At 61.1% G+C, this 224,049-nt stretch carries 230 protein-coding genes, 2 tRNA genes and 5 pseudogenes (2 of these 237 running past the window's edge); 100 read left to right on the forward strand and 137 right to left on the reverse strand.

All coding sequences use genetic code 11. The annotated features are described in order from the left end of the window. From ACWTU8_RS08950 to ACWTU8_RS08960, 3 genes and pseudogenes are all read left to right on the forward strand, one after another. Positions 1-365, forward strand: the final stretch of a protein-coding gene (locus tag ACWTU8_RS08950; RefSeq protein ID WP_455847836.1) for an alanine racemase. 805 nt of this gene lie to the left of the window's left edge; the window shows 365 of its 1,170 coding nt (coding positions 806-1,170); its start codon lies beyond the left edge, outside the window; it ends in the stop codon at positions 363-365. Positions 366-426: 61 nt separating this feature from the next. Continuing rightward, positions 427-1,700, forward strand: a pseudogene (locus ACWTU8_RS08955) (NAD(P)/FAD-dependent oxidoreductase). Continuing rightward, the gene (locus tag ACWTU8_RS08960; RefSeq protein ID WP_455847837.1) at positions 1,697-3,151 is read left to right on the forward strand and encodes an aldehyde dehydrogenase family protein; all 1,455 of its coding nucleotides are present in this window, start codon (positions 1,697-1,699) and stop codon (positions 3,149-3,151) included. Before ACWTU8_RS08955 ends, ACWTU8_RS08960 begins: the two are co-directional and overlap by 4 nt. Positions 3,152-3,244: 93 nt before the next feature. On the opposite strand, the gene ACWTU8_RS08965 is transcribed toward ACWTU8_RS08960, so the two are convergent. From ACWTU8_RS08965 to ACWTU8_RS08975, 3 genes are all read right to left on the reverse strand, one after another. After that, positions 3,245-4,573 carry an aspartate aminotransferase family protein gene (locus ACWTU8_RS08965; RefSeq protein WP_455847838.1) on the reverse strand — a complete coding sequence of 443 codons (1,329 nt, stop codon included), beginning with the start codon at positions 4,571-4,573 and terminating at the stop codon, positions 3,245-3,247. Positions 4,574-4,609: 36 nt separating this feature from the next. Continuing rightward, positions 4,610-5,617, reverse strand: a complete 1,008-nt coding sequence (locus ACWTU8_RS08970; protein WP_455847839.1) for a phosphotransferase enzyme family protein — start codon at positions 5,615-5,617, stop codon at positions 4,610-4,612. Between the two features lie 257 nt (positions 5,618-5,874). Next, entirely contained in the window at positions 5,875-6,543 is a 669-nt protein-coding gene (locus ACWTU8_RS08975) for a haloacid dehalogenase type II (protein WP_455847840.1), read from the reverse strand. 705 nt (positions 6,544-7,248) lie between these two features. On the opposite strand from ACWTU8_RS08975, the gene dusA reads away from it, so the two are divergent. After that, positions 7,249-8,244: a tRNA dihydrouridine(20/20a) synthase DusA gene (gene dusA / locus ACWTU8_RS08980; protein ID WP_455847841.1), complete on the forward strand. Its 996-nt coding sequence runs from the start codon at positions 7,249-7,251 to the stop codon at positions 8,242-8,244. Positions 8,245-8,341: 97 nt separating this feature from the next. Here dusA and ACWTU8_RS08985 read toward each other — a convergent pair whose 3' ends face one another. Continuing rightward, complete coding sequence (locus ACWTU8_RS08985) at positions 8,342-9,277, reverse strand: AraC family transcriptional regulator N-terminal domain-containing protein (protein ID WP_455847842.1); 936 nt, start codon at positions 9,275-9,277, stop codon at positions 8,342-8,344. 174 nt (positions 9,278-9,451) lie between these two features. On the opposite strand from ACWTU8_RS08985, the pseudogene ACWTU8_RS08990 reads away from it, so the two are divergent. Both ACWTU8_RS08990 and ACWTU8_RS08995 read left to right on the forward strand, forming a co-directional pair. After that, positions 9,452-10,297: pseudogene (locus ACWTU8_RS08990) on the forward strand (SDR family oxidoreductase). 33 nt (positions 10,298-10,330) lie between these two features. Next, the gene (locus ACWTU8_RS08995; RefSeq protein ID WP_455847843.1) at positions 10,331-11,074 is read left to right on the forward strand and encodes an SDR family oxidoreductase; all 744 of its coding nucleotides are present in this window, start codon (positions 10,331-10,333) and stop codon (positions 11,072-11,074) included. 24 nt (positions 11,075-11,098) lie between these two features. On the opposite strand, the gene ACWTU8_RS09000 is transcribed toward ACWTU8_RS08995, so the two are convergent. Together ACWTU8_RS09000 and ACWTU8_RS09005 are read right to left on the reverse strand one after the other, a co-directional pair. Further along, positions 11,099-11,803, reverse strand: a complete 705-nt coding sequence (locus tag ACWTU8_RS09000; protein WP_455847844.1) for a TIGR02281 family clan AA aspartic protease — start codon at positions 11,801-11,803, stop codon at positions 11,099-11,101. A 7-nt stretch (positions 11,804-11,810) separates the two neighbouring features. After that, entirely contained in the window at positions 11,811-12,044 is a 234-nt protein-coding gene (locus ACWTU8_RS09005; RefSeq protein WP_127208292.1) for a DUF1289 domain-containing protein, read from the reverse strand. Positions 12,045-12,226: 182 nt separating this feature from the next. On the opposite strand from ACWTU8_RS09005, the gene ACWTU8_RS09010 reads away from it, so the two are divergent. Next, positions 12,227-13,222: a nicotinate-nucleotide--dimethylbenzimidazole phosphoribosyltransferase gene (locus ACWTU8_RS09010; protein ID WP_455847845.1), complete on the forward strand. Its 996-nt coding sequence runs from the start codon at positions 12,227-12,229 to the stop codon at positions 13,220-13,222. 4 nt (positions 13,223-13,226) lie between these two features. Here ACWTU8_RS09010 and ACWTU8_RS09015 read toward each other — a convergent pair whose 3' ends face one another. Further along, positions 13,227-14,747 carry a sensor histidine kinase gene (locus ACWTU8_RS09015; protein ID WP_455847846.1) on the reverse strand — a complete coding sequence of 507 codons (1,521 nt, stop codon included), beginning with the start codon at positions 14,745-14,747 and terminating at the stop codon, positions 13,227-13,229. A 74-nt stretch (positions 14,748-14,821) separates the two neighbouring features. Here ACWTU8_RS09015 and ACWTU8_RS09020 point away from each other — a divergent pair, with 74 nt between their 5' ends. The 4 genes from ACWTU8_RS09020 to ACWTU8_RS09035 all read left to right on the forward strand — a co-directional run bounded on the left by ACWTU8_RS09020 (position 14,822) and on the right by ACWTU8_RS09035 (position 17,402). Further along, positions 14,822-15,445 carry a thermonuclease family protein gene (locus tag ACWTU8_RS09020; protein WP_127212177.1) on the forward strand — a complete coding sequence of 208 codons (624 nt, stop codon included), beginning with the start codon at positions 14,822-14,824 and terminating at the stop codon, positions 15,443-15,445. A gap of 100 nt (positions 15,446-15,545) precedes the next feature. After that, positions 15,546-16,157 (forward strand): glutathione S-transferase, encoded by a 612-nt coding sequence (locus tag ACWTU8_RS09025; protein ID WP_455847847.1) that lies wholly within the window; start codon positions 15,546-15,548, stop codon positions 16,155-16,157. A gap of 16 nt (positions 16,158-16,173) precedes the next feature. Beyond that, complete coding sequence (locus tag ACWTU8_RS09030) at positions 16,174-16,791, forward strand: uracil-DNA glycosylase family protein (protein ID WP_065010010.1); 618 nt, start codon at positions 16,174-16,176, stop codon at positions 16,789-16,791. 119 nt (positions 16,792-16,910) lie between these two features. Beyond that, positions 16,911-17,402, forward strand: a complete 492-nt coding sequence (locus ACWTU8_RS09035) for an Lrp/AsnC family transcriptional regulator (RefSeq protein WP_006333679.1) — start codon at positions 16,911-16,913, stop codon at positions 17,400-17,402. An 11-nt stretch (positions 17,403-17,413) separates the two neighbouring features. Here the strand turns inward: ACWTU8_RS09035 and ACWTU8_RS09040 are convergent, their stop codons facing one another. The 12 genes from ACWTU8_RS09040 to moaA form a co-directional block, all read right to left on the reverse strand. Further along, positions 17,414-17,983, reverse strand: a complete 570-nt coding sequence (locus ACWTU8_RS09040) for a DUF3299 domain-containing protein (protein ID WP_455848419.1) — start codon at positions 17,981-17,983, stop codon at positions 17,414-17,416. Between the two features lie 47 nt (positions 17,984-18,030). Beyond that, on the reverse strand, positions 18,031-18,609 hold the full coding sequence (locus ACWTU8_RS09045) for an N-acetyltransferase family protein (protein ID WP_455847848.1): 579 nt from the start codon (positions 18,607-18,609) through the stop codon (positions 18,031-18,033). Further along, complete coding sequence (locus ACWTU8_RS09050; protein ID WP_455847849.1) at positions 18,572-19,273, reverse strand: DNA alkylation repair protein; 702 nt, start codon at positions 19,271-19,273, stop codon at positions 18,572-18,574. Before ACWTU8_RS09050 ends, ACWTU8_RS09045 begins: the two co-directional genes overlap by 38 nt. Before the next feature lie 8 nt (positions 19,274-19,281). Next, complete coding sequence (locus ACWTU8_RS09055; protein ID WP_455848420.1) at positions 19,282-20,151, reverse strand: NAD(P)-dependent oxidoreductase; 870 nt, start codon at positions 20,149-20,151, stop codon at positions 19,282-19,284. Positions 20,152-20,215: 64 nt separating this feature from the next. Next, positions 20,216-21,049, reverse strand: coding sequence for an ABC transporter permease (locus tag ACWTU8_RS09060; protein ID WP_455847850.1), 834 nt, complete (start codon positions 21,047-21,049; stop codon positions 20,216-20,218). After that, positions 21,046-21,759, reverse strand: a complete 714-nt coding sequence (locus ACWTU8_RS09065; RefSeq protein WP_065010016.1) for an ABC transporter permease — start codon at positions 21,757-21,759, stop codon at positions 21,046-21,048. The genes ACWTU8_RS09060 and ACWTU8_RS09065 overlap by 4 nt, the downstream gene beginning before the upstream one ends. Positions 21,760-21,875: 116 nt before the next feature. Next, on the reverse strand, positions 21,876-22,658 hold the full coding sequence (locus ACWTU8_RS09070) for an ABC transporter substrate-binding protein (RefSeq protein ID WP_455847851.1): 783 nt from the start codon (positions 22,656-22,658) through the stop codon (positions 21,876-21,878). A gap of 211 nt (positions 22,659-22,869) precedes the next feature. Beyond that, complete coding sequence (mobB, locus tag ACWTU8_RS09075) at positions 22,870-23,379, reverse strand: molybdopterin-guanine dinucleotide biosynthesis protein B (RefSeq protein ID WP_455847852.1); 510 nt, start codon at positions 23,377-23,379, stop codon at positions 22,870-22,872. Beyond that, positions 23,376-24,008, reverse strand: a complete 633-nt coding sequence (gene mobA, locus ACWTU8_RS09080; protein ID WP_455847853.1) for a molybdenum cofactor guanylyltransferase MobA — start codon at positions 24,006-24,008, stop codon at positions 23,376-23,378. Before mobA ends, mobB begins: the two co-directional genes overlap by 4 nt. Positions 24,009-24,048: 40 nt before the next feature. Further along, the gene (locus ACWTU8_RS09085; RefSeq protein WP_455847854.1) at positions 24,049-24,969 is read right to left on the reverse strand and encodes a DMT family transporter; all 921 of its coding nucleotides are present in this window, start codon (positions 24,967-24,969) and stop codon (positions 24,049-24,051) included. A 125-nt stretch (positions 24,970-25,094) separates the two neighbouring features. After that, positions 25,095-25,451: a hypothetical protein gene (locus tag ACWTU8_RS09090; RefSeq protein ID WP_455847855.1), complete on the reverse strand. Its 357-nt coding sequence runs from the start codon at positions 25,449-25,451 to the stop codon at positions 25,095-25,097. 117 nt (positions 25,452-25,568) lie between these two features. Beyond that, positions 25,569-26,564: a GTP 3',8-cyclase MoaA gene (moaA, locus tag ACWTU8_RS09095; RefSeq protein WP_128340838.1), complete on the reverse strand. Its 996-nt coding sequence runs from the start codon at positions 26,562-26,564 to the stop codon at positions 25,569-25,571. Positions 26,565-26,763: 199 nt separating this feature from the next. Between moaA and ACWTU8_RS09100 the strand changes: the two genes are divergently transcribed. The 5 genes and pseudogenes from ACWTU8_RS09100 to ACWTU8_RS09120 all read left to right on the forward strand — a co-directional run bounded on the left by ACWTU8_RS09100 (position 26,764) and on the right by ACWTU8_RS09120 (position 32,846). Next, positions 26,764-27,117 carry a gamma-butyrobetaine hydroxylase-like domain-containing protein gene (locus tag ACWTU8_RS09100; RefSeq protein WP_455847856.1) on the forward strand — a complete coding sequence of 118 codons (354 nt, stop codon included), beginning with the start codon at positions 26,764-26,766 and terminating at the stop codon, positions 27,115-27,117. Positions 27,118-27,355: 238 nt separating this feature from the next. Further along, positions 27,356-28,115: pseudogene (locus ACWTU8_RS09105) on the forward strand (Tll0287-like domain-containing protein). Continuing rightward, on the forward strand, positions 28,112-30,871 hold the full coding sequence (locus tag ACWTU8_RS09110; RefSeq protein ID WP_455847857.1) for a response regulator: 2,760 nt from the start codon (positions 28,112-28,114) through the stop codon (positions 30,869-30,871). Before ACWTU8_RS09105 ends, ACWTU8_RS09110 begins: the two are co-directional and overlap by 4 nt. A 25-nt stretch (positions 30,872-30,896) precedes the next feature. Continuing rightward, complete coding sequence (locus ACWTU8_RS09115) at positions 30,897-31,268, forward strand: response regulator (RefSeq protein ID WP_029352509.1); 372 nt, start codon at positions 30,897-30,899, stop codon at positions 31,266-31,268. Positions 31,269-31,283: 15 nt separating this feature from the next. Further along, positions 31,284-32,846: an adenylate/guanylate cyclase domain-containing protein gene (locus tag ACWTU8_RS09120; RefSeq protein WP_455847858.1), complete on the forward strand. Its 1,563-nt coding sequence runs from the start codon at positions 31,284-31,286 to the stop codon at positions 32,844-32,846. Positions 32,847-33,030: 184 nt separating this feature from the next. On the opposite strand, the gene ACWTU8_RS09125 is transcribed toward ACWTU8_RS09120, so the two are convergent. Next, the gene (locus ACWTU8_RS09125) at positions 33,031-33,408 is read right to left on the reverse strand and encodes a nuclear transport factor 2 family protein (protein WP_455847859.1); all 378 of its coding nucleotides are present in this window, start codon (positions 33,406-33,408) and stop codon (positions 33,031-33,033) included. A gap of 155 nt (positions 33,409-33,563) precedes the next feature. Here ACWTU8_RS09125 and ACWTU8_RS09130 point away from each other — a divergent pair, with 155 nt between their 5' ends. Continuing rightward, positions 33,564-34,175: a pyridoxamine 5'-phosphate oxidase family protein gene (locus ACWTU8_RS09130; protein ID WP_455847860.1), complete on the forward strand. Its 612-nt coding sequence runs from the start codon at positions 33,564-33,566 to the stop codon at positions 34,173-34,175. A gap of 84 nt (positions 34,176-34,259) precedes the next feature. On the opposite strand, the gene ACWTU8_RS09135 is transcribed toward ACWTU8_RS09130, so the two are convergent. After that, on the reverse strand, positions 34,260-34,712 hold the full coding sequence (locus tag ACWTU8_RS09135) for a MarR family winged helix-turn-helix transcriptional regulator (protein ID WP_029352506.1): 453 nt from the start codon (positions 34,710-34,712) through the stop codon (positions 34,260-34,262). Between the two features lie 47 nt (positions 34,713-34,759). Here ACWTU8_RS09135 and ACWTU8_RS09140 point away from each other — a divergent pair, with 47 nt between their 5' ends. Beyond that, positions 34,760-35,671 (forward strand): alpha/beta hydrolase, encoded by a 912-nt coding sequence (locus ACWTU8_RS09140; RefSeq protein ID WP_455847861.1) that lies wholly within the window; start codon positions 34,760-34,762, stop codon positions 35,669-35,671. A gap of 53 nt (positions 35,672-35,724) precedes the next feature. Here ACWTU8_RS09140 and ACWTU8_RS09145 read toward each other — a convergent pair whose 3' ends face one another. Continuing rightward, positions 35,725-36,339 (reverse strand): TetR/AcrR family transcriptional regulator, encoded by a 615-nt coding sequence (locus tag ACWTU8_RS09145; RefSeq protein ID WP_455847862.1) that lies wholly within the window; start codon positions 36,337-36,339, stop codon positions 35,725-35,727. Positions 36,340-36,438: 99 nt separating this feature from the next. On the opposite strand from ACWTU8_RS09145, the gene ACWTU8_RS09150 reads away from it, so the two are divergent. Further along, entirely contained in the window at positions 36,439-37,182 is a 744-nt protein-coding gene (locus ACWTU8_RS09150; protein WP_455847863.1) for a 3-oxoacyl-ACP reductase family protein, read from the forward strand. A 212-nt stretch (positions 37,183-37,394) separates the two neighbouring features. Further along, positions 37,395-39,275, forward strand: a complete 1,881-nt coding sequence (locus ACWTU8_RS09155; RefSeq protein ID WP_455847864.1) for a L,D-transpeptidase family protein — start codon at positions 37,395-37,397, stop codon at positions 39,273-39,275. A gap of 5 nt (positions 39,276-39,280) precedes the next feature. Here the strand turns inward: ACWTU8_RS09155 and ACWTU8_RS09160 are convergent, their stop codons facing one another. The 4 genes from ACWTU8_RS09160 to ACWTU8_RS09175 all read right to left on the reverse strand — a co-directional run bounded on the left by ACWTU8_RS09160 (position 39,281) and on the right by ACWTU8_RS09175 (position 41,255). After that, the gene (locus ACWTU8_RS09160) at positions 39,281-39,757 is read right to left on the reverse strand and encodes a hypothetical protein (RefSeq protein ID WP_455847865.1); all 477 of its coding nucleotides are present in this window, start codon (positions 39,755-39,757) and stop codon (positions 39,281-39,283) included. A gap of 208 nt (positions 39,758-39,965) precedes the next feature. Continuing rightward, entirely contained in the window at positions 39,966-40,223 is a 258-nt protein-coding gene (locus ACWTU8_RS09165) for a PepSY domain-containing protein (protein ID WP_455847866.1), read from the reverse strand. Positions 40,224-40,372: 149 nt separating this feature from the next. Continuing rightward, positions 40,373-40,447 (reverse strand) — tRNA-Val (locus ACWTU8_RS09170). 124 nt (positions 40,448-40,571) lie between these two features. After that, complete coding sequence (locus ACWTU8_RS09175; protein WP_029352490.1) at positions 40,572-41,255, reverse strand: phosphoglycolate phosphatase; 684 nt, start codon at positions 41,253-41,255, stop codon at positions 40,572-40,574. 150 nt (positions 41,256-41,405) lie between these two features. On the opposite strand from ACWTU8_RS09175, the gene rpiA reads away from it, so the two are divergent. The 3 genes from rpiA (at position 41,406) to gor (ending at position 44,235) form a co-directional block, all read left to right on the forward strand. Next, a complete protein-coding gene (gene rpiA / locus ACWTU8_RS09180) occupies positions 41,406-42,134 on the forward strand; it encodes a ribose-5-phosphate isomerase RpiA (RefSeq protein WP_065010027.1) in 729 nt (242 codons plus the stop codon). Next, positions 42,121-42,696, forward strand: a complete 576-nt coding sequence (locus ACWTU8_RS09185; RefSeq protein ID WP_036267331.1) for a DUF2059 domain-containing protein — start codon at positions 42,121-42,123, stop codon at positions 42,694-42,696. Before rpiA ends, ACWTU8_RS09185 begins: the two co-directional genes overlap by 14 nt. Before the next feature lie 150 nt (positions 42,697-42,846). Continuing rightward, positions 42,847-44,235, forward strand: a complete 1,389-nt coding sequence (gene gor, locus ACWTU8_RS09190) for a glutathione-disulfide reductase (RefSeq protein ID WP_455847867.1) — start codon at positions 42,847-42,849, stop codon at positions 44,233-44,235. A 115-nt stretch (positions 44,236-44,350) separates the two neighbouring features. On the opposite strand, the gene ACWTU8_RS09195 is transcribed toward gor, so the two are convergent. The 3 genes from ACWTU8_RS09195 to ACWTU8_RS09205 all read right to left on the reverse strand — a co-directional run bounded on the left by ACWTU8_RS09195 (position 44,351) and on the right by ACWTU8_RS09205 (position 49,424). Further along, positions 44,351-46,237 carry an ABC transporter ATP-binding protein/permease gene (locus ACWTU8_RS09195; protein WP_455847868.1) on the reverse strand — a complete coding sequence of 629 codons (1,887 nt, stop codon included), beginning with the start codon at positions 46,235-46,237 and terminating at the stop codon, positions 44,351-44,353. Between the two features lie 662 nt (positions 46,238-46,899). Continuing rightward, on the reverse strand, positions 46,900-47,580 hold the full coding sequence (locus ACWTU8_RS09200) for a DsbA family oxidoreductase (protein WP_455847869.1): 681 nt from the start codon (positions 47,578-47,580) through the stop codon (positions 46,900-46,902). A 23-nt stretch (positions 47,581-47,603) separates the two neighbouring features. Continuing rightward, positions 47,604-49,424: an extracellular solute-binding protein gene (locus ACWTU8_RS09205; RefSeq protein ID WP_455847870.1), complete on the reverse strand. Its 1,821-nt coding sequence runs from the start codon at positions 49,422-49,424 to the stop codon at positions 47,604-47,606. A gap of 232 nt (positions 49,425-49,656) precedes the next feature. Between ACWTU8_RS09205 and ACWTU8_RS09210 the strand changes: the two genes are divergently transcribed. Next, positions 49,657-50,286 (forward strand): invasion associated locus B family protein, encoded by a 630-nt coding sequence (locus tag ACWTU8_RS09210; protein ID WP_029352485.1) that lies wholly within the window; start codon positions 49,657-49,659, stop codon positions 50,284-50,286. A 106-nt stretch (positions 50,287-50,392) separates the two neighbouring features. On the opposite strand, the gene hspQ is transcribed toward ACWTU8_RS09210, so the two are convergent. Beyond that, positions 50,393-50,716, reverse strand: coding sequence for a heat shock protein HspQ (gene hspQ, locus ACWTU8_RS09215; RefSeq protein WP_029352484.1), 324 nt, complete (start codon positions 50,714-50,716; stop codon positions 50,393-50,395). Between the two features lie 194 nt (positions 50,717-50,910). Continuing rightward, complete coding sequence (locus ACWTU8_RS09220) at positions 50,911-52,122, reverse strand: UbiH/UbiF family hydroxylase (RefSeq protein WP_455847871.1); 1,212 nt, start codon at positions 52,120-52,122, stop codon at positions 50,911-50,913. A gap of 104 nt (positions 52,123-52,226) precedes the next feature. Between ACWTU8_RS09220 and ACWTU8_RS09225 the strand changes: the two genes are divergently transcribed. The 8 genes from ACWTU8_RS09225 to ACWTU8_RS09260 all read left to right on the forward strand — a co-directional run bounded on the left by ACWTU8_RS09225 (position 52,227) and on the right by ACWTU8_RS09260 (position 60,417). Then, complete coding sequence (locus tag ACWTU8_RS09225) at positions 52,227-53,123, forward strand: DUF2182 domain-containing protein (RefSeq protein WP_455847872.1); 897 nt, start codon at positions 52,227-52,229, stop codon at positions 53,121-53,123. Between the two features lie 12 nt (positions 53,124-53,135). Further along, positions 53,136-53,750, forward strand: coding sequence for a DUF1326 domain-containing protein (locus ACWTU8_RS09230; RefSeq protein WP_455847873.1), 615 nt, complete (start codon positions 53,136-53,138; stop codon positions 53,748-53,750). A 35-nt stretch (positions 53,751-53,785) separates the two neighbouring features. After that, on the forward strand, positions 53,786-54,553 hold the full coding sequence (pcsA, locus tag ACWTU8_RS09235) for a phosphatidylcholine synthase (protein WP_455848421.1): 768 nt from the start codon (positions 53,786-53,788) through the stop codon (positions 54,551-54,553). Between the two features lie 35 nt (positions 54,554-54,588). Beyond that, a complete protein-coding gene (locus tag ACWTU8_RS09240) occupies positions 54,589-55,566 on the forward strand; it encodes a quinone oxidoreductase family protein (protein WP_455847874.1) in 978 nt (325 codons plus the stop codon). 125 nt (positions 55,567-55,691) lie between these two features. Further along, on the forward strand, positions 55,692-57,269 hold the full coding sequence (locus tag ACWTU8_RS09245; RefSeq protein ID WP_455847875.1) for an ABC transporter ATP-binding protein: 1,578 nt from the start codon (positions 55,692-55,694) through the stop codon (positions 57,267-57,269). Further along, complete coding sequence (locus ACWTU8_RS09250) at positions 57,266-58,378, forward strand: ABC transporter permease (RefSeq protein ID WP_455847876.1); 1,113 nt, start codon at positions 57,266-57,268, stop codon at positions 58,376-58,378. The genes ACWTU8_RS09245 and ACWTU8_RS09250 overlap by 4 nt, the downstream gene beginning before the upstream one ends. Then, complete coding sequence (locus ACWTU8_RS09255; protein WP_029352466.1) at positions 58,378-59,298, forward strand: ABC transporter permease; 921 nt, start codon at positions 58,378-58,380, stop codon at positions 59,296-59,298. The genes ACWTU8_RS09250 and ACWTU8_RS09255 overlap by 1 nt, the downstream gene beginning before the upstream one ends. 51 nt (positions 59,299-59,349) lie before the next feature. After that, positions 59,350-60,417 carry a BMP family ABC transporter substrate-binding protein gene (locus ACWTU8_RS09260; RefSeq protein WP_455847877.1) on the forward strand — a complete coding sequence of 356 codons (1,068 nt, stop codon included), beginning with the start codon at positions 59,350-59,352 and terminating at the stop codon, positions 60,415-60,417. A 71-nt stretch (positions 60,418-60,488) separates the two neighbouring features. Here the strand turns inward: ACWTU8_RS09260 and rimO are convergent, their stop codons facing one another. Next, complete coding sequence (gene rimO / locus ACWTU8_RS09265; protein WP_455847878.1) at positions 60,489-61,802, reverse strand: 30S ribosomal protein S12 methylthiotransferase RimO; 1,314 nt, start codon at positions 61,800-61,802, stop codon at positions 60,489-60,491. 185 nt (positions 61,803-61,987) lie between these two features. Then, a complete protein-coding gene (locus tag ACWTU8_RS09270; RefSeq protein ID WP_065010043.1) occupies positions 61,988-62,674 on the reverse strand; it encodes a TerC family protein in 687 nt (228 codons plus the stop codon). 486 nt (positions 62,675-63,160) lie between these two features. Here ACWTU8_RS09270 and ACWTU8_RS09275 point away from each other — a divergent pair, with 486 nt between their 5' ends. The 6 genes from ACWTU8_RS09275 to ACWTU8_RS09300 all read left to right on the forward strand — a co-directional run bounded on the left by ACWTU8_RS09275 (position 63,161) and on the right by ACWTU8_RS09300 (position 66,766). Next, on the forward strand, positions 63,161-63,940 hold the full coding sequence (locus ACWTU8_RS09275) for a DUF6597 domain-containing transcriptional factor (protein WP_455847879.1): 780 nt from the start codon (positions 63,161-63,163) through the stop codon (positions 63,938-63,940). Positions 63,941-64,008: 68 nt separating this feature from the next. Continuing rightward, positions 64,009-64,407: an SRPBCC family protein gene (locus tag ACWTU8_RS09280; RefSeq protein WP_455847880.1), complete on the forward strand. Its 399-nt coding sequence runs from the start codon at positions 64,009-64,011 to the stop codon at positions 64,405-64,407. A gap of 29 nt (positions 64,408-64,436) precedes the next feature. Beyond that, the gene (locus ACWTU8_RS09285) at positions 64,437-64,793 is read left to right on the forward strand and encodes a VOC family protein (protein ID WP_455847881.1); all 357 of its coding nucleotides are present in this window, start codon (positions 64,437-64,439) and stop codon (positions 64,791-64,793) included. 313 nt (positions 64,794-65,106) lie between these two features. Beyond that, positions 65,107-65,640, forward strand: coding sequence for a hypothetical protein (locus ACWTU8_RS09290; protein ID WP_455847882.1), 534 nt, complete (start codon positions 65,107-65,109; stop codon positions 65,638-65,640). Further along, the gene (locus tag ACWTU8_RS09295; protein WP_455847883.1) at positions 65,637-66,230 is read left to right on the forward strand and encodes a hypothetical protein; all 594 of its coding nucleotides are present in this window, start codon (positions 65,637-65,639) and stop codon (positions 66,228-66,230) included. Before ACWTU8_RS09290 ends, ACWTU8_RS09295 begins: the two co-directional genes overlap by 4 nt. Before the next feature lie 29 nt (positions 66,231-66,259). Next, positions 66,260-66,766: a hypothetical protein gene (locus ACWTU8_RS09300; RefSeq protein ID WP_095520578.1), complete on the forward strand. Its 507-nt coding sequence runs from the start codon at positions 66,260-66,262 to the stop codon at positions 66,764-66,766. Here ACWTU8_RS09300 and ACWTU8_RS09305 read toward each other — a convergent pair. Next, positions 66,747-67,994, reverse strand: coding sequence for a hypothetical protein (locus tag ACWTU8_RS09305; protein ID WP_455847884.1), 1,248 nt, complete (start codon positions 67,992-67,994; stop codon positions 66,747-66,749). The two genes, ACWTU8_RS09300 and ACWTU8_RS09305, sit on opposite strands and share 20 nt — an antisense overlap. 678 nt (positions 67,995-68,672) lie before the next feature. On the opposite strand from ACWTU8_RS09305, the gene ACWTU8_RS09310 reads away from it, so the two are divergent. Then, complete coding sequence (locus tag ACWTU8_RS09310; protein WP_029352431.1) at positions 68,673-68,852, forward strand: DUF3606 domain-containing protein; 180 nt, start codon at positions 68,673-68,675, stop codon at positions 68,850-68,852. Positions 68,853-70,129: 1,277 nt separating this feature from the next. On the opposite strand, the gene ACWTU8_RS09315 is transcribed toward ACWTU8_RS09310, so the two are convergent. Then, complete coding sequence (locus ACWTU8_RS09315; RefSeq protein WP_029352427.1) at positions 70,130-70,315, reverse strand: DUF3606 domain-containing protein; 186 nt, start codon at positions 70,313-70,315, stop codon at positions 70,130-70,132. 118 nt (positions 70,316-70,433) lie between these two features. Between ACWTU8_RS09315 and ACWTU8_RS09320 the strand changes: the two genes are divergently transcribed. Next, positions 70,434-70,613 (forward strand): hypothetical protein, encoded by a 180-nt coding sequence (locus ACWTU8_RS09320; RefSeq protein ID WP_036267327.1) that lies wholly within the window; start codon positions 70,434-70,436, stop codon positions 70,611-70,613. Positions 70,614-70,836: 223 nt separating this feature from the next. Here ACWTU8_RS09320 and ACWTU8_RS09325 read toward each other — a convergent pair whose 3' ends face one another. Then, entirely contained in the window at positions 70,837-71,121 is a 285-nt protein-coding gene (locus ACWTU8_RS09325; RefSeq protein WP_029352425.1) for a hypothetical protein, read from the reverse strand. A gap of 138 nt (positions 71,122-71,259) precedes the next feature. On the opposite strand from ACWTU8_RS09325, the gene ligD reads away from it, so the two are divergent. From ligD to ACWTU8_RS09345, 4 genes are all read left to right on the forward strand, one after another. Beyond that, complete coding sequence (ligD, locus tag ACWTU8_RS09330; protein WP_455847885.1) at positions 71,260-73,032, forward strand: DNA ligase D; 1,773 nt, start codon at positions 71,260-71,262, stop codon at positions 73,030-73,032. A gap of 1,205 nt (positions 73,033-74,237) precedes the next feature. Then, positions 74,238-74,486: a DUF982 domain-containing protein gene (locus ACWTU8_RS09335; protein WP_455847886.1), complete on the forward strand. Its 249-nt coding sequence runs from the start codon at positions 74,238-74,240 to the stop codon at positions 74,484-74,486. 90 nt (positions 74,487-74,576) lie between these two features. Then, positions 74,577-74,723, forward strand: coding sequence for a DUF982 domain-containing protein (locus ACWTU8_RS09340; RefSeq protein ID WP_455847887.1), 147 nt, complete (start codon positions 74,577-74,579; stop codon positions 74,721-74,723). Positions 74,724-75,042: 319 nt separating this feature from the next. Next, the gene (locus ACWTU8_RS09345) at positions 75,043-75,255 is read left to right on the forward strand and encodes a KTSC domain-containing protein (protein ID WP_095520587.1); all 213 of its coding nucleotides are present in this window, start codon (positions 75,043-75,045) and stop codon (positions 75,253-75,255) included. Between the two features lie 779 nt (positions 75,256-76,034). Here ACWTU8_RS09345 and ACWTU8_RS09350 read toward each other — a convergent pair. Both ACWTU8_RS09350 and ACWTU8_RS09355 read right to left on the reverse strand, forming a co-directional pair. Continuing rightward, positions 76,035-78,080, reverse strand: coding sequence for a family 16 glycosylhydrolase (locus ACWTU8_RS09350; protein ID WP_455847888.1), 2,046 nt, complete (start codon positions 78,078-78,080; stop codon positions 76,035-76,037). 132 nt (positions 78,081-78,212) lie between these two features. Further along, positions 78,213-78,389 carry a transposase gene (locus tag ACWTU8_RS09355; protein ID WP_455847889.1) on the reverse strand — a complete coding sequence of 59 codons (177 nt, stop codon included), beginning with the start codon at positions 78,387-78,389 and terminating at the stop codon, positions 78,213-78,215. A gap of 658 nt (positions 78,390-79,047) precedes the next feature. On the opposite strand from ACWTU8_RS09355, the gene ACWTU8_RS09360 reads away from it, so the two are divergent. The 5 genes from ACWTU8_RS09360 (at position 79,048) to ACWTU8_RS09380 (ending at position 85,131) form a co-directional block, all read left to right on the forward strand. Further along, complete coding sequence (locus tag ACWTU8_RS09360) at positions 79,048-79,866, forward strand: GAF domain-containing protein (RefSeq protein ID WP_455847890.1); 819 nt, start codon at positions 79,048-79,050, stop codon at positions 79,864-79,866. Positions 79,867-80,055: 189 nt separating this feature from the next. Further along, the gene (locus ACWTU8_RS09365; protein WP_455847891.1) at positions 80,056-81,825 is read left to right on the forward strand and encodes an adenylate/guanylate cyclase domain-containing protein; all 1,770 of its coding nucleotides are present in this window, start codon (positions 80,056-80,058) and stop codon (positions 81,823-81,825) included. 235 nt (positions 81,826-82,060) lie between these two features. Continuing rightward, positions 82,061-82,867, forward strand: a complete 807-nt coding sequence (locus tag ACWTU8_RS09370) for an adenylate/guanylate cyclase domain-containing protein (RefSeq protein ID WP_455847892.1) — start codon at positions 82,061-82,063, stop codon at positions 82,865-82,867. Positions 82,868-83,011: 144 nt separating this feature from the next. Then, positions 83,012-84,748 carry an adenylate/guanylate cyclase domain-containing protein gene (locus tag ACWTU8_RS09375; RefSeq protein WP_455848422.1) on the forward strand — a complete coding sequence of 579 codons (1,737 nt, stop codon included), beginning with the start codon at positions 83,012-83,014 and terminating at the stop codon, positions 84,746-84,748. Positions 84,749-84,771: 23 nt separating this feature from the next. Then, a complete protein-coding gene (locus ACWTU8_RS09380; protein WP_455847893.1) occupies positions 84,772-85,131 on the forward strand; it encodes a hypothetical protein in 360 nt (119 codons plus the stop codon). A gap of 878 nt (positions 85,132-86,009) precedes the next feature. Here ACWTU8_RS09380 and ACWTU8_RS09385 read toward each other — a convergent pair. Both ACWTU8_RS09385 and ACWTU8_RS09390 read right to left on the reverse strand, forming a co-directional pair. After that, the gene (locus ACWTU8_RS09385; RefSeq protein ID WP_455847894.1) at positions 86,010-86,870 is read right to left on the reverse strand and encodes an N-acetyltransferase family protein; all 861 of its coding nucleotides are present in this window, start codon (positions 86,868-86,870) and stop codon (positions 86,010-86,012) included. Positions 86,871-86,985: 115 nt separating this feature from the next. Next, complete coding sequence (locus tag ACWTU8_RS09390) at positions 86,986-87,660, reverse strand: hypothetical protein (protein ID WP_455847895.1); 675 nt, start codon at positions 87,658-87,660, stop codon at positions 86,986-86,988. A gap of 177 nt (positions 87,661-87,837) precedes the next feature. Between ACWTU8_RS09390 and ACWTU8_RS09395 the strand changes: the two genes are divergently transcribed. From ACWTU8_RS09395 to ACWTU8_RS09405, 3 genes are all read left to right on the forward strand, one after another. Beyond that, the gene (locus ACWTU8_RS09395) at positions 87,838-88,809 is read left to right on the forward strand and encodes a LysR family transcriptional regulator (protein ID WP_455847896.1); all 972 of its coding nucleotides are present in this window, start codon (positions 87,838-87,840) and stop codon (positions 88,807-88,809) included. 145 nt (positions 88,810-88,954) lie between these two features. Continuing rightward, positions 88,955-90,175 carry an adenylate/guanylate cyclase domain-containing protein gene (locus ACWTU8_RS09400; protein ID WP_455847897.1) on the forward strand — a complete coding sequence of 407 codons (1,221 nt, stop codon included), beginning with the start codon at positions 88,955-88,957 and terminating at the stop codon, positions 90,173-90,175. Positions 90,176-90,500: 325 nt separating this feature from the next. Next, a complete protein-coding gene (locus tag ACWTU8_RS09405) occupies positions 90,501-90,884 on the forward strand; it encodes a hypothetical protein (protein WP_455847898.1) in 384 nt (127 codons plus the stop codon). 50 nt (positions 90,885-90,934) lie between these two features. Here the strand turns inward: ACWTU8_RS09405 and ACWTU8_RS09410 are convergent, their stop codons facing one another. Continuing rightward, positions 90,935-91,651 (reverse strand): winged helix-turn-helix transcriptional regulator, encoded by a 717-nt coding sequence (locus tag ACWTU8_RS09410; protein ID WP_455847899.1) that lies wholly within the window; start codon positions 91,649-91,651, stop codon positions 90,935-90,937. Between the two features lie 89 nt (positions 91,652-91,740). On the opposite strand from ACWTU8_RS09410, the gene ACWTU8_RS09415 reads away from it, so the two are divergent. Beyond that, entirely contained in the window at positions 91,741-93,195 is a 1,455-nt protein-coding gene (locus ACWTU8_RS09415) for an FAD-binding oxidoreductase (RefSeq protein WP_455847900.1), read from the forward strand. Positions 93,196-93,359: 164 nt separating this feature from the next. Here the strand turns inward: ACWTU8_RS09415 and ACWTU8_RS09420 are convergent, their stop codons facing one another. Then, positions 93,360-94,154: a methyltransferase domain-containing protein gene (locus ACWTU8_RS09420; protein WP_455847901.1), complete on the reverse strand. Its 795-nt coding sequence runs from the start codon at positions 94,152-94,154 to the stop codon at positions 93,360-93,362. A 75-nt stretch (positions 94,155-94,229) separates the two neighbouring features. Between ACWTU8_RS09420 and ACWTU8_RS09425 the strand changes: the two genes are divergently transcribed. Continuing rightward, positions 94,230-95,330: an AraC family transcriptional regulator gene (locus tag ACWTU8_RS09425; protein ID WP_455847902.1), complete on the forward strand. Its 1,101-nt coding sequence runs from the start codon at positions 94,230-94,232 to the stop codon at positions 95,328-95,330. Here ACWTU8_RS09425 and ACWTU8_RS09430 read toward each other — a convergent pair. Beyond that, positions 95,272-95,793, reverse strand: coding sequence for a recombinase family protein (locus ACWTU8_RS09430; RefSeq protein WP_455848423.1), 522 nt, complete (start codon positions 95,791-95,793; stop codon positions 95,272-95,274). The genes ACWTU8_RS09425 and ACWTU8_RS09430 overlap by 59 nt on opposite strands. Before the next feature lie 406 nt (positions 95,794-96,199). On the opposite strand from ACWTU8_RS09430, the gene ACWTU8_RS09435 reads away from it, so the two are divergent. Beyond that, on the forward strand, positions 96,200-96,991 hold the full coding sequence (locus tag ACWTU8_RS09435) for a class I SAM-dependent methyltransferase (protein ID WP_455847903.1): 792 nt from the start codon (positions 96,200-96,202) through the stop codon (positions 96,989-96,991). Between the two features lie 236 nt (positions 96,992-97,227). Here ACWTU8_RS09435 and ACWTU8_RS09440 read toward each other — a convergent pair. From ACWTU8_RS09440 to ACWTU8_RS09450, 3 genes are all read right to left on the reverse strand, one after another. After that, positions 97,228-97,317: transfer RNA gene (locus ACWTU8_RS09440), tRNA-Ser, on the reverse strand. A 73-nt stretch (positions 97,318-97,390) separates the two neighbouring features. Then, positions 97,391-97,714, reverse strand: coding sequence for a tyrosine-type recombinase/integrase (locus ACWTU8_RS09445; protein WP_455847904.1), 324 nt, complete (start codon positions 97,712-97,714; stop codon positions 97,391-97,393). 375 nt (positions 97,715-98,089) lie between these two features. Continuing rightward, the gene (locus ACWTU8_RS09450) at positions 98,090-99,472 is read right to left on the reverse strand and encodes an alpha/beta fold hydrolase (protein WP_455847905.1); all 1,383 of its coding nucleotides are present in this window, start codon (positions 99,470-99,472) and stop codon (positions 98,090-98,092) included. A 1,058-nt stretch (positions 99,473-100,530) separates the two neighbouring features. Between ACWTU8_RS09450 and ACWTU8_RS09455 the strand changes: the two genes are divergently transcribed. Then, positions 100,531-100,824 (forward strand): hypothetical protein, encoded by a 294-nt coding sequence (locus ACWTU8_RS09455; RefSeq protein ID WP_077382755.1) that lies wholly within the window; start codon positions 100,531-100,533, stop codon positions 100,822-100,824. A gap of 637 nt (positions 100,825-101,461) precedes the next feature. Beyond that, complete coding sequence (locus tag ACWTU8_RS09460; protein WP_006337614.1) at positions 101,462-102,178, forward strand: pentapeptide repeat-containing protein; 717 nt, start codon at positions 101,462-101,464, stop codon at positions 102,176-102,178. A gap of 333 nt (positions 102,179-102,511) precedes the next feature. Here the strand turns inward: ACWTU8_RS09460 and ACWTU8_RS09465 are convergent. Then, positions 102,512-102,598: pseudogene (locus ACWTU8_RS09465) on the reverse strand (recombinase family protein); the annotation flags it as partial. Positions 102,599-103,184: 586 nt separating this feature from the next. On the opposite strand from ACWTU8_RS09465, the gene ACWTU8_RS09470 reads away from it, so the two are divergent. Further along, on the forward strand, positions 103,185-103,544 hold the full coding sequence (locus ACWTU8_RS09470; RefSeq protein ID WP_455847906.1) for a hypothetical protein: 360 nt from the start codon (positions 103,185-103,187) through the stop codon (positions 103,542-103,544). A gap of 253 nt (positions 103,545-103,797) precedes the next feature. Here ACWTU8_RS09470 and ACWTU8_RS09475 read toward each other — a convergent pair whose 3' ends face one another. Continuing rightward, a complete protein-coding gene (locus ACWTU8_RS09475; protein ID WP_292184947.1) occupies positions 103,798-103,950 on the reverse strand; it encodes a hypothetical protein in 153 nt (50 codons plus the stop codon). A gap of 768 nt (positions 103,951-104,718) precedes the next feature. Beyond that, on the reverse strand, positions 104,719-105,258 hold the full coding sequence (locus ACWTU8_RS09480; RefSeq protein WP_455847907.1) for a tetratricopeptide repeat protein: 540 nt from the start codon (positions 105,256-105,258) through the stop codon (positions 104,719-104,721). A 217-nt stretch (positions 105,259-105,475) separates the two neighbouring features. Here ACWTU8_RS09480 and ACWTU8_RS09485 point away from each other — a divergent pair, with 217 nt between their 5' ends. Together ACWTU8_RS09485 and ACWTU8_RS09490 are read left to right on the forward strand one after the other, a co-directional pair. Further along, on the forward strand, positions 105,476-108,814 hold the full coding sequence (locus tag ACWTU8_RS09485) for an AAA family ATPase (RefSeq protein WP_455847908.1): 3,339 nt from the start codon (positions 105,476-105,478) through the stop codon (positions 108,812-108,814). A gap of 159 nt (positions 108,815-108,973) precedes the next feature. Continuing rightward, positions 108,974-110,005, forward strand: coding sequence for a hypothetical protein (locus tag ACWTU8_RS09490; RefSeq protein ID WP_455847909.1), 1,032 nt, complete (start codon positions 108,974-108,976; stop codon positions 110,003-110,005). A gap of 307 nt (positions 110,006-110,312) precedes the next feature. On the opposite strand, the gene ACWTU8_RS09495 is transcribed toward ACWTU8_RS09490, so the two are convergent. Then, positions 110,313-110,495 carry a hypothetical protein gene (locus ACWTU8_RS09495; protein WP_455840528.1) on the reverse strand — a complete coding sequence of 61 codons (183 nt, stop codon included), beginning with the start codon at positions 110,493-110,495 and terminating at the stop codon, positions 110,313-110,315. Between ACWTU8_RS09495 and ACWTU8_RS09500 the strand changes: the two genes are divergently transcribed. Together ACWTU8_RS09500 and ACWTU8_RS09505 are read left to right on the forward strand one after the other, a co-directional pair. After that, positions 110,415-111,014 carry an ATP-dependent DNA ligase gene (locus ACWTU8_RS09500; RefSeq protein ID WP_455848424.1) on the forward strand — a complete coding sequence of 200 codons (600 nt, stop codon included), beginning with the start codon at positions 110,415-110,417 and terminating at the stop codon, positions 111,012-111,014. The genes ACWTU8_RS09495 and ACWTU8_RS09500 overlap by 81 nt on opposite strands. Before the next feature lie 61 nt (positions 111,015-111,075). After that, positions 111,076-111,297: a DUF768 domain-containing protein gene (locus tag ACWTU8_RS09505; RefSeq protein ID WP_029353267.1), complete on the forward strand. Its 222-nt coding sequence runs from the start codon at positions 111,076-111,078 to the stop codon at positions 111,295-111,297. 216 nt (positions 111,298-111,513) lie between these two features. Here ACWTU8_RS09505 and ACWTU8_RS09510 read toward each other — a convergent pair whose 3' ends face one another. Next, on the reverse strand, positions 111,514-111,780 hold the full coding sequence (locus ACWTU8_RS09510) for a DUF680 domain-containing protein (protein ID WP_455848425.1): 267 nt from the start codon (positions 111,778-111,780) through the stop codon (positions 111,514-111,516). 283 nt (positions 111,781-112,063) lie between these two features. Here ACWTU8_RS09510 and ACWTU8_RS09515 point away from each other — a divergent pair, with 283 nt between their 5' ends. Continuing rightward, a complete protein-coding gene (locus ACWTU8_RS09515; RefSeq protein WP_455847910.1) occupies positions 112,064-114,769 on the forward strand; it encodes a PAS domain S-box protein in 2,706 nt (901 codons plus the stop codon). Positions 114,770-114,875: 106 nt separating this feature from the next. Continuing rightward, entirely contained in the window at positions 114,876-115,241 is a 366-nt protein-coding gene (locus tag ACWTU8_RS09520) for a response regulator (protein ID WP_455847911.1), read from the forward strand. 715 nt (positions 115,242-115,956) lie between these two features. Here the strand turns inward: ACWTU8_RS09520 and ACWTU8_RS09525 are convergent. The 3 genes from ACWTU8_RS09525 to ACWTU8_RS09535 form a co-directional block, all read right to left on the reverse strand. Continuing rightward, on the reverse strand, positions 115,957-116,205 hold the full coding sequence (locus ACWTU8_RS09525; protein WP_455847912.1) for a hypothetical protein: 249 nt from the start codon (positions 116,203-116,205) through the stop codon (positions 115,957-115,959). Further along, positions 116,202-116,342 (reverse strand): hypothetical protein, encoded by a 141-nt coding sequence (locus tag ACWTU8_RS09530; protein ID WP_455847913.1) that lies wholly within the window; start codon positions 116,340-116,342, stop codon positions 116,202-116,204. Before ACWTU8_RS09530 ends, ACWTU8_RS09525 begins: the two co-directional genes overlap by 4 nt. Positions 116,343-116,885: 543 nt before the next feature. Next, positions 116,886-117,893: a 5'-3' exonuclease gene (locus tag ACWTU8_RS09535; RefSeq protein WP_455847914.1), complete on the reverse strand. Its 1,008-nt coding sequence runs from the start codon at positions 117,891-117,893 to the stop codon at positions 116,886-116,888. Between ACWTU8_RS09535 and ACWTU8_RS09540 the strand changes: the two genes are divergently transcribed. Both ACWTU8_RS09540 and ACWTU8_RS09545 read left to right on the forward strand, forming a co-directional pair. Further along, entirely contained in the window at positions 117,887-118,117 is a 231-nt protein-coding gene (locus tag ACWTU8_RS09540) for a hypothetical protein (protein WP_455847915.1), read from the forward strand. The genes ACWTU8_RS09535 and ACWTU8_RS09540 overlap by 7 nt on opposite strands. Before the next feature lie 277 nt (positions 118,118-118,394). Continuing rightward, positions 118,395-119,066, forward strand: a complete 672-nt coding sequence (locus ACWTU8_RS09545; protein WP_455847916.1) for an NnrU family protein — start codon at positions 118,395-118,397, stop codon at positions 119,064-119,066. Positions 119,067-119,501: 435 nt separating this feature from the next. Here ACWTU8_RS09545 and ACWTU8_RS09550 read toward each other — a convergent pair whose 3' ends face one another. Both ACWTU8_RS09550 and ACWTU8_RS09555 read right to left on the reverse strand, forming a co-directional pair. Continuing rightward, the gene (locus ACWTU8_RS09550) at positions 119,502-119,702 is read right to left on the reverse strand and encodes a DUF2905 domain-containing protein (protein WP_455847917.1); all 201 of its coding nucleotides are present in this window, start codon (positions 119,700-119,702) and stop codon (positions 119,502-119,504) included. A gap of 266 nt (positions 119,703-119,968) precedes the next feature. Then, positions 119,969-120,391 carry a CBS domain-containing protein gene (locus ACWTU8_RS09555; RefSeq protein WP_455847918.1) on the reverse strand — a complete coding sequence of 141 codons (423 nt, stop codon included), beginning with the start codon at positions 120,389-120,391 and terminating at the stop codon, positions 119,969-119,971. A 370-nt stretch (positions 120,392-120,761) separates the two neighbouring features. Between ACWTU8_RS09555 and ACWTU8_RS09560 the strand changes: the two genes are divergently transcribed. The 10 genes from ACWTU8_RS09560 (at position 120,762) to ACWTU8_RS09605 (ending at position 131,647) form a co-directional block, all read left to right on the forward strand. After that, the gene (locus tag ACWTU8_RS09560; RefSeq protein WP_455847919.1) at positions 120,762-121,184 is read left to right on the forward strand and encodes a hypothetical protein; all 423 of its coding nucleotides are present in this window, start codon (positions 120,762-120,764) and stop codon (positions 121,182-121,184) included. 91 nt (positions 121,185-121,275) lie between these two features. After that, positions 121,276-121,467: a hypothetical protein gene (locus tag ACWTU8_RS09565; protein WP_455847920.1), complete on the forward strand. Its 192-nt coding sequence runs from the start codon at positions 121,276-121,278 to the stop codon at positions 121,465-121,467. Between the two features lie 2,048 nt (positions 121,468-123,515). Then, complete coding sequence (locus tag ACWTU8_RS09570; protein WP_455847921.1) at positions 123,516-124,748, forward strand: septal ring lytic transglycosylase RlpA family protein; 1,233 nt, start codon at positions 123,516-123,518, stop codon at positions 124,746-124,748. 112 nt (positions 124,749-124,860) lie between these two features. Then, on the forward strand, positions 124,861-126,027 hold the full coding sequence (locus ACWTU8_RS09575) for a D-alanyl-D-alanine carboxypeptidase family protein (RefSeq protein WP_455847922.1): 1,167 nt from the start codon (positions 124,861-124,863) through the stop codon (positions 126,025-126,027). A gap of 159 nt (positions 126,028-126,186) precedes the next feature. Next, positions 126,187-126,858: a dTMP kinase gene (tmk, locus tag ACWTU8_RS09580; protein ID WP_287340388.1), complete on the forward strand. Its 672-nt coding sequence runs from the start codon at positions 126,187-126,189 to the stop codon at positions 126,856-126,858. Beyond that, positions 126,855-127,910 (forward strand): DNA polymerase III subunit delta', encoded by a 1,056-nt coding sequence (locus tag ACWTU8_RS09585; RefSeq protein ID WP_455847923.1) that lies wholly within the window; start codon positions 126,855-126,857, stop codon positions 127,908-127,910. Before tmk ends, ACWTU8_RS09585 begins: the two co-directional genes overlap by 4 nt. A gap of 81 nt (positions 127,911-127,991) precedes the next feature. Beyond that, positions 127,992-129,545, forward strand: coding sequence for a methionine--tRNA ligase (gene metG, locus ACWTU8_RS09590; RefSeq protein ID WP_455848426.1), 1,554 nt, complete (start codon positions 127,992-127,994; stop codon positions 129,543-129,545). Next, complete coding sequence (locus ACWTU8_RS09595; RefSeq protein ID WP_455847924.1) at positions 129,545-130,339, forward strand: TatD family hydrolase; 795 nt, start codon at positions 129,545-129,547, stop codon at positions 130,337-130,339. Before metG ends, ACWTU8_RS09595 begins: the two co-directional genes overlap by 1 nt. A gap of 3 nt (positions 130,340-130,342) precedes the next feature. Beyond that, positions 130,343-131,161, forward strand: coding sequence for an MBL fold metallo-hydrolase (locus ACWTU8_RS09600; protein ID WP_455847925.1), 819 nt, complete (start codon positions 130,343-130,345; stop codon positions 131,159-131,161). 15 nt (positions 131,162-131,176) lie between these two features. Continuing rightward, on the forward strand, positions 131,177-131,647 hold the full coding sequence (locus ACWTU8_RS09605) for a YbaK/EbsC family protein (protein ID WP_455847926.1): 471 nt from the start codon (positions 131,177-131,179) through the stop codon (positions 131,645-131,647). A gap of 17 nt (positions 131,648-131,664) precedes the next feature. Here the strand turns inward: ACWTU8_RS09605 and ACWTU8_RS09610 are convergent, their stop codons facing one another. Then, positions 131,665-132,324, reverse strand: coding sequence for a TetR/AcrR family transcriptional regulator (locus tag ACWTU8_RS09610; RefSeq protein ID WP_455847927.1), 660 nt, complete (start codon positions 132,322-132,324; stop codon positions 131,665-131,667). 241 nt (positions 132,325-132,565) lie between these two features. On the opposite strand from ACWTU8_RS09610, the gene ACWTU8_RS09615 reads away from it, so the two are divergent. Then, positions 132,566-133,513 (forward strand): homocysteine S-methyltransferase family protein, encoded by a 948-nt coding sequence (locus ACWTU8_RS09615; RefSeq protein WP_455847928.1) that lies wholly within the window; start codon positions 132,566-132,568, stop codon positions 133,511-133,513. A gap of 270 nt (positions 133,514-133,783) precedes the next feature. Then, the gene (locus ACWTU8_RS09620; RefSeq protein WP_455847929.1) at positions 133,784-134,695 is read left to right on the forward strand and encodes an agmatinase; all 912 of its coding nucleotides are present in this window, start codon (positions 133,784-133,786) and stop codon (positions 134,693-134,695) included. Between the two features lie 23 nt (positions 134,696-134,718). On the opposite strand, the gene ACWTU8_RS09625 is transcribed toward ACWTU8_RS09620, so the two are convergent. The 4 genes from ACWTU8_RS09625 to ACWTU8_RS09640 all read right to left on the reverse strand — a co-directional run bounded on the left by ACWTU8_RS09625 (position 134,719) and on the right by ACWTU8_RS09640 (position 137,568). Next, on the reverse strand, positions 134,719-135,402 hold the full coding sequence (locus ACWTU8_RS09625; RefSeq protein WP_455847930.1) for a DUF2076 domain-containing protein: 684 nt from the start codon (positions 135,400-135,402) through the stop codon (positions 134,719-134,721). 127 nt (positions 135,403-135,529) lie between these two features. Next, the gene (locus ACWTU8_RS09630; RefSeq protein WP_455847931.1) at positions 135,530-136,246 is read right to left on the reverse strand and encodes a Bax inhibitor-1/YccA family protein; all 717 of its coding nucleotides are present in this window, start codon (positions 136,244-136,246) and stop codon (positions 135,530-135,532) included. A 21-nt stretch (positions 136,247-136,267) separates the two neighbouring features. After that, entirely contained in the window at positions 136,268-137,041 is a 774-nt protein-coding gene (locus ACWTU8_RS09635) for an anti-sigma factor family protein (RefSeq protein WP_455847932.1), read from the reverse strand. 8 nt (positions 137,042-137,049) lie between these two features. Further along, positions 137,050-137,568 carry a sigma-70 family RNA polymerase sigma factor gene (locus ACWTU8_RS09640; RefSeq protein ID WP_455847933.1) on the reverse strand — a complete coding sequence of 173 codons (519 nt, stop codon included), beginning with the start codon at positions 137,566-137,568 and terminating at the stop codon, positions 137,050-137,052. Positions 137,569-137,917: 349 nt separating this feature from the next. Here ACWTU8_RS09640 and ACWTU8_RS09645 point away from each other — a divergent pair, with 349 nt between their 5' ends. The 3 genes from ACWTU8_RS09645 (at position 137,918) to mazG (ending at position 141,347) form a co-directional block, all read left to right on the forward strand. After that, the gene (locus ACWTU8_RS09645) at positions 137,918-139,072 is read left to right on the forward strand and encodes an OpgC family protein (protein ID WP_455847934.1); all 1,155 of its coding nucleotides are present in this window, start codon (positions 137,918-137,920) and stop codon (positions 139,070-139,072) included. Positions 139,073-139,251: 179 nt separating this feature from the next. Beyond that, the gene (locus ACWTU8_RS09650; protein ID WP_455847935.1) at positions 139,252-140,436 is read left to right on the forward strand and encodes an amino acid aminotransferase; all 1,185 of its coding nucleotides are present in this window, start codon (positions 139,252-139,254) and stop codon (positions 140,434-140,436) included. 86 nt (positions 140,437-140,522) lie between these two features. After that, the gene (gene mazG, locus ACWTU8_RS09655) at positions 140,523-141,347 is read left to right on the forward strand and encodes a nucleoside triphosphate pyrophosphohydrolase (RefSeq protein ID WP_455847936.1); all 825 of its coding nucleotides are present in this window, start codon (positions 140,523-140,525) and stop codon (positions 141,345-141,347) included. Positions 141,348-141,353: 6 nt separating this feature from the next. On the opposite strand, the gene hflX is transcribed toward mazG, so the two are convergent. The 8 genes from hflX to dusB form a co-directional block, all read right to left on the reverse strand. Further along, positions 141,354-142,745 (reverse strand): GTPase HflX, encoded by a 1,392-nt coding sequence (gene hflX, locus ACWTU8_RS09660; protein WP_455847937.1) that lies wholly within the window; start codon positions 142,743-142,745, stop codon positions 141,354-141,356. Then, positions 142,746-142,991 (reverse strand): RNA chaperone Hfq, encoded by a 246-nt coding sequence (hfq, locus tag ACWTU8_RS09665; protein WP_006202172.1) that lies wholly within the window; start codon positions 142,989-142,991, stop codon positions 142,746-142,748. Between the two features lie 145 nt (positions 142,992-143,136). Continuing rightward, positions 143,137-144,000 carry a D-amino-acid transaminase gene (locus ACWTU8_RS09670; RefSeq protein WP_455847938.1) on the reverse strand — a complete coding sequence of 288 codons (864 nt, stop codon included), beginning with the start codon at positions 143,998-144,000 and terminating at the stop codon, positions 143,137-143,139. A gap of 181 nt (positions 144,001-144,181) precedes the next feature. After that, complete coding sequence (gene ntrX / locus ACWTU8_RS09675) at positions 144,182-145,543, reverse strand: nitrogen assimilation response regulator NtrX (RefSeq protein ID WP_065008746.1); 1,362 nt, start codon at positions 145,541-145,543, stop codon at positions 144,182-144,184. Continuing rightward, positions 145,533-147,818: an ATP-binding protein gene (locus ACWTU8_RS09680; protein ID WP_455847939.1), complete on the reverse strand. Its 2,286-nt coding sequence runs from the start codon at positions 147,816-147,818 to the stop codon at positions 145,533-145,535. Before ACWTU8_RS09680 ends, ntrX begins: the two co-directional genes overlap by 11 nt. 116 nt (positions 147,819-147,934) lie before the next feature. After that, entirely contained in the window at positions 147,935-149,395 is a 1,461-nt protein-coding gene (ntrC, locus tag ACWTU8_RS09685) for a nitrogen regulation protein NR(I) (protein WP_455847940.1), read from the reverse strand. Continuing rightward, positions 149,392-150,534 (reverse strand): two-component system sensor histidine kinase NtrB, encoded by a 1,143-nt coding sequence (locus ACWTU8_RS09690; protein ID WP_029352343.1) that lies wholly within the window; start codon positions 150,532-150,534, stop codon positions 149,392-149,394. The genes ntrC and ACWTU8_RS09690 overlap by 4 nt, the downstream gene beginning before the upstream one ends. Next, on the reverse strand, positions 150,531-151,559 hold the full coding sequence (gene dusB, locus ACWTU8_RS09695; RefSeq protein WP_455847941.1) for a tRNA dihydrouridine synthase DusB: 1,029 nt from the start codon (positions 151,557-151,559) through the stop codon (positions 150,531-150,533). The genes ACWTU8_RS09690 and dusB overlap by 4 nt, the downstream gene beginning before the upstream one ends. Before the next feature lie 237 nt (positions 151,560-151,796). On the opposite strand from dusB, the gene ACWTU8_RS09700 reads away from it, so the two are divergent. Both ACWTU8_RS09700 and ACWTU8_RS09705 read left to right on the forward strand, forming a co-directional pair. Beyond that, positions 151,797-153,026, forward strand: a complete 1,230-nt coding sequence (locus ACWTU8_RS09700) for a bifunctional 2-C-methyl-D-erythritol 4-phosphate cytidylyltransferase/2-C-methyl-D-erythritol 2,4-cyclodiphosphate synthase (RefSeq protein ID WP_455847942.1) — start codon at positions 151,797-151,799, stop codon at positions 153,024-153,026. Next, a complete protein-coding gene (locus ACWTU8_RS09705; protein WP_128341808.1) occupies positions 153,023-153,532 on the forward strand; it encodes a CinA family protein in 510 nt (169 codons plus the stop codon). The genes ACWTU8_RS09700 and ACWTU8_RS09705 overlap by 4 nt, the downstream gene beginning before the upstream one ends. On the opposite strand, the gene ACWTU8_RS09710 is transcribed toward ACWTU8_RS09705, so the two are convergent. The 14 genes from ACWTU8_RS09710 to ACWTU8_RS09775 form a co-directional block, all read right to left on the reverse strand. Then, positions 153,508-153,966: a type II toxin-antitoxin system RatA family toxin gene (locus ACWTU8_RS09710; protein WP_095520613.1), complete on the reverse strand. Its 459-nt coding sequence runs from the start codon at positions 153,964-153,966 to the stop codon at positions 153,508-153,510. The two genes, ACWTU8_RS09705 and ACWTU8_RS09710, sit on opposite strands and share 25 nt — an antisense overlap. A 12-nt stretch (positions 153,967-153,978) precedes the next feature. Then, positions 153,979-154,944 (reverse strand): lipoyl synthase, encoded by a 966-nt coding sequence (lipA, locus tag ACWTU8_RS09715; protein ID WP_029352336.1) that lies wholly within the window; start codon positions 154,942-154,944, stop codon positions 153,979-153,981. 133 nt (positions 154,945-155,077) lie between these two features. Next, the gene (locus ACWTU8_RS09720; RefSeq protein ID WP_029352334.1) at positions 155,078-155,335 is read right to left on the reverse strand and encodes a GlsB/YeaQ/YmgE family stress response membrane protein; all 258 of its coding nucleotides are present in this window, start codon (positions 155,333-155,335) and stop codon (positions 155,078-155,080) included. A gap of 96 nt (positions 155,336-155,431) precedes the next feature. Next, positions 155,432-156,895, reverse strand: coding sequence for a dihydrolipoyl dehydrogenase (gene lpdA / locus ACWTU8_RS09725; protein ID WP_455847943.1), 1,464 nt, complete (start codon positions 156,893-156,895; stop codon positions 155,432-155,434). A gap of 221 nt (positions 156,896-157,116) precedes the next feature. Further along, positions 157,117-157,755, reverse strand: a complete 639-nt coding sequence (locus ACWTU8_RS09730; RefSeq protein WP_455847944.1) for an SGNH/GDSL hydrolase family protein — start codon at positions 157,753-157,755, stop codon at positions 157,117-157,119. Positions 157,756-157,898: 143 nt separating this feature from the next. Continuing rightward, positions 157,899-159,275, reverse strand: coding sequence for a pyruvate dehydrogenase complex dihydrolipoamide acetyltransferase (locus ACWTU8_RS09735; protein ID WP_455847945.1), 1,377 nt, complete (start codon positions 159,273-159,275; stop codon positions 157,899-157,901). An 18-nt stretch (positions 159,276-159,293) separates the two neighbouring features. After that, positions 159,294-160,724, reverse strand: coding sequence for a pyruvate dehydrogenase complex E1 component subunit beta (locus tag ACWTU8_RS09740; protein WP_455847946.1), 1,431 nt, complete (start codon positions 160,722-160,724; stop codon positions 159,294-159,296). Between the two features lie 15 nt (positions 160,725-160,739). Beyond that, positions 160,740-161,786: a pyruvate dehydrogenase (acetyl-transferring) E1 component subunit alpha gene (pdhA, locus tag ACWTU8_RS09745; protein ID WP_029352320.1), complete on the reverse strand. Its 1,047-nt coding sequence runs from the start codon at positions 161,784-161,786 to the stop codon at positions 160,740-160,742. 171 nt (positions 161,787-161,957) lie between these two features. Beyond that, a complete protein-coding gene (locus ACWTU8_RS09750) occupies positions 161,958-162,281 on the reverse strand; it encodes an FtsB family cell division protein (RefSeq protein WP_127212759.1) in 324 nt (107 codons plus the stop codon). A gap of 188 nt (positions 162,282-162,469) precedes the next feature. Next, complete coding sequence (eno, locus tag ACWTU8_RS09755) at positions 162,470-163,744, reverse strand: phosphopyruvate hydratase (RefSeq protein WP_455847947.1); 1,275 nt, start codon at positions 163,742-163,744, stop codon at positions 162,470-162,472. Positions 163,745-164,147: 403 nt separating this feature from the next. Continuing rightward, positions 164,148-164,513 carry a PRC-barrel domain-containing protein gene (locus ACWTU8_RS09760; protein WP_029352317.1) on the reverse strand — a complete coding sequence of 122 codons (366 nt, stop codon included), beginning with the start codon at positions 164,511-164,513 and terminating at the stop codon, positions 164,148-164,150. A gap of 84 nt (positions 164,514-164,597) precedes the next feature. Beyond that, complete coding sequence (locus ACWTU8_RS09765) at positions 164,598-164,801, reverse strand: dodecin family protein (protein ID WP_029352316.1); 204 nt, start codon at positions 164,799-164,801, stop codon at positions 164,598-164,600. Positions 164,802-164,902: 101 nt separating this feature from the next. Then, positions 164,903-165,733 (reverse strand): 3-deoxy-8-phosphooctulonate synthase, encoded by an 831-nt coding sequence (gene kdsA / locus ACWTU8_RS09770; RefSeq protein ID WP_455847948.1) that lies wholly within the window; start codon positions 165,731-165,733, stop codon positions 164,903-164,905. Continuing rightward, entirely contained in the window at positions 165,730-166,638 is a 909-nt protein-coding gene (locus tag ACWTU8_RS09775; protein ID WP_455847949.1) for a VOC family protein, read from the reverse strand. Before ACWTU8_RS09775 ends, kdsA begins: the two co-directional genes overlap by 4 nt. A 132-nt stretch (positions 166,639-166,770) precedes the next feature. Between ACWTU8_RS09775 and ACWTU8_RS09780 the strand changes: the two genes are divergently transcribed. Next, positions 166,771-166,896 carry a hypothetical protein gene (locus ACWTU8_RS09780; RefSeq protein ID WP_277569092.1) on the forward strand — a complete coding sequence of 42 codons (126 nt, stop codon included), beginning with the start codon at positions 166,771-166,773 and terminating at the stop codon, positions 166,894-166,896. 28 nt (positions 166,897-166,924) lie between these two features. Here the strand turns inward: ACWTU8_RS09780 and ACWTU8_RS09785 are convergent, their stop codons facing one another. After that, positions 166,925-167,215 (reverse strand): Dabb family protein, encoded by a 291-nt coding sequence (locus tag ACWTU8_RS09785; protein WP_455848427.1) that lies wholly within the window; start codon positions 167,213-167,215, stop codon positions 166,925-166,927. 106 nt (positions 167,216-167,321) lie between these two features. Next, positions 167,322-167,489: a hypothetical protein gene (locus ACWTU8_RS09790; RefSeq protein WP_455847950.1), complete on the reverse strand. Its 168-nt coding sequence runs from the start codon at positions 167,487-167,489 to the stop codon at positions 167,322-167,324. A 208-nt stretch (positions 167,490-167,697) separates the two neighbouring features. Here ACWTU8_RS09790 and ACWTU8_RS09795 point away from each other — a divergent pair. Continuing rightward, positions 167,698-168,890: pseudogene (locus ACWTU8_RS09795) on the forward strand (class I SAM-dependent methyltransferase). A gap of 129 nt (positions 168,891-169,019) precedes the next feature. On the opposite strand, the gene ACWTU8_RS09800 reads toward ACWTU8_RS09795, so the two are convergent. Beyond that, on the reverse strand, positions 169,020-170,282 hold the full coding sequence (locus ACWTU8_RS09800) for an NAD(P)/FAD-dependent oxidoreductase (protein ID WP_455847951.1): 1,263 nt from the start codon (positions 170,280-170,282) through the stop codon (positions 169,020-169,022). Between the two features lie 264 nt (positions 170,283-170,546). Between ACWTU8_RS09800 and ACWTU8_RS09805 the strand changes: the two genes are divergently transcribed. Then, complete coding sequence (locus ACWTU8_RS09805; protein ID WP_455848428.1) at positions 170,547-171,149, forward strand: 5-formyltetrahydrofolate cyclo-ligase; 603 nt, start codon at positions 170,547-170,549, stop codon at positions 171,147-171,149. Here the strand turns inward: ACWTU8_RS09805 and ACWTU8_RS09810 are convergent. Beyond that, positions 171,146-171,619, reverse strand: coding sequence for an Lrp/AsnC family transcriptional regulator (locus ACWTU8_RS09810; protein WP_023675099.1), 474 nt, complete (start codon positions 171,617-171,619; stop codon positions 171,146-171,148). The genes ACWTU8_RS09805 and ACWTU8_RS09810 overlap by 4 nt on opposite strands. Positions 171,620-171,779: 160 nt before the next feature. On the opposite strand from ACWTU8_RS09810, the gene ald reads away from it, so the two are divergent. After that, positions 171,780-172,895, forward strand: coding sequence for an alanine dehydrogenase (gene ald, locus ACWTU8_RS09815; RefSeq protein WP_455847952.1), 1,116 nt, complete (start codon positions 171,780-171,782; stop codon positions 172,893-172,895). A 200-nt stretch (positions 172,896-173,095) separates the two neighbouring features. Beyond that, positions 173,096-174,394: an outer membrane protein gene (locus ACWTU8_RS09820; protein WP_455847953.1), complete on the forward strand. Its 1,299-nt coding sequence runs from the start codon at positions 173,096-173,098 to the stop codon at positions 174,392-174,394. Between the two features lie 239 nt (positions 174,395-174,633). Here the strand turns inward: ACWTU8_RS09820 and ACWTU8_RS09825 are convergent, their stop codons facing one another. The 7 genes from ACWTU8_RS09825 to ACWTU8_RS09855 all read right to left on the reverse strand — a co-directional run bounded on the left by ACWTU8_RS09825 (position 174,634) and on the right by ACWTU8_RS09855 (position 180,122). Next, positions 174,634-175,101 (reverse strand): DUF1203 domain-containing protein, encoded by a 468-nt coding sequence (locus ACWTU8_RS09825; protein WP_455847954.1) that lies wholly within the window; start codon positions 175,099-175,101, stop codon positions 174,634-174,636. 77 nt (positions 175,102-175,178) lie between these two features. After that, positions 175,179-175,985: a 4-hydroxy-tetrahydrodipicolinate reductase gene (gene dapB / locus ACWTU8_RS09830; RefSeq protein WP_455847955.1), complete on the reverse strand. Its 807-nt coding sequence runs from the start codon at positions 175,983-175,985 to the stop codon at positions 175,179-175,181. A 246-nt stretch (positions 175,986-176,231) separates the two neighbouring features. Further along, on the reverse strand, positions 176,232-176,789 hold the full coding sequence (locus tag ACWTU8_RS09835; protein WP_135936544.1) for an OmpA family protein: 558 nt from the start codon (positions 176,787-176,789) through the stop codon (positions 176,232-176,234). A 99-nt stretch (positions 176,790-176,888) separates the two neighbouring features. Next, entirely contained in the window at positions 176,889-177,452 is a 564-nt protein-coding gene (locus tag ACWTU8_RS09840; protein WP_455847956.1) for a GNAT family N-acetyltransferase, read from the reverse strand. Continuing rightward, the gene (gene sseA / locus ACWTU8_RS09845; protein WP_455847957.1) at positions 177,452-178,309 is read right to left on the reverse strand and encodes a 3-mercaptopyruvate sulfurtransferase; all 858 of its coding nucleotides are present in this window, start codon (positions 178,307-178,309) and stop codon (positions 177,452-177,454) included. Before sseA ends, ACWTU8_RS09840 begins: the two co-directional genes overlap by 1 nt. A gap of 35 nt (positions 178,310-178,344) precedes the next feature. Continuing rightward, positions 178,345-179,088 (reverse strand): alanyl-tRNA editing protein, encoded by a 744-nt coding sequence (locus ACWTU8_RS09850; RefSeq protein WP_455847958.1) that lies wholly within the window; start codon positions 179,086-179,088, stop codon positions 178,345-178,347. Beyond that, entirely contained in the window at positions 179,088-180,122 is a 1,035-nt protein-coding gene (locus ACWTU8_RS09855) for a cysteine synthase A (RefSeq protein ID WP_029352299.1), read from the reverse strand. The genes ACWTU8_RS09850 and ACWTU8_RS09855 overlap by 1 nt, the downstream gene beginning before the upstream one ends. A gap of 214 nt (positions 180,123-180,336) precedes the next feature. On the opposite strand from ACWTU8_RS09855, the gene ACWTU8_RS09860 reads away from it, so the two are divergent. Next, positions 180,337-181,158 carry an SDR family oxidoreductase gene (locus tag ACWTU8_RS09860; RefSeq protein ID WP_455847959.1) on the forward strand — a complete coding sequence of 274 codons (822 nt, stop codon included), beginning with the start codon at positions 180,337-180,339 and terminating at the stop codon, positions 181,156-181,158. A 92-nt stretch (positions 181,159-181,250) separates the two neighbouring features. Further along, positions 181,251-182,225: an alpha/beta hydrolase gene (locus ACWTU8_RS09865; protein WP_455847960.1), complete on the forward strand. Its 975-nt coding sequence runs from the start codon at positions 181,251-181,253 to the stop codon at positions 182,223-182,225. A 100-nt stretch (positions 182,226-182,325) separates the two neighbouring features. On the opposite strand, the gene ACWTU8_RS09870 is transcribed toward ACWTU8_RS09865, so the two are convergent. Beyond that, positions 182,326-183,729, reverse strand: coding sequence for a DEAD/DEAH box helicase (locus ACWTU8_RS09870; protein WP_455847961.1), 1,404 nt, complete (start codon positions 183,727-183,729; stop codon positions 182,326-182,328). Positions 183,730-184,117: 388 nt separating this feature from the next. On the opposite strand from ACWTU8_RS09870, the gene ACWTU8_RS09875 reads away from it, so the two are divergent. From ACWTU8_RS09875 to ACWTU8_RS09885, 3 genes are all read left to right on the forward strand, one after another. Further along, on the forward strand, positions 184,118-185,650 hold the full coding sequence (locus ACWTU8_RS09875) for an acyl-CoA carboxylase subunit beta (protein ID WP_455847962.1): 1,533 nt from the start codon (positions 184,118-184,120) through the stop codon (positions 185,648-185,650). 7 nt (positions 185,651-185,657) lie between these two features. Next, positions 185,658-185,837: a hypothetical protein gene (locus tag ACWTU8_RS09880; protein WP_455847963.1), complete on the forward strand. Its 180-nt coding sequence runs from the start codon at positions 185,658-185,660 to the stop codon at positions 185,835-185,837. An 89-nt stretch (positions 185,838-185,926) separates the two neighbouring features. Continuing rightward, complete coding sequence (locus ACWTU8_RS09885) at positions 185,927-186,517, forward strand: M48 family metalloprotease (protein ID WP_455847964.1); 591 nt, start codon at positions 185,927-185,929, stop codon at positions 186,515-186,517. A gap of 243 nt (positions 186,518-186,760) precedes the next feature. On the opposite strand, the gene ACWTU8_RS09890 is transcribed toward ACWTU8_RS09885, so the two are convergent. Next, the gene (locus ACWTU8_RS09890; protein ID WP_455847965.1) at positions 186,761-188,764 is read right to left on the reverse strand and encodes a hypothetical protein; all 2,004 of its coding nucleotides are present in this window, start codon (positions 188,762-188,764) and stop codon (positions 186,761-186,763) included. Further along, a complete protein-coding gene (locus ACWTU8_RS09895; RefSeq protein WP_455847966.1) occupies positions 188,761-190,293 on the reverse strand; it encodes an NAD(P)H-hydrate dehydratase in 1,533 nt (510 codons plus the stop codon). The genes ACWTU8_RS09890 and ACWTU8_RS09895 overlap by 4 nt, the downstream gene beginning before the upstream one ends. 399 nt (positions 190,294-190,692) lie before the next feature. Here ACWTU8_RS09895 and ACWTU8_RS09900 point away from each other — a divergent pair, with 399 nt between their 5' ends. The 5 genes from ACWTU8_RS09900 to ACWTU8_RS09920 all read left to right on the forward strand — a co-directional run bounded on the left by ACWTU8_RS09900 (position 190,693) and on the right by ACWTU8_RS09920 (position 195,483). Beyond that, positions 190,693-191,031 carry a P-II family nitrogen regulator gene (locus ACWTU8_RS09900; protein ID WP_006205430.1) on the forward strand — a complete coding sequence of 113 codons (339 nt, stop codon included), beginning with the start codon at positions 190,693-190,695 and terminating at the stop codon, positions 191,029-191,031. A 54-nt stretch (positions 191,032-191,085) separates the two neighbouring features. Further along, a complete protein-coding gene (gene glnA, locus ACWTU8_RS09905; protein ID WP_292406131.1) occupies positions 191,086-192,495 on the forward strand; it encodes a type I glutamate--ammonia ligase in 1,410 nt (469 codons plus the stop codon). 527 nt (positions 192,496-193,022) lie between these two features. Then, complete coding sequence (locus ACWTU8_RS09910; RefSeq protein ID WP_455847967.1) at positions 193,023-193,598, forward strand: hypothetical protein; 576 nt, start codon at positions 193,023-193,025, stop codon at positions 193,596-193,598. Positions 193,599-193,600: 2 nt separating this feature from the next. Further along, the gene (locus ACWTU8_RS09915) at positions 193,601-194,092 is read left to right on the forward strand and encodes a GNAT family N-acetyltransferase (protein ID WP_455847968.1); all 492 of its coding nucleotides are present in this window, start codon (positions 193,601-193,603) and stop codon (positions 194,090-194,092) included. Beyond that, complete coding sequence (locus ACWTU8_RS09920) at positions 194,035-195,483, forward strand: hypothetical protein (protein ID WP_455847969.1); 1,449 nt, start codon at positions 194,035-194,037, stop codon at positions 195,481-195,483. The genes ACWTU8_RS09915 and ACWTU8_RS09920 overlap by 58 nt, the downstream gene beginning before the upstream one ends. Positions 195,484-195,833: 350 nt before the next feature. On the opposite strand, the gene ACWTU8_RS09925 is transcribed toward ACWTU8_RS09920, so the two are convergent. After that, positions 195,834-196,871, reverse strand: coding sequence for a glutamine synthetase beta-grasp domain-containing protein (locus tag ACWTU8_RS09925; RefSeq protein WP_455847970.1), 1,038 nt, complete (start codon positions 196,869-196,871; stop codon positions 195,834-195,836). Between the two features lie 318 nt (positions 196,872-197,189). On the opposite strand from ACWTU8_RS09925, the gene ACWTU8_RS09930 reads away from it, so the two are divergent. Beyond that, on the forward strand, positions 197,190-197,384 hold the full coding sequence (locus tag ACWTU8_RS09930) for a DUF2735 domain-containing protein (RefSeq protein ID WP_455847971.1): 195 nt from the start codon (positions 197,190-197,192) through the stop codon (positions 197,382-197,384). Between the two features lie 86 nt (positions 197,385-197,470). On the opposite strand, the gene ACWTU8_RS09935 is transcribed toward ACWTU8_RS09930, so the two are convergent. From ACWTU8_RS09935 to ACWTU8_RS09985, 11 genes are all read right to left on the reverse strand, one after another. Then, positions 197,471-199,360: an MFS transporter gene (locus ACWTU8_RS09935; protein ID WP_455847972.1), complete on the reverse strand. Its 1,890-nt coding sequence runs from the start codon at positions 199,358-199,360 to the stop codon at positions 197,471-197,473. A 270-nt stretch (positions 199,361-199,630) separates the two neighbouring features. Beyond that, positions 199,631-200,422 carry an ATP12 family chaperone protein gene (locus tag ACWTU8_RS09940; RefSeq protein ID WP_455848429.1) on the reverse strand — a complete coding sequence of 264 codons (792 nt, stop codon included), beginning with the start codon at positions 200,420-200,422 and terminating at the stop codon, positions 199,631-199,633. A gap of 11 nt (positions 200,423-200,433) precedes the next feature. Then, positions 200,434-201,351: a DMT family transporter gene (locus ACWTU8_RS09945; RefSeq protein WP_455847973.1), complete on the reverse strand. Its 918-nt coding sequence runs from the start codon at positions 201,349-201,351 to the stop codon at positions 200,434-200,436. Next, positions 201,348-201,554 carry a hypothetical protein gene (locus tag ACWTU8_RS09950; protein WP_095494904.1) on the reverse strand — a complete coding sequence of 69 codons (207 nt, stop codon included), beginning with the start codon at positions 201,552-201,554 and terminating at the stop codon, positions 201,348-201,350. The genes ACWTU8_RS09945 and ACWTU8_RS09950 overlap by 4 nt, the downstream gene beginning before the upstream one ends. A gap of 19 nt (positions 201,555-201,573) precedes the next feature. Continuing rightward, a complete protein-coding gene (locus ACWTU8_RS09955) occupies positions 201,574-202,554 on the reverse strand; it encodes an RluA family pseudouridine synthase (RefSeq protein ID WP_091591186.1) in 981 nt (326 codons plus the stop codon). 64 nt (positions 202,555-202,618) lie between these two features. Continuing rightward, positions 202,619-202,957, reverse strand: coding sequence for a DUF190 domain-containing protein (locus ACWTU8_RS09960; protein ID WP_065009799.1), 339 nt, complete (start codon positions 202,955-202,957; stop codon positions 202,619-202,621). Beyond that, on the reverse strand, positions 202,954-203,325 hold the full coding sequence (gene crcB / locus ACWTU8_RS09965; RefSeq protein WP_063830543.1) for a fluoride efflux transporter CrcB: 372 nt from the start codon (positions 203,323-203,325) through the stop codon (positions 202,954-202,956). The genes ACWTU8_RS09960 and crcB (ACWTU8_RS09965) overlap by 4 nt, the downstream gene beginning before the upstream one ends. Before the next feature lie 125 nt (positions 203,326-203,450). Further along, positions 203,451-203,837, reverse strand: coding sequence for a fluoride efflux transporter CrcB (gene crcB / locus ACWTU8_RS09970; protein ID WP_455847974.1), 387 nt, complete (start codon positions 203,835-203,837; stop codon positions 203,451-203,453). Between the two features lie 31 nt (positions 203,838-203,868). Next, positions 203,869-204,699, reverse strand: coding sequence for an aspartyl/asparaginyl beta-hydroxylase domain-containing protein (locus ACWTU8_RS09975; RefSeq protein ID WP_455847975.1), 831 nt, complete (start codon positions 204,697-204,699; stop codon positions 203,869-203,871). A 135-nt stretch (positions 204,700-204,834) separates the two neighbouring features. Continuing rightward, positions 204,835-206,145 (reverse strand): replication-associated recombination protein A, encoded by a 1,311-nt coding sequence (locus ACWTU8_RS09980; RefSeq protein ID WP_455847976.1) that lies wholly within the window; start codon positions 206,143-206,145, stop codon positions 204,835-204,837. A gap of 51 nt (positions 206,146-206,196) precedes the next feature. Continuing rightward, complete coding sequence (locus ACWTU8_RS09985) at positions 206,197-207,684, reverse strand: DegQ family serine endoprotease (protein WP_455847977.1); 1,488 nt, start codon at positions 207,682-207,684, stop codon at positions 206,197-206,199. 135 nt (positions 207,685-207,819) lie between these two features. Between ACWTU8_RS09985 and ACWTU8_RS09990 the strand changes: the two genes are divergently transcribed. After that, positions 207,820-208,446 (forward strand): hypothetical protein, encoded by a 627-nt coding sequence (locus tag ACWTU8_RS09990; protein ID WP_455847978.1) that lies wholly within the window; start codon positions 207,820-207,822, stop codon positions 208,444-208,446. 69 nt (positions 208,447-208,515) lie between these two features. On the opposite strand, the gene rplQ is transcribed toward ACWTU8_RS09990, so the two are convergent. From rplQ to tuf, 28 genes are all read right to left on the reverse strand, one after another. After that, a complete protein-coding gene (gene rplQ, locus ACWTU8_RS09995; RefSeq protein WP_023799277.1) occupies positions 208,516-208,947 on the reverse strand; it encodes a 50S ribosomal protein L17 in 432 nt (143 codons plus the stop codon). A 115-nt stretch (positions 208,948-209,062) separates the two neighbouring features. Beyond that, positions 209,063-210,073 (reverse strand): DNA-directed RNA polymerase subunit alpha, encoded by a 1,011-nt coding sequence (locus ACWTU8_RS10000; RefSeq protein WP_023799278.1) that lies wholly within the window; start codon positions 210,071-210,073, stop codon positions 209,063-209,065. Positions 210,074-210,173: 100 nt separating this feature from the next. Continuing rightward, a complete protein-coding gene (rpsK, locus tag ACWTU8_RS10005) occupies positions 210,174-210,563 on the reverse strand; it encodes a 30S ribosomal protein S11 (protein WP_023799279.1) in 390 nt (129 codons plus the stop codon). Between the two features lie 146 nt (positions 210,564-210,709). Continuing rightward, positions 210,710-211,078: a 30S ribosomal protein S13 gene (gene rpsM, locus ACWTU8_RS10010; protein WP_029352234.1), complete on the reverse strand. Its 369-nt coding sequence runs from the start codon at positions 211,076-211,078 to the stop codon at positions 210,710-210,712. A gap of 191 nt (positions 211,079-211,269) precedes the next feature. Beyond that, positions 211,270-211,878 carry an adenylate kinase gene (locus tag ACWTU8_RS10015; RefSeq protein ID WP_455847979.1) on the reverse strand — a complete coding sequence of 203 codons (609 nt, stop codon included), beginning with the start codon at positions 211,876-211,878 and terminating at the stop codon, positions 211,270-211,272. Next, the gene (secY, locus tag ACWTU8_RS10020; protein ID WP_455847980.1) at positions 211,875-213,215 is read right to left on the reverse strand and encodes a preprotein translocase subunit SecY; all 1,341 of its coding nucleotides are present in this window, start codon (positions 213,213-213,215) and stop codon (positions 211,875-211,877) included. Before secY ends, ACWTU8_RS10015 begins: the two co-directional genes overlap by 4 nt. A gap of 191 nt (positions 213,216-213,406) precedes the next feature. Continuing rightward, positions 213,407-213,880: a 50S ribosomal protein L15 gene (rplO, locus tag ACWTU8_RS10025; RefSeq protein ID WP_123151505.1), complete on the reverse strand. Its 474-nt coding sequence runs from the start codon at positions 213,878-213,880 to the stop codon at positions 213,407-213,409. Between the two features lie 22 nt (positions 213,881-213,902). Then, on the reverse strand, positions 213,903-214,100 hold the full coding sequence (rpmD, locus tag ACWTU8_RS10030; RefSeq protein ID WP_006205449.1) for a 50S ribosomal protein L30: 198 nt from the start codon (positions 214,098-214,100) through the stop codon (positions 213,903-213,905). A 26-nt stretch (positions 214,101-214,126) separates the two neighbouring features. After that, positions 214,127-214,690, reverse strand: a complete 564-nt coding sequence (gene rpsE, locus ACWTU8_RS10035) for a 30S ribosomal protein S5 (RefSeq protein ID WP_006333394.1) — start codon at positions 214,688-214,690, stop codon at positions 214,127-214,129. A gap of 154 nt (positions 214,691-214,844) precedes the next feature. Beyond that, a complete protein-coding gene (gene rplR, locus ACWTU8_RS10040) occupies positions 214,845-215,204 on the reverse strand; it encodes a 50S ribosomal protein L18 (protein WP_455847981.1) in 360 nt (119 codons plus the stop codon). A gap of 85 nt (positions 215,205-215,289) precedes the next feature. Further along, a complete protein-coding gene (rplF, locus tag ACWTU8_RS10045) occupies positions 215,290-215,823 on the reverse strand; it encodes a 50S ribosomal protein L6 (protein ID WP_023799285.1) in 534 nt (177 codons plus the stop codon). Positions 215,824-215,915: 92 nt separating this feature from the next. Next, complete coding sequence (gene rpsH / locus ACWTU8_RS10050) at positions 215,916-216,314, reverse strand: 30S ribosomal protein S8 (RefSeq protein WP_006205453.1); 399 nt, start codon at positions 216,312-216,314, stop codon at positions 215,916-215,918. Between the two features lie 12 nt (positions 216,315-216,326). Then, positions 216,327-216,632, reverse strand: a complete 306-nt coding sequence (gene rpsN, locus ACWTU8_RS10055; protein ID WP_029352223.1) for a 30S ribosomal protein S14 — start codon at positions 216,630-216,632, stop codon at positions 216,327-216,329. 27 nt (positions 216,633-216,659) lie between these two features. After that, positions 216,660-217,238 (reverse strand): 50S ribosomal protein L5, encoded by a 579-nt coding sequence (rplE, locus tag ACWTU8_RS10060; protein WP_023799287.1) that lies wholly within the window; start codon positions 217,236-217,238, stop codon positions 216,660-216,662. Beyond that, positions 217,231-217,545, reverse strand: a complete 315-nt coding sequence (rplX, locus tag ACWTU8_RS10065; protein WP_013531428.1) for a 50S ribosomal protein L24 — start codon at positions 217,543-217,545, stop codon at positions 217,231-217,233. Before rplX ends, rplE begins: the two co-directional genes overlap by 8 nt. Positions 217,546-217,557: 12 nt before the next feature. Then, entirely contained in the window at positions 217,558-217,926 is a 369-nt protein-coding gene (rplN, locus tag ACWTU8_RS10070; RefSeq protein WP_006205457.1) for a 50S ribosomal protein L14, read from the reverse strand. Positions 217,927-218,007: 81 nt separating this feature from the next. Continuing rightward, positions 218,008-218,247: a 30S ribosomal protein S17 gene (gene rpsQ, locus ACWTU8_RS10075; protein ID WP_023799288.1), complete on the reverse strand. Its 240-nt coding sequence runs from the start codon at positions 218,245-218,247 to the stop codon at positions 218,008-218,010. Between the two features lie 11 nt (positions 218,248-218,258). Continuing rightward, positions 218,259-218,459, reverse strand: a complete 201-nt coding sequence (gene rpmC, locus ACWTU8_RS10080; protein ID WP_023799289.1) for a 50S ribosomal protein L29 — start codon at positions 218,457-218,459, stop codon at positions 218,259-218,261. Between the two features lie 13 nt (positions 218,460-218,472). Then, the gene (gene rplP / locus ACWTU8_RS10085) at positions 218,473-218,886 is read right to left on the reverse strand and encodes a 50S ribosomal protein L16 (protein ID WP_023799290.1); all 414 of its coding nucleotides are present in this window, start codon (positions 218,884-218,886) and stop codon (positions 218,473-218,475) included. A 27-nt stretch (positions 218,887-218,913) separates the two neighbouring features. Further along, positions 218,914-219,639, reverse strand: a complete 726-nt coding sequence (gene rpsC, locus ACWTU8_RS10090) for a 30S ribosomal protein S3 (protein ID WP_029352216.1) — start codon at positions 219,637-219,639, stop codon at positions 218,914-218,916. Continuing rightward, positions 219,639-220,028, reverse strand: coding sequence for a 50S ribosomal protein L22 (gene rplV / locus ACWTU8_RS10095; protein WP_023799292.1), 390 nt, complete (start codon positions 220,026-220,028; stop codon positions 219,639-219,641). Before rplV ends, rpsC begins: the two co-directional genes overlap by 1 nt. A gap of 2 nt (positions 220,029-220,030) precedes the next feature. Beyond that, positions 220,031-220,309 carry a 30S ribosomal protein S19 gene (rpsS, locus tag ACWTU8_RS10100; protein ID WP_006205463.1) on the reverse strand — a complete coding sequence of 93 codons (279 nt, stop codon included), beginning with the start codon at positions 220,307-220,309 and terminating at the stop codon, positions 220,031-220,033. Positions 220,310-220,325: 16 nt separating this feature from the next. Continuing rightward, positions 220,326-221,159 carry a 50S ribosomal protein L2 gene (rplB, locus tag ACWTU8_RS10105; RefSeq protein WP_029352208.1) on the reverse strand — a complete coding sequence of 278 codons (834 nt, stop codon included), beginning with the start codon at positions 221,157-221,159 and terminating at the stop codon, positions 220,326-220,328. A gap of 23 nt (positions 221,160-221,182) precedes the next feature. Further along, entirely contained in the window at positions 221,183-221,476 is a 294-nt protein-coding gene (locus ACWTU8_RS10110; protein WP_010909275.1) for a 50S ribosomal protein L23, read from the reverse strand. Continuing rightward, positions 221,473-222,093 carry a 50S ribosomal protein L4 gene (rplD, locus tag ACWTU8_RS10115; protein WP_065008704.1) on the reverse strand — a complete coding sequence of 207 codons (621 nt, stop codon included), beginning with the start codon at positions 222,091-222,093 and terminating at the stop codon, positions 221,473-221,475. The genes ACWTU8_RS10110 and rplD overlap by 4 nt, the downstream gene beginning before the upstream one ends. Beyond that, positions 222,093-222,839 (reverse strand): 50S ribosomal protein L3, encoded by a 747-nt coding sequence (gene rplC / locus ACWTU8_RS10120; protein ID WP_095520652.1) that lies wholly within the window; start codon positions 222,837-222,839, stop codon positions 222,093-222,095. The genes rplD and rplC overlap by 1 nt, the downstream gene beginning before the upstream one ends. Positions 222,840-222,933: 94 nt before the next feature. After that, positions 222,934-223,242, reverse strand: coding sequence for a 30S ribosomal protein S10 (gene rpsJ / locus ACWTU8_RS10125; protein ID WP_006205468.1), 309 nt, complete (start codon positions 223,240-223,242; stop codon positions 222,934-222,936). Between the two features lie 63 nt (positions 223,243-223,305). Further along, a protein-coding gene (gene tuf / locus ACWTU8_RS10130) for an elongation factor Tu (protein WP_029352152.1) crosses the window boundary here: on the reverse strand, positions 223,306-224,049 show its 3' portion. 432 nt of this gene lie beyond the right edge of the window; only the last 744 of its 1,176 coding nucleotides appear in the window; the start codon falls outside the window, past its right edge; the stop codon is at positions 223,306-223,308.

The following is a 224,049-nucleotide window of genomic DNA, read 5'->3' on the forward strand; positions in this document are numbered from 1 at the left end:
TGCTGGCCACGGTGGTCGGCGTTAAGCCGGAGAAGGGCTGGGTGCTTGTCGACGCGGGGTGGATGGCGCTCTCGCGCGATCGCGGCACCGCGAGCCAGCGGGTAGATCAGGGTTACGGCCTGGTATGCGACGAGGCGGGTCGCGTGCTCGAAGACGTGATCGTGTCACAGGCCAGCCAGGAACACGGCATCCTGGCGATCCGCAGCGGCTCGGCCAAGAGCATGCCAGACCTTCGGGTCGGTGCCCGGGTGCGGATCCTGCCAAACCACGCCTGCGCGATGGCCGGCCAGCACGATTTCTACAGCGTCGTCAACGGAGGAAGTCCGGAGATCGACGCGCAGTGGGAGCGGATCCGCGGCTGGTAGAAGTTCCGATCTCCACGCTTTGCATGGCGTCGATGCAAGCTGACGCTCAGGTGGTGTAAAGATGAAACTGACGTCCTACTGGCTTGATACGTCCCAGCCGTTCGATCGAGGTTCGCCCAAGCCCCTCGAAGGCCGTTACGACGTGACCGTGATGGGTGGCGGCCTGACCGGATCCTCCGCAGCGCTGGCCCTTGCCAAAAAGGGGGCCCGGGTCGCCCTGCTCGAGGCCCAAACGATCGGCAACGCCGCATCCGGCCGCAATGGTGGCATGTGCAACAACGGCTTTGCCCAGAACTACGGGGTCATGGCCGGCAAGTACGGCAAGGATGCCGCCAACGCGATGTACAAGGCCTTCGATGCCGGCGTCGACATGGTCGAGCGGCTGGTGCAGGAAGAACGGATCGACTTCAGCTTCGCCCGGGTCGGCAAGCTTAAGCTTGCCGCCAAGCCCGAGCACTACGACATGCTGGCGCGCAGCCAGGAGCTCTTGGCGGCCAATGTCGATCCCGAAACGCGGATGATAGCCCGCCCCGACCTGCGCAGCGAGGTTGGGACCGACCGTTACCACGGGGGGCTGCTTTTTCCCAAGAGCGCCAACATGCATGTCGGTCGTTTCGTACGCGGCCTAGCAATCGCGGCGGCGCGGCGCGGCGCGGAGATCCACGAACACGCACCCGTCACGGCTCTGCGCAAGGTCGCCGACGGGCATGAGGTCGAGACCTCCAAGGGCAGGATCGTCGCGCGCCAGGTCCTGCTGGCGAGCGGCATCTCCCAGGTCGGTCCGCTCGGATGGATCCGCCGTCGCATCGTGCCGGTCGGCGCGTTCCTGATCGTGACGGAACCGCTGTCCCCTTCGAAAATCGAGCGCCTCATGCCGGCCCGTCGCAATGTCGTCGACACGCGCAACCTCGTCGTCTACTGGCGGCTGACCCCGGACAATCGCATGCTGTTCGGCGGGCGGGTCCGGTTTGCGGGGTCCAACCCTCAATCAGACGAGAAAAGCGGCCGCATTCTGAAGGCGACGATGGTTGACGTCTACCCCGAACTGGCCGGCGCCCGGGTCGACTACTGCTGGGGCGGGTTGGTCAACATGACCCGCGACCGCCTGCCCCGCGCCGGAGAGCGCGACGGTATATACTACTCGATGGGATACAGCGGGCACGGCACGCATATGTCGACGCTGATGGGCAGCATCATGGCCGAGGTCATGGACGGGCGCCCAATCTCAACCCCTGGAAGGATTTCAACTGGCCGGCGATCCCCGGATATTTCGGGCGTCCCTGGTTCCTGCCAATCCTCGGCGCCTACTATCGGATGAAGGACCTCGTGACATGACCACGCCCCTCGAGCACCTGTCTCGCAACGGCCGCCTCGGCACATTCTTCATCGACGGCGAATGGCGCGCGCCCAGGGGCACTGGCCAGGCCGCCGTCACGAATCCGGCGACGGAAGAAGTGGTGACGCAATTTCCGCTCGGAAATGGCGAGGACGTGGACGCCGCCGTTTCCGCGGCCCGCCGGGCATTCGCCACCTGGAGCCGGACCGAGCCGGAATATCGCGCGGGGTTGCTCGATCGTCTGCAGGCGCTGCTCGAGGCTCGCACCGAGCTGCTTGCGCAATGCCTGACCCTCGAAATGGGCGCGGCGATCGCATATGCGCGCACCGCGCAGGTGCCGCTGGCGATCGCCCATGTGCGGGTCGCTCGCGAGGTCCTGACGGCCTTCCCCTTCGTCGAGCAGCGCGGTCACACCGCCGTCACTCGCGAACCGATCGGGGTCTGCGCGCTGATCACACCGTGGAACTGGCCGCTCTACCAGATCACCGCCAAGGTCGCGCCGGCACTCGCCGCAGGCTGCACGGTCGTGCTGAAGCCGAGCGAGCTTTCTCCGTTGAGCGCCCTCCTGTTCGCCGAGGCGATCGAAGAAGCCGGCTTCCCGGCCGGTGTCTTCAACCTCGTCAATGGCGACGGCCTTTGCGTCGGTGCGGCTCTCGCCTCCCATCCGGATGTCGACATGATTTCCATTACCGGCTCCACCCGCGCGGGCATCGCGGTGGCCCAGGCGGCAGCGCCGACGGTCAAGCGCGTCGCGCAGGAGCTCGGCGGCAAGTCGCCGAATGTGATCCTCCCGGACGCCGATCTCGATCGCGCCGTCTCGCTGGGCATCGCCGCCGCCTTCCGCAATCTCGGCCAGTCGTGCAGTGCGCCGACTCGTATGATCGTGCCGCGCGCGCAACTTTCCGAGATCGAGTCGATTGCCAAGCGGGCCGCGGACGATATCGTTGTCGGCGATCCTCTCGCGGCGACCACCACCCATGGCGCAATCGCCAACGGCGCCCAGTTCGACCGGGTTCAGACGATGATCGGCGTCGGCATTTCGGAAGGCGCGAAGGTCGTCGCCGGCGGACAGGGCCGTCCCGGCGGTCTGAATGCCGGATTCTACGTCAAACCGACGATTTTTTCCGAGGTGCGCACCGGCATGCGTATTGCCCAGGAGGAGATCTTCGGCCCGGTTGTTTGCGTTATTCCTTACGAGACAGTGGACGAGGCCGTCACCATCGCCAACGACACCGTCTATGGCCTCGGGGCGCATGTGCAGGGCAAAGACATGGACGTCGTCAAGGACGTCGCGTCGCAAATCCGCGCCGGGCAGGTGCATCTCAACTACCCGGCGTGGGACCCTCACGCGCCGTTCGGCGGCTTCAAGCAATCCGGAAACGGACGCGAGTACGGTCTCGAGGGCATGCTGGAGTATCTCGAGGTCAAATCGATCCTCGGCTATTTCTAGGCGTCTTCTCGCCAGGCGCAGGGACGCGCGCCAGTGGCGCCATCTATTCCAACAGGCTGCCTTCGGTGAGCTCCGCACATTGCGGTATGCGGTCTAGCCTGCGACCTTGATGAGCGCTTGCTCCATGGATGCAAGGAAGTGGTCAACATGCTCGGCTTGGCAAACGAGCGGAGGGCGCACTTTAAGTGCATCCTCATTGGCCCCTGTTGTGCTGATAAGTACGCCGTCATCCCGCATCGCGTTGACCACATCCAAAGCCATTGCACGCCGGCCCGCAGCCGGTGTGTCCTCAGGCCCCATGTCGATGCCAAAGAAAAGACCGGCGTTTCGGATCGCACGAATTCCATGATGCTGCTTTGCGATCTTTTCCAGTCCGGCTCGGAGGCGCTGGCTCATGGCAAGCGCCTTTTGGGGAATTTGGTCACGCTGCAGGATCGTTAGCACGGCGTCCGCGGTCGCTATTCCAACGGTGTTTCCGGCGAACGTGTTCGAGTAGCGCGCGGTGGCGCCAAACTGCTCCATCGGGGCTCTGCGACCAACGACGGCGCCAATTGGAAATCCGTTGCCCATCGGCTTGCCGAGGGTAACAAGATCCGGAACGATCCGGTGCCGCTCGAAGCCCCACATATGGGAGCCAGTTCGGCCGAAGCCCGGTTGAACTTCGTCGGCAATGACGAGGCCACCTGCCTCCCGCACCACCGTAGCTCCGCCGGCAATAAAACCAGGAGGATCTGCCCATACGCCATCGCTGGAAAAAATACTGTCGATGAGCAGGGCCGCAACGCCTATGCCACGACGGTTCAGATCCGTGATGGCTGATCGAATCTGTGCCTCGAAAAAGTCCGCAGCCTGGGCCTGCGGCACGCCCGCCGGCCCGGGTAGGGATACCATGCGCACGAACGGGCTGAGCTTGACGGCGTCGCCCAAGTTCGGCGAAACCGCGGCGGTAGCCGCACTCGTGCCGTGATACGCATAGGAGGAAACGATCACGCCTTCGTTGCCGCTCGCAAATCGCGCGATACGCAGGGCCAGATCGTTGGATTCACTCCCCGTGCAAGTAAAGACCACCCGGTCGAGCTCGTTTGCGAAAGTATCGACCAATCGCTCGGCATAGTCGACAAGTTTTGGCTCGAGATAGCGCGTGTTGGCACTTATCCGGCCCGCCTGCTCAGCCATTGCGGCGTTTACTTCCGGGTGGCAATGGCCGAGAGACGGCACGTTATTATAGAAGTCAAGATAGGCCCGCCCGTCAGGATCGTAGAGCCACATGCCTTCGCCGCGAACGAAGTGCACGGGCCGGCGGTACTGGAGCCGATAAGAGGCCCCCAGAACGTCGTCACGGCGAGCAATTAGCTCGGACTCGCGCCTGGGAAGATCGGATTCGCCAGGTCTGTAGCGATTCGGCATGAGATCGGTGGACATGTGCAGCTGCCTATCTGAACGAGTACCTTGATCAATTCACGGTTCGGCGACCGTGCCTGTCGGGCGAACCGATATGCCGTTGCAGCAGGACGACGACATTGCCGCCTGGACTGCCGCCTCGCCCGATGCGACACCAAGTGGCGTCAGGATGGAGAGGCCATGCTCGGCACGCGCGACGTTCTTTTTGATGTACTGGGCGTCGACCGGAAAAAGGTGGGAGCGCCAGTAATTGACCAGGATCAAAGCGCTTTGTCGCGCCCGCATCAATCCGACGAGCAGTCTTGCTTCCAGCGCCGAAATTGCAGTGACCGAGGCATAGCCGGCGATAAGATGTTCGGCCCCACCCAAAGGAAGGTCCGGATCCGTCACGGCGTGACTTGCCGCGATCGCCAGATCCTGGATCCTGGGGCTCCAGCAGCCATCGCCAAAATCGATGAAACCCGTTCCCTGGGCAGTCGTCATCATATTGAATGGGCTGGGATCATTATGGGTGACCTGCCACGCCACGTTCGAGATTTGTGGCTCAACAAACTCCACATAGTCCGCCATCGCGACGCGAACGCTGTCGGCAATGCTCCCGGATGGGAGGTATTGCGCTAGTTCCATCAACCGCGACCAGCACCCGACATGCCAAAGAACGGGGCGGCGGGCCGCGGGCACGTTGACTTGCGCAAGGGCCAAGTCCAGCCGGGCCAGAGCGCTGCCAGTTCGAAAAAGCAGGTCCGGAGTGGGCACCGCCTTGTGCAGCGGAACGCCTTCGATCCGGGTCTGCAAGTACCCGCATACCCCTTCTTCCTCAAACATCAACGCGCCGCTGCTGGTGCGGAGCACTTCGGGTGCAACGAAGCCCGCGGCCCCTTGCAATCCCGCCATGGTGGCGCTTTGGAAACGAAAGCTGTCGACCGCCTCCGGTCTTGTCGACGTCTTCAGGATCAGTCGGCGGCCGTGCGACAGGTTGACCTCAACGGTGCGCTCGACCTCGGAGCATAATGTCGCCATCGATCCCGCCAATCCGTAGTGACGCTTAAGCAATGCCGCCGACATGTCTGGTTCCGCGGAAGCCGGCCGCATGGCCAGGATTGCGGCGGCAGTGTGAAAATAGGCTTCGGTTGAGGCTGCCGCGTAAGGCAGATGGTCGCGTCCCGCAGCCATGGAGCCATTGGGCTGACCTGCTTCTTCATCGGAGACCAGATGACTACAAGCACCCAACTCGAAAGATCCTCGCCTGCTGGATACTGGTGTTCTTCATGCTGCGAGAGGCTGAGCGGTCCAGCCAATAAACCCGCGCCCCATCCTCGCCCTCAGATCCCGAAAACGCCCGGTAGCTCCGTCACATCGCGGATTTCGGTGTACTCGTAATAAGGGTTGGCCGGCTCATGGCCGCGATTAACCCAGACCTTGCTCTTGACCCCTAGGTCATAGGCAGACATCAGGTCGTGGCGGAAAGACGAGGAAACGTGAGTTATGTCCTCCGGGCCGCATCCCAGCATGTCGAACATATATTCGAACGCCTTGAAGTGCGGCTTGTAAGCCCCCGCCTGTTCAGCGGTGTAGACGGCATGAAATGGCGCGCCGAGTTTTGCCACGTTCGACGGAATTTGGGCCATCATGGAGTTCGAAAGAATAACCAGCGGAATTTCCTTGGCTAGTTTAGCCAAGCCCTCGGGAACGTCCTGATGCGGCCCCCAGGTCGGGATGCGGTTGTAGATCGTTTCAGCGTCTTCGGCACGGAATGCGACGTTGTTGCGGCGGCACGTGCGCTCCAGTGCGTTGTGAACGACATCGGCATAGGGCTTCCAGTCCTGCAACACCTCATCGAGGCGGTAGGCTTGGAAGTTTCTGATGAATTCGTCCATACGCGGCCCATCCAGAAGATGACCGAACAGATCCCGAGCGGCTCCCGCCATTTGGAAATTGATCAGCGTGCCGTGGCAATCAAAAGTCACGTATTTCGGCCGGAAGCGATCCATGTCCTTGGTTCCTGTCAATCTGCCGTGTTAGCCGAGCATAGCCGCAGGCGTTTGGCAGAATGTGCCGCAATACATGGTCGTTCGGCAGAAGGGCCCTCCGGTCTACCGCAATCGAAGCACGATCTTCCGCAGTACTGTTTCTTTCGCCCCTCCTGAGCCGAAACCGACCTGTAGCGCTCGCACAGTGTGCTGAGCCGAGCCGAATAGATCAGGGCGGCCCGCGTCCGATTGTCGCTCGATAGGCACGCCAACCCCTGGCCAAGGCCCATCCTTCGTGTTCGCGGGCGACGGCTGTACTCCATGACCGACATTAGGCGCAAAGCTGACCAATCGGGCGGTCCTTTGGCCCAAAGCCACACTGGTCATCAATGATGGGAATGCCGCCTCGAACGCATCCGTTGCACTAGACGGGACATACTCGAAGCGCCGACACGGCAAACCAAACCTTGGTGATTGCGCGGTGAGACGCGTGAAGCCCCGCCGACCGTTCCCCAACATAATCCGGTCGCGATCGAACGTGCGCCGTTCAGCGGGATACCGCCTCGGGTGACCGTGCACACTCAGGTGGCCAAATGCGGGCTCTAATTCCGCGTCGGAGACGTTTGTGTCGCTGTTCAGCGTGCTCTTGGATATGATATGGCAATTACCTTATCAGTCGGTCCAGTGGGGCATTGGACCGACTGAGAGCAAAAAAAGCGCCACGAAATGAAATACTTAGACAGGCGATTTGCCATTGCGCCTATGATGGATTGGACGGACCGGCATTGCCGGTTCCTCCATCGCCAGTTGACGCGCCGGGCATTGCTCTACACCGAGATGGTAGTGGCCGACGCGGTCATCCACGGCGAGCGCGAGCGCTTGCTCGGCTTCGATGGTACGGAACATCCGGTCGCGTTGCAGCTCGGCGGCTCCGATCCGCAGAAGCTTGCCGAGGCGGCCCGCATCGGCGAAGCCTTCGGCTATGACGAGATCAACCTCAATGTCGGCTGCCCGTCCGACCGCGTCCAGTCGGGTACGTTCGGCGCCTGCCTGATGAAAGCACCAGTCCTTGTCGCCGATTGCGTGGCGGAGATGAAGGCTGCTGTCAGCATCCCCGTCACCGTCAAATGCCGCATCGGTGTCGACGAGCAGGATCCTGAGCCGGCGCTCGATGCGCTGGCGGACGGGGTTTTCGCGGCCGGCGCAGATGCGCTGTGGGTGCATGCCCGCAAAGCGTGGCTGGAAGGACTGAGCCCGAAGGAAAACCGCGACATCCCGCCGCTCGACTACAACAGGGTGTATCGGCTGAAGGCCAAAAACCCGAACAAATTCATCGGCATCAACGGCGGCATTCAGTCGGTAGACGAAGCGCTTCGCCATCTTGATCATGTCGATGGTGCCATGCTCGGACGCAGCGCCTATCACACGCCGGGCATTCTGGCAGCCGTCGACGCCACGTTTTACGGTGACAAACCCAACCCGTTCGATTTTGCCGCGCTGATCGATGCCATGGCGGATTATGCGGCGCGCCATATCGAGCGGGGCGGGCGGCTTGGCCATGTCACCCGTCACATGGTCGGCTTATTCCACGGCCTGCCCGGTGCGCGCCGCTACCGGCAAATCCTTTCGACCGACGCGACAAGGCCCGGGGCCGGACCGGATGTGCTGAAGGCGGCTTTCGCTGCTGTCGATTTCGGCGGGACGGACGCCGAAGCAGCCTGACTTGTTCAGTCGCGCAAGATCTGCGGCCGGTTGCGCGTCTTGCGCAGTCCGTTCAGCAATACAGGGGACCGTCGATGGCTGGGGCAAGCCGGTCAAGCTAAGCGGCGCTCGCCCGCTCGCCGTCCTGCATTTCTTCTCTGATCCCGCGTGCTGCGCCCCGGACGCGCAGCGCATCGCGCTTAGGCGGCGCCTGGAATGTGCGGCGATATTCGTGCGTGAATTGCGAGATGCTCTCGTAGCCCACCTCGAATCCGGCGCTGGTTGCCGAAAAACCTTCATCGAGCATGAGGCGGCGTGCTTCGATTAGGCGAAGCCGCTTCTGGTATTGTCCCGGCGTCAGCGACGTCATGTGCTTGAAGTGCTTGTGGAAGGCCGTGAGGCTCATTGCCGCTGCTGCCGCTAAACGCTCGACGGGAACACGCGATCGATACTCGGCTCTAAGAATCGCGATGGCCGCCGCGAGACGACTCGCGTGGCTGTCCGGATCCGCCAGCGACCGCAGGGCTGCGCCGTGCTGACCGGATAGGAGCCAATAATGCAGCTCATGCATGATTCCGGGGCGCAGGAGCGAAATGGAATCCGGTCGGTCCAGCAAGCGCATCAGCCGCACTGCGCAATCCAGAATCGCGGCATTGGTGTCCTCAACGAACAAGGTGCGTGTCTCTGACGGGCGCTGCGCACGCACGATGCCCAACTGCGCCGCGACCTCGCGCAGGAGCGTCATCTCGAGTTCGACCGCGACGGCCAGATAAGGCTCGCGCTGGCTTGCCTGCACGATGCGTCCGGCGACCGGCATGTCCGCGCTCACGATCACGGACTGCCCGGCGGTGAAGACTTGCTGCTCCCTGCCCACGGTCATCAGCTTAGCGCCCTGCAGAACCAGACAAACCAGCGGCCGATAGACCGAATGCAAGTCGCGATGTGGTGACTCGACGCACATCATCCGCAGACCCGGCACTGGCGTCAGCGCCAGGCCATCTCGGTTTGCATGGCGGGCGGCATAGGTGTGAACGGCATGTTTGAGGACGTCCATGCAATGTCTCCTGCAGCGGCGCGATCCTGGCGATCCTAGCATGCGGGCGGACAAACATCACCTGGGCTGCAGGATCGAGCAAGTTTTGCGCATGCGTTGGCAAGCTGTCGACCGCATCGCTTGGTAGGAAATGTCCCAACCGAACAAGCCCGCTCGACAAGGAAGGGAATTCATATGTCTGGACAGAATGAAGTACCGAGACGAGCCGTGCTGGCGGCTGTCGCCATGGCTCCCGTAGCACTCGCGGTGGGCGCCGCCCACGCGCAAACGACCGGCCAGGCGCCGGTGTCGCTCGGCAAGGTCGCCCTGGTGACAGGTTCTTCCCGGGGCATCGGCGCCGCGACGGCCAGGCGTCTCGCTCGTGACGGCTATGCCGTCACCGTCAATTGCGAAAAGAACCGCGGTCTCGCGGCCGTCGTAGTCCGGGATATCGAGGCAGATGGCGGGCGCGCCATCTGGGTGCAGGCTGACGTCAGCGACCCAAGTGCGGTACAACGCCTGTTCGAGGAAAACGAGCGCGCGTTCGGCGGCGTCGACGTCGTCGTGAGCAATGCCGGCATCATGCGGCTCGCGCCTTTCCGCGACATGACCGACGCCCACTTCAGCCGGATGGTCGACGTCAACCAGAAGGGCAGCTTCTAGGTGCTGCGCGAGGCGGCGCGGCGCGTGCGCGACGGCGGCCGGATCATCGCGCTGTCCTCGAGCATCACTCAGCTGCGCAGCCCGACCTATGGAGCCTACGCCGCCACCAAGGCCGCGCAGGAACTCTTTGCGAACGTCCTCGCCAAGGAGCTCGAGGGGCGCATGATCTCGGTGAACGCGATGGCGCCGGGCCTAGTGAACACAACACTCTTCACCGACGGCAAGACCCCCGAGCAAATCGCCGGTTTCGCCGCTCGCACGCCGCACAAGCGGCTGGGCGAGCCTTCCGACATCGCCGACGCAATCGCGGCGCTCTGCAGCGGGGACGGTGCCTGGATCAACGGGCAGACGGTATTCGCAAACGGCGGGATCGTTTGACCCGATTGGCTGGAATAGATGGAGCACAGAACGATGAAAATGACGGGAAACACCATCCTCATCACCGGCGGCGGATCCGGGATCGGGCGGGAACTGGCGCTGCGCTTCAATGCGCTTGGAAACACTGTGATCATCGCGGGACGGCGCAAGGAGGCGCTCGAGCGGACGATCGCCGGGCGTGAAGGCATGCACGCCATGGTCGGGAATGTTGAAGATCCGGAAGCAATCGCAGCATTTGCCAAGCGCGTAGTCGCCGAGCACCCGGCGCTCAACGTGCTCATCAACAATGCCGGCATCATGCGCCGCGAGGATCTGACCAGGACCCGCGATCTGCGCGACGCGGAGGAGACGATCGTCACCAACTTGTTCGGGCCGATCCGCCTCAGCAATGCGCTAATCGACCATCTGGCGGCCCGGCAAAATGCCGTGATCGTCAACGTCTCGTCAGGCCTGGCCTTCGTGCCGCTGACTGGCACGCCGACCTACAATGCCAGCAAGGCGGCGATCCATTCCTATACGGTGTCGTTGCGCGAGCAACTCAGGGGCAAGGTCGAAGTGATCGAGCTTGCGCCGCCCGCGGTTCGCACCGAACTCACGCCCGGCCAGTCGAGGCGCGAGGAGTATATGCCGCTCAAGGCGTTCATTGACGAGGCGATGGCGTTGTTCAGCCGGGAGCCGACCCCCAAGGAGATACTGGTGGAGCGCGTGGGCTTCCTGCGCTGGGCGGAGCGGGACGGCCGGTTTGATCAAGCGGTCGAGATGCTCAACGCTCACTGAGCGGCGCCGAAGCAGCCTGACTGTTCAATCGCGCAAGATCATGCGGTCGCCGCGCACGTCGAAACCGGACAGTGAGCCGATGAAATTCATGCCGAGCAGGCTCTGGCCGAGCATGCCGGGCGCGGCGATCATGATCGGCATGTCCTTGCGCACGATCCCGCCGATCGCCAATTCGTCGGTTCTCACAGCGGCGGCGCGCGCCATGCCGTTGGCGGTGGAAACCGGTATGGTGAAATTGAGAGCGGCTGGATTAAACCCGGCCGCTTGCGCGTCCTGCGCGGTCAGCACGGTGCTGGTTGCGCCGGTATCGACCACGGCCCGGACCGGCGTGCCGTTGACCATGATGCGCGCTTCGAAATGGCCATTGCCGGCCTTGTCCAGGGTCACCGTGGCATGGCCGTCCTCAAGGCCCAATGCCAGCGGACTGCCGGGAACAAGGCCGGCCGTTACCCGGCTGGCGAAGTCCTGCAATTCATAACGATATTGGTAGCCGGCGATCAGTGCGAGCACGATGACGGCCCAGGTGCCCAGATTGCGGGCCATCGCGCCTAAGGGGCGGCCTGATCTGAGCAGGCCGGCGCCGATGAGCGCGACCAATGCGCCAAGCCAGATCAGCCGGCTGAAATCGTAATTCTCCACGCCGAATGTGCTGCCGGCGGAATCGTTGAGCATGAGCAGGACCACGCCTGCCCCGATCGCGATCATCAAAACCCAGTAAAATCGGTTCATATGTGGCTCACGAGAGAGCGTCGCGTTCGCGCGCGAGGCGGGTGCGGCGCGTTTCCCGGCGCGGTCTGCGTTCAACCGTTTCAAGCCGGGCCGGCAGCTCGGCCATGACGCTGCGGCGGATTTCAGGGGTCATGTCGATCCAGGCGCCGATTTCCTCGCGCGTACGGCCGCAACCGAAGCAGAAGCCGGTTTTCATATCGATCGAACAGACCAGGATGCATGGGGATTCGATGGCCGTCATGATATTCTCTCAGGGTTCCGTCAGGAATCCCTTGTCTCGCTTCCACATGGTGTAACGGCAAGGCCAATGCAAGCCCTCCGGAATGCGCCGCCGGCAACCGCTTTCGCGTCAATGCAGGGAGTTGTGCCGGCCAAGCGAGGCGGCTATGCCGCTCGCCAACTCTGGGAACGATCACCGACGACATGACCAGCGCGCTGCCCTTCGACGATTTTCGCAATCTTCTAGCGACCCTACCGCCGGCCGACACGGCGGCCGAAGCCCGCGTCCGTGCGCTGTTTGCCAAGGCCGACAAACCCAAAAGTTCGCTCGGCCGCATCGAGGACATCGCCGCGTGGCTCGCCGCCTGGAGCGGCCGTGCGCCGCCGGCGGTGAACCGTCCCCTGGTGGCGATCTTCGCCGGCAATCATGGCGTCGCACGGCACGGCATTTCGCCGCGGCCTATCGCGGCCACGGCGAACGCCGTCGAGCTTTGCGCGGCGGGCGGTGCTGCGGTCAACCAGATCTGCATTGCCAATGATCTCGGGCTGAAAGTGTTCGATCTTGCGCTGCACATTCCGACCGCCGACATCACCGAGGACGCAGCACTTGACGAGCGCGGCTGCGCTGCCACCATGGCGTTCGGTATGGAGGCGATCGCCGGCGGCACCGATCTGCTTTGCCTTGGCGACCTCGGCGTCGGCAATTCCATCATTGCAGCGACTTTATTTGCCGCACTGTTTGGCGGCAAGGGCGCCGATTGGGTCGGATCCGGATCGGGCGCCGATGCATCGATGCGGGCGCGCAAGGCGAAAGTGGTCGATGCCGCGCTAAGCTTCCACGGCACGGGTCTCAGGGACCCGCTGGAAGCGTTGCGGCGAGTCGGCGGCCGTGAGTTCGCAGCGATTGCCGGCGCCATCCTCGCCGCCCGGATGCAGAAGATACCCGTATTGCTCGATGGATTGGTGGCGACCGCCGCCGCCGCGACGCTGCATGCTGCCAACCCCGCCGCGCTCGACCATTGCCTTCTTGCCAGCCTGTCGCCAGAGCCTGCGCATGCTCGGGCCGCCGAGCGACTCGGCTTGCGCCCGCTGCTTGATCTCGGCGTAAGCCACGGCGAGGGGGCAGGGGCGGCACTTGCCGCGGGCCTGGTGAAAGCCGCTGCGCTCACCAGTTCGGGCATGGCGGCGGCGGTTCATTAAGCGTCTATCGCCGGCGCGCAGCAACGGCTTTGGTCGGCAGCGCCGGCAATTCCTCCATCACCCGGCTCAATGGGAAGATGGCGATCGCCTCGGTGCCTTCGCGCAGTTTGGAATGGAGTTCGAACTCGCCGCCATGCATGGCGAGCAGGCTTTGGACGATCGGCAGGCCAAGCCCGGTGCCTTGTTCGGCGCTCTTGATAGCGATGGAGCCCTGACCGAAGGCGGACAGCACGACCGGAATCTCGTCTTCCGGTATACCAGGCCCATTGTCTTTGACGGCAAGGTATTGGCCGCCGCCCGCCGTCCAGCCGACGCGCACGCGGATCTCGCCGCCAGTTCCGGTGAACTTGATGGCGTTCGACAAAAGATTGAGCGCGATTTGTCGCACCGCGCGTTCGTCGGCGAACAGGCGCGGCAAGGCGCTTTCGAAATCCTGGACGATACGGATATCCTTGTTGCGCGCCTTCAGCTCCATCATGTGACAGCAATCCTCGACGACGGAAAGCAGCATCATCGGCTCTTCATTGAGCTGATAGCGGCCGGCTTCGATGCGCGACAGGTCGAGGATTTCGTTGATCAGGTCGAGCAGATGCTGGCCAGAGTCGTGGACGTCGCGAGCATAGTCGCGATAGGTCGCGTTGCTCATCGGGCCGAGCACCTCGTTCGCCATCACCTCGGAGAACCCGAGAATGGCGTTGAGCGGCGTCCGCAACTCGTGGCTCATCGAGGCCAAAAACCGCGACTTTGCCAGATTGGCGTCCTCCGCCCGTCGCCGCGCTTCGTCCGACATCGATTTTGCGGTGTCCAATTCGGCGACCAGCGCATCCTTTTCGGAGCGGAACGAGAGCAACATCAAGGACGAGCGATTGAGCTGGCGCGCCACATAGGCGAAGAAGGGCAGCGAGACGATCAACAACCCGGCCATGATCAGTTCTGCCGGCATCCACTGGCTGGCGCCGGCATAGGCATAGGCCGCCACCGGAACGGCGAAGGTCGCCAGCAACGCACCGCGCAGCGATGACGCCGTGATCGCGGTCGCCGCCATGGCCAGCAGCAGCACCACCGCCTTGATCAGCTGGAACTGCTCGACCTGGCAAGCATCGCAACCGAGCCAGGCGAACCAGGCCCAGCCCAGGCCGCAAAGGAAATGGCCTATCAGGAAATCACCGTGCGTTTGCAGCGGGTTGAGTTCGGCAGCTTCCGTTCGGTCGACGCGGCTCGCCATGAACACGACGATGGCGTAGCAGATGAGTGTAAAAAGGGCCCAGACGCCAATTTCCTTACCCACTCCAGCAAACAGACCCGTCGCGGCGGTCGCCAGGACGAGAAGCGGAACGATAACCGCACCTCCTACCATGGCACGGGCGTGGAGTTTCAAAAGCTCGCGGTCGAAATCGGGATTTCCGACCTGCTGCGAAAGACGGTCGCGCGTCTTGCGCACCGCCCGCGCCACATCGCTGTTGCGATGGGTTTTCCGGCGGTCCACTATAAACTTGTCCGCTGTGGTCGAGCGTTGCGAGGGCATGAAGACTTCAATTTATGCGGGCAGCGGTTTCAATTGTTAAGCTACGTTCGAATGATTAACCAACGGTTTGCCATATGAGCCGTTCGTGGCCGCGGCGGCCGCGACAGCGATACGTCCCGCCGCGGCCGCGAAGCCTTTGGCGCCGGCTGGTGGACTACGCACTGGCCGTGCTTGTCCTCGGTCTGCTGATCCTTCTGGCAGCGCGCCTTGACCGGATCGAGACGCGCAAGACTGAGGGTGCCGCCGTCGTCAATGACGGCGATACGATCACGCTCGGTTCCGAGCGCATCCGCATGCGCGGTATTGATGCGCCGGAATATTCCCAATTTTGCCGCAAGGACGGCGCCGACTATCCCTGCGGCAAGCTGGCGCGGCAGTCGCTGGTTCGCCTGATATCAGACAAATCCGTCTCCTGCACCGGCTGGCAGCGCGACCGCTACGGCCGGCTGCTCGGCGACTGCAACGCCGGCGGCAAGGATCTCAACCGCGCCCAGGTCGAGGCCGGCTGGGCGGTTGCCTATGGGGATTTCGAAACTGAGGAAGCCGCTGCCCGCTCCGGCAAGGCCGGCATCTGGGCCGGCACTTTCGACGAGCCGCACGATTGGCGCGAGAGCCGCGATCACGAAGTGGTCGAAAGAAAGCACGGTCGTTTGGCTTCGATTGGCGATGCCTTGCGAGAAATTTTTCGCTTCCGGTGATGGTCAACCCTATAGTTTGTCGCAACAGACCTGATCAGATTCGCATCGTGCTTTCCGGAAATCGATCCCCGTTTTTGGGCCGATCCATAGGAGAAATGGAATGAAACTCTTCGACGGCGGCCGGGCGCCCAATCCACGGCGGGTTCGCGTCTTCCTTGCCGAAAAGGGGCTTGAGGTTCCTCTGGTGCCCGTCGACATGGGCGCGCTGGAGCACAGAAAGCAGCCAGTCAGTTCGCGCAACCCGCTGCAGCGCCTGCCGGTGCTCGAACTCGACGACGGCACCGTCATCACCGAATCGGTCGCCATCTGCCGCTATTTCGAGGAGTTGCACCCGGAACCAGCGTTGTTCGGACGCGGCGCGCTCGGCAAGGCGCTAGTCGAGATGTGGCAAAGACGCATGGAGCTCAACCTGCTCGGTTGCGTCGCTGCCGCGTTCCGGCACATCCATCCGGCGATGAAGGAATGGGAGATTCCACAAATCCCCGAATGGGGCGAGGCCAACAAGCCGAAAGCCGTCGGATTCCTGAAACTCCTCGACGACGAGTTGGCGAACCGGGAATTCGTCGCCGGCGATGCTTATTCGATCGCCGACGTCACCGGGCTGGTTGCCATCGACTTCATGAAGCCGGCGCGTATCAAGGTGCCGGAAGATTGTGCCAACGTGCTGCGCTGGCATCAGGCGATCTCCAGCCGGCCGAGCGCCGCCGCCTGAGAATGAGTTCCCGAGATTGAGCGAAGAGCTGGAAAACTTCGCGGCGAGGGTACGCGCCTGCCGTATCTGCGTCGAAAACCCGGTCGGCCGCCCGTTGCCGCACGAGCCGCGCCCGGTGCTCAGACCGTCGTCGAGCGCCAGAATCCTGATTGCCAGCCAGGCACCGGGCACCAAGGTGCATATGTCAGGCATGCCGTTCACCGACGCCTCCGGCGATCGGTTGCGGAACTGGCTGGGCGTCAGCAACGAAGAATTCTACGACACGACAAAATTCGCCATCGTGCCGATGGGCTTTTGCTTTCCCGGTCAGGATGCCAAGGGCGGCGACCTGCCGCCGCGCCGCGAATGTGCAGCGGCCTGGCGTGCGCCGCTGATGGCACTGATGCCGCGCATCGACCTGGTGCTGACGATTGGCAGCTATGCGCAATCCTGGCACATGGGCGCTGCGCGCCGGCCCTCGCTGACGGAGACGGTGATGGATTGGCGCACCATCTGGGGTGCGCCCAGCAACCCGAAAGTGCTGCCGCTGCCGCATCCGTCGTGGCGCAACACCGGCTGGTTGAAGCGCAATCCGTGGTTTGAAATGGATTTGCTGCCGTTTCTGAGATCGGAAATCCGCTATCGCCTCGGCTGAGGCGTGAGCAAGAAATCACTTGCTTTTGTGCCATTTGGCAGAAATTCTTTCTTGTGAATGGCCATAATAAGAAGGACTATAGCCAATCTATTCCTAGTCTATCCCCGTGGGAGCACCAAATGGACCGCCTTGATAGAAAAATCCTCCGTCTCTTGCAGGAGGACGCGACGCTCGCGGTCGCCGATGTCGCCAAGAAAGTCGGCCTGTCGACCACGCCGTGCTGGCGTCGCATCCAGAAGCTCGAGGAGGAGGGCGTCATCAAGCGGCGCGTCGCCATCCTCGATCATGAAAAGGTCAATGTGCGCGTCACCGTATTCGTGTCGATCCGCACCAATTCGCACAGCCATGAATGGCTGCGGCGCTTTTCGGAGGTCATCCAGGAATTTCCGGAAGTGGTCGAGTTCTACCGCATGAGCGGCGACGTCGACTATCTCTTGCGCGTGGTGGTGCCCGACATCGCTGCTTACGACGCCTTCTACAAGCGGCTGATCGCCAAGATCGAGATCCGCGATGTCTCGTCGTCGTTTGCCATGGAGCAGATCAAGTACACGACCGAAATGCCGCTGGACTACATGGTGCTGGACAAGGAATCGGGCGCCAACGCTGCCTGAGGATTGTTTGCTTAGTTCTTCTTTTTGTTGAGAAAATGCCATGGCGAGTTTGCCGGCTGCGTGATGGTGTCCGGCACCACATCGACATCCACCACTTCCGCCTTGCGCAGCGCGTAGCCCGACTGGATGACGCTCGCGCCGTCGAGAATGAAGAGCTGACTTTTCTCCATGCCCGGCTTCAGGGCACCGGTCACGGCAACCGGCTGGTAAGCCTCCGACATCCTGTAGGGATGCGCGGGCGTGACGAGGACGATCTGATTGGGCGGCGGCGTCGGCATGTGGCTGCACGCACCCGTCCACGGTACCAGCAGGAACTGGTAGACGAGATCGCCCTCGCGATCGACTGGCAGCGCGTACCCCGCTAGTTGGACGGTCTTGTCCCGCAGATTGAGAGACAGCGTCTCGCCATGATCAGGCATTTTTGCCGCGATCATCGGCAAACCGACACTTTCGGCAGCGGGCTGGCTCGCCGGACGCAGATCCTTCCAGAATATCCGCGCGGTTTCGGCGGAAGCGCTGCCCGCCGCGATGGAAATCAGCACGGCCGCCAGCGCCGCTGTCGATTTGAGACGATTGCTCATCGTGTGCTCTCCATTTGACAGGAGTAAAGCTGCCGTCGCCGACAGCGTCAACGTTCGAGCCGCATCACATGCCGGCGCGAGCCGGCCATGCCGATCTCGTGGAATCCGCGGGCCACGAACATTTCTCGGAAGCCCATGAAACGGTAACTCGGCGATGCCTGGTCGACCGGATAGGCCTCGATCGTCCTGGCGCCTTTGACGAAGGCGTGATCGATGGCCGCGTCGAGCAGTGCGGTTGCCAGCCCGCGGCTGCGCAATGCACTCGGCACATAGAAGCAGACGATCGACCAGACGCCCGCCTCGCTGTCGTCCTGTTGCGGCGACAGCTTGCGGTAGGTCTCGCGCGGCGCCACCGAACACCAGCCCATTGTCTTGCCTTCCCCATGAGCGACAATGCCGACCGGTGTGCCGGCCGCGATGAGCGCCGTCATGGCGCGTTTCCTCTCATCGTTGCCCAGGTGCTCACGGTTATCGAGATTGCGCCAGGCCATGCACCAGCAATATTTCGGGCCGCCCGCCTGTTCGAACAGATTTTCGAAATCGGCGCGCGTCGATCGCGTCACCTCAGTAAAGTGGATTTCGCCCCAGTCAGCCTTTCCTGGCGAGCCGCTCGAGCGTTTTGGCATCGGAAAGTTCCCTTGCAGCATCCTTGCCGATCCAGCGCGCCGTCTTGTCGGTCGAAACAGCCAGCTTTTGTGCCAGGGCAAGGGCAGCGCCGTGCAAATTCATCGATCGCTTGCCGATCGAACGAAGCGCCCAGTTCACCGCCTTCTTCACAAAATTGCGGCCGTCGGTGGCGTGCACTTCGATGATCGACAGGAAGTCGAGAAAGGTCGCCTCTGGTTCATTCTTCCGGTGGACCACCGACCAGGCCATCATGGCAAAAGCCGTGCGTCGAACGAATTCCCGTTCGTCGACTGCGAATTCGGCGATCAGTTCCCTCCAGCAATCAGTATCGACAAAGAGCTCGGAGACGCCGTCGACGATATCCCATGAATCGAAAGTCGCCGCCCATCGTCTTGCATCCGCGGCAGTGAACCGCTTCGGATCGGCCGTGACGGAAGCGATGAACTGCGCTTCCACGATGCCTGTCTGCCATAGCTCGAAGGCACGCTCATGGTTGCGCTTGATTTTCTTGGCAATCTGCCGCTGCACGCCATGCGAGATACCGAGCGCACGTTCGATCTTGATGCCGTAGCGCAGCATGCCAAGGCGGTTCTCCTCCGAGCCAACCGAGCGCAGGTGGTCGACAATTTCCTCGGCGCTGGCTTGAGGCGACAGCTCGGCCACGACAATACCTACTTTTCCAATCGCGCCAGCAAAGAGGACGTGTCCCAGCGTTTGCCGCCCATCCCCTGCACATCCTTGTAGAATTGGTCGACAAGTGCCGTCACCGGCAGCTTGGCGCCATTGCGGTCGGCCTCCGCCAGGCAGATGCCGAGGTCCTTGCGCATCCAGTCGACAGCGAAGCCGAAATCATATTTGCCGGCAGTCATCGTCTTGTGGCGGTTCTCCATCTGCCATGAGCCGGCCGCCCCCTTCGAGATCACCTCGATGACTTTCTCGATGTCGAGCCCGGCCTTCTTGCCGAAATGGATGCCTTCGGCCAGCCCCTGGACGAGACCGGCGATGCAGATTTGGTTGATCATCTTGGTGAGCTGGCCCGAGCCGGTCGGGCCCATCAGCCCGACCATACGGGCATAGGCATCGATGACAAGCTTCGCCTGTTCGAAAGCTTTCTGTTCGCCGCCGACCATGACGGTCAGCACGCCATTTTCGGCGCCGGCCTGACCGCCGGAGACTGGTGCGTCGAGGAACGAGAAACCGCCCAGTACCGCCTTCTCGGCCAGCTCGCGCGCGACTTCAGCGGAGGCCGTGGTGTTGTCGATGAAGATGGCTCCCTTCTCCATCGCCTGGAATGCACCCTCGGCTCCAATCGTCACAGCGCGCAGATCGTCGTCATTGCCAACACAGGAAAAGACAAAGTCCTTGCCGCCGGCCGCTTCTGCCGGCGTGTTGGCGGCACTCCCGCCATGCTGGGCAACCCATTGCTCGGCCTTTGCCTTGGTGCGGTTGTAGACAGTGACGTCATGGCCGCCCTTGTTCCTGAGATGTCCGGCCATTGGATAGCCCATGACGCCAAGACCGAGAAATGCCACCGATGCCATATTTTCGAATCCCTTCAAGCCGTGTTTTCCGGCCTTCTTAGCGGATCAGGCAAAGCTATGGGAGTCAGCGGTGCAGATGTATGGTAATACGCCGTTCTACCCACTCGACCGCGTGGCGGAGTATCTCGACAATGATCAGATAGATGATCGCCGCCCAGATATAGGACTGGAAGTCGAAAGTGCGCGAATAGGTGAGCTTCGTAATGCCCATCAGATCATAGACGGTGATGAGGGCCACGATGGCGGAGCCTTTGATCATCAGGATGATCTCATTGCCATAGGGACGCAGCGCCACGATTAGCGCCTGTGGCAGGATGATCTTGCGCAGTGTTTGCAGTTTGTGCAGGCCAAGCGAGGCAGCGCCTTCCCACTGACCCCTGGGGACGCTCTCGATTGCGCCGCGCAGGATCTCAGCCTGATAGGCTGCCGTATTGAGGGTGAACGAGAAAATGGCGCAGTACCAGGCTTCGCGAAAGAAGCCCCACAGGCCGAAAGCTTCAAGTGCCGGTCGAAACGAACCCACTCCATAGTAGATAAGAAAAACTTGGGTCAAAAGCGGAGTGCCGCGGAAGAAGTAGACATAAGCGTAGGCAAAGCTGGACAGGATCCGGTTCCTGGACATCCGCGCGTAGGCGACAGGAACTGAAAGGACGGCTCCCAACACGATCGACACAGCGACAAGCGTGAGAGTCACGCCCAGGCCAGAGATGTAGCCCGGGGCGTATTTTTGGAAGAGTTCGGAATTCCAAGCCTCGACCAAGTATACAATCATGCCGATGCCGAGCACGATCCAGAGACCCACCAACGCATATCCCAATACACGTTGCCGGGACCAGCCGCGCGGTATTGCTGGCGGTTTTTCGACCTTGGTCGCCACGTCGGCTGCTGCCGCGCTCATCGCTGCACCTGTTGTCGACCAACCCTGCGTTCAATGGCATTGATGCCGAAGGACGAGATGATGGCGAGGAGCAGATAGATAAGAGCAGCGACCCCAAAAAAAAGGAATGCGTGCTTGGTGACGCGGGCGGCGACGCCGGCTTGCCGCAATATGTCGGCAAGACCGATGGCGGAAACCAGCGCTGTATCCTTGAGCAGGATGAGCCACAGATTGGCAAGGCCCGGCAGGGCAATACGAATAAGCTGCGGCAGCACCACCAGTCGCATCGTCTGCCAGCCCGACAGGCCAACCGAATAGCCGCCCTCATACTGTCCCTTCGGGATGGCGCGGAACGCGGAGAGGAAGACCTCGCTGGCGTAGGACGAGAAGACGACGCCGAGCGCGATCATGCCGGAAACAAATGCGTTCACTTCGACCGCAGCGGTCGGGTCATACAGGCGCATCAACTGCTGGATGCCGATTTGCGCGCCGTAAAAGATCATGAACAAGGTCAGCAGCTCGGGCAATCCACGAAAGATCGTGGTGTAGATATTGCCGGCCAGCCGCAGCGACGGCTCATTGGATTGCTTGGCCAGTGCGACCAGAAAGCCGATCATCAGACCGACAGGCAGGGTCGCGGCAGCAAGCGAAACGGTGATGAAAACGCCGTAGGCAATATCGTCGAGCCAGCCTTCGGGTCCCCAACTGAGCAGCGTCCAAACGCTTTGCATCCGCCTGCCTGTTCTCCTCGATAGGCTCTTTGAGAGCAGCGCGGCGTCACTCCTCGTGCGCCGTTCCTTGTGCGAACGGCGGTAATGTTCCGCCGTTCGCTCTCAATCCGGAAGGATTAGGACTCGCCGCCGTAGACGTCGTACTTGAAGTACTTGTCGTTGATTTCCTTGTACTTCCCGTTGGCGCGGATGGCGTCGATCGCCTTATTGAACTGATTGACCAACTCGGTATCGCCCTTGCGTACCGCGATGCCGGCGCCCGGACCATGGATCTCGATGTCGGGCGTGATCGCACCGATCAGCTTGCAGCAGGCGCCGTCTGGCGTGGCAAGCCAGCCTTCGAGAACAGTGATATCGTCGTTGACCGCATCAACGCGGCCATTGGCCAGATCGAGCTGGTATTCCTGCGCGGTCGGGTACGGCTTGATTGTACTATCGGTATAAGCCTTGGTTGAATAATTGAAGTGGGTGGTGGACGCCTGCACGCCGATCGTCTTGCCGGCCAGGTCCTCCTTAGTCACGCCCTTGATGTCGCTGTCCTTGGGCGCGGCGATCGCCGGCGGCGTGTTGTAGTATTTGTTGGTGAAGTCGACCTTCTCGGCACGCTCCGGCGTGATCGACATCGAGGCGACGATGGCGTCGAACTTGCCGGCCTGAAGCGCCGGGATGATGCCGTCCCAGTCCTGCGCGACGAAAGTGCACTTCACCTTCATCTCGTCGCAAAGTGCCTTGGCGATATCGATATCGAAGCCCACGAGCTGGCCATCGGCGGTCAGGTTGTTGAACGGCGGATAGGCTCCCTCGGTGCCGATCCTCAAAGTTTTCTCCTGAGCCTGGGCAACGCCCAATGTCAGCAGCGCGGCCGATGCGGCGAGCGCTATACGCAGTGTAGTACGCATGATGGTCCTCTCTGTATGTTCCCGGCCGTCGTTCCAAACGGCTCTGTGGGCGGTTCTTTTGACCGCCCGCTGACGCGATACTCCCATTCTTTCCCAAGAAAAAGCAACTGTAAAACCGTTGCTTGCGGGGGTTCGCATTCCCAGACAATGCTGACGTTGGGGCAGGCATACCAACGAGGAAATAGGGGGCGGCCGGATGCTCCTTCAGCCCTCAGCGCGTCAAACCTGTCGCGCGCTCGATGAAGTCGGCTATCGATTTCGTGTCGTCGAGATCGAAGACAGGCAGCCTTTCGTCCGCTAAGGCGAAGTCGGCGGCGATGCCGACGATATGTGGATCATGTGCCGAAAGCGGCGCCTGGTCCTTAGCCTCCAGCCGCCGCGTTTCGATCTTGCTGTGCGCCTCGCGCTTGTAGCCTTCGACCAGAACGATGTCGGAGGTGCCGAGCCGCGACAGGATCGCCTCCAGCGTCGGCTCGTCCTCGCCGCGCAATTCGTGCATCAGCGCCCAGCGCCTGTCCGACACGATGGCGACTTCAGTGGCTCCGGCCTGCCTATGGCGAAAGCTGTCCGTCCCCGGCCTATCGACATCGAAATCATGATGGGCGTGTTTCACCGTCGAGACTTTCCAGCCGCGCCGGACGAGTTCGGCGACCAGCTTTTCGGTCAGTGTCGTCTTGCCGGAATTCTTCCAGCCGGTGATACCGAAGACGCGTCTCATCATGGCTTCATGCTCTGCAACAGACGTTCGGCCCGGGCAAGGTCGTCTGACGTATTGATGTTGAAGAAAGGGTCGTGCAGATGGCCTCCCGAGATCAGCATCGGGAATTCCACATCGACAAAGTCATGCCGGTCGATGAAAGCGGAAACCCGCCTGACATCCTCATCGACCAGAAAACGCCGCAAGGCGTCGTGGAGCCCCAGCGGCCAAAGCGCGAATGTCGGATGCCGTTTGCCGCCGGAACAGGCGACGGCGATCGCGCCGGGACGTTCGTCGACTGCCGCGGCCAGCCGCTCAACCAGATTTTCGGGCAGGAACGGTGTATCGCCCGCAGCCGTGGCAAGTGCCTCACAGGCCGTGTTCGCGGCAGCCCATTCGAGACCGGTCAGGATCCCGGCGAGCGGTCCGGCGAAACCTTTCACCGTATCGGCAAACACCGGAAGCCCAACCCCGGCAAACCGTGCCGGGTCGCCATTGGCGCTGAGCACCAGCGGACCGACCTGCGCAGCAAAGCGCGCAACGACATGGTCCAGCAGCCTGCCGCCGCCGAACGCAAGCAGGCCCTTGTCGTCGCCGCCCATTCGCCGCGACTGGCCACCGGCCAGAATGACGCCGGCAATCTCTTTAGTCATCGTCTTTCGTCCATGCGGTCACTCTCCGCGATCGGCAAGCCTATATGCCGTCCGGCGCCATGTCCGGTCCAGCGCTTTCGGCGGCTGTCTTTTGCCGGCCGACGATCCGTTCGCGGTAGAGGGCGTAGAGGCCGGAACCCACAATGACGCCGGCACCGAGGATCATCGGCAGGTCGGGGACGTCGCCAAAGATGAACAGGCCAAGCAGGATCGACCAGAGCAGGGCTGTGTAGCGGAATGGCGCGATGAACGAGATGTCGCCCTCCCGCATCGCCATGATGATGAACTGGTAACCGATGACCACGAGCACTGCCGCCAATGCCAGCAACGCCGTGCTTTCTCCCGTCATCGGTGTCCACCCACCCATTGGCGAAAGCAGCGCCGCGCCGAGCACTGTCATGGCAAGTGCCGTGGCGGTCGACACCAGCAATGTCGGAATGACTTGCGGTATCCGCTTGGTGGCGAGGTCACGCACCGCACAACAGGCGACACAGGCCAGCGCCAGCAGCGAATAGACACTGAATCCCTCGAAGCCGGGCCGCACGATAATCAGCACCCCGGCAAAGCCGATGGCGATGGCCAGCCAGCGCCGCCAGCCGACGCCTTCGTTGAACACAAGTGCTGCGCCCATCGTCACCGCCAGCGGCAGCGCCTGCAGCACGGCCGAGACGTTGGCGATCGGCAGATGCGCCAAAGCAACCAGGAACGACACAGTAGCGCCGGCTTCGCCGGCGACGCGCACCGCAACCATCGGCTGCAGCATCGAGCCGGGCAGGGCAAGCGCACCGCGTTGCCAGGCAAGCAGGCCTACGAAAAGCGAAGCGAAGGCGCCGCGGATCAGCATGACCTGCGCCATGTTCATGGATTCCGACGAGACTTTGGTGATCGCGTCGTTGAGGGTGAAACCAATCATGGCCACCACCATGAACAGCGCGCCGCGAACATTTGGGGAAAGAAGCAAAGGCGTTACCGGTTGCGCTTTTGCATCAAGCCTGTAGCAGCCGGTCATAAGACAGCAACGTCAAAAGGCTGGGCCACAGCCTTTCGCGTGGCCCAGCGATGTCTGATGTTCCAGGACAGCAGAACTTAGTTTGGCGTCAGCATTTCGGTGCCATTGCCTTCCTTGCCGGCAATCGTCCACAAGCCGTGCAGCGAGCCGTCCTCCTGTACCTTATAGACGACAAGGCCGACCGCCTTGCCCATGACATAACCTGCCGAGAAGGCATCGTCGTTTCGCATGCAGATGCCGTCCGAGGACGAGCCGCCTGTCTCCCAGTGGATTGCGCAGGTCGTCTCGCTGGTCAGCGTGATGGTTGCCTCGCCGCCATAGGACGATCCGTCAAAATTGGTGCCGGCGACGGTATAGGTGCCGTCGATCGACTGGGCGGCCGCGGGCACGGCCGCGAGCCCAAGCAATGCAAGAGAAAGACTGAACTTGCGCATGTTGTACTCCCCACCGAGCGAGGAGCCGCTCCCGAGCAGGAGGCTAGGCTGGAACGTTTCGCCAGTAAATCGGCAACCGGTTGCGGACCAGACTTTTTCTGGGTGTGATCGAGAAGATCAGCCGCCGGTGACGCTCATGTGCCGCGACACCGACGGGCGGTTGGTCCGGCGGTCGATGATGAAATCATGGCCCTTCGGCTTGCGGCCAATGGCTTCATCGATGGCGTCGGCGACCAGTTCATTGCCTTCGGATGCACGCAACGGTGCACGCAGATCGGCGGCGTCCTCCTGGCCGAGGCACATATAGAGCGTGCCGGTGCAGGTCAGCCGGACGCGGTTGCAGCTTTCGCAGAAATTATGCGTCATCGGCGTGATGAAGCCGAGCCTGCCACCGGTCTCGGCGACATGGACGTAGCGGGCCGGACCACCGGTCTTGTAGGGGATGTCGGACAGCGTGAACTGCCGCTCCAGCGCTGCACGCAGCAGCGACAGCGGCAGATACTGGTCGGTACGGTCGGCGTCGATCTCGCCCATTGGCATGGTTTCGATGACCGTCAACTCCATGCCGCGGCCGTGCGCCCAGCGCAGCATCTCCGGCAGCTCGGCGTCGTTGAAATCCTTCAGCGCCACCGCATTGAGCTTTACCTTCAGCCCCGCTGCCTGTGCGGCGTCGATGCCCTCCATGACCTTGTCGAGATTGCCCCAGCGGGTGATCTGGCGGAATTTTTCCGGGTCCAGGGTGTCCAGTGAGACGTTGATCCGCTTGACCCCGCAATCGGCGAGTTCAGCGGCAAAGCGCGAAAGCTGCGAGCCGTTGGTGGTCAGCGTCAGTTCTTCCAGAGCGCCGCTTTCGAGATGACGCGAAATCTGGCGCACCAGATGCATGATGTTCTTGCGCACCAGCGGCTCGCCGCCGGTAAGACGCAGTTTCCTGACTCCCTTTTCGATGAAAACCGTGCACAGCCGGTCGAGTTCTTCCAGCGACAGCAGATCCTTCTTGGGAAGGAACGCCATGTCCTCGGCCATGCAATAGGTGCAGCGGAAGTCGCAGCGGTCGGTGACCGACACCCTGAGATAGCTGATCGTGCGACCAAAAGGATCGATCATGTCCATGCTAGTGCGTTTCCCGTGGCTGCGAACGGCATCGTTATATATGGCTATGTGATACGATCCAACCTGCCATTCAAGATAAGAAGTTTCGATCCTAGGTCACATCGCGCCATCGACAGATTGTGTCGGAAGTTTCGAAGCGGCCTTTTCCCGGCGCGCGAAGCGGCGTAGGGAAAGGACAGATGATGCGGGACCTATCACCATGACGGCGCCGAAGGAACTGAGGGTCTCGAAGGACCGCAGGCTGCTTACCGTGACGTTCCCTGACCATCAGCCGTTCGCGTTGCCGGCGGAGTTTCTGCGCGTTGCCTCGCCATCGGCCGAAGTGCAGGGCCATTCGCCCGAACAGCGTGTGACCGTTCCCGGCAAGCGCAACGTTGCGATCCTGAAGATCGAACCAGTCGGCAACTATGCCGTCCGCATCACCTTCGACGATTTCCACGATACCGGCATCTTCACCTGGAATTACCTGCATACGCTGGGTCATGAGCAGGAGGCCCGCTGGGCCGCCTATCTCGCCGAGTTGGAAGACAAGGGGCTAAGCCGCGATCGTTGAATGGTTCCCGCGGGACGTTCCGGTCAACGCAAGATCGCCAGTATCTCGCCGGTGTCGTGATAAAACGGCGTGCCTTCAATCAAGCTACCCTCCTTAAAACGTGCCGATGTGGCTGGCCTGCCATGACGTTCACGGGGACCGGAAGCAAACTGTGGCCATTATCTCCCAGAGATGACTCCTTCCATTGTATTTCCTGTGTTATGTTTTCGGCTTGTGCTTCCTCCCGAAGGGAAAGAAAATGGAAGCTCTTACAGCCTTAGCGCGAACCTGCATTTTTGCTGTACTTTCCGGTTGCATGCTCCTCTTGTCTTCGGTGGCTGCTGAAGAGGCTGCTGATGTAGCGACCGGGACGCGGCTCGCCGAATTGCTCAGGTCCGCCCGAAGCGTCCTTTTCGAATTATCAGCCGCTCATCAATGATCCGGCCGTTGGAGACAAGCATCTCGATGGCGAGCGTTTCACTGCGGAGGCGATTGCCCTCTATGCCAAGCGCACCGGTCGTGAATTGATCTCCGATGATCTGGCGGAGCGCGACCGCAAGCTGCTCCAGGCACAGGTCGAGGCAATGCGTGAGGTCGTCGACGAGCAGCAGGACGACATAAACCGCCCCGGCATCGGGTTTAAAGGTTTTGTCCCAGCCGTTTTCGCGCGCCTGATGAACGAAAAATTCGTCGCCAAAGTGGGAAACGAGTCCCTGGTCCGCGTGACTGCGCCCGAGGCCCTAGTGCGTAACCGCAAGTCGCTTCCCGATGTCTGGGAGGCACGGGTTATCGAGGAAGTCTTCTCGGATCCGAAGAGGCCGAAGGGGAATATCTATACGGAAGCGACAAAGGTGAACGGCCGCCCTGCTTTCCGGATGCTGCTGCCGGAATATTATACGGAGTCCTGTCTTTCCTGTCACGGCGCACCAAAGGGCGAAATCGACGTCACCGGCTATCCGAAGGAGGGGGGCAAAGTGGGCGATCTGGGCGGTGCGATCAGCATCGTCTTGTTCAAATGAGCGCGCTAGGGCAGCAGTTGCGGTCGATCGAGGCTGTCCCGGCGCCGGCCAAAAGGCTCGCCAGCCGGCTCGCCAATCTGCCGATCTCTGCTCGCGTGGCTGCGCTGACCGCGGCCGGCCTGATCAGCCTTGTCCTGTCATCCGTTTTTCTCACCCAGGCGCTCTATCGCAGCGCCGAACGCATGGCCGACACCAGGGAGCTGTTCGACCGCGCAGCATCAGCGGCCGCGGCGCATGTTGCGTTCGGAGATCTGCGATACTGGCTGACCGATCTCTCCGTCAGCCTGCTGATGAATTCACAGCGCAATGCCGAGCAGGCCCGCGAACGCCTGCAGATCCAGCTGGAGCGCCTTGGGAAGCACTCGCCCGACGCGGTCGAGGAGATCCGCACGGAAATCGACGCCTATGTCGAAACGGCGCTGCAGGCAACGGACAGCTATACCCAAGACAACCGCATCGTCGGCAACACCTTGCTGGCAAAGGCACGCACCCACAGCGGCAATGTCGATGCGGATCTCAACAAGCTCGTCGAGCAGGTAAAAGCCGATGCGGAGGCCGCCCGCAACGAGGTCGTCGCGCAAACGCAAAAGACGGCCACAGCCGCCGCCATCCTGGTGGGTATCGTGGTTCTAATCGGCTCGCTTCTCACGCTTCTCGTCTTGCGCTCGATCGTCGGTCCGCTCCGGCGTCTCAATCGCGTGATCGGAGATCTGACGGAAGGACGCTACGATGTCGAGATACCCCAGGAGGGCGGCGATGAATTCGGAGCGATGGCGAGGACGCTTTCGCTTTTCCGGCAAAGCGCAATCGAAAAGAAAAGTCTCGAAGACGAGGCAGAGCGGCAAAGGCGGACGATCGCCGCGGCCCTCGAAGCGATTTCCGATGGGTTCGTCCTCTATGATCCGGATGACAGAATCCTGATCGCCAACAGCAAATATTGCGAAATCTTTCCCATCCACAAGCCGAACGCGCTTCGCGGCAAGAGCTTCCGCGAGATCCTGGAGCAGGATCTGGCAAGAGGGCAGATAGACCTCGAAGGCAAGTCGCCGGAAGAGTGGATCGAGGACCGTATGCGCCTTCACAGGGATCCTGTGGGCCTCGTCGACGAGAAGCGGTTCGGTGACAAATGGGTCCGCATCAGCAAACGCAAGATCCCCGACGGCGGGACGGTCGCCGTATACACCGACATCACCGAACTCAAGCAAAGGCAAGTCGAGCTCGAGCGGGCCAAGAGCAATGCCGAATCGGCAAGCGAGGCCAAGAGTCGTTTCCTCGCCTCCATGAGTCACGAATTGCGCACGCCACTGAACGCGATCATCGGCTACAGCGAGATGCTGATAGAGGAGGCACGCGACCACAAAGACGACGAGTTCGTCCCGGATCTTGAAAAAATAGCTTCCGCCGGCCGGCATCTCCTGTCGCTCATCAACGACATCCTCGACCTGTCAAAGATCGAGGCGAACAAGATGGAGATATTCCCTGAAACTTTCGATGTCGTCGAATTGCTAAGCGACGTGAGGGCTACCGTCGCACCGCTTATGGCGAAAAACCGGAACGAGTTCATACAGGACATCCAGGGCGATCTTGGGGAAATGCACTCCGACCAGACGAAGCTGCGCCAGAATCTTTTTAACCTGCTCAGCAACGCGGCCAAGTTCACCAATGGCGGCCGGGTAACTCTTTCGGTTCGACGTGAAAGGCGAGCGGACTGCGACTGGCTTGTGTTCAACGTATCCGATACTGGGATCGGCATGACGCCGGAACAGCAGGAACGGCTTTTCAATGCCTTCACGCAGGCCGATGCTTCCACCACCCGAAACTACGGAGGTACGGGATTGGGCTTGAGCATCACCCGCAGCTTCAGCCGCATGATAGGCGGTGTTGTCACCGTCGAAAGCGAAGTCGGAAAAGGCTCGGTCTTCACGATGGAAGTGCCGGCGCGATGCAGGCGAGAGGCCGAAGAACCTCGGACAGCCAAGCCGTCGCCGATCGTTCAGCCGGGCCGCACCGTACTTATCATCGACGACGAACCGGCGGCCCGGAATCTGATCGCAAAAGCCCTCACGGAAGCGGGACTTGCCTCGATGGAGGCAGCAAGCGGAGCAGAAGGAATAGCTGCCGCTCGGGAGTATCGCCCCGCCGCAATCATTCTCGACATCATAATGCCGCATCAGGACGGCTGGTCGGTGCTGCGCACGTTGAAGAGCGATCCTGAACTGTGCACGATTCCTGTGATCCTGGCGACGATCCTGGCGGATCGCGAACTCGGCCTCTCGCTCGGCGCAGTCGAATATCTGACCAAGCCCATCGACGCCGATAAGCTGATCCGGACGATAGAGGCTTGCGGGGGCGGCAACCGCGACGTGCTGGTCATCGACGATGATCAGGCTTCCCGCGAGTTCCTCCGGCGCATTCTGGTGAAGAGGAATTGGACAGTCCATGAGGCAGGCGACGGCATCCGCGGTCTCGAACTGATGAAGCGGCTTCTGCCGCGCTTGGTCCTGCTCGATCTTCTAATGCCGGAAATGGACGGATTCCAAACGCTCAACGAGATGCAGAGGATTCCGGAGTTGCAGAACATTCCGGTCGTGGTGGTCACTTCGAAGGACCTCTCCGCAAACGAGTTGAGGTGGCTGCGCGACCGGGCGGTCGCTGTCGTAAACAAAGGCGCAAACAGCAGGTCCCAACTGGTCGAAGCCCTCGAGCGCCAGATTGCATCGCGTGAAACGGCCGGTACGGCCCTAGCCGACGGCTGAAGCGCATAGCCGGAGGAAACCGGAAATGACGAGAATCCTTCTGGTGGAAGACAATGAAATGAACCGCGACATGCTTTTGCGGCGGTTGTCTCGTCGCGGCTTCGACGTGCTGATTGCGGAAAATGGAAAGGCTGGCGTCGAGCTTGCCGCTTCGGAAAAGCCGGATCTGATCCTTATGGATATGAGCCTGCCGGTGATGGACGGCTGGGAAGCGACTCGACGGATCAAGGCTGATCCGGCCACGTCCAGGATTCCCGTCATCGCCCTCACTGCGCACGCAATGGCGAGCGATCGGGACATGGCCCTCAAGGCCGGCTGCGACGACTATGACAGCAAGCCGGTCGACCTGTCGCAGCTTGTCCGGAAGATCGAGCAGCTGCTCACGATATCTCATTGAGCGGCGCTTGCGAAAATGAGCGTCGGCAACGAATTCCAGCGCCACGCAATCGCCGCCCACGTGGCGCAGCGGCTGGCCGGCCCGGCGCGGGCGATTTTGGGTTTTCAGGAACTGCTGCTCGAGCAGGCGCGGGATCTCCGTTTGACCCATATGCTGACCGACCTGGAGCGGATCGGCGCCGCCGCAAAACAACTGAACAGCCTCATTGATCGCCTCATCGACGGCAAGTCCGGCTTCCCGGAAGGAAGGGCAGCCGAAGCGGAGGCAAGGCTCCGCCACGATCTGCGCACACCGCTCAATGCCATCATTGGCTATTCGGAAATGATTCTCGAAGATGCCGGTGATTTGCACCAGCATACGCTGAAGGAGGATCTCGGTGTGATACTTGCGGCGGCGGCCGAGCTTTTGAAGCAGGTCGACGCCATCGCCGGTCTCTCACGCGGGGAAGCCATCGAGACGCTTCAGCCAAGGGATCAAACCGAAATCGACGCGGCGGAACTTGAACGGCTCCTGTTCAAGGCCGAGCGTGATGCATGGTCCGATCAGGGCGGCAGGATTCTCGTCGTCGACGACGTCGCCAGCAATCGTGATCTTCTCTCCCGCCGCCTGCGGCGTGACGGCCATCGCGTCGTCACCGCCGATTCCGGCCTGTCCGCGCTCGCGAGACTGACCGAAGACGAGTTCGATCTCATTCTGCTTGACATATTGATGCCGGACATGAACGGCATCGAGATTCTCTCGCGGCTGAAGGCGGAGAACCGATGGCGACACGTCCCGGTGATCATTATATCGGGGCTGAGCGAAGTCGCGGCGGTAGCCCGGTGCATCGAGGCTGGAGCCGATGACTATCTAACGAAGCCCTTCAATCCGATTCTGCTGCGCGCTCGCATCAACTCCACCCTCGAGAGGAAGCGCTGGCTTGATCGCGAGCACCGCTATCTGCAACAGATCGAAGCGGAGAAGCGGCGTGCCGATACGCTTATTCACGCGATCCTTCCCGACCAGATCGTTGCCCGATTGCAGGGCGGCGAGGAGATCATCGCCGACCGCTTCGAAGAGGTTTCCATTCTGTTTGCAGATATCGTCGGCTTCTCGCCCATTGCGGCGAGGCTGCCGCCGTCCGATCTGGTCAGGCGCCTGGACGGAATGTTCAGCAAGTTCGATCTTCTGACACAGGAGCATGGTGTGGAGAAGATCAAGACCATCGGAGATGCCTATATGGCCGCGTGCGGGATCCCGGAGCCTTCAGCGGATCACGCCGACAGGACCGTGGCTCTGGGGAAGTCCATGCTGGGATCTTTGCAGGGTATCGCCCCCGTCAGCGACCGCTTTCGGGTCCGGATCGGGATTCATTCGGGGTCGGTCGTTGCCGGGCTGATCGGCCGGCATCGTTTTGTTTACGACGTGTGGGGAGAAACCGTGAATATTGCGAGCCGCCTCGAATCTCAGGGAGTGGCCGATCGCATCCAGATATCGGAGGCAACCAGGCGCGCTCTTCACGGTCATTGGACGCTTGAGCCGCGTTGCGCGCTGGATCTGCGGGGCATCGGCACGATCGAGACCTATCTTGTTCGATAGAGCAGGCGCGCAAGGAAGCACGGCTGTTAGCAGATGCTAGTGTTGCTCAGGCGATCTCTCGTGGTGTGCTGGAACACTCCCGCAAGGCTGAGATCACCATCCAGGATGTACTGCGCGGGCTGCCTACTCGCGAAGGCGGAACGTCCTCTCACGGTCCCCGACGGGCTGCGTGGGGGGCTTCTCCTCAAATACGCTGCCCTGAGTAAGAACGGAAGACTTCCGCAAATGGCTGTACGACGACGGCACCGTTTGCACGGGCAATCAGGCGGAGCGTACACCTCATATACACCGTGTCATCGCTTTGGGCGGCCTGAAGGCTCTCCACCGCCACATCGCTCCAGATTTCCCGCATCTTGCGGAAAAGGGCGCCAACGCCGTCGAGGCCCTTCCCGTCACCGGCATAGGGCAGGGACTGCGGCTCATGCACGACGACTTCGGCGTGAAATGCGCTGGCAAGCATATCGAGGCTCTCCGACCCTGATTGCAGGAAGCGCATTTCAACCTCGAACATGTTTTCAAGAAGTTCCATGGCGGTGCGTCGCCGATCAAGCCGCTTATCCATTTCGGTTCTCCGTGTCAGTATCGTGCGGTCGATCCGGCTTGCCGTTAATATCGTTGGTGCGGCGACACCCGTTTTCAGACGAGCGAAGACGGGTGCCATTTGTCGTCAAAACATCACGGATATGGAGTAGCGGCGGCAAAGGTCCGGAGAAGAAAATGTCCATCATCACCACGGTCGAACAGATCGAAGCGCTCTATGGCCTGCCCGGCGAGACCTCGCTGGTCAAGGAGCTCGACCATGTGATTCCCGAGTACGCCGCCTTCATGGAGGCCTCGCCTTTTGCCGCGCTCGCGACCAGCGGGCCGGAAGGGCTGGATTGCTCGCCGCGCGGCGATCTCGCCGGCTTCGTCCGCATCCATGATCCGAAAACCCTGCTGATGCCGGACCGGCGCGGCAACAACCGTGCCGATTCGCTCAAGAACATCCTTCGCGATCCGCGCGTCGGCCTTTTGTTCCTGGTACCCGGCTCCGGCACGACACTGCGCGTCAATGGCCGCGCCCACATCACCACGGACGCCGCGCTCTGCGCCTCGTTCAGCGTCGACGGCAAGCCGGCGCGCTCCGTCACAGTCATCGATGTCGATTCGGTCTATTTCCAGTGCGCCCGCGCCATCGTCCGGTCGGAACTGTGGAACCCGGCGAGGCATGTCGACCCAAAATCACTGCCGACACCCGGAAAGATCCTGGAAATCACCAGCCGGAAAGGCATCGACGGCGAGGCTTACGACAAGGAATGGCCGGAGCGCGCGAAAAAGTCTATGTGGTGAGCGGATCGTTCCGCGAGCTCCATCCTTTTGTTTGAGGATCGGATTTTCCCAAAACCGGTTTCCACTTTTGGGCCCGATGCTCAGTCACGCTTCCTTGAGGACGTCGGCAATCTTGCGCATCTGCTCGCCGATCATGTCGCATTGCTCCGGCGTCGACTGGCTCATCGCTTTCTCGATCAGCGCCATATGGACCTTCAGCGCCTGCATCAGCAATTCCGTGCCGGCTTCGGTCAAGGTCAGCCGCAGCACCCGCTTGTCTTTCTGATCGCCTTCGCGGCGCAGCAGGCCGCGTGTCTCGAGTTGCGGCAGCAGCATGGTGATGTTGGAGCGGCCGACCAGCAGCCGGCGGGCGAGATCGTGCTGCGACATGCCGGGATGGCGGTAAAGGTTCATCAGCACGTCGAGCTGCGCCGGCTTCAGGTCCAGCGGCGCGAGCTTCGCCGCCAGCGTGCGCTCCAGCACATGGCAAGCGCGCGCCACCGCGACCCAGTTGCGAAAACGCGGGTTGTCCCAGGGCAGCTCTTGTTTAATGTTCATGTTTGAACTATTATGTTCATGCTTGAACGAATGGATGGATCGCCACTATGGCATCATTTGGGTTGAAGGTCATCCGGGGCGTGTTTGCCGCTGCCGAACACGTGGCTCCCCGCCTCACTGGGCGCGCGGCATTCGAACTGTTCTGCCGCACGCCGAACGCCAAGGTTCTCAGCGACGGCGAGCGGCGCGCCGTCGACCGTGCCGCCGGCTTCATGGCCGAGGCGCGCCATCATCGGCTGAAGGCCAAAAACGGGTGCGTCATGGTGCATGAATTCAGGCCCGAGCCGGGCAGGCGGGCCGCCGGCACGGTGCTCGTCATCCATGGCTGGCGTTCGCGCACCGAATATATGCGCACGCTGATCGAAGGGTATCGCGACGCCGGTTACAAGGTTGTCTCGCTCGACTTGCCGGGCCATGGCCAATCGCAGGGCCGCCGGCTCACATTGGTCAGCGCTGTCGAAGCTGCACGCCTCACCGGCGAATGGTTCGGCCCGTTCGTGGCGGTCGTCGGCCATTCCTTCGGCGGTGCCGTCGCCGCCAATGCCGTCGTCGGTTCGGTCAAGAACATTCCGCCGCTGGCGGCCGAGCGGCTGGTGTTGATCGCGGCGCCGAGTTCCCTGCCGGCGATCTTCGATGATTTCAGCCGCATGCTCAGTGTCGGCCCACGCTCGCAGGTCGCCATGGCCGACCGGGTCGAACGTATCGCTGGCCGGCCGCTGCACGAATTCGTCGGCGACCGCCAGCTTGCCAGCACGCCGGTGCCAACGCTGGTCATCCATGCGCCGGACGACCGCGAAGTGTCCGCCGACCATGCAAGGCTCTATGCTGGCGCCGGCGACCATGTGCGGCTTTACTGGGCCGATGGGCTCGGCCATCGCCGCATTCTCGCCGATAGGGGCGTGGTCGAGCGTGCGATCGGTTTCGTTGCCGAACACCGGGAACCGTCGCTGCTGCATTGACCTGAATATCTTGTTTCTTCCTGTCCGAACACGAGTTCGGCCGCCATCGTTTGTCACACCGTGTCGGTGCCAGCCAGGACCTTCCACGCCGCCATAGCCCCGGTCACCGTCGCAAGAAGGGCGGCGCGCGATGCGCCGTCGCGCGCCTGGATCGACATGCCGTGCTGCACCGTCGCATAGAAGGTCGCGGCAGTGCGGCAGTCGAAATTTTCCGGCAATTCGCCTTCCGCCACGCCACGTTCCAGCCGTCTCAGCAAAGCTGCGCGGCTTTCAGCGCGACGGCGGCGCAGGTCATGGCAAATGGCGCCGCGGCTTGAATCCTGGTGCAGCGCGCCGAGTGCGATCAGGCAGCCTTGCGGACGATCGGTCTGGGAATAGGCCTTGGCCGTCTGGCGCAGGAAGCGCTCGACCGCCTCGCGCGCTGTCGGCGCTTTTTCCAGTGCGGACCAGATATCGGTGCCTTCGACCTGCGTGTAGAGCTCGACCGCTTCGAGGAAGAGCGCTTCCTTGCTGCCGAAGGCGGCGTAGAGGCTGGGCGAGTTGATGCCCATCGCCGCGGTCAGCTCGCTCATCGATGCGCCCTCGTAACCCTTTGCCCAAAACACCTCCATTGCACGCCGCAAGGCAGCGGTTCGATCGAAGGTGCGGGGGCGGCCTCGTTCGGGCATGGCATCCTTTCTGTGTTGATTGATACATAAATCTGTTGACGCGCTCGGGCAAGGCTGGCAGACATTTATGTATCGATCATTACAAAAAAGGAGAAACAAATGTCATCGCAACACTTGAACGGCAAGGTCGCGCTCGTCACCGGCGGCAGCCGCGGCATCGGTGCAGCGATTGCGCGAAGGCTCGCGGCCGGCGCCAGCGTCGCACTCACCTACGTGACCGGTCAGGAGCAGGCCCGTGCTGTCGTCGAGGATATTCAGACAGCCGGCGGTCGCGCCATTGCCCTAAAGGCCGACAATCGCGACGCCGCCGCAATCCAAGAGGCGGTCAGCGAGGCAGTGAGAGTTTTCGGGCGGCTCGACATCCTCGTCAACAGCGCCGGTATCTGGCGCGTCGCGCCGATCGACACATTGGCGCTCGCCGACTTTGATGAAACTATGGAGGTCAATGTCAGAGCCCCGTTCGTGGCCTCCAAGGCGGCAGCCGTGCACATGGGCGAGGGTGGCAGGATCATCTCGATCGGCAGCAATCTGGCGGAGCGTGTCACCGACACCAGCCTCAGCGCCTACTCGGCCAGCAAGGCGGCGTTGGTCGGCTTGACCAAGGCATTGGCGCGCGACCTCGGTTCGCGCGGCATCACCGCCAACGTCGTTCATCCTGGCTCGACCGATACCGATATGAACCCCGCCAGTGGCCCGCACGCCGAGCACCAGCGACAGAAGATGGCGACGCCCCGCTTCGGCAAGGCTGAAGAAATCGCCGGCATGGTCGCCTGGCTGGCAGGTCCCGAAGGGCGCTTCGTGACAGGCGCCGCACTGACTATCGACGGCGGCGCCAACGCCTGACCCGTGCACTATTTCCTGGAACCGGTGCGGACCCAATTCGCTTTAGTTGTCACGGTTTGTGAAACTGTTCTGCAACAGGAGAGCCGAAATTTATGGAAGCTTAACGAAATCGGTATGAATCGATGTGGTCGCGTCTTACATCCCGCCGTGCGGTGGGCGAGACCGTCAAGCGATGCGGAACGGGAACCGGTTGCAGCCGGAGCGGGTGATCCATGAAATTCCTCGGAAACAAAGCAACCGTGATGCCGCTTGCGGTTGTAACAGTAATGCTGACCTTCGGCGTGCCGCAGGCGGACGCGCAAGGGTTTTTCGAGAGGCTTTTCGGCGGTGGTATCAGGCGCGCGCCCCAGGGTGATTTCCCTCCGCCGCCGAAGCACAGACCGAAGCCGAAAGAATTCGCTGGTGGTGGTACCAGGATCAACAGCCCATCCTACTACAATTATAAGGCCGACCGGCTGGTGCGTGTCGATTTTGCGACACTGATGGCAGCACCACAGCCGGTGGCACCACAGGACGCTGCCTTTGTACCGTCGCTCACCAGCGACGCCTTCCGCGAAGCGATTGCCGGGCTCGGCGACTACGAGCTCTATGCCGAACCTGACATTGCCAAGGCGTTGATCGCTTATTACTCGGCCAATCCGGATTTCATCTGGGTGACCGGGACCGGTCCAAACGGTCGCGCGCAGGATGCGGTGCGGGTGCTTGGCGAGGCGATGAGCTATGGCCTCACGCCGGCCGACTATACGGTTGAAGTGCCTGCCGCCGGCGCATGGACCGGCGGCGCCGATGCGCGGCTGAAGGGGTTCGTCCGCTTTGAGATGGCACTGTCGGCGCGCGTCTTGCGCTATGTCCATGACGCGCAAAGCGGCCGCGTCGATCCCAATCGCATCACCGGCTACTATGATTTCCCGGCCAAGCCGCTCGACATGGAAGGCGTGCTGAAAACGCTGGCGCGCACCCAGCAAGCGCGCACCTATCTCGAATCACGGCATCCGCAGAACGCCGAATATCAGGCGCTGCGCGTCGAACTGGAATCACTTCAGGCCAGCGCCGAAGACGAGATCGTCGTTGACCCCAAGCTGTTGCTGAAACCGGAGCAGACCAGCCCCGAACTGCCGAAGCTTCTGGCGAAGATCGCGCGCAATCTCGACGACGAGATGGGCGGCGCCTATGGCGAGATATTGGCCAGGCTCGCCACCAGCGAGGTCTATGATCCGGAACTGGTGCCGGTTATCAAGGCGGTGCAGAAAAAGGCTGGCATGAAGGGCGACGGCGTCATCGGTCCGCGTACCGTCGCAGTGCTGGTCGGGATGTCCAAGGCCGACAAGATTCAAAAGGTGCAGGTCGCGCTGGAAGAGTTGCGCTGGTTGCCATCCGATCTCGGCAGTCCGCGCGTCTTCATCAACCAGCCGGCCTTCACGGCGAGCTACATCGAAAATGGCGAGGAGAAGCTGAAGACCCGCGCCGTCATCGGCAAGACCACGAACCAGACTTCCTTCTTCTACGATCAGGTTGAGCAGGTCGACTTCCACCCCTATTGGGGTGTGCCGCAGTCGATCCTCGTCAACGAGATGCTGCCCCGGCTGCGCAGGGATCCCGGCTATCTCGACCGCGCCGGCTACGAAGTGGTCAACGCGCGCGGCAAACGCATTCCCTCCTCCTCGGTCAACTGGGGCGCCTATGGCGCGAAAATACCTTATGGCGTGCGCCAGCTGCCGAGCGAGGCCAATGCGCTGGGCGAACTGAAGATCCTGTTCCCCAACAAGCACGCAATCTACATGCACGATACGCCGCAAAAGTCGTTTTTCCAGCGTGACATGCGCGCGCTCAGCCATGGCTGCGTTCGTCTGCAAGATCCGCGCGGCATGGCGGCGGCCGTGCTCGGCACCTCGGTCGACTATGTCGCGGAGAAGCTGAAGCACGGCCATTCGACCGAAAAGGTCACGCGCACGATCCAGGTCTATGTCGCCTATTTCACCGCCTGGCCGGACATGTCCGGCAAAGTCGAATATTTCAGCGACGTCTACGACCGCGACACGCGGCTGCAGCAGGCGCTCGACAGCACGGAAGCGGTGCGCTCGCCGGCGAGCTGAGGACGCTAACGCAGGGAGAGCGGGCGCCGGAACCCGGCTTCGCGCCCGGCGATCAGCCAGTAGACCAGACCGGCGACAAGGCCGGCGGCGGCGATGATGCCGATATCGGCCCAGCGCTCGGGGCTCAAGTCTTCCGGCGCGCTCGGCCAGATCAGGACGAAGCCGGCAGCCGCTGCTGCGGCGCCGAAGGCTATATGCAGCCAAAAACTGCGCAGCGAAAACAATTCGGCGATCAGCGCGAAGATCAGCGTCTGCAGGCCGGTTAGTACGATCGTCAGGAAATAGATGAACATGCCGAGCGGTGGCACGACCAGCGCCGCGATGGGGGAGAGCCCCATGAAATCGAAATACGCCGGTGCATCAGGCAGCGAACTCAATGCACCATAGATCGTTACTACTGCAATCAGTCCAACCAGCACCGCAACGAAATAGCCGGCGAGCATCATCAGAACGCGTTTCGCCACATGCTTTGCCGTCGCCATGCCCACCCCCGTGCGGCTCAATGATCACGCCGCAGTCAGCCATCAAAGCCGCATCGGCGCAAGGGGATGCCGAAAAGGGTGCAGGCCCCGCTCTTGGCGAAGCCACGCCGCCGCCCGCTTCCGAGGGGTCGTCGCCAGGCTACGCTGTAACCTGGTTGCCGGAATTGTTCCGGCCGCATGTATCGCCTGGAGGAAGGGTGGCCGCGATCTATTTCGGCTCGGCTGTCACCGGATCGAAGGTGATTTCGACCTTCGCCTTATCGGTCGTGTAATAGGTGACGGTGTAGGCGCCGCTGTCCCAGCCGACCTCGTCGACGTAGCGAAAGTCGTCGCGCTGCTCGACCTTGGCGATTATTTCCGACAGTTTCCTGGCATTCTGCGGCGGCAACGGGCTGCCGTCTGCGGCAAAGGCCGGTCCGCCGAGAAGGAGGACTGCGACACCTGTCGCCAAAACAAGTCTGGACATGGCTTTCCCTCACTCTTCGAGGAGTAGAAACTCCGGCCATGCAGGTTTGTTCCGGATTGGGCAAGGGGCGTGACAATCTAGCGCCGTGCCGACGCGCCGCATTGTTGTCCCCTGAACGGAATCGGATGCAGCCTCGAAAGCTGTGGGGTTGGTGGGCGATGCAGGGATTGAACCTGCGACCCCACCCGTGTGAAGGGTGTGCTCTCCCGCTGAGCTAATCGCCCGCTCTTGCCCGAAGGCCAAGCGCGCCGCGATATAAGGGAGGCCGGCCGGGGAAGTCAAGGCGATGCCCTGGCGTTCCGACGAAGACCGAATGCAATCCCGCCGGGAGCGATCCGGTCGCCTCGCTCAGCGCCCCGCAGCGGCGATCAGGCGTTCGGCCAGACCAAGCGTCAATGCGTCGAAATGCGAGATCACCGCCGACGGTTCGAATTCGCGCACATGGCGGTCGGTGTAACCGAAATCGACCGCGACCACGGGAATGCCGGCGGCTTTCGCCGTATCGATGTCGGTCTGCGAATCACCGACCATCAGCGCGCGGTGCGGATCGCCGCCGGCCAGCACGATGGTTTGGGTCAGATGGCGCGGATCGGGCTTGCGGAACGCAAACGTGTCCTGGCCGCAAATCGCCGCGAAATGCTTCGCCAGGCCGAGCGCCTCGATCAGCGCCACCGAGTTGGCTGCGTATTTGTTCGTGCAGACGGCCAGGAGATAACCGGCTGCTTCGAATCGGGCGATCGTCTCGACGACGCCGGGGTAGGGGCGCGATTTACCCGGGATGTTGTCGGTGTAATGATCGAGAAACAGTTTCAGCAAGCGATCATGCTCCTGGCTTTCCAGCGATCTCTGCTGGGCGGCATGCGCGCGCTCGATCATCACCCGTCCACCATGGCCGACGAAGCGCTTGAAGCCGGCCTCATCGACGGCCGCGAGTTCGCTGGCGGCAAGGCTGTGGTTGAGGCTGTCGAGCAGGTCCGGCGCTGTATCGATCAGCGTCCCGTCGAGGTCGAACACGATGATCGGTCGGGTCATGGCCTGTCCTGTGACGATTACGCTGCCGGCAGGCGATAGCCGCTGCAGCCCATCCAGGCAAGCGGTGCTTGGTCAATCCACAGGGCAAAGCCTTTGACCGGACGGGCAAAGATGCTAGGAGCGCCGAAACAAGCGAAATCCGGGGCAGGCATGGATGCGAGGCAACTGAAGGTCGAAGCCGCACGGGCGGCACTTGCCCATGTGACTGATGGCATGCGGCTCGGCATCGGCACCGGCTCGACGGCCGAGGAGTTCGTTCGGCTGCTTGCCGAGAAGGTCGCCAACGGCCTCACCATTATCGGCGTGCCCACCTCGGAGCGCACCGCCATCCTTTGCGGCGAGCTTGGCGTGCCGCTGTCGACGCTGGAGGAAACGCCGGAACTCGACCTTACCGTCGACGGCGCCGACGAGATCGATCCGGCGCTGACATTGATCAAGGGCGGCGGCGGCGCGCTGCTGCGCGAAAAGATCGTGGCGGCGGCTTCCGCCCGCATGATCGTCATTGCCGACCGTTCGAAGATGGTCGAGACGCTCGGCCGTTTTCCACTGCCCATCGAGGTCAACCCGTTCGGCCTGCGTGCCACGGAAATCGCGGTCGCCGCAGCGGCCGGAAGGCTCGGTCTTTCCGGTCCCGTCACATTGAGGATGACGGGGGGCCAGCCTTTTGTTACAGACGGCGGCCATTTTATCCTCGATGCATCTTTTGGCCGCATTCCGGATACAAGAGCGCTTTCGAATGCTCTCCATGCCATTCCGGGCGTGGTCGAGCATGGTCTTTTCATCGGGCTGGCATCAGCGGCCATCATAGCCGGCGACGGCGTCCAAACCGTCCATGCCGCCCGAAAACCAGGGAGTTCTACCGATCATGACGTTGCATAACCGGGTTCGCCGTTTTTCTGCCGTTCTGGCAGCTTCAGCCGTCTTTGCGTTTTCATCGCCGGCGTTCTCGCAGGACGTCACCGACGGGCATCTGAAGGCGGCCCGCGCCGCGGTCGCGGCGATCCACGCAACGGACCCGTTCGACAACATCCTGCCGCAGGCCGCCGCCGCGCTTCAGCAGCAGCTTATCCAAAAGAACCCGGACATGCAGGAGCTGATCGGCAGAACGGTTAGCGAAAAGGCTCTGGCGCTGGCCTCGCGCCGCGCCGATCTCGAGAAGGAGGCGGCCTTGGCCTATGCCAAGGTATTTTCCGAAAAAGAGCTTACCGAAATCGCCGCTTTCTACAATTCCGATTCCGGCAAGAAGCTGCTCGACAGCGGCCCGGCCGTGACGCGTGACCTGCTCAAGGCCGCCGACATCTGGCAGAACGGCGTCGCTCGCGATCTCGCACAACAGGTCGGCGAAACGCTGGCCGCGGCAGCGAAGGCCACAGCGCCGGCGGCACCGGCGAATGCCGCGGCTCCTGCGGCTGGTACGGAACCGGAAGCACCGAAGAACTGAGCATATTGTCCGGCGGCGTTATCGCTGCGGACCGGAAAGCCCGGCCTCCATTGCGCGTCCGACAGCGTGCGCGGCGTGATGGTCCGGGCTTTTCTTTTGGCGGTTTGCAGCCTACCTGTCTCAGACATTTGAAGGGCAAGGAGCCGCACCATGGCCGTCTATGACTACGATCTTTTCGTCATCGGCGGCGGCTCCGGCGGGGTGAGGGCGGCGCGCGTGGCGGCGGCACTCGGCAAGCGCGTCGGCATTGCCGAGGAATACCGCTATGGCGGCACCTGCGTCATTCGCGGCTGCGTGCCGAAGAAGCTCTATGTCTATGCGTCGCAATTTCCCGAACATTTTGCCGACGCCGCAGGTTATGGCTGGACCGTGCCGCAGGCGAGCTTCGACTGGCAGACATTGGTTGCCAACAAGGATCGCGAGATCAGCCGGCTGGAAGCCATCTACAGGAAGAACGTCCAAGGCGCCGGCGGCGAGACGTTCCAGTCGCGCGCCATGCTGGTCGATCCGCATGTGGTGCATCTTCTCGGCAACGACCGCACCGTCACCGCCGACCAGATTCTCATCGCCACCGGCGGCCGCCCAGCGCCGCACCCGGCTCTGCCCGGCCACGAACACTGCATCTTTTCCAACGAGGCCTTCGACCTCAAGGAATTACCGAAGGCGATCATGATCGAGGGCGGCGGCTATATTGCCGTCGAATTCGCCAACATCTTTCACGGCCTCGGCGTCGACACAACGCTGGTCTATCGCGGCAAGGAGATTCTCTCGCGCTTCGACATGGATCTCCGGCGTATGCTGCACGAAACGATGGAAAAGAAGGGGATAAAAATCCTCTGCCATGCCGTATCCGAATGGATCAGGAAGCGCCCAGACGGGCGCCTCGACGCTGTCATCACTGGCGGCAAGATACTGACTGTCGATCAGGTCATGCTCGCCATCGGGCGTCTCCCCAATACCGAAAACATGGGTCTTGAGGGCGTCGGCATCGAGATGACAAAGACCGGCGCTATCAATGTCGACCAATATTCGCGCACCAACATCGACAACATCTGGGCGATCGGCGACGTGACCAACCGCGTACAATTGACCCCGGTGGCGATCCACGAGGCGATGTGTTTCGTCGAGACCACCTTCAAGGGCAACCCGACCGCGCCCGACCATGATACGATCGCCACCGCAGTGTTTTCGCAGCCCGAGATCGGCACAGTCGGCCTGTCGGAAGATGAGGCGATAAAGCGTTTTTCCGACGTTGAGATCTACCGCGCCACCTTCCGGCCGATGCGGCACACACTGTCCGGCCGCGACGAAAAGATGCTGATTAAGCTGGTGGTCGACGGCACCTCGAAAAAAGTGCTCGGTGTCCATATCCTCGGGCCGGACGCCGGCGAGATGGCGCAGCTTCTCGGCATTTCGCTGAAGGCGGGGCTGACCAAGGATGATTTCGATCGCACGATGGCCGTGCATCCGACCGCGGCGGAAGAACTCGTCACCATGTACAAGCCGACCTACCGGGTGAAGGACGGCGAGCGCGTCTGACGTTTGCTTTCGCCCGGACGGAACAGCCGCCGATGTCCTTAAAGCTCCTCGAAACACTGCTAACCGGGGGCGAGCCGGTGATCGCCCCGACACTGCCGGCTTCAGCGGGCAGCCGCTATTTCTGCCGCATGCGGCGAGGGAAGCGCAGCCATCTTTCCTCGACCGGCCTTGGGTGCTCGAGGATGGTGGTGAGCTCGACCGGCAGGCTCGGCGCCAGCGGCTTTTTGGTCGCGACGCCATCGGCGATGGCAACGATGCTGTGATAGAATTCGGCGCCTGAAAGCGACCTTGGCGGCACGGCCTCGTGCATGATCGAGATCACCGTGACGTCTGGACAATTGTCCTTGATCGCTTGATGGAAGGCGATCTTCCCTTCGGGGTCGAGCGCGCCGGTCGCTTCATCGAGAAACAGCAGCCCCGGCTGCTGCAGCACGATGCGAGCGACAACCAGCTTCTGTTTCTGGCCGCCCGAAAGCACCTGGTCCCAACTCATTCCCTCGCGGCTTTCATCGGCCATGTGTCCGATGAAATCGCCAAGGCCCGCTCTGTGCAGAGCCGATGCAACCTGCGCGTCGGTGTGGTCGTGCTCTGAGGCGGGCAGGCAGACCAGTTGCTTCAGCGAGACCTGCTGCAGCTTGACCTCCTGGGCGGCATAGAAACTTTCGACCCCTTCCGGGAAGACGATGGTACCGCGGCCATAGGGCCACAGACCGTTAATCGCCTTGATCAGCGAGGTCTTGCCGCAGCCCGATTCGCCCTTCAGGAACGTCCACTCGCCACGCCGGAAGCGCAAATTCGCAGCACTCAGGAATGGCGTTGCGTCCTCGCCTCCATGCGCCAGTTCCAGCTTCTGGATCGTAAGGCCGAACACCGGGTTCTGGCGGTCGTAGCGGAACTCGGAGCGGCCGGTCAGGCTGTAGAATTCTTGCGGGTCCTGGACGTTTTCGATTGCCTGCGCAAGTTCGATGACGCGCTGGCTGTTGGCGCGCAAGGTGGCGATCTCCGGCATCACATGAATGAACCATGAACACTTGCTAATCAGCGCATTGACCTGTTCGGAAGCTGTTAAATAACCCTTGAGGTCGAGGCCGTTGTAAATGAAGGGCACTAGTCCAGGGCCGTAAGCGACAATCTTGGCGCCGATGAAATTGTAGATCAGCTCGAACGAAGCGTAGCCGGTGTTGACGACGTTCAATCTTGCCCAGGTACGGTCAATGTCGGCATAGCGCTGGCTGTGCACAGTCTTCTGTACATTCTCGCCTTGCGATGCGGCCACGTGAAAACTGCGGCGCAGGAACGTGATCAACTCGCCGCGGTAGTTGCCTTCAGCCTGCTGCATTCTGACGTTGAGCCACTCCAGCATTCGGCCGAGTTTCACTGCGATCCAGGTGTTGAACGGCACGTAGATAGCGATTGCCAAGAGAGCAAGGACGGCGCTGCCGTAGTTACCCAGAAACTCCAGCCCTTTCACCTCCACGGAGTTTCTCAGCAATTCTCCGCCGACAAAGTAGAGCGAAGTGAAGACGCCGAGCACACCCATAGCAAGCCCGATGGCTCCGCCGGTCATGGCCTTGATGGATTCCTGCACGCGCTGGTCAATGTTATCGGGAGCTGCGTTTCCGGAAGACCCATGCTGGGCATGGAAATGCGTATGATTGGTGTCGAGCAGAGACTCATTGAAGCGGCCGTCCAACCAGCCACGCCATTTGCGATGCAATGTTTTAGAAACAAGGTTGCGAACGCCGGCAATAACCAAGTCCTTGAGCACGACCAGCAACACGAGCACACCGGCGTTGGTCAGCACTGTCTTGATTGGCGTGGTATTCGCGGCATTGTGGAAAAAAGCGATCGAGGTCGCCAGCTCTGCTGCAGCCACTGTAAACCAGACGTCGGCTTTGCTGGACAGCGCGGTAACCAGGGCAATCACCAGGGTCAGCGTCCAGGCTTCCACCCAGCGTTCTGAAAACCAGTAGGCCCGCATCAGTCCCCAGAAGCTGCGCATCGAGGAAACCGGTGTCAGGAGCGGCCGCCTTGCGGCACCGCGGAGCCATTTTTCCGATATTGAATGTCGCTCTGGTCTACCGACCCGAATCACTATCCCGCCCAAACCTCTTTTAGTTTTGTTACAGAGAGTAACACCAATTGATCATTTTCCATTATCTTTTCTCTAACTGCGGAGAATTGATCCGCTCGCCGTTGCCATCAAGCAACAGAATTCAGGACTGCAATGTCATGCCCTGTCGTTCCCAGAGGAATATTGTTTGCGTAAATTCAATGGGTTGCTGATCCACGCATGCGAAGGCCGGCATCTTCCCTTAGGGAAGCTCTTTCCACAGTTTTGTGAAGGCAAGAGCGTGGTCGATCAGCCGACTTTATGCTGCGGAAGACGGATGCGCGCAAGAACGTGCCGTCTTCGACACGTCTTTGTTGGCCATGTCGGACCTGGCGGCGCCCGGAAAATAACCGGAATCGCGTTGGCTGCAGCGCAATGCATCGGTGCCGCCAAGCTTGCCTATGGAGCAGCGGCAGCAAGGGGTCGCTTTCTTGCAAGCCGCAAGCCGCCGAGCAAGGGGAAGTCGTCAACCAAAGGATTGACCCGCACCAGCAGCAACGGGCACTGATTTTTCGTCGGCCGCGCCAAGGTAACGGTGGAGTAGCGCCTATTCAGTTCGCTTTCTCCAACTCGCCCCGCGCCTTGGCCGCCGCAACCTGGCGAATGGCGTCGGTGAGCGTGTCGGCGTCTTGTGCGCCCATCACCGCATACCTGCCCTCAAGAAGGAAGCACGGCACGCCCGTGATACCCATGCGCGAAGCAGTGGCGATTTCGTTGCGCACCGCCTCGACATCGGCGTCCGTCGGCAAAAGCGTCTCGACCACGGATGCATCCATGCCGGCCTCGCGGGCGGCGTTGATCAGCACCACATGATCGCCGAGATTGGCGCCTTCCTCGAAATTCAACTGGAACAGACGTCGCACCAGCCGGTTCTGCACGACCTCGCCGGCGGCACCAGCCCAGCGGATGACGCGGTGCGCGTCAAGCGTGTTGGGCGCGACCTTGATGGCGGCGAAGGCGAAGTTGATCCCTTCGGCCTCTCCCAGCGGCTCGATGCGGGCGTGGATCTCGCGGATGCGTTCGTCACTGCCGAATTTGGCCACCAGGTATTCGCGGCGATCTTTGCCTTCGGGCGGGATGGTCGGGTCGAGCTGGAACGGCCGCCAGCGAATGTGCACCTCGACATCGGTTGCCGCGGCGATCGCCTTGTCGAGCCGCTTCTGGCCGATGAAGCACCAGGGGCAGACGACATCGGAGACCACATCGACGGTAATCGACTTCTCGTCGCTCATCTTGATCTCCTGTTCCGAAGAGGTCACTTCGGCTTGCGCCACCATGTCGGCAGCCGATAACCTGATATGGGCGTCTTTTGCGGATGTTCCAGGTAGCTCCAGTAGGCGAGCCATTGCTGCGTGTTGTGCTGCATCGGAACCATGTAGTTGCCGGAGATCAACAACCTGTCGAGGACGCGGACGGCGGCAACATAATCTTCGCGGCTGCGGGCGTCGAGCATCGCCTCTAGTGCGGCATCTATCGCCGGATCGGCGACGCCGGCAAGGTTGAATGACCCTTCGGCATTGGCGGCAGCTGATCCCCAGCGCCCGAGCTGCTCGATGCCCGGCGACAGCGAGTTCTCGAAGCCGCTGGTGCCGATCAGCACATCGAAATCGAAACGTTGCTTGCGCGACTGGATCTGGTCGCCGTCAAGGCTGCGGATGGTGACAGCGATGCCGATCTTCGCCAGCGTGCGCTGGTAGATGGCGGCAAGGCGCTCCTCGTTCTGCGAGGCGATCAGGATCTCGAAGCCGAAGGGTTTCCCCTCGGGATCGAGCATCACTCCATCCTGCAAGGCATAGCCCGCGCCCCTCAACATGTCGAAGGCAGCTTTCAGCACCTTGCGGTCCTGGCCCGAGCCGTCGGTGACGGGTGGCCGCCAAGTTCCGTCCATGACATCGGCTGGCACACGGCCGGGGTAAGGTGCCAGAAGCGCTTTTTCCCTGTCGTCGGCCGGATGGCCGAGCGCGGAAAGCTCGGAATTCTGCCAATAGCTCATGGTGCGCATGTACTTGCCGCCAAACAAATTCTTGTTGGCCCATTCGAAGTCGTAGAGCATGCCGAGCGCGCGTCGAACCACCGGATCGGAAAACTTCTCCAGTCTTGTGTTGAACAGGAACCCGGTCACCACTGGCGGGATGCCGGTGTCGAACGTTTCGGCGATCACGTCGCCCTTGTGGAAGGCCGGGAAGTCGAGATCGCGCTCGCGTTTGACCGGATCGCTGTCGTCGTCGATGGCGCAGATGCCTTTCTTGAAAGCTTCCAGCTTGGCGTTGGCATTGAGGAAATATTCGATGGTGATCTGGTCGTAATTGTCGAAACCGCGCTTGGCGGGGATGTCCTTGCCCCAATAATTTGGGTTGCGCTTGAATACGATGCGCTGGCCAGGCGCGACGTGCGCCACGGTGTACGGGCCGCTGCCGATCACCGGTTTCAGCGTGGTCCTGTCAAAGGTCTCCTTGTCGAAAGCGTGCTTCGGTACGATTGGCGTCATCGCGATAACCAACGGAGTCTCGCGGTTAGCCTTGTCATTGAATATAAAGCGCACGCTGTGGTCGCCGATTTTTTCGAGTTTGGCGACCATGCTCATACGGGCGCTGTAGGGTGGTCGGCCTTTCTCGGTAAAGACGTCGTAAGTGAACAGCACGTCTTCCGCAGTCACCGGTTGGCCATCAGACCACTTGGCCCTCGGATCGAGGTGGAATTCGATGCTCTTGCGCTCTGGATCCATATCGGCAGTGTCGGCAAGCAGGCCGTAAAGACTGAAGGCTTCATCGTCATTGCGCTGCATCAACGGCTCGAAGACCAGATTGCCGAAGATCTTATCGATCATGCCGCGTGCGGTCGTGCGCAGGCTTTTCAGGATGAACGGGTTGAGATTGTCGAAGCTGCCAACGACGCAATAGGTGATGCTGCCGCCCTTCGGCGCATCGGGATTGACGTAGTTGAAATGCGTATAATCGGCGGGCAGCGCCGGCTCGCCCTGCATGGCGATCGCGTGTTTCGGCTCCGACAGAGCTGGCTGAAGCGAAAGGGTGATAGACGAAATCGCGGCGATCAGCCAAACAAGAACGCGGCCCATGACCGTCTCCTTACTGGGTCGGCTAGATGATTCGGAGCGCACCCTAACATGAGCCGGCCGCCTCCCGGCCAATCGCGAGCTCAAGAATTGCGACTATCGGGCTGGATTCGGAACCGCTTGCAGTGTAACACGCCGTCCGAAGTCATTCTGTTGCCTCATTTCGGCAACAGGTAGCTGGACCACACGGCGCGAAGAAGCCGGTCCTGGGATCATTTGAGAGGAAGTGCACGATATGACGAGCCTGAACAGCAACGCGTACCGCCTGTCGGTCATGGCCGCTGGCGTGGTAGGCTTTCTGGGCGCACAACTTCCCACTGCTCTTGCGCAGCAGCAACAGCAGATTCCGCAGGGCTGGTTCAAAGCCTGCACCAAGCAGGAAGACGTCGACATCTGCAATGTCCAGAACATCACCACTGCCGGCAACGGCCAGCTCGTCACCGGCGTCAGCCTGATCGAATTGAAGGGCAAGGTGAACCGCAAGGTGTTCCAGGTGACGGTTCCGACCGGCCGACTGGTTCCTCCCGGCATTGGCCTCCAGATCGATGCCGGGAAGGCGCAGAAGCTCGATTATGTGATCTGCTTCCCTGACCGGTGCGTGGCGGAAGTGCCGCTGACCGACCAGCTCGTCGCCTCCTTCAAGAAGGGTTCGAACCTGACGCTCACCTCGGTCAATTTCCAGAACCAGCCGAACCCGATCAAGGTCGCGCTGACCGGCTTCAGCGGCGCCTTCGACGGACCGCCGCTGCAGCAGTCGGACATCGAGGATCGGCAGAAGAAGCTTCAGGATTTCGTTGCCAAGAACAATCAGGACTTCGCCAAGAAGCTCAAGGAAGAGCAGGACAAGGCGAAGACCGCCAACTGATCGCCCCTCAGGCGCAATTTCTAAGGAAAAAGCGGGATCATGCCCCGCTTTTTTCCGTTTCGGCCAGCCATTTCGTGATCCCTGTCAGGCCCGCAATCCCGTCAGGTCAATGTCTTGACTGGCGTCTCGGCTCGTAGCGCCCGTCCGGCCTCTTGTCGAACATCTCACCGATCTCCGGATGCCGCACCGGTTCGCCAGACTGATCCTCGAGCAGGTTCTGCTCAGACACATAGGCGATGTATTCCGTTTCCGAATTCTCGGCGAGCAAATGGTAGAAGGGCTGGTCCTTGCGCGGCCGCACATCCGCGGGGATTGCCTCGTACCATTCGTCGGTGTTGGCGAATTGCGGGTCGACATCGAAAATGATGCCGCGGAACGGAAACAGCCGGTGGCGAACCACCTGCCCGATCGAGAATTTGGCTGTCTTCATCATCGTACTCACCACTAAGTCCTAGGAGCGCCGCGTCCTTGGAGTGCGCAAAGACTCTCTAAGACTTTGAATTTACGCATTACGCTTCAAAAAATCGAGCCCCACTTAGGGCTGATGCCTGGCCCTACTTGACGCAAACGTTCAAATGCCGCAGCGCTTGACGCCCCGTCACTACGGGCTAGCCCGAGGGCGTGCTACCGCCTGACTTGTTTCCTTAAGCCGCCGGCGAGTGCCGCAAAACCACTGCCGGGCCGCAGCCCCTCGCGCATGAAAAAAGCGCGAAGCGGCGCGAAGCCGCCGAGCACGCCGAGACCAGCGCTGCGCGCCATCTGTGCTGGCAGCAGGTCCGAGAGCAGCGACTTGTTGAGCAGGTTGACCGCACTGCTGCGCGCCAGGATGTCGGGCCGGCGCTTGAAATCATAGGCTGCGAGTGCCTTGACGGCGCCGGGGTTAACCCTGTTTTCGCAAGTGATTCCAATCAGATCATCGATATCCCTGATACCAAGGTTGAGACCTTGCGCGCCGATCGGCGGAAACACATGGGCGGCTTCGCCGACAAGTGCCACCCGGTTATGCGCGAAGCACCGGGGCGTTACGCCGGAAAGCGGGTAGATCTGCCGGCCGGGTTCGACAGAAACCCGGCCCAGCATCGATTGCATCCGCTGTTCGATCCGCATCGAAAGCGTAGCATCGTCCAGTGCGGCGAGTTCTTTCGCCGTTGCCGGTTCTACTACCCAGACGAGGCTGGACCGGTTGCCGGGCAGGGGAACCTGGGTGAACGGACCGGTCTCGGTGTGGAATTCGGTCGAGGTGAAAGCGTGGTCGCTGCGGTGAGCGAAATTGAGAACCAGTGCGGCCTGCGGATAGGACCGCGCGGATGTCGAGATGCCGGCAGCCTCGCGGGCCGGCGACAGACGGCCATCGGCAGCGACCGCCAGCGATGCTGCAACCTCGCTGCCGTCAGACAGGATCGCATGGGCATGATCGGCGTCGAGGCGCCAGGTCTCCACCATCGATTTTCGCCATTCGATGCCGGAATGCGCGACTACAGCCCCGGCAAGCGCGGGGTTGAGAGCGCTGTTGGGTAAGTTCAGCCCGAACTGCTCCTCGCCGATTTCGCTGGCACGAAAAATGACCACCGGGCTGCGGATCAGCCGGCTGGTTGCATCGACGATGCGCATAACCTTCAGCGGTGCGGCTTTGGACCTCACCTCATCGAGGACGCCCAACCGTTCGAGGATATTCAGGGCTGGGTTCATCAAGGCCGTCGTTCGGCCGTCTTGGCCATTTGCCTCAGGTCCGACGAGCGTCACGGGAAAGCCGGCATCCGCAAAACCAAGCGCTGCGATCAGCCCTGCCGGGCCACTGCCGGCAACCAGTATCCGTGCTGTCTGCTGATGGTCCAAGTTCGCTTCCGGATTGTGATGCGAGGCGGTCGGTCCGACCTGATAAGCATATAGGTCAGATCATACGGCTTGATCAACGCGGCGATTCGGCCCATTCGATTGCCATGATCGGCCAAGACCATGATTTCAGTCATCTCGACCGTGTCGGCCGTGCCACGGCGAGCATCTCGCGCAATCCTCGACTGGCGGTGAGCATCGTTCTGGGCGCAAGCGTCCTTCTGGCCTGGCTGCTTCTCGGCGCCATGGCGATTCGCGGCGCCGAAAGCCGGGTTCCGGGCATCGATGCACCCGGCGACACATTGATCAGATATCTTCCGCAGCTGCCGCTGCCGGATTTTCTTGAGCGCTTCTTCACCCTTTGTCTTGCACCTGCGCCGCTCGACGGGGGCGTCGGCGCGCAGGCCGGAGCGCTCGTCGTCATGTGGTTCCTGATGGCGGTCGCCACCATGCTGCCTTCGGCGGCGCCGATGATCCGCACCTATTGCGAGATCGCCGATACCGCGCGGATCAAAGGCGAAGCGGTCGTCCATCCGCTGGTCCTGGTCGCCGGTTACCTCAGCGTGTGGTTGGCTGCGTCGGCAGCGTTTGCGGCGCTGACGCTCATCGTTCACGCCTGCGCATCATCTGTGCAGATGCTCGATCCGGTGGTCGGAGCGACAGGAGCGGTTGCAGTTTTGGGTGCCGGCCTTTACCAGTTCAGCGGTCTGAAGCAAGCCTGCCTGACGAAGTGCAAAAACCCGTTCTCGATCCTGTTTTCGAACTGGAGCGCGAGGTCCGGCCGGATTTTCCGGCTCGGCATGGAGCAGGGCGTCTGGTGTCTCGGCTGCTGCTGGGCGCTGATGCTGGTGATGTTCGCCGTCGGCGTGATGAACTTGTTTTGGATGGCGCTGATCGGCCTGTTCACCTTGATGGAAAAACAGACAGCGGGCAGGCTGCCAACCCGGATCGCCGGTGCGATACTGCTTGTCTGGGCAGCCGCCCTGCTAGTAGTCTCGGCATAGGGAGTGAATTCGATGGCAGATCAAGGCTGGGCAATGAAAGGAGAGCTGGTACTCTCCTGCAATTGCACAGTTTTTTGTCCTTGCGTGCTGTCTCTCGGCAGTCATCCGCCGACCGAGGGCTATTGTCAGACCTGGGCGGGGTTCCGCATCGATGCCGGCCATTTCGGCGAGGTCGAACTGTCCGGCCTCAACCTTGGGCTGGTCATGGAAATCCCCGGCTATATGAGCCGCGGCAACTGGACCGCCGGACTGTTCATCGACAAGCGCGCCTCAGTCCATGCGGTAAAGGCGCTGACCAGGATTTTCACCGGCAAGGCTGGCGGAACCACCTCGCTGCTCTCCATCCTAGTCGGAAAGTTCCTCGGCGTCGAGCAAGCGCCGATCACCTATGAGACGCGCGACAGGACGCGGATCTTCCAGATACCGAAGATCATCGACGGAGCGGTGACGCCGATCCCAGGCAAGGACCGCGACAAGGATACGGTGATCAGCAATTCGGAATACTGGGTCGCACCGGAAATCATCGTCGCCCGGTCCGACAAGAGCAAGATGCGGGCCTTCGGCCGCAACTGGAATTTTGCCGGCCGCTCGGCCGAAATCTGCAAGCTGGACTGGCGGGGCCCGTGAGCAAAAAAACAACGGCCAGGAAAATCACGGACAGGATTCCGAGGCCAAAGAAGAAAGTTACGTGGCCGCAGGCGCGCGCGTTTTCGGTCCACCTGCTGACCGCGTCGGGCTCGTTCCTGGCGTTCCTGTCGCTGGTGGCAGCGAGCGAGCAGCGCTGGACGGCGATGTTCTGGTGGCTGGGGCTGGCGCTGTTCGTCGACGGCATCGACGGGCCGATCGCCAGGAAACTCGAGGTCAAGGAAATCCTGCCGACATGGTCGGGCGAACTCCTCGACAACATCATCGACTACGTCACTTACGTGCTGATACCAGCCTTCGCGCTTTACCAGCGCGGCTTCATGGGTGAGGGCCTGTCGTTCCTGTCGGCGGCGATCATCGTCGTGTCGAGCGCGATCTACTATGCCGACACCGGCATGAAGACGAAGGAGAATTTTTTCAAGGGGTTTCCGGTAGTCTGGAACATGGTGGTGTTCACGCTTTTCGTCATCGATCCGGGACAATGGGTTTCCCTCGCCGTCGTCGTGGTGGCCGGCATTCTGACCTTTGTGCCAATCAATTTCATCCACCCGGTGCGGGTGGTGCGGCTGCGTCCAATCAACCTTGGCATGACGCTGCTATGGTGCGCTTTTGGAGCGCTGGCGCTGGCGCAGGCAGCTCTTGCCGCCTTCTACGACCAGATCGGCGTCTTGGGCGAGCAGGTGAGTGTCTTCACCAAGATCGGCATCACGGTCACCGGACTTTACCTCGCATGCATCGGCGGTATCATGCAGCTCTTTCCAACGCTCGGCGCCAAGAAAACCTGATCCCAAGAGAGTCTGGTCCCAAGAGAGCCTCATCAATGTCCAAAGCAATACGCATCCACGCCAATGGCGGTCCGGAGGTTCTGACCTATGAGGACGCCGATCCGGGCCAACCCGGCTCGGGACAAATCCTGGTCAGACACACGGCGATCGGCCTCAATTTCATCGACGTCTATCATCGCTCCGGCCTTTATCCGCCGCCAGGCGGTTTCCCGCTGATACCCGGCAGCGAGGCGGCCGGGGTGGTGGTGGAATTGGGCGCGGATCTCGACTGGCTGAAGCCGGGCGATCGCATCGCCTACGCCGTGACGACTGGCGCCTATGCCGAGCAGCGCGTGATCGCCGCCGACCGCGTGGTCAAGGTGCCGGACGGCATCAGCGACGAACAGGCGGCCGCCATGATGCTGAAAGGGATGACGGCGGAATATCTGCTGCGCCGTACCTTCAAGGTGAAGGCGGGCGACACGATTCTGTTTCACGCCGCGGCCGGCGGCGTCGGGCTGATCCTCGGCCAATGGGCCAAGCATCTTGGCGCAACCGTGATCGGCACCGCCAGCTCCGCCGACAAGATCGAGCTCGCCAAGGCGCATGGCTTCGACCACGTCATCAACTACCGCGAGCAGGACTTCGTCGCCGGCGTTCTCGCCATTACCGGCGGCAAGAAGTGCGACGTCGTCTATGATTCGGTAGGCAACGACACCTTTCCGGCCTCGCTCGACTGCCTGAAGCCGCTCGGCATGTTCGCCAGCTTCGGTCAATCGTCGGGGCCGGTCCCGCCGTTCAGCATGTCGTTGCTGGCGCAGAAAGGTTCTCTGTTCGCAACCCGTCCGACGGTGTTCGTCTACAACGCCAAGCGCGAAGATCTGGAGGCGTCCGCCGCCGCGTTGTTCGAAATCGTGCTCAGCGGGGCGGTCAAGATCAAGATCAACCAGCGCTACGCGCTCAAGGATGCCGGCAAGGCGCATTCCGACCTTGAAGGCCGCAGGACGACCGGGACAACCATTCTTATCCCCTGAGCCTTGCTATCCCTTGAGTTTCCGCTGAAATTCTTGAAGCTCTTTCAAGACGGGTGCCGCTTTGCGATGACAGCAGGCCGCGCATACGATGCCTGTGGGAACACAGAACATATCTGGCAAACCAGATGGGAGGCACTGTGAGTGCAAATCAGGACGGCGCAGACCTGCTTGAGGTTCGTGGCCTTACCAAAACGTTCGGCACGCTGACCGCGTGTGACCATATCGATCTCAACGTCGCAAAAGGCGAAATCCACGCGTTGCTCGGCGAGAACGGCGCCGGCAAGTCGACGCTCGTCAAAATGCTGTTCGGAACACTGGAGCCCAATTCGGGCGAGATTTTCTGGAACCGTCAGGCGGTCACGATCACCAATCCCGGCTTTGCGAAGAAGCTCGGCATCGGCATGGTGTTCCAGCATTTTTCGCTGTTCGAGGCACTGACGGCGGCCGAGAACATCGCGCTGTCGCTGGACGACGGTTCGCCGATCAGCACGATTGCCGCGAAGGCGAGGGCGCTTTCCTACAGCTACGGCTTGCCGCTCGACCCGCAATCGCTGGTCGGCGACCTGTCGGTCGGTGAGCGCCAGCGTATAGAGATTATCCGCTGCCTTCTGCAGACGCCGCAGCTCATCATTCTCGACGAGCCGACTTCGGTGCTGACGCCGCAGGAAGCTGACAAGCTGTTCGAGACGCTCGAACGGTTGCGCTCGGAAGGAAAGTCCATCCTCTACATTTCGCACCGCCTTGAAGAGGTCAAGCGCATCTGCGACCGCGCCACCGTGCTGCGCCACGGCAAGGTGGTTGGCCATTGCAACCCGCGCAAGGAAACCGCGGCATCGCTGGCCCGCATGATGGTCGGCAACGACGTGCAGGCCGTGGTGCGCGCGCCGGTTCAAGGTATCGAGACGGCGCGGCCGCTGCTTGAAATTCGTGCGCTCAGCCGCCGGCCGGCAACGCCGTTCTCGATCCCGCTCAGGAACATCAACCTGACGGTACGCGCCGGCGAAGTGATTGGCATTGCAGGCGTTGCCGGCAACGGCCAGGGCGAGTTCTTCGAATCCGTTTCCGGCGAGGTGCCGCAGCAGGATGCCGCCTCGGTGCGCATCCGCGGCAAGGATGCCGGCGGCCTCAGCATCACCGGCAGGCGGCTGATGGGCGCTGCCTTCGTGCCGGAAGAGCGGCTCGGCCACGGTACAGCCCCCCGCATGAAGCTTTCGGAAAACCTGCTTTTGTCGCGCCATGCCACCGACGGCAAGGTGTTTGTCGGCGCCGGCGGAATGGTCAAAAGCGATGCGATCTATGCCGCCGCCCAGCGCATCATCAAGGCGATGGATGTGCGCAAAAGCGCTCCGGACCCGGAGGCGGCAGCGCTTTCAGGCGGCAATCTGCAGAAATTCATTGTCGGCCGCGAACTCGACCGGAGGCCAAGCGTCATGGTCGTCAATCAGCCGACATGGGGCGTCGACGCCGGAGCCGCCGCCCACATTCGCCAGACGCTGATCGAGTTGGCGCGCAGCGGCTCCGCAGTGCTGGTCATCAGTCAGGATCTCGACGAATTGTTCGAGATATCCGACGCGATCGCGGTGATGCACAATGGCGAATTATCGATGCCTTTGCCAATCGCTGAGGCCACATTCGAAAAGATCGGACTGCTGATGGGCGGGGCCGAGCCCGGCCACGCCGAACACGCTCTGGAGACGTCATGATGCGCCTCGAACTTGTCAAACGGCCACAGCGCTCAATGCTGTTTTCGGCGCTGTCCCCCTTCATTGCCTTTGCGCTGACGATCGTTGCCGGCGCCATCCTGTTCGCACTGCTTGGCGTCAATCCTTTGAAGGCGTTCCAAATTTACTTCCTCGAGCCGGTCAGTCAGGTCTGGCAGCTGCATGAGCTGGCGATCAAGGCGGCACCGCTCATCCTGATCGGGGTGGGCCTGTCGGTTTGCTACAGGGCCAACATCTGGAACATCGGCGCGGAAGGCCAATTCATCCTGGGCGGCATCGTCGGCTCGAGCATTCCGGTGCTGTTTCCCCAGTTTGAAGGCCCGCTGGTGCTGCCGCTGATGCTGCTGTTCGGAATGGTCGGCGGTGCCGCCTACGCCGCAATCCCCGCCTTGCTCAAGACGCGCTTCAACACCAATGAGATCCTGACCAGCCTGATGCTGGTCTATGTCGCGCAACTGTTCCTCGACTGGCTGGTGCGTGGGCCGTGGCGCGATCCGAAGGGTTTCAATTTCCCGCAGACGATACAGTTCAACGACTCGGCCATATTGCCGGAACTGATGCCGGCCTCCGGCCGTGCCAATTGGGGTTTCGTGTTCGCGCTGGTCGCGGCGGTGCTGGTCTGGATCCTGATAAGCCGCATGCTGAAAGGCTTTGAGGTTCGCGTGCTCGGCTCAAGCCCCAGGGCAGGGCGCTTCGCCGGCTTCGGTATCAACCGGATGGTGTTCTTCGCCTTCATGCTGTCGGGTGCACTGGCCGGGCTTGCCGGCATCTCGGAAGTCTCCGGAGCCATCGGCCAGCTGCAGCCGGTGATCTCGCCCGGCTACGGCTTTGCCGCCATCATCGTGGCGTTCCTCGGCCGGCTCAATCCGCTCGGCATCGTCGCTGCGGGCCTGGTGCTGGCACTGACCTATCTCGGCGGCGAGGCGGTGCAAAGCGCGCTCGGCATCTCCGACAAGGTGGCGCGCGTGTTCCAGGGCATGCTCCTGTTCTTCGTGCTCGGCTGCGACACGCTCATTCACTACCGCATTCGCTTGATCGGTTTTGCCGCGCCGAAGCTTGAATCCGCGCCGAAGCTGGAGGAGGCCCGCTGATGGACATCACCGTCAACATTCTTTTGACCATCGCAACCGCGGCGACGCCGCTGCTGATCGCGGCGATCGGCGAGCTGGTAGTCGAACGTTCCGGCGTGCTCAATCTCGGTGTCGAAGGCATGATGATCATGGGGGCGGTCGGCGGTTTCGGCGCCGGCTATCTCACCGGATCGCCGTGGATCGGGTTGTTGGCGGCGATCGCCTTGGGTGCGGTGTTTTCGCTGCTGTTCGCTGTCATGACGTTGTCGCTGGCCACAAACCAGGTGGCGACCGGCCTGTCGCTGACATTGCTCGGCCTCGGGCTTTCCGGCATGATGGGCACCAGCTTTGTCGGCCAGCCCGGCGCGAGGCTGCCAAACCTCGACATTCCCGGCCTGACAGCGATCCCCGTCATCGGCAGGTTGTTGTTCGGCCAGGACCCGATCTTCTACATCTCGATTGCATTGACCGCCGCCGTCATGTGGTTCCTGTTCAAGACCCGCACCGGGCTCACGCTGCGCTCGATCGGCGACAGCCACACATCGGCCCATGCCCTTGGCATCCAGGTCATCCGCTACCGCTATCTGGCGGTGATCTTCGGCGGCGCCTGTGCAGGCCTTGCCGGGGGCCACCTGTCGCTGGTCTATACGCCGCAATGGGTGGAGAACATGACCGCCGGGCGCGGCTGGATCGCACTGGCGCTGGTCGTGTTCGCATCATGGCGGCCATGGCGGGTGCTGGCTGGCGCCTATATCTTCGGCGCGGTATGGATCGGCCAGCTTCATGCACAGGCTTTTGGCATTCCGGTTCCCTCGCAACTGCTTTCTTCGTTGCCCTATCTGGCAACCATCGTGGTTCTCGTTCTAATCTCGCGCAACAAGCGTTTGACGATGATGAACACACCGGCTTCCTTGGGGCAGCCATTCGTTCCAGATCGTTGACAATAAAAGACAAACGGGAAGCTCCAAGGCTTAACTCAGAGAGGTAACACGATGAAAAAACTGCTTATTGCGCTGATGGCCGCGGCGGGAGCATTGTCGCTGGCAGCGACCGCCGAAGCGCAGGAAAAACTGAAAGCCTGTTGGGTCTATACCGGCCCGATCGGCGATTTCGGCTATTCGTACCAGCATGACCAGGGCCGCCTGGACGTAGAGAAGGCACTCGGCGACAAGGTCGAGACCGCATATCTGGAGAACGTCTCTGAGGGTCCCGATGCCGATCGTGCCTTCGAGCGCCTGGCGCGCGAAGGATGCAAGATCATTTTCGGCACGTCCTTCGGCTTCATGGACCCCGAAGTGAAGGTCGCCAAGAAGTTCCCCAACGTGATGTTCGAACATGCGACCGGCTACAAGACGGCCGAAAATCTCGGCATCTACAACGCACGTTTCTACGAAGGCCGCTACATCCTCGGCCAGATCGCCGCCAAGCAATCGAAGTCGGGTGTCGCCGGCTACATCGTTTCGTTCCCGATTCCCGAAGTGGTGATGGGCATAAATTCCTTCATGCTCGGCGCCCAGTCGATCAACCCTAACTTCAAGGCGAAGATCGTCTGGGTCAATTCATGGTTCGATCCGGGCAAGGAAGCCGACGCCGCCAAGGCTCTGTTCGACCAGGGTGCCGACATCATCGTCCAGCACACCGACTCGACTGCTCCCCTGCAAGTCGCCGAAGAGCGCGGGCTGCAGGGCTTCGGCCAGTCTTCGGACATGATCAAGTTCGCTCCCAAGGCGCAATTGACCTCGATCGTCGACGATTGGGGGCCGTACTATGTCAGCCGGGTGAAGGCTGCGCTCGACGGCACCTGGAAGCCCGGCAATGTCTGGCTGGGCATCAAGGACGGCGCCGTTAAGATGGCCCCTTACACCAACATGCCCGACGACGTGAAGGCGATGGCGGAAGCCACCGAGAAGAAGATCGTCGACGGATGGAATCCTTTCACCGGGCCGATTGCCAAGCAGGACGGAACGCCGTGGCTGAAGGACGGCGAAGTCGCCGACGACGCTACGTTGCTCGGCATGAACTTCTACGTCAAAGGCGTTGATGACAAGCTGCCGCAGTAAGCGCAAGCGGGAGCCAAATCCTCCCAAGGAGGGGCGCCCGACGGCGCCCTTTCGTTTAGAGCGAGATGCGGTCAGACCGCTGAGCCGTAGAGATCGTAGGCGTCGGCACGGTCGATCTTGACGGTGACGATGTCGCCGGCACGCAACGGGCGCCGCGACTGGATATGCACCGAGCCGTCGATTTCGGGCGCGTCGTATTTGGTGCGGCCCTTCGCCGAGGTGCCATGCGCCTCGTCAATCAGGACAGGCAGGCGCTTGCCGACCTTCCTGGCGAGCTGCGTCGCCGAGATCTTCTGCTGGCGCTGCATGAAGCGGTGCCAACGCGCCTCCTTAATCTCCTGCGGTACCTGTTCGAGGCCGAGACCATTGGAGCGAGCGCCCCTGACCGGCTCGTATTTGAAACAGCCGGCGCGGTCGATCTTGGCTTCGTCCAGCCAGTCAAGCAGCATTTCGAAATCGTCGTCCGTCTCGCCGGGGAAGCCGACGATAAAGGTGGAGCGGATGGCCAGATCGGGACAGATTTCGCGCCAGCCGCGAATGCGGTCGAGCGTCTTTTCGCCATGAGCCGGCCGGCGCATGTTCTTCAGCACCTGCGGCGAGGCGTGCTGGAACGGGATGTCCAGATAGGGAAGGATCTTTCCTTCGGCCATCAGCGGGATGACATCGGCGACATGCGGGTAGGGGTAGACATAGTGCATGCGCACCCAAACCCCGAGCTTGCCGAGTTCCTCCGACAGATCTAGGAATTTCGCCCCCACTTCGCGGTCGCCGAACATGCTGGTCTGGTATTTGATGTCGATGCCATAGGCACTGGTGTCCTGCGAAATGACCAGGATTTCCTTGACGCCGGCCTTGGCCAGTTTCTCGGCTTCGCGCAGAACGTCGGCCGCCGGTCGCGAGACGAGGTCGCCGCGCAGCGCCGGAATGATGCAGAAGGTGCAGCGATTGTTGCAGCCTTCCGAAATCTTGAGATAGGCATAGTGGCGCGGCGTGAGCTTGACGCCTTGCGGCGGCAAAAGGTCGATGTAGGGATCGTGGCTCGGGGGTGCTGCCTCATGCACTGCAGCCATCACGCTCTCGTAGGCCTGCGGACCGGTGATGGCGAGAACGTTGGGGTGTTTCTCGCGGATTACGTCAGGTTCGGCGCCTAGACAGCCGGTGACGATGACCCTGCCGTTCTCCGAAAGGGCGGAGCCGATGGCATTGAGCGATTCATCACGAGCCGAATCGAGAAAGCCGCAGGTGTTGACGACGACCAGATCGGCGCCGTCATGTTTGCGCGCGATCTCGTAGCCTTCGGCGCGCAGGCGCGTGATGATGCGCTCCGAGTCCACGAGGGCTTTCGGGCATCCAAGGCTTACGAAACTGACGCGAGGGGCAGACATGTGCGGTTTCCAATGGACGCGGGCCGGAAACCCTGAGGCCCGGCCCGGAAGTCTCGATACATGTTGATCTTTAGAACTTTCGCAGAAGCTCAATTTGCACGGGGCAATAGCATAGTTCCGCAATCAAGCAAACCGGGGAATGGCTTGGCGCCGCTCGGCGGGCCTGCGCTGCTAAAGGGCCAGGTTCAATGACCGCCCGGTCCGAACCACGGCGCCAGGAACGCAAACTGTTCGGGGAACTGCTGCACGGCACCATCCAAAAGCATCTTCACGGCGACATAGAGAATGATCACGAGGCCGATATAGGCAATCCAGCGGTACTTATGCAGGAGGCGTGCGACAAACGAAGCGGCGAAGCCCATCAGCGCAATCGACAGCGCCAAGCCGATGATCAGGACCGTCGGATGGTCCATGGCCGCGCCTGCGACTGCAAGGACGTTGTCGAGAGACATCGAAACGTCGGCAATGACGATCTGCCAGGCTGCCTGAGCGAAGGTCTTGCGCGGTCCCTTGCCGCCGATCGTCCCGCTCTTGTCGTAATCGACATTCGACAACGATTCCGTCGCATCATGTTCCTGCTCGTGACTGACACGGAGTTCGCGCCACATCTTCCAGCACACCCAAAGCAGCAGCAGGCCGCCGGCTATGAGAAGAATGGGGCCGATTGTGAGGAGCCACTGGGTGATTAGTGCGAAGAAGATGCGAAGCACGGTGGCCGCCGCAATGCCGACGAGAATCGCCTTCTTGCGCTGGTCCGACGGCAGGCCTGCCGCGGCAAGGCCGATGACGATGGCATTGTCGCCGGCAAGCACAAGGTCGATGGCGATGACCTGGAGCAGAGCCGCGAGGCCAGCGGCGGTAAAAATTTCCATCAGCCGGAATTTCCTTGCTTGGTCGCCAATCGTTCGCGTGGGGTGCCCGAACGCCTAACGTGTATGGTTCCCGCGCGTCAAGAGATGGCTTGAGAACAAGGCCGGCAACCGCCTGAGCTGCCGTGATCAAGATGACCCCGAAACCAGAACGCAAATGGCGCCCCTGCAAGCAAAATCTGTCGAAACTGCTCATGCCAAGCAGTCCCTGCAGGCATCGGGATAGTAAAAATGATGTCATGCGGCAATCGGTGCGGAATCGTGGGCCGGATGGCGAGCCGCGCATGCGCCAAGGTCGCGACTCCGCTCACGACCGCTCCACGATTGGTGGAATCCTCGACAATTGCCCAGTTCCGCCTGGCGGCGCAACCATGCGATGCAGGGCTTGATCGAGAACGACAGCACGGGTTGAAGCACGCCGCCACCGCGATAGATTTCGGGGACCGAAGAGTACGATGCCTTAAAAAGTGTTCCTCACAGGAGAGGCTCGTGACGTCTGACGACAACACACCCGTCCTTTCCGGGGCGATCGGGGAGTACCGCGAGTTCGATCCTCCGGCCGCACTCGAAAGGCATTTCCTGTGTGTCTGGTCCAATACATTGCGCCCGGACGCGGGGAGCTTATCGGCCGTGGTCCCCGACGGTTGCGTCGACATCACCTGGATCGACGGCGATCTGGTCGTAGCGGGCCCCGACGTGGCCGTTGCCCTCTCTACGCTGACACCCGGCTCTACTGTGATCGGCACCCGCTTCCGACCGGGTGCGGCAAGCCGGTGGCTCGGGCTGCCGATGTCGGAGATCGTCGGCGGCCGGATGGGGCTCAGCCAGTTCTGGGGGGCGCTGGCGCGCGAAATCGCCCAGAGAATTGGCGATGCATCCTCCACGGCGGAGCGGATGCGGGCGATGCAAGCGGCGCTCTCCAGGCTTGCGCCCGATGTCGAGCCGCCGCCTCCGGACATGGGATTTGCCTTCAACGCGCTGAAAACGGAATCCGCCGGTCCGGGCATGGCGGTGATCCTCGATCGACTCGACGTCAGCCCGCGAACCCTTCGCCGCCGCTGCCAGGAGGCTTTCGGCTATGGTCCGAAGACGCTCGACCGCATTCTCCGCTTCCAGCGGTTTTTGAACCTGGCGCGGCAGTCCGCCGAGCCGCGCCTTGTCGATCTTGCGTTCGAGGCGGGCTATTCGGACCAGGCGCATCTCACGCGCGAGGTGCGGCGCCTGTCGGGGTTCTCGCCCGCGACGGTTCTGCGACAGCTCGGCGCCTGAACTGGCCGTTTCGTTCAATACGCCACTGCCAACTCCCCCTAGTCTGCCTTCGTTGAAAGGAGGCAGATATGACGATCTACAAATCCCGCATCATCACCGCGTCCATCGACCGGGGCTGGCGCGAAGTCTACGACTTCGCCTCCATCCCGGAGAATTTCCAGCGCTGGGCGGCAGGCCTCGGCCGGCGCTTCGAAAGATCGGGCGAAGAATGGACTGCGGAGGACCCCGAGGGTCGGCCCATCCGCATCCGCTTCTCCCGGCCCAATGAATTCGGTGTCCTCGATCACATCGTCTTCGCCGAGGGCAAGGAAACCCGCAATGCGGTGCGCGTGGTACCCAACGGGACCGGCGCGGAGGTCATGTTCGTGCTCCTGAGGATGCCGGACATGACGGAGGAGATCTTCGCTGCCGACGCCGCGGCGGTAGAGCGCGACCTCAACACCCTGAAGTCAATGCTCGAACGCTGAGCTTCCCAAGATCAGAAAAGGAGAAGATCATGGCCAAATCCAGCAACGACAAGCGCATCGACTATGTCGAGTTTTCCGTCGGTGACATCGCGCGCTCGCGCGACTTCTATGGCAAGGTCTTCGGCTGGTCCTTTAAGGACTACGGGCCGAGCTATTGCGAGTTCAACGACGGCCGCCTGACCGGCGGCTTCGCCCTCGGTGGCCAGAGCAAGGCGGCAGGCGGGCCGCTGGTGATCCTCTATGCCGACGACCTTGACGAGACCCAGCGCCACGTCGAGGAGGCCGGAGGGAAGATCGTCAAGCCCGCCTATTCCTTCCCCGGCGGCCGCCGCTTTCACTTTTCCGACCCGGACGGCTACGAGCTGGCCGTGTGGTCGGGCAAGTGAGATAGCGGAAGGGGGCGCCGAGCCGAGCCCGGCGCCTCTTCGAATGGTTTTGGGCGGGCCGTCGGGGCTTAATGCCGCTCTTGGCGCCAGGAGCGGATATTGAATACTGACTGGGCGAGCTACCAAGGATTCGATTGCGCGGCTGGTATCTCTGTGCTGAACCACCTTAGAGAGCCAGCGCTGCTGTTGTAACAAAATTATTGCCCGATGGCGTAGCTCGCATCGTATAAGGCTGGCCTGAGGACCATCGCATACCGCACGAAGCATGACGGAACCGACACGAACGACAGTACGGCAAAGGCTGTATGCTTTTTTGATTGCAGGCCTGGGCGGGCTGGCCGCATCGGCAATCTCGTTTTCGATGACGCTCTACGAAGCTGCCCATCCGCCAAAGGTGCCGGTTGTGCAGGCAGGCCAGCAGATCGATACCGGTCGCTGGTTTGTGACCTTGCGAACGGCACGTGTCGGAACAGTGCCGCCGACAGGCGTTCCTCCGTCGCAGTCGGTGCAGCTTCTGATGGTGGATCTGGACGTGGTGAACCGTTCCGCCACTCCAAACAACGTGCTCTATCGCACTGTGACGCTCAGCGCACCGGCGCAAAAGCTGCCGATGCCAACGGTTTATCTCGATCGCGACAAGTATCTGGCGGGATATTTCAATCCCAACATGCCGGAACGCCTGACCATGGCCTGGGAGTGGCCGGCCGGTGTGCCCGTGCCGGACAAGGTGACGATCACCGTTACCGGCCAAATCTACAAGCTGCGCGACAATCTCTACGGCGCAAGCGGGTGGTACGACCGAGATCCCGTTGCGACGGTCGATCTGCCGGTGGAAAAGGCGCTATGATGCGCATGGTGCGTTCGGTGCTTGCGCTGCTGTTCGCTGCCGCCCTGCTCTACGGCATGCAGCATACGCGTCCGCTCTACAGCGACATTACATCGCCGATAGTCTCTTCGGGCGGCATGAACAAGCGTGTCCAGGCTAGCGCGTTCGCGCTTTCGCTGGACAGCGCCAGGGTCGCGCGTATCCTCAACGTCGAGACCTTCGGGAAGTCAAAGACCTACACGAGTTCCGGCGTATGGGTTGTGGTCGAAGGCGAGGCGGAGGCCAAATTCGAGACCTTGCGTCTCACATCGGGTGAGTGGCTGAGCGGCAGCGGCATCCGTTATGTCCTGACCGACCGGCTGCCGGCGACGATCGAAATGATGACGGGCGATGCCTATCAGCCCGGCCTGCCACGCCGTGTCCTTCTGGTGTTCGAAGTGCCGGAAGAAGCCGCCGCCGGCGGGACCGTAGTGGTCGCACGCACAAAATTGCTGCCGCTCGACGATGAGATCCGCATCACCACGGATGTTTCCGGCAAAGACATCGAGCCCGCAATTACTATCCGCCGCAACGAAGAAAGGCCGCCATGGAGAGTTCTCCCGCAAAGGTGATGTCAACGCGGCGAGGTTATCGGCTGAGCATGACGGCGCTGGTGGTTGCGCTGCCTGCCGCGCTAGTCGTGCAGACGTGGGGAAGCATCAAGGACTGGCGCTCCCAATTTTTGCGCCAGCCGCTATCTGCGACCTTGGGGCAACCGATCGACTATGCCGGCGCAAGCTGGACCGTGACGCGCATCACCAGACTGGCAGGCAGTGAGGGAAACGCCGTCGTCCTCGCCGAATTCGAAGCTCTCGCAGCTGACCCGAAGGCGCTCGGCGCCGTTCCATGCAAGGTGCGGCTTTCCGACGGAAGCGGTCGCGAATGGCAGCCAACCCTATTTGCCGATCCGATGGTCAGGAAGCAATATCCGGAGGCCCAGCAACGGTCCCTGTGTGGCGGCATGGCGTTCGCGGCGGCCGAGCCCGGCAAGCCGGCACGGATGGCTGCCAGCTTTTCGATTCCGCCTGCGGCGAGCAGCCTCACGCTATCGATTGGCCTCTACTCGGCGCTACCGAATCATCTCAGCGTCAGCGAGCCGCGGACCTGACGCCACATGCTTCGCCAGCCATGACGACTGCAGTCTCGAGCACGGCTGCAAGCAGCGCGACTCGGACTGCGTCGAGCAGGATTCCTCCGTCGAGTTCGCTTGGGCTGCCGATGAACAGGCTGATGGTGTCGGCGAAGATCTGCCAAGTTGCGAGATCATGCGCTCCGATCAGTCTTGTCAGGCCATACCACATCCAGGCGCCGATCCAGGAGATGGCCTGATAGGCGATGACGAAGGTGACAAGCGTCGCAAGGCCGGCACTGAGCGTCAGCTTGAGACAAGTCCAGACCGGCGAATAGCGGCTGTGGTAGCCGCCAACGAAGTGCGTCGCGAAATCCTTCAGCCACTTTTGCCATGAGGTCGTGCGCGATAGCGCAGGACCGGGAGCGGCCGGCGCGGAAAGCTCATAGCCGTTGATGATCGCCGCCATCACCAGCCAGACAATCGGCAGCAACGCGAAAAAGAAAAGATTCTGAAGCTGCTCTCCGAAGGGAAGCGGCCGGAATTCCACCGGGACGAACTGGCCGGCGGCAGCCGCCGAAGTTACCGGCGCAAACAAATCGAGGCTGAGCTGCAGCGCCGCGCCTGCGCCAAGCCAGCGGATGAACTGGTCTTTCCATACGCCGAGCGCGTAGAGACCGATGAAGACCCAAGCTGCGTCCGTCGCCACGATCAGCAGCCGCCAGTAGGGGTGAGAGGCGCGCACATTCAGTCCCTTGGCGGCAAAACGCACCAGACAGCAAATGACGATCGACAGTACCACGCCGCTTGACTGAAGAATGGCGAAGATGTCGACGCTCTTGCCGAGTTCGGCTTGGGCCAGCGCCATGCGCGAATATTCGCGAACCGTATCGCCAAGAAAGCCCCAGGCGGCGTAATAGGCGAAGAAAGGCAGGATCGCAGCGGCGGTAATCGCCAGGATCGGCTCGCGTTTTGTTTCGTCCACTGCCTTTTTTGCTTGTTTCCTCAGTGCCGCCACCGCCGGCATATGCGGCCGGAGCACCACGAACATCATGACCAGCACCGTCAGCTTGGCGAGAATCACCAGCGACAGCATGACCATTCCGCCCAGCGGGAATTGGAGGCCGATCGTCACGGCGCCCTGTAGCAGCAGATCATGAGCGATCACACCGAGGCAGCCGACCAGCAATAGCTGCGGCCAGCACTGGACAAGCAACCGCGTGGTTACTGCAAGAGGCCGGTATATGTCGTCAATCGTCGTGGTCATCGCGTCGGGTGACTTTTGTGCTCCGGTCCGGACTTAAGATATTGTTTCGCCAGACGATCCCCCAAATCCAAAAGGAGGGGTTGCATTGGCGGAGGGACAGGACCTGAAATCCAACCTTCTCCACGGATCTGCGATCACCTTCGTAGTTGGGGTGTTCGGCTGATGCTGTTCATTTGACCTGTTCAATCTGCGGACCTGGGTCGACTGGCGGAGCCGGCGTGCACTGCCGGCTCCGGCGCTTCTTCGTGGTTAGGCGGATCAAGCTCATCCTCAGCGCATCCTACTAGTCACATCGCCCCGGCATTAGTTCCGAGGCAGATAGCGTCCTCGTAGGATTTTGGGGACGCGGAGTACTGGTTTGCTCGCGCCAATGTCGCGTAGATAGCGCAAGCTTGAGGGCGCTACCAGGCCCCTAGGTCCGCTCGCGGAACTCTGCCCCGTTTCCAGGCGTCGGACGCCGATCGTCGGGTGGAATCTGGATGACCTCCGCCTCTGTGCGGCCAAACTCCCGGCCGATTTGAAATGCCGCATACAGCGCGCCAAGACCGATTAGGAATCGAAGCATTTGAGATCTCCTTCGGCGGTAGAACTACACGGCCGGCAGTTAGCTCCACAGGGGCGGAACCACAACGTTCAACATTCGTTGCCACTGACCTTGGGCCAAGGAGGACGCAACAGATGGCGGACAAGAGGACGAGCGACACGAGCCGAGTTAAGAAGGGTGCAGAACTTGAAGTTGAGCACCTGGCGGAGGTGACAGAGGTAACGCCCAAACAGGCGCGGGCATTGCTTCGCAAGCACGGCGCGGACTGGCAGCGGCTGAGGGACGAAGCTGAAGACTTGAAGAATGACGACTAGTCGGGTCGATCTCCGGCTGGCGCGATTCAGGCGTAGCCTCGCCTGACTGGGGACCTACTTGCGCACAAGCCAGTCCAGCGCGGCTGAATCGACATGCTCGTGGCGGGAATCCTTAACCGGGCGGACCGTCGGGACACCGCTTCGATCAAAGCGACGTTGAATCATATTCGGCACGCCGCGCCTGATCTGGTCGCATCCAACGACGAGCTAATGAGGCTGTTATAGAGGCAGCTACTGCCCTAGGCTGTCCGTGGCTTCCGATGGGGGCGAGCGTAGCCGTTCGTTAGCTTGAGCGCCGGTTATCCTCGCCCCGCTACCATTTGTGCGCGGCCCAAATAACCTGTTGATCCTCCCACGCAAAGTGCCAACAAATGGGCGCTTGTGGCTTATGGCCGGGGGCGCCTCAGGTGAATGCTAAGACGAATTGTGAGCGCGAAGCCGTGGACCTTGTCCATCAGGCCATCCACAAGATCGCCTACGAGTGGCACGGTCTCTGTCAAGGCCATTGTAGCAGCGGTTCGCCAAGATGGCCCTCATCTCGAATGCACGGACAGGCGCTGATCGAGCTTATCGTGACGGCAGCTCCGGCGTTCGGACGCGCGGTAGCATTCGACCTCCACGAATGATGCTGCAGCAAACATTTCGGCCCTTTGCGGAACTCTTCAGCAATCAAAGAGTTGCGCACCAAAGGTGATCGTTATGGCAACTCACGACAAAGACCGTGCCTTCCGAGAGTTGATCAGATCGGAAGACTACCGACGCAAGCTTCGAGATCTGCTAAGATTGGACGGCGAACAGACTTTGCCACCGAGGCTTCTTGCGTTGGCGGTGGAGCTTCAGGAGGAGCTTGAGCGGCGAGGGACAGACTTCGCTGACGAGAACCCCTAGTCCACCAGCTACCAATCTCAGCCGTCCATATCCAGTGGCTCATGTTCGGCTGCGCGTGCCACGCTGCCTGGCGCCGATCGCCCATGTCGAAAACTTGGCCACAGACCGGACAGGGGTTGAAATGATCAGCCTCGCATTTGCCCTGCCGCTTGCCGATTACTGGCGGCAGGTCAATATCCGAGAGTGCCACTGCCGGACTTCGTCTTCGAAGCGCCGCAATGACCTCCGTTAGCACCGCACGGCTGGCCCATGCCGCCGGATCAGCTCGCGCACTTGGTCGGACCGGACGCCGTTTTCCTTGGCGAAGCGGTGAATTTCTAGATCATTCCCAGGCGACAGTTGACCACGGTCTCGATCGGGCATCCTCGTCATAGGCGGACAGCTCTCGTTCATGACTGCATTCTCTTGGCCTCACGCTCCAGCGTGGCCCGTTCGTTGCCGTGGCGGCGGATCAAATCCCTGACCTGCTCCGGTGCAATGCCATTCGACTTGGCGAAATGATCGACCTCGTAGTCTTCGTCGGCGGAAACCCGATTGCGGTCGCGGAAATCGCGCTTTGTCTTGTCGTCGGCCATTGATCGTCCTCCTGTTGGCCAAGCAAAACCGCGGAATTGGCCAGAAGGTTCTCGTAATTCGGGTTGCTTTAAAGAAACATTCGGCCTCGCTCTGCGTTCGGCTCTATGGAGCTGCCCTATGAGCGAGGATGATAGTAAGCGTAGGCCGGATAGCGGGTCTGCCGTCGAGACTTTGGCCCGGCAATTGGCCAGGCAAACAGGCATCTCGGAGTCTGATGCTCGGGTGCTGATCGAACTGATCGGCACCAATTGGAATTCATTGTTGCGTGAGGCCCGGCTGTTGAAATCGCGGCGTTGACACTAGGTGCCGAACGGACACGCTTGTGGCCGGTGTCCCTTGGGGGCGTTGGGGTAGATTGCCTGGTAGAGACACCGGCCGAGCGGATTGGGGTCCGCCGCAAGAGACAATTTCAGCAAGAGCTTCCATTCGGCAACCAGGATCGCGGAGCACGCTAAACAATTCGTTGATCAACGGCTTGCGATTAGCCTTGCACTGCGCAATTTTCGCGGCAAGGGCCTTATTACCGAGACTGACGCACCCTAGGCGCGGGCTCGTGCGATACTGTTTCGACATCTACCGTGACTAGGCCGGCTCCTTCGATCCGGACCGTCACCTTGCCGTTCTCGTCATCGACCCGAGTGACAAAGCCCGTGATCTCGACCTTCTGGCCGGCCCTTGTTCTCTTCGGTGTGTCGATCGAAAAGGGAAAGTTGTAAGAGGGTATGCTCACGCTCGACATGCCGTTGTCCAGCACCTTCAGGATTGTCACGGTGAGCGTGACTTCGTCGCCGATCTTGACCGCCATGGCCTAGGGCTCCATCTCCAGCCGATCGTGCACGTCGGATAGTTTCGTTATGCTACTAAACATTCAATTTTGCTAAAATGTTCCGGAACCGATTGCCCGCCCTGCGGCTTGAGTCGCGGTTCGGGGAGTCACAAGTGCATGAGTAGCGCCGCAGACCGGCTATCATTCATTGAGTTTCAATCGCCAACGTTGGTCGCGAAAGCTCCCGCAGGCAGCGAGTGGCTTCACGAGGTCAAATACGATGGCTACCGCACGCAGCTAATTGTCGATGGCCGCACAGCACGAGCTTTCACGCGCCGCGGCTACGACTGGTCGCATCGATACAAAGGAATTGTCCAGGCAGCGGCGAACCTACCGGTTAAAGCAGCAATCATCGACGGGGAGGCTGTCGTCCTGGGCGAGACCGGGTTGCCGGACTACCAAGCCCTCGAGCGGGAATTGGGCAATCCAAACTCGCCGAAGGTCATCTTCTATGCGTTCGACCTGCTGCACCTCAACGGTCGGGATCTCCGGCAACAGCCGCTGGTGAAACGCAAGGCCGCGCTAGAAAAGCTGGTGAAGGACAGGGCGCCGACACTGACCTATGCCGAGCATCTGGAGGTGAGCGGCAGCGACGTGTTTGAGCATGCATGCCGGATGGGCTTGGAGGGGATCGTATCCAAGCGAGCGGATGCCCCCTATCGCTCAGGTGTGCAGACGAGCTGGCTCAAGGTGAAATGCATCAAGAGCGACACCTTCCCCATTGTTGCTTTCGTCGAGAAGCTCGGCGCCCATCCACGCCGCATTGCGTCCCTTTATATAGGCCGCTGGGAAGGCGATCGCCTGCTCTACGCTGGCAAGGCCCAAAGCGGCTACAGCTTGACGACAGCGCGGCATGTTAGAGAGCGGCTTGATCCACTGATCATCGGCAAGTCGCCTTTGTCAGAGCCCATCGTGAAGCCGAAGGCGACCTGGATCAGACCAGAGGTCCTGGCCGAGGTGCAATTCAGCGGCGTCACCGATCGTGGCATCCTGCGCGAGGCAGTGTTCAAGGGCCTGCGCGAGGACCTCGTGACGATCCCGGCGAAGTCGCCCGCTCCTTCAAAGAGACGAGAGGCAGTCGGGCAACATGGGGTTCCTCGCGAGAACATTCTGCAATTGCTTCCGGATGCGGTTTCGCCCTGCAAGGAAGAGCTTGCGCGCTACTGGGAGCGGGTTGCTGATCAAGCGCTGATCCATCTCCGCCGGCGACCGCTGAAGCTGGTCCGCCATGCTTTTGGGGCCACCTTCTACCACAAAGGCAAGCTGCCCGAGATTCCCGCGGCGGTACATCAGTTGCGCGTCCAGAAACGCGAGGGGGGCGAAGGCGTTCGCGTGTGGGTGGACGACCTTGCCGGTTTGCTCGGGCTGGTCGAGATGGATGCCGTAGAGGTGCATCCCTGGAACGCCACCGTTGACGATATCGAGCATGCTGATCGCGTCGTGCTGGACCTCGATCCGGGGGAGGGCATCGAGTGGGCGGAAGTGATCGAGACCGCGTTGGCGCTCCGCGACATCATGGAAGCGGCAGGTCTGGAGAGTTGGCCGAAGGTGACGGGCGGCAAGGGCATTCACTTAATGGGACCGCTTGAGACAAAGATGACCCACGACAGCGCCCGGCAATTGGCCAAGTCGCTCGCCCAGTGCCTTGTTGAGGCACGCCCCGGTCGTTATCTACTCTCTGCCGCTCCGGCAGCCCGAAGAGGTCGCATCTTTCTTGACTACCTTCGCAACGGACGTGGCAACACCGCGGTGGGAGCCTTCTCCCCACGAGCCCGACCGGGCTTCCCAATCGCCCATCCTGTAACGTGGAGCCAAGTTGAGCGGGGTATTCGGCCCGACGGTTTCACCATCGACCATCCGTTCCGAGCGGCTGCCCGAAGGGCGGCGTAGCCGCTCGCATTCGAAGCTTTTAATGCTGCTTACCGGCGCCGAAGGGAATGAAGCGGCCGGCGACGCAATGGGTCAAACCGGGGATCAAAGCCCGCGTGAACCATCTCAGGGGCGAGGAAGACCTCGGCACGCCTCGCTGCAGGATTTTTGGAATGAAGACTAGAACGCCGTTTGTGTCTCGAAGACGCGACAACGCAAAGTTCATCGGCCCGGCCAAGCGCCGACTATTTGACAAGCGCGCAAATGGCGTATGCTGTCAGCGTCCAAGCTGTTGGGGGCGTAGCGGCTACATGCGCTTGTGCTACCCACCCTGGAGCTGGGGAAGTAACCGGCAAGCTCCTAGAAATTAGAGCATTTGAATTTGACGCGCTGGCACCGCCACCTATGACGACTTTTGGCTTGGGACACCAAGCCTGTGCGGATTTGTCTGGGCTAGTATCATTCGCACTTGCATACTGGGTGATCTCCCAACCGCTGACGCCGTCCTTCCCCGCTGGACCCGCAGCTCCCATTGCACCTTTAGGTCCCTGCTTGCCGGGCAGACCTTGTGGACCGAGAGGCCCTTGGGGCCCTGGGGGGCCCGCCGTTGCGCAACCTGCAATCAAGGCGACACATGCTAGAGCGGTAATAACTCTCATGACCACCTCCCCGGTTTCCCGGTGAGTCCCAAAGCCTAGCAGCACGGCGCCCGCCATCGGGAGCGGCCAATGAGGCGGAGGAAGGACCCGCGCTCCTTCGAGCGCGGCCGACCGGCTGCTCCCGATCTGCAGTGGGCTGGGCGGGGCAGGGGTTGACCCACTGGTTCCCCGATAACAGTTAGTGGCTGCTAATGTTCCAGGCTCGGCGTAGGCCGACTTGGCCATGACCGGAAATGAGGCCGGTCAGAGAGATCGACCGAACCGCCGCTGTGATCCCGCCTCTACCAAACATGTGGGCATCCCCCAATTTACCCCCATGGGTCTCCTCTGGTTCTCCCCCGGTCTACGTGAAAGCGAACCGTTCGGGCTTTCGCCATGGGGGCAGCCACGTCGAGGGAGCCGCCGAGGAACTCATGCTGTGGGACACAAAGGGGCCGAAGTGGATGAAAGCGGTCCAATCATGCGTTGACGCGTTCGAGGGCAGAGTGTCCCCCAAGAGATCCGTGAAGCCTTAGAGGCGGCGGCCAAGGAGGCGAGCGTGTATCTCTCGCCTGAGTAGGAGGTATCATGGCAAGTCTTTGGTTCGTCCCTCCGGTGTTCGTGAAGACTGAAACGAAGGGTGTCAGGCATGGCTGCAACAATACGAGGGCAGCCCTTGAGCAGCTCAAGAGGTGGACCCGGAGAGGACCTCGCTGGTACAAGGCGTGGACCCTCTGCCTGTCAGCACTGGAGGGCGATCCGATTGACCCTCATGTGATACGAAAGGCTTTCGTGGCTGCCGCTAAGGAGGCGGAGATGTATCTCTCGCCCGAGTAGGAGGTGCTATCCATTGGTTTCACCCTCCGGTCCAAACCGACAAACCTGGGCTCATCTACAGTCTGCACCGAGGGTGCGACTGCGGAACTCATGAAGTGGACCAAGCGGGAACCTAAGTGGAAGGAGGCCGTCGAGGTCTGCATGGCTCTCATTGAAGGCGAGCGCACGCCCGACGACGTTAGGAAGGCCTTCGAGGCTGCTGCCGAGGAGGAGGGGTTGTTATGCTCCTCTAACTAGCGCTCGATCCCTCCAACCGCCGGTTGGTGGACGCGACGCAGTCGGCGTGCGTAAGATTCCTACGATCCGGGCACACCCGCCCCCGCCCACCCTGTGCCTGGTGAACGACTGATTGCCCGCCGTGCCGAAAGGTGCGGCGGGCTTTTTTTGACGTCCGTACGGAACACCAGCTCCGGGAGCGGGTTCGGCTCCTGCAGCATCTTCTCCTGCGAACCAATGCTGCGAGATCGGTGTCCCTCCCGATCAGCCCGCGTCCTTCCCCTCCGTGGGGCGCAGGCAACTTCAGATGGACTCTCTCCCTGATCGGAGTAGTCACGTCATGCCGTCCACCTCGATACACAAAACGGAATACGATCCGGAGCGCAAAGTCCTCTCGGTGTGGTTCGTGGCCAGCGGTAAATGCTACCAGTTTGAGGACGTGCCGCCGGAGACCTTCGCCGAGTTCCGAGCCGCCTTTGCCAAGGGCCGCTTCTTCAACGAACAGATCCGCAATCACTTCCGCTACCGTCTGGTTGGACCCGCGGTCGACTGAGCACCATCAGCGGACGATCTCTCTTTTGGCAGGGATGCGACTCATTCGTCGCGGCCGTCCGGCCAGCCTTTGCGAGGGTAAGGTCGGACATCGGAACGAAAGGCGGATTCGCGAATTCTACGCTAGATAATCGGAATCGTCGCCCATGAGGCTCGCGACCCTCCACCTTGAAACTGCGAGATACGGCGATGTATATCGCGCCGAAAGGCTCGCGCGGCTGAGGCAGCAAATGATCCGGCACATCAAGCGCACTGACGCCTCGGCTCAAAAAGTCGAGCAAGCGCTGGCTAGTTTGGCCGAAGCAAACGCACCCATGCACCGGCCATGGTGGCTAAGACCAGAACGGCCCGAGGACGAACACGGCCATTAGCGCAACAAAAAGCAAAGCGGCGATCACGGCGCCCCCCATGAGGACCCTTCCGGTGCCGCGTTTCTCTTCCTCGCGAGTTCGCCGCAAGTGCGGTCACGCCCTGTTTCAATTGGTTGGTCGGTCGGTTCTTCCCGCTCGGAAGTTCCTGTCTATCGCTGTGTTGCGCCCCAGCACCGCACCCAATTCGGTACGTTTTCGCGCATTTCCAGAATCAGACGTTAAAAAGCGGCGGGCTTGCTTCGGATGGTTAAGGCCAGGAGCGCGTCCCTGCTGCCAAAGACATCCAACACAGTTTATGATTAAATAGAACTAATTAGAGCATCGCTCGAAAAAGAGGTCACCGGTTTTTCGAACAAAGCGATCGCAAACTAGAAGTTACAGCGGTGCGCGCGCCGCTGTAGGCGCCGGATCAGATCACGAAAAAATCGTCGGCCAGCAGCGTCGGCCTGTTCGTCAGCGTCGCGAGCTGTGTCACGCCGCCTGCGACGTTTCCGTTGGAATCGTAGAACAACGCACCCGTAACCTGGTCATAGACGATGTGGTCGTCGGCGTCGTGCGCGCTAGTCCCAGCGAAGAAGTACCTTGGCTCGAGGGCTCCGGTGGCTCCAAGCCCCTGCATTACCGAATTCTGGAGCCTGAATGTATCGGCCGTATGGTTGAAATCCGTGATGATGTCGCGGTTGGCCACTGAGAGCGGCGCGCTGAAAACGAAGGAATCGTTGCCGGCGCCACCAGTAAGCCGGTCAATGCCAAGGCCGCCCGTTAGTGCATCGTTGCCACCGTGCCCAAGCACGGTATCATTGCCTCGGCCGCCGTCCAGTTTGTTGTCGCTGTCGTTGCCGTCGAGCACGTTGTCGAGGGAATTTCCCGTGGCTCCGACGTTGGCGTTTCCGGTCAGACGCAGATTTTCTACCAGCCTGCGATCGACCGCCAGTGAGTACGTGACCAAGCTGAAAATCTGGTCGAGGCCCGCTTCGTCGATGACGTTGTCCAGTACATTGTCCACGTAATAGGTATCGTTGCCGGCACCGCCATTCATCAGGTCGGCCCCGGTCCCGCCATCGAGAAGGTCGGTGCCATCATAGCCCGCCAACCGGTCGCTACCCGCCCCGCCCCTTATGGTGTCGTTGCCGGCAAGGCCGTCCAGCGTGTTGTTCCCATTGTTCCCGGTCAGCTCATTGTCGGAAGAATTGCCGCGACCATTGATAGCGCCAAGGCCGATGAGGGTCAGATTTTCGACATAGGATGGCAGTGAATAGGTGCTCGAGCTGAACACCCAATCGTTGCCCGCCGCATCGGCCTCGACCACACGGTCGAGCGCATTGTCGACATAGTAGGTATCGTTGCCCGCGCCGCCCTCCATCTTGTCGATTCCTACCCCGCCGTCGAGCAGGTTGCTGCCAGCGTTGCCGACCAGCGTGTTGTCGAGTTCGTTACCCATCGCGTCGATGTCGGCAACGCCGGTGAGCGTGAGCTGCTCTATTTGCTGGCCGGACAGGGAATACGTCATCGAGGTGATGACCAGATCGATGCCGGCGCCGTCAGCCTCAATGACTACGTCGAATGCGTTGTCGACGCGGTAGGTATCGTTGCCCAAACCGCCGGACATTTTGTCAGCACCGGCTCCGCCGTCCAGAACGTCATCAAAGCTGCCGCCGTTCAGGATATCCGCCGCATCCGTCCCGGTCAGGTGCTGCTCCATCACGTCCGGCGCGGCATAGGCGCGCACGTAGTCGATGACCATCTTATAGGTGCCGGACGCCCGCTCGACTTCAAGGGGATTCATGGCAAGCGAGGCCAACATATAGAGCGGCGTGCGGAAGGACTCGCTCATTGGAAAGCGGCTCAGCTCCTTGCCGTCATAGTACACGGTGATCCAGTCCGTCGTGATCCTCGCGCCGTAGGTGTGAAACGCCCCGTCGAACATCGAACCGGCGAGGCCCGTATAGTTACCTTTCGAAGCGTGGCTTTCCTTATTGCTCAAGTGCACCGCCTGGTGATGACCATCGGGATCGCCTCCATACGCTTCAACGATGTCGACCTCGACGCGTGGCACAGTCTGATCGGGCGACAGCATCCAGAAAGCCGGCCAGGCTCCCGCCCCGCCGTGAAAGGCTGCGCGCATCTCGAAGTACCCGTACTTTTGCGCGAAACCCTGGCCGGCACTGTTAACCGTTTGCATCGTTCCCGACTGCCAGACGCCGTCCACCTGCTTCATGGTAATGGTCAGCTGCCCGTCAGAGACGGAGAACGGGTTCGTTGCCCCTACCGGCGACATGAACGTGGCGGCCCCATAGGGGGCATGCACAGGCGCGAACCACTTGCCAGTGCCGTTGTTCGGCACGACATCAAGCGTGTTGAACTCGTCAGAAAAGGAGAGCTTGAACCCCGAGAGGTTCAGCTCCGATCCTTTGTACTGTCCGGTCCAATCGCCAGGAAGAGCAATCGCAGCCATTGATGGGCTCCTCGTTCTCGCAACATTTCGCGGCTGACCCCCACCAAGATCTAATCGTCCATTTGTTAACAGAACGTAACGGACACCGATTCCGCCTTAAATGGGGTCAGTGCGGTTATCCCCAACACTTCACTAGAAATTTGGGAGAAGTCGCAAGTCAGTTGACGTAGCCGGCACACGATACTGCGAATCCTGCGATACCGTGACGCCGGGCTCGAACGTCGCCGCAACCAGCCGCTCCTTCTCCGCCCGCGACCAGCGCCGCCGGCGCTGCACCGAGGTGATCACTTCCACGCGCGCAATCGTCATACGACTCCTCCCAGGATTATTCCCCGGACTTGCAATGTTCGTCCTAAGGCGACAAGGCGGCCTTCACCGTAGGCTTGTAGGCCGGCGGAGGCGGCCTTCAGTCGGGGTTTCAAGAGGCTCACGGGCGTCTCGCCAGCGGGGTGGCGCGACGGTCGGCGCAGATAGGATGGCCGAATGTCCGTTTTCTCAATCCGATTCGGACCTGCAATCTCGCCTCCGGAATGACCATTAGGGGTCAGGTCACGACAATACTGACACGGACTGAATGTCCGCTCTTGAAGATCGGCAGCTGGAAGCTGCCAGTCCGCTGTCGGCCCCCGAACGCGACGTCTGAGTAGTGGTTCGGCGATGACCGCTCTTGGGCGGCGAAACGGTCATTCAGCTGCGGTCGCGAAGAAGTTTTTTTCAGATGCATTCGCCTAGTGAGAATTCACCCAACAATCAGGCTGCTGGCGCACCGTCACAAGGGTCGCGGTCTGAGCCGGACCGGACATTGGCGATGGCCAAGACGGAGGTCGGCAATAAGTGTGGTGAGCGGTCATTCGCAGAGAGCCCGCGTAACTCGCTAGCCTCAATCCCGAATTTTGATATGCTGTCCGGCATGCGCGACTATGCGCGCACGGGTTAGGACGCCCAGAACTCTGACCGAGGCGCTGCGATGCCGTACCAAACGCCCGCCAACGAGACGGAGCGGCTTGGTGCCGTCCGAGCACTTAATCTTCTCGATACCCCGCCGGAGATCGCCTATGACGACATTGGCGAACTGGCTGGGCAGATTTGCTGGTGCCCCGTAGCCTATGTCAGCTTGATGGACGACCACCGCCTCTGGCTAAAGGCCAAGTATGGCCTTCCTCCGAACTTTAACCAGTGTCCGCGCGAAATCGCATTCTGCGCTACGACTGTTTGCGGCACCGAGATGGTCGTAGCGCCCGATCTGCTGATGGATTCCCGATTCAATCAAATCCCGTTTGTTACGGGCGAACCCCACTTCAAGTTCTATTGTGGCATTCCGCTTGTGACCGAAGGAGGTTATGCATTGGGGACACTCTGTGTGATGGATTTCGTGCCGCGTCAGCTGGCCTTTGAACAAACTGAGTCACTGCGCCGCCTTTCGCGCCAGGTGCTGACACAATTGGAGCTGCGCCGCAAACTCATCGAGTTCGACCAAGCATTGAAAGAGCTGGATCACGCGCATGTGGACTTGATCGCCGAGAAGGCGCGCACCGAAGAGCTGCTCATCAATATCCTTCCTGTGTCGATTGCCGACGAGCTCAAGAAGAGCGGCAAGGTGCAGCCGAAATATGAGCCCTCGGCGACGATCCTATTTGCGGATTTCAAGGGCTTTACCCTTCTGGCCGAACGCATGGAGCCCGCCGCGCTCATCGGGCTCCTTGACCAATATTTCACAGCTTTTGACGAGATCGTAACGCGCCATCGAGACCAAGCACGGGCGCAGGCTCGAAATGTTCTTCCTTAACCGGCTGAAGCTGGAGTACTCGCGCGATGCGGATGGCCGCATGCCAAGTGAAAAATTCGTCGCCGAATGCAGCCGACTGCTCAGTGGCTTTCCCGGCTAGCAAGTGAACAAGCGAAAATGGCTGGGGCGGAATGACTGGTGCAGTGATCACGTGTCTTCCTGTTATTGTGGAGACGAGGAGATGGCCCTGTGAGCGAGAACCGCAAGCTAGCCGCGATCCTGGCCGCCGACGTGGTCGGGTACAGCCGGCTGGCCGGCGCAGACGAAGATCGTACTTTGGCCAGGCTGCGGGCACTGCGCAGCGACCTGATTGACCCGACCATCGCTGTCCACAATGGACGCGTGATCAAGCGCACAGGCGATGGCGCACTGGTCGAGTTCCGCAGTGTGGTAGACGCCGTGCGCTGCGCCCTCGAAGTGCAGAATGGCATGGTCGAGCGCAATGCCGGCGTGCCGCAGGACCGCCGCATCGAGTTCCGGATCGGTATTCATTTGGGCGATGTGGTCGAGGAAAGCGACGGCGATCTGATGGGCGACGGCGTCAACATCGCCTCGCGTCTGGAGGGCGTCGCGGCGCCCGGCGCCATCTGCCTGTCCGAGGACGCTTATCGCCAGGTTAAGACGAGGCTCGACCTTTCGGTCAGCGATCTCGGCCCCACGCAGCTCAAGAACATCGCCGAGCCGGTCCGGGTGTATTCGCTGCGTGTCGGCACCGCCGAGGCAAAGGCAACCGCGACCTCCGAATCCGTGACAAGCCGGCCAGCGACGGCACCGCCGCCGAAACTGTCAGTCGCCGTGCTGCCCTTCGCCAACATGAGCGGTGATACCGAACAGGAATATTTCGCCGACGGAATCTCCGAAGACATCATCACGGCTCTATCAAAACTGTCGCAGTTGTTCGTGATCGCTCGCAATTCGACCTTCACTTTCAAGGGCAGGAACGTGAACGTTCTGGAGGTCGGCCGGAACCTCGGCGTGCGCTACGTGCTCGAGGGCAGCGTCCGCAAATCCGGCAACAGGGTACGGATCACCGCGCAGCTTGTCGACGCGACCACGGGCGGACACCTGTGGGCGGAGCGTTTCGATCGCGACCTGACCGACATCTTTGCCGTGCAGGACGACGTGACGCAGCAAATTGTCGGCGCTCTCGCGCTCAACCTGACGGAGGGCGACCAACAGCGGCTCGCGACCGAGCACACCGACAACCTGGAAGCGTACGACTATTTCCTGCGTGGCCGAGAGCAGCTGTGGCGGTTCACGAGAGAGCAAAACATCCAGGGTCGGGAACTGTTGCAACGCGCCATTGAACTGGACCCGAAATTCGCTCCCGCCTACGCGTTCCTCGCCTTCGCAAACATGCTGGACTACGGAAACCAGTGGAGCCCGTCGTCATCGACATCAATGCAACAAGCAGAAGTGTTCGCGACACGGGCAGTGGCGCTCGACAATCGATATCCTTACGCGCATTGGGCGCTGGGCATCATCGAATTGTATTCGCGACGGCACGACGTCGCCATCGGCGAGGCCAAACGCTTGATCGCCCTCGCTCCAAATCTTCCCGAAGGACACGAAAATCTCGGAATTGCACTGCATTATTCCGGCAGGTCTGCGGAGGCACTCGGGTGTGTCGACAGGGCAATGGCCTTGAACCCGTATTATCCGGACGTATACCTCCACTTCCAGGCACAAGCGATGTTCCAGTTGCGCAGGTACGAAGAGGCAATCGGCATCCTGAAGCGGCGACTTGTCCGTAACCCTGACACCGACGTCTCACGCGTGCTCCTGGCGGCGAGCTACGGCCATCTGGGCCGCTTCGAAGAAGCCCGCCATGAGTGGCAGGAAGTGTTCCGCGTCAACCCTGATTATTCTCTGGAACACCGCCGAAAAGTGTTGCCTTACAAGAATCCAGACGATTTCGAATTAGTGGTGGACGGGCTTCGCAATGCCGGCCTGGTGTAACTGCGGACCAGGGGAATGCCCGGTTTCAACCGTCTGCAGCCACTCGCTCAAAGGAGGAACAATGACTGCTGTTGGCGCTGGTTGCTCGTTCCGGTCAACGAGACGTTCGGCAGGAAACCCACCCTTGTCTTCCTCTCGCCCTTCCAAACTCAAGGCAAGCGATGAGGCCAAAGCAGTCATTTCAGAAGCCCAACTGCTTCTACTGTGTTATCATAACTCCGCTTAGGTGGACCCGATGGCAAGCGACAAGAATCCTCATGAGGAGATGTGGCGTGGCCTTCTGACCGACCCGCAGTCACCGCTCCATACCGATAGGATGCAGTTCAAGCTGCTGCCAGGATCTCCCCGGTGCAAGACGTGTCTGTTCCCCCTGGGTGGGCCGCTCGTGAGGGCGCTGTCTTCCCGATGGGGCAGGAAACCCTCTCGAAAAAACCCAAACTTCTGCAACCTGTGCGAAGAATTTGTCCGCACCCATCCTGGCGGCGCCGAGATCGATCTATCGCTTCTTTTCGCCGACGTTCGAGACTCCACGAGCATGGCCGAAAGGATGACGCCTGCCGAGTTCGCTTCGCTCATGAATCGCTTCTTCAAGGCCAGCAGTGACGTTTTGATCGGCAGCGATGCGCTGGTAGACAAGTTCGTTGGCGACGAGGTTATCGGCCTGTTCCTTCCCGCTATCGTTGCCGACCATCCCGCCGCCGCTTTAGAGGCGGGCCGGCGTCTGCTTTCGGCTACCGGGCATGGCGAGCCCGGTGGACCTTGGTTGCCCATCGGCATCGGCGTCCACTCCGGTACGGCGTACGTCGGTTCCGTCGGGGACGGACTGGTCGCCGATTTCACCGCCATGGGAGATGCGGTGAATGTAGCGGCTCGCTTGGCATCTCGGGCAGGCCCCGGCGAGCTTGTGGTCGCCGAGGCGGCGTGGACCAGAGGCGGGCCACGTCACTGGCCGAACAGCGCCCATATGCTGGAACTCAAGGGGAGGGCCTCTCCCATCGAGGTTCGGGTCGTCCGCATTGACGGGATGCCGCCCAGATCCTGAGACGTCAGCGCATTCGGTGAGGGCGGATCAAAGGGCAACCGAGGGCTAGTTGCCGCCTAGGATTGGGATCCGATCTGATAGACTTTTGAAATGGGCGGCATAGAATTCGGCACACTGCGTTCTGTGAAAGCGCTCGTGCGAAAAATGGCCGAAGAACGCGCCCAACGCCGTCTTGCAGCCATAATGGCTGCTGATGTGGTCGGCTATAGTCGGCTCATCGAACTAGACGAGCGGGGTACGCTCGCCGCGCTTAAGGAGCGGCGCAAGGAAATTCTGGAGCCTCTTGTCCGCCAACACCAGGGCCGGATCGTCAAGGTGATGGGTGATGGCGTTCTAGTCGAGTTCGCCAGTGCGGTGAACGCCGTCACTTGCGCAGTCGAATTCCAGAAGGGGATGATCGCAGCGAACCAAGATCGCGCTGACGACCGTCAAATTGTCCTACGCATCGGCATCAATCTGGGTGATGTCGTTGTCGAAGGCCGCGACCTTTTCGGTGATGGCGTGATTCTCGCCGTGCGGCTTCAGGCAATAGCCGGGCCGGGAGACATCTGCATCTCTGGCAGCGTCTACGACCAGGTTAAGCGCAAGCTTGATTTCAGTTTCGACGAACTTGGCACGCACGCGATCAAGAACATCGCCGAGTCGGTGGCCGTTTATCGCATCGTGTCATCGACCATCTCGGAGTATCAGGGGCCGGCGGAGAAGGCGCCACTGCCATTGCCCGCCAAGCCTTCCATCGCCGTCCTTCCGTTCACAAACATGAGCAACGACCCGGAACAAGAGGCGTTTGTCGATGGCCTGACCGAAGACCTGATCACGGACCTATCGAGAACCAGCGGATTGTTTGTCATCGCCAGCAACTCTGTCTTTGCTTATAAAGGTAGGCATGTGGACGTGCGCCGCATCGCTCGCGAGCTTGGCGTGCGCTATCTCCTGGAGGGTAGCGCCCGGCGGGCTGCGGGACGGGTTCGCATCAACGCCCAATTGATCGACGCAATCGGAGGGGACCACCTGTGGGCGGAACGGTTCGACCGTAGCTTGGAGGATATATTCGCCGTCCAGGACGAGGTGACGGGCAAGATTGTCGACGCCTTAGCAGGTCGTTTGACTACCCAACCAGCGCGCAACAGACCTGCTAACCTGGAGGCTTATGACCTCTGTGTACGTGCGCGGGCTCTGGGGTTGCAAACGGCACTCGCCGCGAAAGAGGCCATTTTCCTGCTGGAAGGGGCGATCGCACTTGATCCGGAATATGCCGAGGCGCACCGCTGGTTGGCGCTGAACCTTTGGTTGGGTTGGGAGTTCTGGGACGAGCCGATGGATCCCAACCGGGCAAGAGCGTTGGCGGAAGCACAACAGGCCGTCGCGCTCGATCCTAACGACGCCGGGAACCACTGGGTATTAGGCATCATCCTGGGACACGAGCGCCGCTGGGCGGAATCGGATGCTGAGTTCGATGCCACCGTGAAACTGGATCCGAACTATGCCGACGCATGGGCGATGCGCTCGGATCTGATCACGCTGAACGGCCGACCGGCCGATGGCGTCGAACACGTACGCAAGGCGCTCCGGCTCAACCCGCACCCACCCGGTTGGTATTACTGGATGTTGGGGCAGGCCCAATATGCACTTCGCGACTACGAGTCCGCGGTCCAGACGCTTCGCAGGCCCGAAACCTATCGCACAACATCGCGCCGCATCCTTGCGGCGAGCCTGGCACAACTCGGGCGTCTGGAGGAGGCGCGCCGAGAGGCACAGATGTTCATGATGAGCAATCCGAATTTCACCATCCGGCATTGGTCCGGCTCGCAACCTTTCCGCGATGAAAGCGTGCGGCGGCATTTTGTGGAGGGCTATCGCATGGCTGGGCTGCCAGAATGAACGGTTGGCGGGGCCGCCTTGACATGGCCAACGGAGACTTGCGGCACCGGATCGCGCGACGCGAGGATCTCGCGGCCATCACCGTGCTTATGGATGCGGCGATCGCCGAACTCCAGGAGCCCTTTCTTGACGACGCCCAGATCCGATCCAGCCGTTCAATCATGGGGCTGGACACGAAGCTTGTCGATGACGGCACCTATTTCGTCGTGGAGCACGACGGCGTCCTGGCAGGTTGCGGGGGCTGGAGCCGGCGCACGACCATGTACGGTGGGGATCAGTCGCCCGGGCGTAACGCGGCGTTGCTTGACCCCGCCAAAGACGCGGCGCGTGTCAGAGCCATGTATACCCATCCGGCTTTGTCCGACGCGGTGTCGGTCGTCTGATCGCTTTGTGAAAATGCAGCCAAGACCGAGGGCTTCGCTCGTGTCGAGCTGGCAGTCACCATGGCAGGTGAGCCACTGTATCGCGGCTATCACCCGCTGAGAGATTCTTCGACGACCGTGGCGGCGCTCCGGTGCCGATCCTGATGATGAGCAAGACGCTCTGAGCTAGGGCTCGAAGGGAGTCGCCGCTGCTACCAATCGCTCTCTTCCAGGCCAGAGGGTGCTGGAGATTGAATCAAGCGACATCGACGACAACAGTGCTCCAAAACGTTCGCCTGAACTTTCGCTTCCGGTCGAGTCGGACGTTCGGTCGTGTTCGTGAGCGTGCGGACATGGCGCGACCTTCCCGTTCCTCAACGCGTAAGAAGAGAGAGCCTGAGCTGCCGGGCTCCCCTACCGTTGATGCGGTTTACAGCCATTGCCCGTGCCAATCGCTGGCAGCAGTTGTTGCAATCCGGCGACTACGCCACCCGCCGAAGATATCGCCAAGCCCGAGAAAATCAGCGCCTCCTACATAAGCCGAATGCTTCAGCTCACGCTGCTCTCGCCCGCTCTCGTCGAGATGGTGCGAGATGGGCGTCAGCCGGCAACAATGACCACTACCGACCTAATGTCGATGTCTGCAGAATGGCACGGGCAGCGCATGGTTCGGGTATAAGTCTCCCTTTGCGCCGAAGCGGACGCGTGGCGGCCAAGGGCTGAACGTCGTGAGAGGGCCGAGAGCGGACAGGTAGCTTTTGGCGGAAGCGTGGTCACAGCGGACGTTCTGCTTCACCCCAGCAATCTGACCCGAATAGCACCTTCATAGCTCGGACATCGAATGACCGCTTTTCGAGCTCGCCCCTTGCAGAATGGGCAGCTGCTTGTTCAGCCCGGGCTCAGTAAAAAACGGAAGGCAAATATGGTCTGTCCGGTTCCCGATATTTGCCTATGGTCATGAGCGTCATCGGCTTAACCGCTTTCATTCCCTGATCCAGGCACCACTTGAAAAGAGCTGTCTGCCGTATCGGCAGCAGAAACGACACGGATGAAGTGGCGGACGTGATTCCCACGATCAGCGCCCGCAGGTCGCGCTCGGTTTCTGCAATCCCGTGGTTGGTAATCCAAGCGTTCGGAGCCGTCATGTATGCTGTTATGCGGCCGGCTCGTTCGGCAACCATGGGGGTGAAAAAGTGGACAGCGGCCGCAATGTCGCTGCGACGAGAGATGCCATGCACCCGGGCGCAGAGTGCATCGCAGGCATCGATATCCTGCTCGCTCATAGGGCGCACTGTGGTGCCTGCCGGTGGGTTTCCAGTAGGACTTCCACTCATGACAAGCACGGGCTCGCGAACTTCAAACCCGAGCGAGGCATAAAGGGCGATCGAACGCATGTTGAAGGTGTCCTGAAGAAGGCGGATTCCGATCGAGCCGTTCGCACGTTTGAGCAGGGCCTGCATCAGCTTCCGCCCGATGCCGTGACCTTGCCTTTGCGGATCCACTGTAATCGGACCGACCCCACGAATATCGTCACCCTCCGTCATGAAATTCGAGCCCACAACCGTCCCGTCCACTTCCGCGACAACGCCGAAGACCGACGGATTGGAGATGAGGGTCCAGACCAGGTCGGTTGCGACTTCAGTCGAGGGGAAATCTGGAGAGAAGCCATGGCGACCCGCAACATGTTCGAAGGCGTCATAGATGATGCGACCACAATCCCCCGCATCCGACGGGGCTGCAGCGCGAATATGTACAGTCATGATGTTCTCCTCAGTGGCCATGTCCCGATTCAAACTTATCGCTGCAACAAGGCCGTCGCGTTTGTCGCGCCCGCGGAAATGAGCGGGCTCAGATTACGCTACCGGCTGCTGCATCTCACTTGCCGGACGCGTGGTGTTGATGATCACCGCCGTTGCTGTGGTGCTCGCACGTGACGGCGGGATTGAATGGAGCGAAGACGCTGTTTGGATTCGTCCGGTAAATCCAGACGTGCCGATCAAAGTGCGGCTCGAACAGGTGGGCCTCATCTGCTGGAGTCGAAGGATCGTCCGCCATGGTGTCGTAGGGGATGCCGTGGAAAGAGGGAGGAGCATCATGCCCAGCCTGCTTCCACGCGCGGGCGAAAACCAGGTTTTCCACCGCGACGAGTTCGAGCGAACCGTCAGCCTGTGGCTCGTAGATCAGGATGGACGGATTGAGAAAGTCTGTGTGGACCCCAGTTCCATCTACGCGGGGATTGGGGGGACCGGATACACCGAGCAGGTCAAAGCGGGCGAAATGAATGCCCATCGCGCCCAACTCGGCCGGTTTGCCCATCATCTCGGCCGTGTCGCACAAGTTCAACGGATCACGGGTGTAGCCCTCGGCGAGCGCCACCCTTACGTCCTGGAAGCGCTCGGTTGCAGCGCGGATTGCAGCGAGGCTCGGTTCGCCGGAAGTACTCGGTGGCAATCCCCCGCCCGCTGCCGCGTTAGCCGAAATGGCCGACGCCGTGATGACCATTGCGATGCGCGCAGCACAGCGCATGCCACGAATTCGATGTTCGTACACTGGATCCTCCTCTGGAGTGTTTGCCGATCGCATAGGAGCAACCCGCTCCCACCATCAGGGGAGGAAGAGCCCGTGCCCGCCTGAGCCCTCACAGTTGCAATCGATGAAGACAAGTTACGGTACACTACTGATGCATTCCATCAGCGTTTCTGGTGCTTTGGTCCGCAAAAATGCATAATGTTCTACATGATGGACTGGAATGACCTTCGCTTTTTTCTCGCAGTGGCGCGCGGTGGCAGCACGGCAGCCGCAGCACGGAGCCTTGCCGTGAACCAATCGACAGTGGCCCGGCGGATAGCGGTTCTTGAGGAGGCTTTTGGTCTGCGGCTGTTTGATAAGAAGCGGGATGGCTACCGGCTCACACCAGAGGGCCAAGCGCTGCTGGAGGAAGCCATCCTTGTGGAGCAATCGGTGCAGGCTCTAACCCGACGCGCCACCGCCCTGGACGGCGCCTTCACCGGATCGCTGAGGGTGACGACCGCGGAGGGCATGGCATTGGGTCTCGTGCCGCAATTGCTCAACGAATTCCACCGGCGGTATCCGGGAATAAAGGTGAATCTGCTCATCGAAGACCGCTACAATGATCTCAGCGACGGGCGGGCCGAGATAGCGCTGCGCGCTGGGCCTCCTAGCAACGGATCGCTAATTGGGCGCAAATTGTCTGACCAATCCTGGGCGGTCTACGGTAGCCGCGGCTACCTGGAACGTGTCGGCAGCCCGACGATTCCGGACGACCTCAGCAGCCATCGGCTGATCGGGTTCGAGGGCGCGATCGAAAACATCACGCCAGCACGCTGGTTGCGTTCCGTGGCTCCTGACTGTGAAATCGCCTGCCGTAGCAATAGCGTTCTCGGATTGCTCCTGGCTGTCCAATCCGGCTTTGGGCTCGCCCTGCTGCCCTGCCAGATTGGGGATGCAGAACCAGACCTTGTCCGCGTCATTGATCCGCAGCCGGGACTTACGAGCGGCTTCTGGATCCTTACGCATCCGGACCTCCACAAGCGGCCGAAGATCAGGGCATTCTTCGACTTCATGTCGGAGGAGATCGTCAAGTACCGACCTCTTCTGCTCGGCCAGACGCGGCCACTCCGCAGCGATGGGAAACGGCTTGAGACGGCTAAGACTACCCGACCTGCGGAGCCTCATTAGCGACAACGCTACGTCAATTCGGCCGGAGGACGCTGGCGACAGTGATTCTCAGCGTCAGCGGTAGGCGATAAGAGCCCATCTTGCTTGACCATACCCGTCGAACGACGCATCGTGAGTGCAATGGGATATGAGGCGAGGGCGGCACTTGCGCCGGTTTCCGGGCATCGGTTTCGGCACTGAGGTCTATCCTGAGAGGATTGCGCGTCGACTGCGTGCGCTCAACCTTACGACCTGGATTGCAAGTCCCCTGGCTGCTGGTTATGCGGTCGCCCAGTTCTTCGACCGGACACCCGGCCTGTGGCAAGTCGCCACGGTAAATGCCTTGACAGCAGTGATCTTGGCGGCGCTTCCGTTCCTCCATCGCTTTGGTCCGCTGGTGGCACCGATTGCCTTCACCCTCACTGCCTATGTGACGGTCTTTGCCGACTGCTATCTGCTCGGTATCGGCAGCGGCATGCAATTCTACTACCTGGCGCTCGCGGCGGTCACGGTCCTGTTCCTGGGGACCGAATACCTCTTTCTTTCGGCCGTGCTCGCCAGTGCCGCTGCGGCGCTCATCATCGCCTTGGAAACGCTGGTGCCTCGCAACACTGGATTGCAGTCGGCGCAGATTACATTTGTAGAGTTCATCATCACCACCGTAGCTGCCTCGGCGATCCTGTTTTCTGTCGTACGTTACGCCGTCCGGGAAGCCGAGCGCGAACACAATCGGTCGGAGGCCCTGCTTACAAACATTCTACCCGCTGCAATCGCTGAGCGCCTCAAGCGCGGCAAAGAGATGGTGATTGCCGACAAATACGATGAGGTTTCGATCCTGTTCGTCGATATAGCCGACTTCACCGCGGGAGCGAGCCAAACGACCCCCGAAGAACTGGTGCTGTTCCTCAATCGCGTGTTCACCGATTTCGATCGGCTGGTGGAGCGGCACGGCCTCGAAAAGATTAAGACGACAGGCGACGCCTATATGGTTGTAAGCGGCGTGCCGACACCGAGGTCCGATCATGCCGAGGCGCTGGCGCAACTGGCGCTTGACATGCGCGATGCCGCAAAGGACTTGCGCGATCCCTTCGGACGTAGTCTTGCGATCCGCATCGGGATGTCTAGCGGCCCGGTTGTGGCTGGCGTGGTTGGAGCGCGCAAATTTTTCTACGATGTGTGGGGTGACGCGGTGAATTTAGCTTCACGGATGGAATCGACGGGAGTTTCTGGTCGGATTCAGGTGTCGCAAGAGATCTATCAGCACCTCAAGGACAGATTTGTTTTGATGTCCCGTGGCGAGATCGCCATCAAGGGTAAGGGCGGAGTGCGGACCTGGTTCTTGGTCGGACGGAAGACACCCGCTGCAAAAGCACTTCCGTTGTTCTGACTCCACCTTCGTCGGCGCGGATGATAGGGAAGACGATCCAATGTGACGATCCGGCTTAGGGGATAGTTTCGTATTTTGGATTGACCTAGACTTGTGACTTAAACCGAAAGGCGAGGTCCGGCGCTTCCGAAGGCATCGGTCGCGAACTGGCTTGGTCGACCGGTCACAAGATCGAGCGGCTGTATTAGAAGGCCCTTGGCCGGCGCCGCGGTCCGCCGTTAAATCGGTAACGCTTGGAGCACTCGCAAACGTCCCCTATTGTCATACCATGCGGTCTTTTCGAAGTTGAGCGTTGGGCCCTCGGCACCAGGAAGGTCAAGCAGACATGAAGCTCGTCCTCATCGCTCTCGCTGTCGCCCATAACTGGTATTCCGGCCACCATGATCCGGTCACCGGCTATGAATGCTGCGACAACAAGGACTGCCGGGTCATCAGCCCGCGCTATGTCGAGCCGCTGCCGGGCGGCAACTTCAACATTCGCACCGGGTCCAAGACAAGATACTTCATCCCCAAGAACCGGGTTTTGGAGAGCGGAGACAGCCAGTACCACATCTGCACGTCCGCCCCGCATATGACGATCCGCTGCTTCTTCGCGCCACACACAGAGGCTAAAGGGGGTCGTTTGCGGGAGGGGGCGATCGGGCGGGTTACCCTAAGCCACCATGACGACTTTCACGCGATAGGGATTTCGGCCGGTTTCGTTGGATAGTCTCCCTGTAGACGGCGAAGCGCGACCCGCGGGAGGCCGCATCCAGGATGTCAGCCTGCGAGACTCGTGGCGGTACGGGAGACCGCCCTGATGTGGGCGAACACGCTGCGGGCGTTCCAGGTTGGGAAGGCTCTGACCAGCGACGGCGGACCGTCGAGTTGGATGCGGCTTTCGCGAGTGGCCTGGCTCCAGGTGAGCTGGCCGGCATGCCATTTGACGAAGGCTTCGGCTTCCGCCGTGATGTAGAGGTCCTCGTCGAAGCCGGGAGACGTCTTACAGATCTCGGTGTCTCCGAACTCGATGAGCAGCCAATAGCGCTCACGGCGCGGCCGGCCGGTGAAGTCGAAGCGGATGACGATACGTCGATTCGGGAGCCGGTCTCGGCGGAGCGCGTTGCACATCGACCACAGGGCCACAAATGGGTCGAGGTGCTCGGGGGCGATCTCGAGCCAATGCGCACCCCACTCGCCCAGCGACTGGCAGACCGCGAAGAGCTCGTGGCCCGCGGACGTGAGCTCGTAGTGGTGTCCCCGCCCGTCGGGTTTGGGTGCCGACTCGACGACACCAATCTGTCCGAGTTGCCTGAGCCGCTGTGAGAGCAGGGTACGGGAGAGTCCGGGCGCGCCCTCCAGAATCTCACTGAAGCTTCCGCAGCCAAGGTGCAGGTTGCGGATGATTAGCGGTGTCCAGCGCTCGGCGAAGATCTCGGCGCCGCGGGCGATGGGGCAGTATTGGCCATACGTTCTCACGACGTCAGTGTTCCACATCCGCCATCGACTTTGAAGTCCAGATTCTTGACTTTACGGCCGTGGTCCGCGGTGGTCCGATGTGGCCGAAGAAAGAGGAGGACACGGTGATGACTTCGACGACCGCGGAATTCGGACGGACGAGCAAGGAACTAACCGTCGCGGAGATCGACGGGTTCCGAGGCACGCTCATCAGTGTCAACCACGACGATTACGACACCGCCCGTGCAGTCTGGAACGGTGCCATTGACCGGCGCCCGCACCTGATCGCGCGATGCATAGGGGCCGCCGACGTCGTCGCGGCCGTGCGGTTCGCCCGCGACCGTGATCTGGAGATTGCCATCCGGGGCGGCGGCCACAACGTGGCTGGCACCGCCGTTTGCGACGACGGGATCGTCATCGACCTCTCGGCGATGCGGGGCGTGCGAGTCGATCCCGCCGACCGCACGGCCTGGGTGCAGGGTGGTGCCCTGTGGGGCGACGTCGATCACGAGACGCAGGCGCACGGCCTGGCCACCACCGGCGGAATCGTGAGCCATACCGGAGTCGCCGGGCTCACCCTCGGCGGCGGCGTCGGCTGGCTGATGCGCAAGCACGGCCTCACGGTCGACAACCTACTCACCGTCGACGTCGTAACGGCCGATGGCGAGTTGCTGCGGGCGTCCGCGGACGAGCACCCCGACCTGTTCTGGGCATTGCGAGGCGGCGGCGGCAACTTCGGCGTGGTCACCTCGTTTGAGTTCCGTCTCCACTCCGTCGGGCCCACCGTTCTGGCCGGGCCCATCCTGTGGGACGCGAGCGACGCCGGGGAGGTCCTCCGCTTCTACCGCGACTTCATCCGCGATGCTCCTGACGAGCTCGGCACGGTCGTGCGGTTTGGCACCGCCCCGCCGCTACCCGTCATCCCCGAGGACCTGCACTGGCGCCCGGTGGTGATGGTGGGTACCTGCTACGCTGGGCCGATCGAAGAGGGTGAGCAGGCGCTCCGCCCGCTCCGCTCATTCCTGACTCCCCTCCTCGACCTGGTCGGGCCCAAGCCTTACGTGGGTTTCCAGAGCGCGCTCGACTCGACCGTCGTCCACGGCTGGAACTACTATTGGAAATCCACCCACCTCCCCGAACTCCGCGACGACCTCATCGACGTGGTTGCCGGGCACGCATTCTCCAGCTCGTCGCCACGGTCGTATGCGGCGATGTTCCATCTGAAGGGGGCGGTGAGCCGAGTGGCCGAGGGCGAGACAGCGTTCGGGAACCGCCAGGCCTCGCACGCAATCACCCTCGACGCTGTGTGGCAGCCGAGCGAGGACTTCGGCGACCGGGACACCGCGTGGACAAGGGGGTTCTTCGCCGCCCTCGGCCGCTTTCGAGAAGGCGTATACGTCAACTTCCTCGCCGGCGACGAAGACCCGGACCGGGTCCGTGAGGCGTACGGCGACTCTGTCTACGACCGGCTGGTGGACGTGAAGACCACGTACGACCCCGACAACGTCTTCCACCACAACCAGAATATCCGCCCAAGGCTGAATGTCGGTGTGAGCGGTTCCGCCGGCGCGGGCGATACTTGATAAATTTTGGGGTGGTGTTGGATGGGTGCGACGCTGCCGGAGGCGCCTGGGCGAGTGCATAACCGGGCGCCCCGGGCGCGGCCGGCCCGGGCTGGTGCTCGAGCCGCGCCCGGGGCGCTACAACGAGGGGTCTGCTCCCTTGCGCCGTTTGTCGGTTGCTTCGATTAGGATTTCCGTGCCTTTATGATGAGTGACGGCATGTCGAATTCGATTATTCCGCCGTCGATTACGAAGGGCTTGAGCGCGGTCTCCGATTCCTTCAGGAGCTGCTCAAACTGTTCGTTGGTCAGTACCCCGCCGAGCGTCCACACGCAGGCGCGTTCGGTCGATACCAACGCATCGATCGATTTGAAGCGGACCTTTCCGTTGCGCTGGACGACCTCGGCATCCGCAATGCCGGCTTCGTTGCAGATTTCATGCAGGCGCCCAGCATCGCCGAGGTAGAAGGGCGCGCGGAAGGCGCCTCCCACCCCTTTCCCGAACAGCCGATCGAGCAACAGCGCGAAGGCGCCGTAACCCGGCGAGTTCTCAACCGCATCGCACACCGCGACCGCGAGCCGCCCGCCCGGCCTCAGCACCCGCATCATCTCAGCGAGCGCCTTCGGCTTGTCCTCGAAGAACATGAGACCGAACTGGCTGACGACCGCGTCGAAGCTGTTGTTCGGCAAAGGCAGCGCCTCGGCCGTTCCCTCCAGCCATTCGATCTGTACGGGTTTGCGGCGCGCAACCGCCAGCATTTCCGGATTGGCATCCAGCCCAACCACCGAACCCGAAGGGCCAGCGATCTCGGCCGCGGCAAGCGTCAGAGCGCCCGTCCCGCAGGCCACGTCGAGCGCGCGGTCGCCGTTCTGCACCCCGGCTTCCCCAGCGACGACCGGCCCCCACTGGGCAAATAGCGCTGGCACGAATTGGACGTCATAGATCTCCGCCGGGCCGCACACTTCCTCAAGCGTAGTCATGGCCTTTCTCCACCTGATCTTCAGTCCTCGGCACATCCGGTGGATATGCCGGCGCACACAGGGTATGCTTTCAGTATGGTGCAGGCCCATGACCATACGTCTTTGTCGCTTGCCGCATCGTCCATGGTGCTCGATGCGGAGCGATTGGACGGTGCATCGGCGGCGGAGCCGCCTGCCCAGTACAGGAGGCATGGTCCCGATCCGCTTTCGGACGTCCTGCGCACGGTCAAACTGACGGGCGCTCTGTTCTTCCTGGTGGACGCGTCCTTTCCTTGGGGCGTGCACGTGCCGCATGCGGGCGCGTTCTCCCACATCATCCTGCCACGCGCCCCGCACATCGTGTCCTACCACATCATCCTGAAGGGCTCGGGATGGGCAAGCATTCGCGGCGTCACCTCCACGTGGTTCGAGGCCGGCGACGTGCTGGTGCTGCCGCATGGCGACCCCTATTCGATGCTCAGCGAACCCGGCCAGCCACCGGAATTCGACGTCGAAGCGACAATGGACTATTTCCGAGATATGGCAGCCGGCAGGCTGCCCTTCGTGACCAGGGAAGGCGGCGGCGGCGAGCCGCGCAGCGAATTCGTCTGCGGCTTTCTCGGCTGCGACATGCAGCCCTTCAATCCCGTGCTCTCCACCCTGCCGCGCCTGTTGCGGATTAAGCGGTCCCGCAACGGGCGCGAGGGCCTCCTGAGCCGTCTTATCGACCTCACGCTCGCCGAGGCGCGTCAGCCGCGGGTTGGCGGCGAGTCGATCCGGGTGAGACTGAGCGAACTGGTTTTTGTCGAGGTGATGCGCCAATATCTGGAGACCCTGCCGGCCCACGAGACTGGCTGGCTTTCAGGCCTGCGCGATCCTACAATCGGCAAAGTCCTGGCCATGCTTCATGAACAGCCCGCATATCCGTGGACCCTGAACGAGATAGCGAGCTGTGCCTGCATGTCGCGGGCAGCACTTGCGGCACGCTTCACTCATGTCGTGGGTCATGCGCCGATGCACTACCTGACGCTCTGGCGCATGCAGATTGCTGCGCGTCTTCTTGCAGATAGTTCCATGAAAGTAGCCGTGGTAGGCCGTGAGATCGGCTACGAATCCGAGGCCGCGTTTAGCCGCGCGTTCAAGAAAACCGTAGGTGTGTCGCCCTCGGCATGGCGCAAACAACGCCGTTGGAACTAGCCGATCCTGAGAATGTCGATCGCCTGCATCGCAAACTCAAGGGCTTGAACCGCTCTGGTCGCTTCAGCGGCTCAACGGTTCCGCCGATGTCGGGAACGTGCGCATTCTGCTCGTTCCGTTGAGCGAGACGAACATGAGTCTTCCACCCGCTACAGCCCTTCGAAACCGACCACCGGATGGCAGAAATCTGCATGACCACCTCATTCGCCACTCGCGCGATCGCGTTTGACGATATCAGCAATCGTATTCTTGCTGATCGCCAGATCTCGGGCGATCCAGCGATAGCTTCGGCCTTCCGCGATGAGCGCCAGTGCCTTCGGTGCGAGCTTGTCCGACTTGGCCGCTGACCGGGTTGCCGTCCGAGCTTTTTTCCACGCGCCTTGGCAGCGGCAAGGCCGGATTTCACGCGCTCGCTGATGAGATCGCGCTCGAACTCGGCAATAGATTGGCAACAGCAAGGCATTCGTCCCCGGCAGGGCGTGCTTGACACTCAGGCTTTCCGCAGCCTCACACCGGCGCCGCCCCATTCTCGGGGATGAACTCGACGCCGGCCGCTTCAAGGGCGAGCCGCACAAAGTCTAGAGCCTCCAGGGGAGCCGCCAAACTTCCCGGTCTCAAAGTTCGAGATTGTGTTTCGATGAACCCCCGCCGCCTTGGCCAGGTCTCGAAAGGGGAATACCATGCGAAAGACAACGCGCGCCGGAGCAGCCGGCGTGGGCATCCTGAAAACGGCCAATTCGCTTCCTATATTGGCCGAAGGTGCAATCGCATAGGCGAGGGTGTCGCATGATCAGACTTGTCGTCAGTGCCCTGGTCGTCGTCGTGGCCAGAGCGGACCGTAAACCCTCTTCACCGCGAGGATTCCCGTCATGGCTAGAGAAGGGTCTCTGAGAAGATCGACATCGGTCTTGACTAGGGCTCGGCGGCTCGGACGAAAGATCCTGCGCTGGCTGGAGGGAGACAGCCGATCCCAACAACTCAGAGACGAAGTTCTGTTTTGGAGACACTGGTTCTCCACTCAGGGATCATTCTGGCCAGAGGACTACAAGGAACGTCTTGACCCCAATTTACCAATTCAGGATCACGTTGGGCGATATGTCGACAGGTTGACGACCAACCCAGTTTCCATACTCGATGTGGGCGCTGGCCCCTTGACAAAGCTCGGCAAAGTACATGCCTCGAAAGAGGTCATGATTACTGCAACTGACCTGCTGGCAACAGAATATGATCAAGTTCTGAGAGATTTTGGGATCCAACCTCTTGTGCGAACAGTCTTTGGTGACGCCGAAAATCTTAGCACCCAATTTGGCGATTATAGTTTCGACATCGTGCATGGACAGAATTGTATAGATCACACGGCTAGTCCACTCAAGGCAATACAACAGATGCTCTCGGTCACAAAACATGATGGTTTCGTCGTGCTTTATCATGCTGAAAACGAGGGAAAGACGGAATCGTACAAGCAGCTGCACAAGTGGGACTTCACATGTGAGAAAGGACATTTCGTTATCAGAGGGCCTGGACCGGGTGGGGATTCGGTGGATGCCACTGACGCGCTGGCCGCGGTAGGGTCTGTTGAATGTAGCTTGGATGACGGCGCGGTGCTTGTTGCAATCCGAAAGCATCCGCAAAGACTGTCTTCGACGACGCGTCGAAACTGAAAACCACAAAGAGGGGCCGAGTGAGGAAAACCTCATCATCAATGCCTGAAACGAGTCGCCCCAAAGCACAGCATACCCTAGAACTGGTACTAGGCTCGCAAACTGGGGCAGCTTCGTAAGTGTTAACGAAGCAGCATATGTCCATCTCGGCCTGAATTTCACCAGCTTCATGTTGCGCCTAAATTTGCACGTAGAGATGATGCAGATGACGATTGTCCAAGAAAATCAATGGCGCTTGGCGGAGGGAGTGGGATTCGAACCCACGGTGGGCTTGCACCCACGCCGGTTTTCAAGACCGGTGCCTTAAACCGCTCGGCCATCCCTCCAACTAGTTGTTTTTATTGCGCTATCTGTCTTGTGACAAAAGCCGCAAAAGGCCTTCTGCTACGCGCTTTGCAACTATTTGGCTTTTCGCTCGCTGCTTATAGCCAGCTGCAGCGCGGCGTCAACTTGCTCCGCTGCATCGGCCTGCATTCCCGGCATGACATGGGAATAAAGGTCGAGCGTTATGCCGATGCTCGAATGGCCGAGGCGTTCGCTGGCCACCTTGGGATGAACACCGGCCGACAGCATCTGCGAGGCGTGGGTATGCCGCAGGTCATGGAACCGGATGCGGGGCAGGGTGGTCTTGCCAACAACGCGCACCCATTCGTGGGTAAGCGACCTCGGCTGCAAGGGCGCGCCGACGACGCTGTAGGTCGCAGTTGCGCCATAACGGGTCATTAGTCGCCACTGCAAGCAAGCGCAAGAGTCAACCCTTTTGGGACTTTCTCCTGGTCCACCGAGCGGCGGTTTTCGAGTGTTTTCCCGTCGTTCATACCTGTGCCCGTCCCGACGGCGGGGCACAGGCAGCTTCCCCGCGCTGCCTCGACCCATGGGTTCAGTCTGAAGGTCTGCATAGTATGGGATGGCGTACCGGTTTCGGGCGGCGCCGGTTCCACATTCCCGAACGAGTTCAGAGGAACCGGTTGCGATCGGTAATTCGGCGCTTTGTTCACAACCTTCCTCTTGCCACCCCTTCTACGAATTCGCCGCTGGTGCTGTCAGGGTCACGACGTCGTATTGAGCGAAGTCGCAGTCGCGCCAATAAAGGCCATTTCACTGATTGTACGCTGTTAGGAACCTGGAGCACTCGTCAAAGAACTGCTCGAAGGCAGCTGTGTCCTCAATGAGCACGTGATTGTTTCCAGGAAGCTCAACGAAGGTCGCGTTAGGAATAAGCGTGGCCATGAGACGCCCTTCCTCTATCGGCGCGACGCGATCACCGATGCAATGCAGGACCAGCGTCGGAACATTGACCTGCTTCGCCAACTCCGTCACATCGACCGCGCTGTTCATTGTCCAAATCCGCATCGCCGCTTCTGGACTCGTGGCAATGCGCTGAAGTTCGTCGAAACTCGCAGCCATCTCGGGCTGAGCGTCGGGCATGAAGGTTGTTGTAAAAAAGTGCCTGAAGACTGGATTAGTCGAGCCCCAGCCATTGCGGATCATCATCGTCCCGACTTCATAAAGGTGCTTTTGGTCCGGGTGCGTCCGCTTGAGCCGACCCCGAAGAAATCCGCCCAAAAGCACGAGGCAGCTCACCTGCTCTGGATTCTCGACGGCGTAGCGGACAGAAAATGAGCATCCTTGCGAAATACCGAGAAGCGCGAACCGGCTCAGTCCAGCTGCGGCTACGACGGTCGACATGTCGCCAGTCATAGCCTTCTCGGATACTGCTTCGATGTCCCAGTCCGACAGGCCATTTCCCCGCTGATCGAACCGTACCAGCCGGCACAGCCTCGCCAACCTGACCAGCCATGGATGCCAAATGGGACTGCGCCATTCGTACTCCAGATGGTTCAGCCAATTCGGAGCCTTCAGCACAGGCATGCCCTGGCCAATACTGGCCCACGCGATCTGCACTCCGTCTGAGGCAGTGGCGAACTGTACCTGTTGTTGCTGCGCTGCTTTGGGAAGCTCCGGGCTGGGCAGCGAAGCATCGGGCGTCCACTGCCAGACGCGGACGGGGCGGGAGATATTCTTCACCCGCTGGTTGCCCATGTCGCGAAAAGGCACCTTGATCCTATCCGCGACCGCTTGATGTACGATGTCGGAGATGCAGATTCCGCCTGGCTGCGCCAACCCCTCAAGGCGCGAAGCCACGTTGACGCCGTCGCCGAAGATATCCCCATCCTCGAAGAGGACATCCCCTAGATTGACTCCGATGCGATAGAGAATGCGACGGTCCTCCGGCGACGCTACCTCGCGGTCTGACATAGCCACCTGGATGTTGACGGCGGCGCGAATGGCATCCTGTGCTGAAGCGAATTCGACCAACATTCCGTCACCCGTGGTCTTGACGATGCGGCCCCCGTGACTCTCGATCTGTGGATCGAACAATTCCCTGCGGTGCACCTTCTGACGCGTAAGGACGTCCTCCTCATTTTGCTCCATGAGGCGGCTGTAGCCTGCCATGTCGGCGGCCAGAATCGCGGTCAAGCGGCGGTCCACCGAGCGCGTCTCCAGAGTTTCCAAATGTTACACTACCACATGTCGGCGATCGGATTTAGAGCGAGCGCGAAAGCCGAGCCTTTGAGAAAATGCGCAGCGTCGTCCGACGAAAGGCACCAAACGGCCGCAACGGGGTCGGAACTTGCCAGTCAACGTCTACGCGGGAACGTCTTAAAAGGGAGAAATTACGCCTTAGGATGCTCGACCCGGAACGGCGGCAAAGGGTCTGGTCACGACGATCCCCACGCTGACCTGAATGTCCGCTCTCAAAGATTGGCAGCCCGAAGCTGCCGGTCTGCTCTCGGCCCATCGCGGTCGTTTCATAATCTTAGGGCGTCGCCGTCTGGGACAAGCAGCCATCAGGTCCCTTACGACGGTTGGCGCCAACATCGGTTCCCGTTTTGAGGTCGATGCCGCCGCCAGCGGGCGGCAAAAGTGTGAAACACCCATTTCACACTGAGCCGTTCACTGGCGCCCAGTCAGAACGAATTTTTTTGGACCCTGGAGGAATATTTCTATCACCGGGAGTAACCTGTACTTCTTGATCGACAGGTCTGCGTTCCACCAACTCGGTGTGCCGTTCGCCAGGCACTCGACCGACATCATAACGATGATCGCGCCGATGATTATCAGGACAAGCCACCGATAAGCATCGGCAGCAGACTGTTGTCCGGATCAATACCAGAATCAATCTCCTTTGTTGCGTGTTGACCGTTCTTCGTTGGTTCAGCCATGGCTCATCTCCATCCGAGCAAAAGCAGTACGCATCGAAACCACGCAACATTATACGCCGTTGCATACCGCCCCGGAGCGAACGGGTGGTATCGAGCCGCCGAGGAAGTCCTCCGGGCCGCCCGGCCAATTTTCATTTCAGCCGCGATGGAGTTGAGAGCGTCCTCGGTTGCGGGCTCCAGCGGCACGCCGTCAGTTCGCACGGGGCGGGCGGTTTGCTCCAGTCCGGAATTCCGATTTGGAGGCCGCCGTTGCACAGCTGCCCTGCGACATGCGAGTTTGTCAACCAAATGGCTCATCATGGGAGTCTCGTCATGTCCATTCGCCGGATTGCGTTGACCTCGGCAGCGGTCACGCTTGCCTTCACAACCCTCGCCCAGGCCAGGCCGGACACCCGCGCCATGACCTGCCAACAGACGCAGGCGCTAATCCAGAGCCATGGCTCGGCGGTGCTGACCACCGGCCCGAACACCTATGCCCTCTACGTCCGCCGGTACAGCAATGCGTGCGACTGGTCGGAAATCCCAGCGGTAGGCTTTGTGCCGACGCGCGATGGCCAGTGCTTGGTTCATCGATGCAGAGAGCCGCTCTACACTCCTCCCGGCTGACGGTGACGAGCATAGCTATTCTGCTGCGCCTTTCGGCAGGTACGTCCTCCGTTGTGGGCTCAAGCGGCACACCGGAGACGTTTCTAAGCATCAATGCGGCGCGTCGCAGGATGATCTGCAGATCGGCGCGCGACATATCAGCGATGCGGTCGGCGGCGCTTTCAAGCTCTTCCGCGACAGACAGGCGGGTCATTCAGAGGTCGGTCACCTTCAATGGCAGTGATAATCGCCTGTCTTGTGGTTCTTGTGCAACCATTGCTGTCGGTCCCGCCGCTGTGTGCGTAGGCGCTGGTCCCAAAAGCCAAGCTCAAAGCCGCTTGTCGGCAGCGGGGCGGTGGCGGTCAGCACCCGAGCAGGTTCCCAATTAGCGAGACAAACGTCCAGAGCGGAGGCCTCGGCTTAGTCAAGCATACCTCGGAATGATGCGCTTGGCCGGTGACAAATGAATCTCTGCTGGACCGCCGATGATTTGGGGAGCCGCTCGCAAATCGCGCCCTCCGCGCGGGTTGATCGGTTGATCAACATCAAAGCTTGAATATGAGAAATGCGCTAACTGTGACGGCGGTGGTCACGGTGGCTCGAGTGTCAGCAGATGTGATAAGGTTGAGTGTCGGCGAGTAGCAGAGGTCCAGCAACAATGACTTTAAGGCGAACCAGAGCTTACGGCGCATCCGGCTTGGTTCTAGCGGTTTGCACTGTGTTTGCTTGGCAGAACGCCACTGCTGCTCACAATTGCCACGCAGCCGCGACGCCTGGCGTCAATTGGCACGAGTGTGACAAGAAGCTTCTCATCCTAGAAGGACAGGACCTGAGCGGGGCGAACCTGTTCGGTGTTGATTTCACTTCGACCGATCTCAGGAACAGCAATCTCCTTGCGGCAAATCTTGAGAAGGCAACGCTTGTGCGTGCTTCCCTGGCCGACTCGACCGCCAAAGGCGCCCGGTTCGACAGAATCGAGGCCTACAGGACCGACTTCAGCCGTATGGACGCGCAGGGCGCTGTGTTTGCGAGCGCGGAAATGCAGCGCTCGAATTTCCAGGACGCCAATCTGACCAATGTTGATTTCACAAAGGCAGAATTGGGGCGTGCGCAGTTCCATGACGCCGATATCAGCGGCAGCCGCTTCTCGTTTGCCAATCTCGCACGGGCAGACTTCCGAGGAGCGACGTTCACCGCGCCGATAGACTTTGACCGCGCCTTTTTCTTTCTGACCCGTATCGAGGGCGTCGACCTTTCCAATTCGGCGGGTCTGTCCCAGTGGCAGCTCAACATGGCTTGCGGAGACGCCCGGACCGAGTTGCCATCTGGCTTGACGAGGCCTGAAGATTGGCCCTGTCAATTCCAGCAGGAATAATTGTCGGCAAGCGAACTGCGGCAATGCTGCACCCGACAGGATTCGAACCTGTAACTTTGTGCCGCGGGCATGCCCATTAAGGTCGAAGCCACCACCCGAGACGGCGAACTCCGGATATCCGTGTCTAATGCCGGCGAGCCCATTCCGCACGAGACAATGCAGCGCCTGTTCCAGCCGTTCTAGCGAGGGGGGCCCCGATCTAGCCCTCAAGGTCTCGGGCTGGGACTCTACATTGCTTCGCAGATCACATCGCGGCACACTGTCCGTGATCTCTGATGTTGACCAGACGGTGTTCACATTTGTCATGCCGATTTCCGTCGGTACGCGGCAGTGAACCGCGGCACGTTGGGCCTCGATGCCCAAGCCTGAACGTCCTTGCCTCTGGATGGAGACACGATAGTAGGCGACCGCGCGCGGCATGTTGCTAATCCTTGGGGTGTTCAAACTGCAAACCACCGTTTGCAGTGTCCTCACAGGCGAATGAGAAGCAACTTCTAAGTGGTTGATTATGCAAGTCTTCCGGTCACCTGTGCTCCGGCGTCCCGGACGAATTGTGGAAGATCGCGCCACACGTCGTCAGAAACTTCGGATAGGCGTTGCACAGAAAAAGAATGTTTCTGGCGCAATACCCTTCATCACGAACAATGGTTGCAGGAGATGCGGGTCTGAATACTTGCGCGTGCATAGCAAATCTTTTTTCCATCTGGTCAAAATGTGACTTGTTAGGCATACAACGTAAGAGTACTATATTATTGCGACGTGCAGAGCGCAGATGCTGGCACGGCGTATACTTCGCAGAAAAATTGTTTGCAGAGAAGTCGGACATCGGACTCCCGCCTGGGCGGTCCGAACCGATTGCATGGGATTTTGGGATCACTACCACCGTCACCTCAAGGGGAGGGGGCGCTATGTCCCGCAAAACAATCAGCATTTCTAGTTTCGCCGGAATGATCGCCGCCAGCCTGTGGCTTTGGCTTCACCCGCCTCAAGCGGATCGCTGGGGCCGATGGAAGGCCAAACCCCATCTCTGCCGATCCAGAGCATCAGCTATGAATTCGGCTCGAAATTCATGAGCGGGTATTTCGTGCAGGAAGCCGCCACATGCTTTGTTGCGCTGATGATCATCGAGAAGAGGGATCCGGAAGCGGAGTTGACGGCAACGGCCACGCGTGTTCGCCTGGTGCTCAACCCGGGGCAGATCGCCGGTGTCGACAGCGAGGAGGGCTATTCGGTCAATCTTACCTGCGGCATGGACGCCACGACGTTGCTCGTGGACGTCGGCGCGAGGGACAAGTTCGTTGCGCTCAAGGCGCTTGCGCTGCCGGATGAGCAGTTCACTGGCGGGACATCGGGATCGGACGAGTGAATTGCGGCATGACCAGTTGTTCGCTTTGCAAACAATTTCCCGTCCATCACCGAGCACCGCGTGTGACCTGCTTCACGGACACCTTGCGCTTCCCACGCCAGAGTACGTGCCGTCAATCCGAGCAGATGATGAAGGAATCACTCCGATGTTGACGAATTTCCTATTTGTTATAGTTGGCTCCATTCGCGGATGGTACCGTCGTCGCGCCGAGAGACAAGCCATGTGGATGGCGACGGACGGGTTGAGCCGTTTATCAGATGACGTTCTTAGCGACATCGGCATCGCGCGCGACGAAATCACGTGCGCTTTTCTTGGCGCTGAGCACCAGGAAGCAATCGAGCCGCCGATGGCGACTTTCTTGGTTGAGGCCTCCAGAGAAGCCGCTGGGGGTGATGGGTTCGGACAACTCTCATCGTCCCGGTGACCCTCAAGCCCTTGCAATGGCCGAGTTCCGTATGATCCCGCCCAGTCCCGGAATGGCGTTACGCAACGCTCGCCCCGCCAGAAGTGAGCAAGCGGTTGTCATCGGAGCCAACGGCTGGCTTAACTGGAACAACAACACCCGGCCCGCCCGCCCCGCCTCTCGGTGAAGCGCATAAGGCGGGGTTTCTCTTGCCTTTTTCGCCTCGACGATGAGCAATTTGCCCACGACAGGCGGTGATCAGCAGGGCACCCAGCCTACGCAGCCGGCTCCGCTGTAGTTGACGGAGGAACTTGCTGTCAGGATCGATCCCGTTCTTGATCCTCGCCAATCCGAGCTTTGGCCGCGGCCGGCCGGCGTTCCCAGACGTAGAAGCGGTTGGTTCTGCCGCAGCGGGAGGCTTTCTTTTCCCAAACCAAAAGCGGAGGTAATCGTTTAGAAACTGGCGGTCGGCGCCTCGTGGAGCTTGTTCATGATTAGCATCGCGCCCGCTTGCCTGCCGAAGTGCCGCTTGTCATTAAGAACGGCCTCACGGCTTCTCAGGCTGAAACACCTACTGCCCGCGACAAGTCGGCGTTGCCAGACGCGGACATTCGCCGGATCATCGCCGCTGCCAAGCTAATTGATGAGCGCGACCATTGGGACGGGGATCTGCTCCGCATGGTGCTGGTATTGAGCGCCCCGGGCGCCGAACGAGGCCGTGCGAAAACGATTCAAGCCGCCGCGAACTCGCCAACGCTCGAACCACGACCATCAGTTTGCAAGGCACTCTGGAAGACGCACCGGTTTGTCGATCTTCGCCAGTAGCTCGGGGCTGGCGCAGGGCGGGAAACCGGCAAGGCGCATGGTTTCCATGAGACGCTTGCGGTCCGCATCCGTGTTGACAAGAGGTTCGTTCACCCTTCCCTCGATGGTCAGGTCGGGGAACCGTTTGAGGGCCTCGCTGATCAGGGTTTTCGCCTCCTCGGTACGCCCAACTGCCGCCAGCGCGGCGGGGCGATATGTCCATCCCCAGATCCCATAATTCTCCGGCGCCAACCGGTCCATCATTAGCAGCGCGTCGTCGTAGCGACCGACGACAAAATAGGCGTGGGCAAAACACCTGGTGCTCCACAACGGGTAGTTCGGATTAAGGTGGATCGCCCGATCAGCCATTTCGGCGCCCCTCTCGGCCTCGCCAAAAGTCGAAGCCCAAGGCACATAAAAGGTCACGATCTCGAACTGATTTGGAGCCATTCGAAGAGCCGCGTCGAATTCCGCCTTGGCGCGCGCGCGTTCGCCCTTTGCGACCAAGCTCTTGGCGAGAACGGCATGCGCTTCGGCATCGGCCGGATCGAGCGCGACTGCACGTTTAGCGGCTTCGGCGGCAATACGCCGAGGTCTGCTTGGTGCTGCCACGAGCTGCCCTTAATCCGAAGGTAGCTCGTGACGTTTCATCATGCCCTCTCCGCGATTTTGGGGTAGATTGAAGACCTTAGCGTTCCGGTCGCCACGAACCGGGGAGAGGGCCATGGACATTGGCGCGTGGCTGCGCGATCTGGGGCTGGGACAGTACGAACAGGCGTTCCGCGAGAACGACATCGATGGCGACGTCCTAGCCGACCTCACCGCCGATGATCTGAGCGGACTTGGCGTCGTCTCGATCGGCCACCGCCGCAAGTTGCTCGCCGCCATCGCCGCCGTGCGCGCGGACTCGCCTCCAGCCATGTCCCCATCCATCCAGCCACAGAGCACGATCTCCGGGACAGTGGCCCTGCCGTCCCCTGAGGCGGAGCGGCGCCAACTCAGTGTGATGTTCGTCGACCTCGTCGGCTCCACGGCGCTCGCCGCGCACCTGGACCCCGAGGACATGCGCGAGGTGATCGGGACCTACCACCGCCGCATTGCCGAGACAGTTGGTCGCTTCGGCGGCTTCGTCGCGAAGTACATGGGCGATGGAATCCTGGTCTATTTCGGCTGGCCCCAGGCCGACGAGGCCGATGCCGAGCGCGCAGTACGCGCCGCCTTGGCCACGCTGGAAGCGGTTGGCCAGATTGCGCCCGCCGATGAGCGGTTGTCCGCACGCGTCGGCATCGCCAGTGGCCTCGCCGTCGTGGGCGACCTGCTGGGGGCCGGGGCCGCACAGGAGCAGGCTGTAATCGGTGATACCCCGAACGTTGCCGCGCGGCTACAATCCCTTGCTGATCCTGGATGCGCAGTGATCGACGCGGAAACACGGCGGCGCATCGGCGGCCTGTTCGAGTGCCGCGAGCTTGGTGCGGTTCACCTTAAAGGGCTAACCGGCCCTGTCCGCACCTGGCAGGTGCTTGGCGAGGCCATGGTTCAGAGCCGCTTCGACGCGATGCATCCGGCCGCCCTCACGCCGCTGGTCGGGCGCGATGACGAGCTCGATCTGTTGCTGCGCCGCTGGCGGCAGGCGAAGGGCGGCGAAGGGCAGGTCGTGCTCATCGCCGGCGAGCCCGGCATCGGCAAGTCCCGCCTGATCGCTGCGCTCGAGGAGCACGTAGCTGGAGAGATGCATCTCAAACTCAAGTACTTCTGCTCGCCCCATCACCGTGAGAGCGCCCTCCAACCGATCACCGCACGCTGGAAGACCGAGGTAGGCTTCGTGGACGGCGAGCCTGCGGAGGCTCGGCTCGTCAAGCTGGAAACCCTGCTACACCCACTCGCCGCCTCGCATGAGCTGGCGCTCATTGCCGAGATGCTCGGCGTGCCGGGTGGCGAGCGGTACCCGCCACTGGCTCTCAGCCCGGAGCGCAAGAAGGAGCAGACCTTCGGGGCACTGCTTCACATTCTCGATGAACGGGCCCGCCGATCCCCCGTGCTGATGCTGTTTGAGGACGTGCATTGGGCCGATCCAAGCTCGCTGGAGCTGTTGGACAGGTTGATCATGCGCTTGGCCTCGCTGCCAGTGCTGGTGGTCATCTCCTTCCGGCCGGAGTTTGAGGCGCCCTGGGTCGGTCTGGCGGGCGTGACCTTGATGGCGCTGAGCCGTCTCAGTCCGCGTCAAGCCGCGACGCTCGCCTCTCAGGTGGTCGTGGGCCGCGCATTACCGGCCGGAATGCTGGATCGGATCGTGGCGCAGACCGACGGTGTGCCCCTGTTCATCGAGGAGTTGACCAAAGCCGTGCTGGAGAGTGCCAGCCAGCCCGATGCTGCTGTCTCGGCGCTTCCGATCCCGAGCACTTTGCAGGCTTCACTGACCGCTCGGCTGGATCGGCTGCCGGCCGCCAAGCAGGTGGCGCAGATCGGCGCGGCACTCGGCCGGGAGTTCAACCATGAGCTGCTGGCCGCCGTGGCGGGACTACCCGAGGCAGCGTTGGCGCAGGGACTGGACGAGCTCGTCAATTCTGGTCTCGCGTTCCGGCGGGGCACGCCGCCCGAGGCGACCTACACGTTCAAGCACGCGCTCGTGCAGGACACCGCCTACGTGAGCCTCCTGCGTGGCACACGCCAGAAGTTGCACGCCCGGATCGCCCAGGTACTGGAAGAGCGCTGGCCGGAGGTGGTCGAAACCCAGCCTGAGCTGCTGGCCCATCACTTTACCCAGGCGGAACTGACCGAGCGGGCTGCGGACTACTGGCAGCGGGCCGGAGAACGCACCTTCCGGCGCTCGGCCGTTGCGGAAGCCATCGGCCATCTCACCCGGAGCATTGACCTCGTGCGGACCTTGCCCAAGAGCCGCGCCCGGGCAGAGCGCGAACTTCATCTTCAGACTATGCTTGGTCAGGCGTGCATTGCCCGGTACGGCCACGCAGCACCTGAGACCGCCTCCGCTTTCGCCCGGGCGCAGGAGTTGGTAGAGGCCGTAGGCGACGCATCACAACAGTTTCCTGTGCTGTATGGGTTCTGGGCTGTCCAATTCGTACGCATGGCGCTTCCCGAGCAGCAGAAGCTGGCCAGGCAAATTCTCGCCTTGGCCGAGCTGCACCCAGACCCGGAGCGGCTGTGCTTGGCGCACCGGATGTGCGGCGCGACAGATGAGGTGGGGGGCGAGCTGCTCGCCGCCCGCGAGCACCTCGAGTGTGCCGTTGCGCTGTACGACCCGGAACGGCATGGTTCGACGGCCTTTGTTTTTGGCCAGGACCTTGGCGTGTCCGCGCTCGCCCACCTGACCTGGGTGCTGTGGCTGCTGGGCTACCCGGATCAGGCATCTCGCCGACAAGCCGAGGGATTGGCCTTAGCCCACCGGGTCGGCCACAAGAACACCCTCGGGTTTGCCCTGATGTACAGCGCGCTGGTGGGGGCTTATGGCCGCGACGACAGCGCGGCCGCAGCGCATGCGGCGGCGTTGTTGGAGCTGGCCCGGGAACACAAGTTGGATCTATGGGCCGCCAGCGCGACGGTGGTCCAGGGCTGGGCCATGGCTCGCCACGGTCAGGAGGCCGCCGGGATAGAAGCGATCCAGCGCGGGCTTGCGGATTGGGAGAAGAGCGGCGCGGCGTGGATGCGTCCGTTCTTCCTGGGCCTGCTGGCCGAGGCTTGTGCCCTCTCGGGGGACATGCAACGGGGGCTCGGTGCACTGGATGAGGCTCTGGCAGTGGTCGAGGGGACAGGGGAGCGTTGGCCGGAGGCCGAACTGTATCGCTTGCGCGGGCAGCTTCTGGCAGCCCTGCCGGACGGAAGACCAGATGAGGTGAGCGCCGCATTTGAGCACGCGATCGAAATCGCCCGGCGTCAATCCGCGAAGTCCTGGGAGTTGCGTGCGGCCACCGGTCTTGCCCGGCTCTGGCGCGACCAAGGTAAGCCTGCCCACACCCTGCTCGTGCCCGTGAATGAGTGGTTCTCCGAGGGCTTCGAGACCCCCGACCTGAGAGAGGCCAAGGCGTTTCTCGACACCCCGAGGTGACTCAAGTCAGCTCGATGTCACTAGGGATGGACTTTCTTAATGTACTATCCAGTGGTAAATTTTACTCTCTCGCGGTTGGAGAGGGAGGAGGGCATGTCTACAACGGCATCTCTCGAAGCGTTACCGGACCCTGTCGTAATAGACACCGAGAACGGGCAAATGACCGGCAGTACCAAGGTCAAATACACAAAAGAATCGTCATACGTCATCTGGCATCGCTGGAAGCCGGGCGATTGGACCAGAAAAAAGATCCCGGTCTCTGACGCTTCCGACCCGGCCAATTTTCATGGCGAATTCGATTCGCCCGATCTCGAGCCCGGCGATATTTACGAAGCGGCGCTGTGGGACAAGGGCGTCGACCCGAATCGTCTCCCGACCAACGTCGACCGCCCGCCGCAAGCGCATGCCGCGATCGCGGTTTTCGCATTGAGAAAGCGGCCCGAGCAAAGGTCGTTCCTGCGGGATGAGAACATGCGTACCGGCGGCACGTATCGCGAGCACGATGTTTTCACGAGCGTGCCGGTGCGGGCCGTGATGGCCGTCAGCACTAGCGCGCCTCAGGCGGACACCAACGGAATCTACTCGTTCAACCAAATGGACGCCTTGACCTATGAACTGGAGAACGAGAGCTTTAACCTACAGCTATTCGAGCTGCTTCCGGGCACGCACTATTTCGAAATGGTTCGGCTGACCGACAGGTTCGGCAACTGGCAATTTCTGATGAATGAATTCACCACGCTCAAGCGTCGCATTCGCGTAAAGCCCACTGAAATCCTCGTTCACGACGACAGCGATCCCGGATCGACGGGCGAAGGCGTATTCAGATGCATACTGCAGACCGGCAAAGGTGACGACCAGTCCCAGTGGCGAAACCGCGGGGAAACTTCAGTTACGAACGGCGATTTTGGCGATAACGCCGCGCTGCCCGAGGTGCCCGCCGAGATCGAGATTGGTCCCGAACCTGTCGCCCGCGCCGATGTCGCAGCCCGCGTGCATGCCTCGGGCGAGGACGACGACCGGTCCTACTTCGACATTGGTGCCTTTGAAGCCGCCTCGGGCGCGAATGAATTGAATATTCCTCAAAACACGACCGACGAAACCGTCATCGAAGCCAGCGATGAGATTTACGCCGATCTCGGGGACAGCCTGACGTTCACGATGAAATACAAATACTGGATCGAATATTTCTGAAAGGCCACTGGCCCAGCCTTTTAGCGCTCCTTTCCGAATGCCTATCGGTAAACACGCTCCGCCGCGACATTGGTTCCCATAATGGACCATGGAGAAATGGCGCGCTGGACGAGATTTGATCCTACCGTCTGTTTCGAACGCAAACACATGTCTGCTTTCTTGGCCTCGTTCCCGAAAAGCCGCTAGTCCGTTCACGGCCCCCGGCCGGTCGGACGGCAAGGCGCCGCGAAGCAGTCGTTGAAACGATCAAGGGCCGACGTCGGAGGCGGCCCTTCACGTTTCAAATGCTCTGCTCTAGGACGTAAACTCATAAATTCCGGATCGGGCTCAGAACTGGTATTGCGCCAGGGCGCTCGGCCTCGACAACGCCATCATCGACGGCGAGACGATCGTTACCAACGAGGCCGGCCTGCCCGACTTCGCCGCGCTGCAGAAGGCGATCACCCGGCGCCAGCACGATCTCTATCTCGTCGCGTTCGATCTCTTGCACCTAAACGGGCACGACCTGCGCGACATGGCGCTCGAGGAGCGTCGCGATATCCTGCACGGGCTGATCAGGCCGGGCGAGCGCATCCAGTTCAGCGAGGCGATGCCGGGGGAATCGGATGCGCTGTTCTACCTGATCGACAAAGCGGAGATGGAAGGCATGGTCTCGAAGCGCCGCGGCAGCAAGTACCGCAGCGGCGAAACCAGGCAATGGCTGAAGACCAAGAGCTTTGTCGTCAGCGAGCTCGAGCTGCTCGGCGTGCAGCGCGAGAGCGGCAAGGCGGCGTTTGCGCTGCTGGCCGAGCCGGACACCCGCAGATATGTCGGGTCGGCCTTCATCACCTTGCCCATCGACATCCGCGAACGGTTGTGGAAGCGGTTCACTGAACATGCCGGGCCGCCGCCCCGGGGCATGAAGAAACGGCCGGCGACGCAGTGGGTCCAGCCGGGGGCTGAAGCTGCGCATCAAGCACCTCAGGGGCGAGCACAAGCTGCGCCATGCCTCCCTGCTGGGTTTAGGTAACGAAAGCTAATATTGCTTTGCGCTAATGGAACCGTTTGATCTGGCGCGACTTATCAGGCCCATGAGCACACGCGGCACGAACTTCTTTTATAAGTGGCTTAGCAACAACCTGCCCGCTATCGTGCGGGCCGATGTGATCTCGGTCAGTGAACTGGCACATAAACTATTCGCCGACGCCAAGTCTCTCGGAATTAGCAGAACCGAGATAGAGGAAGACACCGGCGGCGTTCATGAGGCGATCCTGGACGCGATCGTTCATCATGACGCGGGCGTAGTTGGCTGATCCCTGTCGCCGCCCTCTAGCCGCTCGATGGTCTCGGTGATCCCTTGCATAAAAGCTCGCGTGAGCGACGGACTAGAGGGGCCGGCCACGCAGGCCATTGCGGAGGATGGAGTTGCCGGCGCCACTGCAAATAAGCGTCTCGAAGCGGACGGGGATGGATATCCCGTCCCTTGTCACGGCCTTGTCATAACGGTGTCAAAGCCATCTTCACACATTTTAGCGCCGCCCCCGAACCGCTTGGCCGGATTCGGGGGAGCCGGACTGCGTCTGCTCCGTCGTGGTGCCGTTGCCCTGCCCAGCCCTGAACAGCGTGCGGATCGACCCCGTAAGTATGTTGTCGTCGGGGGCGGAAGTGGTCGGGCCAACAGGCGCGGCCGGCTGATTGACGCGGTCTGAACCATAGTGGTCGCTGCCGGCAAAAGCGGTGGCAAGCGCAACAGCTGCAACAACTATGTGGTCGTAGTCAGCTTTTTCATTGGAGATACTCCCTAGACGTAAACACGCCCCCGGGCCTCGTAAAGCTTGAGCCTCATATGGTCCCTCTGGCGGCTCGCGACGGAGTCAATCGCCCAAAGGACCGCAATGCTGCGCCATCGTGACGTTCGAAGTGGCGCGATTACGCGGGGAGGGACGCGGTGCGGGAATGACCGCCTAAACATTTCGCAACGTGATATTGAAAACAGCCTGGGGCTAATCGAAGACCGAGTTTTCTGGGAACTTTTCTTACCTCCAAACATTCCTGATCGTTTGGGAAGGGGGGCAATACATGAAACAAAGTTTTTTTCCTGATGATCTTGGTGAAGCAGGATCGCTCTTGGACGAGAGGGGCTGCGAGTTCCAGGTTTCGGATCCCGTCCTCACCAATGAGTTTGAAGATTTCTTCGAGAATGCCGCACTCGCACTTCACTTGGTGGGGAAAGACGGGACCATCCTGCGCGCCAATCGTGCAGAGCTGGAAATGTTGGGATATAGGGCCGAGGAATATGTTGGCCGCAACATTCGCGAATTTCATGCGGATTCGGAAGCGATTGAAGACATATTGAACCGCTTGGCCAGGCGGGAGCAAGTTCAACACTACCGCGCACGGTTGCGCGCCAAAAATGGTTCGATCCGCTGGGTAGAAATAACATCCAACGTTCGCGCAGCAGGCGACCGCTTCCTCAATACGCGCTGTATCACCATCGATGTGACCGAAAAGGTTAAGGCGCAAGAGTTGGTACTCGAACAGGAGCAGCGGCTTGCCATCACCTATGAGAACGCTGGCACAGGAATCGTGGAAGCAGACGCCGAAGGCCAGTTGTTGCGGGTAAATTCCCATCTATGCAAACTATTGGGCTACACACCGGAAGAGCTGATTGGACGATCCATTTTCGATTGCACCTTTCCCGCCGACGCTGGAGCAGATCGCGAAAAGTATCGACGGCAAGTGGCTGGCGAGATTGACAGCTACACGATGGAAAAGCGGTTTGTCTGCAAGAATGGGTCAATTGTTTGGGCTGTTGTGAATTCCTCAAGCGTTCACGACGGCAACGGGCAGTTTCGCTATGCCGTACGGGTGCAGCACGATATCAGCAAGCGCAAGCGGATTGAGGCGGCGCTTGCCGAACGGGCCGAGCAACAGGCCGCGATACATCAATTCACCGAAATGCTGCAGCATGCACGCACGCGAGAGGACATGTATGAGCCGGCGCTCGATGCAATCCAACGCGCGCTCCAATGCCAGCGTGCTTCGATACTGCTGTTAGATAACAACGGGCACATGAAGTTTGAGGCTTGGCGCGGTTTATCGGATACTTATCGCCTTGCGGTAGAAGGACACTCGCCTTGGTCAACGGAGTGCCAAAATCCGCAGCCCATCTGTGTCGGCGATACAGAGAAAGCGGATTTTCCGGAACAGTTAAAACAGGCAATCCGGGCTGAAGGTATACGCGCGGTTTGCTTCGTTCCAATTATGGAAGGTGGACGACTCCTCGGCAAGTTCATGGCCTACTTCGATCAGCCGCAGAATTATTCGGAAGAGCAGATTGAAGTGGCCCGGAACATTGCTCGTCAGCTCGGTTTCGGCATTGAGCGCATAAAGGGCGAAAATGCCGCTCAAAGGCTGGCGGCGATCGTGGAGTCTTCCCATGACGCGATCGTCAGCAAGGATTTGAATGGGATCATTTTAACATGGAACCGAGGTGCTGAGCGCCTGTTCGGCTATTCAGCCTCCGAGGTAGTAGGCAAGCCCATCACCATAATCATCCCCCAGGACCGACTACCGGAGGAACCGCTAATTCTGGGCCGCATACGCAACGGTGAGCTTGTCGATCATTTCGAAACGATCCGGCGCCGCAAGGACGGGTCCCTGGTGGATATTTCTCTCACAATATCGCCGGTGCGAGACGCAACGGGCCGTATCGTGGGCGCGTCCAAAATTGCTCGGAATATAACTGAGCAAAAAATCGCCGAAGCAGAGGTGCGCGACAGTCAACGCCACCTTCAGGATTTGCTCGCCGCCATCCCCGCTGCAATCTATACAACCGATCAGCACGGCAAGATCACATATTTCAATGAAGCCGCGGTCCACCTCGCGGGCCGCACACCGGAGATCGGCAGTGATCAATGGTGCGTCACTTGGAAGCTCTATTGGCCCGATGGAACGCCGCTTCCTCACGACGAGTGCCCAATGGCTGTTTCTCTTCGCGAAGGGCGACCGGTTCGGGGAGTTGAGGCGATCGCCGAGCGGCCGGACGGCACCCGGATTCCGTTCATTCCTTATCCGACGCCGATGCGTGATGCCGCTGGGAAAATCATTGGCGGCATTAACATGCTGGTTGACGTAAGCGAGCGCAAGCAAGCCGAAACGCAACAGCGAGTCCTGCTCAACGAACTCAACCATCGCGTTAAAAACAACATGATGATGTTGAAGTCCTTGCTTTCGGTGGCGGCGAGGGAGAGCCAAAATTCCGAAGCCCGCAAGACGCTGGAGGAGGCAAGCAAACGGGTCGCAACCATGGCTGCGGCCCAACGCGTACTCTATGACACGCCAGACGCCTCCAATTTCAGCGCACCGCTGTTCCTCGAGGCGATCTGCGAAACCGCGAAGCCCATGTTTCCAGCGAACATTCAATTAGTTTGCAGCGCCGATCCCATCCAATTGCCGAACGATATCGCGATGCCGCTTGCCCTTATAATCAATGAGCTTTTGATCAACGCGGTCAAACATGGATCAACGGCCAAGGCAAGCGCGACCATTCGGGTTGGCATTAGGCAGAATGGTCGAAAGCAGGTGTTGACGGTCGAGGATGAAGGTCCAGGTTTCGATCTGGGTGCCGTGCGTCATTCCTCGTCGGGCTTGCGGCTCGTTGAGGGTTTGGCCGGACAGATTCGTGGAACGTTGGAAGTGGCACGAGATCCGTCTCGTTGCGTGGTGATTTTTTCTCAGGCTCCGGGAGAGAACGGCATTGAAGTCAAGAACGGCAATATTTGAGACGAGCCGAACGGGAGATTCCAGCGGGACTTTCAGACCTCGGTTGGTCTTCTCCAGAGAAGATGAGATCGGTTCAGAAGCGAGATTTTCCGGCAAGCCATCTATAATGATCGTCGAAGACGACTACCTGATTGCGCTTGACGTCGAGGCAGGCCTCAGCGACGCCGGGTTCGTGCTGGCTGGGATAGCCAGCACAGCCGAGGAGGCCATCACAATTGCGCGTTCGGCTCGGCCTGCGATTGCCCTGATGGATATCCGCTTGCTTGGCAAGCGGGACGGAATAGATGCGGCGTTGGAACTATACCGGGATTACGGTATACGATGCGTCTTTGCGACCGCGCACGCTGACCGCGACGTGAAGCTTCGGGCCGAAGCGGCAAGACCACTCGGGTGGGTTCAGAAACCCTACTCGACCGCGATGCTGATCGAAGCCATTCAAAAGGGCTTTCAGGAGCTCGGCGAAGAAGGCTGATCCGCCGCACGACTTCGGTCGTGCGCGAGCAAGAAGCTCGCTCTGCGCCAAGCCGCACAAGCACCGGCCTCCCTCTTTTGCAGAACTTGACGCCGCGCCATCGCAGAGGCCATCCTCGACGCGATCGTCCATCACGACGCCGGCTTGGCCGGCGTGGTTAGCCGCTCGAAAGGTTCAATGATGGCTTTGACGAGCGCTTCGGCCTCGTGGACCGGCTCGGGACCATAGAGCAGCAGGACAGCTTCTTTCGCTCGGCAGCACACCAGCGGCAGGTCTGTTCAATAGCCATGCGAACCACTTTGAGGGCGGCCCAGGCGTTGCGGATGTTTCTCTTGGGCTTCCATGGTTCCTCGCTGAGATGGACTGTCTCAGCGTCAACCGTGAAGGCGAGGCCCTGTACCGTCAAAGTCTAACGACTGGGAAAGCGCACTGTAAACCACGTGCGGTAACAGTTGATTCAACCATTGCTGGTATTTTAGAGAGTGTGGTAGCGGCTCCGACAGTAGCGCGGGTTGGCGAATTGCCGGAGCCGCCTGCGCAGCCCCTTGGGGTAAGACCGCGCCGTCCTATTCTGGTACAGCGCGGTCAACGATTGGTTAAAATTTTCCGAAACTGATTAAGAGCATGGTAATTGAATCGCGGTTTTGCGAGTCAATCTTCGCGGCGACCATAGCCACATACGCCATGCGACGCTGCTGGGTTTCGGGGATGAGGACTAGAGAGGCCGGCCGGCACGCATCATGGCGCGAGCGATCGCTAGCTGTGCCTCGACCTTGGCGTTTTCCTTTTGCGTCATGTTGTCGGCGGCGATCAGCCGGCGCAGCGAGCGCATGATTTCTCCGCGGGTCCACCCTGCCTCCAGCATGCAATCGACAATGGCCTGAAACCCCGGCTCCATCGCCTCTTGGCAGTCGATCTCCCGGTCCGCGTAATCGTGATGACGCCTTGGCTTTTGGACAATCATAGATAGCGCTCCCCTTCACCGCGGTGTTCGAAGCAGAACCAATGCGGCGGCTGCTTAGGCTTGGCGAAGCCCCAGCCGGCATGCTTGCCGCACCCAAGATGTTCGTAGAAATGATGCTGGACGCCTGGCGCGGTCATCTGATCTGGCCTCGGCAGGCGAATTTCATCACTCAAGGCATGCGGTCCGGGGGTAGTGGGTCAGTTTGAAATCGTCCCGTCAACACTATCTAGATAAGCACGGATCGCTTTGGCAGTGGCCTCTGCGCGCGGGCGAGAAGTTGCTCTCAGACCTAGTCCCATATGATCGCATTCGATCTTCATGAGAAATTCGACAGCGTCGTCTACGATCCAGTCTCGGCGAAGCCGCCCTGCCGCCTCAAGTAGATACGGGTGATATTCATCTGCGAAGGGCTTATGGTCCCAAACCTCGCCTTTCGCGAGCAAGCCTATCGGGTCCCACTCGGAAAAGCCGATATCTCGCAAGCAGGAAAGCTTCAAAGGGCCATGCATTTTCGCGTATCAGCGCGGCTGGCAGGTCGTGGACGGCAGCGCGATCCTGAGCACCTTCCAGAACAAGGAGGAAGCTTTTCAATATGGACCAATGACATTCCCATGGTGTCAGCAAGTTCCTGCTGAGTCAGCGGCATTTCCAAAGGCCGCTTCCAGACCTCGCCTCCGAAGTCAGTTACGGCGAGCCTTGAGCGCACGTGCGAGGAGCCGGGTGTCATTTAGCTGGGTCACGCACGTCTCGAACTCTTTGGTCGGGCCGTGCCAGCGCAGCTCTTCGACGTTATCGAACAGCTGAGCGTCCATGCGCAGCGTCGCCAGATTTTTGAACAAAAGCGCGAGCTCTCTACGCTTGCCGAGGGCTTCAGGCGGAAAGCTTTCAAGAGGGCCGTATCGGCCAAGCAGCCGGGCGGCTGACACCAGGCCTATGCCTTCGAGACCGGGGTAGCCATCGGCGGCATCACCCACGAGCGCGAGGAAATCTGGAATCAGGGCCGGTTCAACTCCGAACTTCTCGCGCACGCCGGCGGCATCGCGAATTTTCTGCGTCCTGCGGTCTACCTGGACCACATGATCACCGTGCACACACTGCGCGAGATCCTTGTCCGGCGTCCAGATGCACACCTTCTGCACGCGATCATCGTCAGCCGCGCTGTGAGCCGCGGATGCCAGCGCGTCGTCGGCTTCCAGCTCGATCATCGGCCAGACCGCCACTCCCATCGCCGCCAGGGCTCTCTCGAGGGGGTGAAACTGCGCGAGCAATGTCGGCTCGATGCCATCCCCGGTCTTGTAGGCAGGCCAGAGCTGATTTCTGAACGATTCGACTACATGATCGGTAGCCACCCCAATGTGTGTGGCGCCATTCTCGATCATCTCCAACACGGTGTTCAGCACGCCGACAACGGCGCCAAACGGCTTGTCTTGGCCGTTGTTGAACCGGCGTTGGCCATAGAAGTGGCGAAACAGTTCGTATGTGCCGTCTACTAAATGAACGATCATCGCAATCCTCGAGGAAACAGCATCCGGCCCGGTCTGCAAAGCTAGACCGACAGTTGGCCTTCTCCAAACCTTGATGTAGGTGCGCTCGGCCGTCCCATAGCGCGGCCAGTCTAAAGCGGGGCCCAATATGTGCGGCGTTGTGGGGCTTCGGAAAACGCGGGCAAAACGCTTCCAAAATGCCATGGCTATTCATCATCTTCAACATACTCATGGTGCTCTGGCTCTTCTCCTACTGGTCGAAGATCGGCGGCATGCTCGATCAAACTGAGAAGGCAGGCGGCGCCATCGGGGCAGCAATAGGCACCGGCATGCTTGTCTTCTTCTGGGTAGCTGGCGATATCATCCTTGGTCTGTTTACATTGATGACCAGGGGTAAGAAGATCCTGATCACGGAGGATGTGCGATGAGCCGGCTTGGTTTGGCCATTGCGCTCGCGGCCATTGCCTCGCCAGCGGTCGCATCCGACTGTTCCGTCACGAAGAGCCAATACAATGCCCTGCGAAACTGCGCACAGATCGGGCATATGTAAAAATCGTCGCTTCCATTCTTGGGTGGGTCGCCGCGGCGCCTGCCGGTAATCGGCGGGCCGAGATCGAATAGCTTCGTCATTCCCCATAAACATTCAATTCAGCTAAAATGTTCCGGAACTGAACCGGCTCTCGTGCCTTGAGTCGCATCTGTGGCGTGGGGTTCCAGTATATCCCCGTTTCGCGCATATGCAGCCGGCAACTCGAGCGAGAGCGTAAGCAAGCCTTTCGTCCCGCCGACGCGCCGAACCTCGGAGGTGTTATGCTAGTACTGGTTTTCGGCCTCGTGATCTTCTTCGGAATCCATTCTGTTCGGATCGCCGCCGGCAGCTTTCGTGATGAGCAAATCGCCACAAACGAGCGGCGCTGGAAGGGACTTTATTCGCTCCTATCGATCATCGGCTTCGTGCTGATCGTCTGGGGCTGGAGTCTTTATCGACCCAATGCGCCTGAGATCTACCAGCAGCCCTATTGGGGCCGCCATGTCGCGTCGGTGTTGGTGCTCGGCGCATTCGTCTTTCTGGCAGCCGCTTACTTGCCCACGGGTTCAATCAAGCATCGGCTGAAGCACCCGATGCTGGTGGGCATCATCCTTTGGGCCATCGGCCACCTCCTGGCCAATGGCGACCTTGCCTCGCTCCTAGTCTTCGGAGCATTTCTGGTTTACGCGATTGTCGATCTCATTGCCGTCATTCCACGCGGCGATCCGGCACCCGCGGTCGTGCGACCGCGTAGCGACCTGATTGCTGTGGGCATCGGCTTGGTGGCTTTCGCATTGTTCGGGCTCTGGCTGCACGGCTGGCTGTTCGGAGTCTCGCCCTTCGCTTGAACGTCCGCAGCGACGGCCGCGGCCAAGAACGCTGCGGGAAGGCCGAACAGAAGCTTACGCGACATCATTGTCCCAACCTCACAGGCCGGTATCGATATGGAACAGCGTGTTTTTTGCGCCCGGTATGTCTGAACCTGTGGAAGCAAGAACCGTGCCACGCTTGCCCCGCGCACGATTCCCCGCCGGACTAATCTTAGCCGATGCCGCCTAAGCCGGGGCACGTAGGCGTCCTGTAATGGGTCAATACGTCTTGGCACCGCGATTGCATGGTCAGCTACGCCGGGTGTGGGACCGGGATTGGGGCGATGGGGGCCTCGCCGCTTCGCGAATGGAGCGGCGAGGTTTTTCATTCAGCCATCAGCCTCTAAGGCGGCTCGACAGCCGATCCTGAGAAAGGCCCCGAGCGGGAGCGGCTGTCTTCCCCGAGTTCTCCCGCTACCGGTGGACCAGCCACAGAATAATCGAGAGCACGATGCTGATCAGGATCCCGGTGGCGATCGGAACATAGAACGTGAAGTTCTCACGCTCGATCACGATGTCACCAGGCAGTCGGCCAAGGCCGATCCGTGACAACCACGGCCACAATAGGCCCACCGCAACTATGATGAGACCAACGACAATCAGGGTTCGCGACATGGGGCTGCGTCATGCCAGAAACAATTAGCGCGGGGACAGAGCACTAGCAGAATCCCGTTATGTTCACTGAAACAAAAAGCCGGATCGGGCCGTTTGCAATCTGACGTCCCACACTCTGGCGACTCCAGTAGACCCTCCCGCTGGCTTCGGCCGGCGGGCTTTTTGTTCCGCCTCGGCTCCTCGATGAGGGACATTTCTGCCGCCGCGCTGTGGCCAGCGCGGCGGCAGAGTGAAGATCTTCGAAAAGAGCACGGGCGAGCCGCCCTTCAGTGGTGATGGGCGGAAACCTTCTTGACGTATTCGGACACCAGTTCCCTCGGTGCCGACTGACTGACGTCGCCGACACTAAGGATGCCGACCATCCGCATGTTCTTGTTGATCACAGGCAACCTGCGGATTTTCAGTTCCTCCATGTGCCGTACGGCCTTGGCCAGATCGTCGTCTTCGCGGCAGCAGTGAATGCCGGCCGTCATGACATCGCGCGCCGTTGCGGTGCGGCTGTCGAAACCATCCTCCGCCAGTCCTTTGCAGACAATATCGCGGTCGGTCACCATTCCGATCAGTCGGTCGTTCTCTCCGATGGGAATCGACCCGATATCCTGGGCTCGCATCATTTTCGCCAGTTCGGTTACAGCGATTTCGGGGCCGACCCAGTCGACACCCTTATGCATTGCGTCTTTGACTTTCATGGCGGACCTCCCTTGCTGGGGTTGGAGAATGTCCCTCTGTCCCATGTTACCGCGGACGGGGCTTGGCTGCCAGAGTTCGTTCCTCCTGCCGACAGAACAGCGAGTACGAACGAATGTTCCGCTTGGCATTTCAGCAAGAGCTAACGGAACGGAAACGGCTCTCCGCTATTGAATCAAATTCGAGTTTTGCGTGGGGCGTTCCGATGAGTAAGCGCGCCGGGGACCGGCTGGAGTTTATCGAGCCGTTACTGCCGACCCTGGTCGAGAAGCCGCCCGAGGGAGGCGACTGCGCGACATGGTGCTGGAGGACAGGCGGGAAATCCTTGCCGGCCTCATAGGGCCCGACAGCCGCATCCAGTTCAGCGAGACGATGCCAGGCGAGGCTACTGCGATCTATCATCTGATCGACGCGGCCGGCTTGGAAGGGATGGTATCGAAGCGTCGAGACAGCAAATATCGCAGCGGCCCGACTACCAATTGGCTGAAAACCAAGTCCTTCACCGAAAGCGAGTTCGAGCTTCTTGGCGTCGAACGCGAGCGGGGTACGCCGGCCTTCGCTCTGATGGCCGAGCCGGGGACCGGCAAATATGTTGGCAGTGTTTTCGTCAGCGTCAATCGCGAGATGCGGGAGCGGCTGTGGAAGCGCGTCCAGGAACATGCCGGGCCACCGCCAAAGGACATGCCAAAGCGCCGTGCCTGTCTTCGAGTTCAAGAACTATCAGGTTCGGATTTATGGAGTAATCCGAGAATATCGGGGAAAGAGGGCGTTTATCGGAACGGCCTGCGATCCTAAGAAGAAACAGCAAAAAGCTGATCAAGCTAGGATCAAGCGAGCGGCCGAACAGGCTGGGAAGGTGAAGTAGATGGCTAGGGATAAGCGAGAGTTGACGCTCAATGAGATCCAGGCCGAGGAACGTGCGCTGACTGATTTCCAGTTTGCGATCATAGATGCGATGAACGAACGTGGCGTATTCCGCACGCATATCCAGCGCTTTGAGCGCGCGACCAACCAACTTAAGAGTAGGATTCGCCTCAGGAGAGAGCAACTGACTCATATGGGCGAGCCGCAACCGTGAACGCAAGGATGGCGATTTCTGGGAGTTGTTCATCGCGAAGGTGGAGGCCCACGGTCCCAGCCATCGGTTTACTGCCGATCAGGTCAGCATTTTCAGGTCGAGAGCAACCATGCGTGCATCCTTGTGGGACTCCAACGCTGCGAATGAAAACCATGCTGAGCGGCGATTGTTTGTAGATGTGGCTTAAATGAAAGAGGCTATAGCTAGAGAAGCCAATCATTTAGACGATTATGATGAGGTAGTTGCTAAGTCATCTCTAAATGACGTTCAGTTATTTGGTCTTGAATTCAAGATCAAGCCTGAATTCTGTTCGGAATCTAGCAAGAGAAAGCTTGGGTACGAAATCGACCACAATGCGATACATTACGATCCTGAGGTAGGCTTAGCCGCATCGTTTATTTCGATCTCGGTCACGGGCGTGGTCGGCCGAAAGAAAGTTCTGTCCTGCAAGGCGTCATACTCAGTAATTTATGACAACATTTATTAGTGCGAAGAGAGCGCTGTTGAGGCGTTCTTACTCCGGGTAGCCCAGTTTGCGTGTTACCCCTATTTCAGAAGCCTGTTTGCCTCGTTGGACTGGGCGGCAGGACTTAAGCTACCTCCACTGCCAGTTCATAAGGAAGCGCCGAGAGAGCGAAAGGGAAAACCCGCCCAGTTGAAATAGTCTGGTTATGGCGGAACAGCCGCTAAAGGCGCAAGGGCGCGTTTAACTACTGGGTCGAGGCGCCGATAACGAAGCGTTTCGCATCCATTTCGGCGTCACCTACACCAAGACCGCTATTGGAGAATGGATCAACATCTTGGGGCGGGTTGTCAGTGATCCCCGCGAATTTCCTAAAGAGATGCCGATTTCTTACTCCAGCTTGCCGGCGCGGGCGGCCTAAGATTAGTTGAGCGACCTGGTCCGCTGCCTCACCGCGGCGGGCTCGTTAGCTTGATGGCCTGTTGCTGCTTGCGCAAGGCAAGCTCAAGGCACAGCGCGAGAATCAGGATGCGAAACGATGACGGCGGGAGCGGACGAGGCTCGGTCATGTGCAGTATAACAAATGTTAAGCCGAAATGTTCCTCGCCCGGCCCGCTGCCTTACGGTGGCGGGCTTTTTTGCTGGGGCGGTCAGTTCGGCGCGATTAACGCTCGCTGCGATTTCCAAAACTGAGTGTCGATCGCGTCTTTAGTAGCCGCCACCGCCAGTACCGCCGGCACTGCCACTACTGCTCCCGCTCGATGTAGACGCGGTTGGCGGTGCGGGTGGAGCCTCGCCGCGTGGTGCTGTCATGCAGGCAGTCAAAAGTAATACCGAAAAGAGGATGAAAAGGCGCATATCGATAGCCTCCTTTGGTAGGGTGTTCTCTATCGACAACGTCTCAGGTCCATCATTATTCCGCGAAGTCTGATCGGAATGCCCGCTGCCTCATGGTGGCGGGCTTCATCGTTTGGGGAACAGGCTAAGAACGTGCTGCTACGCTTTTTGCAACGCAACGCTACGGTATCGGACGGGACGACGCGGCACAAACGGCGCTGGCGAGTCTTCAAACCCTTGCTAGAGAAGGCTTTGCAGGGACGCTGCGATATGGCTCAGTATGGCTGGCACCGAATTTCAAGACCGGTGCCTTAAACCGCTCGGCCATCCCTCCATCGTGATTTTTCAACCACTTGGATGCTCGTCCTGATCTCAACTCATACCTGTTGGCACTGCTGCGCCACCTGGAGATCGTTCGCGCTTCATTGCTCTAGTGCGCCTAGCGAAGTCCTGTCAACCGGCCGTTGCCGTTCCTGCCAACGGCAGGGCATGGGCGCTTGACGGCGGGGCTGAAAGCAAGCCGAACAGCGCAGCGCCGAAGGTCGAAAGCGGTAATTTTTCACAGCGATCACCGCGACGGTTTGTGCCACAATCTCGCCCGGTTCCGACCACAATCGGTTAATACGGTGATAAACAATTCCTGTGCACAAGGGATTGCGAATCAAGGTGGCGCTAGCGTTTGTCGAGTGGGTTTGGCCCCGCCGACGATCAAGTTGCGGTGCCTTTGTTGAGAGGGGACAACCAAAAAATGCAAAGCACGGCGCGCCCGCGTCTTCGTCGCGCTTCCGCGTTCGCCTTGTTTGCCCTGTCGGCTGCCTTGCTGGCGGCTTGCGCCGCGCCGCCACAGCCGAAGGCGATGGTCAACAAGAAACCCCGCTCGAAGGAATATTTTTCCGAATCCGAATACGGCGTGAAGGCCAGCCCGCGCGTCACCTTCAAGATGTCGGGCCTGCAGCGTGGCGGCGGACGCGACCAGCTCGGCAAGCCCTATCAGGTGCGCGGCAAGTGGTATTACCCGAAAGAAGACAAGCGCTATGCCAAGATGGGTCTCGCCTCCTGGTATGGCGAAGCCTTCCACGGCAGGCTGACCGCCAACGGCGAAGTCTACGACATGACACACCTGACCGGCGCGCATCCAACAATGCCGCTGCCGAGCTATGCGCGCGTCACCAATCTGAAGACCGGCAGCTCGGTCATCGTGCGCGTCAACGATCGCGGCCCTTACCATGACGGGCGCATCATCGATGTTTCGAAGCGCGCCGCCGAAATGCTCGACTATGCCAATATTGGCACGGCCAAGGTGAAGGTCGAATATGTCGGTCGGGCGCCGCTTGACGGTAATGACGATCAGTACCTGATGGCCTCCTACAATCCAGGCAACAGGGTGCCTGATCCGTCGGACGGCCTGCCGACCGGTGTCATGATCGCCATGAATGGGCCATCGCCGAGCAGGGCGGTGGGCGCGGCCGCCGCTCCATTTCCCGGTCAGTTGACGAGTTCCGCATCGTCACAGCCTGTCATTGCGGCGCAGGCGCCAGCCTTCGGCAATGTGACGCTGCCCGATTTCGGGCCGATCGTGCCGGAACGCCCGCAGATCAATCTGCCGGCGCAGTCGCCGTTCAGCGTAGCGTCGCTGTCCTACGCGGACGAACGCGTGCAGCGCGCCTCCAATGTCTTTGCCGCGCTGGATGGCGCCGGCATGTCGCCTGCCGAAATCCTTCGATCGTGGAAGCGGCAAGCTCCTCCGGCCGCTTCGCCCACGGACTATATCGCGGCGGGCTCGTACGAGGATGCCGCCGAGGCGCAGCGTGTGGCAGCCCGGCTTTCCAGCTTCGGCAAGACCGAAATCCAGCGCTCCGAATTCGAGGGCAAGGACTGGTCCTCGGTCAACCTCTATCCGGACGGCCATGGCAGCCTGGACGAGATGCTGCAGGCGGCATGGTCGCATGGCGCACCGGACGCGCTCGTGGTTCGGAACTGACCGGCAAAACCTGAAGTTTTGCCCTGTTGTCCATCGTGCGGTTGATCGGCCGGGACAAAGCCTGATAGCCTAGAGCTTGCCCAGAAATACCGGCTGACAGGTCGAACTTCTCATGAAATCTCGCTTCGCCGCGCCTCTCGCCGGGCTTTTGGGTTTTGGCCTCCTGCTGCTTTCGCTGGCTCCGGCCGCGGCGCAGCTTTTCGAGACCAAGGCCGCGCAGGCCTTCATGATCGATGCCGAAACCGGAACGGTGCTGTTTTCCAAGGATGCCGACAGGCCGATTCAGCCGGCGTCGCTGGCCAAGCTGATGACGATGGAGGTGGTGTTCAACGCCATCAAATCGGGGCGCGTGACGCTCGACGACACATTCGTGGTGAGTGAAAACGCATGGCGCACGGGCGGGGCGCCATCCGGGACGTCGACAATGTTTGCCAAACTGAAGTCAACGATCCGGCTTGAAGACCTGATCCAGGGCGTGACGGTTCAGGCCGCCAATGACGGCTGCATCATCATCGCCGAAGGTTTTGCGGGATCGGAGGCGAATTTCGCGACTGAGATGACCGAGCGCGCAAAGCAGATTGGCCTCGAGAAATCGACATTCGTCAATTCAACCGGTCTGCCGGCCGACGGTCAGCAAACGACGGTTCGAGAGCTTGCGCTTCTGGCCCTGCATATCTGGCGCTCGTACCCGGACCTCTATCGCTATTACGGCCAGAAGGATTTCACCTGGAACAAGATCACCCAAAGGAACCGCAACCCGCTGCTGGCGATGGATATCGGCGCCGACGGCCTGGCGATCGGCAGGAGCGAGGCATCAGGCTTCGGCGTCGTCGGCTCGGTCAGCCACAGTGGCAGGCGGGTCATTGCGGCGATGAGCGGCCTGGCAAGCGACCGCGAGCGCGCCGAGGAAGCGCGAAAGCTGCTCGACTGGGGCCTTCGTTCCTTCCAGAAGACCGAGATTTTCGCCAAGGACGAGGTGGTCGGCGAGGCCCAGGTTTTCGGCGGTGCGAAATCCGGCGTGGCGCTCAAGGCAAAAGCGCCCGTGGTCATCTTCCTGCCCATCGCCAACCGCGACAAGCTGACCGCCAAGATCGTCTATGACGGGCCGGTTGCAGCCCCGGTGGAGGAGGGGCAACCAGTGGGTGCGCTGCGGGTCTGGATCGGTGATACGCTGAGCCAGGAGACGCCGCTTTTCGCGGCCGAATCGATCGGCGTCGGCTCGCTGCCGCAACGCGCGCTCGATGCTGCCAAGGAACTGGCCGTCGGCTGGCTGCGTTAATGCGTGTCGCCCAAAAGTGCTCAGCGGTTTGAGGCGACGACACGCATAAAAAGGGCCTAAAGCGCGTCGCATCTCTTCAGACGCGACGCGGTTTGGCACCGTGGCGTGGACCTTTTCTCAAGTCAGGACTATTACGGTCCCGCAGCATGGATATAGGCTTTGGTGCACGGATTTTTCATCACCTTCGAAGGTGGAGAAGGGGCAGGCAAGTCGACGCAGATCGAGCGGCTGGCCAGTAAGATGCGCGCCAAGAAATACGATGTCCTTGTCACGCGTGAACCGGGCGGCTCGCCGGGCGCGGAGGCGGTCAGGCATGTCCTGCTTTCCGGCGCTGCCGAGCCATTCGGCCCCAGGATGGAGGCGCTGCTTTTCGCCGCCGCGCGTTCCGACCATGTCGAGCAGGTCATCCGGCCGGCCGTCGAACGCGGCTCGATCGTGCTTTGTGATCGCTTCATGGACTCCTCGCGCGTCTACCAGGGCGTCACCGGCGGCCTCGATCCGGCGTTCATGGGCGCGCTGGAAAAGGTCGCCATCAACGGCATGGTGCCCGACATGACGCTGATCTTCGATATCGACCCGGCCGAAGGGCTGCGGCGCGCCACGGCACGGCGGGGCACCGATACCGACGCCGATCGCTTCGAAAAGGAAACGCTTGATATCCATCAGCGCCGCCGCGAAGCCTTTCTGGCGATCGCCGCGGCAGAGCCCGAGCGCTGCATCGTCGTCGACGCGTCCGCCGACCCCGACACAGTGGAGAATGTGGTGACCGCCGCCGTGTTCGCGGCCCTGGAGACGATGACACCGGCGCACAGGAAGCAGGCGCCGGGATGATTTTCGAACGGATCGCACCAGAACAGCACGACACATTGGACGGCGTTCCGGAGCCGTCCGAGACCCCGCGCCTGGTTGGACATGGCCAGGCAGCGACCATGCTGGCGTCAGCCTATCGCTCCGGGAAGCTGCCGCATGCGCTGATCTTTGTCGGACCGGTCGGCATCGGCAAGGCGACGCTCGCCTTTCACCTTGCACATCATCTGTTGAAGCATCCGGCGTTCGAACAGGCGCCGGAAGTCCTTGCCGTTCCTGATCCGGCGTCATCGCTGTTTCGCCAGATCGCCACCGGCGCACATCCTTCGGTGCTGCATCTGACCCGCCCGCCGAACGATAAAACGAAGAGCTTCAAGACGGTCGTCACCGTCGATGAGATCCGCAAGGTCAGCCGCTTCCTGTCGCTGACCTCGCATGACGGTAGCTACCGGGTGGTGATCGTCGATCCGGCCGACGACATGAATACCAATGCGGCCAACGCTTTGTTGAAGAATCTTGAAGAACCACCGGCACGCACACTGTTCATCCTTATCGTCCATGCGCCGGGCAGGCTGCTGCCGACGATCCGCTCGCGCTGTCAGATGGTGCGGCTGATGCCGCTCGACGCCGAGAGCCTGATGACGGTTCTGGAGAGCGTCGACCCACCGCCGCCGGACGATCCCGCGGCGCGCGCCGCACTGGCCAAGCGGGCAGGGGGCAGCGCGCGCACCGCAATCCTGTTGACGCAGTATGGCGGGCTGGAAATCGCCGAGACGCTCGACGCCCTGGCGACAGCAAGAAAGAGCGATGTTGCCGGTGCCTATCGCCTCGCGGAAGCGGTCGCCGGTCGCGACCAGGCGATCCAGTTCGATATCTTCAATCGCCGTGCGCTCGACCTGCTCTCGACCGGCGCAAGCCAGGCCGCGCTGGCGGGCGATCTGGCGCGGGCGAAATCGCTGTCGGATACTTGGCACGAGGCTTTGAACGCTATATCTGAAACCGACACCTACAATCTCGACAAAAAGCAGCACGCCTTGACCATGATCGACCGCTTGAATTCTGCAATGCGAATGTGACGGCCCATCGGGATGGCAATCGCCGTTTCGATGCGATATCTCACCGGCATCTTTCATTCAGACATTCATGACGGCTCATCCATGGCACGCGATAAATACTACCTCACGACGCCGATTTTTTATCCGAACGGCAAGCCGCATATCGGTCATGCCTACAATGTCATCGCCAGCGACACGCTTGCCCGCTTCCAGCGGCTCGACGGCAAGGACGTCTTCTTCGTCTCGGGGACCGACGAGCACGGCTTGAAGATGCAGCAAACGGCGGACGCTGAAAGCCTGACGCCGAAAGCGCTTGCCGATCGCAATTCGGCGATCTTCCGCTCGATGCTCGAAGCGACCGGCTGCTCTAACGACGTTTTCATCCGCACCACCGAGGAGCGCCACTACAAGGCCTGCCAGGCGATCTGGACGCGCATGGCGGAGAATGGCGACATCTACCTCGACCGCTATAGCGGCTGGTATTCGGTGCGGCAGGAAGCCTATTTTGACGAGGCCGAAACCAAGGTTGGCGACGACGGCATACGCCGCGAACCGCTCGGCTCGCCCGTCGAATGGACAGAGGAAGAGAGCTATTTCTTCCGCCTTTCCGCCTATCAGGACAGGCTGCTCGCGCTCTATGAGAGCAGCCCCGAATTCATCGGTCCGGCGGAGCGGCGCAACGAAATCGTCAGCTTCGTCAAATCCGGGCTGAAGGATCTGTCGATCTCGCGCACCACGTTCAAATGGGGCGTGCCGGTGCCGGGCGACGACAAGCATGTGATGTATGTCTGGGTCGACGCACTGACCAACTACATCACGGCTGCCGGTTATCCGGATACGGCCAATGACAGATGGTCCTTCTGGCCGGCGAACGTCCACGTCATCGGCAAGGACATCGTCCGCTTCCACGCCGTCTACTGGCCGGCCTTCCTGCTGTCGGCAGGAATCGAACTGCCGAAGCGCGTGTTCGCGCATGGCTTTTTGTTCAACCGCGGCGAGAAAATGTCGAAGTCGGTCGGCAATGTCGTCGATCCGTTCGCGATGATCGAGCATTACGGCCTCGATCAGGTGCGCTATTTCTTCATGCGCGAAGTGCCGTTCGGCCAGGACGGCAGCTACAGCCACGAGGCGATCGTCAACCGAACCAATGCCGACCTCGCCAACGATCTCGGCAATCTGGCGCAGCGCTCGCTGTCAATGATCGCCAAGAACTGCGGCGGCATGGTGCCGAAGCGCGGTGAACCGAACGATGCCGACAAGGCGATCCTCGACCAGGCAAGTGCTGCCCTTGTCACCGCGCGCAGGACGATGGCCGAACAGGGCATCCATCTGGCGCTGGCGGCGATCTTTGGCGTGGTGGCCGAAGCCAACCGCTATTTCGCGGGGCAGGAGCCGTGGGCGCTGAAGAAGACCGATCCCGCGCGCATGGAAACGGTGCTGTGGACGACAGCCGAGGTGATCCGGCGTATCGCGATCCTTTGCCAGCCCGTCGTCCCGACCTCGGCGGCAAAGCTGCTCGACCTGCTGGCGGTGCCGGCGGACAGCCGCGATTTCGCGCATGTCGCCGAGGGTCACGCGCTGGTTTCAGGTACGGCTCTGCCGGCGCCGGAACCGGTGTTTCCACGCTATGTCGAGCAGACGGATGCAAGCGTCTGATGTTGGTCGACAGTCACTGCCATCTCGACTTTCCGGATTTCGCAGAGGAGCGGGCAACCATCGTCGCCCGCGCTTTAGCCGCCGGAATCGGTCGTATGGTAACGATCTCGACGCGTGTGAAGCGTTTCCAACAAGTACTTGAGATCGCTGAATCTTTCGACGAAGTCTATTGCTCGGTCGGCACGCATCCGCACAACGCCGCCGAAGAGCTTGATGTGACTGTCGAGGATCTTGTCCGGCTATCCGCTCATCGCAAAGTGGTGGCGATCGGCGAGGCCGGGCTTGATTATTTCTACGATCATGCGCCGCGCGTTGCCCAGGCGCAGGGTTTTCGAACCCATATCGCCGCCGCGCGCGAGACGGGCATGCCGCTGGTCATCCATTCGCGCGACGCCGACAGCGACATGGCTGATATCCTCGAGGATGAAACAGGGAAGGGCGCCTTCCCCTTCATCCTGCACTGTTTTTCGTCCGGACGCAGGCTGGCCGAAGTCGGCGTGGCGCTCGGCGGCTATGTTTCCTTTTCCGGCATCCTGACCTTCAAGAATTCGGCCGAGCTGCGCGCCATCGCCGCCGATGTGCCACACGACCGCCTGCTGGTCGAAACCGACGCGCCATACCTCGCGCCGATACCGTTTCGCGGCAAGCGCAACGAGCCTGCCTATGTCGCGCATACAGCCAAGGTGCTGGCCGAAACGATCGGCGTTAGCGAGGCCGAGATCGCTGCCGTCACCACGGACAATTTCTTTCGGCTGTTCAGGAAGATGCCGCGTCCAAGCGCGCTGAGCACCTGACGCATGAGCGACCGGCTGCGCCTCACCATTCTCGGCTGCGGCTCATCGCCGGGCACGCCCCGCATTACTGGCGATTGGGGCAATTGCGATCCGGCCAATTCGAGGAACCGGCGCATGCGCACCGCAGCGCTCGTCGAGCGGATCGCGGCAAACGGCGACAAGACCACCGTCGTCATCGACACCGGGCCGGATTTCCGTGAGCAGATGCTGCTGGTATCGGTCAGGCACATCGATGCAGTCGTCTATACGCATCCGCATGCCGACCATATCCACGGCATCGACGATTTGCGCGGCTTCGTGCTCGAGCAGCGTCATCTGATCGATATCCACGCCGACGAGCCCACCATGCTGCGGTTACGGGAAGCGTTCGGCTATTGTTTCGAAACACCGCTAGGCAGTTCCTACCCACCCATCGTCGAGCCCCATATCATCGACCACGCCAGGCCGGTGGTGATCGAAGGCGAGGGGGGTGCCCTCACCCTCGAGCCGCTGCCGCAAATCCATGGCGATATCATATCGCTTGGTTTTCGTATCGGCGGGCTCGCCTATTGCCCCGATATCAGCGATTTCCCCGACGCTACGGCCGAACGGCTGCGCGGTCTGGACATGCTGGTCATCGACGCGCTGCAATACAGGACGCATCCGAGCCATCTTTCGCTCGGCCAAGCACTCGACTGGATCGAAAAACTTGCGCCGAAAAAGGCCGTGCTGACGCATATGCATGTGCCGCTCGACTACGCCACGGTGATGGCGGAGACGCCGGCCGATGTCGAGCCAGCCTATGATGGTATGATGATCGAAATCAACTTTGAATCAGCATGATAGGTTCGGTTCTTCATGGCTGGCAGCATCGATCGTGTGACCAAGGCAGCAGCCGATGCCGGCCTCGACATCGAAATCAGACGCATGGGCGCCTCGACACGCACCGCCGGGGAAGCCGCCGCGCAATGCGGCTGCACCGTTGCACAGATCGTCAAATCGTTGGTTTTCCAAGGACAAGCTAGCGGAAAGCTGTTTCTCTTCCTGGTTTCCGGCTCCAATCAGCTGGATCTAGCCAAGGCTGCCGCACTGATCGGCGAGCCGCTGAAGCGCGCCGACCCGCGGCAGATCCGCGACGAAACCGGCTTTGCCATTGGCGGCGTAGCGCCGATCGGCCATCTGATCGCGATCCCGGCGTTCGCCGACAAAACGCTGCTCGGTTTCGACCGCGTATGGGCAGCGGCCGGCGCGCACGACGCAGTGTTCGCCGCCGAGCCACAAGCAATGGTCAAAGCAGCGCAAGCCCTCGTAGCGACGCTGGCAGCCTGAATCGAACGTGCCGGACCCTATTCGGCGGCGATGGCGGTGGGGGCGATTGGCAGCATGATGTCGGGCGCAGCCGGCGCGAACAGCATCTTTACGACGCTTCGGAAGGCGAGGATCTGGCGTCCGAGGACACGGGGATCGCCGAGCCCCCGCGACATGATGATGCCGCCATCGATCACACAGGAGAACATGATGGCCACGTCGTCGAGATCCATGCCTTTGCGGGCAGGATAAACGGCCGCGATCTCGTTCAGCGCATCGCGAAAACGCCCGTTCCAGGAACGTACGGCGTCGGCGGCGATGTCGCGAACGTTGCGGTCGAAGAGGCGCTCCTGATAGGTGAACGTCGCGATCAGGCAGCCGGGGTGGCCGTTCGGCAGGTCGCCCATCAGCTCGGCAAGCAGCTTGAGCGTGATCAGGAACGACTGCAACGGATCATCGGACAATTGCCGGCCGCGGTGAAACACCTCATCGAAGATGCGGTCATTCTCCTCGACGTAGCGCAGCATCAAGGCGCGGGCGAGTTCGTTCTTGTCCTTGAAATGATAGAAGAAGCCGCTCTTGGTGATGCCGGCTTCGGCGATCACCTCCTCGATGGAAGTCGCGCCGAACCCCTTGGCGAGCACCGAGGCCTCGGCGATCTCCAGAATGCGTTCGCGCGTTTCCGCACCCTTGCGCATGACCGAATGCCCTCAAATCAACTGTACCGGCGGTATGGTTTTCACACTCGCCAACATCGGCACCGATAGCGATACGACCGGCCCAGCGCAGCTATCCGCTGTAATTGCTGCGGTTTCCGCTTCGGTGGAGTACCGGACCACAAGCCTTCTACCGCACCGGCGGCACGTGCTGCTAAAACTTGGCTATTCCGAACCGGCCGCACCAGGGCGGCACGGTGTTATCTTACCACTGGAGACACACATGGCCAAGTACCGCCAGAATCTGCCGCAACTCGCCAACAGAACATTCCTGAGCGATGGCGGCATGGAAACGACTCTCATCTTTCACGAAGGCCTCGACCTTCCGCACTTTGCTTCCTTCACGCTGATGGCAACGCCTGAAGGCCGGCAGAAGCTCAAGGAATATTACGTCCGTTATCTGACCATTGCGCGCAGAAGTGGGACCGGCTTCATCCTCGACACGCCGACGTGGCGAGCCAATCCCGATTGGGGAACCTTGCTCGGCTACGGGCCGGAAGCGCTACGCGCCGTCAACGAGGCCTCGATCGAGCTTCTTCTCGACCTGCGCAAGGAGTTCGAGACCGCCGAAACGCCATGCGTCATCAGCGGTGCGATCGGACCGCACGGCGACGGCTACAAAGCCGGCAAGATGGATGCCGACGAGGCGGAAGCCTATCACGCCGTGCAAATTGAGAGTTTCGCGCGGACCGAAGCCGATATGGTGGCGGCCTACACGCTCACCAATTTCGAAGAGGCAATCGGCGTGGCGCGGGCGGCCAAAGCGCATGCCATGCCCTGCATGATCTCGTTCACTGTGGAGACGGACGGGAAGCTGGTGACCGGCATGGCGCTCGGCGAGGCGATCGACAGGGTCGACGACGCGACGGATGGTGCGCCGGCCTACTATATGATCAACTGCGCCCATCCGACGCATTTCATGCAGGCGCTGAAAAAGGGCGAGCGCTGGGTCGATCGCGTCTATGGCGTAAAGGCGAACGCTTCGGCCAAAAGCCATGCCGAACTGGACGAATCGGAAACGCTCGACGCGGGCGACCCGGACGATCTCGGGCGGCGCTACAGCAGGCTGACAGCTTCGTTTCCGACCATGCGGATCCTGGGCGGCTGTTGCGGCACCGACCACCGGCACATCGCGGCGATCTGCGAGGCCTGCGTGCCGCAAGCTGCGTAGGAGCCTGTATGCGCCCCAGGAGACGCAACGCTAACAACCGCAGTTCCGCTTAGGGAACAAGGAACTGCGGTTGGGCCGAAGGCACGCAATCAAAATCGCAACTCAGTTCCATAATCTATCTTATGCGACTTCCGGATGGTGGAAAACCGAACGAAAGCTCTCTGAATTTTGCATCGATTGGCTTAGCTAGGATTTCGCCCCTACCGCAAACGACCCCATCCTACCACTCAACACGGAAATTGAGCTAACCATCATTAAGACCATCAAGAAATGACCGCATCTCCTCCTTTTCTCAGCTTTCCCGAACGCCTCGCCGATGGTCGCATGCCCCGTGCGGTGATCTTCGGAGCCGGCCACGGCAGCACCTATCCCGGCAAGGACAGCAGCGGCTATGCCTTGGCCGCCAACGCCATCCGCGCTGCGAGCCAGGGCGATGCCGAGCTCGTCGAGCACTGGGATTTCGATCTCGGCGGCCCATTGTTTGACGGCAAGCCGATCTGCTGCATCGACGCCGGCGATATCCCGACCACCATGCATGACAATGCCGGCAACCGGGCCCGGATCGAGGCGAAGACGCGCGAGGTCCTGGCATTGCCGGCCGTGCCGATCCTGCTCGGCGGCGACGATTCCGTGCCCATTCCCTTCATCGCCGGCTTTGCGGATCACGGGCCGGTCTGGATCCTGCAGATCGACGCCCATATCGACTGGCGCGACGAGTTGAATGGCGAACGCTACGGCTATTCGAACCCGATGCGCCGGGCGAGCGAGTTGCCGCATGTCGCTGGCATCGTGCAGGTCGGCCTGCGTGGCGTCGGCAGCGCGCGCCTCACCGAAATCGAAGCGGCGCGGCGCTATGGCAGCCGCTTCGTGACCGCCCGCGAGGTTCACGCCCAGGGCGTCGAAGCCGCTCTCCGGCATATTCCGGAAGGAGCGCGGATCGTCGTCACCCTCGACTGCGACGGCCTCGATCCCGGCATCATGCCGGGCGTGGCGGCGCGTACGCCCGGCGGCCTCACCTACACGCAGGTGATCGACCTGATCGCGGGCCTCGGCAGGCGGGCCAGGATCGCAGGATTCGACCTTGTCGAGCTCTATCCTCCGGCCGACATTGACGGCCTGTCGGCCCTGACCGCCGCGCGCCTTCTCGTCAATGTGATCGGCACCATCGTCCGGCAGATTTGAACCCGGCTTCTCGGGCGATCCGGTCAGTGACAGGAAGGCTCGTCATCGCCTGATGCGACATTTCTGGTCGCAGGGGATGTGACTGTCCCTTGCCCGCGAAGGCCGATTTCCTGGTCAGACCGCCCTCCGCGCTTTCCATCCGTGTCAAAATTCGATATCGCCAAAGTCGCCGCCGCCATCGGAGCCGGCGGCCCTGCCGGGTCGGCAGCGGCTTCGTCTGGCTGTGACGCCGCCGGCTCGGTTGCCTGCGCTTCGCTTCCGCCAAACATGCCTGCGATGGCGTTGCCGAGAAGCACACCCCCAGCCACGCCCATCGCAGTCTGCGCGGCTCCTGCGAGGAACCCGCCGCCTGCCCTCTGCCGATCATTGCCCGAAAGCGGCTCCTGCGGCACAGCGGCAGCGGTGCGCCCGACCCGCGGGACCGAACCCGAGCGCCTGGCGCCGCCGCCGAAGAGCCCGCCAAGCAATCCGCCGCCGGCAGACTGCTGTGCCTGTTGTTCCAGTTCCTCGATGCGGGACTGTGCCGCGTTCAGGGCCTGCTCTTGCACGACGATGGTCTGCGCCATGTAGTATGGCGCGCCGGGCTGCCGGGCAATCTGGTCGTTGATGAAGCTTTCCGCTTCGGCATCGCGCGGTGGCGTCTGTCGTTCGACGTTCGCAAGTTTCTCGAAAAGATTCCCGATCGCCTGCTGGTCGTTCCTGTCCATGGGAAGCTACTCCGGTTGTCCAGGCGCGCCCCGCGTCCAAGAGATTCTCGCGACGCGCTCTAAGTCCCTGTTTTATGCATGTCGCGGCTCCAAAACCGCTGCCGCGACATGCAGTTGATTGACGGGCCTATTCGCGCTCGCCAGTGAAGTTCAGCAGCAGCTGGAAGATGTTGATGAAGTTCAGATAGAGTGAGAATGCACCGAAGACGGCGAGCTTCTGCTGCGATTCCGCACCGAAGTTTTCCGCAAACTGCTCCTTGATCGTCTGGGTATCCCAGGCGGTGAGACCGATGAAGACGGCGAGGCCGATCACCGAGATGGCGAACTGGAGTGCGGTCGAGCCGAGGAAGATATTGACGATGCTGGCAATCACCACGCCGATCAGGCCCATGATCAGGAAGGACGAGAACTGGGTCAGGTCGCGTTTGGTCGTATAGCCGTAAAGGCTGGTCGCGCCGAACATGGTGGCGGCGATGAAGAAGGTGCGCGCGATGCTGGTCCCGGTGAACACCAGGAACACGGACGCCAGCGACAGGCCCATGACCGCACAGAATGCCCAGAACATCGCCTGAGCGCCGGCCGCGGACATCGTCTGGATCCGGAACGAGAACAGCAGCACGAAGGCAAGCGGTGCCAGCATCACCACCCACTTCAACGGGCTGGAAAAGATCGGCACGTAGAGGGCTGGCGTGGAAGCCACCACGAAGGCGATCACGCCGGTAACGACGAGGCCAACTCCCATGTAGTTGTAGACGCGGAGCATGTGCTGGCGCAGGCCTTCGTCATAGACGGCGCCGGTTTGGGCTCCGACGCCGGTGCGGTATCCTAGATTGGGGGTATTCATGCGGGTTCTCCTTTGTGAGGGTCAGTAAAGCGTGTTGGCGAGCGTCTCTGCGGTGCGATCGAGATAGCGGACACCGCGTCGGGCGACGACTGCGTAAGCAACTTCGCCGATCTGGAAATAGGCCGAGGAAATTTCGCTCGAGGGGGCGACGGTCGGCTGGACCACGTCGAACGTTCCGGGCCTGATCGCGAACAGCGAGACCAGTCCCAGGTCCCTTGTTTCGACAGCCATCTCGACGCTCGGGCCGAACTGCGATGGATAGATCTGCACGTCACGGACTTTCCAGTCCTTCGGCAGCGACGGCATGACGATCGCCGTGGCGGCGCGGATTTCGTCCGCATCGTAATCCGGCGCTTCGGGCTGGGATGACATGGCCTCGCGCATGATCGTCGTCCTGTGTGCCCGGATCGCCTCCTCCAGATAGACAGGCGGCTGGGTCGAGGCGACGACTTTCGTCACCGATATCGGCCCGACGATCCCGTTCGCAAACCAGCCCGCGGCCACCAACACTGCGACCGCCGAAGCCCGCTGCAACGTGCGTAAGGCCCGACCCCGGGCCAATCCCCGCTCCAGCCGCCGTGCTGCGTCGGCCGTTGCCGGCCGCGCCATGCCCTTGGACCCGGCAAGCGCCACGCGCAGTTCGTCGCGCGTCCTGAGGTCGGACATCACGCGAGCGGCCTCCTCCGGACGGGCGGAAAGAAACGCCTCGACCTCGATGCGGCGGGCAACGTCCAACTGGTCGTCGACATAGGCGTCGAGGTCGGCATCGGTCACCGGGTCGCGCAGTTCGCTCATCGTGGACATCATGGGCCTCCCACGATCTTGAGGTGGCTTTTCGCACGTGCCGGCAATTCGTCCTCCATCTCGCGGAGCGCCGCGCGCGCCCTGCCGATGCGCGACATCAGCGTTCCCAGCGGTACGCCGCTGGCCTCGGCCGCCTGGCTGTAGGTAAGTCCCTCGATGGCGACGAGATGCAGCGCCGAACGCTGCTCATCCGGTAATTTGAAAAAAGCTTCGCGCACCTGTGCCAGCCGGACGGAATGCTCCTGGGGAGCCTGCACGCTGGCGTCGATAAGATATCCGGCCTGCTCGACGCGCGCCGCTTCGGACTTGCGGGACCGCAAACCGTCAATGAAAGCATTGTGAACGATCGACAGCAGCCATGCCCGCAGGTTCCCGCCGGAGCGGAAGGTGCCGCGCCGCTCATAGGCACGCACCAGCGCGTCATGCACCAGATCCTCTGCTTCTGCGCTGTCGCGCGTCAGCGAACGCGCGTAGCGCCTCAGGGAACCAAGCTGTCCTATGATATCGAAGCGTGGCATCGACCCTCTCATGTCCCGTTTACGGAGCATGGCAGGTTTTTAATCCCGCTCTTTGAGTTTTTTGCGATCCGGAAAGGTCTGCCATCAACGGTACATCGCCACCATCGCGCGTACGGCTTCTTTGTCCGCGAACGAGCAGCCCTCCCCTCAGCCGCCACAATTCGCCGCGCGGTTTTAGCCCCACCGGGGATTTCGATGTTTATACCTGAATTAATTTGTGACGCGGAAAACCGGGAAATTGTCATCTTTCTCGGGCACTTGCCAGTTAAGGCAGGAAACATTCACCGCCGAATCTTCCCTTCGCCAACGGCCCTTGGGCCTGCCTTGTTCAACGAATTACCGACCCAACATGACAAGCAATGTGCCAACCCAGCGGGATACCCGCATCGATGTCTTCCGCGCGCTAGCGCTACTGACGATCTTTATCAACCATGTGCCGGGGACGATCTTCGAGTATTTCACGCACAAGAATTTCGGCTTTTCCGATTCGGCCGAAGCCTTCGTGCTGATTTCGGGGATTGCCGTTGGGCTCGCCTACGGACTGAAGTTCCGGCCGGGAAACCGGTTGCTCGTTACCCTGAAGGCCTGGCGGCGCGCCGGTGTCCTCTATGTCACCCACGTCATGAGCACGGTGGCGACGCTGGCGATCTTCTCGGCGGCTGCACTGCATTTCTCGCGGCCCGATCTTTTGAAGCTGATCAACATTCAGATGATCCTCGAGGACACGCCGGAAGCGCTGCTCGGCATCGCCGCGCTCGGTCATCAGATCGGCTATAACAACATTCTTTCCATGTATGCCGTCGTACTTCTGATGATGCCGCTTTTCCTGTGGATCGGCACTTTCAGCCTGCGCCTGATGCTTGCTGCGTCCGCTCTTCTCTGGCTCATCGTCGGCATTTTCCAGATCGCGCCTTCGAATTTTCCCGGCGACGGCTTCTGGTTCCTGAACCCGCTCTCCTGGCAGTTTCTGTTCGTTATCGGGATCGCCGGCATGCTGCACGTCAAGCGCGGCGGCGAAATCCGCTTCAACTGGATGATGGCGAGCGCGGCCGTGGGGTATCTGGTTGGCGCGCTGATTTGGGTGCGGCTGCCGTTGTGGGGCATCGAGACGGCCTCCGGCCTGCCTACGGTGCTGACCGGCTTCGACAAGACATTCCTCTCGCTGTCGCGGCTCATGCACATTCTGGCGATCACCTACCTGATCGTGGCGATCCCGGCGCTTTCCAACCTGGCGAAGACGGGCCCCGGCCACCCGCTCGCGGTTCTTGGCAAGCATTCGCTGCCGGTCTTCGTCGCCGGAACAATCCTCGCCATGATCGCGCAGGTCATGAAGGTCGTCAGCCCGGGCGGACTCCTCTACGACGCGATCCTGATCTCGACAGGCATCGCGCTGCAGTTCGGCTTCGCCTATTACCTCGAATGGCTGCCGCGGATCGGTTGGGGCGGCAAGAAGCAGCAACCTGTCGCCGCCTTGCCGTCTGCTGCGCTCCAGCTGGCGTCATAGAACGGCGTCGACGAGCCGTGCCGTCAAGGCTTTCGCGCCGTGCGAGCCTTTCCTCAAGGCATGCTATGGATTTCTGCGTCCTGTCTCCTGGTTTGGCGGTTTTCAGCCTGGTGCAAATGAAACCGCTGGCGCAGCACAGCCGATTTGCGTATCACTCCGCCGCCAACGGAACCGCGCCGATGTTCGAAGACCTCCAGCCTGCCCCAGCCGACAAGATCCTTGCCTTGATCGGCCTCTATCGCGCCGATCCCCGCCCCGGCAAGGTCGACCTCGGCGTCGGCGTCTACAAGGATCGCGATGGCAAGACGCCGGTGATGCGCGCCGTGCGCGAAGCCGAAAAGCGACTGCTGCAGAGCCGGGACACCAAGACCTATCTCGGCCTTGCCGGCGATACCGGCTTCAACACAGCGATGGCGGGGCTGGTCTTTGGCCCTGCGGCCGAGTTTTCGCGCATCCGCGCGGCGCAGGCACCCGGCGGCTCCGGCGCGCTGCGGCTGGTGGCCGAACTGCTCAAGAGGACGCGATCCGACGCGACGATCTGGCTGTCCGAGCCGACATGGCCGAACCACATGCCGGTGATGCGCGCCGCTGGCTTGGAGATACGCGAATATCCCTACTTCGACGCTGCATCAGGTGCTGTTCGCTTCGCCGACATGATGAGCGCGCTGGCGACCGCCAAGAGCGGCGACGTGGTGCTGCTGCATGGTTGCTGCCACAACCCGACGGGCGCCAATCTGGACACCGCGCAGTGGGCCGAAATAGCCGACCTGGTTATCGAGCGCGGCCTGCTGCCTTTTGTCGACATTGCCTATCAAGGCTTTGGCGAGGGGCTGGACGCGGACGCCACCGGCTTGCGCCTGCTGGCTGAAAAAGTTCCGGAAATGGTGGTTGCCTCGAGCTGCTCCAAGAATTTCGCCGTGTATCGTGACCGTGTCGGCGCGGCCATGATCCTGGCTAAAGACAGCGCGCAGGCGGATGTCGCAATGAGCCAGATGCTGTCGGCGGCGCGCGCTATGTACTCGATGCCGCCGGACCACGGCGCGGCCGCGGTGCGCATCGTGCTTGAAGACGCCACACTGCGCGCCGACTGGGAAGCGGAGCTAGAGGAGATGCGCCTGCGCATGCTGCGGCTTCGGGTGCAGTTCGCCGAAGCGCTGCGGCGGCAGTCCAATTCCGATCGCTTCGATTTCGTCGCCAGCCATCGCGGCATGTTTTCCCGGCTTGGCCTGTCCGAAGCGCAGGTCGAGCGGCTGCGTGCCGAGCACGGTGTCTACATGGTCGGCGACAGCCGCATCAACGTCGCCGGCCTGCCGGAGGACGGCATGGACGCGCTCGCCAAGGCGATCGTCTCAGTGCTCGATTGAGCCGACCGTCGCTGGCAACTGTGGACAATGCGCCCTTGCCGGGTGACAGCATTGGCTGAGTGATCGCTGCACGATAGCGTCGACAGATGAAACCTTCGAAAGACATTTCCCGGCTGATCGAGATTATGGCGGCGCTGCGTGCGCCGGAAACCGGCTGCCCGTGGGATATCGAGCAGGATTTCTCGACCATCGCGCCCTACACGATCGAGGAAGCCTACGAGGTGGCGGACGCGATCGCGCGCGGCGACCTGGACGATCTGCGCGACGAGCTCGGCGACCTCCTGCTGCAGGTCGTCTACCATGCGCAGATGGCCGAGGAGGCCGGTGAATTCGCCTTTGGCGACGTGGTCCAGGCCATTACCACAAAAGTGATCCGCCGCCATCCGCATGTCTTCGGCGACGAGAAGGCGCGCAGCGCGGGCATGGCCAAGGGCATGTGGGAGAAGATCAAGACCGAGGAAAAAGCGGAAAAGCGAAACGCCCGCCTCGCCCGCGGGCACGATCCTGAGGATCATGGCAATGGTTTTCTGGACAGCGTACCGGTCGCCCTGCCCGCTTTGACCCGGGCGCTCAAGCTGCAGGAGAAAGCGGCCCGCGTCGGCTTCGACTGGAGCGAGGCCACGCCGATCCTCGACAAGATCGAGGAAGAGATCGGCGAGTTGCGCCAGGCCCTTGCCAAGGGCGATACAGCTTCGATCAAGGACGAGTTCGGCGACATGCTGTTTGCCGTCGTCAATCTCGGGCGTCATCTCAAGGTTGATTCCGAAGCGGCGCTCAGCGGCACCAACGAGAAATTCCGGTCGCGGTTCCGCTATGTCGAGCAAGCGCTGGAAGCGTCCGGAACCACGCTGGAAAGGGCGACGCTCGACGAGATGGAGGCGCTTTGGCAGCAAGCCAAAAGCACGAAGTAATCGAAATTATCCATTGTTTTTACGATGCAATCTGGTTTCTATCTCTTCGTGTGCGCTTCGCGTCGCTTTGACCGACACGGTTATACCGCCATCGTCATTGTCGGTGCGCGAGACGACGTCGCCATTGCGGTAGAGCCAGTCGACGAACCCAAGCTGGTCAGGCTTGAGCGTGACGGTCAGCGTTTCCAGTTCGCCTGAAACTCTTGTCTCCATGATGGTCTTCAGCACATCGATGCCCTCGCCGGTGGCGGCCGATATGGCAATCGGCGGCGCCTTGTTGCCGTCGATGCCGTCGGCGAGCAATCGCGCCCGGTTGCCTTCATCGAGCCGGTCGATCTTGTTCCACACTTCGATGACGCGCTTGCTGTCGCCGGCATCGACGCCGAGATCGGCGAGGATGCGCTCGACATCCTCGGCCTGGGCGGCCGTATCGGGGTCCGAAATATCGCGCAGATGGATGACGAGATCGGCCTCGACCACCTCTTCCAGCGTTGCCCGGAAGGCCGCGATCAGATGCGTCGGCAGGTCCGAAATGAAACCGACGGTGTCCGAAAGGATGACCGGCGTGCCGTGCGGCAGTCGCACCCGACGCAGTGTCGGGTCGAGCGTGGCAAACAGCATGTCCTCGGCCAGCACCTCTGCTCCGGTCAGCCTGTTGAACAGCGTCGACTTGCCGGCGTTGGTATAGCCGACGATCGCCACAACCGGGAACGGCACCTTCTTGCGCTTGGCGCGGTGCAGATCGCGGGTCCGCCGCACTGTTTCCAGCTCGTGCTTCAGCTTATTGATCTTGTCCTGCAGGACACGGCGGTCCGACTCGATCTGCGTTTCGCCAGGACCGCCAAGGAAACCGGCGCCGCCGCGCTGGCGCTCGAGGTGGGTCCAGCTTCGCACGAGCCGGCCCTTCTGATAGTTGAGGTGCGCAAGATCGACCTGCAGCGTACCTTCCTTTGTGCGCGCGCGCTCGCCGAAAATCTCCAGGATCAGCCCGGTGCGATCCAGCACCTTGGCGTTCAATTCTTTTTCCAGATTGCGTTGCTGCACCGGCGTCAACGGATGGTCAACAATAACCAGTTCGGCACGGCCCTCTTTGACGATCTCGGCGAACTCCGCGACCTTGCCGCTGCCGAGCAAGGTTGCAGGCCGCGGATCATTGACGGTCACCACCGCGGTATGGATCGGGTCGAGGTCAATGGCTTGGGCAAGACCAACCGCTTCGTCGTGGCGGGCCTCGGCGGAACGCATCAGGCGCGGACGATTGGTGTCTTCGTCGCCGCGCGGCTGGCGGGTAAGCACCGGCACGATGACCACGGCCCGGGTCGGGCCTTCGGCTTCCGTCCCCGGCTGATATGCTGGTTTTTCGCGAACGCTGCGGTCCGCGTCTTTCTTACGTGCCAATCAGGCGCCCTGGCTTTCCTCGCCATCGAACATCTGAACCGGCTGGCTCGGCATGATCGTGGAAATGGCGTGCTTGTAGACGAGCTGGGAATGGCCGTCTCGACGCAGCAGAACACAGAAATTGTCGAACGAAGTAACCACACCGGTCAGCTTCACGCCGTTGATGAGAAAGATGGTGAGTGGGTTTTTGCTTTTGCGAACTGAATTCAGGAACAGGTCCTGAAGATTTTGCGATCGTTCCGCCATTGTTCTTGTCTTTCGCCGATCCCCTTCGGTTTGCACCTCAATGCGCCAAATTACCCGGCACGTGTCAAGCGCGCAAACACCATCTTGCCATCAATAACGACAAGCAGAACGAGATATATTGATGTTCATTCCACCTGTGCGGTTATCAGGCTGGACTTTTTTCCGCAACGTCAAAAAAGGCTTGCCGCAAGGAAAGTGTTATCGAGCCCGGATGGCCATTGGCGACGGGAGCGCCGTCGATCGCCACGATCGGCATGGCGATGGTGGTCGCGGAGCTGATGAAAACCTCGCGCGCAGCCTTGGCCTCGGCGACCGAAAAGCCGCGCTCCTCGATCTTCAGGCCGAGCTTGGCGGCCACTTCGAACAGCGTGGTGCGGGTGATGCCGCGCAGGATGCCGTGCTCGGCCGGACGCGTCACCAGCACACCATCCCTGGTGATGATCCAGGCGTTCGACGATCCACCTTCCTTGACGGTGCCGTCGGCATCGACGAACCAGGCTTCCTGGGCGCCGGCTTCCTTGGCCTTCTGCTTGGCGAGCACATTTGGCAGCAGGCCGACCGACTTGATATCGACCCGATCCCAACGATTCTCCGGCACGGTGATAACCTTGATTCCGCTTTCGGCTCTCTTCGCGGCAGCAGCGGGGTCGGCTTTCCTGGCGGTCACCACCAGCGACGGCTTCGTGCCCGCAGCCGGGAAAATAAAGTCACGGCTGGCGACGCCACGCGTCACCTGAAGATAGACCAGGCCATCGGTGACATGGTTGCGGCGAACCACCTCACGCATAATAATCGGCAACACGCCCCGCGTGACCGGCCAGGCGATCGACAATTCGGTCAGCGAGCGGTTTAGCCGCCCGAGGTGGCGAGGCATATCAACGATGAAGCCGCGCGCTACCTCGCAGACCTCGTAGACGCCATCGGCGAACTGATAACCACGGTCCTCGACATGCACGAAGGCGTCGGCGTGAGCGACATAGCGCCCGTTCACATAGGCAATGCGCGGCATGAGGTCACCCAGGAGAAGTCAGCGCATGACCCGAAAATCGGAATCGATTTTCGGGGTCATGCGCAAAAATCAAAATGCTACAGCGTCCTTTGAGCGTCCCAAAAGACCCGCGGCGCTGCAGCGCTTTCTTATGCGATTCCGCCGGCGCCGTAACCGATAATTGCGTAGGCCATGATGCAAATCAGACGCCCAGCGACTTCAGCTTGCGGTGAAGCGCCGAGCGTTCCATGCCGATGAACTCGGCCGTTTTCGAGATGTTGCCGCCAAAACGATTGATCTGGGCGATCAGATAGTCCTTCTCGAATTGTTCGCGCGCTTCACGCAACGGCAGCGCCATGATGTGCTGATCGGATTGGTTTGGCGTGCGCGGCATGACATCGCCGATCTCGGCAGGCAAAAGATCGGCGGTGATCGGTGCATCGATATCGTCGCCGCGCGCCAGGATCATCAGTCGCTCGACGTTGTTGCGCAACTGGCGGACGTTGCCTGGCCAGTTGTGCGCCTGCAGCACCGCCAGCGCGTCGTCGCCGATGCGCCGCGGCCGGATACCGGCCTGGCGGGCGATCTGTTTCATGAAATTGTCGACAAGATAGGGGATGTCCTCCCGCCGCTCGGCCAATCCCGGCACCATGACCGGAACCACCGCCAGACGGTGATAGAGATCCTCCCGGAAACGACCGTCGGCGATCATCGCCTCCAGGTTCTGCGAGGTCGACGAAATGATTCGGACATCGACCTTGACCCGTTTGGTGCCTCCTACCCGCTCGAACTGCTGTTCGACCAGCACGCGCAGAATCTTGTTTTGCGTTTCGCGCGGCATGTCGGCCACTTCGTCGATGTAGAGAATGCCGCGATGGGCTTCCTCAAGCGCGCCGACCTTGCGTTCGACACCGTTGGATTCGGTACCGAACAGCTCGACCTCCATGCGTTCGGGCGTGATGTTGGCAGCGCTCAGGGTGACAAATGGTGCGCTCTTGCGCGCCGACAGCGTGTGGATGGCGCGAGCCGCGAGTTCCTTGCCCGACCCGGACGGGCCGATGATCATGACGCGGCTGTTGGTCGGCGCAACGCGCTCGATGGTCTGGCGCAACTGGCTCATCGCCGACGACATGCCGATCAGGTCGAAGGTTTCGCCGCTGCGCAGCTTGAGATCAGAAACCTCGCGTCTGAGTTTCGAGGTTTCAATCGCACGTTCGGCGATGAGAATCAGCCTGTCGGCCTTGAATGGTTTCTCGATAAAGTCATAGGCGCCGCGGCGGATGGCCGAGACCGCCGTCTCGATGTTGCCGTGGCCCGAGATCATCACCACAGGCAAGCTCGGATGCATCGTCTTGATCTCGTCCAGCAACGCCAGTCCGTCCAGACGTGAGCCTTGCAGCCAGATATCAAGGAAAATCAGCCTCGGCGCCCGGTCGGCTACCGCCGCCAGGGCGCTGTCGGCATCGAATGCCGTGCGGGTTTCGTGACCTTCGTCGCTTAGGATACCGGCGACGAGTTCACGGATGTCTTCCTCGTCATCGACGATGAGAATGTCAGACGCCATTACCGACCTTTTCAGTTTCTCTTTCGTTTTCCGTCTTGCCTTCGCCGCGCGACGGCACGGTGGCGGCGAGCGGCAGAATGATGCTGATCATCGCGCCTCGCCCGTCGTGGAAATCCGCCGGCGCGTCATGCAGTTCGAGCCGGCCGCCATGGTCCTCCACTATCTTCTTGACGATAGCGAGGCCGAGCCCCGTGCCTTTCTCGCGTGTCGTCATGTAAGGCTCGAGCAATCGCTGGCGATTCTCGCGCGGCAACCCCTTGCCGTTGTCGATGACATCGATGCGAATCGCACCATTCTGGCGCCCGGCTTGAATCCGGATTATGCCGTGCGGGCGGTCCTTTTGATCAAGTCCGTCAATCGCCTCGGCCGCGTTCTTGATAACATTGCCAAAAGCCTGCGCCATCAGGCGGCTGTCGAAAGTGCCTTTGAGCGGTTCGTTGCCGAACACGCGCTCGAAGGTGATATCGGATCGGCTCACTTCGACGAGGAACGAGGCTTCGCGCAACGATTCGCGCAAATCGAGGGCCTTCATTTCGGGCTTGGGCATGCGTGCGAAAGCGGAGAACTCGTCGACCATCCGGCCGATGTCCTCTACTTGCCTGATGATTGTATCGGTGCACTGATCGAAAACCTCGCGGTCTTCGGTGATGACCTTGCCGTAGCGGCGCTTGATGCGCTCGGCGGAAAGCTGGATCGGTGTCAGCGGGTTCTTGATCTCGTGGGCGATGCGCCGCGCCACATCCGCCCAGGCCGAGGAACGCTGCGCCTGGACCAGATCGGTGATGTCATCGACCGTGACGACATAGGATTTCTCCTCCGAACCGTCGTCGCCGGCCTCGACCGTGATCTGCACGTTGAAGGTCCGCTCCGTACCGGCGCGATAGAAGGTCACCTGCTCGCGGTGGACAGGCTTGCCCGACTTGCGGCCGATCTCGAAGATGCGGCCGACATGCGGCAGCACGGCGGAGAGGTTTTGCCCGAGTGCGGCGGTAGCGGATATGGCCAGCATCGTTTCGGCGGACCGGTTGACGATGGTGACGATGCCATATGGATCGACGCCGATGACGCCGGCGGTGACACCGGCAAGCACGGCTTCCGAAAAACGCCGCCGCTCGTCGATCAAATCCTTGGCCGACAGTATCTCGTTACGCTGCGATTTCAGTTCCAGCAGCATCTTGTTGAAGGTGTCGCCGAGCGAGGCGACGTCGCCGTCGGAGGGCCGAACCGGCACGGCAACGTCGAGATTGCCGGTCGCGACCTCGTCGGCCGCGCCGATGAGCTGGCGGATCGGCCGCACCAGGCGGTCTGCCACGGCGATTCCGGTCCAGATGGCGGACAGAATGATGATCAGCGTCAGCGACAGGTAGGGAAGTGCGAACGCCACCTGCGAAGTGCGGCGATTGTCTTCCAGACCGCGATATTCGTCGGTGTTGGATCTGACAATCTGCCGCGCCTTGATCACCTCGGGATCGACGAGCCGGATGGTGTAGAGATAGAGCCCTTCGATCTCGCGCAGTTTGACAATGGCGCCCATGATGTTGCGCGTCTTCGGCTCGATCAGCACCGGCCTGCCGTCGGCGGCACTGCTCATGGCGCCTTCCGGCGGCTCCGGCATGGCAAAATCGGCGTCGGTCTTGGCGCTCATGACGAACGAACCGTCGGGCCTGACCAGTGCGGCATGGGCCAGCGAGCGACCGACGGCTTCCTTGTTCATGAGATCGAGGAAGCCGGTTCGATCGAGGCCGTAGAGCGTACGCGAGGCGTCGAGATCGTAAGCCATCGACAGGGTCGTTCCCTGGAGATTGCGCGCGTTCTCCTGCACATAGGCATCGGCGATCGACAGCGACGAATTGACGATCGTCTTGGTACGGATCTCGAACCAGCGATCAAGACCGATATCGAGTGTGATCGAGGCGATAATGGCCACCATGATGGCGGGAATCGCGGCGACCAGCGCGAACATCGCCACGATCCGTACATGCAGCCGCGACGCCGCCTTGCCGCGCCGGCGCGCCATCACGATACGATGCACTTCGCGGCCGACCAGCGCGATCAGAAACAGGATGAACGCCGCATTGAGGGCGATAAGCGCCAGCGTTGTCCTCTCGTCCGGCGTGATCGGCGTGGCGCCGACGAGGATGGCGAAGGAGATCGCCGCCGTAACCAGCGCACCGGCAATTGCCACCACGCCGGGCAGCGCAAGCAGCCGGCGCCCGTCCCGTGTGCCAGGTTCGCTGAAAAGCGCTTCGCTCGGTGTCCGTGCCTGTGGAGCCATGTCGCCGTCTAGAGCCAGTGATCGCGTCGGATGTATGCAACGCATTGTGGCGATTATGCAACAAGTGTGACCTGGACGGAAATGTTTCGGCGATTGATCCCCCGAAAAGGCTTCGCTTATGCCGGCCTGGTCGATTTGTAGACGTTGACGCCGAGTTCGCGAATTTTCTTGCGCAGCGTGTTGCGGTTGAGGCCCAGGAGTTCCGCAGCCTTGATCTGGTTGCCGCGGGTTGCCGTCATCGAGGCCAGCACCAGCGGATATTCGACCTCGGAGAGAATGCGCTGATAGAGGCCGGCGGGCGGCAAATCGCCTGCGAAGGAAGCAAAATAGCGCTGCAGGAAATGTTCTACCGCCTGGCCGATGGAGAGATCGTCGGGAATGAGGTTGCCGCCACCGGGAACGACCGGCCTCTCGCCGGTCTTCAGTTCCGCCTCGATGATTTCGGCGGAAATCTCATCCTGCGAATAGAGTGCGGCAAGCCTGCGGACAAGATTTTCGAGCTCGCGCACGTTGCCTGGCCACGGATAGCGCTTCATCAGCTCGATGCCGCCGGTGGAAATGCGCTTTGTCTGCAGCCCTTCGCTGGCGCCGAGCTTGAAGAAGTGCCGGACGAGATCCGGAACGTCCTCAGACCGCTCGCGCAGCGCCGGCAGCCGTAGCGGCACGACATTCAGGCGATAGAACAGATCCTCGCGGAAAAGCCCCTGATTGATCAGCGTGCGCAGATCCTTGTTGGTGGCGGCGACGATGCGGACGTCGGTTTTGATCGGCGTACGGCCGCCGACAGTGGTGTACTCGCCCTGCTGCAGGACACGCAGCAGGCGCGTCTGCGCTTCCATCGGCATGTCGCCGATCTCATCGAGGAAGAGCGTGCCGCCTTCGGCCTGCTCGAAACGGCCGGTGGAGCGGTTCTGCGCACCGGTGAAGGCGCCTTTCTCATGCCCGAACAGTTCCGATTCGATCAGGTCGCGCGGGATCGCCGCCATGTTGATCGCGACGAAGGGGCCGCCGCGGCGGCGGCCATATTCGTGCAGCGCGCGCGCCACCAGTTCCTTGCCGGTGCCCGATTCGCCTGAAATCATCACCGTTAGGTCGGTCTGCATCATACGCGCCAGCATGCGGTAGATATCCTGCATGGCGGCCGAGCGGCCGACCAGCGGCATCGTTTCCGGCGGCTCGTCGGCCCGCGCATCGATCTTCGGCCGTCGGGGCTCGGAAAGCGCCCGGTTGACGATGTTGAGAAGCTCGGTCAGGTCGAACGGTTTCGGCAGATATTCGTAGGCCCCGGTTTCGGAGGCACGAATCGCGGTCATGAACGTGTTCTGGGCGCTCATGACGATGACGGGCAGTTCCGGTCGCGCCTTCTTGATGCGCGGCAGCATGTCGAAAGCGTTCTCGTCCGGCATGACCACGTCCGTGATGACGAGATCGCCCTCGCCGCCCGCCACCCAGCGCCATAGCGTCGAGGCGTTGGACGTCACGCGCACCTCGTGCCCGACGCGCGAAAGCGCCTGATTGAGGACCGTGCGGATCGCCGCGTCGTCGTCGGCGACGAGAATATTGCCGCGAACCATCATTTGCGGTCTCCTTCGCCATCATCGTCTGTGCCGAACGGCGTTTCTTTCCAGGCTGGCATCAGGATGCGGAAGGTGGTTGCGCGCGGCGTCGAATCGCATTCGATGATGCCGCCATGCTCGCCGACGATTTTCGCGACCAGCGCCAGACCAAGCCCCGACCCGTTCGGCTTGGTGGTGATGAAGGGATCGAACAGGATCGGCAGGATATCTTCGGAAACGCCAGAACCGTTGTCGCGCACGCAGAATTCCAGCGGCAGCGACACGCGGCCCTGCGTTCCCGGAACGGAAACACGGATGCCCGGCCGGAATGCGGTCGACAGAGTGATCTCGCCTTGCGGATCGCCGCCAATGGCCTCGGCCGCATTCTTGACCAGGTTGAGGAACACTTGGATGAGCTGATCGCGGTTGGCGAAAACCGGAGGCAATGATGGATCATAATCCTCCAATATCTTGATCCTCTTGGCAAAACCGTTCTTGGCAATCGCCTTCACATGGTCGAGCACGACATGGATGTTGACCGGATAGCGATCGATGGGCCGCTCGTCGGAAAACACCTCCATGCGATCGACTAGCGAGACGATGCGGTCGGTCTCGTCGGTGATCAGCCGGGTCAGCGCGCGATCCTCGTCGGAAGCCGACAGTTCGAGCAGCTGGGCAGCACCCCGGATGCCGGATAGCGGGTTCTTGATCTCGTGGGCGAGCATCGCGGCAAGGCCCGTTACCGAGCGTGCCGCACCGCGGTGCGTCATCTGCCGGTCGATCTTGTCGGCCATCGATCGCTCCTGGAACATCACCACGACGGAGCCCGGGAATTCCGACACCGGCGCGACATAGAGATCGACGACCTTCTCGATGCCGAGGCGCGGCGACGATACGTCGACCCGGTATTCGTTGACGGGTGCCCGGCGCTCGCGCACCTGGTCGACAAGCGTCAGCAGCGGACTGCCGAAGGGAATGAGCTTGGGTAGTGTATTGCGGGCGAGCATGGTCGCGCTCGAGCGGAAGAAATCCTCGGCATCGGCATTGGCGAAGGTGATGAACCCGTCCGCATCGACCATGATCACTGGGCGGCGGATGGTGTTGAGCACAATGTGGGCGGCGTCCGCCATATCCATGCTCTGTGCAACGGTGGCGTTCATGCTGCGCTCCGCAGGTTCATCGCCTCGGCAGCGCGTGAAAACACCTCGCGCAACGCGGCAACGACGCGGACGGGCTCGAAGGAGGTGAGGATCGCCTTTCGCTGCTGATCAACGACGCCAACAGCGTGGCGGTCGAGATACCAGCCAAGATGCTTGCGCGCCTGGCGCACGCCGCTTTCGATGCCGTAGAGCGTCAGCATGTCCTCGTAGTGGGCAACGATGTAGTCGGCCAGCGCTTGCGGACTTTCCGGCACGCCGGGCGCCGCATCTTTTGCCGCGGCTGCCGCGATGCTGCCTGCCGTCCAGGGCGCGCCATAATGCGCGCGGCCGATCATCACCGCGTCGGCGCCCGACTGGTCGAGGATCATTGCCGCCTCCGCCGGCGATCCGACATCGCCATTGGCAACGACCGGGATCGACACGGCCTGTTTTGTTCGTGCGATGGCGCGCCAGTCGGCCTTGCCCTGGTAGAACTGGCAGCGCGTGCGGCCATGCACCGTCACCATCTGGACGCCCGCCTGCTCGGCGCGGCGCGCCAGCAGCGGCGCGTTGAGCGCGCTTTCGTCCCAGCCGAGCCGCATTTTGACCGTGATCGGCACCTCGACGGCGCCGACCACCGCCTCAATCAACGACAAAGCGTGATCGAGATCGCGCATCAGCGCCGAACCGGCATAGCCGCCCGTCACCTTCTTGGCCGGGCAGCCCATGTTGATGTCGATGATGTCGGCGCCCTCGCCCGCGGCGATTCGAGCGCCCTCGGCCATATGCGCCGCCTCATGGCCGGCAAGCTGGACCATGTGCACAGGCAGCCCGGAATGGCGGATGCGAAGGCCACAACCGCCCCTGCCCCTGGCAAGCTCGCCGCTCGCCACCATCTCCGACACGACCAATCCGGCGCCATGCGCATAGGCACGCTGCCGGAACGGCTCATCGGTTATGCCCGACATCGGCGCGAGAAAAGCGCGATTGCGGATTCTCACACTACCCACGCCCAGCGGCGAAGCCAATTTGGTGAGGTCAAACATGCACAAAAACCAAGCATCTTTAGTTGCTGCACAATCTCTAGCCAGAATGGCAGCAATGTGCAACGCGCAATGACGTCACATTAAGGCGCATTTGGGAAAATGCTGGCCTTCGGCCCATAACCCGCGCCCTAAGCGGCGTACGTCCTTAGGAAAGGACCCTTTGGCACTTTGCATCTGCGCATGATCTCTTCCGAAAAGCGATTCCACTTTTCGGGATCATGCGCTAAGCGTCTCGGCATGACAGATGCAAGCGAAATGCCAGCTTTGGCTACGGACTCTAGGGTTGCCGTGGTTATCGTCGCCGCCGGCCGCGGCGCGCGCGCCGGTCAGGCCGACGGCCCGAAGCAATACCAGAGGATCGGTGGCCATGCCGTTATCGCGCGCACATTGGATATGTTTTTGGCGCATCCGAGAATCGGTCCTGTCGTCGTCGCCATCCACGCCGACGACAACGCGCTTTTTCGCAGCGCCGCCGGAGCCAACGCCGATCGAGTCATCACGGTGACCGGTGGCGCGTCCAGGCAGGACTCCGTCCGGCTCGGGCTGCTTGCGCTGAGAGGCCATGCACCGAGCCAGGTTCTGGTCCATGATGCCGTTCGCCCGTTCGTCGACGCCGAATTGATAGACCGTACGATCGCCGCTATCGGCGAGCGCCAGGGAGCGCTGCCTGCCTTACCCGTCGCCGACACGCTGAAACGTGAGTCGGCCGCCGGCATGATCGGCGAGACGGTTTCCAGGAATGGGCTTCATGCCGCCCAGACGCCGCAAGGCTTCCCGTTCTGGCCGATCCTGGCCGCCCACGAAAAGGCCCATCACTTGGGCAAGGCGGACTTCACCGACGATGCCGCGATTGCCGAATGGGCGCATATTCCGGTGAAAATCGTTCCGGGCTCGCCGGACAATGTCAAGCTCACCTGGGCAAGGGATATTTCGATGGCGGATCAGCGGCTTTCCGGCGAGCGGCTGCGTTTTCCGGACATCCGCACCGGCAATGGCTACGACGTCCATGCCTTCGAGCCCGGTGACCATGTCGTCCTGTGCGGCGTCTCCATCCCGCACGACAAGAAACTGGCCGGCCATTCGGACGCCGATGTCGGCCTGCACGCCTTGACCGACGCGCTGCTCGCCACCTGCGGCGCCGGCGACATCGGCACGCATTTCCCGCCGTCGGATCCGCAGTGGAAAGGCGTGGCCTCGCGGATCTTCGTCGAACATGCGGCAAGACTGGTGCGTGCGCGCGGCGGGCGCATCGCCAATGCCGACATCACGCTGATCTGCGAGGCGCCCCGGGTCGGCCCACATCGCGAAGCAATGACCGAAACCCTTTCGGAAATGCTGGCAATTTCCCGGGACCGTATTTCTATCAAGGCAACAAGCAACGAAAAGCTCGGCTTTGTCGGACGCGAGGAAGGCATAGCGGCTATCGCGACCGCCAGCGTCGTGTTTCCGGGGGATGTCCCCGAATGAGCAACAGCGATCTCGCAGATGCCCTGCTTCAGGCCTGCCGACAGCGTGGCATCATGCTGGCGACGGCCGAAAGCTGCACAGGCGGCATGATCATCGCCGCCCTTACCGACATCGCCGGCTCTTCCACGGTGGTCGACCGGGGTTTCATCACCTATTCCAACCAGGCCAAGACTGAGATGCTCGGCGTTTCCGCCGCCACGCTTGAGACGCACGGCGCGGTTTCGCGGGAAACCGCAGTCGAGATGGCGGCCGGCGCGTTGGCGCATTCGGGCGCCGGACTCACCCTTGCCGTTACCGGCATTGCCGGTCCGGGCGGCGGCTCGGCGGAAAAGCCCGTCGGCCTGGTCTGGTTCGGTATCGCCTTGACTGGCCGGCCGGTCGTCAGCGAATGTCAGTTGTTCGCAGACAAAGGCCGCAATTTCATCCGCCGGGAGACGGTCAGGCATGCGCTTGAACTGGGCTTGCGCGCACTCGCTGCGGATCAGGCTGCCGGCGTTGCGCCATAGATGACGTCGGCGCGCTTCTCGAACGCCTCGGAAAACATGCGGAAGGCGCGATCGAACATCGCTCCCATCACCGCACCCAGAATACGGCTCTTGAATTCGTAGTCGATGAAGAAGCAGACATTGCAACCGCCGTCGGCCGGCTCGAAACGCCAGGCGTTGCTCAGATATTTGAATGGACCGTCGATGTATTTGACGTCGATGGCCTTCTCGCCAGGTTTTAGCAGCACCTGCGTGGTGAAAGTCTCGCGGATCGCCTTGTAGCCGATGCTCATGTCGGCGACGAGCAGGGTGCGTCCGTCGCGTTCCTTGCGCGAGCGAACCGTCAGCGCCTCGCAAAGCGGCAGGAATTGCGGATAGGATTCGACATCGGCGACCAGAGCGAACATCTGTTCCGGCGTATGCGCAACGCGGCGGTGGGCTTCGAATTGTGGCATGAAACCAGTGTGTTAGGCGGACTTCCTGAGAAACGCTTCCCGTGCCGCGCGCAGCTTGGCGAAATCGTCGCCGGCGTGATGCGACGAACGCGTTAGCGGGCTCGATGCCACCAGCAGGAAGCCCTTGGTCTTGCCGATCGTCTCGAAGGACTTGAATTCCTCCGGCGTGACGAAACGGATCACAGGGTGGTGTTTCTTCGACGGCTGCAGATACTGGCCGATGGTCATGAAGTCGACATTGGCCGAACGCAGATCATCCATCAACTGCAGGATCTCGTTCCGCTCCTCGCCGAGGCCAACCATGATGCCGGATTTGGTGAAGATCGACGGGTCGAGTTCCTTGACCCGCTGCAGGAGCCTGATCGAATGAAAATAGCGGGCGCCGGGCCGGACCGTCAGATAGTTCGACGGTACGGTCTCCAGATTGTGGTTGAACACGTCCGGCTTCGCCGCCACCACGATCTCCAGCGCACCTTCCTTGCGCAGGAAGTCGGGCGTCAGGATTTCGATCGTCGTCGAAGGCGTTGCCGCCCTGATGGCGCGGATGACCTCGGCAAAGTGCTGAGCTCCGCCATCGGCGAGATCGTCGCGGTCGACTGAGGTGATGACGACATGGCTCAGACCCATTTGCTTGACCGCATGGGCGATGCGCGCCGGTTCATCGGGATCGAGCGCTGTCGGAATGCCGGTGGCGACGTTGCAGAAGGCACAGGCGCGCGTGCAGATCTCACCCATGATCATGAAGGTGGCGTGCTTCTTTTCCCAGCACTCACCGATATTGGGGCAACCGGCCTCTTCGCACACCGTCACCAGTCTGTGCGACTTCACGATTTCGCGCGTCTCGGCATAGCCTTTTGACATCGGCGCCTTGACGCGGATCCAGTCGGGCTTGCGCAGCACATCCTGGTCAGGCTTGTGCGCCTTTTCAGGATGCCTCAGGCGCGGCGCATTGGCGATCGTGTCGAGGACGGTGACCATCAGAAATCCAGTTCATTCGCGATTGCCTTCCGGCGGTCGCTTTCACAAGTCATCTAGGACTTTTCGCTGCAAAGAAAAAGGCCGCGGCGGCGCATGCCGCCACAGCCGTTTTCGCATGGCAAGAGTTCAGCAGCTAACGGCGCACCATGCGCCCTACCCAGATCAGCAGGCAGGCGCCGATGAAACCGGTGATCAGATAAGCGATCCAGCCAGCCCCGAAGGCGCCGATGTTGAGCGCCTGCAGGATGGCATTCAGCACGATCGCGCCGACGATGCCAAGAATGATGTTCATCAAGATGCCCATGTTGCTTTTCATGAACATCTCGGCAAGCCACCCTGCCAAACCGCCGATGATGATGGCTGCGATCCAGCCCACGCCATTCACGTCCATATGCCCTCTCCTTGTGTGATGAATGCATCCGGAAACGAATTACCTTACCGTTGAGTTCCTTGGCTTTCACGTGTCGAGTCTCACGCGGTCAATTTATCACGCGTTCAGCGCGCGGCCATAGGCGTCGAGGACGCTTTCCTTCATCATCTCCGACAGCGTCGGATGCGGGAAGATGGTGTGCATCAGTTCTTCCTCGGTGGTCTCCAGGTTCATCGCCACGACAAAGCCCTGGATCAGCTCGGTCACTTCGGCGCCGACCATATGCGCACCGAGCAACTGGCCGGTCTTCTTGTCAAAGATGGTCTTGACGAAACCCTGGTCTTCGCCGAGCGCGATGGCTTTGCCGTTGGCGGCGAATTGAAAGCGGCCGACGCGGATGTCCTTGCCCTCGGCCTTCGCTTTCGCTTCGGTCAAGCCGACGGAGGCAACCTGCGGGTTGCAATAGGTGCAGCCCGGAATCTTCAGCTTGTCAGTGGCATGCACGCCGGGGAAATTGGCGATCTTCTCCACGCACACCACGCCTTCATGTTCGGCCTTGTGGGCGAGCATAGGCGGGCCGGCAACGTCGCCGATGGCATAGATTCCGGGCACATTGGTGTTGCCGTAGCCGTCGACGACGACGCAGCCGCGTTCGGTCTTCACGCCGAGCGCTTCGAGGCCGAGATTCTCGATATTGCCCTGCACACCGACGGCCGAGATCATCCGGTCGGCGGTGATCTTCTCAACCTTGCCGTCCTTCATCTCGACATGCGCGGTGACCGAGTTCGCACCCTTCTCGACCTTGGTCACCTTGGCCTCGAGGATGATCTTCATGCCTTGCTTCTCGAACTGCTTTTGCGCGAATTTCGAGACCTCGGCGTCCTCGACCGGCATTACCGCCGGCAACAACTCGACCACAGTCACCTCCGCGCCCATGGTGCGGTAGAATGAGGCGAACTCGATGCCGATTGCGCCCGAACCCATCACCAGCAGCGATTTAGGCATCTCCTTCGGGACCATCGCTTCGAAATAGGTCCAGATCAGCTTGCCGTCGGGCTGTATACCGGGCAGCGCCCGCGGCCTGGCGCCGGTCGCCAGGATTATGTGCTTGGCGGTATAAGTGCCCTCACCCTTGACGCCCTTGGGCGCCGGCGGCTGCGGCTCCATCGGCTTCTTCGACGAGTTCGACACGACGATCTCGCCCGGTTTATCGCCGGAAGCCGCCTTGGAGAGCCTGGCTTCGCCCCAGATGACGTCGACCTTATTCTTCTTCATCAGGAAGGCGACGCCGCCGTTGAGCCGCAGCGAGACCTTTCGCGAGCGGTCGACCACGGCAGCGGTATCGACGCTGACCTTGCCGTCGATCTTCAAGCCGTAGTCCTTCAGATGATCGGAATAGTGCATGATCTCGGCCGAACGCAGCAGCGCCTTGGTCGGGATGCAGCCCCAGTTGAGGCAGATGCCGCCGAGATGCTCACGCTCGACGATCGCCGTCTTGAAGCCGAGTTGGGCGGAACGCACCGCCGTGACGTAGCCGCCGGGGCCGGAGCCGATGATGATGACGTCGTAGTTCTCAGCCATTTTGTGGTCCTTATTGAAGCGAGGCTTCACCGAAAGAAGGCTTCGGGATCGAAATTGGCTCGCACCTCAGTATTGGAGGCGCGAAAGCTGGCTCGTGCATCAGTATCGAAAGGGAGTCGGATACCCAGAGCCCCAGAAATGCGTAACCTGCAAGAAGCCGACTTCGACGGCCTTGCCAATGCACAGCCAACCAGAGGCCATGATCAGACTTGCATCGACTATCATGTCGCTAACATCACGCGCACCAGCGGTGCCAGCGCCTCGCCAATGTTGCGGGTGTTTTCCGCATCAAGATGGACGCCGTCGAGCGGCGTGGTCGTTGCCACCGTGCCGGCATCGAAAAAGCCGCAGCCGGCCTCGTCGGCAAGGGCGGAATATTGCGGCGCCAGCCGCTTCGAAGCTTCGTCGCCGCCGGCGAACATTTCCTTGAACTCAGCGTTGTCGGTACGGCTGACCACGGGCGGCGCGACGAGCAGGATCTGCGGCGCCGGCCAGTCGAACGGGTAGTCGTGGCCGCGCACGATATCGATCAGGCGCTGGATGCCTTGCTTGGCCGCCACCGGATTGCCGTGGATCCACGGCTTCATGTCGTTGGAGCCGAGCATGATGACGATCAGGTCGAGCGGCGCATGTGTCATCAGCACCGTCGGCAGCACTCTAGCGCCGTTACGGTCGGCGCCGGCCAGATGGTCGTCGAAAGCCGTTGTGCGGCCGTTCAAGCCTTCGGCAATGACCTGGATATCGCCTCCCAACGTCGCCTGCAGCACACTCGGCCAGCGGTCCTTGAGCGGGTGGCGATCCAGACTTGCCGCATCATAGCCCCAGGTCAGCGAGTCGCCGTAGCAAAGGACTGTTTTCATGCGTTTGCCCCCCTCCTGCTGAAATCTGCCCGCGCGCGCCTCACCCGCCAGCGCACCAACAGCCATTGCACATGATCGTTGCGACGCCGGAAGGGCTGAAGGCAACAAGGCTGGTGAAGAATTTCCGCACCGCCTTCTTCCTTCTAGACCAGCATGCCCATCGGATTTTCGATCATGCGCTTGAAGGCGACGAGCAGTTCGGCGCCGAGCGCGCCGTCGACGGCGCGGTGATCGGTCGACAGCGTCACCGACATGATGGTCGCTATTCTGATCTCACCGTTCTTGACCACCGCGCGCTCCTCGCCGGCGCCGACCGCCAGGATCGTCGCATGCGGCGGGTTGATGACGGCGGCAAAGTCCTTGATGCCGAACATGCCGAGATTGGACACCGCCGTGGTGCCGCCCTGGTATTCCTCCGGTTTCAGCTTGCGGCTGCGGGCACGGCTGGCGAGATCCTTCATCTCGTTGGAGATGACCGACAGCGTCTTTTCATCGGCGCGCCGGATGATCGGCGTGATCAGCCCGCCAGGGATCGACACGGCGACACCGACATCGGCATGCTTGTGCTTGACCATGGCGCTCTCAGTCCATGACGCGTTGGCATCCGGCACCGCCATCAGCGCCATTGCCATCGCTTTGATGACCATGTCGTTGACCGACAGCTTGTAGGCCGGCGCCTCCCCCTTGTCGGTCTTCTTCATCGGGGCGGCCGCGTTGATCTGCGTGCGCAGGGCCAGAAGCGCGTCGAGCTCGCAGTCGAGCGTCAGGTAGAAATGCGGAATGGTGGTCGTGGCCTCGACCAGCCGGCGCGCAATGGTCTTGCGCATGTTGTCGTGCGGGACAAGCTCGTAGGAGCCTTCGGCAAACAGTTTTAGCACCTGGTCGTCCGACATTGGCTTGGCTGCCGCTGCAGATGCCGGAGCGCCGGCAGGTGCCGCTTTCGCAGCCGGTGCCGCCTTGACGCCGCCGCTGGAAATCGCTGCGTCGACATCGGCCTTGACCACGCGGCCATGCGGGCCGGAGCCGGTCACCGCCGAGACATCGACACCGGCTTCCCGGGCGATGCGGCGGGCGAGCGGCGAGGCGAAGACACGCTCACCGCTTGCATGGCCGTTGCCGACCGGAGCCGCTTCCGCCTTGGGGGCAGGTGTGGCGGCAGGTTGCGGCTTCGACGCTTCGGGCTTTGGTGTTTTGGCTTTGGGGGCATCCGCTTTCGGAGCCTCGGCCTTTGCCGGCACAGCGCCGTCACCGCTCTTCGCGGCAGCCGCCGCATCTTCGCCCTCAGCCGCGAGCACGGCGATCAGCGCGTTGACCTTGACGCCTTCGGTGCCGGCCGGAACCACCAGCTTGGCCACCGTGCCCTCATCGACGGCTTCAACTTCCATCGTCGCCTTGTCGGTCTCGATCTCGGCGATCACGTCGCCTGGCGAAACCTTGTCGCCCTCCTTGACCAGCCACTTGGCAAGATTGCCCTCTTCCATCGTGGGCGACAGGGCCGGCATGGTGATGTTGATCGGCATGTTATCCTCCGGCCCTGCTCAGCGATATGTGACGGCTTTGACCGCCTCGACGACCTCGCCGACATTGGGCAGCGCCAGCTTTTCGAGGTTTGCCGCATAGGGCATCGGCACGTCCTTGCCGGCAATGGTGATGACCGGCGCGTCGAGGAAATCGAAGGCGCGCTGCGACACTTGGTTGGCTATATGGTCGCCGACCGAGTTCTGCGGAAACCCTTCTTCCACCACCACCAGCCGGTTGGTCTTCCTGACCGAGGTGATGATGGTGTCGAAATCGAGTGGCCGGATGGTCCTGAGGTCGATGATCTCGGCATCGAGGCCCATGCCGCGCAATTCGGCCTCGGCCTTGATCGCATAGGTCATGCCGATGCCGAAGGAGACGATGGTGACGTCCTTGCCCGGTTTGTGGATGCGCGCCTTGCCGATCGGCAGCACGAAATCGTCCATCTTCGGCACGTCGAAGGACTGGCCGTAAAGGATTTCGTTCTCGAGGAAGATGGTCGGGTTCGGGTCGCGGATCGCGGCCTTAAGCAACCCCTTGGCGTCGGCGGCGGTGTAAGGCATCACCACTTTCAGGCCGGGAACGTGGCTGTACCAGGCGGCATAGCACTGCGAATGCTGGGCGGCGACACGAGCAGCCGCGCCGTTCGGCCCGCGGAAGACGATGGGCGCGCCCATCTGGCCGCCGGACATATAGAGCGTCTTGGCGGCGGAATTGATGATTTGGTCGATCGCCTGCATAGCGAAGTTGAAGGTCATGAACTCGACGATCGGTTTCAGGCCGGCCATCGCCGCGCCGACGCCGACGCCGGCAAAACCGTGCTCGGTGATCGGCGTGTCGACGACGCGCCTCGGCCCGAATTCCTGCAGTAGCCCTTGCGTGATCTTGTAAGCGCCCTGGTACTCGGCGACCTCCTCGCCCATCACGAAGACGTCGCCGTCTCGACGCATCTCCTCGGCCATCGCGTCACGCAGCGCCTCGCGCACAGTGGTCGAGACCATTGCCGTGCCGGCCGGGATGTCAGGATCGGCGGCGGCCTTCATGGCGGGGGCAGCGGGAACGGACGCCTTCGGCGCCTCGCCGGCATCCTGCGGCGCGGACTTCGAGCCTTCCTCGGCTGCGTCGGTGCGCTGCCCGCCGTCTGAAATCGCATCCTGGGTGGAAGCCGGTGCAGCCTTGGCATCCTTGCCGATATCGGCGGCGCTCTCGCCGTCCTGCAGCAGCACCGCTATCGGCGTGTTGACCTTCACGCCTTCGGTGCCCTCGGCGACCAGGATCTTGCCGAGCGTGCCTTCGTCGACCGCTTCGACTTCCATCGTCGCCTTGTCGGTCTCGATCTCGGCAATGACGTCACCGGCGGCGACCTTGTCGCCCTCGTTCTTCAACCATTTGGAAACATTGCCCTCTTCCATGGTCGGCGAGAGTGCGGGCATGAGAATTTCGATCGGCATGTCCTTGCCCTCTCGTTACAATACGATGTCGGTCCAGAGCTCGGACGGATCCGGCTCTGCGTCGTTCTGGGCAAATTCGGCGGCGTCGGCGACAATGTCGCGGACCTCCTTGTCGACGGCCTTGAGCTCGTCCTCATCAGCCCACTTCTTGTCGAGCAGGCGCGCCTTGACCTGCTCGATCGGGTCACGCTCGGAGCGCATCTTCTGCACTTCTTCCTTGGAGCGGTACTTTGCCGGATCGGACATGGAGTGGCCGCGATAGCGGTAGGTCTGCATTTCGAGAATCAGCGGCCCCTTGCCGGCGCGGCACCATTCAGTTGCGAGATCGCCGGCTGCCTTGACCGCGCGGACGTCCATGCCGTCGACCTGGATACCGGGGATCTTGAAGGAGGCGCCGCGCTGCGAAAAATCCGTCTCGGCCGACGAACGCGATACCGAGGTGCCCATGGCGTAGCGGTTGTTCTCGATGATATAGATCACCGGCAGCTTCCACAGCGAGGCCATGTTGAAGCTTTCATAGACCTGGCCCTGATTGGCGGCGCCGTCGCCGAAATATGTCAGCGTTACATTGTTGTTGCCTCGATAGCGATTGGCGAAGGCGAGGCCGGTGCCGAGCGAAACCTGCGCGCCGACAATGCCGTGGCCGCCGTAAAAATGCTTTTCCTTGGAGAACATGTGCATGGAGCCGCCCTTGCCCCTGGACAAGCCGCCGCGGCGCCCGGTCAACTCGGCCATGACGCCGCGCGGCGACAGTTCCATCGCCAGCATGTGACCATGGTCGCGGTAGGCGGTGATCATCTGATCGCCATCGACCAGCGCCATCTTCATGCCGGTGACAACTGCTTCCTGGCCGATATAGAGATGGCAGAAGCCGCCGATGAAGCCCATGCCGTAGAGCTGGCCGGCCTTTTCCTCGAAGCGGCGGATAAGCAGCATGCGCCGGTAGGCGTCAAGCTCCTCGTCTTTGGTGAAGTCGACAGGTTTGGGGGCCGAAACCCCCGCCGATTTGCCGTCGGATCTGGATTTCGATTTGGCAGGCGCTTTTCTGGCGGCGGTGGCCATGCATCACTCCCTGTTGGCGTCTCTTGCGGACATTGAGGGAGATCAGTTCTCCCCACCGATTTGGGGAGGCTAACACGCGGGAAAGCGTTTCGCCATGCTGAAAAATGCATGGCTGACATGCATCTAAGCGATTAAAATCATTGAAAATATCGTCGATTAACTTGAATTTGGTTATCTTGCCGTAGCTGGCAACATGATGGTGATTTCGTCGGCATGGGACATATTGAGTGCCCTGCGCGCCTGCTCGTCGAGCATGTCCTTCTCCAGCGTGCCCTGATGCATCAGCTGAACGCGCCGCTGCAGGTCGACCCGGCGCGCCTTGACGGCATCGAGCTCACTTTGCAGATCGACGGCTTCGGCTTCCAACCGATACTTGGAATAGATGCCGAATTCGCCATGATAGGCGTGGAATCCGAAATAGGCCAGGAATGCCACGCAGAGCGAGGGAATGATCAGCCGACCGGTGTTTCTCTGCTTGTGCTGACGTGTCCACATGATCCAAATCCCTTAGAGCGGCGCGCGTCGGCTTGGACGCGCAAAGGACGCTCTAACACTCTGCGACCTAGCCCTTTCTCGCCCGATTGTGCTTAATGGACGGTTACGGATGTCCGGATTTGCCGGTGTTGAAACAAAAAGGGCGAGGAATGCCCCCGCCCTTTTCATTCCGGATATCTTCTATGGGCTCAGCCTTTCACGATCGACTTGCCGGCGTAGAGCGCCTGCTTGCCAAGCTCTTCCTCGATGCGGATGAGCTGGTTGTACTTGGCCATGCGATCCGAGCGCGACAGAGAGCCCGTCTTGATCTGCCCGCAATTGGTGGCGACGGCGAGATCGGCGATGGTCGAATCTTCGGTTTCGCCCGAGCGGTGCGACATTACCGCGGTGTAGCCGGCCTTGTGCGCGGTCTCGACGGCGTCGAGCGTTTCGGTCAATGAGCCGATCTGGTTGACCTTGACCAGGATAGAATTGGCGACGCCCATGCGGATGCCGTCGCGCAGCCGCGCCGTATTGGTGACGAACAGATCGTCGCCGACCAGCTGGGTCTTCTTGCCGATGAGGTCGGTCAGCGTTTTCCAGCCGTCCCAGTCGTCCTCGGCCAGCCCATCCTCGATCGTGATGATCGGATAATCCGCCGCAAGCTTGGCCAGATATTTGGCCTGGGTCTTCGGATCGCGGGTCTTCTTCTCGCCTTCGTAGACGTAGTTGCCGTCCTTGAAGAATTCGGTCGCGGCGCAATCGAGGCCCAGCGCAACCTCTTCGCCCGGCTTGAAGCCAGCCTTCTCGATCGATTCCATGATGTAATCGAGCGCGGCGGGCGCGCTTTTCAAGTTAGGAGCGAAGCCGCCCTCGTCACCTACATTGGTGTTGTGGCCGGCGTCCTTCAGCTTCTTCCTCAACGTATGGAAGATTTCCGAGCCCCAGCGCACGCCGTCACGCAGTGTCGGCGCACCGATCGGCAGGATCATGAATTCCTGGAAATCGATTGGGTTGTCGGCATGGGCGCCACCGTTGATGATGTTCATCATCGGCACTGGAAGCACGTGCGCCTTGGTGCCGCCGACATAGCGGTAGAGCGGCAGGCCGGCCGCTTCCGCCGCAGCCTTGGCCACAGCCAGCGAGACGCCGAGGATAGCGTTGGCGCCGAGCCGGCTCTTGTTGGGCGTGCCGTCGAGTTCGATCATGGTCTGGTCGATGTGGATCTGGTTCTCGGCTTCCATACCGCCGATCGCCTCGAACAGCTCGCCATTGACGGCCTCTACCGCCCGCAGGACCCCCTTGCCGAGGTAGCGGGCGCCGCCGTCGCGCAGTTCGACCGCCTCATGCGCGCCGGTCGAGGCGCCGGAGGGCACCGCAGCGCGGCCCATCGAGCCATCTTCGAGGACGACGTCGACCTCAACGGTCGGGTTTCCGCGGCTGTCCAGGATTTCACGCCCGACAATGTCGATGATGGCAGTCATTGCGATGTCCCCGATTGATCTGACGAAGCGTCGGGCACGTCTTAGCCAAAGTGCTGCAAAACGCAATCGGGGCGTCCGCAAATATTGCCGCCACCTCCGCCACATCGATTCACGAAGCACAAATTGCTGTCATCATAAGTCATGTCAGTCATAAGTCTTGGCGGCATGCGGCTTTCTGGTTTATGCTCGCGCTGCGCGGGGCGAAACAGGAGGAGTTTCGCCATGTCTCAGTTGAGCGGTATTGTGAGTTTGTTCCTGATCGCGGCGGCGTTTTTGACGTCGTGTGACACTCAGCAGCCTCAACAGGGCGCGGTAGAGTTGTCGACCCTTGCGGCGGAGTAGATATCCTGCAAAAAGGCCCCCGGTCCAGCCGGGGGCCTTTTTTGATTCCGGTAGAGCAAGGTCAATGCCAATAAGGCTCGACCTTGTAGTAACTGTATGAAGCATCACGCGCGGCCTCGCCGTCAGCGCCGGTCAATTCGTTGATCGAATAGGCGGGAGCCGCCTTCAGTTGCTCCTTCGTAAACGGCACGACGTAGCCGCCCTTGTCCTCGTCATAGTCGAGGCTCGCCCACGGAATGGCGTGGTACTTCTCGCCGATGCCGAGAAATCCGCCAAAGCCGATCACGGCAAACATGATTCCGTTCGATAACTTGTCGAGCATGACATCCTCGATGTCGCCGATGTGCGTGCCTTCCGTGTTATAAACCGATGTGCCGATAACCCGCGAAGCGGCGATGGCTTCGGTGTGTCCTGTCTGGGTTGTCATGGTGTGCTCCTCTTGTCGTTCACTTCAGGTTTGACAATGAGGAGAGGGCTGCGAAGGTTCCCGACTTTTATCCATGCGGCATGATCACTCAGCGAGGATAAAGGTAACCTTCATGTTGACGCGGTAGGCGGAGATCTTGCCGTCCTCGACGACGACTTTCTGATCCTGGATCCAGGCGCCTTCGACGTTCTTTAGGGTTTTTGCGGCGCGCGCAATCCCCACTTCGATGGCGTCCTGAAAGCTCTTATTCGACGATGATGTGATTTCGGTGACACGGGCGACGGACATGGCTTCCTCCTCCACGCACTCGGTTGCCTGGGCAGCGTACAACCGGCACCTGTTGACTACAAGTTTAGGGGTCGGGACTTAGAGCCGGAGCCCTAAACTGCTCAGCCCTTGGCGACGCGATCGAATGCCATCAGCCTTTCAAGCAGCGCCCGAAGGTCCTTCAGCGGCACCATGTTGGGACCATCGGAGGGGGCATTGTCAGGATCCTGATGCGTCTCGATGAAGACGCCGGCGACACCGACCGCAACCGCAGCGCGCGCCAGCGTCTCGACGAAGCGCCGATCGCCACCCGAGGAGCCGCCCTGCCCGCCCGGCTGCTGCACCGAATGCGTGGCGTCGAAAATCACCGGCGCGCCGATCTCGGCCATGATCGGCAGGGCGCGCATATCGGACACCAGCGTGTTGTAGCCGAAAGACACGCCGCGCTCGGTGACCAGCACGTTGGCGTTTCCGGAACCGGTGATCTTGGCGACAACGTTCTTCATGTCCCACGGTGCGAGGAACTGGCCCTTCTTCACGTTGACGACCTTGCCGGTTCTTGCCGCCGCGATCAGCAGATCGGTCTGGCGGCTGAGGAAAGCCGGGATCTGCAGGATATCGACGTGCGGCGCCACTAGCGCGCACTGTTCCTCGGTGTGGATATCGGTCAGGATCGGCAGCGAAAACGCCTTGCGCAAATCGTCGAAGACGGGCAGCGCCGCGTCGAGCCCGGCGCCGCGCGTGCCGCCAAGCGAGGTGCGGTTGGCCTTGTCGTAACTGGTCTTGTAGACGAGGCCCAGCCCCAGCTTCCCGCTCAGCTCCTTCAGTGCGCCAGCCATGTCGAAGGCGTGCTGGCGCGATTCAAGCTGGCACGGGCCGGCAATCAGCGACAGCGGCACGGTGTTGCCGAAGACGACGTTGCCGACGGTTACGGACGAATTGGGCTTGCTCATGCTTTCTCCCGGAAAATGAAGGCCGCACCCTGCCCGGATGCCGGCCGGACGACAATATCATCGCCGCGTATTTCGTGTTTGACGGAACTGGCTGCAAACAGCTTGGCGACCGAGTCAGCGAAACGAACCGAAAAGACGATCCCCGCAAAGCGGAGTTCCGATGGCGCGCCGGCAGGTATGCCGAAGCGCGTCTCGAAAGCGACGGGGTCAAGCAGGGCCAAGGTTGCGTTCGGCAGGCCAAACGCAGTGCTGCTCCCCTGTCCGGTCGCCGGACTGCGCGTCGCGATCGAAATCAATCGGTGCTGTTTGGGTGGCTCGTTGCTGACCGCCACGACTTCGATGATGCCGGTTGCGCCATTGGGGTGGATCTGCAACGCGGTGCGGTCTACTTTCGGCGCATTGATCCGCTCACACGCGAACAGGAATGCGTCCGTCGCCCCGCTGCCGGAGGCGAAGGCCAGTTTGAACGATGCCGTGTCGCTCTTTCCCGCCGCGTCGGTGAAGGCGCGCGAAAAGCCCAGCATGTCTCCGGCAGACAGGCCGGCTTCGATGTAGCGCGCGTGATCGGCATCCGCATTTTCGGTGCCCAAGACAAGGGCGGAAAATCCCTCACTGCCGCACCTGTCGCGATAGGCACGATCGCGCGCGACGAAGACGTTGCGGTCCGCGATCGCTTTCGCCACCGCTTGCCCGTTGCCCACCGCCAGCGGCTCGAGATAGGTGCCGTCCTCAAGGAAGACGCAGCAGTTTTCCGTCCCGAAAGGATGGATGCCGGTCGGCGCCACGACAAAGCCAAGCGAAACCAGCCGCGCCCGCGCCACGTCGAGGCTCGCGGTCGGCAGCACAAGATGGTCAAGCGGATAAGGGCCTGGCGGACAAGGGCCTGCTGTCATCGTCTCGGTCATGCCGGCGCGGTGTGCATCATTCCGGAATTTGGTTCAAGAGCCTCACCTGACGCCGCGAAGATCCGGCGGCCTATCGTGGCCGCATGCCTCTGGAATACTTGCCGCTGCCGGAAACCAACCTACGTCACCCAAATGAGAAAGATCCTGTTCATAACGGCAGCGGTCGTAGCGATGGCTGTTCTCGCCATGCTGGTCTGGGACGCGCCAAAGCGGCCGGGCGCCGATCCGACCGAACCGACCGCCGCTCAGGCAGAGTAATGTAGCTCCTGCTTCGGTCAATTTCTCTTCAGGTTGCAGCCAAAACATCCGCCGAATATCGCAATTCGCGCAGCGGTTTGACCTGGCTGGTCGTCTCGGCATAGAGCGGATGCGCCTTGTAGGCGGCCAGAGCGGCATCATCCTCGAACTCGGCATAAACGACCACGTCGATCTCGTCCGAAAGCGGGTCAACCTTCGTGTTGAGCGTCACCTCGAAAAGGCGGGAATGGGGGATGTTGCCCAGCGCCAGCAAGCCCCTGCGTACGGCCTCGACATCCTCTTTGTGCCGCGCGCTGAAGAAAACGATATGCCGGATCAACCCCAGCCTCCTCGATCGATGTGCAAGCGTGTTTTGTGTGGGCAAAACGCTCACGTCAACCGGCAACGATGTCGCGGCGACAACGCGTTGGGCGGGGGAAAGAAACCTAGACCATACTGGTGATGTAGCGCACGATGCGCGTTATCTCCCCGACCGTCGTGTCGAGATAGCGGCCCTGATTGTAGAGTCCGTCCCAGATCAGGAAGAACGTGACGGCGCAGATGACGATGACATAACGCATGCGTGAAACTAGCATCTGGGTGGCTGCAACCATAGTGATTCCGGCGTTGAGCAGCGCCCTCCCCCCAAAATCTATCCATTGATCCGTGTTCGCCTGCCTTGGCTCTTGAAGTTCCCTTTGATGGCATGAAAGATTGCTCAGGGGATTCATCGGGAGGCGGCGTTCGCGCCTTGGCGAACTGCAAGAGTGTGTGGAAACCGGCCATTTTTCGCCGGCGCCGCAGAAGTCCCGGGGGCGTGACATGGCTCACAAGGAAGACACCGGCGTTGCATCGGGCGACGCGGTCAGGTTGGACGAATTCAATTTCACCGAAACCGCTAAAGGCCTGCCGGCCAAGGCGCGGATGGTGCTGTCGGCGGCGATGAACCTGCCGCCTGGCTCGCTAGGTCCGGACGGTGCTCAAGAACTGGCGCTTGCCTGGCCGCGCCTTCAACGGCGGCACCATCGGCATCGCCGAATCCTACATGGACGGCGATTGGGACAGTCCCGACGTGACCAGTTTCCTGGACTGTTAGTGGTCAATTCTGAAATCGGAGAGAGCATCGCCGGCGCCAGCTGGCTGGTCAACGCCGTCCAGCGTGTCCGCCACTGGTTCAACCAAAACACCCGCACCGGCTCGAAGCGCAACATTTCGGCGCATTACGATCTCGGCAACGCCTTTTATAAGAAATGGCTGGATCCGAGCATGACCTATTCGTCGGCGCTCTATGCGGCTGGCGCCAACGATCTTCAAAGCGCGCAAGCCGCCAAATATCGCGCGCTGGCCAAGGACACGGGCATCGGCGCGAAAGACCACGTGCTGGAAATCGGTTTCGGCTGGGGCGGCTTTGCCGAATTCGCCGCACGCGAGATCGGCTGCCGCGTCACCGGGCTGACGATCAGCCGCGAGCAGCATGATTTCGCCAGAGAACGCGTCCATAAGGCTGGACTTGCCGACAAGATCGACATCAAGCTGCAGGACTACCGCGACGAACCGGATCCTACGACCGCATCGCCTCGATCGAGATGTTCAAGGCGGTCGGCGAAAAATACTGGCCTGTGTTTTTCCGCAAGATGAAGGATTGCCTGCGGCCTGGCGGCACCGCCGGCCTGCAGATCATCACCATCAACGAAAAGCCTACGACACCTATCGCGCCCGGCCGGATTTCATCCAGCGTTACGTCTTTTCCGGCGGCATGCTGCCGACGCCGTCGATCCCGAAAGCGCTCGGCAAAGACGATGGACTTGCTCATCTGGGCGAGCGCATTTTCCCGGACGACTATGCCGGAACGCTCGCCAAATGGCGCCACCGCTTCTGGGCGTCCTGGGAAAAGATCGTCCCGCTCGGTTTCGACGACCGCTTCTAGAAGCTCTGGGAATTTTTACCTGCACTACTGCGAAGCCGGCTTCCGCGCCAGTTACATCGATGTCCGGCAGGTGGTTTACACGGCTTAGGGTTTTCTCCTGTTCGACATATCAGGCTTCAACGACGTGCCAGCCTTCAACAGCGCGTGCCAAGTCCTGCCCGAAGCAAGCGAATCCATCAGGAACAGATGACGTGGATGAATGTGCGGGGCGGAGACATCAGCTCCTGTCGTTGCCTTGGGTGATCAGCCGCGCGCTGCGCTGACCGGTCACGTAGATCCATAGCCAGCTCAGCGAAACCGCAAGCCGGTTACGGAAGCCGATCAGGAAATAGATGTGCGCGAGGCCCCACAGCCACCAGGCCAGCCGGCCGGTGAGCTTGATCCAGCCGAAATCGATCGCGGCAGCGCGCTTACCGATCGTCGCCAGATCGCCGTCATGCTTGTAGCGGAAAGGGCGCGGGGTTGCGTCGCCTGCCAGCCGGGCCTTGATCGTCGCGGCGACATGCCGGCCCTGCTGCTTGGCGGCGGGTGCTACGCCGGGCACCATGCGGCCATCTGGCCGCAGGACGTGTGCAGCGTCGCCGATGACGAAAATCTCCGGGCTGCCCGGCACGGTCAGGCCGGGCTCGACCAGCACCCTGCCCGCACGGTCCGCTGCCGCCCCCAGCCATTCGGCGGCCGGCGAAGCGGCGACGCCTGCTGCCCACAGGATAGTCCTGGCCGGCAGCTGCGTGTCGCCGAAGACGACACCCTCGGCGTCGCAGCGTGTAACGGGCCGACCGAGTTCGATCGTCACGCCGAGCCGCTCGAGCGCCTTGCTGGCATAGTCGGAAAGTTCCGGCGCGAAATTGGGAAGGATGCGGTCACCCGCCTCAATCAGCACCACGCGCGTCAGCCGCGTATCGAAGTTGCGGAACTCGCCGCGCAGCATGTCGTGCGCCAGTTCAACAATGGTGCCGGCCAGTTCCACGCCGGTCGGTCCGCCACCAACGATCGCCAGCGTCAACAGCGCTTGGCGCTTGGCGGGATCGGTCTCCCGCTCGGCCTGCTCGAAGGCGAGCAGAATGCGCCGCCGAATGGTGGTGGCGTCCTCCAGCGTCTTCAGCCCCGGTGCGAAAGGCTCCCATTCGTCATGGCCGAAATAGGCGTGGCGGGCGCCGGTGGCCAGCAGCAGCGTATCGTAGGCGACCGCGCCGCCATCATCGAACAGCACGCGTTTGCCGATGCGGTCGACGCCGGCGAGGGTGGCGAGCAGCGTCGTCACGTCCTTGCGCTTGCGCAGGAGATGGCGGATTGGCCAGGCGACTTCCGAGGTCGCCAGCGCTGTGGTCGCCACCTGATAGAGCAGCGGCTGAAAGAGATGATGGTTGCGCTTGTCTATCATGGTGATGCGCACCGGCGCACCGTCAAGCGCGCGGGTAAATTCGAGCCCCCCAAAGCCCGCCCCGACGACGACGACATGATGACTGGATTCCTTCATCTCATTCACTCCGGGAGAGCAGGTTGGCCGGGAGAGCAGGTTGGCCGGGAGAGCAGGCTTGAGAGCAATTTCGCCAAGGCTGATGTAGATACTTTTGTGCACCGCAACAACATCCGACTTGCTGACTGCCCGCCGTAAGATGTCGCGAATGTACATGCTCTATCCTGCCGCCGAGTATAATTTCATTGAAACTGACGACAGGAGTGGAACTTGAATAGCGATTATGACGACTGTCCGGGTCAATATTCCTCGCCGCCTTGCTTCATGCATGAGCTCGACCCGGAATTCCGGACGCCCCTATCCGATTGGACCGACGTGAGACGATGGCGCAAGGCCGAGCGCGAGCGGCTGATTGCGGCGCGCCTCGCTATCTCGGCTGACGCGCGGGCGGCAATGTCGCAGCGCATCGGCGAAAGTCTCGACACGTTGATCGGCGACATCGCCGGCCGCATGGTCAGCCTCTACTGGCCGTTCCGGGGCGAGCCGGATCTGCGCCCATGGATGGCTTCCGTCAATGAGCGCGGCGGCCGTACCGCACTGCCTGTTGTCGTCGAGAAAGGCCGGCCTCTTGTCTTTCGCGCTTACGCACCGGGCGACCGGCTGGAGAAGGGCGTCTGGAACATTCCGATCCCTGCTGAAGGCGACCCGGTGCTGCCCGAGGTCGTCATTTCACCGATCGTCGGCATCGATCCGAGACAGTACCGGCTGGGCTATGGCGGTGGCTTCTTCGACCGCACACTGGCGGCGATGCCGTTCAAGCCGCTGGTCATCGGTGTCGGCTACGAACTGCAGCGCATCGCTACCATCTACCCGCAGCCGCATGATATCCCGATGGACCGGGTGGTGACGGAGGCGTTCAAGGCCTAGGCCAGTTCCGGCTTCATCCCCACCGCCGTCCGGTCGACGATCTCGCGCAAGGCGAAGGATGAATTGATCTTCGTCACATGCGGCATCGCCGACAGCCATTCTTTATGGATGCGCTCATAGTCGACGAGGTCTTTTGCTGCGATGCGCAGGATATAATCGTATTCGCCCGACATCAGGTGGCAGGACAGGACATTCGGGCAGCGCTTTATCGCCGCCTCGAAATCCGACAGCGTCTTCTCGAATTGCCCCGACAGCGATATATGCACGATCGCCGTCATCTGGTGGCCAAGAGCGGCATTGGAAAGCCGGGCGTGATAGCCTCGGATGGTTCCGGATTTCTCCAGGTTGTCCAGTCGCCGCGAGCAGGCCGACTGCGACAGGCCGACTTTCTCGGCAAGCGCCGCGTTGGGTATCCGTCCATCCTTCTGCAACGTTTCGAGAATGGCGATATCGATCCTGTCGAGCGGCATTTTCCGGGATTCCTGCGACAATCCAGCTATTTTGCGCAACGATTATCGAGCCGTGCCCTTCTGCGCAAGCGCATTCGCAAACACTTACGGGAGGATTCGTGGTTCACTATCTCTAAACAGGGAACGTGCCTCAAAAGGGCCGGATCAGGAGGAGAAGAAGATGCGCGTCGGCTGCCCCCGGGAAATCAAGAACCACGAATACCGCGTCGGCCTGACGCCGGGCTCGGTCCGCGAATATGTCGCGCATGGCCACGAAGTGCTGGTCGAGACCGGCGCCGGCGCCGGCATCGGCGCCGACGACAACGCCTATCGCGCAGCCGGCGCCACCATCGCCAAGACGGCCGCCGACGTGTTTGCCAAGTCCGACATGATCGTCAAGGTCAAGGAGCCGCAACCCGACGAATGGGTTCAGCTCCGTGACGGCCAGATCCTCTACACCTATCTCCATCTCGCGCCGGATCCGGAGCAGACCAAGGGCCTGCTGGCCTCGGGCGTGACCGCCATCGCCTACGAGACCGTCACCGACGACCGCGGCGGCCTGCCGCTGCTTGCGCCGATGTCGGAAGTCGCCGGCCGCCTGTCGATCCAGGCCGGCGCCACCGCGCTGCAGAAGGCCAATGGCGGTCGCGGCGTGCTGCTCGGCGGCGTGCCCGGCGTGCTGCCCGGCAAGGTCACTGTGCTCGGCGGCGGCGTCGTCGGTCTGCATGCCGCCCGGATGGCAGTCGGCCTTGGCGCCGACGTCACCATCATCGACCGCTCGATCCCGCGCCTGCGCCAGCTCGACGATATCTTCGGCGGCCGCGTCCACACCCGCTACTCGACTGTCGAGGCGCTGGAAGAGGAATGTTTTTCGGCCGACATCGTCGTCGGCGCCGTGCTGATTCCAGGTGCCGCCGCGCCGAAGCTCGTTTCCCGCGAGATGCTGTCGGGCATGAAGAAAGGTTCGGTGCTGGTCGACGTCGCCATCGACCAGGGCGGCTGCTTCGAGACCTCGTACGCCACAACTCATGCCGTGCCGACCTATGAGGTCGACGGCGTCATTCACTATTGCGTCGCCAATATGCCGGGTGCAGTGCCGGTTACTTCGGCCCACGCACTCAATAACGCAACGCTGCAGTACGGCCTGCAGCTCGCCGACAAGGGCCTGAAGGCGCTGATCGACGATCATCATTTGCGCAACGGCCTGAATGTCCATAAGGGCAAGATCACCAACCGCGCGGTGGCCGAAGCACTCGGCTATGAGTTGGTCGAGCCGAAGGCCGTTCTCGCCGCCTGAACCCGCCGCTCAATCCTCTCCCGACCGAGCCGCCGACACCCTCGGCGGCTCTTTTTCCACAGCAAATTTCACGGTTTGCGATTAGCTGACCGGCTTTGCCCGTTTTACTTGTAATGTGTCTTTCCTGTGGCTTTTTTGTTACAGCCGCCAGCATGGGCAGGTGCTAGACGGCTGGTGGGTTTTTCAAAAAGGTAGGGGCAATGACCAGCAAACGATTAGCAAAATCTCTTCTTCTTGGCGCAGTTTCCGTCCTGGCGCTCGGATCGGTTGCTCATGCCGCCGACGCGGTTGTGCCGGTCGTCGAGACGTCGGCCTTCAACTGGAGTGGCATCTATGTCGGATTTGGCGTTGGCGCCGGCGTCAATGTCCACGAGCTCAGCAGCGATCTGGTTCCTGGCTTCTCATTCAACGGCATTGGTGGTGAAGGCGTATACGGTGAACTGACCGTTGGGTACGACTATATGGTGTCGCCGCGCTTCCTGATCGGCGGACTTCTGGATGCCCATGCCGGCAACATTGAAACCACGCTTGATGTTGCTGGTTTCGATGCTTCGGTCCGCGAGACCTACGGTTTCGACGCTGGTTTGCGGCTTGGTTACCTCTTCACGCCAAACACTTTGGGCTATGTGCTCGGCGGCTATTCCTGGCAAAAATACAAGTTCGACACGAACGCTGGTTTTGATTTCGATTGGGACCAGAGCGGCTACTTCGTCGGAGCTGGCGTTGAAACGGCCATCAACAGTAACTGGACCATCAAGTCAGAATATCGCTATACCCGCTTCGGTACTGAAAACATTCTTTCCGAGTTCGATATACCGGACGGCGTCCTCGACACGGATACGTCGCGGCATACGTTCCAGGTTGCGGCCAACTATCGCTTTGGCGCCCAGAATGGTGGCGTCGCCTCTTTTGAGGCTCCTGCCTATAATTGGACCGGCTTCTACGTCGGCGGCGCCGCCGGCGCGGGTGCGTCGGTGCATCAGATCGACGTTCCGCCGGCTGGCGACCTCGAGTTCAACGGGATCGGTGGCGAAGGCGTGTTCGGCGAATTGAACGTCGGCTACGACCATGATTTCGGCAGCTGGGTCGCAGGCGTCATGGTGGATGCCCGCTACTCCGGCATGACTTCGGAGTTGGAAGTTCCGGGCGGATCGATCAATCTGGATACAGATTACGGTTTCGATGTACTTGCCCGTGTCGGCATGAAAGTCAACGAATCAACCCTCGCCTACGTGCTCGGTGGTTACAGCTGGCAGCACTTCGATCTGAACGCGTCTTCACCCATCGGCGATATCCTCGATTGGGACTCAAGCGGCTTCTCGGTGGGTGGTGGTCTGGAAACGGCCATGTCCAGCAACGTGACCGTCGGCCTCGAGTACCGCTATTCGCAGTTCTCCGAGAAGGATTTTTCGTCGGATCTTGGGCTGCCGGACGATACTCTCACCTCCACGCCTTCGTTCCATACCGTCCGCATCGGTGCGAAGTACAAGTTCAACTAGAACCGCCCAGACAACAGTCAAAGCCCGCCGGTCATTCCGGCGGGCTTTTTCTTTGGGCGGAAGAAATGCGGGGCGGACAGCGCGGGCAACAAAAAAGCGGAGCCAAAGCCCCGCTTCCTCTGATGTCGAGACTTCCCGCCGGTTCATCCGCGGTCGGCAAATCGATCGACAATCAATTCCGTAACGCGACAATGCGACAGGCGTACGACAGCTGCGATCGATGAATACCGCCCGAATCGTCACGCGCGCTCGATACGGCACTGGTAGCAATTGTTGCGCGCCGAGCGGACATGCACATAGGCAATCTCGTCGCGTTCGAACAAGGTCTCGGCCCGCGCCGCGATGGCGCCCGTCGGAATGACGCCGCCGCTGCCATAGACGATGCGGTCGTCCCTGCCGTAGCCGCGCACGATGTAGTCGGCGCTTTCGAGCATTTCTGGAAGCGCCTCGGCTTCGGCAGCGCGCTCGCATTCTTCGGCATGCAGAAAGATCGGACCGGTCTCGGCGTAGGGCTGCAATTCCGGGAATGGCCGGTAAGCCAGGACGAGATAGGCTTCTCCAGCGGCCACGTTCTTCAGGCAGTGGCGGCAAGGCACGCCGTCACCGTCGGATATTTTCCGCTCTGGTATCAGGCCATAGGCGTCCGGCGCGCCGCGCTGCAAGGCTCTGACATCTTCCGTAGGCAAGGCTTTGAACTGGATGGCCATGGCGAAATCTCCGGTGTCGTCGACCGAAAATTACGCCGCTGCGCCAGCGTGACCCACCCGATTCCTGCCAATTTGGATCATTCCATCAAGGCGTCGAGACCGCGCACCAGTCCCGTGATCTCCTGTACCCGCCTGATAGCGAGCAGCGTGCCGGCCACGTAAGGAGCAGCGGACGAGCCGGCGTCGTGACGAATGGTCAGCCGCTCGTCGGGCAGGCCGAACAGCGCCTCACAGGACAGGATGTAGGAAGGCAGGCGAAGCGCATGCACCTGCACCCCCTCGCCCGTACCGACCGCCGCACCGCGGGTTCCCGGCACACCCGAGATCTCCGAGACCGGCCGCGCGGTCGAAGCCTTGCGGACATCGGCTAGCGCTTCGGCAAGCTCGCGCGCGGTGCCGGACGGCGCGTCGGGTTTCTTGGCGCTCGCATAGTCGATCACCTCGACATCCGGCACGTATTTCGCCGCCACCAGGGCAAACCGCTTCATCAGCGTGGCGGTGATTGAAAAATTGCCGGCTGCAATGACGCCGACACGATTGGCGCGTGCTGCAGCGTCGATCTCGCCGAAATCGGTCGCACCCAACCCCGACGTGCCTATCACAACGTGCCGTCCTTTTTCTATGGCCAGCAGCGCATGGTCTTTCACCAGATGCGGCTTGGTGTAGTCGACCAGCACGTCCGACGGCACCTCCAGCGCCTCGGCCAAAGAGGCGGAAACGGTGATGCCGTTGGCCGGCATGCCAACCAGCAGGCCGGAATCCTGCCCCGCGCTGCTGCGTGACACAGCCCCGGCCAGTGCCATGTCGCCTTGCGCCCCGATCGCCGGAACCAGCGCCTTGCCGACCCAGCCGGTCGCACCGGCCATCACAACGCGTATCGTCATCGTTTGGTCCTCCATTACCATCGAGCCTTGACCGACAGCGATATGTAAAGAGCGCGGCTCGTTCAAGCCCGGCTCTTTTCCGGGTGTTGATCCAGACCGCAGTGACTGAGCCTGATTCGAAAATCGCAGTGGCGAGTCAGATGATGGTGTCTTCGAGAACCGGAGCGGAGCGGACATTCAGGTCCGTGAGCACCGGAAGCGCAGAAGACGCCTTCAGATGGCCGCCAATGCGGATTTCGGACAGGCTCAGCGGATGAAGTCGTCGAAGCGGCGGAGCGTCACCCGGCGATTGCGCCAATTCTCGTTCTGCGTCTGCACGAGCAGGAATTCCTCGCCGTAACCGACGGTTTCCAGTGTATAGCCCGGCACGCCGAATTCGCGCACCAAGGTGCGCCTCAGCGAGGCGGCGCGCTGTTCGGACAGGATCTGGTTCGATTGGAAGGAGCCTACCGCGTCGGTATGGCCTTCGATCAGCACGCGGGCGCCGGGGTCGCGCCGCAGGATGCGCTGAAGCGCATCGGCGATGTTTTCGATCTTGCCATATTGCGATTCGGAGATGGCCGCCGAGCCAAAGGCGAAATTGATCGACTGGATATCGATCGAACGGGCCATGCGCCGCAGGTCCGGCCGCCTCTTGAATTCGCGGATGGTGACGCGCTGGTTCGGGCGCAGCTTAACGCGGGGCGCGGCCTCGAGCTGACGCTCGATCGTCGCCGCCGAAGGCGTGGTTGCCTGAGCGGCGGCAAGGGTCGGCATGGCGAGGGCCGCAACCAGCGCGGCGGCAAATGTGCGTCGGGTCAGCATGTCTTTTCTCCTTCGGCCTCGGCCGCATTGATGGTGCCGGCAAGATGGCGAAGATAAGCTGAAGCATTGATGAACAATAGGTTCAGTTTGCGGAGAAAATCATGGCCGCATGACACTGGCCGCACGCTCGGCGAAAGTCATTGGATGCACGATCTCCTTCTTTTGCGCGACCGGTGCAAAGCCGAGCTTCTGGTAGAGCGGCAATGCCGCCGGATGGTCGAGCGTGCAGGTCTGCACCGTCACCCGCCTTGGATCGTGCGACCAGGCGGCGGCGATCGCCGCACCCAGGAACCAGCGGCCGATGCCTTGGCCGGTCGCGTGCTCCATCATGCCGAAATAGGCAAGTTCCACTTCTTCCGGCAGATGCGGCTTTAGGTCAAAGAAACCGGCCGGCGACCCATCGAGATACAGCACCCTGATGTCGCGGTCCTCGCGATGGATGCCTGCAGAAAGCTCCTCGTCGCTCAGCCTCAGCACGTTGACCCAGTGCCATTTGCGGCCTACCCGATCCATCAGGTAGCGGTAGAAATGCAGCGGAATGTCCTTGGTCTTCAGCAATGCGATCTGGCGGTTGTACGGCACCGGCGGCGAGTAGGCCGGCGGCACATGCATTTCGAGAAACGTCACCGTGACCTCGATGTCTTCAAGCGCTCCGTTTTCCATCACTGTCGATCCTTGCCCGTCACGACGGGCGTATCGCTAAGCCCACCCCATTCCGTCCATGAACCGTCGTAGAGCCTGTTGTCGGTATGGCCAAGCGTCTCGAGCGCCAGCGTGATCGCCGCCGCAGTGATGCCTGAGCCGCAAGAGGTGACGACCGGCTTCGACAGGTCGATGCCGGCGTCCTCGATCACCTTGCGCAGTCGGTCTTTCGACAGCAGCTCGCCGTTCTCGGCAAGCGCCGAAAACGGCACGTTGTGCGCGCCGGGCATATGGCCTGAGCGGACGCCGGCGCGAGGCTCCGGCTCGGTACCGGCAAACCGGCCAGGCGAGCGCGCGTCGGCGATCTGGCTTTTCCCGGTCTCGACGATACGGCGCATGTCGGCCAGGCTGGCGACGCGGGCGGCATCGAAGTCGGCATGAAACACGCAAGGCGCGATCTTCGTCGGCTCCGCCGTCACCGGCCGTCCAGCCGCTTTCCAGCGGTCGAAGCCGCCGTCCAACACGTAGACCTGGAACACCCCCATGACACGGAACATCCACCAGGCGCGCGGCGCCGAGAAGAAGCCCGGACCGTCATAGACCACGATGGTGTCGTCGGCCGAAATGCCCATGGCGCCGACATATTGGGCGAAATGCTGCGGCGACGGCAGCGTGTGCGGCAGTGGGGAATCGGGATCCGAGATCGCATCCTGATCCAGGAAACGGGCGCCTGGAATGTGCGCTGCGTCATATTCGGCGCGCGCGTCGCGCTTCTGCGCCGGCAGATACCAGGACGCGTCGACGATGGTCAGGCCAGGCTCGCCGAGGCGCTTCTGCAACCAGTCCGCATCGACGGTGAAAGGGCTGTCTTCGGCCATTCTTCTTCTCCTGCCCGCCTTTGACAATCTGTTTATCAGGCCGGCGGCATCGGTCCAAAGCGTATTCGGAAGCGTCGGTTCTCGCGACCCTTCTTCTCGATCTTGCCGATATGGATCTCGCCGACTTCTCCAGTGCTCTTCACATGGGTGCCGCCGCAAGGCTGGCTGTCGATCGAGGCGTTCTCGCCAATGCAGACCAGGCGGATCTTGCCCGTGCCGGCGGGTGGCCGAACATTCTTGGATTTCACCAGCGCCGGATTGGCCGCCAGTTCCTCGTCGGTGATCAGCCTGACAAAGACCGGGTGGTCGGCCCGCACCAGTTCCATCAACCTGGCCGTCACGTCTTCCCTGGTGAAGCCGGCATCCGGGATGTCGAAGTCGACACGGCTGTCGTCCTCGGAAACCGAGGCGCCGGTGATCGGGAACGGGCAGACGACGGTGAGCAAATGGCAGGCTGTGTGCATGCGCATCAGCAAATGCCGCCTCTCCCAATCGACGGCGAGCTTTATCGGTTCGCCGACCTCAAGCACCGCCTGCTCAGGCTGCGGCACATGAATGATCTCGTCTTTGGTCTGACCGGTGATGGTGGCGGCAACAGCGATCAGGCTGCCGTCGTCGCGTTCGAGGGTGCCCGTATCGCCCGGCTGCCCGCCCGACGTGGCATAGAAGATCGTCCGGTCCAGTATTATGCCGCCACGATCGTTGACGGCTACAATCGTGGCGTCAGCCGTCCTGAGATAGGCGTCGTCGCGAAACAGCGCTTCCGTCCTGTAAGCCATCACGCGACCTTTTCGAACGGCACCGAAATTGTGCTCCGCTGTTCCATCCAGCCCGGTACCGGCAGCTTCTTTTGGCGCAGGAATTCCGGGTTGAACAATTTCGACTGATACCGCGTGCCGTAGTCGCAAAGCACGGTCACGATGGTGTGGCCGGGGCCCATTTCACGCGCCAACCGGATCGCGCCGGCAATGTTGATGCCGGTGGAGCCGCCGACGCACAGACCCTCCTCCTGGATAAGGTCGAAGACGATCGGCAGTGCATCCTCGTCCGGAATCTGGAAGGAGAAATCCGGCGTGAACCCTTCCAGATTGGCGGTGACCCGCCCCTGCCCGATGCCTTCGGTGATCGAGCTGCCTTCGGATTTCAGCTCTCCGCTGGTGTAGAAACTATAGAGCGCCGCACCCAGCGGATCGGCGAGCGCGATCTTGACGTCCTTGCTCTTGGACTTAAGCCCGAAAGCGATGCCGGCCAGTGTTCCGCCGGAGCCGACCGCCGAGACGAAACCGTCGACCTTGCCGCCGGTCTGGGCCCAGATTTCTTCCGCTGTGGTGCGGGTATGGCCGTCACGATTGGCGACGTTGTCAAACTGATTGGCCCAGATCGCGCCGTTCGGCTCGGACCGGGCCATCTGCTCGGCCAGACGGCCCGACAGTTTCACATAATTGTTGGGGTTCTTGTAGGGAACGGCAGGCACCTCGATCAGCTCGGCGCCGAGCAATTTGATCGTGTCCTTCTTCTCCTGGCTTTGCGTCTCGGGGATGACGATCACGGTGCGGTAGCCAAGCGCCTTGGCAACCAGCGTCAATCCGATGCCGGTGTTGCCGGCCGTCCCCTCGACGATGACCCCACCCGGCCTCAAGAGCCCGCGCTGCTCGGCATCGCGGATGATGAACAGCGCGGCACGGTCCTTGACCGACTGGCCCGGATTCATAAATTCGGCCTTGCCCAGGATCTCGCAGCCGGTTTCTTCCGAGGCTTTTTTGAGGCGGATCAGAGGCGTATTGCCGATCGCTTCGATCACAGAACGAGGCATGGAGATTCCTTTATGCTTGCGGCGGAACCCTAGAAACCCGAAGCTTCGGTTTCAAGGCAAGAATTTGCCTGGTCCAGCGGCATTTCTGGGCTGCAATCTCCTAAAATAGACCTTGCGTTCCGCCATTCATTGAAGCTCCCCGTTGAAAAGCGCTCTTTTAATTCGATTTCTTCACCGCTAGAGCACAGGCTAAGAAAAAGTCGCAGGGCATAGCATGACACTCTATCGGGCCAACCCGAAGCACGGCGTCGCCTGGATAACGGGCGGCAGCAGCGGCATCGGCCGTTCACTGGCCAAGGACCTCTCGGCGCAAGGCTATGCCGTCGCGGTGACGGCGCTCGACGAGGATCCGATCGACACGCTTGTTGTCGAGACGGCGCAGATGCCGGGCCATGTCACGGCCTATCCTTGCGACGTCACCGATGAGAGACGCATGGCAAAGACGGTCGCAGCGATCGAGAAGGATCTTGGCCCGATCGTCTTGGCCGTCTTCAATGCCGGGAGCTATATTGCGACCGCCGGCGAAGACCTCACCGTCCGTGGATTTCGCCAGTCCTTCGATGTCAATTATTTCGGCATCATCAACGGCCTGGTGCCGGTCATCGAACGCATGCGCGTCCGCGCCCGCGGCCATATCGTCCTGGTCGGTTCGGTCACCGCTTATTTCGGCTGGCCGACCACGGCCGCCTATGGCGGGACCAAGGCGGCGGTCAATATCCTCGCAGAGGCGCTGAAATACGATTTCGACAAGATGAACGTCCGCATCCAGGTGATAAATCCGGGCTTTGTCGACACCCCGCTGACCGAGAAGAATTTGCTGCCGATGCCCGGGTTGATGCCCGTCAATCGCGCCTCGCGCCGCATGGCGCGCGGCATTAATTCCGGCGGCTTCGAAGTCACCTTCCCGCGCCGCTTGAGCTGGGGCCTGAAGCTGCTCAGAATCCTGCCGAGACCGTTCTGCCGATGGGTCATCAGCACCACGACCCGCTGGAAGGCGCGTCCGCTGAATTTCGACCGCAAGCCGCCCAGCGAATAGCCCGGCCATCAAGTTGGCGATCCCGCGGGCGGGACGTCGTTGCCTGTTTGCCATCGCGGCCATAGGTTGAGAATTGTTGCGTGGAGTCTGCGATGGGGCGACGAATCGTGCTTGCGGTGTTGGGTCTCGCCATCATTCTTTTTCTTGCCTTCGTGCTTGGCCCGCGCGTCCAAGCCGACACCACGATCCGCTTCGATCCTTCTGTGATCGGCGATGACCCGCAAGCCTATCTGGCAGGCAAGGAGGCTGCCGTACCGGGCATCTACGACGGGCTGGAAAAGGAAATCATCTGGGCCAATCCGATGGTTCATGCCAGGACGCCGCTGTCAATCGTCTATATCCACGGCTTTTCGGCGTCGAAGGGCGAGGTTCGTCCGCTGCCGGACGAGGTGGCCGACCAGCTCGACGCCAACCTTTATTACACCCGCCTCACCGGCCACGGACAGGGCGGTGCCGCGATGGCCGAAGGCAGCGTCAACGCCTGGATCAACGACTACGAGGAAGCGCTCGCCATTGGCCGGGCGATCGGCGACAAGGTGATCGTCATCGCCACCTCGACCGGCGGCTCGCTGGCAGCCTGGGCTGCGACGCAGCCGGGCGCCTCGAACGGGGTTGCGGCAATCGCGTTCATCTCGCCGAATTTCGGCGTCAAGGCTTCCGGCGCCGAACTCCTGACCATGCCGTGGGGCCGAGAGATCGCCGAGCTGGTCGCCGGCAAGCAGCGCAGCTTCGTGCCACGCAATGCCCTGCACGAGAAATTCTGGACCTACCGCTATCCGATCGCGGCGACCCTGCCGATGGTGGCGCTGACTGAGCTTGCCTACGGCGCGCCGGTAGAGAAGGCGACCATCCCTGCCCTCTTCATCTTTTCGGATTCGGACAAGATCGTGCGGTCCGACCGCACCCGCGAAATTGCCGGGCGCTGGGGCACCGCGCACGAACTGGTGCCGGTCGATGATACCGGCGATCGGGACAACCACGTTATCGCCGGTGACGCGCTGTCGCCAGCAACCACGGCTTTCCTCGCGCAGCGCATTGTTGTGTGGGTAGAGGCGGTGGTGAAGTAGATCTCAGGCGAAAAAGGCGACCGAAGCATCGTCCGATCGCCTTTTTCAATTGTGAGCAGCCGAGCCGAGCCCGACAGGCTCGGCCGGATGCACTATCTGATTACGCAGCCCGCGCTGCTGGCCGCTTGCCGCCGAAACGACGCTTGTTGTTGCCTTTGAACGGCTTGGCGCCTTCCGGCTTACGCTCGCCGGCGAAGGCCTCGCCGAAGCGCTTCTTGCCGAAGCCGTTGTTCTGGCCACCTGGCCGCCTGCCGTCGCGACGGCCATTGCGGTCGTTGGCCGGCTCGAAGCTGCGCTCGTTCTTTTCGGCGGGATTGCGCTGCGGGTCGGGGCTGCCGAGATGGTCGGCAACGATCGGCAGCTTGGTGCGGATGATGCGCTCGACTTGGCGCAGCTTGCTGTTCTCGGACGGATCGCAGAGCGTGATGGCGATGCCGTCCATGCCGTTGCGGCCGGTACGGCCGATGCGGTGGACATAGCTCTCCGCCTCGTCCGGCAGGTCGAAATTCACCACGTGGCTGATGCCGGGCACGTCGATACCGCGCGCTGCAATATCGGTCGCCACAAGAATGCGCACCGAACCCTCGCGGAAATCGTTCAGCGCCTTCTGGCGAGCGTTCTGTGACTTGTTGCCGTGAATGACGGCGGCCTTGAAGCCGTCGCGCTCGAGGTCCTTGGTCACCCTGTCGGCGCCATGCTTGGTGCGCGAAAAGATGATGACGGACTTCATTGCCTCGTCGGCGAGCATCGTCGACAGCACCTGGCGCTTCTGCTTGGTGCGGGCAAAGACGACGCCCTGCACGATCTCGGCCGCAGCTGTGCTCTGCGGCGCGACCTCGACGCGGATCGGATTCCTCAGCAAGCCTTTCGCCAGCTCGGCGATTTCATTCGGCATGGTCGCCGAGAACAGCACCGTCTGACGGTCCGGCGCGGTTGCCCTGGCGATGCGCTTGACGTCGTTGATGAAGCCCATGTCGAGCATGCGGTCGCCCTCGTCGAGCACCAGCCATTTGGTGTCGGCAAGCACGAGGTCGCCCTCGCGCACCAGGTCGGTCAACCGGCCAGGCGTGGCGATCAGGATGTCGACGCCGGGGGCAACCTTCTTCACCTGGCTGAAGCGCGAGACGCCGCCCAGCACCAGCGCGGTCGAGACATGCGCGCCCTTGGCCAGGATCTTGATGGTATCTTCGATCTGCACGGCCAGTTCGCGCGTCGGCGCGAGAATCAGCGCACGAGCGGTCTTCGGCCGGCGCTTGGTGCCGAGCCCGATGATCTTCGACAAGATCGGCAGCGCGAACGCCGCGGTCTTGCCCGAACCGGTCTGGGCGATGCCGAAAATGTCACGGCCTTCCAGCTGCGGCGGGATCGCCTGGGCCTGGATCGGCTTGGGATCAGTGAAGCCGGCGCCGTGGGTGGCCTTGAGCAGCGCGCCGGTAATTCCAAGTGCTGCGAAACCCGAAAGTTCCCCAGTGTCCTTACCGGCCAAAGTGTTTTCGTTGGTCAAAATATTCTTCTTTCACGCGGCTCCTGGCCGCAAACATCAGTGGCGGCAGGGCGCAACCTGCCGTCGAAAAATTCTCATGGAACGACAAGGCGGCGGACATAATCGTCCGCGCGGCTGCGCTGTCGTGCCCGCATGCATCATGCCGCGGGGCTTTTTCGCCGCCTTGCCGATCTCGGAAAGAGGGAAAACAGACGCAACCAGTCTCATTCGTCGAGAAGGCCGGATACTCCCGGCCCAAGCGCCTATGTCGCCGCATATGGCCCAGTTCGCCGCGAAATGCAAGGGGCGTTATGTTGCAGCGCAGCGAAAGCCATGGCGAAGCGGCGCTTGCGCTCCCCTGCTGCCATGATTACCACAAATCAGGCTTTCCGTTTTTGGGGATCGAGCGATGAAGGACGTGCTGAAGGAACTCGAGCGCCGCCGCGACATGGCGCGCATGGGCGGCGGCCGGGCCCGCATCGACGCTCAGCACAAGAAGGGCAAGCTCACCGCGCGCGAACGCATCGACGTCTTTCTTGACGAGGGCTCGTTCGAGGAGTTCGACATGTATGTCGAGCACCGCTCGACCGATTTCGGCATGGAGAAGACCAAAATCGCCGGCGACGGCGTCGTCACCGGCTGGGGCACCGTCAATGGCCGCCCGGTCTATGTCTTCGCCAAAGACTTTACCGTGTTCGGCGGCTCGCTGTCCGAGGCCCACGCCGAAAAGGTGGTCAAGGTGCAGGAGATGGCGCTGCGCAACCGCGCACCGATCATCGGCCTCTACGACGCCGGCGGCGCCCGCATCCAGGAAGGCGTGGCAGCACTTGGCGGTTATGCCGAGATATTCCAGCGCAATGTGCTCGCCTCCGGCGTTATCCCGCAGATTTCACTGATCATGGGCCCTTGCGCCGGCGGCGACGTCTATTCGCCTGCCATGACCGACTTCATCTTCATGGTGCGCGACACGTCCTACATGTTCGTCACCGGGCCGGACGTGGTGAAGACGGTCACCAACGAAACGGTGACTGCCGAGAGCCTCGGCGGCGCCTCCGTCCACACGTCCAAGTCCTCGATTGCCGATGGCGCCTACGACAATGACGTCGAGGCGTTGCTGCAGATGCGCCGGCTGGTCGATCTGCTGCCTGCCTCCAATACGGCTGATATCCCCGAGATCGAATGCTACCAGTCGGTCACCGATCACGATCTGTCGCTCGACCGGCTGATCCCCGACAACGCCAATAAACCCTATGACATCAAGGAGTTGATCCTTAAAGTTGCCGACGAGGGTGACTTCTTCGAAATCCAGCAGAGTTTTGCGAAAAACATTGTCACCGGCTTCGGCCGCGTCGAAGGCCGCACGGTGGGCTTCGTCGCCAACCAGCCGATGGTGCTGGCCGGCGTGCTCGATTCCGACGCCAGCCGCAAGGCGGCGCGATTCGTGCGCTTCTGCGACTGTTTCTCGATTCCGATCGTCACCTTTGTCGACGTTCCAGGCTTTCTGCCCGGCACCGCGCAGGAATATGGCGGGCTGATCAAGCACGGCGCCAAGCTTTTGTTCGCCTATGCGGAAGCGACCGTCCCGAAGATCACCGTCATCACCCGAAAGGCCTATGGCGGCGCTTATGACGTGATGGCGTCAAAGCATCTGCGCGGCGACATGAACTATGCCTGGCCGACGGCGCAGATCGCGGTGATGGGCGCCAGGGGCGCGGTCGAGATCATCTATCGCAAGGACATCGGCGATGCGGAGAAGATCGCAGCGCACACAAAGGCTTACGAGGACCGTTTCCTGTCACCCTTCGTCGCCGCCGAGCGCGGCTATGTCGATGAGGTGATCATGCCGCATTCGACCCGCCGCCGCATTGCGCGCGCGCTCCGCATGCTGCGCAACAAGGATATGCAGAACCCCTGGAAGAAGCACGACAACATTCCGTTGTGAGACGCTGATGTCGCGCCTGGTCCTCTACACGGGAGAGCACTTCGGCAGGTTTGCCGTCCTGCTTTTTGGTCTGCCGCTTTTCTGCCCGGTGCTCCTCTGGCTGCTGCTCGTTGACCGGCATCCGCTCGCGGCTATCGCGGCGGTGTTATTGCCGTACCTGCTGCAATGCTGGCTTTCGTTCTGTTAATTGGAGCATTGTTTGCCGGTTTTCGGCCTAGCAGGGTGGAAGGTATTACTCGGGACTCGGCGCCAAAATTGTGGGCAGTGTGGGAAAGCGTGGCTGGCAAACATCGCGCCAGCCAGACGACGATTGTGCTAAGCAGTGATTTGAACGCCAGCATTGGGGAAGAGCGCCCGTTTCTGGGTCTGCTTGGCCGTCGGGCGATCTTGACCGTCGGTATCCCGTTGCTTGCCGTGACCGACGAAAAGGCATTTTCGGCAATCCTTGCTCACGAAAACGCTCATCTGAAAAACTGGGACACAAACGGCGGTCTCAATCTTGCCGAGCTCGACAAAAGCTTCGATTTGATTTTCGAATATGCTCCTCCCGGAAAAACAGTTTCCGGCAGCCTGTTTTACTGGATGCTGGCTCCGCTGTCGTACTCTCTGGAACGCGAAGGAATACGGTTATCGCGACGAGCGGAAATCGATGCCGATCGTCATGCGGCAATGTCAGGCGATTCGCACGAAACGGCGCGCGCCCTGCTCCTGATCGCCGCAGCCGATAAGTTCTTCGATGATCGGGTCTACAATCCGCTCAGCGTGAGTTGCTTGGCGCGATGGCACCGCCTCGCCCGCCGCTCGATAGAGTTCTGGCGGTGTGCAGCGACTTGTCGAGCACGAGCCTTCTGCAAGAATATGCACTGAAGGCCTGGGACGCCCCCGATAACGAGAAGGCGGACCATCCACCATGGTCGGAACGTCTGGCTGCTCTTGGATATAGCTCCGTTCCAACGATAGAGCCGGTTTTGGTTCCTGCCCTGTCGAGCCTGCTGAGCAATGAAATGGTCGGAGAGCGAGTTCGCCATTTCGACAGTGAATGGACATCGAAAATCGCCGATTATCTCGATCGGTAGGCGATCCATTTGGATTTTTGGGACGAGGTACCGGTCACTCCGCTTCCGCCGCGCCGAACCCCGCGCCCATCGTCGCGCGGACGACGCCCGACCACGGCGTGGCATGATTGTCGATGCGCATCTGGAAGATAAAATAGGTCGGCGAGCAGAAGCCGATACCTTTCACCCTGCCGATACCAGGCGTATCGGGCGGTAGCGACTGGCACATATAATCCTCACGGCAGAAATGATCGGCCGAGCAGGCCGGCCGGTTGCCGCGGTTGACCGCGCCGCCTAGGCACTGGTCGAAATTGTTGGTCGCCACGCAAATGTCGAATTTTTTCCCACCAACCAGCCCGCAGATCTCGTTCGGCATCGGCTTGCCCGGCTTGAAGGCGGCAAAGGCACGATCCTTGTCGTCGCAGCCGCGATAGGCAATGCCGGCCGGCACGCCGATCTTCGGCGGCCGGCAAGTGTAGGCGGTGCGCGAAATGTCGGTCGCGAAGGCAGCGAACTGGCCTGATATGCTGTAGCGGTCATTGAAAGGCTGCCCCGGGTTGCTGGTGATCGAGCCGGTCAGACATGGATGGCCGGAAAACATCTTTTCGCTGTCCTTGGGCAACAAGCATTGCGCCTGCTTCGTCCGCACGCCGGATGCAGTCGCCAGCGCCGTGCAGACGGTGCCGCCGTCGCATCGCCAGGTCGTGCCGAAGCCGGCCGCATCCTCCGGCATCAGACACGGCATCGCCACCTCGGCCGGCAGATAGGCGACCTCGTCCGCGGCCTTCCATGCAGCCGGCGGCGCGAAGGACAATGGGCGGAATCGGTTCGGCTCCTTGCCCTCTGCGGTCGCGCGCAGCCAGGCCTCGCGTCGCGGCATCTCGGCATGAAGATGCGGCGAGATACCGACCTCGATGCGGTTCAGCGGCGAGGTCGTCTTGTCATCGAGGCCGATGAAATGGAAACCAGCGGTCGAACCAGCTTGATGACAACCCTGGCAGGCGCCATTGTCGAGCCGCTCGACCAGCGCTTGCGGCGTGCGCACCAGCTTCAGCGCGGAATAGTCGAGCCCAGAAAAATCCGCGGGCTGGAATAGCGGCGTGAACGGGTGATTGGCCTGCCTTGCGCTGCCGAAAGTCGACCACGAGATGACCTTCTTCGCCAGGAATTCATGCGGGATTTCGTAGACGCCGAGATCGACCGCCGCGAGATTGGCGCTGATATAGTCGGCGAGTTTTGCTTTCAGCGCGGCGTCGTCGGCAAGCCGCGCCGCGTCGGGCGTGTTTTCCAGCGACTTTTCGATGACCGTCTCTCCATCGATGCCAAAAATCCGCATGAGATAGGCGGCCTGCCCGCCGAATTCGGTCTCCTGGCCGGAGGGAAAGCGCACCACCTGGGCGTTGAGCTCGAGCTGCTTGAAGCTCAGTCCGGCCTTCTCCAGCGGCCCGCCGATGAGCCAGCCGGTATCGACGGTCTCGTCGAGCTGCGGCGTCCAGCGCCCGGCAACGCCGACGCAGCCGCCGTCGGCGTCCGGCGCGGCGCTGTAGATGGCATTGAAGTTGAACGGCAGGCGCGAGGCCAGAACCCTGCCGTTTTTCTTGAAGCTGTAGGCAAGGCGGTAGATAAAACGCACCTCGCCGCAGCGCCCGTCGCCTCGTATTTCGGCGAAATCACGCCGATCGAGCCTATTGACGACACCGACCAGCCGGAAGCGCGCGGCGTCGGTCTTCAGCCAGCGCATGTCCATGACGCGGCCGACATTGCCGTCGGTGACTTCATAGAGCGGCCGCCCGCCAGCCTTCATCTCTGCCCGCAGCGCGGCGACGTCGTTCGCAATCGTTTCGACGATCTGGTGATAGGCCGGCGCCTTGTCATAGAGCGTCCTCAGGTCACCCTTGCCATCGACGCCGAAAATATCGTCGAAGCCAAAACCTCTAGCGTCGAGGGCGGCGAGCACGGCCGGATCGTCGACGATGGTCACGGGACCTTCGGCGTGCGCGGTGTGCGCCAGGAAAACGGCGACGAAGACTGCGGCAAACAGCGCAAACCCGCGGTTCATCGAGCAGTCACCTCGTTGCGACATTCGGCAAGCTCGCGCAGCACCGGCACCAGCGCCAGCGGCAGGTCTTCGGCGATCAGCCCTGGTCCGAAACGGCTGCCGACCTCAGCATGGATCCAGACCGCCGCACAGGCGGCTTCGAAAGCCGGCATGCCTTGCGCCAGGAAGCCGGCGATGATGCCCGACAGCACGTCGCCCGAACCGGCGGTGGCCAGCCATGGCGCACCATTGCCGTTGATCGCTGCTCTGCCATCGGATGCCGCGATCACCGTATCCGCGCCCTTGTAGACGACGATGGCGCCGGCGCGCTCGGCGGCAGTGCGCGCCTTGGCCAGCTTGGACAGATTCTTGCCCCCGGCGATGTCCGGAAATATCCTGGCGAATTCGCCCTCATGCGGCGTCAGCACCAGCGTCGGCGCGTTCGAACGACGGGCGGCGTCGAACAAAGCGTTCGGCGCATCGCGAAACGAAGTGATGCCATCGGCATCGAGCACCAGCCCGTCGACCCTGCCGTCTTGCCGCTGCCTGTTGGCCAGCACGCCAAGGGCAAAATCCCGTGTCTTTTCGCCGACGCCAAATCCGGGGCCGAGGACGAAGACCGACGGCCGGCGGCTGCCGATGAATGCCTGTACGTCCGCAACGCTGTCACTCTTGTGCAGCATGATCGAGGTCAGATGCGCGGCGTTCACGTGCATGGCGTTCGCGGGCGCGAGTACGGTCACCGCCCCTGCCCCGCTTCTCGCCCCGGCCAGCGCCGACAGCCGCGCCGCACCCGTCGCATTCGGCCCACCGGAAAAGACACCGACATGGCCGCGCTTGTATTTATGGGCGTCGACGGTCGGAACCGGGAAATTCCCTATCCAAAGCGGCGGGGTGTTCTCAAAGGTTCGCGGTTCAAGCTGCGCAACGATCCCGTCGCCGATGCCGATATCGGCAAGCACCAACTCGCCGCACATCTCGCGCCCAGGCAACAGCAGATGGCCGGGCTTTTTTCGCGCAAACGTCACCGTGATCCGGGCGTGGAATGCCTGGCCGAGAACCTGGCCGCTCTCGCCTGACACACCTGAGGGCAGATCGACCGCAACGACAGGCAGGTTCAGCTCTGTCGCGACCTCGACCGCCTTGGCGGCATCGCCGGACAGCGGCTTGGACAGCCCTGCCCCATAGAGCGCGTCGACCAGGATCGCTCCTGCCTCGGCGGCAAATTCCGACAGCGGCCGAGGCCTGACCGGGCATTCCGAAGCGGCGAGCGCCGCGTCGCTGCCGGCTTTGGGGAAGCCGGATGCCCACATCAAGACGTCGACGGCGCTGTCCTGAAGAATGCGGGCGACGACATATCCGTCGCCGCCATTGTTGCCGGGCCCGCACAGTACGTGTACGCGTCTGGCAGCCGGAAAACGGGCGAGCACCACCGCAGCGACCGCGGCACCTGCATTGCGCATCAGGCCAATGCCGTTGAGTGGTCCGGCGGAAATCGTCAACCAGTCGGCCTCAGCCATTTCGGCCGGAGACAAAATTTCATTGTTCATGGATGCCGATCCGCATTGGCTCAAGCCCGATCCCTGTGGTCAAACCCCGATCCCTGTGGTCAAACATTGTCCAGTTTTCGCTTCGAAGCAAACGGTGATGAGATGGCACGATCTATAAGCACATTGTTAGGGACAATGGCTTCTTCGAAGCACAAATGCTCGCGAAATGCTCTGTCTGCCCAATTATTGTGCGGACGGAAGCGCCGACAATGTGTAGGTTCCCAGTATCCATGACGCATCCAACACGGCGAATGACGCGAATTTATCCCCCGACGCGGCATGGCATCGAAATCGCGTGATACCGCTTCGAATCCCCTCAAATTGGCACAGTTCGTGCTTGAAGGAGGCGCAAGCGGGGCTCACAACCCGTCTTTTTTGGCAGTGGAGGCCACTTTTTACATGAAAAAGATCGAAGCGATCATCAAGCCGTTCAAACTAGACGAAGTGAAAGAAGCGCTTCAGGAGGCCGGGCTGCAAGGCATCACCGTTACGGAAGCCAAGGGTTTTGGCCGCCAGAAGGGCCATACCGAACTCTATCGCGGCGCTGAATATGTCGTGGATTTTCTGCCCAAGGTGAAAATCGAGGTCGTGCTCGGCGACGACGCGGTCGAAGGCGCGATCGAAGCCATCCGCAAGGCCGCCCAGACCGGCCGCATCGGCGACGGCAAGATCTTCGTCTCCAACATCGAGGAAGTTGTACGCATCCGCACCGGGGAAACAGGGATGGACGCGGTCTGAGCTTTCTGATTTCAGATCATCTCCTCGAAACGTCATCACACAGGGAAACATGACATGACGACAGCCAAAGACATCATGAAGCAGATCAAGGACAACGACGTGAAATTCGTTGACCTGCGCTTCACCGATCCGAAGGGCAAGCTGCAGCACGTGACGATGGATGTCGTTGAGGTCGAGGAAGACATGTTTGCCGACGGCGTCATGTTCGACGGATCTTCCATCGCCGGCTGGAAGGCGATCAACGAGTCCGACATGGTGCTGATGCCCGATACCGAGACAGTGCATATGGATCCGTTCTTCGCACAGTCGACCATGGTTATCCTGTGCGACATCCTCGATCCGATCTCCGGAGAATCCTACAACCGCGACCCGCGCGGCACCGCCAAGAAGGCAGAAGCCTACATGAAGGCGGAAGGCATCGGCGATCAGATCTTCGTTGGCCCGGAAGCCGAGTTCTTCGTGTTCGACGACGTCAAGTACAAGGCCGATCCGTACAACACCGGCTTCAAGCTCGACTCCACCGAATTGCCGTCCAACGACGACACCGACTATGAGACGGGCAATCTCGGCCACCGTCCGCGCATCAAGGGCGGCTATTTCCCGGTGCCGCCGATCGACTCGGCGCAGGACATGCGCTCGGAGATGCTGACCGTGCTCGCCGAAATGGGAGTGCGCGTCGAGAAGCATCACCACGAAGTCGCCGCTGCCCAGCACGAACTCGGCATCAAGTTCGACACTCTGGTCCGCAACGCCGACAAAATGCTGATCTACAAATATGTCGTGCACCAGGTCGCCAATGCCTACGGCAAGACGGCCACCTTCATGCCGAAGCCAGTCTTTGGCGACAACGGCTCGGGCATGCACGTCCACCAGTCAATCTGGAAGGGCGGCAAGCCGACCTTCGCCGGCAACGAATATGCCGGCCTCTCGGAGAGCTGCCTGTTCTACATCGGCGGCATTATCAAGCACGCCAAGGCCATCAACGCCTTCACTAACCCGCTGACCAACTCTTACAAGCGTCTGGTGCCGGGCTATGAAGCGCCGGTGCTGCTCGCCTATTCGGCCCGCAACCGCTCTGCCTCCTGCCGCATTCCATTCGGCTCGTCGCCGAAGGCCAAGCGCGTCGAGGTCCGCTTCCCCGATCCGGGCGCGAACCCCTACCTCGCCTTTGCCGCCATGCTGATGGCCGGCCTCGACGGCATCAAGAACAAGATCCATCCCGGCCAGCCGATGGACAAGGATCTCTACGACCTGCCGCCGAAGGAGCTGAAGAAGATCCCGACCGTCTGCGGCTCGCTGCGCGAAGCCTTGCAGAGCCTCGACAAGGACCGTGGCTTCCTGAAGGCCGGCGGCGTCTTCGACGACGACCAGATCGACAGCTATATCGAGCTCAAGATGGCCGAAGTGATGCGCTTCGAAATGACCCCGCATCCGGTCGAGTATGACATGTATTATTCGGTCTGAGCGGATCGGCCAACGGACAAACAGAACCCCGCCGGAGCGATCCGGCGGGGTTTGTTTTGATCAAGCTGTTGGCGTCGCATCTCTGCGTCGCAGCTGAGCGGCTGACTTCGCTCGGGAAAGTACATGCGCCCTTTTGTGGAGTGTAGTAGCATCGTAGAATGTGGGGGGGTAACGCATGGCTTGGGAATTCTCCGATATTCCGGAAGTCGTTGTCGACTATGTTCGCGGCGTCTTCGCAGCGGCAAACGACAAGGTTTCGAGAGCAATGGACGTACACCCGTCCATGCACGAAGAGTCCTTTGACCACTTGCTCATCATGGAACTGACAGCCGCGTCCCCTGCGTTCTTTGCCAACGAACGGATAGGCGTTGCCATCGAGTCGCATTGGCTTGGAGGGCGATGGATGTGGCACCGGTGGGAGATTGCCGACATGGCTTTTCTTCATCATTCTGCGGCGGCATGGTCATCTCCAAACACGCAAGGTTGCGTTGCTCCAGACGAAGCGACTTTATTCGCGCGAGATACCGGTGCCAGAACTGGAAAGAGCCGACTTCGAAATTGGCATCGGACGGATCGCCGACCGCACCGACCCGTCACGGCCGCTCAGCACCCGTCGCCAGTTCACCTTCGACGGTGGGTGTGTGTACGGCGCTATCCATGCGGGCGATCACCAGATGGATGCGATCGACGCCTACTTCGATGACAGAGGCATCCCGGTCTATTACGGCTTCTACAATCCTACGTCGCTGCCCTACTCGGCCGAGTACCCGGCGCTGGTAGGGAGCGCTCTTGTGGCCGTCAACGCGGTCGGTTGCCGTATCCTTCCATCGGCGATCGTGCATGGCGTCCTCTCGACGCTTCCGGCTGGACGATCGCCCACAGTCGATAACCTCGTCGTGAACCCGCCGATCGACCCTGCGGACGCCGGATCGTCACGCGGGTGGCGGCTGGAGCGCTTCGTCGCCGATGAGGTTCTGCGGTGCTGCCAAGGGCGGCTATTCGAGGATGCGACAGACCCGAATCTTCGAAACCTCCTTTACGCTCGGTCAGCTCCAATCCAATCGGCGATCACCATCACAATCGATCTGGGATCGGAGGGCTGAAAATGGCGGTACAGTTAGTGGTGAGACCGCCGAACACGTTCACGAAGGAAGAGCGGAGTGCCTTCGTCGAACTGGTCAAGAAAGACCCCCAAGTCAACAAAGCCACTCTTCCCGGCTTTGTTGAGAAGGCGCACTTCCTAGCTTGCCTGTATCTCGACGGCGCACTGGTCGGAACGAACGCGATGAAGAGCAACCCGGACTATCAACGGACGCTCGAAACACGCGCTGGGGTTTCGCTGCTCGATGCCGAATATTTCGGCGAGGTCGGCTATCTCCACATCGCGACCGGAAACCGAGGCGCGCGGTTGGGTGACATCCTGTTGCTAGGCACCTTTGCTGCCATCAGAGGCAAAGGGCTGTTCGCGACCATCCAATCCACAAACGTCCCATCGCGCCGACTGTTTGAACGATATGGGTTCACACAGGTTGGAAAGTCGTGGCCGTCAAAAGAGGTGAAAGATCAGGTGAACCTCTACGTGCGACCGTCGCGGTAGCAAGCGCCGTGCTGTTTCCGCGCCGCAAGATTATCTCGATGCTTCGCGAACTCGGCGACAAACTACCTGCCGAAGAGAGACGGAAGCTCGCGAAGGCACTCGATAGTTGGGACGCCAACGAAGCAATAGGGGCAACATGGGAACTCGCGGTGCTATGGGCGACAGCTTCTACAATCGGAGCAAAACCCCATCCCATCCGGGTGAAGAACCAGAAGCAACCCGATGGTGAGATTGATCTAGACCTAGATCGACCAGTCATGTTCGATGTGAAGTCGCTATCCGGAGACACGTTCACTTTCAAAGAGCGGTTGGATAAGGCAACTCAGAAAATCGAGGTCCTATCCAGCACAATCGACCCTCAGTTCAGCGGAACGATTGAGGTCCGCTACTTCGAATGGAGCACGTCGAAATACATACCACGTCAACCTGCAACAATCGACGACCCAACACAGAGCAAAGCATTCCGCGAACAGCTAAAGGTCTTCCTGCTCGACAAGATAAGTGAGAAGGTCATAATTCGTATTCCGAGCGTAATCACCGCGAGTTTTGAAAAGAGAAAGTGGAAACGCCCTTACTTTGGCTGGAGTTGCTCTATTCCCGATAACCTCCAGAAGATCAAAAATAACCAAAGCGACTACGCCATTGTTCGGGCTCGCGAGCAACTGATTCCATTCAGAAATTCTCACTATACGGGGCTGATATTGTGCGACGGCGGAAACTCAATGTTCTCCGACCCGCGCCGGTATACGGGACTAGGGCAGACAGCCGCCGATATGTTTCACCACATTGTCGAGGAATCGGGGATCGATTTCCTATTCACAGTAGGATGCAAAGACGTGCCAGCACCAAATTCGGGCAGTCTCATCGCCCTCACCGCCTCCTCCAACAATGTGTCTGCCACCTCCATTGAACCATTCATGCGGAACGGTCTCCCACCGAAGGTTCAGTCCGCCATTGTCAGCGAGTTCAAGCGGGCGTTGAATCAGATACCGCCGACGCTCCGCAAGCCGCATTCAATAAAATCGATCATGGAACAGGACCAGCGATGGCAGAGAAGATGGACGCCTCGACTTGGCACCTCGTGGTCCTTCCGGAATGGAGTTACGGGAATGAAACTGTCTGCCCGCACGCTTATCGACTTGCTAACCGGGAACATTTCGGAAGCGGATAGGAGCGCCTTGCTCCTCGGCAATATGAAGGAGACGCTATCAGACGGGAAGCGTTGCATTCGTGACGTGCGCTTGGAAAGTAAGGGGGACGACTTCGATGACGACTATATCGTGATCGAATTCGATGATGATCCGACACGGCGTTCGTTCTCGGACATCGCCAAGGAAAAAACGAGCGCTGGGCGAAAAGGATCGTCTTCGCCACAGCAGGACGAGAAGTAGCCTCGGCTAGTTCTAACCGCGTCGGCGGCAAATCGTTTCTAGTCGAAATCTGGCTAGGAATCGCCGCCTCGCATTCTGCGACATGTCCGATTGCCACGTCAGAAAACAAAAATGACGCGATATGGGGTGTGAAGGTGGACCATCCGCTAACTACCTTGATTCTATTACTCTATCTTACTTGAACGCAATTCGACATGTATTATTCGGTCTGACCGGATCGGCTAACGGACAAACAAAACCCCGCCGGAGCGATCCGGCGGGGTTTTTGTTTGCACTGCCATCTCCTGGCAAAGCCGGCATGACAAGAAGTGGTCACGGCGCAGACGCGGGCGCTGCGGCGTGAGGAATGCTCAGGCAGCAGCCTTCTTCTCGGCCGTGCTCACGCTAGCGATCGTCTTCAGGATTTGCGAGGCGATCTGGTAGGGGTCGCCCTGCGAGTTCGGGCGGCGATCCTCGAGATAACCCTTATAGCCATTGTTGATGAAGGAATGCGGCACTCGGATCGAGGCGCCGCGGTCGGCGATGCCATAGCTGAACCTGTTCCATGGCGCGGTCTCATGCTTGCCGGTCAAACGCTTGTCGTTGTCCGGCCCGTAGACGGCGATGTGATCCATCAGGTTTTTGTCGAAGGCAGCCATCAGCGCCTCGAAATAGTCCTTGCCGCCGACTTCGCGCATATAGGCGGTCGAGAAGTTGGCGTGCATGCCGGAACCGTTCCAGTCGGTGTCGCCGAGCGGCTTGCAGTGGTATTCGATGTCGATCCCGTATTTCTCGGTGAGGCGCTGCATCAGGTAGCGGGCCATCCACATCTGGTCGGCGGCCTTCTTGGAGCCCTTGCCGAAAATCTGGAATTCCCACTGGCCCTTGGCTACCTCGGCGTTGATGCCTTCGTGGTTGATGCCGGCGGCTAGGCAGAGGTCGAGGTGCTCCTCGACGATCTGCCTGGCGACGGAGCCGACGTTCGAATAGCCAACGCCGGTGTAGTACGGGCCTTGCGGCGCCGGGTAACCGCTTTCGGGGAAGCCGAGCGGGCGGCCATCCTTGTAGAAGAAATATTCCTGCTCGAAGCCGAACCAGGCGCCCTCGTCATCGAGGATGGTGGCGCGCTTGTTGGAAACATGCGGCGTCACGGCGTCCGGCATCATCACTTCGCACATGACGAGCACGCCATTGGTGCGCGCGGGATCCGGATAGATGGCGACCGGCTTCAGTACGCAGTCGGAGCTGTGGCCTTCAGCCTGCTTCGTCGAAGAACCATCGAAGCCCCACAACGGAAGCTGGTCGAGCGTCGGGAACTCGGCATATTCCTTGATCTGCGTCTTTCCGCGAAGGTTGGGAACCGGGGTGTATCCATCGAGCCAAATGTACTCGAGCTTGTATTTCGTCATTCTAGCCTCTCGTTGCTTTGATCACCGAACCCTGGACGGCGCCGGCGTGCCAGCCACCCTGCAGCCGACCTTGCCGGATTATTAAAAAGCAATTCGTGTGCCATTCTCACCAGCGAAGGATGCGACAAAACTGACGCCGAATCCCGACAAATTCGTCGTGCCGTCACCGCAATGCGTCCGGAACAATCACAAGCATGTTTTGTATAAATAATAGGCAGATACTGATCTTTTTATAATCATATTGCCTAACTCGATTGCAGAACCTATCTTCGGGCAAGATTGAATCGGCAAGGCTCTGCAGAAGAAAGGAGACCGACAATGGAAATCACTCCTACCCGTCAGTCGGCCAAAATCCTGATGTTCCCGGTGGCGGCGCGCGCTTCTGCCTCAAATTTAAGCGGAAAGGCTAAGTTCGCGGCAGAACTTGCCTCATTGCGCAACCATATGGATTTCGGAAGCGGTTGGTATCACGAAGCGGCCATCGAGGAAGCGAAACAGGACAGGAAGAGCTAACCCTTCCCTCCCACCGCTTCTGACGAATTGCAAAGCCCGGCGCGATCACTCGCGCCGGGCTTTTCATTTTTGCTATCAAGCCAAGATCAGGTCTTGGCGTGCAAGTTCGTTCCCAGCGTATCCCTGACGAAGATCATACCGATGATCAGCGACATCGCCGCGATCACCACCGGATACCAGAGGCCATAATAAATATCGCCCTTATAGGCGCTGAGCGCGAACACCGTTGCTGGCAGCAGGCCGCCGAACCAGCCGTTGCCGATGTGATAGGGCAACGACATGCCGGTATAGCGGATGCGTGTCGGGAACATCTCGACCAGGATCGCAGCGATCGGTCCGTAGACCATGGTCACGTAAAGGACCAGGATGAACAGGATGCCGATAACCTTTGCCCAGTTGACCTGTGCAGGGTCGGCAAACATGGCAAAGGCGCCTGCTTCGGGGATGTTGTAGACGCTGATCTCGGGCGCTCCCGCCGCGGCCTCATCGGCCGTCAGCAGCTTGTCCTTGATCGCCTGGTCGGCCGCAACCGTCGTCTTGTCTCCGGCGCGGATTGCGGCAGCGTCGAGCTTCAGTTCCGGATTGGCCGCGACAAACGCGTCAAGCTTTTGGTCGGCGACCTTGGCCGCAGCACGCTTCAGCGGATAGCCGCCGCCCTGCAACGCAATGTTGATTGCCTTCTTGAACGCGGCGTCGCTTGAAGTTGCCTTGTCTGCGGCCGCCACGGCGTCATAGGACGTCACCGTTTCGGTACCGATCTTGACACTGGCCGCGGTCCCCGCTGCCGCTGTCGTGACAATGTCATAGGGGACGGAGCTCTTGGCAAGGAAATCCGTCGCGATGTCACACGACGTGAGAGGCTTGCGTGTTCCAGTCGGATTGAACTGGAACTTGCAGTCGCCAGGCGCAGCGGTAATCGTGGCACGGGTGTTTTGCTGCGCGGTGGCGAGCGCCGGGTTGGCTGCCCAGGTCAGTGCCTTGAACAGCGGGAAGGTGGTGACGATCGCCAGCGCCAGGCCCGCCATGATGATCGGCTTGCGGCCAATCTTGTCGGAGAGCCAGCCGAACACGACGAAGAAGATCGTGCCGAGCGCCAGCGCAATGGCGATCATGATGTTGACCGACTGACTGTCGACCTTGAGCACGTTCTGCAGGAAGAACAGCGCGTAGAATTGCCCATTATACCAGACCACGGCCTGGCCGGCAGTAAGGCCGAGAAGCGCCAAAATGGCGATCTTGGCATTTTTCCATTGGCCGAACGCTTCCGTCAGTGGTGCCTTGGAGCCCTTACCTTCGTCCTTCATCCGCTGGAATGTCGGCGACTCGGCAAGCGACAGGCGAATCCAGACCGAAATGCCCAGCAGGACAGCAGAGACCAGGAACGGTATGCGCCAGCCCCAGGCCGCGAAGTCTTCCTTACTCAGCGAATTCTGCACGATCAGGATGACGATCAGCGACAGGAACAAGCCGAGCGTGGCCGTCGTCTGGATCCATGACGTGTAGAAGCCACGACGGTCGTCGGGTGCGTGCTCGGCGACGTAGGTCGCGGCACCGCCATACTCGCCACCGAGCGCCAGGCCCTGCAGCATGCGCAGCGCGACCAGGATGATCGGCGCCGCGATGCCCCAACTGGCTGCGCCAGGAAGTATGCCGACCAGGAAGGTCGACAGGCCCATGATCAGGATGGTGACGAGAAAGGTGTATTTGCGGCCGACGAGATCGCCGATGCGGCCGAACACCAGCGCACCGAACGGGCGCACGAGGAAGCCTGCGGCGAAAGCCAGCAGCGTGAAGATGTTGCGCGTTGTTTCGGGATACTGAGTGAAGAAGGCAGCGCCGATCGCGGCCGCCAAGGTGCCGTAGAGATAAAAATCATACCATTCGAAAACAGTGCCGAGTGAGGAAGCGAAGATGACTTTCTTCTCTTCCCGCGTCATGCCGCGGCTTGCTCTGCCGGCGGTCGCTGCCATTGCCATGAATTCGTCCTCCCGTGACATCTCGCTGTGCTTGATGCTGCGCGGTGTCGTGCCTCTGGACACGAACTCGGGCAGCAATCGCCGCGAAAAATGACAGAAAGCGCCGCCCAGAGGCAGCCCGCCTTTGGGATTATGACTTTGGTCCAATGCATCGGCCCGAAGATCGGAATCGATCTTCGGGCCGATGCATTGATTCAAAGTGTTAGAGCGTACTTTGTGCGTCCAACTGGACGCATGTCGCCATAACGTGCAACGCGGGCGGCGTTGCGATTAGGGTTTGAGTGCCTCGAGAAGACCGACGGCCGCCACGAAATCGCGCTTGCGGGCCGAGCGGCGGGCGACAGCCTCCGCGTCATGGCCCCAGTGCTCGGCCTGCCAGTCCTCGTCGACATGGCCGGCAGTCCAGGCGGCGTCGCCGTCGATCTCGCCGAACTCGACGGCCAGCGCCAGCAGAGCCGATCCCGTCAAAGACGTCATGACATGGATGGCCGCCAGTCGTAGCGGATCGGCACGCTGGGCAAGATGAACCCCGAGCACCGCGATGCTCTCGCGCGGCTGCTCGACATGGATCACCCCTTCGGCGAGGTGAAACCGGGCGCCAAGCGCGCTCCGCGCCCAGTCGATGATGGGATCCCAATGTTCGTTCTGACGGTCGACCAGCCCTTGCGGGGTCTCGGCGCGATAGCAGAGCAGGTCGGACGAGGCGAAGCGCAGGACGTCCTCCAGTACCGCCTGCGGGTCGCTGGCGACGCCGTCGATGGCTGTATTGACCAGACGCATGACCGGCATTGTCACCGGGTCGATGGTCTCACCTTGCGCAGCGAACTCGTCAGCGACCAGAGCGGCCGCTTTTTCGGTCGGCAGCACCAGCAGCGCCTTGCCCGGCGTGCGAACCGGCTTGCCATCGAGATGAACGGCAAAACCAGCTTCGGCCGGTGCGACCGAGACGGCTTTGTAGAAGCGTTTCGGCAGGTGCGTCTTCATCTGGATCTGGGCACGGCGTACCGGATCCGGATCGGAGAGCTGCTTTCCCGCTTCGAGGTCGTTGAGAATATCGCGCATGCCGGAGCCTTTCATCCGGGGATCTGTTTTCGGGCCGGCCGATTCACAATGATCAGGCCGGCTGCGATGAGGCCGAGTGCCAGGAAAATACGGACGGTCAGCGGCTCGTTCAAGAAGATGGCGCCGCACAGCACGCCGAACACCGGCGACAGGAAGGTGAAGCTCGACAGGCCCGATGCCGGATAGCGCCGCAGCAGCCAGAACCAGAGCACATAGGTGAAGGCGACGATGTAGACCGCCTGGAAAAGCAGAGCCAACGTCGGCAAAGCGGCGAATTCGCGGACGGGCGGCCCGGCGAAAGGCAGCACCAAGGCGCCGACCACGGCAGCGCCGGCCAATTGGTATAGCAGCATTTTCTCGGCGCTCGTTTCCGCCAATTTCGTCCGCTTGATGACGATGTAGGTCAAGGCCCACAGAATGCCGGCGCCAAGACTGAGCAGATCACCGGTCAGTGTCGCACCATTGTCGGCGCTCAACTGGTCGGAGAACACCGCGACCAATCCAGCGAATGCGAGCAGAAGTCCGACGAGCCGGCGCGCGGTGATGCGTTCGTTCAGCAGGAAATGCCCGCCGACCAGTACCCAGAACGGCATGGTGTTGACCAGCAAGGTGTTGCGCGCGACGGTCGTCTGTTCGAGCCCGACATAGAGAAACAGGAACTCGAGACCAAAAAGCGCGCCCGCCAGAATGCCGGCGACAAGCGTTCCGTCGCGGGTAAAAAGCACAATGCCGCGCCAGCGACACCAGACGAGAACGCACAGCCCGCCAATGACCGACCGTGCGATTGACAGGAAAACGGGATCGTAGCCGGCATAGGAGATTTTGGCAGCGACGTAGTTCAGCCCCCAGGAAAAGGTCAGTCCGACCATGATGGCGGCGGCGGCAGCGTCAACGGAACTGCGGCGATCCATTGCGGTTGCTGCGGTCATTGCTTCGATTGGCTTTCTAGCTTCGCGAGCAGCGCTTTCAGCACTTCGGTATTTTGCCTTACCGCTTCAGTGTTCTCACGGCCGATTTCGGCCATCGACCCCTGCCGGGTAGCAACGCGGCGCATATAAGCGAACCAGACGACGAAAATCAGGATGAACGGCAACCAGTTCACCAACTGACGAACGAGCGACGCCTCATCCATGGTTTACTCCCTCCCTCATTTAGTCCTCGGCGCTGGCGTCGTCGAAGCCGATCAGGTTCCAGCTCTGGCGCATATGCGGCGGCATCGGTGCGGTGACGTCGATAAAACCCTTGTCGGGATGCGGGATGACGATGCGGCGCGCGTGCAGGTGCAAGCGGTTCTGCATGCCGCCGGGGAAATCCCAATTGGTGTCGGCCTCGAAATATTTGGGGTCGCCGATGATCGGGCAGCCGATGTGAGCGGCGTGGACGCGAAGCTGGTGGGTACGGCCTGTATAGGGTTCCATTTCCAGCCAGGACAGGGTCTGCGCCGCCTGTTCGACGATCCGGTAATAAGACACCGCGTGGTCGGCACCCTTTTCGCCATGCTTGGCGACGCGAACGCGGTCGCCGTCGGGTGTCGGCTCCTTGATCAGCCAGGTCGAGATCTTGTCCTCGCGCTTCGGCGGCACGCCCTTGACCAGCGCCCAATAGGTCTTCTTGGTCTCACGCGCCCGGAACGCCTCGGCAAGCTTCATGGCGGCGAGCCTGGTGCGGGCGACGACCAGCACGCCTGACGTGTCGCGGTCGAGCCTGTGCACCAGTCGCGGTTTCTCGCCCTTCTGACTGCGCCAGGCTTCCAGCATGTCGTCGACATTGCGGGTAACGCCTGATCCACCCTGGACGGCGAGGCCGGCCGGCTTGTTGAAGACAAAGACTTTAGGATCTTCATGGATCAGCATCTTGGCCAGAACGTCGGCGTCGCCCTGGTTGCGGATCGAGTGACCGGTGAGCGGGCTCTCGCCCTTCTTGTCCACTTCGAGCGGCGGGATGCGAACCGTCTGGCCCGGCTCGACGCGGGTGTCGGCTTTCACCCTGCCGCCATCGACACGGATCTGACCGGAGCGCAGCAGCTTCTGCAGATGGCCGAAGCCAAGACCCGGAAAATGGGTCTTGAACCAGCGGTCGAGCCGCATACCCGCCTCGCCGGCCTCCACCGTGATCTGTTCAACGCCTGCCATAATTCCAATCGCCGTTTCGCGAGCATGCAACGGCATTCACCGGCACCCGCAACCTCACATTCGATCATTCGTTATCGGTTCCATATTGCAGAACCTGAACTTTCTCCAGTGTGATCAAACCACTTGTCATGATTGTTTCAAGGACGGGCAGGAAAGCGGCTATCTTTTCCTCGTCATCGACGATCTCGATCACAAGGGGCAGATCCTCCGACAGACGGAGGATCTTCGTGGTGTGAAGCCGGCTGGAATGGCCGAACCCCATCGCCCCGCGCAGGACGGTCGCGCCGGCAATCTGCATTTCGCGGGCCTTCAGCACAATCGCCTCATACAGCGGACGGCCGTCTGCTCTGTCGTTCTCGCCGATGAATATGCGCAGCAACTGCGCCTGTCTTGGTATCTTCATTGCCTGGATCCTCTCAGCCGGTTGAGGCGCACTGCAAGGATGTGGCCAAGCCAGACGGCGGCAAGCCACGTTACCACGGAGATCGCGATATTGAGCGCAGCCGCCATAAGCTTCCCGCTTTGCGCGAGGGTGAGCGTTTCAAGGCTGAAGGCGGAGAAGGTCGTCAGGCCACCGCAGAAGCCGGCCATGAAGAACTGGCGCTGCAACGGGCTGGCGAAAACGCGGCCATCCGGCCCCGTCAATGTGGCATAGAAGCCGATGAGGAATGAGCCGACAATATTCACGAGGAGCGTGCCGAATGGGAATCCATTGCCCCACAAGGCAGTGCTCGTCAGCGAGGCAAGCGCCCGCAGCACGCCGCCGATCATGCTGCCTGCGGCCACGGTCGCATAGATCCGAACCGCTTCGTTCGTTTTGCGCCAGCTAATGAGGCGCGCCGCATGCTCTGCTGCGGCGGTGTCCGTCCCGCCGGAGCGGAGCTTCCGCGGGCTGCTCATGGCGCCCCACTGCCAATCAGAAGACTTCCTGCGGCAAAGCCCAGCGTCACACCACCGAGGCTCAGAAAGACCGAAAGCAGCACATTGCCACCGGCGCGAAGCCATTCGCCCTCGCGCGCCAGTGCCAGCGTCTGCAGGCTAAAGGAGGAAACCGTGGTGTAGCAGCCGAGGCCGCCGGTTGCGGCAAAGGCCCAGATGGCGGGCACGCTGTCGCGCGCCACCGCATGTGCAACGACACCGATCGCAAATGCCCCCGAAACGTTGACGACCATTGTGCCCCAGGGAAAGGTCTCGCCGACCCGGCGGGCGATGAAGCCGGACAGGAAGAAGCGGGCCATTGCGCCGATCGCGCCACCAAGACAGACAAGCAACAGATAATACATCGTGCTCCCTCGCGCCGGTCACGCTACAGTGTCACGCGGCTCCGACCTTCTTCGGCTTGCTGGAACTGATCATCTTCCAGTTCTTGTAGAACATGGCATTGATGCGCTCGACGCTGACCGAAACGATGGCGAGGAGCGTCGAGATCAGACCGGGAAACGGCGACGGGCGAATGATGTCCATGAACACGCAGTAGCGGCGCCCGTCATACTCGTTAACCGAGCGATGAAGCAGCGTGTCGTCGAAGATGAATAGCGGGTTCTCGTGCCAGTAGTTCTTGGCGTTGCCGCACTCGACAAACACTTCCGATTTCACCGGGATGAGGTTGTAGAGAATGCGCAGGCTGAGTCGGAGCGGGCCAAAGTGCCAGGACGTCGATTCCCTGCCGCTGAACACAGAGACGGCAATCGTCTTGATGTATTTGAAATCCTTGTTGAATTTGGCGACATTGTCTATTTTGTGTTTGCCATACCACTGATAGACATACATGCCGCGCCGACCACTGCCGAAATTGGCGTCGATGTCGGCGATGATCTCGTCCTTGCGCGCCTTGAAGACGTCCAGGACCTCGTTGACCTCCCGCTGGTAGTCCGGAGGAAACTGGTCCAATTTCCAGACACCGCGGTTTCTATAGCACAGCAGATCGACCAGCAGATTGAAGGGCGAAAGCAGCCAGGTGAAGATGCCGTTGCCTAGGAAATAACCACTGAACAGGGCCCAATTCTTGTTGTCGTTGCGCAACACGTCAATCAGGCCGAGGACGATGAAAATCGTCGTCAGAATGGGAATGAAATAGAAGCCGAGCGCCAGCAGCGGGATCGCTATGGCGAACTTCCGAAGGGTTTTGCGAGATTTCTTTGTCATTTTTCCAGGCGCCAGGCGCGATTCCGTTCTGAATATCGTCGGTACGTTTCTGGCCTGTCCGCCGGCCAAAGGCGCATCTTGATAGGGTTTTTTATCCCGCAGACAACGGCGATCACACCAGTGTGCGATCGGCGACTATTTTTCCCGCTCGCTGCGCAGCTTCGCCCAATAGTCCAGCCTCTTCCTAATATCGCGCTCGAAACCGCGCTCCGGCGGATCATAGAATGTGCGGCGGCCCATCTTTTCCGGAAAATAATCCTGTCCGGAAAAAGCGTCCGGCTCGTCGTGGTCGTAACGGTAGCCGGCGCCGTAATCTTCTTCTTTCATCAGCTTGGTCGGCGCGTTGAGGATGTGTTTGGGCGGCAGCAGCGAGCCGAACTCCTTCGCCGCCTGAGTGGCGGCCTTGAAGGCGGTGTAGACGGCGTTGGATTTGGGCGCGCTGGCGAGATAGACGGTGGCCTCAGCGAAGGCGAGCTCGCCCTCTGGCGAGCCCAGGTAGTCGTAGGCATCCTTGGCGGCATTGGCGATGACCAGCGCCTGCGGGTCGGCCAGCCCGATATCCTCCATCGCCATGCGCACCAGCCGGCGGCCGAGATAGAGCGGATCCTCGCCGGCGTCGAACATGCGGGCGAGATAATAGAGGGCGGCGTCGGGGTCGGAGCCGCGCACCGATTTGTGCAGCGCCGAGATCAGATTGTAGTGGCCGTCCTGGCCCTTGTCGTAGATCGGAGCGCGGCGCTGGACGATGCGCTGCAGGCCCTCGGCGCCGAACACCTCGCCTGACTTGGCGGCGCGCCAGACCTCTTCGGCCAGCGTCAGCGCCGCGCGGCCATCGCCATCGCTCATGCGGATGAGCATCGCCCTCGCCTCGTCGTCGAGCGGCAACGCCCTGCCCTCGGTCTCCTCGGCACGCGCCAGCAGTCTTGCGATGCTGTCCTCACCGAGCGAATGGAAGACCAGCACGCGCGCGCGGGATAGAAGCGCCGCGTTCAGCTCGAAGGACGGGTTCTCTGTCGTGGCGCCAACCAGCACGACGGTGCCGTCTTCCATGACAGGCAGAAAACTGTCCTGCTGGGCGCGGTTGAAGCGATGGATCTCGTCGACGAAGAGCAGCGTCTGACGGCCGTTGGAGCGGCGCAGCTTCGCCGCCTCGAACACTTTCTTCAGGTCGGCGACACCGGAAAACACCGCCGATATCTGTTGGAAGGCAAGGCTGGTTTCGCCGGCAAGCAGCCGCGCGACCGTGGTCTTGCCCGTCCCGGGCGGCCCCCAGAAGATCATCGAGCCGAGCGAGCCGGAGCCGATCAGCCGCGTCAGTGCGCCGTCGGGCCCGGTCAGATGCTCCTGGCCGACGACCTCGCCGAGGTTCTTCGGGCGCAGCCGGTCGGCCAGCGGCCTGCCGGGCGGCGCCTTTTCCGGTTCATCGACACTGAACAGATCGGCCATGCACTTCGTTTCGTTGGAGCGCGATCTCGTCCGAAGGATCGACGCTCGGGCTCAGTAACGCAACACCTGGCGCAGTATCTGCCCGCCGCGCTCGACGGTAAAGCGCCACCAGCGCGTCTCTTCCATGGCTGCCTGTTCCAGGGTCGCGGCGGTATCGATGGTCAAGCCATTGACCTCGCGAACGATGTCGCCCGGCTGGAACCCGAAATCGGCTGCGGGCGAACCCCGATTGATGTCGACCACCGTAACACCCTTGACATCGGTACGCATGCCGAGCCGCTGGGCGAGCCGGGGCGACAGTTCCGCAACCTTGGCACCGGAAAACGGGCTGCGACCGCGCAGTGTCACTTCCGCGAGTTTTGCACCTTCCGGCGCGCGCTCCAGCGCAATCTCCATCGTCGCTTGCTGGCCTTTGCTCAGGACGGCGAAGCTTGCGTTGCTGCCGATCGACAGCGTCGCCATCCGGTAATCCAGCGCCTCGATACTCTCGACCGGCGTGCCGTTGAGCGACTGCACGACGTCGCCGGGCTTGAGCCCCGCCGTGGCCGCCGGCCCTGCTTCTTCGACGGACGAAACCAGCGCCCCGGTCGGGGTCTCCAGACCGAGCGATTCGGCGATCTGCGGCGTCACGCGCTCGAATTCGGCGCCGATATAGGGCCGCTCGAAGAAGTCGCGCCCGGCCTTGGCCGCATCTGCAAAAGCGCGAACCATGTTGGAGGGTATAGCAAAGCCGATGCCGATCGAGCCGCCGCTGCGGCTGTAGATCGCCGTGTTGATGCCGACCAGTTGGCCACCCATGTTGATCAGGGCACCCCCGGAATTGCCGGGATTGATCGCGGCGTCGGTCTGAATGAAGAAACTGGAATCGGAAACGCCGATGTGGCTGCGGGCAAGCGCCGAAACGATGCCGCTGGTGGTGGTCTGGCCGACACCGAAGGGGTTGCCGATGGCCAACAACAGGTCGCCAACCTCGAGCGCGTCGGAATCGCCGATGGCGACGACCGAAAATGGCTTGTCGGAGGAGATTTTGAGCACAGCGAGGTCAAGCGTCTCGTCCTTGAGCAGCACCTTGCTGTCGAATTCGCGCCCGTCCGCGGTGGCGACCTTGACCTGATCGGCGTCCTTGATGAGGTGGAAATTGGTGACCACTATGCCTGTCGGATCGACCAGCACGCCGGAGCCGAGCGAGGACTGCGCACGCGGCTGCGAACGGCCGAAGAACTCTTCGAAGAAAGGATCGCCGTCGAAGGGCGACCTCAACTTGGCCGTTTGCGAGGCATAGACATTGACCACGGCCGGCGCCGTCTGCTTGACCAGCGGCGCGAAGGACAGTTGCACCTCCTCGCGGCCGAACGGCACGCGCTTGTCTGGACCGGAGGTGGCATTTTCGCCTTCGGCGCCGCGCAGCATGTCGGTCAGCACATCGGACAGACCGGGATCGGCCTTGGTGTCCTGAGCCAGCGCCTGCCTGGCCGCCGGCACGACTGCCAGCGCCATCAAGGCGCAGAGTAGAACAAGGGACATCCGTTTTACGCGCATTCCGAATCCTCCGGGTCGGGCGCCATTGTCCCGACGATTGTGCAAAATGAAAGGCTAAGGCAATGAAATTTGGTAATTTTGGGGTAGCAAAGCAGCTATAGGTCAGCTTGAAACCGGAAAGCCCTGTCGGCCCTCATGAAAAAACAACTCGTTTCATTCCGTGACTTTTTGAAGACTGGTACGTTGGGAAATCTCTCTCCTAACATGAAAATGCTTGAGGTTGCCAAAGCCCTCGGTGCGCCTGACGGCTGGAATACCGAACATGCCGATGTGATCCCGGATTACTGGTTTTTTGGGAAGCTCGAGATTTCCTTCGATGATGTTGCACCTTACCAGATGAACTGGTTTCAGATCGAGGAAGCCGGTTATCTCGAAGGCGACTTTGAACCTCTCACCGATCAGATTGTGATTTCGTTGGACGGTTTCAGCGGTGACACGAAGCCTTCCGATTTCCTCGCCGAAGGCCTATGGGATCCGAAGGAAGCTACGATTTACTATGCAGCGTTGAGCGATGATATATTGCTGAACATCTGCGCTGGCTGCATCCAGGTGCACTTCCGAGTCGATACGGCATTTATCGACGACGGGGATGCCCAAAATTACTTGAACGCTTCGACCGTGTCGCGGCTTGTTCGCGATATCGACTCCCGAACCACGGTCGACAGTATTTACTCATATCCGGATTTGGCGCGTGAGGAGGTACCCGGCGTTTTTAATTGGAAGACGTTAAGTGGCCGCGATTATTTGAACTTGATCCGATAGCCGAGAACAGGTCCCACAGTGAAAAAGGGGCCCGCAGGCCCCTTTGAACTCTTTACGCAAAACCGAAGCTTATGCGGCTGCGGCTTCCTCGTCGGTGCCTTCTGCCTCGATGCGGGCACGGTCGCCGGCGCCCTTGGCCGAGGTGTCGCGATCGACGAACTCGATGACTGCCATGGCGGCATTGTCACCGTGGCGGAAGCCCGCCTTCATGATGCGCAGATAGCCGCCATTGCGGGTGGCGTAGCGCGGCGCGATCGTGTCGAACAGGCGCTTGACGACGCCTTCATTGCCGATCTGGGCAATCACCTGGCGGCGGGCATGCAGATCGCCGCGCTTGCCGAGCGTCACCAGCTTTTCGACGATCGGACGCAGATCCTTCGCCTTCGGCAATGTGGTGAGGATCTGCTCATGCTCGATGAGCGATACGGCAAGGTTGGCAAACATCGACTTGCGATGGCTTATGCTGCGGGCGAACCGGCGGCCCTTAAATCCGTGGCGCATGGCTCTTCTCCTTCATTCCGGGTTCAGAGGCTTAAGCCTCAGTTGGTTAGCCGCATGATCTTGTCCGAAAAGTCAGCAACTTTTTGCTGCGCTGACCTTCGGTTCGGGACCATGCTTAGTATTGATCTTCGTAACGCTTGGCGAGGTCTTCGATGTTTTCCGGCGGCCAATCCGGCACTTCCATGCCGAGGTGCAGGCCCATCGCGGCCAGGACTTCCTTGATCTCGTTCAGCGACTTGCGGCCGAAGTTCGGGGTGCGCAGCATCTCGGCTTCGGTCTTCTGGATCAGGTCGCCGATATAGACGATGTTGTCGTTCTTCAGGCAGTTGGCCGAACGCACCGAAAGCTCCAGCTCGTCGACCTTCTTGAGCAGCGCCGGGTTGAAGGCAAGCTCGGTCACCTGCTCGGCGGCGACTTCCTTCTGCGGCTCGTCGAAATTGACGAACAGACCAAGCTGGTCCTGCAGGATGCGGGCAGCGAAAGCCACCGCGTCCTCGCCCGAGATCGAACCGTCGGTGTCGATCGTCATGGTCAGCTTGTCATAGTCGAGAACCTGGCCCTCACGGGTGTTCTCGACCTTGTAGGAGACCTTTTTGACCGGCGAGTAGAGGCTGTCGACCGGGATGAGACCGATCGGCGCGTCTTCAGCACGATTACGGTCGGCCGGAACGTAGCCCTTGCCGGTATCGACGGTGAACTCCATGCGGATTTCAGCGCCCTCGTCCAGCGTACAGATGACGTGGTCGGGATTGAGGATCTCGACGTCGCCGACCGTCTGGATGTCGCCGGCGAGAACAGCGCCCGGTCCCTGCTTGCGCACGACCATGCGCTTGGGGCCGTCACCTTCCATGCGGATGGCGATTTCCTTGATGTTCAAGACGATATCGGTCACGTCCTCGCGCACGCCGGCGATGGACGAGAATTCATGCAAAACGCCGTCGATCTGCACGGCAGTTACTGCCGCGCCACGCAGCGAAGACAGAAGCACGCGACGTAGCGCATTGCCGAGGGTCAGACCAAAGCCGCGCTCGAGCGGCTCGGCGACCAGCGTGGTCAGCGTCTTCTTCTTCGACGAAAACTCGATCTTGTTCGGCTTGATCAGTTCCTGCCAATTTTTCTGGATCATGATGCTTTCCTTCCGTTGACCCGCCACCATCCAATCGTGGCGGGCGACCTGGAATGCCGTGGAGGAACGCTACTGGCGTTCGCGCGGCGTTCGGTAATTCTTAGACGCGGCGCTTCTTGCGCGGGCGGCAGCCATTGTGCGGGATCGGCGTCACATCACGGATCGAGGTGATGGTAAATCCGGCTGCCTGCAGCGCGCGCAGCGCGGATTCACGACCGGAGCCGGGCCCACAGACTTCGACCTCGAGCATGCGCATGCCGTGTTCCTGGGCCTTCTTGGCAACGTCCTCGGCAGCCATCTGGGCAGCGAACGGGGTCGACTTGCGAGACCCCTTGAAGCCCTGGGCTCCCGCCGACGACCAGGCAATCGAATTGCCCTGCGCGTCGGTGATGGTGATCATCGTGTTGTTGAAGGTCGAGTTGACGTGGGCAACGCCCGACGAAATATTCTTGCGTTCGCGACGGCGAACACGTGTGGCTTCCTTGGCCATGATGGTCCTTTCAGTTGATCTCTACACCGCCGTAATGCCAGCGGCTCCACCTTCGTAAGGGAGTAGGGGAATAGGGCAGTAAGGCAGTAGGGAAACGCGCGGCTCTTCCCTACTGCCTTACTCCCCTACTCCCTTATTTCCCTAAATTACTTCTTCTTGCCGGCGATCGACTTGGCCGGGCCCTTGCGGGTGCGCGCATTGGTATGCGTGCGCTGGCCGCGAACCGGCAGCGAGCGGCGATGGCGCAGGCCGCGATAGCAGCCGAGGTCCATGAGCCGCTTGATGTTCATCGACACTTCGCGGCGCAGATCGCCCTCGACCTGATAGTCGCGGTCGATTGTCTCGCGGATCTGCAGCACTTCGGCGTCGGTCAGCTGGTTGACGCGGCGCTCGGCCGGGATGCCGACCTTGTCGACGATCTCCTGGGCGAAGTTCTTGCCAATGCCGTGAATGTACTGAAGCGCAATGACGACGCGCTTGTTGGTCGGAATGTTGACGCCGGCTATACGAGCCATGTTCTTCTCTTCTCCATGTGGGCCGGGCAAGCCGGCGCTATCAAAGTTGCCCCGCGTCCGGTGGAGGCCGGCCCATGCGGGAGTTTCCAGTTCAAAGCGGCTGCCTTGCCCTTGCGGGCAAGCAAGCCTCATGCCTGATAGGAAGACGGGCCGCCATACCCCAGCGAACCGCTCCCGTCAAGCGTAATCGTTTATTTTCGCTTTGCCGCCGCTTGGGTCGCAGCGGTGAGCACCACTTCGATCTGTCGCGTCACCGCATCGATGTCGGCCATGCCGTCGACACCTCTGAGCTTGCCCTTGGCATAATAGTAGCCGATCAGCGGCGACGTTTTCTTGTAATACTCCTTTAGGCGCTCTTCGAACACCGCCGGATTGTCGTCCTTGCGCACAGGCAGACCCGCAGCCTTGGCCTCTTCCACGCGCCTGCCGATTCGACCAACCAGCGCCTTGTCGTCCACGACAAGTTCGATGACAGCGTCGAGAGTGAGGCCGCGATCCGAGAGCATCGATTCAACCGCGTCCGCTTGCACCAAGGTTCGCGGGTATCCGTCAAGGATGAAACCCTTTGCACAATCGGCCTGATCGATACGCTCGGCCACGATGGCGTTGACAATGGCGTCGGAGACCAGTTCGCCAGCGTCCATCACCGCCTTGGCACGCTTGCCGACTTCGGTGCCGGCTTGGACAGCAGCGCGCAGCATATCGCCCGTGGAGAGTTGGGGTATGCCGTATTTTTCTACCAGTCTTTGTGCTTGCGTCCCCTTGCCCGCCCCTGGCGGTCCAAGCAATATCAACCTCATCTGGCCTTTTTCCCCCCGCGCAGCTTCGACTTCTTGATCAGGCCCTCATACTGGTGCGCGATCAGGTGACCCTGAATCTGCGCCACCGTATCGAGCGTTACACTGACCACGATCAGAAGCGATGTGCCACCGAGGTAGAATGGTACGCCAGTCGCTGAAATCAGGAACTCGGGCAGCAGACACACCAGCACCAGATAGATGGCGCCGACGACGGTGATGCGGGTGAGAACATAGTCGATGTAATCGGCCGTGCGCTCGCCCGGACGGTAGCCCGGAATGAAACCCGAATGCTTCTTGAGCTGGTCGGCGGTGTCCTTCGGGTTGAAGACGATCGCCGTATAGAAGAAGGCGAAAAACACGATCATCGCCGCATAGAACGCCATGTAGAGGGGCTGGCCATGGCCGAGTGCCGCCAGGACGGTGCTGGCCCAGGCAGGCATGTTGGTCGTCTGCGAGAAGCCGGCGACCGTCGCCGGCAGCAACAGCAGCGAAGAGGCGAAGATTGGCGGAATGACACCGGCCGTGTTGAGCTTGAGCGGCAGGTGCGAGGTGTCGCCCTGGAACATGCGATTGCCGACCTGGCGCTTCGGATACTGGATCAGCAAGCGCCGCTGGGCGCGCTCGAAGAACACGATCAGCGCGATGACGACGACGGCGAGAACGATGATCGCCAGGATCAGGCCGGTCGACAGTGCGCCGGTGCGGCCAAGTTCCAGCGTACCGGAGATGGCATGCGGCAGGCCGGCGACGATACCGGAAAAGATGATCAGCGAAATGCCGTTGCCGATGCCGCGGGCGGTGATCTGCTCGCCGAGCCACATCAGGAACATGGTGCCGCCGACCAGCGTGATGACGGTCGAGATGCGGAAGAACATGCCGGGATCGCTGACGATGCCGTTGCCGCCCTCCAGTCCGACCGCAATGCCGTAAGCCTGGACCAGGGCCAATAGCACTGTGCCGTAGCGGGTATACTGGTTGATGACCTTGCGGCCCTGCTCGCCTTCCTTCTTCAGCGCCTCCAGAGTCGGGATGACGGAGGTCATCAGCTGCATGATGATGGAAGCGGAGATATAGGGCATGATGCCGAGGGCAAAGATCGCCATGCGCTCGACGGCGCCGCCGGCGAACATGTTGAACATGCCAAGCACACCCTTGCTCTGCGACGAGAAGGCCTGGGCGAAAGCGTCGGGATTGATGCCGGGCAGCGGGATATAGGTGCCGAGGCGGTAGACGAGCAGCGCGCCGATGGTGAACCAGATGCGCTTCTTCAGATCCTCCGCCTTGGCGAAGGCCGAGAAATTCAGATTCGAGGCTAGTTGTTCAGCAGCCGAAGCCATGCCTGATTCTCCGCTTGGTCACGCTCGATGGCCCGCAACTCAGGCGGCGCGTGTCACCGAAGCTCACGAGATAAGCTCCGGACTGCAAACATGCAAGCGGCCGCGTTGATGCGGCCGCCATATTGATCGGATCAAAGCGCAATCGAAAGCGAAACGTGTCTCACTCTTGCCGATCGCGCTTCAAATCGCCGTTACTCGGCGGCTGCCTTTTCCGGCAGCTTCACCGAACCGCCGGCCTTTTCGATCTTCTCGATGGCAGCCTTGGAGGCGCCGGCCACGTCGAAAGCGAGCTTGGCCTTGATGTCGCCGTCCGAGAGGATCCGCACGCCGTCCTTGACGCGGCGGATGACGCCGGCCGCGACCAGCGCTTCGGCTGTCACGGTCGTCTTGGCGTCGAGCTTCTTGGCGTCGAGCGCGGCCTGGATGCGGGCCAGCGACACGACGGCAAAGCTCTTGGCGAAGATGTTGTTGAAGCCACGCTTCGGCAGGCGCCGGTAGAGCGGCATCTGGCCACCCTCGAAGCCGTTGACGGCGACGCCGGAGCGCGCCTTCTGGCCCTTGACGCCGCGACCCGCAGTCTTGCCCGAGCCGGAACCGATGCCGCGGCCGAGACGCTTCTTGGAATGCGTCGCGCCGTCCTTGTCACGCAGATCGTTGAGTTTCATCTGAGTTCTCCTGCGCTCTGGTTCAGCCCTCGTCCACGACGCGGACGAGATGCTGGACGGCAGCGATCATGCCGCGCACTGAGGGGGTGTCCTCCAGCGTGCGCTGCTTGTGCATCTTGTTGAGGCCGAGGCCGACCAGCGTCGCTCGCTGCTCCTTCGGCCGGCGGATCGGCGAACCGATCTGCTCGACGGTGATGGTCTTGGTTGCTTTCTTGGCCATGGTCAAAAATCCCTGGTCAGCGTCGACTATTCTTCGGCCGCAACGGCGGTGCCGCGGCGGGCCTGAAGGGTCGAATACTTGATGCCGCGCGCGGCAGCCACATCCTTGGGATGCATCTGGCTCTTCAGCGCGTCGAAGGTGGCGCGAACCATGTTGTACGGGTTCGACGAACCCATCGACTTGGCGACCACGTCATGCATGCCGAGCGTCTCGAAGACGGCGCGCATCGGGCCGCCGGCGATGATGCCGGTACCCTGCTTGGCAGCGCGCAGCAGAACGCGACCGGCACCCCAGCGCCCCTCGACGTCGTGGTGCAGCGTACGGCCCGAACGCAGCGGCACGAAGATCATGTCGCGCTTGGCCGATTCGGTAGCTTTGCGGATCGCCTCAGGCACTTCGCGCGCCTTGCCGTGACCGAAGCCGACGCGGCCCTTCTGGTCGCCGACGACGACGAGTGCTGCAAAGCCGAAGCGCCGGCCGCCCTTGACGACCTTGGCGACGCGGTTGATGTGGACGAGCTTGTCCACCATGCCGTCGTCGCGCTCTTCGCGATCACGGCCGCGGCCGCCATCCCTACGTTCCTGTGCCATATCCTGTTCCTTGTTTTTTTCCGGAAGCACGGTTGATGATGATATCCGGCACCTCAGTGGGTTGCCGGGGGCGAAACTCATTTTTCCTTCGCATGATCCTATCCGAAAAGTCTGCAACTTTTTGCTGCGCTGACCTCCGGTTCGGGATCCTGCGTTAGAAGCTCAAGCCGCCTTCACGGGCGGCCTCGGCCAGCGCCTTGACGCGGCCGTGATAGATGTACGGTCCACGGTCGAAGACGACTTCCTTGATGCCGGCCTTCGAAGCGCGCTCGGCAATCAGCTTGCCTATTGCCACTGCGGCGGCAGTGTCGGCACCGGTCTTGAGCGAACCCTTGAGGTCCTTCTCCAGCGTCGAGGCGGCAGCGATTGTGTGGCCCTTGGTGTCGTCGATCACCTGCACGTAGATGTTCTTCGACGTGCGGTGGACCGACAGCCGCGGACGCTCGCCCGCGACCTTCTTGATCTGGCGGCGGACGCGCTGAGCGCGGCGTTGTGTGGATTCTTTCGAGCCCATGATATCAGTTCCTTGCCTTCAAAAAACGGGGGCAACCCTGTGCGGTAGGACAAGCCTCCCGCGACCGCTCCCCGCGGCGTTGAAATTACTTCTTCTTGCCTTCCTTGCGGACGATCTTCTCGCCAGCGTAACGAACGCCCTTGCCCTTGTACGGCTCGGGACCGCGATATTCGCGGATCTCGGCAGCAACCTGACCGACCTTCTGCTTGTCGATGCCGGTCACGGTGATTTCCGTCGGCTTCGGCACGGTGATCGTGATGTCCTGCGGCGTTTCGTAGACGACATCATGGCTGAACCCGAGCGCCAGCTGCAGGTTCTTGCCCTGCATGGCGGCGCGATAGCCGACGCCGGTGATCTCAAGCTTCTTTTCAAAACCGTCCTTGACGCCCTGCAGGATGTTGACGATCTGCGTGCGCGACATGCCCCATTTGGAGCGAGCGGTCTTGGTCTGGTCGCGTGGCTGGACAGCGATCTCGCTGCCTTCCATTTTGACCAGCACTTCGTCGTTCACCACGAACTTCAGCTCACCCTTGGGGCCCTTCGCCGTGACGGTCTGGCCGTCGACGGTCGCGGTCACGCCCTGCGGCAGCGAAACGGGTTTCTTTCCAATACGAGACATTTTGTTGTCCTCGTCACTTCTCTTGTTTCAGGTCTCTGTTTTCGAACATGCGTCCGAAAACCGGATTCCACTTTCCGGGATCGCGCTCCAGATCAGAAGATCTGGCAGAGGATTTCCCCGCCGACATTCTGTTCGCGCGCTTCGTGGTCGGCCATGACGCCCTTCGGCGTCGAAAGGATCGCGATGCCGAGGCCGTTGGCGACGTGCGGGATCGACTTCGCCGAAACGTAGACGCGACGGCCCGGCTTGGAGACGCGGGCGATTTCGCGCACGACCGGCGCACCGTCGAAATACTTCAGTTCGATCTCGATTTCGGACTTGCCGTTGTCGAAGTCGGTCTGGCTGTAGTCGCGAATATAGCCTTCCGCCTTCAGCACGTCGAGGACGCGGGTACGCAGGCGCGAGGCCGGCGTCGAAACGCTCGACTTCTTGCGGCCATAGGCGTTGCGGATGCGGGTCAGCATATCGCCGAGAGGATCGCTCAATGACATGTTATGTCCTCCTTACCAGCTCGACTTGACCAGGCCCGGGATCTGGCCGTTATTGCCGAGATCACGAAGCGCGATGCGCGATACTTTGAGCTTGCGATAGTAGGCACGCGGACGGCCGGTGACTTCGCAGCGGTTGCGGATGCGGATCTTGGCCGAGTTGCGCGGCAGTGCCGCAAGCTTCAGCTGGGCGCGGAAGCGCTCTTCCATCGGCTTGGACTGATCCATGATGATCGCCTTGAGGGCCTTACGCTTGGCAGCGTACTGGTCCACAAGCTTGCGGCGCCTGTTGTTCTTCTCGACTGAGCTGGTCTTTGCCATTTCAGATTTTTCCTTTTCTCGCTGCCGTTACTGGCGGAAGGGGAAGTTGAAGGCCTTGAGCAATGCCCTGGCTTCGTCGTCCGTCTTCGCAGTCGTACAAACGATGACGTCCATGCCCCAGATCTGATCAACCTTGTCGTAATTGATCTCCGGGAACACGATGTGTTCCTTGATGCCCATGGCATAGTTACCACGGCCATCGAAGCTCTTCGGATTGAGCCCGCGGAAGTCGCGGACGCGCGGCAGCGCGATGTTCACGAGACGGTCGAGGAACTCATACATGCGTTCCTTGCGCAGCGTGACTTTGGCGCCGATCGGCATCTTTTCGCGGACCTTGAAGCCGGCGATCGAGTTGCGCGCATGGGTGACGACGGCCTTCTGGCCGGCGATCAGCGCAAGATCTTCCGCCGCGATCGAAGGCTTCTTCGAATCACCGGTCGCTTCGCCGACGCCCATGTTCAGCACGATCTTGTCGATGCGCGGAACCTGCATCTCGTTCTCGTAGCCGAACTGCTCCTGCAGAGCCTTGCGGATGGTCTCGTTGTAGACCTGCTTGAGGCGCGGCGTGTTCTGGGCAGTCGCCTGCTTGGTTTGAGCCTTAGCCATTGATGACTTCTCCCGAGCGCTTGGCGACGCGCACCTTCTTACCGTCCTTCTGGAAGATGAAACCGACACGGGTCGGCTTGCCATCCTTGGGGTCGGCCAGCGCGATGTTCGACAGTTGGATCGGCGCTTCCTTGGTGATGATCCCGCCCTCTTGGGACTGGGACTGCTTCTGGTGACGACGGATCATGTTGACGCCGCGCACCAGCGCGGTGTCTTCCTTCGGCTGTACCGAGAGGACTTCGCCCGAACGGCCCTTGTCCTTGCCGGCCAGCACGACGACCTTGTCGCCTTTTCTAATCTTCTGCATTGGTCCGGCTCCTTACAGCACTTCAGGCGCGAGCGAGATGATCTTCATGTGGTTCTTGGCGCGGAGTTCGCGCGGAACCGGTCCGAAGATACGCGTGCCGATCGGCTCTTTCTTGTTGTCGACGAGAACGGCCGCGTTCTTGTCGAAACGGATCACGCTGCCGTCCGGGCGGCGGATGTCCTTGGCCGTGCGAACCACGACCGCCTTCATCACATCGCCCTTCTTGACGCGGCCGCGCGGGATGGCTTCCTTGATCGACACCACGATGATGTCGCCCACGGAAGCGTATTTCCGCTTCGAGCCGCCCAGCACCTTGATGCACATGACACGACGGGCGCCGGAATTATCCGCGACGTCGAGGTTTGTTTGCATCTGAATCATGACTGGCCGCCTTTTTCTCTTCTAACGGGACGGGTTCTTCACCCTTCCCCGGTCTGTCCAAAATTCGTTTCGTTGCCCTGATCAGGCCTGGTCCGAAGACACGACGGTCCAGCGCTTGTCCTTGGAAATCGGCTTCGATTCCTGGATGAACACCTGATCGCCAACCTTGTGGGCGTTGTTCTCGTCGTGCGCCTTGTATTTCTTGGTCATGCGCACGGTCTTCTTCATCACAGGATGCGTGAAGCGCCGTTCGACCTTGACGACAACCGTCTTCTCGTTTTTGTCGCTGACGACGGTGCCCTGCAGAATGCGCTTTGGCATGGTTTTCGTCCTTAAGCCTTCTTAGCCGCGGACTTTTCCGCAGCGATGGTCTTGATACGCGCAATGTCCTTGCGGACCTGCCTCACGCGCGCGGTCTTCTCGAGCTGGCCGGTGGCCTTCTGGAAGCGCAGGTTGAACTGCTCCTTCTTCAGGCTGGCCAATTCGTCGGTCAGCTGGTCCTGGGTCTTTGTCCGGATGTCTTCGGCTTTCATGATCAGCCCGTCCTTATTCTGCGATGCGCTGTACGAAGCGCGTCCTGACCGAGAGCTTGGCCGCGCCGAGACGCAGCGCCTCACGGGCGGTTTCCTCATTGACGCCGTCGATCTCGAACATGATGCGGCCGGGCTTGACGCGCGCCGCCCAGTAATCGACAGCGCCCTTGCCCTTGCCCATGCGGACTTCGGTCGGCTTCGACGTCACCGGGACGTCAGGGAAGATACGGATCCAGACGCGGCCGGCGCGCTTCATCTCGCGGGTGATCGCGCGGCGGGCCGCCTCGATCTCGCGCGCGGTGACGCGGTTCGGCTCAAGCGCCTTCAGCCCGAAACCGCCGAAATCCAGATTGGTACCGCCCTTGGCGGCACCATGGATACGGCCCTTGAACTGCTTGCGGAACTTTGTGCGCTTTGGCTGCAGCATCGTTCTAACTCCAAATTCTCAACTGTCTCAGGCGTTTTCGCGACGGCGACCGCGTTCGCGCTCACCACCACCGCCATGCGCATGATCGCCCTCGGTGGCGCGGCGCTCCGAAGCCATCGGATCGTGCTCGAGGATTTCGCCCTTGAACACCCAGACCTTAACGCCGCAGATGCCGTAGGCGGTGTGTGCTTCGGCCGTGCCGTAGTCGACGTCGGCGCGCAGCGTATGCAGCGGCACGCGACCCTCGCGGTACCATTCCATGCGCGCGATCTCGGCGCCGCCGAGTCGGCCGGCGCAGTTGATGCGGATGCCTTCGGCACCGAGGCGCATAGCCGACTGCACGGCGCGCTTCATGGCGCGGCGGAACGCGATGCGGCGCTCGAGCTGCTGGGCGATTGACTGGGCGACCAGCGTGGCGTCGATCTCGGGCTTACGCACTTCGACGATGTTCAAATGCGTCTCGGACTTCGTCATCTCCATCAGCTTCTTGCGAAGCTTCTCGATGTCGGCGCCCTTCTTGCCGATGATCAGGCCCGGACGCGCCGCATGGATGGTGACGCGGCACTTCTTGTGCGGACGCTCGATCACAACCTTCGAAATCGCAGCCTGCTTGAGTTCCTTCTCAAGATACTTGCGGATCTTGATGTCCTCATGCAGCAGCTGGCCGTACTCGCCGGTGTTGGCGAACCAACGCGAATCCCAGGTACGGTTGATGCCGAGACGCAGACCGATCGGATTGATTTTCTGGCCCATTATGCGGCCTCCACTTTTTCTTCGACTTCACGAACGACGATCGTGAGGTGCGAGAACGGCTTCTCGATACGGCTGGCGCGGCCACGGCCACGGGCATGGAACCGCTTCATGACGATCGACTTGCCGACATAGGCTTCCGCCACGATCAGCGCATCGACGTCGAGGTCGTGGTTGTTTTCCGCGTTGGCGATCGCCGATTCCAGCGTCTTCTTGACCGTGCCGGAAATCCGCTTGGCCGAGAATTCGAGATCGGAAAGCGCTGTCGCGACCTTCTTGCCGCGGATCAGCGCGGCAACCAGGTTCAGCTTCTGCGGGCTGATACGGATCGTGCGCAACACGGCGCGCGCTTCGTTGTCAGCAAGCCTGCGCGGAGCTTTGGCCTTGCCCATGATTATTTCCTCTTCGCCTTCTTATCCGCGCCATGACCGTAATAGGTCCGGGTCGGAGCGAATTCACCGAACTTGTGGCCGACCATGTCTTCGTTCACCGAAACGGGAACGTGCTTCTGGCCGTTGTAGACACCGAAGGTGAAGCCGACGAACTGCGGCAGGATGGTGGAGCGACGGCTCCACATCTTGATCACCTCATTGCGACCACCTTCACGAACCTTGTCCACCTTCTTGAGAAGGTAGCCGTCAATGAAGGGGCCTTTCCAAATCGAACGAGTCACTTGGCGTTACCTCTTCTTAGCTCTTGCGCTGATGGCGCGAGCGCAGGATGAACTTGTCGGTCGCCTTATTGGACCGCGTCTTCTTGCCCTTGGTAGGCTTGCCCCAAGGTGAAACCGGATGGCGGCCACCGGAGGTGCGGCCTTCGCCGCCGCCATGCGGATGGTCAACCGGGTTCATGGTCACGCCGCGGTTGTGCGGACGTTTTCCCCGCCACACAGTGCGGCCTGCCTTGCCGTCATTGATGTTGCCGTGGTCCGGGTTGGACACGGCGCCGACAGTGGCCATGCACGAGCCGTGGACGACACGCTGCTCACCCGAGTTCAGGCGCAGGATCGCCATGCCCTGGTCACGGCCGACGAGCTGGGCATAACCGCCAGCCGAACGGGCAACCTGGGCGCCCTTGCCCGGCTTCAGCTCGATGTTGTGGACGATCGTGCCGACCGGCATCGAGGCCAGCGGCATCGCATTGCCCGGCTTCACGTCGACCGCTTCGCCGGCCACGATCTTGTCGCCGGCAGCAAGGCGCTGCGGGGCGATGATGTAGGACAGCTCGCCATCGTCATACTTGATCAGCGCGATAAAGGCGCTGCGGTTCGGATCGTATTCGATACGCTCGACAGTTCCGACAATGTCGAACTTGCGGCGCTTGAAGTCGATGATGCGGTACGTACGCTTGTGACCGCCGCCGATGAAGCGGGCCGTGATGCGGCCGTAATTGTTACGGCCGCCCGACTTGGTCAGGCCTTCTGTCAAGCCCTTGACGGGCTTGCCCTTGTAGAGGCCCGAGCGATCGACGATGACCAGCTGGCGGGTGCTCGGGGTTATCGGGTTGAATTTTTTCAGTGCCATGTTTGTTGTCCTCGCGGTCTTGCTCAGAGACCCGTCGCGACGTCGATCGACTGGCCGTCGGCCAGCGTCACGATCGCCTTCTTGACGTCGCTCTGGCGGCCGATCGTGCCGCGGAAGCGCTTGATCTTGCCCTTGCGGACAAGCGTGTTCACGGCCATCACCTTGACGCCGAACAGCGCTTCGACGGCAGCCTTGATTTCCGGCTTCGACGCCTTCTTGGCGACGTTGAAGACGACCTGGTTCTGCTCGGAAGCCATGGTCGACTTTTCGGTGATCGCCGGCGAGACGATCACGTCGTAGTGACGAAGGTCGGTCATTTGAAGCGCTCCTCGAGAGCCTCGACGGCGGCCTTCGAAAGGACCAGCGTGCCGCGGCGCAAAATGTCGTAGACGTTGATGCCCTGGATGGGCAGCACGTCGATGTTCGGGATGTTCGTCGCCGCCAGCTTGAAGTTCTTATCGAGCTCGGCGCCACCGATCACCAGGGCATTGGACAGGCCCAGCGTCGCGAAATTCGCGATCAGCGCCTTGGTCTTGGCCTCGGTCAGCATCAACTCGTCGATGATGATGAGCGACGCGCTCTTGGCCTTGGCCGAGAGAGCATGCTTGAGGCCCAGCGCGCGCACCTTCTTCGGCAGGTCGTGCTCGTGGCTGCGGACGACCGGGCCGTGGGCCTTGCCGCCGCCGCGGAACTGCGGAGCGCGTGCCGAATGGTGGCGGGCGCGGCCCGTACCCTTCTGCTTGTACATCTTGGCGCCGGTGCGGGCGATCTCGGCGCGACCCTTGGTCTTGTGCGTGCCCTGCTGCTTCTTGGCAAGCTGCCAGCGCACGACGCGCTGCAGGATGTCCTCGCGCGGATCAAGGCCGAAAATCTCCTCGGAGAGTTTCACCTTGCCGGCGTCCTTGCCGCCAAGCGTTGTGATCTTGAGGTCCATTATTCCGCTCCCTCTGTGGCCGGGGCATCTACTGTGGCCGGGGCATCGTTCTTGGCGCCGTCACTGGTTGCAATGACGCGGATTGCGGCGGGCTTCGGCGCATTGGCCGGCAGCGCAAACTTGGCCGCGTCGCGGACCAGGATCCACGCGCCCTTCGAACCGGGAACCGCGCCGCGGATCAGGATCAGGCCGCGATCGGCGTCGGTCGAGACGACCTCGACATTTTGCGTGGTGACGCGGGTGTCGCCCATGTGGCCGGCCATATGCTTGCCCTTGAACACCTTGCCCGGGTCCTGGCGCTGGCCGGTCGAGCCGTGGGTACGGTGCGAGACCGAGTTGCCGTGGGTCGCGCGGCCACCGCCCATGTGGTGCCGCTTGATAACGCCCTGGAAACCCTTGCCGATCGTGGTTCCCGTCACATCGACCTTCTGGCCGGCGACGAAATGATCGACAGTGATCTCGGCGCCGACATCGATCATGTTGTCGGCGGAGACACGGAATTCGGCAACCTTGGCCTTCGGCTCGACGGAAGCGGTCGCGAAATGGCCGCGCATCGCCTTCGACGTGTTCTTCACCTTGGCAAGGCCAACGCCGAGCTGGACGGCGGTATAGCCGTTCTTCTCCTGCGTGCGCTGCGCCACGACCTGGCAGTTCTCCATCTGGAGAACAGTGACGGGAACATGTTCCCCGGCATCGTTGTAGATGCGGGTCATTCCCACCTTCTTTGCAATCACACCTGAACGCATCGGTTCAATTCCTTTAGAGTTCCCTGTCGGGGCTGTCGCCCCTCCACGCCTCTTGTTCCTTCAGAGTTCCGGGTCGCCCCGCCCCTCTGGTTCCTTAAAGCTTGATCTCGACGTCGACACCGGCGGCAAGATCGAGCTTCATCAAAGCGTCGACTGTCTGCGGGGTCGGATCGACGATATCGAGCAGACGCTTGTGCGTGCGCATCTCGAACTGCTCGCGGCTCTTCTTGTCGACGTGAGGCGACCGGTTGACCGTGAACTTTTCGATCCGCGTCGGCAGCGGAATGGGGCCGCGGACGTTGGCGCCGGTGCGCTTGGCCGTCGACACGATTTCCCGCGTCGAGGCGTCAAGGACCCGGTGATCAAACGCCTTCAGGCGGATGCGGATATTCTGTCCGTTCATGCGTCACTTCCTTGTTCTGGCGCGGCGCGGGCAGCGCCCGCGACAGATCGGTTTAAGTCCAAATTACTCTTTGATGGTGACGACGATGCCGGCACCGACGGTGCGGCCGCCTTCACGGATGGCGAAGCGCAGCTTCTCTTCCATGGCGATCGGCACGATCAGCTCGACATCGACGGTGATGTTGTCGCCAGGCATCACCATTTCGGTGCCTTCCGGCAGCGACACGATGCCGGTCACATCGGTCGTGCGGAAATAGAACTGCGGACGGTAGTTGGTGAAGAACGGCGTGTGACGGCCGCCCTCGTCCTTGGTCAGGATGTAGGCTTCGGCGACGAACTTCTTGTGCGGCTTGACCGTGCCGGGCTTGGCCAGAACCTGGCCGCGCTCGACACCTTCGCGGTCGACGCCGCGCAAGAGCGCGCCGATGTTGTCGCCGGCCTGGCCCTGGTCGAGCAGCTTGCGGAACATCTCGACGCCGGTGCAGGTCGTCTTGGTGGTCGGACGGATGCCGATGATCTCCAGCTCCTCGCCGACCTTGACCACGCCGCGCTCGACGCGGCCGGTCACCACCGTGCCGCGGCCCGAGATCGAGAACACGTCCTCGATCGGCATCAGGAACGGCTTGTCCAGCGGACGAACCGGCGTCGGGATGTAGTCGTCGACCGCAGCCATCAATTCGCGGATCGAATCCTCGCCGATCTTCTTGTCGGAATCTTCCAAAGCGGCAAGTGCCGAACCCTTGACGATCGGAATGTCGTCGCCGGGGAACTCGTTCTTGGTCAGCAGCTCACGCACCTCGAGCTCGAC

Source organism: Mesorhizobium sp. BHbdii (genome assembly GCF_053848045.1).

Coding starts and splice junctions, on each gene's coding strand:
- ACWTU8_RS09455 (WP_077382755.1), top strand. CDS start 100,531: ATGTCCATTCGCCGGATTGCGTTGACCTCGGCAGCGGTCACGCTTGCC.
- rplN (WP_006205457.1), bottom strand. CDS start 217,926: ATGATTCAGATGCAAACAAACCTCGACGTCGCGGATAATTCCGGCGCC.
- ACWTU8_RS09000 (WP_455847844.1), bottom strand. CDS start 11,803: ATGAACCGATTTTACTGGGTTTTGATGATCGCGATCGGGGCAGGCGTG.
- ACWTU8_RS09035 (WP_006333679.1), top strand. CDS start 16,911: ATGGACCGCCTTGATAGAAAAATCCTCCGTCTCTTGCAGGAGGACGCG.
- ACWTU8_RS09990 (WP_455847978.1), top strand. CDS start 207,820: ATGAAAAAACAACTCGTTTCATTCCGTGACTTTTTGAAGACTGGTACG.
- ACWTU8_RS09065 (WP_065010016.1), bottom strand. CDS start 21,759: ATGCAAAGCGTTTGGACGCTGCTCAGTTGGGGACCCGAAGGCTGGCTC.
- ACWTU8_RS09010 (WP_455847845.1), top strand. CDS start 12,227: ATGACCAGCGCGCTGCCCTTCGACGATTTTCGCAATCTTCTAGCGACC.
- ACWTU8_RS09300 (WP_095520578.1), top strand. CDS start 66,260: ATGACGGCGCTGGTGGTTGCGCTGCCTGCCGCGCTAGTCGTGCAGACG.
- rpsH (WP_006205453.1), bottom strand. CDS start 216,314: ATGTCATTGAGCGATCCTCTCGGCGATATGCTGACCCGCATCCGCAAC.
- lipA (WP_029352336.1), bottom strand. CDS start 154,944: ATGGTCACCGTCCTCGACACGATCGCCAATGCGCCGCGCCTGAGGCAT.
- lpdA (WP_455847943.1), bottom strand. CDS start 156,895: ATGGCTGAGAACTACGACGTCATCATCATCGGCTCCGGCCCCGGCGGC.
- ACWTU8_RS09625 (WP_455847930.1), bottom strand. CDS start 135,402: ATGGACAGGAACGACCAGCAGGCGATCGGGAATCTTTTCGAGAAACTT.
- ACWTU8_RS09605 (WP_455847926.1), top strand. CDS start 131,177: ATGGCTGGCAGCATCGATCGTGTGACCAAGGCAGCAGCCGATGCCGGC.
- ACWTU8_RS09230 (WP_455847873.1), top strand. CDS start 53,136: ATGGCAGATCAAGGCTGGGCAATGAAAGGAGAGCTGGTACTCTCCTGC.
- ACWTU8_RS09425 (WP_455847902.1), top strand. CDS start 94,230: ATGGTGCAGGCCCATGACCATACGTCTTTGTCGCTTGCCGCATCGTCC.
- ACWTU8_RS08975 (WP_455847840.1), bottom strand. CDS start 6,543: ATGGATCGCTTCCGGCCGAAATACGTGACTTTTGATTGCCACGGCACG.
- ACWTU8_RS09100 (WP_455847856.1), top strand. CDS start 26,764: ATGACGGCGCCGAAGGAACTGAGGGTCTCGAAGGACCGCAGGCTGCTT.
- rpsN (WP_029352223.1), bottom strand. CDS start 216,632: ATGGCAAAGACCAGCTCAGTCGAGAAGAACAACAGGCGCCGCAAGCTT.
- ACWTU8_RS09825 (WP_455847954.1), bottom strand. CDS start 175,101: ATGGCCATCCAGTTCAAAGCCTTGCCTACGGAAGATGTCAGAGCCTTG.
- ntrC (WP_455847940.1), bottom strand. CDS start 149,395: ATGATGGTTCGCGGCAATATTCTCGTCGCCGACGACGACGCGGCGATC.
- ACWTU8_RS09115 (WP_029352509.1), top strand. CDS start 30,897: ATGACGAGAATCCTTCTGGTGGAAGACAATGAAATGAACCGCGACATG.
- ACWTU8_RS09155 (WP_455847864.1), top strand. CDS start 37,395: ATGAAATTCCTCGGAAACAAAGCAACCGTGATGCCGCTTGCGGTTGTA.
- moaA (WP_128340838.1), bottom strand. CDS start 26,564: ATGGACATGATCGATCCTTTTGGTCGCACGATCAGCTATCTCAGGGTG.
- ACWTU8_RS09855 (WP_029352299.1), bottom strand. CDS start 180,122: ATGCCTCGTTCTGTGATCGAAGCGATCGGCAATACGCCTCTGATCCGC.
- ACWTU8_RS09875 (WP_455847962.1), top strand. CDS start 184,118: ATGAAGGACGTGCTGAAGGAACTCGAGCGCCGCCGCGACATGGCGCGC.
- ACWTU8_RS09650 (WP_455847935.1), top strand. CDS start 139,252: ATGTTCGAAGACCTCCAGCCTGCCCCAGCCGACAAGATCCTTGCCTTG.
- ACWTU8_RS09740 (WP_455847946.1), bottom strand. CDS start 160,724: ATGCCGATCGAAATTCTCATGCCCGCACTCTCGCCGACCATGGAAGAG.
- ACWTU8_RS09515 (WP_455847910.1), top strand. CDS start 112,064: ATGAAACAAAGTTTTTTTCCTGATGATCTTGGTGAAGCAGGATCGCTC.
- ACWTU8_RS09260 (WP_455847877.1), top strand. CDS start 59,350: ATGAAAAAACTGCTTATTGCGCTGATGGCCGCGGCGGGAGCATTGTCG.
- ACWTU8_RS09445 (WP_455847904.1), bottom strand. CDS start 97,714: ATGACCCGTTATGGCGCAACTGCGACCTACAGCGTCGTCGGCGCGCCC.
- ACWTU8_RS09890 (WP_455847965.1), bottom strand. CDS start 188,764: ATGAACCGCGGGTTTGCGCTGTTTGCCGCAGTCTTCGTCGCCGTTTTC.
- ACWTU8_RS09735 (WP_455847945.1), bottom strand. CDS start 159,275: ATGCCGATCAACATCACCATGCCGGCCCTGTCGCCCACGATGGAAGAG.
- ACWTU8_RS09895 (WP_455847966.1), bottom strand. CDS start 190,293: ATGAACAATGAAATTTTGTCTCCGGCCGAAATGGCTGAGGCCGACTGG.
- ACWTU8_RS09945 (WP_455847973.1), bottom strand. CDS start 201,351: ATGACCGCAGCAACCGCAATGGATCGCCGCAGTTCCGTTGACGCTGCC.
- ACWTU8_RS09780 (WP_277569092.1), top strand. CDS start 166,771: ATGAGAAAGATCCTGTTCATAACGGCAGCGGTCGTAGCGATGGCTGTT.
- ACWTU8_RS09835 (WP_135936544.1), bottom strand. CDS start 176,789: ATGCTGACCCGACGCACATTTGCCGCCGCGCTGGTTGCGGCCCTCGCC.
- ACWTU8_RS09005 (WP_127208292.1), bottom strand. CDS start 12,044: ATGACGGCCATCGAATCCCCATGCATCCTGGTCTGTTCGATCGATATG.
- ACWTU8_RS09305 (WP_455847884.1), bottom strand. CDS start 67,994: ATGACCACGACGATTGACGACATATACCGGCCTCTTGCAGTAACCACG.
- kdsA (WP_455847948.1), bottom strand. CDS start 165,733: ATGAGCAAGCCCAATTCGTCCGTAACCGTCGGCAACGTCGTCTTCGGC.
- ACWTU8_RS09225 (WP_455847872.1), top strand. CDS start 52,227: ATGATCGGCCAAGACCATGATTTCAGTCATCTCGACCGTGTCGGCCGT.
- hfq (WP_006202172.1), bottom strand. CDS start 142,991: ATGGCGGAACGATCGCAAAATCTTCAGGACCTGTTCCTGAATTCAGTT.
- ACWTU8_RS09145 (WP_455847862.1), bottom strand. CDS start 36,339: ATGCCCGAACGAGGCCGCCCCCGCACCTTCGATCGAACCGCTGCCTTG.
- ACWTU8_RS09950 (WP_095494904.1), bottom strand. CDS start 201,554: ATGGATGAGGCGTCGCTCGTTCGTCAGTTGGTGAACTGGTTGCCGTTC.
- ACWTU8_RS09700 (WP_455847942.1), top strand. CDS start 151,797: ATGACAGATGCAAGCGAAATGCCAGCTTTGGCTACGGACTCTAGGGTT.
- ACWTU8_RS09530 (WP_455847913.1), bottom strand. CDS start 116,342: ATGACCGCGCCAGGCGTCCAGCATCATTTCTACGAACATCTTGGGTGC.
- ACWTU8_RS09640 (WP_455847933.1), bottom strand. CDS start 137,568: ATGCCACGCTTCGATATCATAGGACAGCTTGGTTCCCTGAGGCGCTAC.
- ACWTU8_RS09250 (WP_455847876.1), top strand. CDS start 57,266: ATGATGCGCCTCGAACTTGTCAAACGGCCACAGCGCTCAATGCTGTTT.
- ACWTU8_RS09210 (WP_029352485.1), top strand. CDS start 49,657: ATGACGAGCCTGAACAGCAACGCGTACCGCCTGTCGGTCATGGCCGCT.
- secY (WP_455847980.1), bottom strand. CDS start 213,215: ATGGCTTCGGCTGCTGAACAACTAGCCTCGAATCTGAATTTCTCGGCC.
- ACWTU8_RS09090 (WP_455847855.1), bottom strand. CDS start 25,451: ATGCGCAAGTTCAGTCTTTCTCTTGCATTGCTTGGGCTCGCGGCCGTG.
- ACWTU8_RS09405 (WP_455847898.1), top strand. CDS start 90,501: ATGAAGCTCGTCCTCATCGCTCTCGCTGTCGCCCATAACTGGTATTCC.
- ACWTU8_RS09345 (WP_095520587.1), top strand. CDS start 75,043: ATGCCGTCCACCTCGATACACAAAACGGAATACGATCCGGAGCGCAAA.
- gor (WP_455847867.1), top strand. CDS start 42,847: ATGGCCGTCTATGACTACGATCTTTTCGTCATCGGCGGCGGCTCCGGC.
- rplE (WP_023799287.1), bottom strand. CDS start 217,238: ATGGCTAAGGCTCAAACCAAGCAGGCGACTGCCCAGAACACGCCGCGC.
- ACWTU8_RS09720 (WP_029352334.1), bottom strand. CDS start 155,335: ATGGACGTGAATGGCGTGGGCTGGATCGCAGCCATCATCATCGGCGGT.
- ACWTU8_RS09435 (WP_455847903.1), top strand. CDS start 96,200: ATGGCTAGAGAAGGGTCTCTGAGAAGATCGACATCGGTCTTGACTAGG.
- ACWTU8_RS09485 (WP_455847908.1), top strand. CDS start 105,476: ATGGACATTGGCGCGTGGCTGCGCGATCTGGGGCTGGGACAGTACGAA.
- ACWTU8_RS09165 (WP_455847866.1), bottom strand. CDS start 40,223: ATGTCCAGACTTGTTTTGGCGACAGGTGTCGCAGTCCTCCTTCTCGGC.
- ACWTU8_RS09570 (WP_455847921.1), top strand. CDS start 123,516: ATGCAAAGCACGGCGCGCCCGCGTCTTCGTCGCGCTTCCGCGTTCGCC.
- eno (WP_455847947.1), bottom strand. CDS start 163,744: ATGACTGCCATCATCGACATTGTCGGGCGTGAAATCCTGGACAGCCGC.
- ACWTU8_RS09930 (WP_455847971.1), top strand. CDS start 197,190: ATGGAAATCACTCCTACCCGTCAGTCGGCCAAAATCCTGATGTTCCCG.
- ACWTU8_RS09775 (WP_455847949.1), bottom strand. CDS start 166,638: ATGACCGAGACGATGACAGCAGGCCCTTGTCCGCCAGGCCCTTATCCG.
- ACWTU8_RS09350 (WP_455847888.1), bottom strand. CDS start 78,080: ATGGCTGCGATTGCTCTTCCTGGCGATTGGACCGGACAGTACAAAGGA.
- rplQ (WP_023799277.1), bottom strand. CDS start 208,947: ATGCGCCACGGATTTAAGGGCCGCCGGTTCGCCCGCAGCATAAGCCAT.
- ACWTU8_RS09850 (WP_455847958.1), bottom strand. CDS start 179,088: ATGGCTTACAGGACGGAAGCGCTGTTTCGCGACGACGCCTATCTCAGG.
- ACWTU8_RS09325 (WP_029352425.1), bottom strand. CDS start 71,121: ATGGCGGTCAAGATCGGCGACGAAGTCACGCTCACCGTGACAATCCTG.
- ACWTU8_RS09130 (WP_455847860.1), top strand. CDS start 33,564: ATGTCCATCATCACCACGGTCGAACAGATCGAAGCGCTCTATGGCCTG.
- ACWTU8_RS09820 (WP_455847953.1), top strand. CDS start 173,096: ATGACCAGCAAACGATTAGCAAAATCTCTTCTTCTTGGCGCAGTTTCC.
- ACWTU8_RS09380 (WP_455847893.1), top strand. CDS start 84,772: ATGGCCAACGGAGACTTGCGGCACCGGATCGCGCGACGCGAGGATCTC.
- ald (WP_455847952.1), top strand. CDS start 171,780: ATGCGCGTCGGCTGCCCCCGGGAAATCAAGAACCACGAATACCGCGTC.
- ACWTU8_RS09055 (WP_455848420.1), bottom strand. CDS start 20,151: ATGGCATCGGTGGCATTTCTCGGTCTTGGCGTCATGGGCTATCCAATG.
- mobA (WP_455847853.1), bottom strand. CDS start 24,008: ATGACTAAAGAGATTGCCGGCGTCATTCTGGCCGGTGGCCAGTCGCGG.
- ACWTU8_RS09620 (WP_455847929.1), top strand. CDS start 133,784: ATGACCGCATCTCCTCCTTTTCTCAGCTTTCCCGAACGCCTCGCCGAT.
- ACWTU8_RS09790 (WP_455847950.1), bottom strand. CDS start 167,489: ATGGTTGCAGCCACCCAGATGCTAGTTTCACGCATGCGTTATGTCATC.
- ntrX (WP_065008746.1), bottom strand. CDS start 145,543: ATGGCGTCTGACATTCTCATCGTCGATGACGAGGAAGACATCCGTGAA.
- ACWTU8_RS09540 (WP_455847915.1), top strand. CDS start 117,887: ATGCCATGGCTATTCATCATCTTCAACATACTCATGGTGCTCTGGCTC.
- ACWTU8_RS09120 (WP_455847858.1), top strand. CDS start 31,284: ATGAGCGTCGGCAACGAATTCCAGCGCCACGCAATCGCCGCCCACGTG.
- rplD (WP_065008704.1), bottom strand. CDS start 222,093: ATGGACCTCAAGATCACAACGCTTGGCGGCAAGGACGCCGGCAAGGTG.
- ACWTU8_RS09935 (WP_455847972.1), bottom strand. CDS start 199,360: ATGGCAATGGCAGCGACCGCCGGCAGAGCAAGCCGCGGCATGACGCGG.
- ACWTU8_RS09315 (WP_029352427.1), bottom strand. CDS start 70,315: ATGGCCGACGACAAGACAAAGCGCGATTTCCGCGACCGCAATCGGGTT.
- ACWTU8_RS09525 (WP_455847912.1), bottom strand. CDS start 116,205: ATGATTGTCCAAAAGCCAAGGCGTCATCACGATTACGCGGACCGGGAG.
- ACWTU8_RS08995 (WP_455847843.1), top strand. CDS start 10,331: ATGAAAATGACGGGAAACACCATCCTCATCACCGGCGGCGGATCCGGG.
- rpiA (WP_065010027.1), top strand. CDS start 41,406: ATGGATGCGAGGCAACTGAAGGTCGAAGCCGCACGGGCGGCACTTGCC.
- rplV (WP_023799292.1), bottom strand. CDS start 220,028: ATGGGCAAGGCCAAAGCTCCGCGCAGGCTTGCTGACAACGAAGCGCGC.
- rpmD (WP_006205449.1), bottom strand. CDS start 214,100: ATGGCCAAGAAAGCAACCAAGACCATCACCGTCGAGCAGATCGGTTCG.
- ACWTU8_RS09410 (WP_455847899.1), bottom strand. CDS start 91,651: ATGTGGAACACTGACGTCGTGAGAACGTATGGCCAATACTGCCCCATC.
- ACWTU8_RS09960 (WP_065009799.1), bottom strand. CDS start 202,957: ATGAAGATACCAAGACAGGCGCAGTTGCTGCGCATATTCATCGGCGAG.
- ACWTU8_RS09015 (WP_455847846.1), bottom strand. CDS start 14,747: ATGCCCTCGCAACGCTCGACCACAGCGGACAAGTTTATAGTGGACCGC.
- ACWTU8_RS09940 (WP_455848429.1), bottom strand. CDS start 200,422: ATGCGCGATATTCTCAACGACCTCGAAGCGGGAAAGCAGCTCTCCGAT.
- rpmC (WP_023799289.1), bottom strand. CDS start 218,459: ATGAAAGCCGAAGACATCCGGACAAAGACCCAGGACCAGCTGACCGAC.
- ACWTU8_RS09925 (WP_455847970.1), bottom strand. CDS start 196,871: ATGACGAAATACAAGCTCGAGTACATTTGGCTCGATGGATACACCCCG.
- ACWTU8_RS09470 (WP_455847906.1), top strand. CDS start 103,185: ATGGAAGGCCAAACCCCATCTCTGCCGATCCAGAGCATCAGCTATGAA.
- dapB (WP_455847955.1), bottom strand. CDS start 175,985: ATGACGATACGCGTTGTGATGGCCGGTGCGACCGGCTGGGTCGGCAAG.
- ACWTU8_RS09555 (WP_455847918.1), bottom strand. CDS start 120,391: ATGAAAGTCAAAGACGCAATGCATAAGGGTGTCGACTGGGTCGGCCCC.
- ACWTU8_RS09280 (WP_455847880.1), top strand. CDS start 64,009: ATGACGATCTACAAATCCCGCATCATCACCGCGTCCATCGACCGGGGC.
- ACWTU8_RS09975 (WP_455847975.1), bottom strand. CDS start 204,699: ATGACAAAGAAATCTCGCAAAACCCTTCGGAAGTTCGCCATAGCGATC.
- ACWTU8_RS09730 (WP_455847944.1), bottom strand. CDS start 157,755: ATGAAAACAGTCCTTTGCTACGGCGACTCGCTGACCTGGGGCTATGAT.
- glnA (WP_292406131.1), top strand. CDS start 191,086: ATGACGACAGCCAAAGACATCATGAAGCAGATCAAGGACAACGACGTG.
- ACWTU8_RS09370 (WP_455847892.1), top strand. CDS start 82,061: ATGGCAAGCGACAAGAATCCTCATGAGGAGATGTGGCGTGGCCTTCTG.
- rplR (WP_455847981.1), bottom strand. CDS start 215,204: ATGGGCTCGAAAGAATCCACACAACGCCGCGCTCAGCGCGTCCGCCGC.
- ACWTU8_RS09420 (WP_455847901.1), bottom strand. CDS start 94,154: ATGACTACGCTTGAGGAAGTGTGCGGCCCGGCGGAGATCTATGACGTC.
- crcB (WP_455847974.1), bottom strand. CDS start 203,837: ATGTATTATCTGTTGCTTGTCTGTCTTGGTGGCGCGATCGGCGCAATG.
- ACWTU8_RS09645 (WP_455847934.1), top strand. CDS start 137,918: ATGACAAGCAATGTGCCAACCCAGCGGGATACCCGCATCGATGTCTTC.
- ACWTU8_RS10110 (WP_010909275.1), bottom strand. CDS start 221,476: ATGACCGACCTTCGTCACTACGACGTGATCGTCTCGCCGGCGATCACC.
- rplB (WP_029352208.1), bottom strand. CDS start 221,159: ATGGCACTGAAAAAATTCAACCCGATAACCCCGAGCACCCGCCAGCTG.
- ACWTU8_RS09175 (WP_029352490.1), bottom strand. CDS start 41,255: ATGACCCGACCGATCATCGTGTTCGACCTCGACGGGACGCTGATCGAT.
- ACWTU8_RS09310 (WP_029352431.1), top strand. CDS start 68,673: ATGGCGGACAAGAGGACGAGCGACACGAGCCGAGTTAAGAAGGGTGCA.
- metG (WP_455848426.1), top strand. CDS start 127,992: ATGGCACGCGATAAATACTACCTCACGACGCCGATTTTTTATCCGAAC.
- ACWTU8_RS09805 (WP_455848428.1), top strand. CDS start 170,547: ATGCATGAGCTCGACCCGGAATTCCGGACGCCCCTATCCGATTGGACC.
- ACWTU8_RS09150 (WP_455847863.1), top strand. CDS start 36,439: ATGTCATCGCAACACTTGAACGGCAAGGTCGCGCTCGTCACCGGCGGC.
- ACWTU8_RS09110 (WP_455847857.1), top strand. CDS start 28,112: ATGAGCGCGCTAGGGCAGCAGTTGCGGTCGATCGAGGCTGTCCCGGCG.
- rplF (WP_023799285.1), bottom strand. CDS start 215,823: ATGTCTCGTATTGGAAAGAAACCCGTTTCGCTGCCGCAGGGCGTGACC.
- ACWTU8_RS09375 (WP_455848422.1), top strand. CDS start 83,012: ATGGCCGAAGAACGCGCCCAACGCCGTCTTGCAGCCATAATGGCTGCT.
- rpsE (WP_006333394.1), bottom strand. CDS start 214,690: ATGGCACAGGAACGTAGGGATGGCGGCCGCGGCCGTGATCGCGAAGAG.
- ACWTU8_RS09140 (WP_455847861.1), top strand. CDS start 34,760: ATGGCATCATTTGGGTTGAAGGTCATCCGGGGCGTGTTTGCCGCTGCC.
- ACWTU8_RS09185 (WP_036267331.1), top strand. CDS start 42,121: ATGACGTTGCATAACCGGGTTCGCCGTTTTTCTGCCGTTCTGGCAGCT.
- ACWTU8_RS10015 (WP_455847979.1), bottom strand. CDS start 211,878: ATGAGGTTGATATTGCTTGGACCGCCAGGGGCGGGCAAGGGGACGCAA.
- ACWTU8_RS09045 (WP_455847848.1), bottom strand. CDS start 18,609: ATGCCAAAACGCTCGAGCGGCTCGCCAGGAAAGGCTGACTGGGGCGAA.
- ACWTU8_RS08970 (WP_455847839.1), bottom strand. CDS start 5,617: ATGTCGGCGGCATTGCTTAAGCGTCACTACGGATTGGCGGGATCGATG.
- sseA (WP_455847957.1), bottom strand. CDS start 178,309: ATGGCCGAAGACAGCCCTTTCACCGTCGATGCGGACTGGTTGCAGAAG.
- ACWTU8_RS09195 (WP_455847868.1), bottom strand. CDS start 46,237: ATGCGCAGCTTCTGGGGACTGATGCGGGCCTACTGGTTTTCAGAACGC.
- ACWTU8_RS09575 (WP_455847922.1), top strand. CDS start 124,861: ATGAAATCTCGCTTCGCCGCGCCTCTCGCCGGGCTTTTGGGTTTTGGC.
- ACWTU8_RS09135 (WP_029352506.1), bottom strand. CDS start 34,712: ATGAACATTAAACAAGAGCTGCCCTGGGACAACCCGCGTTTTCGCAAC.
- ACWTU8_RS09615 (WP_455847928.1), top strand. CDS start 132,566: ATGGCCAAGTACCGCCAGAATCTGCCGCAACTCGCCAACAGAACATTC.
- ACWTU8_RS09690 (WP_029352343.1), bottom strand. CDS start 150,534: ATGAACGCCACCGTTGCACAGAGCATGGATATGGCGGACGCCGCCCAC.
- ACWTU8_RS09985 (WP_455847977.1), bottom strand. CDS start 207,684: ATGCGCGTAAAACGGATGTCCCTTGTTCTACTCTGCGCCTTGATGGCG.
- ACWTU8_RS09205 (WP_455847870.1), bottom strand. CDS start 49,424: ATGGGCCGCGTTCTTGTTTGGCTGATCGCCGCGATTTCGTCTATCACC.
- ACWTU8_RS09040 (WP_455848419.1), bottom strand. CDS start 17,983: ATGAGCAATCGTCTCAAATCGACAGCGGCGCTGGCGGCCGTGCTGATT.
- ACWTU8_RS09335 (WP_455847886.1), top strand. CDS start 74,238: ATGGCAAGTCTTTGGTTCGTCCCTCCGGTGTTCGTGAAGACTGAAACG.
- ACWTU8_RS09800 (WP_455847951.1), bottom strand. CDS start 170,282: ATGAAGGAATCCAGTCATCATGTCGTCGTCGTCGGGGCGGGCTTTGGG.
- ACWTU8_RS09595 (WP_455847924.1), top strand. CDS start 129,545: ATGTTGGTCGACAGTCACTGCCATCTCGACTTTCCGGATTTCGCAGAG.
- ACWTU8_RS08985 (WP_455847842.1), bottom strand. CDS start 9,277: ATGGACGTCCTCAAACATGCCGTTCACACCTATGCCGCCCGCCATGCA.
- rpsM (WP_029352234.1), bottom strand. CDS start 211,078: ATGGCTCGTATAGCCGGCGTCAACATTCCGACCAACAAGCGCGTCGTC.
- ACWTU8_RS09860 (WP_455847959.1), top strand. CDS start 180,337: ATGACACTCTATCGGGCCAACCCGAAGCACGGCGTCGCCTGGATAACG.
- ACWTU8_RS09750 (WP_127212759.1), bottom strand. CDS start 162,281: ATGTGGACACGTCAGCACAAGCAGAGAAACACCGGTCGGCTGATCATT.
- ACWTU8_RS09505 (WP_029353267.1), top strand. CDS start 111,076: ATGAGCACACGCGGCACGAACTTCTTTTATAAGTGGCTTAGCAACAAC.
- ACWTU8_RS09355 (WP_455847889.1), bottom strand. CDS start 78,389: ATGACGATTGCGCGCGTGGAAGTGATCACCTCGGTGCAGCGCCGGCGG.
- ACWTU8_RS09705 (WP_128341808.1), top strand. CDS start 153,023: ATGAGCAACAGCGATCTCGCAGATGCCCTGCTTCAGGCCTGCCGACAG.
- hspQ (WP_029352484.1), bottom strand. CDS start 50,716: ATGAAGACAGCCAAATTCTCGATCGGGCAGGTGGTTCGCCACCGGCTG.
- ACWTU8_RS09810 (WP_023675099.1), bottom strand. CDS start 171,619: ATGCCGCTCGACAGGATCGATATCGCCATTCTCGAAACGTTGCAGAAG.
- ACWTU8_RS09915 (WP_455847968.1), top strand. CDS start 193,601: ATGGCGGTACAGTTAGTGGTGAGACCGCCGAACACGTTCACGAAGGAA.
- ACWTU8_RS09560 (WP_455847919.1), top strand. CDS start 120,762: ATGCCAGGCGAGGCTACTGCGATCTATCATCTGATCGACGCGGCCGGC.
- dusB (WP_455847941.1), bottom strand. CDS start 151,559: ATGTTTGACCTCACCAAATTGGCTTCGCCGCTGGGCGTGGGTAGTGTG.
- ACWTU8_RS09270 (WP_065010043.1), bottom strand. CDS start 62,674: ATGGAAATTTTTACCGCCGCTGGCCTCGCGGCTCTGCTCCAGGTCATC.
- dusA (WP_455847841.1), top strand. CDS start 7,249: ATGAAATACTTAGACAGGCGATTTGCCATTGCGCCTATGATGGATTGG.
- ACWTU8_RS09430 (WP_455848423.1), bottom strand. CDS start 95,793: ATGCCTTGCTGTTGCCAATCTATTGCCGAGTTCGAGCGCGATCTCATC.
- ACWTU8_RS09880 (WP_455847963.1), top strand. CDS start 185,658: ATGTCGCGCCTGGTCCTCTACACGGGAGAGCACTTCGGCAGGTTTGCC.
- ACWTU8_RS10000 (WP_023799278.1), bottom strand. CDS start 210,073: ATGATCCAGAAAAATTGGCAGGAACTGATCAAGCCGAACAAGATCGAG.
- ACWTU8_RS09865 (WP_455847960.1), top strand. CDS start 181,251: ATGGGGCGACGAATCGTGCTTGCGGTGTTGGGTCTCGCCATCATTCTT.
- mobB (WP_455847852.1), bottom strand. CDS start 23,379: ATGATGAGACGCGTCTTCGGTATCACCGGCTGGAAGAATTCCGGCAAG.
- ACWTU8_RS09060 (WP_455847850.1), bottom strand. CDS start 21,049: ATGAGCGCGGCAGCAGCCGACGTGGCGACCAAGGTCGAAAAACCGCCA.
- mazG (WP_455847936.1), top strand. CDS start 140,523: ATGAAACCTTCGAAAGACATTTCCCGGCTGATCGAGATTATGGCGGCG.
- ACWTU8_RS08965 (WP_455847838.1), bottom strand. CDS start 4,573: ATGTCCACCGATCTCATGCCGAATCGCTACAGACCTGGCGAATCCGAT.
- ACWTU8_RS09240 (WP_455847874.1), top strand. CDS start 54,589: ATGTCCAAAGCAATACGCATCCACGCCAATGGCGGTCCGGAGGTTCTG.
- ACWTU8_RS09980 (WP_455847976.1), bottom strand. CDS start 206,145: ATGGCCGATCTGTTCAGTGTCGATGAACCGGAAAAGGCGCCGCCCGGC.
- ACWTU8_RS09415 (WP_455847900.1), top strand. CDS start 91,741: ATGACTTCGACGACCGCGGAATTCGGACGGACGAGCAAGGAACTAACC.
- rplC (WP_095520652.1), bottom strand. CDS start 222,839: ATGCGTTCAGGTGTGATTGCAAAGAAGGTGGGAATGACCCGCATCTAC.
- ACWTU8_RS09245 (WP_455847875.1), top strand. CDS start 55,692: ATGGGAGGCACTGTGAGTGCAAATCAGGACGGCGCAGACCTGCTTGAG.
- ACWTU8_RS09320 (WP_036267327.1), top strand. CDS start 70,434: ATGAGCGAGGATGATAGTAAGCGTAGGCCGGATAGCGGGTCTGCCGTC.
- ACWTU8_RS09765 (WP_029352316.1), bottom strand. CDS start 164,801: ATGTCCGTCGCCCGTGTCACCGAAATCACATCATCGTCGAATAAGAGC.
- pdhA (WP_029352320.1), bottom strand. CDS start 161,786: ATGGCCACCGCCGCCAGAAAAGCGCCTGCCAAATCGAAATCCAGATCC.
- ACWTU8_RS09520 (WP_455847911.1), top strand. CDS start 114,876: ATGATCGTCGAAGACGACTACCTGATTGCGCTTGACGTCGAGGCAGGC.
- rpsJ (WP_006205468.1), bottom strand. CDS start 223,242: ATGAACGGACAGAATATCCGCATCCGCCTGAAGGCGTTTGATCACCGG.
- ACWTU8_RS09600 (WP_455847925.1), top strand. CDS start 130,343: ATGAGCGACCGGCTGCGCCTCACCATTCTCGGCTGCGGCTCATCGCCG.
- ACWTU8_RS09535 (WP_455847914.1), bottom strand. CDS start 117,893: ATGGCATTTTGGAAGCGTTTTGCCCGCGTTTTCCGAAGCCCCACAACG.
- ACWTU8_RS09200 (WP_455847869.1), bottom strand. CDS start 47,580: ATGAGCGACGAGAAGTCGATTACCGTCGATGTGGTCTCCGATGTCGTC.
- ACWTU8_RS09670 (WP_455847938.1), bottom strand. CDS start 144,000: ATGCCGCGCATTGCCTATGTGAACGGGCGCTATGTCGCTCACGCCGAC.
- ACWTU8_RS09385 (WP_455847894.1), bottom strand. CDS start 86,870: ATGACTGTACATATTCGCGCTGCAGCCCCGTCGGATGCGGGGGATTGT.
- ACWTU8_RS09635 (WP_455847932.1), bottom strand. CDS start 137,041: ATGAGCGAACTGCGCGACCCGGTGACCGATGCCGACCTCGACGCCTAT.
- ACWTU8_RS09070 (WP_455847851.1), bottom strand. CDS start 22,658: ATGCGTACTACACTGCGTATAGCGCTCGCCGCATCGGCCGCGCTGCTG.
- ACWTU8_RS09255 (WP_029352466.1), top strand. CDS start 58,378: ATGGACATCACCGTCAACATTCTTTTGACCATCGCAACCGCGGCGACG.
- ACWTU8_RS09490 (WP_455847909.1), top strand. CDS start 108,974: ATGACCGGCAGTACCAAGGTCAAATACACAAAAGAATCGTCATACGTC.
- rplO (WP_123151505.1), bottom strand. CDS start 213,880: ATGAAACTCAACGATCTGCGTGACAAGGACGGCGCGACGCATTCCAAG.
- ACWTU8_RS08960 (WP_455847837.1), top strand. CDS start 1,697: ATGACCACGCCCCTCGAGCACCTGTCTCGCAACGGCCGCCTCGGCACA.
- ACWTU8_RS09630 (WP_455847931.1), bottom strand. CDS start 136,246: ATGAATACCCCCAATCTAGGATACCGCACCGGCGTCGGAGCCCAAACC.
- ACWTU8_RS09025 (WP_455847847.1), top strand. CDS start 15,546: ATGAAACTCTTCGACGGCGGCCGGGCGCCCAATCCACGGCGGGTTCGC.
- ACWTU8_RS09585 (WP_455847923.1), top strand. CDS start 126,855: ATGATTTTCGAACGGATCGCACCAGAACAGCACGACACATTGGACGGC.
- ACWTU8_RS09395 (WP_455847896.1), top strand. CDS start 87,838: ATGTTCTACATGATGGACTGGAATGACCTTCGCTTTTTTCTCGCAGTG.
- ACWTU8_RS09360 (WP_455847890.1), top strand. CDS start 79,048: ATGCCGTACCAAACGCCCGCCAACGAGACGGAGCGGCTTGGTGCCGTC.
- ACWTU8_RS09955 (WP_091591186.1), bottom strand. CDS start 202,554: ATGGCAGGCGTTGAACAGATCACGGTGGAGGCCGGCGAGGCGGGTATG.
- ACWTU8_RS09125 (WP_455847859.1), bottom strand. CDS start 33,408: ATGGATAAGCGGCTTGATCGGCGACGCACCGCCATGGAACTTCTTGAA.
- rplP (WP_023799290.1), bottom strand. CDS start 218,886: ATGCTGCAGCCAAAGCGCACAAAGTTCCGCAAGCAGTTCAAGGGCCGT.
- ACWTU8_RS09610 (WP_455847927.1), bottom strand. CDS start 132,324: ATGCGCAAGGGTGCGGAAACGCGCGAACGCATTCTGGAGATCGCCGAG.
- ACWTU8_RS09680 (WP_455847939.1), bottom strand. CDS start 147,818: ATGGCTCCACAGGCACGGACACCGAGCGAAGCGCTTTTCAGCGAACCT.
- rimO (WP_455847878.1), bottom strand. CDS start 61,802: ATGTCTGCCCCTCGCGTCAGTTTCGTAAGCCTTGGATGCCCGAAAGCC.
- ACWTU8_RS09710 (WP_095520613.1), bottom strand. CDS start 153,966: ATGCCACAATTCGAAGCCCACCGCCGCGTTGCGCATACGCCGGAACAG.
- ACWTU8_RS09760 (WP_029352317.1), bottom strand. CDS start 164,513: ATGACAACCCAGACAGGACACACCGAAGCCATCGCCGCTTCGCGGGTT.
- rpsC (WP_029352216.1), bottom strand. CDS start 219,639: ATGGGCCAGAAAATCAATCCGATCGGTCTGCGTCTCGGCATCAACCGT.
- ACWTU8_RS09285 (WP_455847881.1), top strand. CDS start 64,437: ATGGCCAAATCCAGCAACGACAAGCGCATCGACTATGTCGAGTTTTCC.
- rpsQ (WP_023799288.1), bottom strand. CDS start 218,247: ATGCCAAAGCGCATTCTGCAGGGCACCGTCGTCAGCGACAAAAACGAG.
- rplX (WP_013531428.1), bottom strand. CDS start 217,545: ATGCAGAAGATTAGAAAAGGCGACAAGGTCGTCGTGCTGGCCGGCAAG.
- ACWTU8_RS09840 (WP_455847956.1), bottom strand. CDS start 177,452: ATGGAAAACGGAGCGCTTGAAGACATCGAGGTCACGGTGACGTTTCTC.
- rpsK (WP_023799279.1), bottom strand. CDS start 210,563: ATGGCCAAGGAAGCCACACGTGTTCGCCGTCGCGAACGCAAGAATATT.
- ACWTU8_RS09295 (WP_455847883.1), top strand. CDS start 65,637: ATGATGCGCATGGTGCGTTCGGTGCTTGCGCTGCTGTTCGCTGCCGCC.
- crcB (WP_063830543.1), bottom strand. CDS start 203,325: ATGATCGGCGGCGTGCTGCGGGCGCTTGCCTCGCTGACGAGCACTGCC.
- ACWTU8_RS09460 (WP_006337614.1), top strand. CDS start 101,462: ATGACTTTAAGGCGAACCAGAGCTTACGGCGCATCCGGCTTGGTTCTA.
- ligD (WP_455847885.1), top strand. CDS start 71,260: ATGAGTAGCGCCGCAGACCGGCTATCATTCATTGAGTTTCAATCGCCA.
- ACWTU8_RS09160 (WP_455847865.1), bottom strand. CDS start 39,757: ATGGCGACGGCAAAGCATGTGGCGAAACGCGTTCTGATGATGCTCGCC.
- ACWTU8_RS09550 (WP_455847917.1), bottom strand. CDS start 119,702: ATGTCGCGAACCCTGATTGTCGTTGGTCTCATCATAGTTGCGGTGGGC.
- ACWTU8_RS09020 (WP_127212177.1), top strand. CDS start 14,822: ATGAGCCGTTCGTGGCCGCGGCGGCCGCGACAGCGATACGTCCCGCCG.
- ACWTU8_RS09340 (WP_455847887.1), top strand. CDS start 74,577: ATGAAGTGGACCAAGCGGGAACCTAAGTGGAAGGAGGCCGTCGAGGTC.
- ACWTU8_RS09900 (WP_006205430.1), top strand. CDS start 190,693: ATGAAAAAGATCGAAGCGATCATCAAGCCGTTCAAACTAGACGAAGTG.